This is a genomic window from Sphingomonas aracearum, from assembly GCF_003345355.1.
GTDB lineage: Bacteria > Pseudomonadota > Alphaproteobacteria > Sphingomonadales > Sphingomonadaceae > Sphingomonas > Sphingomonas aracearum.
Window position 1 is genome coordinate 107,518 of the sequence record NZ_QQNB01000003.1, and the last position, 221,871, is coordinate 329,388.

Below are 221,871 nucleotides of genomic sequence, written 5' to 3' on the forward strand. Positions count from 1 at the left end.
CGCTCGCCGCGGCTGAAGGCGCTGCTCAACGACGAGAGCACACGGGCGCATCGCTCCGCGGCGATGTCGGCCGGCTTCGTGGCCGCGCTGGCATCGGGCGCCTGCGTGACGGTCGTCGCCGCCCTGACGCCGCTCAGCGCGGTGCTGGCGGGCAAGGTGGTGATAACTGCCTCCCTGGCGGCGGCGCTCGGCTGCTTCGCGACGCTGGAGCTGCGGGCGAGCCGGTGAGCGAGGAACTGCACAACGCGCTGAAGGAGGCGCGCGAGGCGCTTGGCCTGACGCAGGGCGCGCTGGCGGAGCGGGTGGGGGTGAGCCGCAAGACCATCAACACGGTGGAGAACGGCGTGTTCGTCCCCTCCACCGTGCTCGCCCTGAAGCTGGCGGCGGCGCTTGGCCGCCCCGTGGAGGCGCTGTTCCGCCTCGCCTGACTATTCGGCCAGCACCACCCTCGGATCGAGCACAACGCGCTGGAACGCGATCACCTGCCGCGTGGACCAGGCCTGATAGCGGTCGAAATAGGTCGCGAACGGGCGATCCAGGGTGGCCAGCATGGCCGGAGCCGCCGCCTCATAGCCGGCATCCGGCACTGAACCCAGCTGGCCGAGCACCTGGTTTGCCGCGTCGCAGAAACCGGCCCGCGCGGGGAGCTGCGAATAGAAGTTGTAGAGCTGCGTCATGCCGGCATCGAAGCCGGGCTCCTTGGAGGCAGCCTTGTGAACGCGCGCCAGCAGCGCCTTTCGGCTCTTCAGCAGCCCGTTATAGCCCGCCACGATAGGTGCGGCCTGCTCGCCGGTGCAGGTGAGCGCGGCAACGTTGAGCGCGGCGCGCAGGTGCCAGCCGGCGGCAACGGGCGAGAGGCCGTCGCTCGGCGTGGGCCAGCCGCCATCGGCGCGGCGCGTCGGCAGCTTCAGGCCGGGCGTGGCATAGGCAGGCAAGGGCGCGAAGGCATTGTCCATCACCGGTGCGGAGGCCGGCGGCGGTGCGACGGCGACCTTGGACTCGCGGTGCGCGCAGGCGGCGAGGGGCAGGGCAAGGCAGACAGCGGCGAACAGTCGCATGGCAACACTCCAGCACCCCCCGGCAGGAGCGGTATGCGCCGACGATGGTTAAGATCGGGTAAGTGCCACGATCAGCGGAGCGCTTCTCGCCGGGGGCGTTCCCACGAATTCGGCGATCTCCGTAGCGCCTTTCGGCCGAGAGTCGGCGGTGCATTGCGCAGCGCGCCGCGTGGCGGGCGCTCCGCCCCAGTGCGGCGCGATCGTAGAGGGCGAGGACCGATAGTCCGCGCCCCGCCCGGCGCGGTTCAGGCCGCCCGCTTCGCCAGCGCGCCCGCGGCCTCGTCCATCAGCTGCGCGATGATGGCGGCGACCGGCTCCTCCCGCGACACCATGCCCACCGACTGGCCCGCCATCACCGAGCCATGCTCCACATCGCCCTCGATCACCGCGCGGCGCAGCGCGCCGGCCCAGTAATGCTCGATCTGCAACTGTGCCTCGGCCATCGCCACGCGGCCCTCGTCCAGATGCGCGGCGACTTCACGCTGCTTGGCGGTGAACAGCTCGCCGCCGGCATTCTTGAGCGCGCGGACGGGGATCACCGGCAAGCGCGGGTCGATCTGCACGCTGGCGACCGCGTCACGGGCGTTGGCGCGCAGGAACGCCCGCTTGAAATTCGGGTGCGCAATCGATTCGGTGGCGCAGACGAAGCGGGTGCCGAGCTGCACGCCGGCTGCTCCCATTTCGAGGTAGCCCGCAATTGCCTCGCCCCGGCCAATGCCGCCGGCGACGAACACCGGCACCTGCTCGGCGATCTCCGGCAGCATCTCCTGCGCGAGGACGGAGGTGGAGACCGGGCCGATATGGCCGCCGGCCTCCATTCCCTCGATCACCAGTGCATCCACGCCCGAGCGGATCAGCTTCTTCGCCAGCGCCAGCGCGGGCGCAAAGCAGATCAGCTTGGCGCCGTTCGCCTTGATCGCGTCGAGCGAGCCGGCGGGGGGCAGCCCGCCCGCCAGCACCACATGGCCGACACCGTGGCGGCCGCACACGGCGATCAGCTCCATCAGCTGCGGATGCATGGTGATGAGGTTCACGCCGAACGGCTTGCTCGTCAGCGCCTTGGTCGCGGCGATTTCGGCGTCCAGCAGCTCCGGCGACATCGCGCCGCAGGCGATCACGCCGAACCCGCCGGCGTTGGAAATGGCGGAAACCAGATTGCGCTCCGACACCCAGGACATGGCGCCGCACAGGATCGCGACCTCCGTGCCGAGAAAAGTCGCGCCGCGCGACATCAGGTTGCGAAGGCGGCTGGCGCCGGCATGTGTCTCGTTCATGTCGGACGCATGCCGTCGCCGGCGCCGAGCGACAAGTCCTTGCGCCGCCGCGAGGGCGAGGGGTCACTTGGGTGTTGCACAAAGGACCCAGCTATGGCGGGGCGTCACCCGCGGGCGAGGTTCGCCCGCCAGGCATAGCCGCGATAGCGCGGCACCGTGCGCGCGATCGGCAGGCCGGGAGAGCGCAGGCCCTCCACCACCTCGAACAGCTGCGCGCGCGGGCTGACGTGGAAATGCCGCAGCCAGGCGAACAGCAGGGCGCGCCACCAGCGCGGCAGATGTTCCTGCTGCCCGAAATCGACCAGCTCCAGCCGGCCGCCCGGCGCCAGCTTGTCCGCCGCCTCGACCAGCGCGCCGCGCCAGTCGGGGATCATCGACAATGTGTAGCTGAGGAACACCCGATCGAACCGCGCCACGCCGAACAGCGGCTTCGGATCGAAATGGGTGGCGTCGCCCGCGGCCACCGTGATCCGGCCGGTGAGCCCTGCACGGGCGATGTTGGTGCGCGCCGTCTCCAGCATGGCTTCGGAGATGTCGATGCCGAAGAACCGCGCTTCGGGCCAGGCGCGTGCCGCCGCGATCAGGTTGCGTCCGGTGCCGCAGCCGATCTCCAGCACCGTGCCGCCGCGGGGTGGCACCAGTGCGTCGATCAGCTCGTCGCGGGCGAGCAGGTAATATTTGCGCGTCCAGTCATAGACGTGCCGCTGGCCGCGATAGATCGCGTCCATGCGCGCGGCATGGGTGAGGTCGCTCACTTCAGCAGGTAGAGGTGAACGCCGCCGTAGATGGACGAGCGGTCGCGCGCGGTGAACTCGCGGGATTCGGGCGCGGCGTAATGCCAGCGGTTCAGCGTGGCGGCGGGCACGCGGCCGGGCAGGATGCTGGGCACGCCCGCGGTACGGAACAGCACGCGCGCGCCCTTCCGGGCCGTGCGGGTGATCTCCGCCCACAGTCCCGCGAGCTGCGCATCGGTCATCCAGTCCTGCGCATCGAGCAGGACATAGCGGTCGAGCGACCCGTCCGGCTGCGACGCCAGATAGTCGGTGAAGTTGGTGTGGCGCACCTCCACCCGGTCTGCGCGGGAGACCACCGCATCGTAATTGGCCGGTTGCAGATAGGGCGGCAGCGGCGCGTTCGGCCCCGCGCCATAGCCGCGGCCGAACGCCTGCCAGGCGAAGTAATTGTCCTTGAGGTCGAAGCCGCAGGCGAGCTTCTCCAGCCGCGCCTTCAGCACGGCGGCCATCTTCTCGTCGCCCGCGAGCTTCTCATACTGAGCGGGCGGAATGCCCAGGCCGAACAGGGCGGCGGGCTGGTCGGTCAGCCAGCGCACGAAGCCGCGCTCGAACACCGGCGCATAGTCGCGATCGAAGATCTCGCGCTGCTCCTCGATGGAGCGGGCCGAGAGGATCGCCTGCGGGTTGACGCCATGCACCCGCGCGATGGCATGCGCCGCGCCGATGAACAGGCCGAGCAGGCCGCGCTTGTAGAGGCCATGGGCGAAGCTGCCGATCCGGCGGCGGCCGATCAGGTCGCGGCCTTCCCAGTAGCGGCGGGTTTCCTCGTCGAGCTGCGGGCGGACATGGGCGCGGTAGGCGGCGATGTTCTCGCGGCTGTTGGCGTCGCCGAAGAAGCGGCGAAAGGACGCATAGTCCGGCAGCGACTGCGCGGCGGCCAGCTTCAGCTTGTTGAGCGCGATGTGCGCGGTGTTGAGGTCCACCGCGGTGATCGCGCGCGGATTGGCGGTGAGATAGGACAGGACGTTGCACCCGCCGGACGCGATCGCCACCACATGGCAATCGCCCGTGATCGCCAGCGCCTCCATGTCGACCGCCGGATCCTCCCAGATCTGCGCATAGACGAGTCCGCGAAAGGCAAAGGTGAAAGCGCGTTCGAGCACGCCCTGTTTCGACAGGTGCTCGTGCTGATGCACGGCGTCCCGCACCGCGCCGTTGATCGGCTGCCTGCTCATCTCGGGTCCTGTCCTTGAAAGAGTCGCAGTGCCTTACGGGCCGGCGGTGACGGTCGCATGACCGGGCCGCGACGAAGCCGTGACGATCGCGCGTCAGCCATGTTTCGGGTGGCAATTTCGCGACGGAGCGCGTAGAGGCGCGCCATCCTTTCATCGCCACAGGAACAGCGCCCCGCGCATGCGCATCGCCATTGCTTCCGATCACGCCGCCTTTGACCTGAAGGCGCGGCTTGTGGAGACGCTGCAAAGCTGGGGCCACGAGGTGCTGGACCTCGGTCCCGCCGACGATGGCCGGGTGGACTATCCGGATTTCGGCTACAAGCTGGCGGAAGCGGTCGGCGACGGCCGGGCGGAGCGCGGCGTCGCCCTGTGCGGATCGGGGATCGGCATCTCCATCGCGGTGAACCGGCATCCCGCCTGCCGCTGCGCGCTGGTCAGCGACCCCTATGCCGCCGCGCTGGCCCGCGAGCATAACGACGCCAACGTGCTGGCCATGGGTGCCCGTCTGATCGGGCCGGACATGGCCGCCGCCTGCCTTCAGACCTTTCTCGTCGCCGAGTTCGCCGGCGGCCGCCACGCCGGGAGAGTGGACAAGCTCTCCGCCCCTTCGTTGGAGAAATCCGCATGAGCACCCATCCCCAGAGCGCCAGCGACACGCAGCCCGACGGCTTCTTCACCCGCACCCTCGCCGAGGCCGATCCGGCGGTGTTCGCCGGCATCGCGCACGAGCTGAAGCGCGAACAGACGCAGATCGAGCTGATCGCCAGCGAGAACATCGTCTCCAGGGCGGTGCTGGAGGCGCAGGGCTCCGTGTTCACCAACAAATATGCCGAGGGGTATCCTGGCAAGCGCTACTACCAGGGTTGCGCCCCGTCCGACGAGGTCGAGACGCTCGCGATCGATCGCGCGAAGGAACTGTTCGGCTGCGGTTTCGCCAACGTGCAGCCGCATTCGGGCGCGCAGGCCAACGGCGCGGTGATGCTGGCGCTGGTCAAGCCCGGCGAGACGATCCTGGGCATGAGCCTCGACGCCGGTGGCCACCTGACCCACGGCGCGCGCGCGGCGATGTCGGGCAAGTGGTTCAACGCGGTGCAATATGGCGTCACGCCCGATACGCACCTGATCGACTATGACGAGGTCGAGCGGCTCGCCGTCGAGCACCGCCCGCGCCTCATCATCGCCGGCGGCTCGGCCTATCCGCGCGTCATCGACTTCGCCCGCTTCCGCGCCATCGCCGACAAGGTAGACGCCTATTTCATGGTCGACATGGCGCACTTCGCCGGCATCGTCGCCGCCGGGCTCCACCCCTCGCCGCTGCCGCACGCGCATGTCGTCACCACCACCACGCACAAGACGCTGCGCGGCCCGCGCGGCGGCATGGTGCTGACCAATGACGAGGCGGTCGCCAAGAAGATCAACTCGGCGGTGTTCCCGGGGCTTCAGGGCGGCCCGTTGATGCACGTCGTCGCCGCCAAGGCGGTGGCGTTCGGCGAGGCGCTGCGTCCCGACTATAAGGGCTACATCGCGGCGGTGGTGGAGAACGCCAAGGTGCTCGCCGCCACGCTGAAGGAGCGCGGCGCCAACATCATCTCGGGCGGCACCGACACGCATCTGGCGCTGATCGATCTCACCCCGCTCGGCATCACCGGCCGCGACGCGGACGAGGCGCTGGAACGCGCGGGCATCACCTGCAACAAGAACGGCATCCCCAACGATCCGCTGCCGCCGGTGAAGACCAGCGGCATCCGCGTCGGCACGCCGGCGGGCACCACCCGCGGCTTCGGCCCGGCCGAGTTCCGCGAGATCGGCAACATGGTCGCCGACGTGCTCGACGGCCTGGCGAAGAACGGCGAGGCGGGCGACGCGCAGATCGAGGCCGATGTGCGGGAACGTGTGGCGGCCTTGTGCGCTAGGTTCCCGATCTACAACGATTGAGGGTTCGCATGAGCAAGATCGAGGAAATCCAGTCCACCATCAAGTCCGACCCGAAGCTCGGCCGGCGGATGGCCAAGTACAGCGCGATCGGCGCGGTGGTCGCGATCCCGATCCCGGTGGTCGGGCCGGTGTTCGGTGCACTGGCCGGCGCCGCGATCGCCTATGCGCGGCGCAACAACAGCTAAGGACGCGAATGCGCTGCCCGTTCTGCGGCCATGAAGACAGCCAGGTAAAGGATAGCCGCCCGTCGGAAGACGGCGCGGCGATCCGCCGCCGCCGCCAGTGCGAAGGCTGCGCGGCGCGCTTCACCACGTTCGAGCGCATCCAGCTGCGCGAGCTGACCGTGCTCAAGAGCGAGGGCCGGCGGGAGCCGTTCGAGCGCGAGAAGCTCATGCGGTCCATCGCCATCGCCACGCGCAAGCGGCAGATCGATCCGGTCCGCATCGAAAAGCTGGTCAGCGGCATTCAGCGCCAGCTGGAAACCGGCGGTGAGGGCGAAGTCGCCTCGCACCGGATCGGCGAGATGGTGATGGAGGGGCTGAAGGGCCTCGATTCCGTCGCCTATATCCGCTTCGCCAGCGTCTACCGCGACTTTTCGGAGGCCCGCGACTTCGAGGAGTTCGCCGGGCATGTGAGCGAGGTGGCGAAGGGGTAGGTGGCGCTGCCCGCCCCTCTCGATACGCTGTCTCGACAAGCTCGACAGCTACTCGAGGCGAACGGATCTGACCACGGCACTCTCCTCTACGTTCGTCTCGAGTAGCCTTCGAGCTTGTCGAGAAGGCATATCGAGAGATAGGCCGCATCCATGAGCTTCTGGACCTACATCCTGCGCTGCGCCGACGGTAAGTACTATACCGGGCACACGGACAATCTGGAGCGGCGCGTCGCCCAACATCAGATCGGCGAGGTGCCGGGCTGGACCAGCATGCGCCGGCCGGTGGAATTGATGTGGTCGCAGGACTTCCCCTCTCGCGAAGAGGCACTCGCCGCCGAGCAGCAGGTCGGCAACTGGTCTCGCGCCAAGAAGGAGGCGCTGATCGCCGGCGACTGGGACGCCCTTCAGCGGCTGGCGAAGAAATCCTTCGATACGGGGCTTCGCTCCGCTCAGCCCCAACTCAGGACGAACGGGGAAGAGGACGAGCGAGGTTCTTTCGCCGTTGCTGTTCAGGAGGGGTCGAGCGCCAGCGAAGAGCCGTCTCGAAGCACCTGCACCGGCGCCCCGCCCCCCGTCATCGTTCTCGTCCGCCCGCAGCTGGGCGAGAATATCGGCAAGGCGGCGCGCGCCATGCTGAATTTCGGGCTTACCGAGATGCGGCTCGTGTCCCCGCGCGACGGATGGCCGAATCCGGCCGCTGGCCCCGCCGCCAGCGGGGCGGACGTGGTGCTGGCGGACGCGCAGGTGTTCGACAGCGTTGCCGAGGCGGTGCACGATTGCCCGCACGTCTTTGCCACCACCGTGCGCAAGCGGGGCGTCACCAAGCCGGTCGTCACGCCCGAGGCCGCGGCGATCGAGGTCCATCGCGGGCCGGGCCGCTCGGCGATCCTGTTCGGGCCGGAGCGTTCGGGGCTGGAAACCGACGACGTGGCGCTCGCCCGCGCGATCCTGACGGTGCCGATCAACCCCGAGTTCGGCAGCCTCAACCTGGCCCAGGCGGTGATCCTCGTCGCGTACGAATGGTCCAAGCATGTCGGCCTCGTCTCGCCCACCGAAACCGAGCTGCCGCTGCCGGCGCCGCAGGAGGAGCTGGAGGGCATGATCGGGCAGCTGGAGACCATGCTGGAAGACGCCAACTACTTCTTCCCGCCCGCCCGCGTGCCGGCGACCAGGCGCACGCTGCGGACGTTGCTGACAAAGCCCGGCTGGTCGAGCATGGAGGTGCGCACGATGCGCGGCGTCCTTTCGGCGCTGGCGGGGGCGAAGCAGCGGCGGGGGCAGCCGGAGTGACCGACACGATCTACACGACCCACACGATGCGCTGGTTCGGCCCGAACGATCCGGTGCCGCTCGCGCATATCCGCCAGGCCGGGGCGACCGGGATCGTCACCGCGTTGCACCAGGTGCCCAACGGCGCCGTATGGACGCGCGAGCTGATCGCGCAGCGCCGCGCGACGATCGAGGGCGCGGGGCTCGAATGGCGGGTGGTGGAAAGCCTGCCGGTGCACGAAGGCATCAAGACGCGGGGCGGCGACTGGGACGCGCTGATCCACGCCTATGTGGAAAGCCTGGAGAACCTCGCCGCCGAGGGCATCCGCACCGTCACCTACAATTTCATGCCGCTGCTCGACTGGACGCGCACCGATCTCGGCTGGGAACTGCCCGATGGCGCCCGCGCACTTCGCTTCGAGCTGGAGGCGGTGGCCGCCTACGACATCCACATCCTCCAGCGGCCGGACGCGGAGCGGGACTATGCGCCGGAAATGGTCGCTGCCGCCGCCGCCCGGTTCGAAGCGATGACCGCCGGGGAGCGTCACGCGCTGGAGCGGACGATCATCGCCGGCCTGCCGGGCAGCGAGGAAAGCTTCACCTCCGCCGAGTTCCTGCGGGCGATCCACACCTATGACGGGATCGATGCCGAGCAGCTGCGCGCGAACCACCATGCGTTCCTGCAGGCGGTGTGCCCGGTCGCCGACCGGCTGGGCCTGCAGCTGGTCGTCCACCCCGACGACCCGCCGTTCCCGATCTTCGGCCTGCCCCGTGTGGTCAGCACGGAAGCGGACGTGGCGGCGCTGGTCGCGGCGGTGCCGGCGGCCTCCAACGGGCTGTGCTTCTGCACCGGCTCGTTCGGGGCGCGGGCGGACAACGACCTGCCGGGCATGGTCGAGCGCTGGGGCGAGCGGATCGGCTTCCTGCACCTGCGTTCCGTGCAGCGCGAGCCGAACGGCGCCTTTCACGAGGCCGCGCATCTGGAGGGCGATGCGGACATGCCGGCGGTACTCGCCGCGGTGCACCGCCTGCAGCAGCGCGAAGGCCGCTCGATCCCGCTGCGGCCCGACCACGGGCACCAGATGGCCGACGATCTCGAACGGCGCACCAATCCGGGTTATTCGCTGATCGGCCGCCTGCGGGGGCTCGCCGAACTCCGCGGGCTGGAGCGCGGGATCGCCGCCGGTGCGGCGGTGGCCCGATAGGCTAGGCGACGAGCGCCAGTCCGCCCTCGCGGCGCGAATCGATCATCGCCGTGGCGCGATCGGTCGCGGCCCGGGTGTCGGCCGCCAGTTTCTTCACCTCGCCGGCAACCACCGCAAAGCCGCGGCCGGCGTCCCCGGCGCGCGCCGCCTCGATCGTGGCATTGAGCGCCAGGAGGTTGGTCTGGGCGGCAATGCCGGCGATGGTGCCGACAATGGTGTCGAGTTCACCCACCGTTTCCTGAAGCGCCAGCTTGCGCCGCTCCAGGATGTCGTGAAGCCGCTCGCTCTCTTCCAGCCGCTGCTGCGCTTCCTGCTCCAGCCGCACCTGGCGGGTCACGTCGCTGGCGATCTTCACGATCTTGCGCGGCTTTCCCTCCGGATCGAGGATCGGGTTGTAGGTGGCCTGGATCCAGATCTCGCGGCCGTTGCGCCCGACGCGGCGATAGCGTCCCGCATCGAACTCGCCCCGGCCGAGCCGTTGCCAGAAGGCCGCATAGTCGGGAGAGCGCGCATGTTCCGCATCGCACAGGACGCGGTGCGACTGGCCGACCAGCTCGTGCCGGTCGTAACCGAACGTCGCCTGGAAGTTCTCGTTCACTTCCAGGATGGTGCCGTTCAGGTCGAACTCCGCCACCGCCTGGCTGCGGTCCACCGCGCGATTGCGGCTGCCATTTTCCGCGTCGCGTTCCTGCGACCGGGTGATGTCGGTGGCGAGCTTCACGATGCGCAGTGGCCTGCCCTCCGGATCGAGGATCGGATTGTAGGTGGCCTGCAGCCACACGTCGCTGCCGTCCTTCGCCACGCGGCGGAACACACCCGCCTCGAACGCGCCGCCGCCGAGGCGACGCCAGAAGTCCGCATAGGCGGCACTTTCCGCATGTTCGGGATCGCAGAACAGGCGATGGTGGCGGCCGACCACCTCCGCCAGGGTGTAGCCCGTTGCGGTAAGGAAGTTCTCGTTGGCATGCAGGATCGTGCCGTCCAGCGCGAACTCGATCACCGCCTGGCTGCGGTTGATCGCATTCGATCGCGCCTCGAAATCCGCATGGCGCAACCGCGCCTCGGTGATGTCGGTCGCGATCTTGACGATGCGCACGGGACGGCCATCCGCATCGAAGACCGGATTGTACGTCGCCTGCAACCACACGTCGCGCCCATCGCGGGTGCGCCGCTTGTAGACGCCCGCGTCATAATCGCCGGCGCCGAGCTTGGCCCAGAACCGGTGATAGGCGGCGCTGGCGGCATCCTCCCCCGTGCAGAAGATGCGGTGATGGTGCCCGACGATCTCGCCCCGGTCGTAACCCAGGATGGTGAGGAAATTGTCGTTGGCGCCCAGGATCGTGCCGTCCAGGCCGAACTCGGCCACGGCCTGGCTGCGGTCCAGCGCCGTCAGCCGCGCCGCATCGATCGCGGTTTTCGCCACCTCCGCGCCGATGTCCGCCGCGAGCAGCAGGATGCGGCTGCACCGGCCATCGTCGTCCAGCACCGGGCTGTACGTTTCCCCCAGCCACAGGAGGTGCCCGCCGCGCGTGCGGTAGCGACGATGCCCGACATGGATGGCGCCATCCGCCAGCCGCGCCCATAAGCCGGCCTGATCCGACGCTCCCGCCTCCGCCCGGTCCAGCAGCGAGTCGTGGGTTACGCCGGCAAGCTCGCCGGGCGCGAAGCCGAGGGCGGCGTGGAAGCGTTCGTTCGCCCAGCGGAGGGTACCGTCAGGCGCGAACTCCGCCAACAGGTGCGAACGCTCCACTGCGGCCCAGGCACGCAGCAATTCCCTGTCCGACGTTCGGTCGGCAGCTTCCGGCGAGCGGTCGATGGCGGCTATCCTCTGCATTTCCCGTAAAGGTACTAGGCAGGTCTGGTTAACATCTTTGTGCTTGATCCAGAGCAGGATCGACGCGCGGCCTCAGGCGAGATCGGGACCGAGGCTGGGATCGAGATCGCGCGGGCGGATGAAGCGCGCGAGGCGGGCGGTGCCCCGCGCCACCTGGCCCCAGCTGTCGAGATCGAACACCAGTTCGGCGACCGAGGCGGTCGGGAACTTCTCCTCTACATCCTCGCGCAGGCGATCGTCGCTGCGATCGGGAACGAGGTGCAGCACCAGATCCTCGAGCCCGGGATTGTGCCCGGCCAGCAGCACGCTGGACGCGCTGTCGGGCAGGTCGCCGACCAGGTCGAGCAGCGTGGCGGCGGAGGCGAGATAGATGCGGCGGTCCCATTCCGGCGCCAGCGTGCGGCCATAGCCCGCGGCGACTTCCTCCAGCGTTTCGGCAACACGGATCGCCGGGGAGGCGACCACATGATCGAACTCCAGTCCCAGCCCGCGCATCCGCTGACCCACCGCCTGGCCTGCCCGCCGGCCCTTGGCGTTGAGCGGACGGTCATAGTCGCGCAGGCCCTGCTCGCCCGAACCGGACTTGGCGTGGCGGAGCAGGGTGAGCGTCTTCATGGCGCGGTTTGGTCCCGATCAGGCGTCCTGCGCCGCCTCCTGCACGTTTTGTCCGACAGAGGGAAGGGCGGCCACGCGCGCCACCGCCTCGTCCAGGGTCAGCCGGCGCACCGGCGTGCCGGCGGGGAACGCCTCCAGCAGGCGCGAGGGCATGGCGGCGGAGAGCAGCACGAACGCGCCGCGATCGTCGGCGCGGCGGATCAGCCGGCCGAACGCCTGGGCGAGCTTGGCGCGGACCAGCCGGTCGTCATAGGCGCTGCCGCCGCCTTCCAGCCGGCGCGCGGCATGGAGCACGGTCGGCTTGGGCCAGGGCACGCCCTCCATCACCACCAGCCGCAAGCTGCGGCCGGGCACGTCCACCCCGTCGCGCAGCGCGTCGGTGCCCAGCAGCGAGGCGGCGGCATCGTCGCGGAAGATGTCCACCAGCGTGCCGGTGTCGATCGGATCGACATGCTGCGCGAGCAGCGGCAGCCCTTCGCGCGCCAGCCGGTCGGCGATGCGGCCGTGCACGGCGCGCAGCCGGCGGATGGCGGTGAACAGGCCCAGCGTGCCGCCGCCCGCCGCCACGATCAGCCGCGCATAGGCGTTGGCGAGCGCACCCAGGTCGCCGCGCTTCACGTCGGTGACGATCATCACCTCGGCCTGTGCGGCGTAATCGAACGGGCTCGCCGCCTCGATCCGGGTGGCGGGGCGCAGCAGGTGGCGCGCGCCGGAACGGGCCTCGGCCACCTCCCAATCCCCTCCACCGCGCAAGGTCGCCGAGGTGACGAGCGCGCCATGGGCGGGCTTGAGCACCGTCTCGGCAAAGGGCTTGGAGGGATCGAGCCAGTGCCGGTGCAGGCCGATATCGTATTCGCGACCCTCCACCCGGTCCACCGCCAGCCAGTCGACGAATTCGGGCGTCGCCGGCCCGCCAATGCGCGACAGCAGCGAAAGCCATGCCGCGACCGTCTCGGCGCGCCAGCCGATCGAGGCGACGGCGCCCTCGATGCGCGCGCGGGCAGGCGCGTCCATCCAGTCGGGTGACTCGCTCAGCACCGCCTCCAGCCGCCGTCCGAGCCCCACCAGTGGGCGGACGAGCGCATCCAGCGCTTCGGCGGCCGGCCCCGCGGCCTCGATCAGCTCGGGTGTCGGCTCGGCGAGTTCGGTTTCGAGGCCATAGCCGGCGTCTGCCTCCTTGCCGGTTTCGGCGCGCGCATAGGCAAGCCCGCGCACCGCCGCGAGCAGCGTTTCGATCGGGCCGAACGGCGCGCCTTCGCCCAGCCGCTGCAGCCAGCCGTCGCTGGCGAGGCCGCGCGCCGCCTCCACCGCGTCCGCGATCGCCCGCCCGCCCAGCTCGTCATAGCTGGCCACGTCCGTCAGCCGCGCCGCCAGACCGCGCCGCCGCCCGCGCCCGCCGGCTTCGGGGCCGAGCAGCCAGCGGCGCAGCTCGATCGTTTCCTGCCCGGTCAGCGCGACGGAGAACATCGCGTCGGCGGCGTCGAACAGGTGATGCCCCTCGTCGAACACGTAGCGCTGCGGACGGGTGGTCGTTTCGCGCCCGCGCGCGGCGTTGACCATCACCAGCGCGTGATTGGCGATCACGATGTCCGCCTCCGCCGAGGCGCGGGCGGCGCGCTCGATGAAGCACTTCCGGTAATGCGGGCAGCCGGCATACACGCATTCGCCGCGTCGATCGGTCAGCGCGGTGGAGCCGTTGCGCCGGAACAGGGTGGGCAGCCAGCCGGGCAGGTCGCCGCCCACCATGTCGCCGTCCGCGGTATAGGCCGCCCAGCGTGCGACCAGTTGCGCCAGCACCGCCGCACGTCCGCCGAAGCCGCCTTGCAGCGCGTCCTCCAGGTTCAGCAGGCAGACATAGTTCTCGCGGCCCTTGCGGGTGACCACGCGCGCCTTGCGCGTCGCCGCGTCTGGGAACAGCCGCGCCGTCTCCGCGGACAGCTGGCGTTGCAGCGCCTTGGTGAAGGTGGAGACCCACACCGCGCCGCCCGCCTGCTCCGCCCAGAGCGACGCCGGGGCGAGATAGCCCAGCGTCTTGCCGATGCCGGTGCCCGCTTCCGCCAGCACGAGGTTGGGCGTGTCGCGCGCCACGCGCGGGGCAAAGGCGCCCAGCGCGCCCTCGGCAAAGGCGCGCTGGCCGGCGCGCTGTTCGGCGTCCCGCCCGGTCAGCCGCGCCAGCCTGTCGGCCGTTTCCGCGGCATCGATCGTCACCGTGCGCGGCGCGGCGCGCGGCGCGGTTTCCTCCCATTCCGGCAGTTTCGCGAACAGCCAGCGCTCGTTCTCCTTCGGCGCGGCGATGCGGTCGGCCAGCAGCGGCGTCCATGCCCAACGCAACCGGCCGAGGCTGCGCAGGCTCGTCCAGGCGCCCTCTCGCTCCGGCCAGTCGCCCGCCGGCACTTCCAGCAGCCGCTCGGTCGCGGTGCGGAGAAAGGCGGCGACATCCTCATCCCGCTCCGGCGCGGCCAGGCCGGCGACGCGCGCGAGCCCCTTGGGCGTCGGCACCGCGAAGCGGGCGGGGTGGAGAAAGGCGAACAGCTCCAGCAGGTCGAGCCCGGACAGGTCGGCATAGCCCAGCCGCTGCCCGGCGAGCGGCGCGTTCAGCAGCAGCACCGGCGTTTCCGCGGCCACGCGGATCGCCTCGCCCCGGCTTACCGCCTGCGTGCCGTCCTCGCTGGCGATCCAGATGCCGCCATGGCTGGCATGAAGGGCAGGGTAAGGAAGCACCTGCCCCATCTAGCGGCTTGTCCCTCCGAACGGAAGGGGAACGCTGCCGTTCAGATCACCACAGCACGCCCTTGACCGGCTGCACCGGCGCCGGTGCCTCGTCGCCGATGCCTTGCAGCAGGTCGATCTCGATCGTCCGGCACATGGCGGTCAGGGGCACGTCGTGCACGGTGTTCGCGAAGGGATCGACCAGATCGTCGCCGATCTTGTGCGCGGCGAGGAACATCAGCCCGGCGATGGTGGAGCCGATCGGCGTCGCCACCCCCAACGTCTCGACCAGCCCGATCGGCAGCAGCACGCAGAACACGCGCGTGAACAGCATCGGGAAGAAGCGGTATTGCATCGGCAGCGGCGTGTTCTTGATCCGCTCCATCCCGCCCTGCGCATTGGCGATGTCGACCAGCACGCGCTCGAACTGGGTCTGCTGGATGGTGTCGATACGCCCCTCCCGCTGGGCAAGCGCGATGCGCTGGCCGGTGCCGTCGAGCAGCGCATTGGCGACGTTGACCCGCGCCAGGGGCTCGGCCGCTTCTTCCTCCGACAGGAAGCGCAGCACCTCGTCCCGCGTCGGCTGGCGGCGAAGCTGGCAGCGCAGCGCATTCACATAGGCGAGGTGCCGCAGCACGATGGAGCGCTTGAGATCGCGCGTCTGCCCCTCGTCGCGCGGGCCGAGAAAGGTCACGGCTTCGCGCGCAAGGCTGCGCGAGGCGTTGATCATCGCGCCCCACAGCGTGCGGCTTTCCCACCAGCGCTGATAGGCGGAGGTCGACCGCGCGGTGAGGAACAGCGCCAGCACGGTGCCGAAGATCGTCAGCGGCAGCGAGGGCGCGGTGAACGGCAGGTAGAAATAGGTGACGGTGACGATCACGTCCCACACGAACAGGGCAACGAGAGGCCGCCATACCTCGCGCAGGATCTGGCCGACACCGGGGGTATCATTGAGTATCATGGGTGCTCCGACAAATGCTGCAACGCGGAAAGGTTCCCTGTCGGCGCCGCTCGCGCTAGAGCCTCCGGGATGTCCGACACCGATCTTCACACAGCCGCAATGGAATCCAAGGCCTGGCCGTTCGAGGAAGCGCGCAAGCTCCTCAAGCGCTATCCGGCAGGGAAACCGGACGCGCCGGTGCTGTTCGAAACCGGCTACGGCCCGTCGGGCCTGCCGCATATCGGCACGTTCAACGAAGTGCTGCGCACCACCATGGTGCGCCATGCCTATGAAACGCTGACCGGCGCCGCCACCCGCCTCGTCGCGTTCAGCGACGACATGGACGGCCTCCGCAAGGTGCCGGACAACGTGCCGAACGGCGACATGCTGCGCGAGCATCTCGGCAAGCCGCTGACCCGCATCCCCGATCCGTTCGGCACCCACGAAAGCTTTGCCGCGCACAACAACGCGCTGCTGCGGCAATTCCTCGACCGCTACGGCTTCGAGTACGAGTTCGTCTCGGCGAGCGACTATTATAACGGCGGCAGGTTCGACGCGGCGCTCGCCAACGTGCTGCGCCGCTTCAACGAGGTCATGGCGATCATGCTGCCGACGCTGCGCGCCGAGCGGCAGGCGACCTATTCGCCGGTGCTGCCGGTCAGCCCGAAGAGCGGCATCGTGCTCCAGGTGCCCGTGGAGGTGCTCGATGCGGAAACCGGCACCATCGCGTTCGAGGACGAGGGCGAGCGCATCGAGCAGACGGTGTTCGGCGGCCGGGCCAAGCTGCAGTGGAAGGTCGACTGGGCGATGCGCTGGGTCGCGCTGGGCGTCGATTACGAGATGGCGGGCAAGGACCTGATCGATTCGGTGGTGCAGTCCGGCAAGATCGCCCGCGCGCTGGGCGGCCGCCCGCCGGAAGGCTTCAACTACGAAATGTTCCTGGACGAGCGCGGCGAGAAGATCTCCAAGTCCAAGGGCAACGGCCTCTCCATCGAGCAATGGCTGACCTATGGGCCGGAAGAGAGCCTGGCCTTCTACATCTATCGCGAGCCGAAAAAGGCCAAGTCGCTGCACCTGGGCCTGATCCCGCGCGCGATCGACGACTACTGGAAGGCGGTGGCGGATTATTCCGGCCAGACGCTGCCGCAGCGGCTCGCCAACCCGGTGCACCATGTTCACAACGGCGCGGTGCCGGCGGAGGTGCCGCCGGTGTCCTTCTCGCTGCTGCTCAACCTGGTCGGCGTGCTGGGCGCGGAGGCGAGCGAGGAGCAGGTGCGCGGCTATCTCGCGCGCTACCTGCCCGATGCGGCCGATCATCCGGCGCTGGCGGATCTGGTGCGCTTCGCCATCGCTTTCACCCGCGACGTGGCCGACAAGCCGGTGCGCCGCGCACCCGATGCCGCGGAAGCCGGGGCGCTGCGCGACCTCGATGCGCAACTCGCCGCGCAATCCGCGGGCGTGAGCGCCGAGGACCTGCAGAACATCGTCTACGAGATCGGCAAGGCGCGCTTCGGCAAGGAGGCGCTGCGCAGCTGGTTCAAGACGCTGTACGAGACGTTGCTCGGCTCCGAACAGGGGCCGCGCATGGGCAGCTTCATCGCGCTCTACGGGGTGGAGAACACGCGGCGGCTGATCGCGGAGGCGCTGGCGCGGGCCTGACATGTGCAACGAGGCAGCCCGCCGCATCGCGCTTGGACAGTTGCGCGATGACTGGTCGGAGACGGGCATCCCGCTCGTCTTTCCGGAAGGCGCGCCCAACATGGCCCCGCTGGACAGCTTCCGCATCACCGATCCCACGGTGATCGTCCGCGCGCACGACGAGGGCGCGGCGCTCGTCACCCGGCGGTGGAGCTGGCCGGGGGCGGGCGGGCGCCCGGTGTACAATTTCCGATCGGACGGCCGCGACCTCGTCCAGGGCCGCTGCCTGATCCCGGTGGACGCGTTCTTCGAGTTCACCACGCCCGCCGATCCGACGCGGAAGCGCAAGGACAAGTGGAGCTTCCGCCTGCGCGACCATTCCTGGTTCTGCATTGCCGGCCTGTGGCGCAGCAACCCGGCGGTGGGTGAGGCGTTCACCATGCTCACCTGCCCGCCCGGGCCGGACATCGCGCCCTATCACTCGCGTCAGGTGGTGGTGCTCGGCCGCGAGCATTGGGCCGACTGGCTCGATCCCGCGGTGCCGTCCGCCGAGCTGTGCCGTCCGTTGCCCGAGGGCAGCCTCATCGTGGAGCCCCTGTCCTGAACGTCAGCGATCTGAAGCCCGCCGTGCGAAAGCCGCTCAGCGTCCTGCGCGCCTTTCTGAAGAGCGAGGCGTCGGGCGGCATCGTCCTGATCGTCGCTGCGCTGCTCGCGCTGCTCGTCGCCAACTCCTCGCTTGCCGGATCCTACGAGCACCTCCTCCATGCCGAAACCGGTCCGATGCTCGCCCCCGCGCTGGGGCCGATGACCGTGCACCTGTGGATCAACGACGGGCTGATGGCGGTGTTCTTCCTGCTCGTCGGCCTGGAGATCAAGCGCGAGCTGGTGGATGGTGCGCTGACCCGTCCGGCGGACCGCACGCTGCCGGTGATCGCCGCGGCGGGCGGCATGATCGCGCCGGCGCTGGTCTTTCTCGCCATCGCCGGGGACACGGCGGGGCTGGCGCGCGGCTGGGCGATCCCGGCCGCCACCGACATCGCCTTTGCCGTGGGGGTCATGGCGCTGCTCGGCAAGCGGGTGCCTGCTTCGCTCAAGCTGTTCCTGACGACGGTGGCCATCGTCGACGACATGGGCGCGGTGGCGATCATCGCGCTTGCCTATTCGGGCGGGCTGGACCTCGGCGCGCTGGCGGCGGCCGCCGGCGTGCTCGCGGCGATGATCGCGCTGGGCCGGCGCAAGGTGATGGCCGTGTCGCCCTACCTGCTGCTGAGCGTGCTGTTGTGGTTCCTGGTGCTGCGATCGGGCGTGCATGCAACGGTGGCCGGCGTGCTCGCCGCCAGCGCCTTTCCGGTGCACCGGTCGCCCGGCGCGCCGGACCATGTCGATTCGCCGCTGCACCGGGTGGAGCATGGCCTGAGCGGCTGGGTGGCGTTCCTGATCGTGCCGCTGTTCGGCTTCGCCAATGCCGGCGTGTCGCTGACCGGCCTGCCGCCGGGCGCCTTCACCGCCCCGCTCGTGCTGGCGGTGGCGGCCGGGCTGTTCGTCGGCAAGCAGCTCGGCATGTTCGGGGCGATCGCGCTGGCGGTGAAGCTGGGCTGGGCGGCGCGGCCGCATGCCGGCTGGCTCCAGATCTACGGCGTCACGCTGCTCGCCGGCATCGGCTTCACCATGAGCCTGTTCATCGGCGGGCTCGCCTTTGCCGATCCCGCGCTGGTCGACCAGGTGAAGATCGGCGTGCTGGCCGGCTCCCTCCTGTCGGCGGTGGCCGGTTTCTCCGTGCTGCGGCTGGCCGGCAGGCGGGCATGATCGCCGCCGGCACGCCCGCATTCCGCCGGCTGACGCTGGCGATGCTGTTTGCCGGCTTTTCCACCTTTTCCCTGCTCTATTCGGTGCAGCCGCTCCTGCCGGTGTTCGCAACCGAGTTCGCACTCGACGCCGAAACCGCCAGCCTCGCCGTCAGCCTCGCCACCGGGCCGCTGGCGATCGGCATCCTGTTCGCCGGGGCGCTTTCCGACCGGATCGGCCGCCGGCCGATGATGGTATGGGCGATGTTCCTCGCCGGGCTCTTCACCCTGCTCGCCGCGGCCCTGCCGGGCTGGGGCGCGCTGCTTGCCTGCCGCCTGGTCACCGGCGTGGCGCTGGCGGGCGTGCCGGCGGTGGCGATGGCCTATGTCAGCGAGGAGGTGGATGCCGCCTCGGTCGGCCGGGCGATGGGGCTCTATATCGGCGGCAGCGCCATCGGCGGGATGGCGGGGCGGCTGGGGGTGAGCCTGCTCACCGCGTGGATGGACTGGCGCGTCGCGCTGGCGGCGGTCGGCGTGGCGGGCCTTGCCATGGCCGAGGCGTTCCGCCGCCTGGCGCCGCCATCGCGCGGTTTCGTGGCCAGCCGGCCGGGCATGGCGGCGTTCCTGGCCGGTGCACGCAGCCTGTTGGCCGACCGCGCCCTGCCATGGCTCTACCTCGAAGCCTTTGTGCTGATGGGCGTGTTCGTCACCGTCTACAATTACGCCGGCTTTCGCCTGCTGGCGCCGCCCTACGCCCTCGACCATGCGGAAGTGGGCGCGATCTTTCTCCTGTATCTCACCGGATCGTGGAGCTCGGCCTGGTTCGGCACGCTGGCCGGGCGGCGCGGGCGGCGGGTGATCTTCTGGCTGCCGTGCCTGCTGCTGCTTGCCGGCGTGGCGCTCACCGCGCTCTCGCCGCTGCCGCTGGTGATCGCCGGGATCGCCGCGGTGACGATCGGCTTCTTTGGCGCGCATTCGATCGCCAGCGCCTGGGTGGGGCGCCGGGCGGAGGCCAATCGCGGGCAGGGCGCGGCGCTGTACCTGTTCTTCTATTATCTCGGCTCCAGCGTGCTCGGCTCGGCCGGCGGCGTCGCCTGGACGCACGGCGGGTGGCATGGCGTGGCGCTGCTCTGCGGCGCGCTGACGCTGGTGGCGGTCGGCGTTGCGCTTCACCTAAGGAGGGTGCCGCCGCTCGCCTCGGCGGAGGCGCCTGCGCCGCGGCCGCTGGGGTCGGACTAGCCGCTACCCTTCCTCGCGCCAGGGCAGCGGGGAGAACAGTGACTGCAGGAAGTCCACGAACGCGCGCACCGCCGGCGATGGCGCCGCGCCGTCGAGGTGGACGGCGTGGATGCCGAGATCGCGCACGCCCTCCCATTCGGGCAGCACGCGCACCAGCCGCCCGTCGCCCAGCGCTTCGCTGACGTCCCACAGGGAACGCAGCGCGATGCCGCCGCCGCCGATCGCCAGCTCGCGCACCAGTTCGCTGGAATTGGTGCGCACGCGGCTGCGCCCCTCCACGATCCGCCGGCGGCGCTCGGCCACCAGATGCCAGGGCAGCTGGCCGGAGGCGGCGAGCAGATGGTGGTCGCGCAAGGCCTCCACGCCGGGCGGCGCGCCATGCTCGGCGAGGTAGCGCGGGCTTGCCGTCAGCACCCGGCGGTTGGTGGCCAGGCGATGCGCGGTCGTTCCCGCCGGCAGCTCCGCGGCGATACGCACCGCGATGTCCACGCCGCCGTCCAGCAGGTCGACATAGCCGTCGGACAGATCGAGCTGCAACTGCACGGCCGGCCAGCGATCGAGAAAGCGGGGGAGGTGCGGCGCGATGTGCAGCCGCCCGAACGAGGTCGGCGCGGAGACGCGCAGCGGCCCGCGCGGCGCGTCGGCGGTGCCGGTCACCCGCTCCTCCGCGGCGGACAGGCGGGCGAGAATGTCCGTCATGTCGCGGTGGAACTCGGCCCCGACCGCCGTCAGCGACAGCCGCCGTGTCGTGCGGTGCACCAGCCGAACGCCCAGCCGCGCTTCCAGCCGGGCCAGCCGGCGCGAGACCATGGCGGGCGAGATGCCGAGCTGCCGTCCCGCCGCTGACAGGCTTCCCGCGCTCGCCACCGCCGCGAACAGGGCATAATCCGGATCGAGCATTCTGTACTCAGCCGCACAAGTGTTTCGCCTTTTGCTCGGCTAGCGGACAAGATGCGGCCGGTCTATCTCTTCGCAGCGAGGCTGGCGTAGGAGCGGAAATGACGGAACGGGTCGATCGGGCGGGCTTGCAGGTGGCCGCGCCGCTGGCGAACTTCCTCGAGGAATGCGCCTTGCCCGGCAGCGGCGTCGCGCCGGATGCCTTCTGGAGAGGCGTCGCCGACATCTTCGCGCGGTTCGCGCCGGAGAACGCCGCCCTGCTCGCCACTCGCGACGCGCTGCAGGCCCGTATCGATGCCTGGCACCGGGAGCGTGCGGGCCGGCCGATCGATGCCGCCGAATATCAGGCCTTCCTGCGCGAGATCGGCTATCTGGTCGACGAACCCGCCCCGTTCACGATCGCCCCCGGCGCGGTGGACGACGAGGTTGCATGCATCGCCGGCCCGCAGCTTGTCGTGCCGATCCTCAACGCGCGCTTCCTGCTCAACGCCGCCAATGCGCGCTGGGGCAGCTTGTACGATGCGCTGTACGGCACCGATGCGATCCCCGGGGCGGCCGCGGGCAAGGGCTATGACGCGGCGCGGGGCGCGCAGGTGATCGCCTGGGCCAAGGCGTTCCTCGACCGCGCGGTGCCGCTCGCCAGCGGCAGCTGGGCGGCGTTCGCCGGGGGCGAGCCGGCGCTCGCCGACCCTGCGCAGCTCGTCGGCCGGGCGGGGGACACCCTCCTGTTCCGCCACCATGGGCTGCACATCGAGCTGGTGGTCGACCGCACGCACCCGATCGGCCGCGACGATCCGGCCGGCATTGCCGACATGATCCTCGAATCCGCGGTGTCGACGATCTGCGACCTGGAGGATTCGGTCGCGGCGGTGGATGCCGAGGACAAGGTGGCGGCCTATGCCAACTGGCTCGGCCTGATGCGCGGCGATCTGGAGGAAACGTTCGAGAAGAACGGTCAACCGCTCACCCGCCGCCTGAACCCGGACCGCAGCTACACCGCGCCGGACGGAAGCGCCGTCACGCTGCCCGGCCGCAGCCTGCTTTTCGTCCGCAATGTCGGCCACCTGATGACGACGCCGGCGCTGCTGCTGACGGACGGTAGGGAGGCTCCCGAAGGCATTCTCGACGCGATCGTCACCAGTCTGATCGGGCTGCACGACGTCAACGGCGCGCGGACCAACAGCCGGGCCGGCGCGATCTATATCGTGAAGCCCAAGATGCACGGGCCGGAAGAGGCCGCCTTCACCGACCGGCTGTTCGATGCGGTGGAGGATCTGCTCGGCCTCAAGCGCCACACGATCAAGGTGGGGGTGATGGACGAGGAGCGCCGCACCTCCGCCAACCTTGCTGCCTGCATCCATGCCGTGCGCAACCGGGTCGTGTTCATCAATACCGGCTTTCTCGATCGCACCGGCGACGAGCTGCATACTTCGATGCTGGCCGGCCCCATGATCCGCAAGGGGGACATGAAGGGCGCCGACTGGATCAAGGCCTATGAGGATCGCAACGTGCAGATCGGGCTGGCCTGCGGGCTGGCGGGCCGCGCGCAGATCGGCAAGGGCATGTGGGCGGCGCCCGACCGCATGGCGGACATGCTGGAGCAGAAGATCGCCCATCCGCGGAGCGGCGCCACCACCGCCTGGGTGCCGTCGCCCACCGCCGCGACGCTGCACGCGACGCACTATCACGCGGTGGACGTATCTGCCCGGCAGGAGGAGCGTCGCGCAGAGCCGGTGGCGTCACTGGAGAGATTGCTGACGGTTCCCGTCGCGCACGGCCACAACTGGTCGCCGCAGGACATCGCCGACGAACTGGAGAACAACGCGCAGGGCATCCTCGGCTATGTCGTGCGCTGGGTGGACCAGGGCGTCGGCTGTTCCAAGGTGCCGGACATCCACGATGTCGGCCTGATGGAGGATCGCGCCACCCTGCGCATCTCGTCGCAGCACATCGCCAACTGGCTGGTCCATGGCGTTGCCAGCGCAGCGGAAGTGGATGCCGCGTTCACGAAGATGGCGGCCAAGGTCGATGCGCAGAATGCGGGCGATCCGCTGTATCGCCCGATAGCCGGCAACGAGGAAACGAGCCTTGCCTTCCAGGCCGCGCGCGCGCTGGTGTTCGAAGGCGCGACGCAGCCGAACGGCTATACCGAGCCCTTGCTCCACCGCTTCCGCCAGCGGGTAAAGGCCGGCTGAGCGTCAGGCGGTGCGCAGCATGCCGTTCTCGACCGTCACCGGCCAGGGCGTGAGCCGCTGCCCCGCGCACGGGCCGCCGACGCAGGCGCCGTCGGAAATCGCGAACAGGGCGGAATGCCAGGAGCAGGCGATCAGGTCCCCGCCGGGCGTCAGATAGTCGTCCAGCACCTGTGCCAGCGGCAGCCCCATATGCGGGCAGCGATCCACATAGCCATAGGCCTGGCCTCCCTGCCGCACCACGAAGCCATGGAAGCGGCCGGCCCGCATCTGGAGAACGAAGGCCCGCGCGCGCCCGTCGGCGATCTGGTCGAGCGGGCCGAGCGCGACGCCGGCGGGCGTGGCGAAGACCCGCTCGGGCGAAGGCTCGCTCATCGGTCGGCGTCGGGCTGCCGGTCCGGGTGCGCGGCGGCGACCTCCGGTAGCGCCCGGGCGCGCTCCGCTGCGGCGACCAGCGCAGGAAAGGCGGCAAGGTCCACGCCGAAGCGCTCGGCCGAATAGAGTTGCGGCACGAGATAGCAGTCGGCGAGCGAGACGCGGTCGCCAAAGGCAAAGCCGCCGCCATGGCGCGCGATCATCCCCTCCAGCGCGGCGAAACCGTCGCCGATCCAGCGCGCGATCCAGGCGTTCACCTGATCGGGGGACGCCGCGAACGCGCCGGACAGCGCGTTCAGCACGCGCAGGTTGTTGAGCGGGTGGATGTCGCACCCGATCACCGCCGCCATCGCGCGCACCGTAGCGCGGTCCGTCAGGCTCGCGGGCAGCAGCGCCGGCTCGGGATAGCGCTCCTCCAGCCATTCGAGGATCGCCGGGCTCTGCACCAGCACGGCCTCGTCCGCTTCCAGTGCCGGGACCAGCCCCTGCGGCTGCAAGGCGCGATACTCCTCGCTCGCCTGTGCCCCAGTGCGCAGGTCGTGCGTCACCTGCGCGTAGGACAGGCCCTTGAGGTTCAGCGCGATGCGGACCCGGTACGAGGCCGTCGAGCGCCAGTAACCGTGCAGTATCATGCGCGCGCCGGCAGGATGGTGGCGGTGCACGCGCCCAGGCCGATCGGCACGCGGCCGTCCGCCCGCGCGGTGCCGCGCAGCGTCAGCGTGTCGCCGTCCTCCAGAAACCGGCGGGTTTCGCCGGTCGGCAGCGAAAGCGGTTCGGCGCCGCCGCGGGTGATCTCCATGAGGCTGCCGAACCCTTCGCGTTCCGGCGCCGAGAGGGTGCCGGTGCCGAGCAGGTCGCCCGGCGCCAGGTTGCAGCCGTTCGAGGCATGGTGCGTGACGATCTGCGCCACGGTCCAGTACATGTTGGTGGCCGAGCCCCGGCTGAGCGTCACCGGCGGCAGCCCCGCCTCGCGCATCGCGGCCGTTTCCAGCTGCACCTCCAGCTCGATCGACAGCGCGCCGCGCGCCTGGTCCGCCTCGTCCCACAGATAGGGCAGCGGGTGCGGGTCACCTTCGGGGCGTGGCGGCTGCGCCACACGGAACGGCGCCATGGCCTCGGCCGTCACCACCCACGGGGACACGCTGGTGTGGAAGTTCTTGGCCAGGAACGGTCCCAGCGGCTGGTACTCCCATGCCTGGAAGTCGCGCGCCGACCAGTCGTTGAGCAGGCAGAAGCCGGCGACATGCTCGCCCGCCTCGCCGATCGGGATCGGCGTGCCCAGATCGTTGCCGCGGCCGACCCACACGCCCAGTTCCAGCTCATAGTCCAGCCGCGCGCTGGGGCCGAACGCCGGCGCGTCCGCGTCCGGCGCCTTCCGCTGGCCGTTCGGCCGCACCACCGGCACCCCGGACGGCTGCACCGAAGACGCGCGCCCGTGATAGCCGATCGGCACCCATTTATAGTTCGGCAGCAGCGGATTGTCCGGCCGGAACTGGCGGCCGATATTGTTGGCGTGGTGAATGCCGACATAGAAGTCGGTGTAATCGCCGATCGCACACGGCAGGTGCAGCGTGCAGCTGGCGACGGGGAGAAGCGCAGGCTCGACCGCCGCGCGATGCGACTCGTCCGACAGCAGCTCGGACAGGCGGCGGCGCAGCGCCACGCGGTCCGCCGCGGGCAGCGCGAACAGGGCGTTGAGCGTCGGCGTGGAGAGGCAGGCGGCCGCGGCCCGGGGCAGCAAAGCGGCGATCAGCGGCAGGTCCAGCACGCTGTCGCCGATCGCGACACCTGCCCGGCGCGGCCCCCCCGGCGTCGAGAAGATGCCCAGCGGCAGGTTCTGCACCGGAAAGTCGGGGTGGCCTTCCGCGCCCGGCACCCAGCTGGTGCGCGCAGGATTGTGCGTGTCGTCGATGCCGGGGATCATGGCAATTTCGCCTTCTGGAAGCCGCTCCAGACATCGTCATAGTCGAGCTGCACGGTCGGGGAACGGCTCGCCCATTCGGTCGGCCGCACGACGAGGCGGGTTTCGAACATGAAGGCCATGGTGCCGTCGATCTTCACCGGCTTCAGCTCGGCGCTGCTCGCCTTCTCGAACGTCGCACGATCGGGGCCGTGCCCGTTCATCTGGTTGTGCAGGCTCGCCCCGCCGGGCACGAAGCCGCCGCCTTCCTTGGCGTCATAGGCACCGGTGATGAGGCCCATGAACTCGCTCATCACGTTGCGATGGAACCAGGGCGGGCGGAACGTGTCCTCCGCCACCATCCAGCGCGGGGGGAAGATCACGAAGTCGCAATTGGCGGTGCCGGGCGTGTCGCTGGGGCTGGTCAGCACGGTGAAGATCGACGGATCGGGGTGGTCGAAGCTGACGGTATTGATCGCGTTGAAGCGGGTGAGATCGTAGCGGCAGGGCGCGAGGTTGCCGTGCCAGGCGACGACGTCGAACGGCGAATGGTCGAGGCGAGTGGTCCACAGCCCGCCCTGGAACTTCTGCACCACCTCGCAGGGTGCGTTGCTGTCTTCAAAGGCGGCCACCGGCGTCTCGAAGTCGCGCGGGTTGGCCAGGCCGTTGGCGCCGATCGGGCCGAGATCGGGCAGCCGGAACAGCGCCCCGTAATTTTCGAGCACATAGCCGCGCGCGCGCCCGTCGGGCAGCGCGATGCGGAACCGAAGCCCCCGCGGGATCAACGCGATCTGCAGGGGCGCCACGTCGATCCGCCCCATCTCCGTGGTGATCGCCAGCGCGCCTTCCTGCGGCACGATCAGCAACTCGCCGTCCGCGGAGAAGAAGGCGCGCTCCATGTCGGCGGTGGCGGCGTAGCAGTGGATGCCGACGCCGTTCTGCTCGCCGACATGGCCGTTGCCGCCATAGGTGACCAGGCCGTCCACCCAGTCGGTGAGCTGGTCGGGCCAGGGCAGCGGGTCCCAGCGCAGGCGGTTGGGGGAGGGCGGCACCGCATCGAACGGCGCGGACTTGAGGTGCGGCGCGCCTTCGTAGCGCGTGAACGCAGGGTGCTGCGCGGTGGGGCGCAGGCGGTAGAGCCAGGAGCGGCGGTTCTCGGCGCGCGGCGCGGTGAAGGCGGTGCCGCTGAGCTGTTCGGGGTAGAGGCCGAACGGCGCCCGCTGCGGGGAGTTGCGGCCGATGGGAAGCGCACCCGGCACCGCTTCGGTGGCGTGGTGGTTGCCGAAGCCGGGGAGGTAGTCGGCGGCGGGATCAGCCTTTCGGGTCGACATCATGGTTTCTCCTCTGCTCGCCGCCAATACATCGCCACCCCGGACGTGATCCGGGAGCCATCCTTCCGCAAGCGGCGGCTGGAACCGTTCGCGTTGCTCCTCGCCGCGGAGTGGATTCCGGGCTCCGCCGGGATGCCGGCGGGAAGCGAATGTTCCTCCCCCCACCGCCGCGGCGTCGGACCCAGCAAAGCCGTGCCCGAGGCCACGGCTTTGCCGCGCCGGCCGGTCGCGGGGCCTCGCCTCCGCTCGGCATCCGGCCGACGCTTACGCGTCGACCGTGATCACCCCGCGCCGGATCTGATCCAGCTCGATCGACTCGTACAGCGCCTGGAAGTTGCCGTTGCCGAAGCCCTCATTGCCCTTGCGCTGGATGATCTCGAAGAAGATCGGCCCGAACATGTTCTCGGTGAAGATCTGGAGCAAGAGCCCCTCCTCCCCGACATTGCCGTCGATCAGGATGCGGTTCCGCTTCAGGCGCTCCAGGTCGTGGCCATGGTTCGGCACGCGCTTGTCGACCAGCTCGTAATAGGTCTCGATCGTGTCCTGCAGCCCCACGCCGCGGGCGCGCAGCTTTTCCACCGTTTCGAAGATGTCGTCGGTGGTCAGCGCAAGGTGCTGGATGCCCTCGCCGTTGTAATCGCGGAGGAACTCCTCGATCTGGCTCTTGTCGTCCTGGCTCTCGTTGAGCGGAATGCGGATCGCGCGGTCCGGCGCGATCATCGCCTGGCTGAACAGCCCGGTCGCCTTGCCCTTGATGTCGAAATACTTCTGTTCCTCGAAGCCGAAGATGCGGCCGTAGAACTCCGCCCAGGTGCGCATCTCGCCGCGCCGCACGTTGTGCGTCAGGTGGTCGAGCAGGTCGAGGCCGACATTGTTCTCGGCTTCCGCCTGCGCCGCGCCGGGCACCTGTTCCCAGCTGTCATACAGCGAGCCGCGCTCGCCGTGCCGATCGACCAGGTACAGGATCGAGCCGCCGATCCCTTCCAGCGCCGGCACGTCGTCCAGCGCGGCGCCGGCGGGCGCGGGCCTGGCGCCGCTGGCGATCGCCGCGTCATAGGCGGCGCGAGCATCGTGCACGCGGAACGCCATGGCGCTGGCCGAGGGGCCGTGCGCCCGATGGAAGGCTTCCGCATGGCTGCCCGGCTCGCGGTTGAGCAGGAGGTTGATGCGGCGCTGCTTGTAGCGGGTCACCGCCCTGGTCGGGTGGCGGGAGGCGGCCACGAAGCCGAACTGTTCCAGCTGCGCGGCCATGCGATCCGGATCGGGCGAGGTGAATTCGCAGAACTCGAACCCGTCGAGACCCATCGGATTGACGTCCATCTCCATGCCGGCTCTCCAGATAGTTGCGTTTGATACGATGTGCGGCGTTGCGCAACTGGTGTCAACCGCTACTATTTCGCCATGGCCGCCGGTCCGCTCGTTCTCGACACCTTCCTGCCGTACCGGCTGTCGATCGCCTCCAACCTCGTCAGCGGCGCAATCGCGCGCATCTACCAGTCGCTGTTCGGCCTCTCGATCCCGGAATGGCGGATCGTCACGGTGGTCGCCGAAACGGACGCGATCACCCAGCAGGAGATCGGCCAGCGCACCCGGATGGACAAGGTGACGGTGAGCCGCGCCGCCATCGCGCTGGAACGCCGCGGGCTGATCGAGCGCCGCGCGCATCCCGGCGACGGCCGGTCGCAACTGCTGCATCTCTCCGCCACCGGCCGCACGCTGTATGAAAGCGTCGCGCCCAAGGCGAAGGAGCTGGAAGAGCGTCTGTTCGGCGACTTCACCGCGGCGGAGCTGGACACGCTCACGTCCATGCTCCGGCGGGCAGAAGCGGCGGCGCTGCGGCTGGAGGGCGAGGCGCGCTGAGGCGGCCTCGGCCCGGCCGCTAGCCGTCCTTCCGGTGGGTCTTCACCTGTTCGCCGGCGGCCGGTTCGGGATAGTCCTCGGGGCTCACCTGGCCCTGGTTCTTCACCGCCTGCTCGTCGCCCGCATCGCGCACCTCGCCGTCGGGCTTGAAGTCGCCGCGCGGTTTGTTGGGCTGTTCTGGCATGGTTTGCACTCCTTCGGCGAAGGAACGCCCGCTGCACTCAACCGGTTGCGCCGGTCAGCGATCCAGCACGTTGATCGCCGCGTGCACCCGCGCTTCCATCTCGCCGCGCGGCAGATCGGGCGGCAGGGGCTCGCCGAAGCGCAGGGTGACGATGCCGGGCCGCTTGGGCCCGTGCCGCGGCCACACGCGCCCGCTGTCCACCGCCACCGGCACCAGCGGCAGCTTGAGCGCCTTGTACAGGCCGGCGAGTCCGGGCTTCACCGGCGGCTGCTCGCCCGGCGCCACGCGCGTGCCCTCCGGAAAGATCATCACCGACCGGCCTTCCGCGCGCACCGCCTGCGCGTCGCGCATCAGCCCGCGGAGCGCCGCGCCGGAGGCCGTCCGGTCGATCGCGATCATGCCGTAGCGCTGCGCCGCCCAGCCCCATACCGGGATGCGTGCCAGTTCCCGCTTCATCACGATCGCCGGCGCGTCGAGCAGCCGCGCCATCTCGAACGTCTCGTACAGCGACTGGTGCTTGCCCGCATACAGGGTGGGCCCGGCGGACGGGCTGCCTTCCACCCGCGTGACGATGCCCAGCAGCCGCCGCGCGCTCCATGCGTGGAAGTTCAGCCAGCCCTGCACGTAGCGGCGCAGCGCCGGCGTGCCGAACAGCGCCGCAACCGGCGCGCCCAGCACGATCGGCACCGACCCTCCCCAGAAGACGACGGAAAACAGGAACGTGCGGGCCGTGTTCATACCCCCAGTCCGAACCACAAGGCGGCGCGGCGGAGCAAGAGCTTGTTGTATTCCGCCACCAGCAGGCTGAAGCGCGGATTGCTGGGCACGCCGTCGCTGACGATCGTGGCGTCGCTGCCCAGCGCGCTCACCAGCTCCATGCGCGCGCGTGGCGCGTGCCAGTCGGACGTGACCAGGCGCACCGTGCGATAGCGGTGCTCGCGCACCCAGGCGGCGGTTTCCTCCGCATTGGAGCGGGTGTCCACCGCCTGGTGGCCGAGGTCCACGCAGCAGGCGAACAGCGCCGGGCTGCGCTTGTACTCCGCCGCGAGTTCGCGCGGGCGCACTTCGGGCGCGGCGCCGGTGATGAGCAGCCGCCGGGCGGCATGCGCCTCCAGCAGGTCGAGCCCACGGTCGATCCGCCCGGCGCCGCCGGTGGGCACCACGATGGCGTCGGTGCGCACGTCGCCGAGGGGGCGCGGCAGGAGCAGCATGAAGGCGGCGAAACCGAGCATCCAGCCCAGCGCCATCAGGCTCAGCAGCCGCGCGATCATGGCCGGGCGATCACAATGTGCGGCTCAGCGCGCGCAGCACCGCGACGCGGGCGGCGAAGAAGGCCAGCGCGGCAAAGGCGAGCGGCAGCAGCACCAGCACCGCCCAGTCGCCGGGGGCCAGCGTCACCCGGTCGAGCAGCCCGGAATCGAGCCCCGCCAGCCGCTGGCCCAGGACCAGCACCGTGGCCAGCGCCGCCAGCGTTCCCACCGCGCCGCCGCCCAGCGTGTCCAGCGCGATGCGGCGCTGGAACAGCCGGGCGACCTGCACGTCGGTGGAACCCAGCATGTGCAGTACCTCGATGGTCGGCCGGTGCGTCTCCAGCCCCGCCCGCGCGGCGAGCAGCACCACTGCGGCCGTGGCCAGCGCCATCAGCCCGACCAGCCCGGCCGCCAGCCAGGTGACGAGCAGCAGAAAGCGGCGCACCGGCGCCATCCATTGCGCATGCGCGTCCACCCGCGCGGCCGGCGCGATCGATCGGACCAGCGCTGCAACGCGCTCCGCCTCGCCGTCCGGCGCCAGGTCCACGTCGATCAGCGCCGGCATGGGCAGGTCGGCGTCGGCTGCCTCTCCACCCAGCCACGGCTCCAGCAGCGCGGCGAGACGCGCGCGGTCCACGGCCGCGGCACGGGCAACGTCGTGCGACTGGCGCAGGGCCTGGAGAAGGCGCAGGGCCGCCAGCGAACGGGTGGCGGCGACCGGCTCGACGATCTGCACGGTCAGGCGGCCCGCCAGCTGCCGGTCGAGCGCGCGGGTGCCGCCGGCGGTGGCCAGGCCGATGGCGCCGGTCAGCACGGTGAGGAACAGCATCACCGCCATGATCCAGGCCATGGTGCCCAGGCCCCGGCGATCGTCCAGCGGCCGGCGCGCGGCAGCGGTGCTCATGCGCGCGCCCTCACAGGCCGGGTCCGGCGGGATGGCGCAGCGAGCCGGTGGGATCGAGCAACCGGCCCTTGTCCAGCCGCATCATGTGCGCGCGCGGAATGCGGCTGATCAGCTGGAAGTCGTGGGTCGCCACCACCACCGTGGTGCCCAGCCGGTTGAGCGATTCGAACAGGTGCAGCAGCCGCTCGGCCATGTCGGGGTCGACGTTGCCGGTCGGCTCGTCCGCCACCAGGATCTCCGGCCGGCCGATCACCGCGCGGGCGATCGCCACCCGCTGCTGCTCGCCGCCCGACAACGTCGGCGGGCGGGCATGGGTGCGCTCCTGCAGGCCGACCCAGGCGAGCATCTCGCCCACCGGCTCGGCGATCTCCGCTTCCGGCACGCCCGCCACGCGCAGCGGCAGGGCGATGTTGTCGAACGCGGACAGGTGCGGCACCAGGCGGAAGTCCTGGAAGACCACGCCGATCCGGCGGCGAAAGCCCGGCAGGCGCTTGCGCGGCAAGGTCACCGCATCCTCGCCGAACAGCCGGATCATGCCGCGGCTCGGGCGCTGCGCGAGGTACAGCAGCTTCAGCAGCGACGTCTTGCCCGCACCGGACGAGCCGGTGAGGAAGTAGAAGGCGCCGGTGCCCAGCGTGAACGAGATGTCCGACAGCACCTCCGCGCCGGTGTCATAGCGCAGCCCCACATTCTCGAACTGCACGATGTTCGCCATTCCGGGCGCTTGGTCCTGCCTGCCTTGTTGCCTTGCGGGCACAGCCTTCGCACGATCGGGGCTTTCCCATCAAGCGGGCCATGGCAGGGCGGGTTCAAGCGCACTTGCCATCCGCGGCGGCGCGGTGTTTAGATTCGGCCTTGTTGCGGCCCCTTGCCGCCAGAAAGCTGCAACCTGATGATCCTCGAATGCCCGCAATGCCGCAGCCGCTATCTCGTCCCCGACACCGCGATCGGCGCGGCCGGACGGACGGTGCGCTGCGCCAATTGCCGGCACAGCTGGTTTCAGGAGCCGGCCCCCTCTCCGGTCGTGTCCGCGCCCGAGGCTCCGGTCGCCCCGCCGCCGCCCGCAGTTCCGGTGCCGCCGGCCGGCGTGGCCCCACCCGCATCCGTGCCGCCCGCGCCGGCCCCGCCCCCAGCAGTTCCGCCTGCGCCGGTCGCCCCGCTTGCGCCGGCGGAGCCGCCGGTTGCGGCGCCGTCGTTTGACGCCTTTGCCCACCAGCCGCCGTTTCGCCCGCGCCGCAACCCGGCCCGGCGCTGGACGGTGGCGGCGGTGGGCGCGGCGGCGGTGATGCTGACGGCGGTGGGTGCGCTTGCCTGGTCGGGGCAGAGCCTGTCCACGCTGGTCGGCGTGCAGCTCGGCAGCGCCGACACGCCGCTGCGGCTGATCGACAACCCGATCGAGCGCCGGGCGCTGGCCAACGGCACGGAGATGTTCGCGGTAAGCGGCAAGGTGGTGAATCCCACCGCGCAGCGCCAGCGCGTGCCCGACATCCGCGCCGAGCTGCGCGATGCGCAGGGGCGCCTTGTGTACAGCTGGACGATCCGGCCGGGGGCCAGCTTTCTCGGCCCCAACAGCGCGATCGACTTCAACAGCGCCAAGCTGGACGTGCCCGTGAACTCCCAGAAACTGGTGCTCAGCTTCGCCGGCAGCGGCGAATAACGCAGGCGCCTCGCAACAACGGCGTTGCCAGCGCCATTCCGCTTTGCTAGGGGCGCGTCCCTACCTGCCGCCAGCCTTCCGGTTCGCGGTGTTTCACGTGCGGTCGTGGCGGAACTGGTAGACGCGCAACGTTGAGGTCGTTGTGGCCGAAAGGCCGTGGAAGTTCGAGTCTTCTCGACCGCACCACTTTTCCCCGCCTGCGGGCGGGACGGGTCCGAAACGCTCCGGCAAGAAGGAGCGGGATCGAACAAGCTCCTGCAATCGTTGTGGGTAATCCGCGTCGGCGTCCTGCCGGCGAGGGACCGAGGGTTTCGCTTGCCCGTCTTCCTGAATGCCATCGGCACCGCGGTGCCGCCCCATGACGTCCATCGTCCGTTCGTCGCCTGGGCGGAGCAGCGGATCGGCGACGATCGCCAGCGCCGCCTGTTCTCGCGCATGGCCGCCCGTTCGGGGATCGAACATCGCTGGTCGGTGCTGCCGCCGGTGGCGCTCACCGGATCGCCGGACGACAGCTTCTATGCCGGCAACCGCCTGCCCGGCACGGCCGCGCGCATGGCCGTCTATGCCGAGCATGCGCCCGAGCTGGTGCTGGGGGCGGTAGCGGCGCTCGACGCGGAGATGGGCGGGGCGCTGGAGCCGGAGCGCATCACCCATCTCGTGCTCGCCAGCTGCACCGGCTTCGTGGCGCCCGGCATCGACCAGATCGTCGCGCGTCGCCTCGGCCTGGCGGCCGGGCTGGAGCGCACGCTGATCGGCTTCATGGGCTGCTATGCCGCGGTTGTGGCGCTGCGCACCGCGCGGCACATCGTGCGATCGGAGCCGGCGGCGCGCGTGCTGGTGGTGTGCGTGGAGCTGTGCACGCTGCACCTGCAGGAAACGGACGACGTGGAGTCCCTGCTTGCGCAATTGCAGTTCGGAGACGGGGCGGCGGCCGCTCTGGTCAGCGGCGATGAGACGGGCCTCGAGCTCGGCCAGCCCTTTTCCACCACGCTGCCGCAATCGGACACGCTGATCCGCTGGGACATCACCGACCAGGGTTTCGCGATGCACCTGTCGGGCGAGGTGCCGGCGCGGATCGGCGCGGCGCTCGCCAGCCCGGAGATCGCGGCGGCGGCGACCGGCGGGCGCGCGGCGGGGTCGATCCGGAACTGGGCGGTGCATGCCGGCGGTCGGTCGATCCTGGACGCGGTGAGCGGCGCGCTGGTGCTGCCCGGCGATGCGCTGGACCCGTCCCGCGCGGTGCTCCGCGCCAACGGCAACATGTCCTCGGCGACCCTGCTGTTCGTGCTGGCGCGGATGCTTGCCGGGCCGCGGGTGGGAGAGGGCGTGGCGCTTGCCTTCGGGCCGGGGCTTGCGGCGGAAGGGCTGGCGTTCCGGTCGGCGCCATGAGCCTCGCCACCCGCGCCATCGCCGAGGAGCAGATGGACGCCGAGGACCTGCCGGCGGATACCTATGCCGCGGTGCTGCGCGACCTCGCCCGGGTGAACCGGGTTACGCTGGCGGCGCGGCCCACCCTGTCCTTTTTCCGGCGTGCGGCACAGGGTCGCAACCGGCTCAAGCTGTTGGACGTCGGGTTCGGCGATGGCGACATGCTGCGGCGGATCGCCGGCTGGGCCGCCCGGCGCGGGCTGGAGGTGGAGCTGGTGGGGGTGGACCTCAACCCGCGCAGCCAGGCGGTGGCCGCGGCGCACACGCCCGCCGGCCTGCCGATCCGCTACGTCACCGGCGACTATGCCGATCTTGCGCGGCAGGGCTGGGACGTGATCGTCAGCAGCCTCGTTGCGCACCATATGAGCCACGGCCAGCTCCTGGCGTTCCTGCGCTTCATGGAGGCGGAGGCGCGGGTCGGCTGGCTGGTCAACGACCTCCATCGCCACGGCTTTGCATATCGCGGCTATCCGCTGCTCGCGCGCGCGTTTGGCTGGCACCCGGTGGTGCGCGCCGACGGGCAGCTCTCGATCGCACGGTCGTACCGGCCGGCGGAGTGGCCGCCGATCCTCGCCGAAGCAGGCGTGCCGGGCCGCGTCGCCCGCGTCTTTCCGTTCCGGCTATGCGTCGAACGCCTGCGCTGATCGTCGGCGGCGGGCCGGCGGGCGCGACAACGGCGCTGCTGCTCGCCCGCGCGGGCCTGCCGCACCTGCTGGTGGAGCGGAACGCGGAGCCGGGCGATGCGGTGTGCGGCGGCTTTCTCAGCTGGCGGTCGCTCGACACCCTCGCCAAGCTCGGCATCCCGGCCGAGGCGCTCAACCCCGAGCCGATCGGCCAGGTTGCCCTGTTCGCCGGCCGGCGCGTGGCGCGCGCGCCGTTGCCGCGGCGCGGCCTGGCGGTGTCGCGCCGCCGCCTCGACACGCTGCTGCAACGCCATGCCCGCGCCGCCGGTGCCGCCATCGAGATCGGCCATGTGCGCGAGGCGCAGCCCGGCCGGGTGCGGCTGGCCGATGGCGAGATCGAGGCCGGCGCGCTGTTCCTCGCCACCGGCAAGCACGACCTGCGCGGCCTCGCGCGACCGGCGGCGGCGCGCGGCGGCGATCCGGCGCTGGGGCTGCGCGTCCGCCTGCCGGCCGTCCCCGCGTTGCGCCGGCTGGTGGCGGGCACGGTGGAGCTGCACCTGTTCGATCGCGGCTATGCCGGGCTGGCGGTGCAGGAGGACGGCACCACGAACCTGTGCATGGCGGTGCACCGCTCGCGCCTTGCCGAGGCGGGCTCGCCCGAGGCGCTGCTGGCGGCGTTGGAGAGGGAGGCGCCGGCGCTCGGCGAACGGCTGGCCTTTCGCACCGGCGAGCCGATCGATGCCGTCGCCAACGTGCCCTATGGCTGGCGCGCGCGCGAGGGCGTGGCAGGGCTCTACCGCCTGGGCGACCAGGCCGGCGTGATCCCGTCGCTGGCCGGCGAAGGCATGGGCATCGCGCTGGCCAGCGCCGCGCGCGCGGTCGCCGCCCATCGGTCGGGCGCGGGCGCCGTGCGCTACCAGGAAGCGCTCGCCCGCGACTTGCGCCGCCCGCTCGGGCTGGCCGGGCTGGTGCGCGATGCCGCCGAACGCCCGCTCACCGCGGCTGCGCTGACCGCCGCGGTGCGGCTCGCGCCGGCGCTCGCCACCTTTGTCGCGCACGCCACGCGGATCGGCCACCCGCCGCTTGATAAAGGCGGCGGCTGATCCGACATTCGGGGGCATGGAACATCTCAACCTGTCCGAGACCGAATGGCGCCAGCGGCTGACGCCGGAACAATATCACGTGCTGCGCCAGGCGGGCACCGAGCCGCCCTTTTCGGGCCGCTACAACAACAACAAGGCGGACGGCACCTATGCCTGCGCCGCGTGCGAGACGCCGCTGTTCGACAGCGCGGACAAGTACGATTCCGGCTCCGGCTGGCCCAGCTTCACGCAGCCGATCGCGGCCGACCGCGTGAGCGAGCATCAGGACGTCAGCCACAGCATGGTCCGCACGGAAGCGCGCTGCGCGGTGTGCGACGGCCATCTCGGCCATGTCTTTCCCGATGGCCCGCGCCCCACGGGCCTGCGCTATTGCATGAACTCGGTCAGCCTCGACTTCCACGCGCGGGAGCAAGGGGCCTAAACCGCTTGTGACATGGGCGCGGCACCGGTAAACGTCGCCGCGCTTCCATGGCCCGTTCCCCCCGAAAATCCGCTCGCAAACCTGCCGCCGACGTCCGCAAGGCCGGTCGCTGGCGTCGCCGCATCGGCTGGATTTTCGGGACGCTGGCGGGCCTCCTCCTGCTGGCGCTCGTCGGCCTGGTGGTCGCCGTGTACGTGCAGCGCTCGTCGCTGCCGAGCTTCGAGGATCTGAAGTCCTCGCCCAACGGCCAGATGATCCGCGTTCATGCCGCGGACGGCACGGTGATCGTCTCGCTGGGGCCAAGCTATGGCGAATGGCTGGGCTACAACCAGATACCCGAAGTGATGAAGGCGGCGATGGTGTCGGTGGAGGACCGCCGCTTCCGCAGCCACCCGGGCGTCGATCCGGTCGGCCTTGCCCGCTCGGTGAAGCTTGCGGTCCAGTATCGCGGCACCGGCCGGCGCCTGCAGGGCGCGTCCACCATCACGCAGCAGGTGGCGCGCACCATCTTCCTGTCGAACAAGTACGATTTCGGCCGCAAGCTGCACGAGATGCTGATCGCGCTCGCCATGGAGCGCAAGTTCACCAAGGACCAGATCCTCGAGCTGTACCTCAACAAGGTCTATTTCGGCGGCGGCGCCTATGGCATCGACGCCGCCAGCCGCAAGTTCTTCGGCCATTCCGCCGAGCACCTGTCGCTGAACGAGGCAGCGGTGATCGCCGGCCTCGTCAAGGCGCCGTCGCGCTATTCGCCCACCGCCGACCAGGACGCCGCCGTGGGCCGCGCCGGCGTGGTCATCCGCCTGATGGAGGAAACCGGCGCGATCTCCGCCGACGAGGCCGCCGCCGCCGATCCCGCCGAGGCGAAGATGGTGCCCGAGCCGCGGCAGAACAGCGTGCGCTATTTCACCGACTGGGCGCTGCCGCAGCTGGAGATGCTGGTGGACGAAACCCAGCGTCCGCTGGAAGTGTGGACCACGCTGGACCTGAACATGCAGCGTGCCGCCGACGCCGCGGTGCGCGCCAACGTGCCGCGCGGCAGCCAGGGCGCGCTCGTCAGCCTCGACCGCGACGGCGCGGTGCGCGCCATGGTGGGCGGCACCGACTATGTCTCGTCGATCTACAACCGGGCGACGCTGGCGGAGCGGCAGCCGGGCTCCGCCTTCAAGCTGTTCGTCTATCTCGCCGCGCTGGAGGCCGGGCACAAGCCGGACGACCAGGTGGTCGATGAGCCGGTGACGATCGACGGCTGGAGCCCGCGCAACGATTCGCGGCGCAATTCCGGTGCCATGGGGCTGCGCACGGCCTTTGCCTATTCGATCAACACGGTTGCGGCGAAGCTCGGCCAGGAAGTCGGCTTCCAGACGGTGGCCGACATGGCGCGGCGCTTTGGCATCACCACCCGCGTCAACACGCATCCAAGCATGGTGCTGGGCACCAGCGAGGTTCGGTTGATCGACATGACGCGCGCCTTTGCCTCCGTGGCCAACAAGGGCGTGGCGGTGACGCCCTATGGCATCACCAAGGTGACGGCCGGCGGCGAGGTGATCTACAGCCAGACGATCGACCGCAGCCATGTGCTGGTCGCGCCCTATGTGGCCGCGCAGATGACGGACCTGCTGCAGACCGCGGTGAACACCGGCACCGGCCGCGCGGCGCAGATCGGCCGCCCGGTGGCGGGCAAGACGGGCACCACCACGTCGAGCAAGGACGGCTGGTTCCTCGGCTTTTCGTCCGGCATCACCACCGGCGTGTGGATGGGCCGCGACGATGCCCGGCCGATCTCCGGCCTGCACGGCGGCACCGCGCCCGCGCGCGCGTTCCACGACTACATGGTGAAGGCGGTCGCCAGCCGCCCGGTCGAGCAGTTCGACACGCAGGTGACCTTGCCCGAATGGCAGCTGGAGCCCGACGAGGAGAGCTATTTCGGCCAGCCGGACGAGGGCGTGCCGGGACAGGGACCGCTGGTGGACGCCGATGGCAATCCGATCGCCCCGGCCGAGCCACGCGGCGACGGCGAGGAGGAAGCGCCCCGGCCGACGGTGAACGGCGTGCCGCAATTGTCGCAGCAGCAGCCACAGCCCCAGCCGACCCCTGCGCTGCCCGCCACGCCGACCCAGCGGCTGGACCAGGACTGGCTCAACCGGGTGACCGGGCGCGATCGGCCGGTGACCAATCGTCCGCCCGCCGGCGCCGCCCCGCCGCCGGTCACCGGCGAGCGCCCGCCGCTACGCTTTCAGGATTCCCGCCCCACCCAGTGAAGGGCGGCGCCGTTCGCCCGCAGCCAGGCGCGGACTTCCGCCGGATCGCGTTCGGCCAGGCTGCGTTCCAGCGCGTGGAAGCCCGCGCCATGATTCATGTGCACCCGGTGCGCCACCTCGTGCGCCACCGTGGCCCGGCGCACCCAGGTTGGCATCAGGACCAAGCGCCAGCTGTAGCGGATCGCGCCGGACGAGGAGCAGCTGCCCCAGCGTCCGCGCGCGTCACCAACGGCCACCTGGGTGACGGAAACGCCGGCGCGCGCCGCGAACTCCGCCGTTTCCACCGCCAGCACCCGCAGCGCCTCGCGCCGCAGCCACAGGGCGATGCGCCGGCCGAGCCCTTCCGCAGGGCCACCGCAGACCAGTCGATCTGGCTCGCGCACGATCCGCCGGGGGCGCCCCTCCTGCCAGTCGATCGTTACCTCCACGCCTTCGAGCGGCAGCGTTCCGCCGGCGACGAACGGGCGCGCCTGCGGCAACCGGGCGCACTGCGCCTCGATCCACGGCCGATGCTTCTCCGCCCAGGCGAGCGCCGGCTTCAGCGCGGCGCGCGGCGGCAAGGTGAGGCGCACGCGCCCGCTGACGGGATCCACCGACAGCTTCGCCCGCCGCGCGCGGGCATGGCGCACGACGTCCAGGTCGATGGGGTTGTGCACCTTCATCGTTCCCCGGCGAAGGCCGGGGCCCAGGTCGAGAACGTCCATGAAGAACGTCCCGCATCGTCATTCAAGCCTTCCCAACTGGGCCCCGGCCTTCGCCGGGGAGCAGCAGCGCTCACAGCTCGCGATCGACCACATGGTTCTCCAGGTCGCCGGCGACCACTTCCGATACCGTCCAGCCGCGAACCGACTCGCCTGCGCGGTGCACCGCCTCGCGATCACCGCTGACGAGATAGTGCCAGTCGGGCAGCGGCCGTCCTTCCGCCCGCAGCCGGTAGGCGCAGGTGCGCGGCAGCCACGCCATCTGCGGCAGATTGTCGCGCGTCAGCCGCACGCATTCGCTGACGAACGCCTTGCGATGACGATAGTTGGAGCAGAAGCCGGTGTCGCGGTCGAGCAGGCGGCAGGCGACGTTGGTCGCGGCCAGCTCGCCGGTGTCCGCGTCCTCCAGCTTGTGCAGGCAGCATTTGCCGCAGCCATCGCACAGGGCCTCCCATTGTGCGCGGTCCAGCGTCGCCAGCGGCGCTTCCCAGAACTTTACTTCACCCATTTCCTGATCTCGGCCGCGATGGCTTGCAGCGGCCCTTCCTGCGGCAACAATGCCAGCGGCTCGCCTTCCGGACCCATCAGATAGGCCTGCCGGCTGTGATTTACGAGATAGCCGCCGCCCGGCTGCTTGTCGCCGACCTGATGGAAGATCGCATATTCCTTCGCCACCGCGTCGATCGCCTGCGGGCTGCCGGTCAGCCCCACCATGCGCGGATGAAAGGCGGACACGAACTGCTTCAGCACCGCCGGCGTATCGCGCGCCGGATCCACCGTGATGAAGATCGGCACCACCCTGGCGGCCAGCGCCGGATCGCTCTTCTCGAGCAGGCGCAGGGCCGCGCCGATATTCTGCACGTCCACCGGGCACACGTCCGGGCAGAAAGTGTAGCCGAAATAGACGATGCGGTACTTGCCGGCGAAATCCCTGTCGCTGACGCTGCGGCCGTTCTGGTCGGTGAGCGTGAACGGCCCGCCGATCCTGGCGCCGGCCAGCGGCGGCTGGGCGGGGGCGGCGGCGGGTGGGTCGGGCGAGCAGGCGGCAAGCGTCAGGAGAAGCGCGGCGGCAACGCGAGGAAAACCGTTCATGGCATCGCCAGCCATGGTCTGTTAGAGGCTCGCGCGCAAGTTTCTCCCCACCCGAGGCTCCTCCGTGAAGCGCATCCTTCCTTCCGCCATCCTGGCTTCCGCGATCGTCGCCGCGCCCGCGCCGGCGCAGCGCATGTCGGACAGCTACCTGTTCCTCAAGGCCCTGCGCGACGAGGACGGCAACAAGGTGAACTCGATGGTCACGTCGTCGGGCGGCGCGATCATCAACACCGCGCGCGACATCTCGTCGGGCGAAAGCGCGCTGCACGTCACCGTGCGCGGCGGCAACCTGACCTATACCCGCTTTCTCCTGGATCGCGGGGCCAACCCGAACGTGGAGGACGGCAAGGGCGACACGCCCCTGCTCCTCGCCACCGCGGCCAACCGGCAGGACCTGGTGGAGGCGCTGCTCAACAGCCGCGAGGTGAAGGCCAACGTCAACATGCCCGACGCGCGCGGCTTCACCGCGCTGATCCGGGCGGTGCAGAACCGCAATCTCGCCCTGGTCACCCTGCTGCTCAAGGCCGGTGCCGATCCGGACCGCACCGAGAACGGGTCCGGCTATTCGGCGCGCGATTATGCGCGGCAGGCAAGCCGCAGCCCCGAACTGCTGAAGGCGATCGAGGCCGCGCCCAAGGTGAACAAGGCGCCGGTGTCCGGCCCCGTGCTGCGCCGCTGAGTTAACCCGCGAGCAGCTGCGCCAGCGTCACCGGCGCAAAATCGTGCACGTCGACGCCGACATCGAACTGGCGCGGCATCGGCTTCAACCGGCCATGGCTGTGGCCGTGGAGGTTGATCGCGCGCCGGTGCTGGCCGTTCCACGCGCGAAAGGCGTAATGGCACAGGACGAGCCGGTGGCCGTCCAGCTCCAGCTCGGCATAGTCGCCGGTGCTCGCCCAGCCTTCCGCCGCCAGCGTCGCGTCCGGATCGTTGTTGCCGCGCAGCAGGTGCTTGCGCCCGTTGAGCCGCGCGAGGAGCGCGGGCACCTCGGCCGGCCTGCGGGCGACATCGCCCAGGTGCCAGACCTCGTCCTCCGGCCCGACCGTCCCGTTCCAGCGACGCAGCAGCACCTCGTCCATCTCCGCGGTGGAGGCGAACGGCCGGCGCCAGATGTTGATCGTGCGATGGTCGCCGAAATGCGTGTCGGCGGTGAAGAAGACGGTCATGTCCAGTAGAGGATGCGCGCGGCGGGCAGCGCCTCGCCGATCCGCCGTTCGAAAAAGCTGCGCAGCGCCTTCATGGTGGCGGCATCATAGACCTGCTTCTCGGTGCCGAACTTCGTGCGCTTGGTGGAGCGGTTCTCCCCCGTCATGTCGAGCGCGGAGCCGGGATACCAGCTGTCCAGCACCGCCTTCGATCCGGCGGTGAAGCGGTGGGTGATGAGTTCGGCGGTGATGTCGAGGTCCGGCACGCCGGCGAGCGCGGCGGCGGCATCGTCGATCAGCGCGCCATAGGCCTCCTCCCAGCCCTGGGCGGCGATGATCGGCGCGATCGTCAGCCCCACCGGATAGCCGGCCAGCGCCATCTGCCGCAGCGCCGCGAGCCGGGCGGCGACCGGGGAGGTGCCTCCCTCGAACCGCGCAAAGGCGCGCGGGTTGAGCGAGGCGCGCATCCGCGTGCGCCCGCCATGATCGAGGGCAAGGAGCGGGGAGACATCGGCGAACTTGGAGGTGAAGCGCAGCTGCGCCGCCGCCTGCCATTGCCCGAACCAGGCGATGGCGGCCGACAGCGATCCCGTCAGCGGCTCCAGCGCGAGCGGATCGGTGTAGCAGCTCGCCTCGAACGTGGTGCCCTCGTGCACGCGGTCCCGGTTGCGCGAGGTGATCGTGCCCTGGCCGAGATAGGCGGGGAGCCCGTCGAGGATCTCCTCCAGATTGGCGTAGACGCGCGTGATCGGCGGCCCCTTCAGTGAGCCGGCAAGATAGCAATAGCTGCAATGCGCGGGGCAGCCCTCGGCCAGGTCCACCCGCCAGTCGGCGCTGGGCGCGATCGGTTGCAGCCGGCGCTTGGACGGCGGGGCGACCACCACCGCCAGGGTCGACTTGGCCTCGGTATAAGCGCGGCGCGGGTCGTCGGGGTTGTCGAGCATCAGCCGATCGGACGCCAGCTCGCGCACCTCGATCCCTGCCGCCGCCGCGCGCTCCATGATGGCGCGGCCATGCGCCCATTCGCGCGCCGACCGCGTGACGAGCACGCGCTTGGGCCGCCAGGCGGGCAGGGCGCGAGGGAGGGGAGCGGTGGCGGCCATCCCTTCCGAACGAGCGGTGCGCGCGGAATATCCTCCCCGGGCCGGGGAGGATTGATCTCAGGGCAGCGGCGTCACCAGCGGCTCGCCGGCGAAGAAGGCGTCGAGATTGGCGCGCACCAGCGCCGCCATTTCGGTGCGCGCCTCCCGGGTGGCGCTGCCATGGTGCGGGCTCAGCACCACCTGGTCGAACGAGGTGAGCGCGGCCGGAACGTGCGGCTCCTCGGCGAACACGTCGAGCCCGGCACCGGCGATCGTGCCCGCCGCCAGCGCGGCGACCAGCGCTTCCTGATCGACCAGGCTGCCGCGCGCCACGTTGACGAGGATGCCGTCCGGCCCGAGCGCGGCGAGCACGCTTGCGTCCACCGCATGCTTCGTCTCCGCGCCGCCCGGCGCGATCAGGATCAGCACGTCGCTCTGCTCCGCCAGCGCCTGGAGGGTCGGCACGAAGCGCCAGGGCAGCTCCGGCTTGGCGGAGCGCGCGCAGTACAGCAGCTCGGACGCGAACGGCGCGGCCCGGGCGGCGATGGCGCGGCCGATCTCGCCCATGCCGAACACGCCGATCCGCCGTCCGCTCGCCCGGCTCGACAGCGGCACCGTCCATCCGCGCGCGCGCATCACCCGGTCGTTGGGAATGATCCGCCGCTGCACCGCCAGCATCAGCGCGATCGCCTGGTCGGCGACGTCGGCGGTCAGCACGCCCGGCGTCGTGGTCACCTGCACGCCGCGCATGCGCGCTTCTTCCAGATCGACGCCCTCGTGGCCGACGCCGTGAATCGCCACCAGCCGCATCCGCGGCAGGCGGTCCATCAGGTCGCCGTCTACCATCACGCTGCCCGAGCCCACGATCGCGCGCACCGCCACTTCCGGCTCCTCCACGATGCGATAGCGCTCGGCCAGCGCCTGGCGCAGCGGCAGCGACGTCTTCTGGAGAAGGAGCACGGTGGGGGCGTCGGTCATGCAGGGGCTTTCAACGGGGCAGGGGCGCAGGTCAACGCTCGAGCGAGCGGCCGATCAGGGCATCGCCAGGCTGGCGAGCTCGCGGATGGAAATGCCGTAGGTGGCGCAGATATGCTCGCGCAGCCGGGTCTTGGCCGCTGCCATTTCCAGATAGGCCGCCTCCTCCGCGGCCTCGGCGCGCAGGTCCACGCGGAAGCTGTCGGGCACCAGCGCCTCCCATGTCGTCGCATGCGCGCGCGCCGCGCTGCGCACCTCGGCCACCAGCGCGCGGCCCCGCTCTTCGATGCTGCCCTCGATCACGTCCATGGGGAGGCAACGAAGTTATGCGCGATCGGTGCCCTCTTGCTCGACAGCGGCCGCGGCCATGCGCTAACCGGAACACATCGTGACCGATGCCGACCGCCTGCTGACCGCCAGCCGCCGCCCCGAGGACGTGGACGCGGCGCTTCGCCCCAAGAGCCTGGACGAGTTCGTCGGGCAGAAGGCGGCGCGCGAGAACCTGCGCGTGTTCATCGAGGCGGCGCGCGGGCGCGGCGACGCGCTGGACCATGTGCTGTTCTTCGGCCCGCCGGGGCTGGGCAAGACCACGCTGGCGCAGATCATCGCGCGCGAGATGGGGGTGGGCTTTCGCGCCACCTCCGGTCCGGTGATCGCCAAGTCGGGCGATCTCGCGGCGCTGCTCACCAATCTCGAGGACGGCGACGTGCTGTTCATTGACGAGATCCACCGGCTCAACCCGGCGGTGGAGGAGGTGCTGTACCCGGCGATGGAGGATCGCGCGCTGGACCTGATGATCGGCGAAGGGCCGTCCGCGCGCTCCGTCCGCATCGACCTGCCGCGCTTCACCCTGGTCGGCGCGACCACCCGCCAGGGCCTGCTGACGACGCCGCTGCGCGACCGGTTCGGCATTCCCGTGCGGCTGCAATTCTACACGGTGGAGGAGCTGACCTCGGTGGTCACCCGCGCCGCGCGGCTGCTGGACCTGGCCATCGCGCCCGATGGTGCGGCGGAGATCGCGCGGCGTGCGCGCGGCACCCCGCGCATCGCCGGCCGCCTGCTGCGCCGCGTGCGCGATTTCGCCAATGTGGCGGGGCGCGACGTGGTGGACCGGGTAGCCGCAGACGGCGCGCTCACCCGGCTGGAGGTGGACAAGCTCGGCCTCGACGCGATGGACCGGCGCTACCTGCACATGATCGCCGACATCTATCGCGGCGGCCCGGTGGGCGTGGAGACGCTCGCCGCCGGCCTGTCCGAGCCGCGCGACACGATCGAGGAAGTGATCGAGCCCTATCTGATCCAGCTCGGCCTCGTCGCTCGCACCGCGCGCGGCCGCTGCCTCAATGCGGCCGGGTGGAAGCATCTCGGCCTCAACCCGCCGGCGGGCAGCCAGGACGGGCTCTTCGACTGAGAAGGACAGGCGCATGAAGTGGATCGCATGGGTTCTGATGCTGGCGGCCGCGACGCCGGCCACGGCCAAGACCTTTCACGTTGCGCCCGATGGCAGCGACGCCGCGGCGGGCACCGCAGCCGCGCCGTTCGCCACCTTCGCCCGCGCGCAGGAAGCGGCCGGCGCGGGCGACACGGTCCTGTTCCACGGCGGCCGCTACGCCATCGTGCAGGGCGCGAACCGCTGTCCCGGTCGCACGGGCGTGGTCAACGCGGTCGCGCTGGGCAAGAGCGGCCAGCCCGGCCAGCCGATCCGCTATCTCGCCGCGCCGGGCGAGCGGCCGGTGTTCGACTTTGCCGGCATGAAGGACGATTGCCGGGTGAAGGGCATCACCGTGTCGGGCGACTGGATCGAGCTGAACGGTCTCGAAATCACCGGCGTGCCGCAGAACAACAACCTCAATCACGAATCCTGGGGCGTGTGGATCAGCGGCAGCCACAACCGGTTCGAGCGGCTGAACATCCACCACATCATGGGCGCCGGGCTGTTCATCGCCGATGGCGGCGACAATCTGGTCCTGAACAGCGACAGCCACGACAATTACGATCCGCTCACCTCCAACGGCGCGGGCGAGAGCGGCGACGGCTTCGGCGCGCACATCAAGGCGGGACATCCCGGCAACGTGTTCCGCGGCTGCCGCGCCTGGTCGAACAGCGACGACGGGTTCGATCTCATCCGCGCCTATTCGCCGGTGCTGATCGAGCACAGCTGGTCCTGGCACAACGGCTACATCCCCGGCAGCGATACGCCGAGCAAGAACGGCAACGGGTTCAAGATGGGGGGCTATGGCCTCAGCTATGCGCCGAACGGCGCGGTTCACACGCTGCGCTTCTCGGTGGCGTTCGGCAACCGGGCATCGGGCGTCTATGCCAACCACCATCCGCTTGCGAACGAGTATTACAGCAACACCAGCTTCGACAACGGCACCGACTTCAACATGCTCGGCATCGGGCCGGACAGCGCGCCGCGGTCGCTGGGCCGCTTGCGCAACAACCTGGCGTTCGGCGGCACGCTGACGGCCAACATGAGCGACGACGCCGCGGGCAATTCCTGGACGCTGCCGGTGACGGTGGACGCAGGCGATTTCGAGGCGGTGTCGGCGGCGGGCTGGGACGCGCCGCGCGGGCCCGACGGCAGCCTGCCGGTGCTGCGCGCGGTGCACCTCAGGGCCGGCACCGACCTGGTGGATGCCGGAACGCCCGTCGGCCTGCCGTTCCGCGGCAAGGCGCCGGACCTGGGGGCGTTCGAGCGATAGGCTGCAAGCGGCAGGACAGGATTGCTCCTCCACACCGGAGTTTTCCTGCTGCGCTGCACGATAGCCAAGGTCTGTCTCGCGCGTTAGCGTCCTTGCCATGCCGTTGTCCGCCGCCGCCTCCGCCCGCGAGATCCTCGTCCGCCTGCACGACGTGATGGCCAGTCGCACCCCGGCGCAGAGCAAGCTCAACCAGGTCGCCAAGATCGTCGGCGAGGGGGTGAACAGCGAGGTCTGCTCCATCTACCTGCTGCGCGACGGCGTGCTGGAACTGTTCGCCACCGAGGGGCTGGCGCAGGAAGCGGTGCACGTCACCAAGCTGGCGCTGGGCGAGGGGCTGGTCGGCACCATCGCCGAGCAGGTGGAAACGCTGAACCTGGACGAGGCCGCCGCCCATCCGGACTTCGTGTATCGTCCGGAAACCGGCGAGGACCGGTTCCACAGCTTCGCCGGCGTGCCGATCATCCGGCGGGAGCGGGCCGTCGGCGTGCTGTGCGTCCAGCACGCCGAGCCGCACCGCTATGACGAGATTGAAATAGAAGCGTTGCAGACGGTGGCGATGGTGCTGTCGGAACTGATCGCCAATGCCGACCTCATCGACACCCGTGCCCCTGCCGGCGATCGCCCTGCCGTGGTGAGCGCGGCGGTGCGCCTGCCGGGCCTCAAGCTGGTCGAGGGCATGGGCGCGGGCCATGCCGTGTTCCACCAGCCGCGCGTGCAGATCGAGCACACGGTGGCCGAGGACACGGAGGCCGAGCGGCACCGCGTTTATGCCGCGTTCGGCCGCATGCGCGAACAGATCGAGCGGATCAGCCGCGAGGCGGAGTTCGGCGTCGATGGCGAGCACAAGGAGGTGCTCGAGACCTACAAGATGTTCGCTTACGACGAGGGTTGGGCGCGGCGCATCAACGAGGCGATCGACTCGGGCCTGACGGCGGAAGCCGCGATCGAGCGCGTGCAGCAGCGCACCCGCATGCGCATGCGGCAGATCGACGATCCTTTGCTCGCCGATCGCATGCACGACCTGGAGGACCTGGCGAACCGTCTGTTGCGCATCGTGTCGGGCCAGATGGGCACCGCGGCGCAGCTTGGCCTCCGGCAGGACACGATCCTGATCGCGCGCAACCTGGGCCCGGCGGAGCTGCTGGAATATGACCGCCGGCGGCTGAAGGGCGTGGTGCTGGAGGAAGGCTCGCTCACCGCGCACGTCACCATTGTCGCGCGCGCGATGGGCGTGCCGGTGCTCGGCCGGGTGAAGGGGGTGAAGCGGGCGATCTCGGAGGGCGACCTCCTGCTGCTCGACGGCACGGCGGGCGCCGTGCTGGTGCGGCCCTCGCCGCCGATGGAGGAAGCGTTCGAGGCCAAGCTGCAGGCCCGCCAGGCCCGCCGCGCGCTGTTCGCCGCGCTGAAGAACGAGGCGCCGGTCACGCGCGACGGGCACCGCGTCACCGTGATGGTCAATGCCGGCCTGCGCGACGACGTGGCGGCGCTGGACGTCACCGGGGCGGACGGGATCGGGCTGTTCCGCACCGAATTCCAGTTCCTTGTTTCCGCCACCTTGCCTGCGCGGGAGCGGCAGCAGCGGCTGTACCGCGACGTGCTGGAGGCGGCGGGCGACCGGCCGGTGATCTTCCGCACGGTGGACATCGGCGGCGACAAGGCGCTCCCTTATCTAAACAAGCTGGACGATGGCGAGGAGGAGAACCCCGCCATGGGCTGGCGCGCGCTGCGCCTCGCGCTGGAGCGCGACGGGCTGATGAAGGTGCAGGCGCGCGCCCTGCTCGAGGCCGCCGCCGGGCGCACGCTGTCGGTGATGTTCCCGATGGTGTCGGAGCCGTGGGAGTTCGACGAGGCGAAGGCGCTGTTCGAGGCGCAGCGCCAGGTGCTGCTGGACCGCGGCAAGAAGCTGCCCAATGACGTGCGCTACGGCACCATGCTGGAGGTGCCGGCGCTGGCGGAGGAGCTCGACCGGCTGCTGCCGCGCATCGATTTCCTGTCGGTGGGCACCAACGACCTGACGCAGTTCCTGTTCGCCGCGGATCGCGCCAATCCCAAGCTGGCCGAGCGCTATGACTGGCTTTCGCCCGCCATTCTGCGCTTTCTGCGCCGGCTGGTCGCGCCGGCCAAGGGCGCCAACGTGCCGCTGGCGGTGTGCGGAGAAATGGGCGGCCGCCCGCTGGAGGCGATGGCGCTGATCGGGCTGGGCGTGGATCGCCTGTCGATCACGCCGGCGGCGGTGGGACCGATCAAGGCGATGGTGCGCAGCCTGGACCGGCGGGCGATCGTCGCGGAAATGGAGCGGCTGCTCGCCGACCCGCCGCGCGACATGCGCGGCGCGCTCACCGCCTGGGCGCAGGAACAGGGCGTCGAACTCGCCTGATCCAGGTGAGGCCCGGCGTTGACACTCGCGCCCCGCTTTGAGACAGGCAGAGGAACAAGGGCGGTTCCCCCCGGATCGCAACACCGCCGCCCGGAGACGTGCATGACCGACGGCCCCGCCGAACCTGGCTCCCCCCCGCTGCGTGCCGGCGAACGGCTTCGCCAGGCGCGCGAGGCGCAAGGACTGAGCCTTGCCGAAGTGGCCGCGCGCACCCGTGTGCCGCTGCGCCAGCTGGAAGCGATCGAGAATGCCGATTACTCGGCGCTGCCGTCCGTCACTTACTCCGTCGGCTTCGCCAAGGCCTATGCCCGCGCGGTCGGGGTGGACGAGGTGGAGATCGCCCGCGAAGTGCGGGCGCAAGGGTCGATCGAGCCGGTGCGGCGGACCGAGTACATCACCTATGACGACCCCGACGCCGGCCGCCTGCCGCGCACCGGCCTGGCGGTGGCCGGGGCGGTGCTGGCGCTGCTGGTGCTGATCGGCGTCGGCTTGTGGTACGGCACCGACCTGTTCCGCGGCGGCGACGTGGCCACGCCCGCCGCCGAGGCCACCGGCGCACCGGTGGCGGTGCAGACCGTGGCTCCGGCCGCGCCCGCCGTCCAGCAGGTGCGCCTGGCCGCGGGCAGCAGCGAGGTGTGGATGCGCGTCTACGATGCCGACAACAAGACGCTGTACCTCGGCACGCTGAAGCCGGGCGAGGGCTTCGACGTGCCCGCCGATGCCAGGAACCCAATGATCAATGTCGGCCGCCCGGACCAGTTGACGGTTACCGTCAACGGCTCGGCCGTGCCGCCGCTGGGCAGCGGACGGGTGGCGATCAAGAACGTGCCGGTGAGCGCCGCCGCGCTGCTGGCGCGCGGTTCGGCGGGCGCGGCGGCGGCCGGGGCCTCGGCGCCGGCTCCCGCCCCGGCCACGCCGGCACGGACCCGCCCGCGCGGGGGCGCCACGGAGGTGCCGCCCTTCTTCGCCGATCCGGCCCCGGCCGCCCCCACCGGCGCGCAGGCGCCGCCGGGCGCCGTGGCGCCTGCCCCGGCGCCGGCGCCGTAAAGGCTGGCGACAGGGTGGCGCGGCCAGTATGGTCGGCTCTTCAACCGAACAGGGGGGTGTTGCCCATGCGTAATCTTGTTCTCGCAACGGCCCTGTCGGCGGGTCTTTTCTCGGCCGCACCGGTCGCCGCGCAGGCGTCGCTCGAGCCCCGGGTCGACCGGCTGGAGTCCGAAATGCGCGCCGTGCAGCGCAAGGTGTTTCCGGGCGGTGCGGGGCAATACGTCCAGCCGCAGATCACGCCGGGCCGCGATCAGGCCGATCCGATCGGCACGCCCGCGACCAGCCCGGTGGCGGACCTCACCGCGCGGGTCGATGCGCTGGAAGGGCAGTTGCGCGATCTGACCGGGCAGGTTGAGCAGGCGAACAACCGCGTGCGCACCGTGTCCGACGCCTTTGCCACCTATCGCCGCGAAACCGATGCGCGCATCGCCGCGCTGGAAGGCACGCGCACGACGACGCCCGCGCCGGCAACTGGCGCGCCGGAGGCGGACGCCGGCCCCGCACCGGCCCGTCCTGCCACGACGCCCGCCGCCGCTGCCGGCATCACCCGCCGTCCGCCCACCGGAGACGCGGGCGAGGATGCCTATCTCTACGGCTATGACCTGTGGGCGGCGAAGTCCTACCCCGAGGCGGAAAAGCAGCTGCAGGCGGCCTTCACCAAATATCCGAAGCACAAGCGCGCCAGCTACGCGCGCAACCTGTACGGCCGCGCGTTGATGGACGATGGCCAGCTCAACTCGGCGGCGCGCGCCTTTCTCGACAATTACCGCACCCTGCCCGATGGCGAGCGCGCGCCCGACAGCCTGTACTACCTGGCCCAGACCCTGACGCGGCTGAAGAAGCCCAAGGCCGATATCTGCAAGGTCTATGGCGAACTGGGCGACGTGTACGGCGCCACGCTGCGCCCCGAGCTTGCCGCGCAGGTGGCCGCCGGCCGGCGCCAGGCGAGCTGCGCCTGAGAGACGGGCCGCCAGCTGGTTGTTCTTCCACCCCGGCAAGGGCCGGGGTCGGGCGGCGATAGGATGAGCGCCCCGCTGCCGAAGGAGCGGATTGCCCGCTTCCGTCGCGATCTCCTGGCGCTCGCCTCCGCCCCGACGCCCGATCGACCGCTCGGCATCGCCGTCTCCGGCGGCCCCGACAGCATGGCGCTGCTCGTCCTGGCCGATGCCGCCTTTCCCGGCGCGGTCGCGGCGGCGACGGTGGACCATCGCCTGCGTCCTGCCTCGGCAGCGGAAGCGGCGATGGTGGCGCGCTGGTGCGCCGCGCAGGGGGTGCCGCATGCGGTGCTGCCGTCCGACGAGGACCTGGCCGGCGCCGATCTTCAGGCGCGCGCCCGGGCGCTCCGCTACCGCCTGCTCGGGCAATGGTCGGTGGCGGTCGCGGCGCCGGCGATCGCGACCGCGCATCATGCCGACGATCAGGCGGAGACGTTTCTCATGCGCGCGGCCCGCGGCGCGGGACCGGCGGGACTTGCCGGCATCCGGCCGGTCCGCGCGCTGGGGGCCGCCCGCGTAGTGCGCCCGGCGGTGTTCGACCTGTGGGAGCGCATTGTCGTCCGCCCGCTGCTCGGCTGGCGTCGCGCCGAGCTGCGAGCACTGGTGTCGGCCGCGGGCGTGCCGTTCGTCGACGATCCGAGCAATACCGACGAGAGCTTCGAGCGCGTGCGCGTCCGCCGGTTGCTCGCGGAGCAGGACTGGCTCGGCGCCGAAGGGCTCGCCCGAGCCGCCGCACATGCCGGCGAGGCGCAGGATGCGCTGGAGGCGATGACGGCCTGGCTGTGGTCGACCCGCAAGGTCGTGCCGGAGGGTGTCGATGAGCCGCACTGCCAGACCTGGCTCGACCTTGCCGACCTGCCGCGCGAGATGAAGAGGCGGCTGGCGCGCGAGGCGATCCGCTCGGTGCGGGGGGTGAACGGGCTGCGGCCGGACTTCGATCTCGCCACCAATATCGAGCCGCTGCTGAACGCGCTGGAGGCAGGCAACGCCGCCACCCAGGCAGGCGTGCTGGTGCGTCCGGTCGGCACCGTGTGGCGCTTCAGCGAGGCTCCGCCGCGCCGATCGCACTGATCGGCCCAAAGTGGCCGCGGGCGCATGGTTGTTCCATTGCCATTAACCTGCGTGCGCCTATCTTGTGTGCTCGGAAAGGTATCAAGACCACATGAACGAGAACGACAAGCAGCCGGGCGGCGGCAACGGCGAAGGTGGCGGCCCCAACCCGTGGATGAAGAGCCTGCTCATCTGGGTCGGCATCCTCGTCGCCCTGGCGCTGTTCGTCACCATGCTGGACACGCGCGGCGGCGTCGCGGGCGGCACCGGGATCGCCTATTCCACCTTCCTCGACAAGGTGGAGGAAGGCACGGTCAAGGACGTCAACATTTCGGGGGATGTCATCACCGGCACCTTCTCGAGCGGTGACAAGTTCAAGACCTACGCGATCCAGGACCCGCAGCTGACGCAGAACCTGCGCCAGCACAACGTGCAGATCACGGCCAAGCCCGAAGAGGGCCCGTCGATGTGGCAGCTGCTGCTGTACCAGTCGCTGCCGTTCCTGCTCTTCCTGGGCATCGCGTTCTTCGTGCTGCGCCAGATGCAGAAGAACACCGGCTCGGGCGCGATGGGCTTCGGCAAGAGCCGCGCACGGATGCTGACGCAGAAGGAAGGCCGCGTGACCTTCGACGATGTCGCCGGCATCGACGAGGCGCGCGCCGAGCTGACCGAGATCGTCGAGTTCCTGAAGGACCCGACCAAGTTCGCGCGGCTGGGCGGCAAGATTCCGAAGGGCGCGCTGCTGGTCGGCTCGCCGGGTACCGGCAAGACGCTGCTCGCTCGCGCGATCGCGGGCGAGGCGGGCGTGCCGTTCTTCACCATCTCGGGCTCGGACTTCGTGGAGATGTTCGTGGGCGTCGGCGCGAGCCGCGTGCGCGACATGTTCGAACAGGCCAAGAAGTCCGCGCCGTGCATCGTCTTCATCGACGAGATCGACGCGGTCGGCCGCCATCGCGGCGCGGGCCTGGGCAACGGCAACGACGAGCGCGAGCAGACGCTGAACCAGCTGCTGGTCGAAATGGACGGGTTCGAGGCGAACGAGGGCATCATCATCGTCGCAGCGACCAACCGCCCCGACGTGCTCGACCCCGCGCTGTTGCGTCCGGGCCGCTTCGATCGCCAGGTGGTGGTGCCGCGCCCGGACATCGAGGGCCGTATCAAGATCCTTGAAGTGCACATGAAGAAGGTGCCGCTGGCGCCCGACGTCGATGCCCGCGTGATCGCGCGCGGCACGCCGGGCTTCTCGGGCGCGGACCTGGCCAACCTCGTCAACGAGGCGGCGTTGATGGCGGCGCGCAAGTCCAAGCGCCTGGTCGCGATGAGCGAGTTCGAGGAAGCCAAGGACAAGGTGATGATGGGCGCCGAGCGGCGGTCCATGGTGATGACCGAGGACGAGAAGCGGATGACCGCCTATCACGAGGCCGGCCATGCCATCGTCGCGCTGCACGAGCCGGCGTCCGATCCGATCCACAAGGCCACGATCATCCCGCGCGGCCGCGCGCTGGGCATGGTGATGCGCCTGCCGGAACGCGATTCGTACAGCTATCACCGCGACAAGATGTACGCGAACCTGGCCGTCTCCATGGGCGGACGCGTGGCTGAGGAAGTGATCTTCGGCTATGACAAGGTTTCGTCGGGCGCGTCCGGCGACATCCAGTACGCCACGGGCCTGGCGCGCGACATGGTCACCAAATGGGGCATGTCGGACAAGGTCGGCCCGGTCGAATACGCCCAGCCGGAAGGCGAGTCGTTCCTCGGCTATTCGTCCTCGCAGCCGGTGCGCATGTCCAACCAGACCGCGCAGCTGATCGACGACGAGATCAAGTCGATCGTCGAGGGGGGCCTCGCGCGCGCCAAGCAGGTGCTGTCCGATCACCTCGACCAGCTTCACCTGCTGGCCGGCGCCCTGCTCGACTACGAGACGCTGTCGGGCGAGGAGATCAAGAAGCTGATCGCGGGCGAGACGATCGACCGCGGCGACACCGGCCCGAAGGCGCCGACGCTGCCGATCGGGGGGGCCTCGGTGCCCAAGACCCGCCGGCCGAGCGGCCCGTTCGGCAACCCGGCGCCGCAAGGCGCGTAACCGAACCGTCCGAGACGCATATAGGCCCGTCCTCCCGACCCGGAGGGCGGGCCTTTTGTTTGGAGCCGCCATGCACCTCGATCTCCTCCAGTCGCTGAGCCTGTGCGGCCGCAACGACACGCCCAACGACGACCGGGCGGGCAACACCGCGCGAACCGCCTGGGTGATCGACGGAGCGACGGATCTCGGCCCGCCGGGCCTGCTGGGCGATCAGGGCGGCGCCGCATGGCTGGCGGCCACCGCCGATGCCGGTTTCGGCCTGGCCGATGCGCCGGAGCTTGCCGGCACCTGTGACCAGGTCTTCGCGCATGTCGCGGCGCGCTATGCTGCGGAACGTCGCCGCGCCCCGGAAGCGGCCTGGGAGCTTCCCAGCGCCGCCTTTGCCGCCGTGCAACTGGTTGGAAACAAGCTGCACGTCGCCTGGGCGGCGGATTGCGCGGTGCTGCACCGGTCATCCGCCGGCGTGCGCTGGTGCACGCCCGCGCCCGACCGTGCAGCCGAGTCGGCGGCGGCCGCGGCACTGGGCGAAGGAGTGGGTGCATTGCCGCGCACCGGCGCCGTGCTGGATGATCGTCGTGCCGCCCGCGCGCGGCCCGGGCGGCAGGTGCTCGGCATCGACCCATCCGCGGCGCGCGCCGCCATGCGGCTGGCCGCGGTGGAGGTCGCGCCCGGCGACGGGCTGCTGCTGATGACGGACGGCTTCTCGGCGCTGATCGACGCCTATGGCGTTCATGACGCCGCCGCGCTGTTCGCCGCGGCCGAGCGGCAGGGGCTGGCGGCGCTGGGCCAGCAGCTGCGCGACATCGAAGAACAGGATGCCGATTGCCGGCGCTTTCCCCGGTTCAAGCGCAGCGACGACGCCACCGCGTTGTGGCTTCGGATCGGCGGCGCGGCGTAGCGCGCGTCCGAACAGGCTGCCTGCGCGTTGCGCGCGCATGTCGGACCTTTTCACCCATCAGCCACCGTCGCCGCCCGGCCTGGGTGGCGTTCTTGCCCGCAACATCGAGCGGATGGACGAGCATCGCCGCCGCGAGGCGCAGAACGCCCGGCTCAGCGAGCGATTGTCCGACGCGATCACCGCCTTTGCCGGCAGCATGGCCTTTGTCGGGCTGCACGCGGTTCTCTACGGCGTGTGGATCGCGGTGAACCTCGGCTGGGTGCCGGGCGTGAAGCCGTTCGACCCGACCTTTGTCGTGCTGGCGATGGAGGCGAGCGTGGAGGCGATCTTCCTCTCCACCTTCGTGCTCATCAGCCAGAACCGCATGATGCGCGCGGCCGCGCGGCAGAACGAATTCGACCTGCAGATCAACCTGCTGACCGAGCACGAGCTTACCCGCCTGGTCGCCCTGGTGGATGCCATGGCGCAGAAGATGGGGGTGGCGGCGGTGGATGCCGAGGAACTGGGCGAGATCAAGCGGGACGTCTCGCCCGAGGCGGTGCTCAGCACGCTGGAAGCGCGCGAGACCAGATAGCCGGTCTACCGCCCCTGCGCACGCCAGCGGCGGATGGTGCGGGAGATGATCTCCTCCTCGCCGCCGGTCTGCCGCCAGAGATCGGAGAATAGCGGGTCGTCGGAGGCGGGGCGCTTGGCCTCGTCCAGCCCGTCGAAGGAGACGCGAATCGGAATGGAGACACCTTCGCCGCAGATGATGCATTCGCGGTTGCGCAGCGCCGGAATCGAATCGAGGAAGCCGCGGGCGCCTTCGGGCATCGCCGCACGGACGAAGGCCTGGTCGCGATCGTTGTTGAGGCGCATGGACAGGATGGTGCCGCATTGCGACAGCACGCCTTCGGCCAGATCGGACGGACGCTGGGTGATCAGGCCCAGCGACACGCCGTATTTGCGGCCTTCCTTGGCGATGCGGCTGAGGATGCGGCCGACGGAGGAGCCATCGTCGTCGCGCGGGATGTAGCGGTGCGCTTCCTCGCAGACGAGCAGGATCGGGCGCTGCGGCTCCGTGCGGGACCAGATCGCGAAGTCGAACACCATGCGGGAAAGCACTGCCACCACCACCGAGGTGATTTCGCTCGGCACGCCCGACACGTCGATGATCGAGATCGGCCGCCCGTCGCCGGGCAGGCGGAAGATGCGCTGGAGGAACGCCGCCATGGTATCGGCCACCAGCATGCCGGAGAACATGAAGCCGTAGCGCGGATCGGCCTTGATCTCCTCGATCTTGGTCTTGATCCGGAGATACGGGGCGGTGTCGCCCGCGCGGTCCATCTTGCCCATTTCGAGCTGGATGAGGTTGGTGAGGTCGCTGAGCAGATAGGGGACGGGCGCGTCCACCGTCAGCTTGCCGATCTCCTGCCCCAGCCGCCCCTTGGCCCGCGCCATCAGCAGGCACTTGGCCAGGATGTCGGCATCGATCTGCCGTTCGGAGCCGGACGTGGTGAGGAACACCTCGCAATGTTCGGCGAAGTTCATCAGCCAGTACGGCATCTGCAGGTTGGAAACGTCGAAGATCGCGCCGTTGGTCTGGAACGCGGCGGAATATTCGCCGTGCGGGTCGATCATCACGATATGGCCCTGCGGCGCGAGCTCGCAGATCCTGTGCAGGATGAGCGCCGCCGAGGTCGACTTGCCGGTGCCGGTGGAGCCGAGCAGCGCGAAATGCTTGCCCAGCATCGCATCGACATACAGCGCGGCGCGCACGTCGCGGGTGGGGTAGACGGTGCCGATCTCCACCGCGGCACGGCCGGTGGCGGTGTAGATCTGCTTGAGGTCCGGGGTGGAGACCGCAAACACCTGGCAGCCGGGTGTCGGATAGCGGGTGACGCCGCGCCGGAAATTGTAGAGCTTGCCGGTCAGGCGCTCCTCGTCGCCTTCGCCGAGAAAGTCGACCTGCGCCGCGATGCGCGGCTCCGTGCCGTCGACCAGGCGCAGCGAGCGGATGTTGGCGACCAGCCACACGCCGCCGACGCGCATCTTGATCTGGCTGCCGACCGCACCGGCGCTGGCGATCACGGGGTCGCTGTCGCCGGCGACCTGCTCCAACGCCCGCGGATCGAGGACAACCTGGCTCGACGAGCCGGCGATCTCCAGCACGGTGCCGATGCCCTGCGCGGTTCCGGCAAACGCCGCGGGCGCCAGCGCCGCTGCGCCGTTGCCGGCAGGTGCGGCGCCGGCGAACGCTCCGCTGCCCATCATCTCGGTCATTCGGTCGGTCCCTTGCGATTCGACCGTAATAACTGGCGGGCAATGGTAAATTTAGCGTTCGGCGAGGCCGGAACGGCTCAGATGCGCCGCGCGATCATGCCCGCGGCCCAGCCCAGGCCCAGCGACAAGGCGACCGCGGCGAGGCCGTAGAGCACCGAGCGACGCTCGGCCGACCAGGCGACGAAACGCTCGAAACCCGACTTGCGGATCTGGATCTCGCGGGTGGCGGCGGCGAGCACGCGGCCGTCGCGGATCAGGAAGGTCTCGGCGGTGAACCGACCGACCGGCACGCGCGCCGGGATCGGCACGCGGGCGCGGTACAGCACGCCGTCGGTGATCTCCACCGCGCGCGGCGCCTCGTCATACAGGCCCGAGCGGCGCTTCAGGTCCACCAGGCCGCGGGCGAAGCGGTCCTGCACGGTGCTCGGCGCGCTGCTGGCAGGGGAGAGCTGCAGGCTGGACAGGCCCAGCTCGTAGATTGCGCGGGTACGCTCGTCGACGATGCGCTCGATCGGGCGCGAGGAGGCAAGCGCGTAAAAGCTGGGCGCGGAGCGGTAGCTGAGCCGCTCGGCATTGACCCAGATACCGGCGACCTTTTCTTTCTCGCGGATCAGGATCGGCTCGGTCGGCCCCTTTACCACCACCGCGATGTCGGTGGGGCGGTCGTCGCCGGGCAGGCGCCCGCCGGGGTAGAGGATCGCGCCGAACAGCAGGAGCTCGGCGCCGGTGAACGAATAGATGATCTCGATGTCGCGCTGCGACACGTCGGGCACCAGCACCGGCTTGGCCTGGCCCAGCAACAGCGGCGTGGCGGCGAGCAGCAGCAGCGCGGCGGGGCGCTTCACAGCGGCTCCACCGTGTAGATCTCGTCCGGTCGCCAGGTGAGGCCGAGAATGATGCGAAGGGCAACCAGCAGCACGACGATGGCCAGCGCCAGCCGCAGATATTCCGGCCGCGCCTTGCCCGCGAGCCGCGCGCCGAGCTGCGCCCCCGTAACCGAGCCGAGCAGCAACAGGGCGGCCAGCACGATGTCCACCGCCTTGGTGGTGGTGGCGTGCACCAGCGTGGCCGAGGCGGTGACGAACAGCGTCTGGAACAGGGAGGTGCCGACCACCACGCCGGTCGACATGCCCAGGATGTAGAGCATCGCGGGCACCAGGATGAATCCGCCGCCGATGCCCAGCAGCACGGTGAGGATGCCGGTGAAGAAGCCGAGCAGCAGCGGCGCCAGCGGCGAGATATAGAGGCCCGAGGCATAGAAGCGCATGCGAAAGGGCAGGCTGGCGACCAGCGGGTGGTGGCGTCGTTTCGCCGCCTTCGCCTTTGTGCCGAGGATCGCCTCCAGCGCTTCCTTGCCCATCAGAATGCCGATGAAGCCGAGCATGGCGACATAGATGGCGGCGATCACCACGTCGATCTGGCCGGACGCCTGGAGCAGGCGGAAGATGCCCGCGCCGGCAAGGCTGCCCAGCACGCCGCCGACCACGAGCACGCCGCCCATGTGCATGTCCACCCCGCCGCGGCGCAGGTGCGCGTATACGCCCGACACGCTGGCGCCGGTCACCTGGGTGGCGGCGGAGGCGGCGGCAACGGTGGGGGGGATGCCATAGACGATGAGGAGCGGCGTGGTCAGAAAGCCGCCGCCCACGCCGAACATGCCCGACAGCAGCCCCACGCCGGTGCCCAGCAGCACGATCACGAGCGCGTTCACCGAAAGGTTGGCGATGGGCAGGTAGATGTCCACGGGCGCTTGCTACTCCCTTCGACGCACGCTGGCTAGAAATCGGTGCCGAGGCTGACGACGAGGCCGGAGCCCGGCCGTGCGCCGCCGGCCACGCGCTGGCGCCAGTCGACGGAAAGCCGCGCCCCGGCCCGGCCGAGTGGCAGCGAAACGGCCAGCGAGGGCCCGATGTCGAGCCGGGCCGCGCCCTTCTGCGCCCCGCCCCATGCGCCGGCACCGAGATCGAAGCGCAGCCCGCCGAGCGCGCCCAGCGGCGTGGCGATGCGGGCGGCGGCATCGGCATAGGCGCCGCGATCCGCGCCGATCACGCCGGCCTGCGCATAGCCTTCGATCCGCACCGCCGGCGCGATCGCCACCGGGCCGGCGCCGGCGACCACGCCCAATGCGGGGGCGGAGCGGACGCCGTCGATCCCGAAACGCTGCTCGGCGACCAGCCGGACGGGGAGGCGGGTCGGCTGCCACTCGACGCCGGCGGCCAGTTCGGTGCCGCGCCCGCGCAACGGCGTCGTCGCCCGCCCCGCCAGCGCCAGCCGGCCGCGACGGTCCAGCGCATAAGCGAGGCGAAGTCCGGCCTGCGCTCCGCCCAGTTGTCCGCCGCTCGCGCCCGGCGCGATGCCGCGCCCGCCGCGCGCGAACAGCCAGCCGCTGCCCGACCAGCGGGAGCGAGGAGCCGCCGGCGGACGCGGGGGCACTGAGCGGGGCAGGCCGGGCACGATTCCGCTTTCCTGCCGCACCGCCTCGCCGAAGCGAAGCGCACTGAGCAGGGCAAGCGCGAGGGCGTGGCTCTTGTCGGTTGCAGCCAGCGGCAAGGGGGCGTCGGTCGCAAGCTTGGCCGGTCGGGGCACGGCGACGGCAGCGAAGGCCGCCATGGTCGACGGCGTGGCCGGCTCCTCGCGTACCGGCAGGGGCTGGGTCCGGGCCAGAACGCGGGGGATCAAGGGCACGCCGCGCTCGATCACCGCCGCGGCCGGCGGCCAGAGCAGGGCCACGCGCAAGGTCACCCAGCCGACGCCCACGCCGCCCAGAAAGCGCAGCGGCCGTCCGCTCACGCCGCTTCCTCGACATCGTCGGGAAAGGCGTGGCGGGTCTTGTCCCAGCGCAGCGCCCCGCCGCGCAGGAGCGCGATGTAGCGCGAAACCGCCAGGCGCGCGGCCATGAGCGAGATGTAGTTGGCGACAAACGCCCGCGGCAGCGACAGCGCGGCCTGCCGCCAGCCATAAGCGCGGCCGGTGAACAGCGCGCGCATGGCGAGCCGCCAGCACAGCAGGGCGGCGTTGATCGTCAGCACCGCCTGCATCGCTGCGTCGACCGGCGGCGTCGTCGTGCCGCTTAGCCGATGGAGGAGCCAGGCGGCCGCCAGTGCCATCAACGCCAGATAGGCGGCGGCAAGCACCAGCACGGCGAGCGGCGCGCGGCGATCGCGCGCCCGCATCCAATGCTCCCGCCAGTCCGCCAGCCGGCCCCAGCCGACGCGATCCCAACCGGCGAGCGCAATGCCCGTCATCCAGCGCGCCTTCTGGCGGATCGCGGCGTTCAGCGACGACGGGAAATATTCGCGCACCGCGACCGGTCGTCCGCCGCGCGTCTCGCCGACCCAGGCCAGCACGCCGCTGCCGCCCAGCGTCGCCACGGCGAGGCCAAGCTCGTAATCCTCGGTCAGGCTCGCAGGATCGAAGGGCAGGCCGCCACGCTGCACGGCGATCCGTTCCAGCCAGTCGCGCCCGATCCCGCAACCGACCCCGGCCAGCGGCAAACTGGCTCCCAGCGCCTGCCGCGCGATCAGCGATTTCTGGTGCGATTCCCCGAATTGTGCGTTGGTGTAAGTCACGCACGGGCTTGGGATTGGGTGGCCAGGGAGAGGACTTCGTCCATCTGGCGAACTACCTCGATCTGGACGCCGCGGGTGGCCTCGGCCGGGCGCAGGATGATGCGGGCGATCATCGCGCGGAGGCGGGGCACCGCCTCGAGCTTGGTTTCGGGTGCCTCGAGTGCTTGCTGCAGGGCCTCGACCTGACGGCGGTATTCCTCCTCCAGGCGCGGGTGCAGGGTGAGGACCTCGGGGAGGGCGTCTAGGCTGGCGAGCTCGCGGGCGAGGCGCTCCTTTTCCTCGCGGGCGGCGCCTAGCATATCGCGGATCTCGCCGAAGGCGCTGCCGCCATCCGCCAGAGCGGCGAGCAGGCGATCCATCTTGCGGGTGGCCTGGGCGAGCCGATCGGCAAGGCGGGCGCGGTCGCGCGTGAGCTGGGACGCCTTGCGCGCATAGTCGCGGTGGTATTCGCGGACGTAGGCGGCGACGACATCGGGGGCGAGCAGGTTTGCGCGCAGCTCGGCCAGGACTCGCTCCTGATACTGGCGCGAGCTGATGACGCGATTGTTGGTGCATGCCTTGCCGTTCCGATGCGCGCGGCAACCCCAGTTCTCGCCGGACGATTTCACCCAGCCGTTGCCGCAAACGCCGCAGACGCCCAGGCCGGAGAGAAGGTGCTTGGGCCGGCGATGATATTCGGGGCGGGCGGCGGTGCGCGAGGCCAACTCCTGCTGCACCGCTTCCCATAGATCCTGATCGACGATCCGCAGCTCGGGCGCGCTCGCAACCGTCAGCTGCTCGCCGGCCGGACGCATGCGGCGCGCGCGGGTGGTGGGGTTTACCACTGCCTTGGTGCGGCCGTAGACGATCTCGCCGATGTAGAGGCGATTGCGCAGGATGCCGTGACCGGACTTGTGCTCACCGGTGATGACGCCGGGCATCCAGAAGGCACCGCGGGGGGCGGGCAGGCCCTCCTGGTTGAGATCGCCGGCGATCTGGCGCCCGCTGCGCCCGGCGGCGTATTCGCGGAAAATGCGGCGGACGATCTCGGCCTTGTCATCGACGATCTCGCGTAGGCCGCGGATCGGATTGCCGTTGTCGTCGAAGCGGAGAACCCGGCGGTAGCCATAGGCGATGCCGGCCGTCGCTCGCCCCTGCTGCACAGAGCTGCGCTGGCCTCGCTTCACTCGGGCGGCGAGATCCGTGCGAAACTGCGCATCCATGAAGCCCTTCACCAGTCCGACGATCGGCGTAACGGTGCCGTCGAAAAGGGTGAAGAGGCGGGCGCCGGCGAACTCGATCCGCTCGCGCAAGGTGTGTGCGTCAGCGACGTGGCGCGCGAGTCGGTCGGTCGATTCGGCGAGCACCTGATCGATGCCGCCTGCCTCGACCAGCTGCATCATGGCGTTGAGGCCGGGACGCTGCAGCTCGCCGACGCCGGCAGCGCCGGAGATCGCGGCGTCCTCGAAGGTGGCGACGACAGACCAGCCCTCGCGTTCCGCGCGTTCGCGGCAGACGGCGATCTGGTCGGCAGTCGAGCGGGGGTTCTGGTTATCGCTGCTGAAGCGGGCGTAAATGACGGTCCGCATCGGCCGATTCCTTGGTGCGTAGACGGGCAATGTCCCTTGTGACGTGGGCGCGCGCAAGGGCTTCGGCGAAGGCGATCGCTTCCGGTGAGGATTTGGGGAAGGTCGCCGGCGCATTCATGCGGTCGGCGCCTCGAACTTGTCGATCTGGTTGCCCCAGACGTCCCAGCCGGCGCGGCGCTGGCGGGCGAAGAGTTCGGCGCGGGGGCCGGCGTAGAGCTGCTCGAGATCGGCGTGCAGCTGGTCGGGCTTGCGGCTGTGCTCGCGAACGGGGGCGGCGATCAGGTTGCGGATCGAGCGGGACAGGACGCGGGGCTTGCCGATCGTGCCGACCAGGTAGAACTCGGCGGCCGAGCGGAAGACGTAGCCGGTGCCGAAGGTCCACTTCTCGCCCGTCTTCGACTGTTTCGCCCAGGCGCCGGCGCTCTTGAAGGTGAAGCCCCATGCCTTCAGCAGCTCAATCGCGCGATCGAGGAGCGGGGCGGTCGCCCACATGACCAGGGCGCAATCGGGGGCGGCAAGCCGGGCGACGGGCAGCTGCGCGAGCTGCTCGATCGTCATGCAGCCATAGTGCGCGACGGGGTTCTTCGCCTCGCCCTTCGCCGAGTGATTGAAGAAGCGCCAAGGCGGATCGGCGAGGATCAGCCCGTAATGGTGCGGGCGCAGGCCCTCGAACGGCCAGGCGGGCAGCTGCGACACCGGCGCGGCCGAGACGATGCGCTTCGGACGAGTCCGCGCGCCAAGCTCGCCTGCGAAAAGCTCACCATTGCCCAGCGCGGCAATGCGCCGGCGGGAATGCGTCTCGCGCAGGTTGGCGACGTGGGTGTCGCGATCATAGGCGAGGTGGCAGCGCTGGCACATGGCGCGCAGGTTCTCCGGCGCGCAGTTCTCCGGCATGTCGTCCAGATGGGCGACGGTGAGCACCACGGTTGAGCCGGTGACGCTGTGCGGCTCGCCGTTGTGCTCCGCGCAGCGGCCGGCGTGATCGTGGCCGCATTCGCCCTGGCATTCGCACCGATCGCCGGCGCGCTGCTTGCGTATCTGCAGGGAGATCGTCGGCCATTCGCGCGGGTAGCGGGCACGGTTCTCGGGACGGATCGGCATCAGGCCGCTTCCTCGTCTTGTTCCGGCAGCACGCGGCCGATCGCAACGGCGCCGGCATAGGTGATGCGGTATTCGTAGAAGCGCGGATCGCTGCCCTTCGAGCAGCGCGCGCGGGCGGCGTAGCCGCGGCGGATCAGGGTATCATGGACCCGGACAGCTTCCGCGGTGCTCTCGGCATCGTTGCCGAAGCCTCGCCGCGACAAGGCCTCGACCTTGTCCGTGTCCGGCAGGAGCTGGCGCGCCCAGGCGAGCGCCTCCAAGGCGGGCCGCTCGCCCTTCATGCCGCCTCCTTCAGACGCTCGGCGTCATGTAGATCCGCGATGCGATCTCGCACCTGGGCAGGTGTGGAATAGGGCGAAGCCAGGCCGTGCATCGCCAATATGGCGGCTCTGGCGGTAAGGATGACGCTTGCTTCGGCGATCGACGGGATGCGCTGCGGCCAGCCCTTCACGTAGCGTAGGTTGGAGGGCAGGCGATCTTCCAAGCGGCGGCGTTCAACCGCCCAAGCTTTACCGCGAGCGAGGTCGGCCGCGAGCGACGTTGGCAGCAGATCGGGTGCGACATCGCCTAGCCAACGATCCGGCTGGAAAGAGAACGTTGATCGCGCCTCCATATCGACCAGGTGCAGCAGCGCACCCAGGTTGCCGGGAGCGCGCGCCGCAATGGCAATGTCTCCGGCGGATGCGAGCACACAAAAGGCGCAGCCGAACCGTGAGGCACCCCGCTGGTAGCTCTCTGCCAGAGGCAAGCCTTCTCGAGCGATGTAGGTATAGACCTCATCCTCTCGCACCTCGACGCCGGGATGCCAGGTGACGATGCCGCCTCCGTTTGCCCGAACGTAGGGCTTTCCCTCGACTTTAGAGATCGGGGCCAGGCGGCGCTTGATGCTCTCTTCGCGCCTGATGCCGACTATCGAAAGCACCTGCTCGCCAGGGAACTGGCGCAGCAGCTGAGGCAGGATAACCTGTGTTTTCAGCTCCGCCGTGCAGAAGCGGTTGGCAGCGGAACTCCATGGACCTGTGAGGTGATACGTGAGCAGGTCGACATAGCGCGCGAGCCCCAATTCGAACCGCCGCTCCCATCGGTCGATCAAGTCCCCAGCACGCCGGCGCACGATGATCAGTGGCACGCCGATAGCGGCGGCGGATGCTTCAACTGTGTCTCGGGTGGAGGGCCAGTCTATCCGACCGAGGTCAGCGTGGATAGCAATGCGGCGATGGTGCGGGTGACCGAGACGATCGAGCAGGCGGGTGGTGGCATGTGCGATCGAGACGCTGTCCTTACCGCCAGAGAGGCTATAAGCGACGGGGGCGCCAGCAGCGACAGCCGCGCGTACGCGATCGTCGATCGCCAGAGCACCGAAGCCGGCGGCGAACAGGTCCATCTGCGGACGAGGCCTCACAAGCGCCTCCATTCGTTATGGCAGCCCGGCCCCCAGCGCTTGCAGGTGACCTTGCCCTCTCGCTCGAGCCGCACCAGACGATTGCGCACAGCAGGCGTTTTCAGGTCCGGCATGCCGTGCTCGTGCGCGAGGATGTTGCGGACTGCGTAGGTCATGATCCCTGACGGGCGTGCGGCCATGACCTGCAGGATGAGATCGTCGATGGGAGCCGGCATCAGCGTGCCTCCTCGGCGATCCGCTCGCGCGCGGCCTGCACGCCGTGTTGCAGCTGTGCCATGGCGAGAATGGTGGGACGGACCTCTGGCGCCGCCTGGTCATAGGCCAGACGCGTCTTGTGCCGGCCGCCATTCAGGCGAGCGAGAACGGCCCTTGGCAAGCAGCACCAGTTGCTTGGATCCGTGTTGAGCCGATCGCCGTCTAGGCACTTCAGGGCATGCCCCTTCGGCACGGGACCGTTGATCTCTTCCCAGCGGAGCAGGTGAACGCCGCGCCAGCGCGACTGCAGAGGAAGTCCGTCGTGGATCTTCCGCTCGAGATAGCCTTCCTTGCTCAGCCGCTCGGTTCCGATCGGCTTGTACAGCCGAACGGCGACGCCGCTGCGTTGTCCCTTGCGAAACTGCGTCGCGCGCGCGTTCGGGTGTCGGCCGCCCTTACCTTCGGGACACGGCTGGCCCTTGTTCATCGGCTCCCGGCCGGTCTCGAACCGACCGGTGCGCCCGGTCCGCCAGCCCTGACGCTTTCTGAGCGCGTGCAGGTGACCGGCCTTCACATCCGAGCGCTCGAACGCTCGGACGAAAGCTGCATGGTAATCGCCGATCGGCAGCAGGTGGTTGGCTTCGAGCCATGTCAATTCCTCGGCGCTGTAGAGGATGGCGCGCCCCTTCATTCCGACTTCCCCAGCATCGGCAGCATGGGGATGAAGCGATCGCCGTGATTGGCGATGATCGTCGCGGCTTTAAGCTGCAGATCGGCATTGCGGACGATCTGGTCAGCGATCCGCACGATCGAGTCGGTGCGCTTGCCTTCCTGCTCGATCTGCTCGGCGGTGAGGCCTTCTTCCGACAGGCGCTCGAGCTGAGCGAAGAGGTGATTGTTCAGATCGGAAAGTTTGTTCTTCACGGTAGGATCTCCGGCATGATGAGGGCGATCGCGATGGCCAGGGCGGCCCAGACAAGGTCGATGCAGGCGCCGCGGAGGATGCGGAGGGCGCGGGCGCGGATCATTCCGGCCGCTCCCCGAGCATGGCGGCCTGCAGCTGGTAGGAGCGCTGGGCGGAGACGGCGGGCGCAGGCTCCGCGGAGCGGGCGAGGAAGGATCGGGCCTCGAGGCAGTTGGCCGACCACTCGTGGATGCGGCGTTCCTTCCACGCGGCGTTGATCGCCTGGCGGAGGGGGCGGGGGAGGGCGAACCAGTGCGGGCGGCACATGAGGATGCCGCGGGTGACCTCGACGGTGCAGCCGGGGGCATCGCAGGTGCGGGTGCGGCGGACGCGGCGCGTCATGCGGTTGCCCTCGCCTGCAGGCCGGCGAGCTTGCGCTCGGCCGCGCGGATCTGCTTGCGCAGGCGATATCCGCGCTGGCGTTCGCGTTCGACCAGGTTGATGAGGCGATCGCTTTCCTCGCGCGTAAGGGCGCGGGTGCGCTGCAGCTGCTCAAGCTGGGCCAGCTCGGTCGCCTGTGCCAGGCGGCGGCGTTCCCAGATGGTCATCGGCGGTTCCCTTCGGACATGGCGGCGACCAGCATCATCACCGCGACGGGCACGGCGATCAGGACGGTCGCGACGATGGCGGCGATGCGCGCCAATCGGCGCGGCCAGGCGGCGGGCGCGGGGGCGGGCTGCATCAGAGCATCCCCAGCGATTGCATGTAGGTTTCGAGGATCGCCGTCTCTTCCTGGAAGGCGAGCTTCTCTTTCTTCCGGATCTTGCGGATGGACTCGAGCGCCTTCGCATCGAAGCCGCGGCCCTTTGCCTCGGCAAGCACGTCGGCGATGTCCTGGGCGATGCCATCCTTCTCCTCGTGCAGCCGTTCCAGCCGCTCGATCAGCAGGCGCATTTCCTCGGCCGCTGTTTCCCCGTTCGTCTTGATCGGATCGGGGACGTGCCGTGCCTTCTTGCCACGCTTCGCGGGCGCAGCAGGGACAAGGGTGAGGGTCGGGACATGGCGGGATTGCCCGCCGGCGCCGCGGACCATCCGCATGCTGAAGGCGGACATCAGCAGCGCTCCCCATCGGCGCAGCGGCTGCACAGGCCGGGCAGGGTCCAATCGCAGTCGCCGATCTCTTCGTGATGGCAGCGGTGATGGCGGTCGCAGCCGCACTGGCGGCAGATGATCGGGTGACGCTCGGGCGGGCGCGTCATCAGCTGGAAATAGACGTCGGAGCTGAAGCGGAAGGCGCCGTGCAGCGGATCGAGCAGGGTGACGTGGTTGGCGGTGGTGCCGGGCGTCTCGAGATCGCGGATCAGCGCGGCGACAGCGCTGCGCCGGCGGTGCCGCGGCTCGATCACCTCGGCGACCTGATCCACCGACTTGCCGGATGCCTTGCGGCAGATCCGGAGATAGTCGGCCGGGGTGAGCGGGGGCAGAAGATGGAAATCTGTGGGCGCGGGCGCCGGCTCGGAAAAGATGTGGGCGTGCAACATCAACGTGCGCTCCTCAATTCTTGGTGGCGGGTTGGTGATCGGGGTTGCGGAAGATCCAGCAGTTCACCGTCTTGCCGGTGATCGCGTTGGTCGGCCGGGAGGCGGCTTCGAACTTGCGGCGCTTGCTGGTCTTGAGCAGCTTCTTCAGCTCAAGGATGGTGCAGGGCAGCTGCAGGCGCAGATCGGCGCACCGCTGCTCGAAGCTGCCGAGGTGGATGGCGTGGACCTCGCGCGCGCGGCTGAGGTCGATCGGCCGCTCTGTCGCTTGGGTTTCCAGCGACTGGATGTGGTCGAATCGTTCCCAGAACAGCTCTACGTGCGGGTGGTCGCTTTCCACCGCGCGCTGGCGCTCCTCGAGCATGGTGAGGATGAAAGCCTGTGCGTCGGCAACCTGTCGCGCGGACAGGTTGGTCACGACCAAGAGCATCGCGTCCAGCATCGCGGCGAGCTGGGCGTGGTTCTTCACCAGGCGCCCGTTGCGGATGCCCTTGTGCTTGCCCATGGCCGCCTCGTGGCGGCGGAAGGCATCGCGATAGGCGGCGAGGATCGCGTCCTCGCGGCGTACGATGTGGATCAGGAAGCCGGAGACGGCCTCGACATCGGTGCGGGCGAGAGCTTCGCCGGCGGCCTTGCCTTCGGCGGAGAAGCGGCTCTTGTCGAAGTGGATCGCCATGATGCGCTCGCGCAGGGCGGGCGATGCGTCCACGCTGTCGTTCTGGGCGATGACGATCGCGCCGCGGAACGGCGGCTCGAAGGTTTCCATGCCGCCGTTGGCGATGGCGCGGGTGCGGACGGCGCGGCCGTTATAGGCGGTCTTCAGCTCGTCCCACTCGAAGCGGCGCCCGTGCGGCGTGTCCTGGTTGCGGTCGCCTTCGATCAGCACCACGGGCAGGTTGCCCACCTGCCCAAGCGTGCGGGCGATACCGGCGTTCGTCGCCTTGGTGGGGTCGAAACCCTCGTAGTTGGCGCGGCCCGCCAGCTTCCACAGGAACTCCAACAGCGTCGTCTTGCCGGTGCCGGGTAGGCCGGTCATTTCGAGAAAGGCGAGGCTGTCCTGTTCGCGGCGAATGTGGTCGGCGAAGAAGCTGAGCACCCAAAAGGCGAGGGTGACGATCCCCTTGGGGCCATAGGCAGTATCGAGAGCCCCGATCCAGCTGAGGTCCAGCTTGTCCGGATCGTAGGTCATGCGCAGGATGCGCTCGGTGGTGCGCAGCTTCACGTTCTGCTTGCCGAGCACGAAGAAGTCTTCGTCGTTGGGCTCGTAGACGCGGCCACGGTGCACCGCCCGATCGCCGAGGATCCAGGCGCCGTGCTCGATCGAATAGCCGGTGTGCTGGATCGCCTCGACCATGCGGATGTGCGACCATTGCCGCTGCATCAGCCGGTCGATCTGAAACTGCGAGCCGGTCCACTGCGCACCTGGCGCGATGGAGGCGAGCCGCTTCTTGAACTCGCCGTTGGTGGTGCACGCGCTGCCGGAGAAGGTGGCCTTGATGCTGGCGCGCTTCGGAAAATCGACGCGGAGGTAGTAATTGCCCTCCTCGATGTTCGGATCGCGCTGGAAGTAGAGCGTGCGGAAGGTGCAGTTCGCCAGCTCGTCGATGTCGATCGCCTCTTCCGCGGCGAGATCCCAGCGGGCCTGCGGCGACAGATCCTTGATGTGCGCGAGCTCGGGATCCTCGCTCTCCATCCACGCCGTCTGGATCTGATTGATCCGCTCGATCGAGAAGTTTGCCCAGAGCTGCTTGCCGGCGAAGGTGAGCGGGAAGGATGCGTAGCGCTCCTTCTTGTAGACCAGCATCGCCTTTTCCGTGGCGCTGGCGGCGATCGTCACGTCGCCGTTCCACAGATAATCCGCCAGGTGATCGGCGCTCAGCTCGCCGGCCTGGTGCAGATCGTTCCAGTCGAGCTTGTCGCCCTCGCCATCGACGCGGACCTGGGCAGCGCCGCAGTCGAGGTTCGCCTCGCGCGCCTTCTTCACGAACTCGCGGGTGTAGCGGACGCCGGCCTTGCCGACGTCGTAGGCGAAGATCAGCCTGGGGGTGCTGCGACCGATGCTCGCCGCGGCGACGCGCAGGGCATCGATGGCGGTGCCCGGGTAATTGTTGCACGACAGGGTGCTGACGGCGACGGCACCACGATCGCGGAAGGCCGGTGACTGGTTGAGGGCGATCGCGTCGAAGATGCCCTCCGCGATCCAGACCTCCTTCGCCTGGGCGAGCACCTCGGCGGTGTGCGCCGGCATCGTCCACCACAGGCCGGTGTATTTGGAGCCGAAGGCGAAGCGGGCCTTCTTCTTGCCGAAGCGCGCCGGCTGGTCGATCAGCCGTTCCCAATAGGTGTTGGCGGCACCAGGCAGGGGAAAGCGGACCGTGGCGGTGCTGAGGTTCAGCTCGCGATCATGGTAGCTTTCCTGCGTGTAGCAACCTCGCAGGCCCTGCAGATCGAAACCACGGGCGTGCTGCAGATAGGCGTCGGCGGCAGCGTGCGGGTTCTCCGGCGTGCGCTTGTGGCGCTTGGACCAGTCGTCGAAGATCTCGGGGTAGAGCGGCTTGACCTGGATCGTCTCGCCGCAATTGTTCTCCCGGCCGCAGCGCAGCACGAAGGGCTTGTCCGACCAGGTGAACAGCTCCCGCTTGTCGCATGCGGGGCACTTTCCCTCCTGCAGGAAGCGGCCCTTCTCCTTGAAGCCGAAGTCGGACTTCAGCCTGGAGAGGACGTCACGGAGGATATCGGGCTGCACGGGTGAGCGGTCTTTCGTGAGGGCCGGAGTGGCGCAGACAAGCAGAGGGCGTTCCCGGAAGCAGGGTGCGACCGGACGGATTGGGGGCAGACGGGATCAGGTGCGCCGGGTGGCGCTAAATGGGATCAGCTGGGGGCAGTTGTGGCCTCCCCGGCTGGCGGCGTGTCATCGTTGGCCGGAGGGGTCTCGTCATCATTGGCGGGCTTGCCCCGCCACTGGCCGAGCGGGAGAACGATCGCCGGGTTCGGCTTCGCGCTGGGGCGGAGCGTCCGGTAGATTGCGAGCTGGGCGATGAAGACGTGCCCGCATTCCGGGTTGTCGCAAACGAATCGGATCACGCGCGTGAGCGGATCTGCCTGCACGCTGTCCCGCGCGATGGCGCGCGTGTCGCAATGCGGGCAGGTGATGCCGGGCACGCGCGCGGCATAGGATCTCTTTGGTCGGTGCAGATGGATACTGGTCATTGGGAACCCCCGGCTTTCCCCGCGTCCGGCCCCGCGCCGAACGGTAGGAACTTTGCGAGTCTCGCCTTGACCGCCCCGATCGCGGTGTGAGCCTCATCCACCTGCACGAAAGCCCAGTGCTTCTCGCGCGGGGTGGAATTCGGTTGTGTGATGACAAGGGCGGCGGCGAGCCCTTCACCCGCCTCGCGTGTCGCCACGGTGATCTCCTGCAGCAGCTCGCGCTGGCAGGCGGTTTGCTCGGCAACACGAATGCCGAGCTGAAAATTGTACGCGTCGTGGAAGGGCGCGCCCTCTCCGCCGGCTGACTGGAAAGCGACGTCCAGCGCGAGCGCCTGCTCGATCGACGGCGTGGCCGTGCTCGACGGGTGCGCCCACTTGTAGACCAGCCGCTCGGAGCGCCGAACGATGCGGGCGGCGACCTTATAGCCGAGATGGCCTGCCACGCGCGTGGCGGCGTCGGCGAAGGTCTCGGGCGTGCGTGGCAGCGTCATGCGCGCGCTCGCCGGGGCAAAATGGCGTCCCGATCGCACGCGACGGTCGGGACGCCAGAATCTACGGAGCCGGGGTGATCGTCGATAGGAGGAGAGTTCGACGCGTGCTCCGCAGGGTAAATGTCAGGACGCAGCAGATGACGAGAAACGCCGGCCTCGCGCTCGACGATGAGAACGTGTTCTGCCGGCAGCCGCTTCCCGCTTTGCAGCCACTTCCACACCGCCGTCTGCGACACACCGCACAGACGCGCAAATGCGGACTGTGAGCCAACGCGCATGACCGATGCCTGTAGCGCCTCGAAAGGAGTTGCGTTCGCGTCCATACAACCGAGCTACAACCATGGATGTACCTCTGTCAACATCTACGCTTCCGTATCGCTAATAAACTTTGGTTGTAGGGTGGCGCCATGATCGTAATGGACCGCCTAGCTGCCCGGATGCGCGAGCTTGGACTTAGCCAGGCCGAGTTGGCGCGGCGTGTTGGGATATCGCAGCAGGCGATCGGCAAGCTGGTGAACGGCAAGTCAAGCAGTTCGCCAAATATCGGCAGGATTGCGGAAGTGCTGCAGACGACACCTGCCTACCTCGTCGGGCAGGTGGAAGATCCAGAGGAAGGCGCCATGCTGATGCCGACCGAGGAGGTGATCGCGGATCAGCTCGACCTGGTTGCCATTGATGAGATCGACCTCGCATTTGGCTTGGGCGCTACTCTGACTGACCAGGTGCCGGTGGTTGTAAGCAAGCGCCGCTTTCCTCGCGGTTGGCTAGAGGCACTGACCGACGCTCCGCCCAGCGCCTTGGTTTTCGCTCGCGGCCGGGGTGACTCCATGCTTCCGACGCTGCTCGACGGCGATATCGTTCTGATCGACAAGACACAGCGCTCCTTCCTCGAACAGGACGCGCTGTTCGCCCTGACGCTGGGCGACGCCGCCATGATTAAGCGTTTGCGCGCGCGCCCCTCCGGCCGGATCGCCATTCTCTCGGACAATCCGACGGTGCCAGCCGACGAGGTCGCACCTGACGAGATCAGGATCGTCGGCAGGGTGGTGTTCATCGGGCGGCGCATGTGAGGCGCCGGGCGGGGAGGTTGGCATGTTATTGTTGGTGATTTTGGCTTCGACTGCTGTTCCCAATTCTGAGACGTTGCAGCGTTGCGTTGACGCGGTGCATGCTGTGTCGCCCGCCGCGGATAACCTGTGCGCTGTGCCCTCCTCGTCTGTCGATCTCTTCTCCGGAGAGCAGCCCGATTGGGCTCGCTGTACGGATGCGATGGGGGCAGGAAGGCGCGTCGCCAAGGCGTCCGGATTGCCCAAGGTTATGCGCGATGGCCTCGTTCGAGACTTCGACAAGCGAATTGCTGCCTGCACGACAACAGCGCCGGCGCAGGATACGCCGGTACGCCCCACCACCAACCTTTGGGACTAGATGTTCGGTAACGGTACAGAGTTTCAGCAGGCATGGTGAAGTGAACGACATAAAGGCGCAGCTTCAGGTGTCGCGTGAGAAAGGCCGAGTTTGATCATAGAAGGCCGCAGCCACTCGTTCCTACGCAAGCGACTGCGTCGGAAGGTTCGACAAAGGGAGAAAAAGCACCAGCGTCGTCAGGGGCGCCGGCGCTGGCCTGCGGCGCAAAGTCGCGGTGCGCCTACGATTGTTCGCGTCCTGCTGCCGGCAGAGATGAACCTGCGGCGTTACTTCCTTCGTCAGCCGGTGCTTCGTGCGTGCGAGCTGTTCCGGAACGCCTACCTACGGGACAAGCGGGACGTCATCCTCGACTTCTCCCGTACCCGCCTCATCCAAGCCGATGCCATGCTGGTGCTGGTAGCAGAGGTCGACAGGGCCATGCGGATGGGCCTCACCAAGCAGGTGATCCGGTGCAAGTTGCCGAACGGCGTGGACCAGGAGTCGCAAATCGTATGCGAGGTTCTTGAGCAGGTCGAATTGTTGAAGCGAATTGGGCAACAATCGCCTGCCGCGAAGCGCCAAGACAACGACTTCCATGAAAGCGTTCGCCATTGGCGCTATGCCACGGGAACGCGCGTGGACGAAAAGCCCGGTGACGTCCTGGACCAGCATGAGGGGCGAATCAGCGAAGGGTTGATGACGGGGGTTCAAACCGGCTTGTCAGAAGCGTTAGTGAACAGCCTCCACCATGCGTATCGGGCCGACCGTCTGGATGGCTGTGCACCGTTCAATGAGCGGCGTTGGTGGATGTTCACGCGCGAGGCAAACGGCCTGCTCGACGTGCTTGTCTGTGACCTTGGTATCGGAATACCGCGTTCTTTGCCGCTCAGCTGGGACCGAAACCTGCTGAAGAAGCTCATGGGTATTTTTGGTAAGTCGTCACCTGATGTTGCGTCCATTCAGATGGCCCTGATATTAGGTGAGACCTCGACGGGTGAGGTGAACCGTGGCAAGGGCCTGCCGCAAATATGGAACGCAACCCGCACCTCGAGCGCTGGAAGCGTTGGAATCCTAAGCGGCAAGGCCTACGTTGGGTATGATGTCGCCAGCGGCGAAGAGTTTTCTGGCTCCTACGAGTCCAGCCTGCTCGGAACACTGGTGAACTGGACCTTCCCGGTCGATGCCGCGGACGCTGTTGATGGGTGAAACGATGATCATTGTCGCGAAGGATTTTTCGCGTGCACCTGCTGGTCGCTTCATCAGCGACGGGCCAAACTCGGGCACTCGCTTCCGCGACGATTACCTCGTTCCGGCGCTTAACCGCGGCGATGACGTGGTCGTGCAGCTTGATGGTGTTCGCGCTTATGGCTCCTCCTTCCTTGACGAGGCGTTCGGCGGCTTGAAGCGGATGGGGTATGCGGCGGCCGATCTGGTGAAGCGCATCAAGCTTCTATCCTCAGATCCTTCTCTTGTGGCGGAGATTCGGGGATATTGGAGCTAACCTCGGCGTTGCCCGACGTTTCGCCATACCTGCAATATTCCTTTATTCTACCAGCCGGGCTGACGATTCTCGGTTGGTTTGTTGTTGCCAGACAGACTGACAGGCGTGAGTTCCGCAAGGAGTTGCGCGAGCAACTGAAAGAACTGCGCACCAGCATGGATGAGGTGCGTCTCCGCTCGGCGGCCTACTGGTTATGGGAGGACGTGAAAACCTCCGGTCCATCCGCAATCGCCCTATCTTCTGAAGTCAAGCGCCTAAGCCGCTATCTGAGGAACTTGGAAAGCGCCGGTCTTCGGTTTGAATCCACCGGCTTGATCATTGCGATCAGAAGTCTCGCCACTGGCGGCGATTTCCAAAGCAGAAGCCGGGTGCGTAGCGAGGCCGACGAGGAGCGCCTCGAAGACCTCTCCGGCGCTATTGAGGATGCGCTATCCAGAGTGGACAACGCCTTCTACTCCTACTTCGCTCCTAGCAAGCGGCGGTGTCTTCGGTGGCTACCGCTAGGCGGCGCGCTGCTGATGGTACGGGAATAGCGTCCCTACTTTGTTTCGAGCTTAAGGCGAGTCTGAAAGCCGCGCTCGCTGAGATCGTGCGTCACTTCGGCGATCAGCCACGCGAGGGCATCGATCGCCGCTTTGTACCCGGAGACCGTCGCGTTCTGTTCCGGATGCAGATCGGCCCGGCCGTGCGCTAACGTAATCTCAAAGGATAGCGGCTCACGGCCGGCGCGGGTGTGCGCAGCCGTTGCCGCTCGCTTTGCCTCGGCCTCGGAGCCGTAGACACGCGACAGACGGCGGGCGCCCTTGGCCTCGCCGCTGGTGACGTGCTGGCGCTTCGCCCCCTTGCGATCGTGCCAGCTGGCGGTGACGCCGGTGACTTCCTCGCGGCGCTGGCGCTGGAATTGGTGTTGGTCGCCGTCGCTGCGGTGGATCGTCACGGCGCCGAGAGGCTTGCCCGTGGCGGTGACGCCGGCGCCGATCGGCGCGAAGATCAGGGCGCCGCGCTTGATGGTGGCCACGGCGTCGTGCTCGCGGCCGAGCCGCCGTAGGAAGGCGAGATCGCCCTCGCGGCTCTGCGCCTTGGCGGTGATGGGCAGAGCCGCGAGGCTGGCGGCGCAATGGGGCGTGAGGCCGTGGCGCTTGGCGATGTCGGCGACGATCGCGCCCAGGGTGGTGCCATGCCAACTCCGCTCCCGCCGGGTGGTGAGGTGGCCGGCGAAGTCGGCCGCGCGGGCGCGCACGGTGATGAGGTCGGGCGGGCCGGCATGGCTGACCTCGTCCACCAGGTACGTACCCTTGTCGACCAGGCCGGGCGTGACCTCGCTGCCTTGGTGCCAGCCCAGCCATACCTGGATGCGCGCGGCGGTCGGCGGCAGGGCAACGGCGCCGTCCGTGTCATCGATCACGAGGTCGAGCTGGTCGGCTTCCTCGCCGCGCCTTTCCGAAATCGAGAGCGAGACGAGGCGTGGACGGGGCGGCCTGCCGTTCGGCTGCGGCACCTGGCCGCGTAGCATGGGAGTGATATCCTTGCCGTCCACGACAACGCGGATCGCGGGAATGGCGACGATCATCGCGGATCCACGTCCACGCGCAGCAGCTCGATCGCAAAGTCGATCTGGCGCGGCGTGCCATCGGGGAGGAAGTGCTTGCCGCGGTCGTCCACGCCGGTGATGACATAGGCTCCGTAGATATAGCCGAGGCCATCGACCAGCGCCCAGGCGTCGCCGGTCGCGGCCATGCGGCGCAACTCGTCCAAGGAAACGCTGCCGTCGGCGATCTCGAGGAAGACGGAGCCGGGCAGGCTGATCGTCTCCTCGCCCGGGCCGACGAACTGCGTTGCATCGCGCGCGCCGATGCGCGGCGTTGTCGCCTGCCGCCAGCTGGTGCGGCGCTGCAGCTCGTCATGCGCGAGCGTATCGATGCCGAAGGGAAAGGTGCCGAGCGCCAGTAACATGGATCAGTCTTCCCAATCGGGGCGATCGGCGAAGGCCGCATACTGGCCTGCGGTCTTCTGCCGCTGTGCCTCGCCGAGCTTCCGCGCGACGATCTCGCCGAGCTGCTCCTCGCTCTGCCCCGGCGCGCCGTAGATCTTGATGACGATCGGCGCGGGCTGTGCGGCGGGTGCGCGGCCATTATCGTTGCCGGGCGGCCCTGCCGCGGGCGCCCCGATCGCCAGCGCCGGGGCGGCCGTGCCGGTGACGATCGCGGCCGAGAGGCGGCGGGACAGGCCATCCAGGCGCCGCACCGGCTCGCTCTCCTGCGCGGCGATGCCGTTCGTGAGGCCGTCCACGATGTTGCCGCCGAAGCCATGGAAGACGCGGCTGGGCGAGTGGATGCCGAGCTTTGCCCTGAACCAGCCCGCGGCCGAGCTGGCGACACCGACGATGCCGCTCTTGAGCGCGCCGAGCATGCCGAAGATCCCGCGAATGAGGCCGGAGATCATGTCGCGGCCGAACTGCGTGAAGCGGGCGGGCAGGGTGGCGAACCACCCGAGGGCGGCCCGGGTGACGCCCTTGACGCCCTCCCACTGCGCGCCGAACCAACCGGTGATGTTCCCCCAGTTGGCATAGAGGGCGTAAGCGGCAGCGCCGATCGCCGTGACGCCGAGAAGCACGCCGGCAGCGATGCCGATCACGGGCAGGAGCCCGATGCCGAGCGCACCGGCGGCGAAGGACAGGGCCGCGAAGGGCGCGATCAGGCCGGCGATCAGGATCGCTCCGCCGCCCAGCACCAGGAAGAGAGCGGCGAAGGCGGCAGCGCCGACCATGATCGACTTGCTCAGCAGGGGATGGCGCGCGTTTACGTCGCCGATCCAATTGGCGAAGGCGTTTGCCTTCACCACCAGGTTGTTCACGGTTGGCAGCAGCTGGGCGCCGAGCGTCACCGCCAGTGCCGTGGCGTTCACCTTCAGCTGCTTGGACTGCTCGGCCGAGTCCTTCATCCGCTCGGCAAAGTCGCGGTCCGTGGTGCCGTCCGCGCCGGCGGCCTCCGCCCGGATGCGGCGGAACTCCTCCAAGTTCTGGATGAGAGGGCGCAGGCCCTGCTGCACCTGCGCATCCTCGAACAGGTAGCCGAGCCTCGACAGATCGCCGTTCAGCGTCTTGTTCGTGATCTCGGCAATGGCTTCGAGCGGCGTCTTGCCCTCCTTGTAGGCCTTCTTCAGCGCGTTGGGCAGGTTCACGCCCATCTTCTCGAAGGCCCTGTTGGTGGCGGGCGAGGCGATCTTCTGCAGGACGTTGGACAGGTTGGTGCCGGCGCTCGCCGCGTCGCCGGCGCCCTTGCGCGCGATCTGGAGCCCCGCGGCGAGATCCGCCACGGCGCCGGTGCCGGTCTGCCCGAGCCCCTGATAGGCCGCGGTGAGCGCGGGAAAATACTGCGCCATGTCCTTGATCTCGAACGCGCCTGCCTTGCCGGCGGTCGCCATGATGTCGATCACCTTCTGCGTCTGGGCGATCGGCACCTTGAGATTGTCCGTGGCTGCATAGCCGGCATTGGCCAGGTCCGAGATCTCGGCCTTGTAGGCGGTCGCCGCGCGGCCGATCGGCGCCATCATGGCAACGGCGTCGGGCACCTTGGCGCCGAGGCCAGCCAGCGTATCCACGCCGGCCTGCAGGTCGCCGGGCATCTGGTTGGCGGCGCGCGCCGCGATGAGGAGGTTACGGCCGAGCTTCTCCGACGCGGCACGGGGCAGGTCGGCCTTTTGCCCGATGTCGGTCATCACCGATTCGAACTCCTGCGCGGCAGTGACCGCGCGGACCAGAGGTGCGCCGATCGCCACGCCGGTCGCGATGCCGGCCGCGCCACTGGCGGCGAGTCCGGCGGCACGGCCCTGAATTCGATCGAACCGGGCACGCCCACTCGCCATCCGCCTTTCGCGATCGGCCAGGCGGGTCAGGCGGCGACCCTGCTCCTCGACTTCGCTCGTCGTCTGCTCAACAGACCGGCGCAGATCTCGCTGGTGGCGCGATAGCGAGGTAGTTTCGATGCCGGCGCCGCGCAGCCGATCGCGCAAGGTGCTGAGCTGCTGACCTTCAGCCTGGTGCTGACGTTCCAGTCGCTGCGCTTCAGTTCGAGCGCGGGAGAACTCTCGGGTGAGCGCGCGACTGGGGTTCTGCGTCTCTGCGATCTGTCGGCCGAGCTGCTGCACCCGCGCCTGCGCGCTGTGCATCTCCTGCTCGGTCGAGCGCAGGCCCATCTTGAGGGAGCGAAAGCCTTTAATATCCTCCGCGGATTGCTCGAGCCTCTCGAGCCGTTCCCTGGTGGTGGCGAGCGCACGGCTCGCTGCCGCGCTGCCGCCGGCGATATCACGGAGTGGGCGGGAGACGCGGTCTCCCGCCTCGATCATCAGGCGCAGGCGCAGGTTACGATCCACGGCTTTGCTCCGGATTGTGGCGCTGGGCGGCGCGATCACGCCATTGCATCAGCTCGGCGACGGAAAGATCGTCCATGGCCGCGGGCGGCCAGTGAAAGACGAAGGCGATGTCGGCCATCGGCCCTTCTACGCGCTCGGGAAGAGCGCCTCCTTCGTCGCAGTCGGCAGCAAAAAATCGACGAACTCCCCCGCGATCTGGGTCACGTCGGCCGGGTCCATGGCGTCGATCAGGTGCGGGTGGAGGATCGGCGTGGTGCAGCGAGGGGCGACAAGGCGGACCTGATCGAAGTCCATGCGCACGAGACCGCCCAGGTTGGAGCCGCGCAGGGCTCCGCCCATCGGCTTGGCGACACGGATGCGCGTGCCGGCGGGCAACACCACCTTGTCGGCGATCACGATGTCATGTTCGAGGTCGAACTCCCCAGGAACACGAACAGGGGGGACGCGGGAGGGCGGAGTGTCGATCTGGTCGGTCATGAAGCAAATCCTGCAAAGGCTTGGCGCCGGCCGCATGGTGCGGTCGCCGGCGCCGGAGAGAGGGGATGAGGCGGCGCCTATTCGAGGCCCATCGCCGCGCGATGTTCGGCCATCAGGTCCACGCCGCCGACGAACTCGACCATCCCGAGCACGTCGATCTCGATCTCGGTGACGCCGTTCCAGACCAGCTTGTAGTAGCTGAGCTGGCTCTTGACCTTGAACTCGGAGGATTCCCCGGGCTTCCACTCGCCCATGTCGATCTCTTCGTGCCGGCCGCGCGTGACGATCTCGACCGTGTCGACCTGGCCGGTGTCATCGTTCTGGAAGCTGCCGACGAAGCGCTGCAGCACGCCGCCCAGCTGCAGCATGCCGTGCTGGCGCAGGATATCGCGCATGGGGCCGCCATAGGTGGCCTCCATTTCGAGCGGCTCGCCGCCCATGTCGATCTTCACCGGGCGGTTCATGCCGCCGCCGCGATAGTCCTCGAGCTTGCGGGTGAGCTTGGGCACGGTGATCGAGACGGTCTCGCCGATATAGGCCTGCCCTTCGTTGAAGGTCATGGCCTGCTTGAGCTTGGAGGGGAACGCCATGGAGCGGGATCCTTGTGGTGGTCAGGGGGAGAGCGGGGCGACCGGCGATCAGGCAGCGGTGGCGAGGCTGGTGAAGTCGGCGAAGAACTCGTCCGTGATCTCCTGCTCGAGCCCGAGCGCCTCCAAGGGCGGCACGAAGGTGTAGCGATAGGAGATCGTGACCTTGCCGAGCTTGAGGCTGGCGACCGGGTTCTTGTCGGGCACGAACTCGGCCGCGCCGCCCAGCAGCTGGCCGGCGCGCTTCAGGGCGCGGAGCTTCTCGTTGATCTGCTCGACGATATCCTTTGCCAAGCTGGGCAGCAGCGGCTTGTCGATCGCCCAGATCAGGCCGAGCGCGACGGTGTCGGCGAGGATCTGGGCGGTGCGGGCCGCGCTCTCGAAGGCGAAGTCGCTGTCCTTCAGCGCGCAGGTGCGGTTGCCCCAGAATCGCAGGGCGCCGCCCAGGCGGACAACGGTGACCAGCTCGGAGGCGTTCAGCACGTTGGCGTCGGACGCCTCGTCCTGGACGTCGAAGGTCACGTCTGCGGTGAGCCCGTCGATGTCGTTGAGCGCGACGTTCGAGAGCGTCTTGTGCCAGCCCTGCGCCTGGTCGATCGCCACGCGGGCGCCCATGGCGACGGCAGCGACCGGCACGGGGATGCTGGCGCCGTTTGCGCCATAGGGGGCGGTGACGCCCGGCCAAAGCAGCGTCAGCTCGCGCGCGTCGGGGAAGAGGGCGCGGTGGGCGATGGCCTCGCCGCGATCGTCGCCGATCGCCGCGGCATAGACGCGCGCGCGCAGCTTCTTGGCGACTGCGACCAGGCCGGTGGTGACCGCCTCGTCTTCAAGGCCGGGGGCGCCGATGATACGCGGGTGCAGATCGAGCTGCGCCGAGGCGGTGAGCAGCGCCTGCATGCCCGTCTTAACGCCGGCCTCGTCCGTGCCGATCACGGCGGTTGCGGTCGCGCCTGCATTGGCGCCTGGCGCCACGCGCACTACGACGATCGGCGCGGTGACCTGGCCGGCGATACCGCGCAGGGCAGCAGCGAGCGTGCCCGTGGCGCCGGCCTTGGCGATGGCGTCGGCGATGTTGGTCACCTTGACGGCGGTGTCGAGGGGGAAGGCGCCGGCGACCGCGTCGGGCGCCGTGGCGACTAGGCCGATCACGGCCGTGGCGATGGTGGCGATCGAGCGCGAGGGGTTCTTCACCTCGTTGACGCGGATCCCGTGAAGAAAGCTCATGGCTGGGCCTTTCGAGTGAGCGCCGACAGGGCGCGGATGGTGGAGGAGACGGAGAAGGGCGGGGCGCCCGGCACGTCCGTGCGGCGGCCGGTAACGGTGAGGACGGCCGATTGCGGCGTGTCGCCGGCGGAAAGCTGCACGCGCCGGATGCGGGCGCGGCCCTCCTGGCGCATCAGCGCCTGGGCTGCCGCGGCGAAGATCCGCAGGCGGCCGAGCGGGTTGTTCGGCTGGTCGAGCAGCTCGGGCACGCTGCTGCCATAGTCGCGGCGCCCGCAGCGCGTGCCGATCGGCGTGCCGATGATGTCGGCGATCGACTGCGCCAGGTGATCGGCGCCGGCCAGCGGCTTGCCGGTGTGGCGGTCCATGCCGTTCATTGCGGCGGCCCCGAAATCCCGCCGCCCGCCTGGACGCCGGTATGCTTGTGGCTCTTGAGGCTCTTGCCGCCGGCGACCACGTCATCGCTGGCGGTGAGCTTTCCTTGCAGATCCACGTCGCCTTCGACACGCAAGGGGCCTTTGAGGGTGATGCCGCCGCGAGCCTCAATGACGGCGGTGCCGCCGTCCGCAAGCGCGGCGTCGAGCGCGTGCTGCACGGGGTCGTAGCGGAGGACGGCGCCGTCCCCGAACATCAGGACGGTGGAGGTGTCGTTGCCGGCGTGCGGGTTGGCGTCGCTCGACAAGCTACCGAGGATGATGCCGCGGGTGGTATCGGCCTCCGGGCAGAGCAGGAGCACCTGTTCGCCGATCGAGGGGGGCGACCAGGCGCTCGTCTTGCCGAGGCGGGGTGCCAGCCAGGGCACGTCACCAGTGAGCAGATCCTCGCCGTCCTCGCCTTCGCCGACGAGCTGGACACGGGCGGTGCCAGCGGCGAGATCGACAGACACGACAACGCCTTCGCGCGCGAGATCGCCGATCAGCCGTTGAATGTCGCGGGGGTCCGCCATGGCAGCGACCATGCGCGGCCGGGTCGGAGAGGCGAGGGGGCGGTCGTGTAGAATGGCTTTCTACACGAGCTGCCCCGGCTCACTTATTAGGCGAGACCTACGTCATAGAGGTTCCCCGCGCGACTGGATCCCTGCACCCAGGAGAACGTGTAGGACAGAAAACGCACTGGATCGTCTGCCGCGACACCCTGCACGTTGGCAAAGATCTGAAGCGCCTGCGATGTCTGGCCGGTGATGCCGATCGCCAGCGTGGCCCCGCCCTCGACATCAGCGGATTGTACCAATTTCACGCTGCCGTCCAAGGCGAGACCGGCGAGCGATCGGACCACAACCAGGTATTCCCGGGAGAACGTGGTGTACCCGACGCCGTTGACGTCGATGCGGGCAAAAGTCGTCGTCAGTCGCCCGGTCAGCACGTTGAGATTCGAGACAACCGGCAGAGCATCCGAAAGGTTTATCGTCAGCAGGTAATTCAGGCCGAGGACCGGCGTGATCTGCTTCGATGTGAGTTGCCCCGCGCGGATAGAGTGGACGAGGTTGCGGTTGTGCCCCCGGACCTGGGCCTGCGAGGGCACGCGGGTTGGCAGATAAAAGTCGCAGTCCGTGAAGGAAATGGCGCCCTCTACATCCCAGCCGTACGGGACTTCGCCGACCGCCTGGGTGAAGTGGCAGCTAGTGAAGGCGATGGTGCCTCCGTTCGCGAGCGCCGCCCCGAGACCACCGGTTCTGCGGCTGCGCAGCAGGACCGGATGGGTGTTCTCGAAATAGCAGGAGATGAAGCTGATGTTGCGGACGTTCTGAAGATTGATCGTCGCCTTGTCGGGCTGCGTGGAATCACCGCCACCCTCGAAGCGCGTGCCTACGCAGACGAGTGCCTCGACGCCGTTCAGGTCAAGTGCGGCCTCAGCCAGATTCTTGAACGCTCCACCGAAAATGAAGATGGCGTTGCTGGTATGCTCCTTCACCCAAATGCCGCGGGTGCATTGGTCGAACTCGACGTTCCTCAACTCGGTGGTCTGGAACAGCCGCTCGCAAACGATCCCGGCCTGTGTCTGGCCGAAGAACGTCACGTCCTGGAACCTGATATCGTCGCAGCCGCCAGTGGCGTCGATATGATATCCGGCGGTCCCACCCCACAAAGCGATCTGGCGAATGGTTTGGAAAAGAGCGCCACCGGAATCGGCGTTCGTCAGGAGAGGAAAGGCACGGTTCCCATCCACGTAGCTCTGCAGCTTCGTTGCGCGTGGCCCGTCGCCGGACAGGACGGCGCTGTTCGGCATCTTGAAGGATCGTGTCTGGCTATATTGCCCTCGGGGCAGATGGGCGTGTCCGGCGACATCGCGATGATCCGATGCGCTCTGCGCGAACAGCTGTTCGAGGATGGTGGTGGCGTCTTCCGCGTATTCGCCGCGCAGGCCCGCGATGAAGGCGTCGAGCTGCGACGAGCCGGTGATGCGATCCAGCGCGGTGCCAGCGGAGATCTGACGATACGAAACGCTGTTCGCATTCTGTCGGACCAGCGCACCTGTGGCCAGCGGCACCGCAGTCAGCTTGACCTTGTCGCCGCTCACGAAGTCAGCGGCGTACTGGACACCGCTGAAATCCCCGAGCTTGTAGAAATAGGGGGCCGCCGGGAACCCGCTGGTGTCTGCAGCGTCGGGCGCGAAATGGTACGACCGGTTTGTAACCGGGGCCGCCTGGAGAGCGGCAAGGCGGGTGTAGGTGCTGTTGGCCGGCCCGGTGTCCCCCTGGTCGCCCTTGTACCATGCTTGCAGATAGGGAACGATCGCGCTGCGCAGGACCGCCAGCGTCATGCGCTTGGCGGTGCCGCCCTGCACGACGGGCAGGATTTCCCCGCCGGCGAGATCCTCGGCGATCGGCATCGTGGAAATCTTGGCCATCGTCGTCAGATCCGCATGATGAAGAAGAGGGCAAGCGACGGCTGGGTCACGTCCAGCGTCACCGAATGGCGATGATCGGGGACGGCATCGATCGTGACGGGGTGGGCGTGACCGGGATCCTGCAGCGATGCACTGGTCACCGATTTGCCGCTGCCGCCACCGGCCGTCTGGTTCGATACGGGCGCGCTGACGGTGACGCCGGTTGTCGCACTGTCGGTGCGGCCCGTGGGGGTATGCCCGCCGGCATTGGTCGTTTCCGCCGTGCAAGAAGACCCGCCGAACTTCTCGCCAAGCTCGCGGGCGCCGCCGGCGCCGACCGGCACGCGATCGCGCAGATCGGGCAGGGTGATCGGGCCGGAGCCGTCGCTGCGCTGCACCTTTCGGCCGTCGCAGATCGCCCAGCCGGACGGGACCCCGTTCGCAGCGCCGAACCAAAGAGTGGTGACGCCGACCGGCAGGAAGGCGCGAAGGCCCAGCGGCGTGACGAAAGCGTGATCTTCCGTACCGGCCGCCACCTGGTCTCGTGAGGCGATCTTGGCGACGCCTGCCGTTTCCCGCGTGGCCGGCGGGTTCAGGAAGTTGGTGTCTCCGAAGCGCAGCTCTGCCGTGGTGCCGGTTGGAAAGGCGATGTCGAGCGCCACCAGCATGGTGGTGAGAGGCGATTTCTCAACGATCGCCTCGTCCTGCCCATAGACACCGAAGAGGGTGCCATCGGCGAGAAATAGCCCGAAGCCGGTTGCGCTGTACCCGACTTCCGCTTCGTCGCGCACGGTCATATGAACGACATTGTCGCCGATCGCCGAGCCGGAAATGGTGTTGATGCGTCGGAATTCGCCGGGCAGCACCTCCAAGGTGGGCGCCGCTACGAACGGAGCGGCGGTGAGGCCGACGCTGGAGATAGTGAGATCGAGATCCTGGTCGAGCTGTGCCGCGGTGAAGCGCTGCAAACCGGCGAGAGTGATGACGAGCGCAAGGGGCGTCATGGAGTGGTATCCAGAAAGGAGTTGTGATCGTCCTGCAGCGGCTCCCCGGTCTCGTCGGTGAGCAGCGCGGCCCAAGGCTGGCTGCGGTCCTCGGTGAATGCCATCTCGTGGCGAGCGAAGCTGGCGACGCGGGCGGCGCCTGCGATGCCGATGAAGCTGGCGACGGTGAGCTGCTGCACCATCTGGAAATGCTCGCGCAGCGGCTTGACGCGGTGTACCTCGGTGAGGATCGCCTCTGCGAAGCGCGCGGTACTGCGCTCGCCGCCCTTGCCGTCGAGCGGCAGGATCACGTCAAAGGTGTGCGGATCACGTCGCGGCTGCGCCTGATGCCATTCGACCAGTTCGAGCAGCCGATCGAAACGGTCGAGCACGGTACGCAGCGAGGCGCGCGTGCCCTTGCGACGGTGCAGCTCGATCGACTGGGCGACCGCGGCGCGCTTCATGGTTTCGGTCCAGCTCGCATCCCAGCCGTCGACCGCCAGCGACCAGGCGAGCCATGGCAGGATTTCGGTCGAACAGAGCGCCGGATCCCAGAGGCTGGCGAGATTCGCTTCGATCTCGGCCGCGCGGGCGGTCGCCAGCTCGACGGAGCGTTCGAGCGGGGTGGCGTTCGGCGGGAGGAGCGAGGTGGCGTCAGCCATCATAGCCGCCGTGCGTGAGCGCGATCGAGCTGCACCAGGCGGCCTGTCGTGGGTCGCAGACGATGTCGGCGCTCGGCTGGGCGAGCACCACGCGCTGCACGCCCGGCACCGTCAGGGCGGCGTAGAGGCCGGAGAGCGTCACGTCGCGGCCGAGTTTGCGGCTGTCGGCGAGATAGGCGTCGAGCGACGTGCGCGAGGCGGCGAGCAGCAGCGCGGCGTCGGGGCCGGAATAGGTGTAGATCTGCGCCTCGATAGCGAACGGCACGACCTGCGCGCTGGCGACGGTGACAAGGTCTCCGAGCGGCCGGATCGTGTCGGCGGTGACGATCGCGGCGACGGCGGCGGTCAGCTCGGGCGAAGCGGCGCCGTTCCCGATCGCCGACAGGACAGAGACGAGCACCTCGCCCGGCGCCGGGCTGATCGCACTAGCGTCGAGCACGTCCGGATGCGCCGACTTGGCGTGGAAGACATAGGCGAGCCGCGGGCCGGCGACGGAGAAGGCGTTGGGGGCGAGCACGATGCGCTTGCGGAAGGGATCGTCGGCCTCGGCATCCAGGCGTGAGACGCCGACGAGCGCCGCCAGCTGATCGAGGTTGGCGCCCGTGGCATAGGCGGTCATCACCTGCCGAGCGCGTTCGTTGAAGGTCTGGCGGAGCAGCAGCTCGCGGTATGCGGCCGCCTGCAGCACCTTCACCGCGGGATCGGAATCGACCGTGGCATCAAAGCCGGGCAGGCGCACCTGCAACTCGGCGATCATCTGCGCGAGGATCGTCTCGTAATCGAGCTGCTCTACGATCGTCGGCGCGGGCAGGCGCGAGAGATCGACGGTGGAGAGGGTCGGCGCGAGCATGGTGCCCGCCTTGGTTGGGCGGGCGCGGGTGCGTGGCTAGGCGTCGCTCATGTAGAATTGCATTCTACATGGGGAGCGTGATCGTCCTGAGCATCGGGTTGTCCATGGACGTCTCGTCCGGGTTTCGATCCTTGTAGGCATCCCAAGCGGCCTGGAGTGCCTCGCCGAGAGCCCTCCAAACTTCCTTGTCGTGAACCTTGTTTTCGATAAAGAAGTAGAAGTCCGCCTGCGTAATCTCACGAACGTCCCGCATTACTTCGACGTGGGTTGTTAACTCGCGCTCCTTCGCGTGGCCGCCCAACGCTGCTCGCATGCCCGCGACGAACCTGGCCGCGCCTGCCGGTGATCCGTCAGCAAGCTGCAGAGTGACGATGCAGCCAAAATGGTCACCATCCCATGTCTTTCCATTAGAATACTTGATTCTGATGTAAAAGCCAGTTTGACTCCGCGATATATAACAATAGGCGTATTGCTTATCTTGGTATGTGTGCTGGATTTGCCCGCTTCCGGAATCATCCAATTGTATGGACATAAACTCTCCTGCTCCTTGTTGCCCTATTGTCTAGTATGACAATCGGGTGAAAGAGCGTCTATATTCTGTGACGCACTCTGTAGATCATCATCCTTTCGAGACATGCTCCAGCAGGATATCCAGCGCGCGCCCACGCTCCCGTTCGGTAAGCCCCAGCAGCCCGCGTTGCGCGTAGCGGATCTTGCGGGCGCCGAGGGTCGGCGCATCCATCAACCCGTCCTGGTGGATGCGTGCGACCTCGGCCGCGCGGCCGGTGAAGCCGATCCATGCCTCGGTATCGGTCGCATCGGAGCGCAGGTAACGGGCGGAGCGCAGCTTGCGGAACATGGCGCGGCGGCGGATCTGGCCGCGCCGGCGGAGCTTGCCGGCGCCGGCGTTCTGCTCTTCCGGCGCGACGGGCAGCCATTGCGCCACCTTGTCCCAGAAGAAACTGCGGATCGCGCCGGCCTCGGTGTCGAAGCCGGTGAGCAGCGGTCCCTGGCGAACCCAGCTCTTCATAAACACGACACGGGGCTCGGCTGCGCCTTTGGGGTAGAGGAAGCGCACGGCGTGGGTGCCCGGCTTCTGCTCGCGGCGCTCCCGGCGTGCTGCAAAGGGCGAGCCGTCCGGATTGCGCTGGGCGGCGATGCGATCGGACTGGCTGGCGCGGATCTCGCGCGCCATACGCCGGAGGAGCGAGCGGCGCTCGGCCGGCGACAGGCTGCGTAGAAGAGCACCGGCGAGCTGCTCTACGGGCGCGAAGTCGTCGGTCACCGGTTCGAGCTGGCGACCAGCTGCACGGTGCCGTCCGCGAGATCCTCGGCGAGGCCCGCGAGAAGGCTGACGCCGGTGACGCCGGCAAACTCGTCCGCGGACTGCACGTCCGACAAATGCTCGGTGCGCAGACCGCCCGCTGTGCGCTCCACGCGCACCCGCTCTGTCAGCTCGATCGCGATCGACACGTCTGCGGTGTTGCCGTCGAGGATTTCGACCTCGAAGGAGAAGGGCTCTTGCCCGTCGCGGAACAGCAGATCGGGCTGCTCGCGCGCGATCCACGCCAGCACCGGCACCATGAGCGCGTCCACGTCGCCGGCATAGTCCATGACGACGAGGGAGAGGGTGTAGCGGTATTCGAAGGACAGGCTGGCGGTGCCGCGCGACGCCACGCTGCCCTTGTCGACGAACAGGGCGAGCTTGTCCGGCGCGGCGGCAAGGTCCGGCACGGCTTCGAGGAGGATGGATTTCAGACTCTCGGGTTTCTTCATGGACAGCTACTCGCAGCGGATCGCGCAGGTGAGCGTCTCGCGCTCGCCGGCCGCGGTTTCGATTGTCATGGTGACGCGGGTTACCGAACGCGGCGTGCCGCCCTCGACCCAGACACCAACCACCTGGCCGTCATGTCCATCCAGCGTAACGGTCGCCGAGCCGGATAGCGGCGCCAGCTGCACCTGCGCGATGGTGTCGCCAGCCAGCCAGTCGCTCCAATCGGCAGCACGGCGCACGCGGGCGCTCGCGCCCTTGGCTCCCCAGGCGATCTCCATGATAATCCTTTCCGGTACGATGATGGTGCGCAGCAGCGGCGGGACGATCGCCAGGCGCTGCACGCCACGAACAAGGGCGATTTCGGCGGCACGGGGCGGCTGAAATGCTGGGAGCACAGCAGCCGTGGCGGCACTCGTGCAGGTGACGGACCCGAAGCCAGCGCGGAGGTTGCCGCTGACCGGTGTTTCGGAAATCGAAGTCGCGGTGACGTGGGCCAGCGAAGCAGCGAAGGTTGCGCAGACCTGCCCGTTGCCCTCGCCGCTCAACCATACGGCGCCAAGCGAGGGCGTGCACGTCGCCGATACGTGCACCAGGCCCGCACCGGAACCTGCTACCGCGCCAAGAACGATCGCCGCATCGGCCGTCCGGGCCTGCGCTCCCGCGGCCGATGAGATCAACGTGACGGCGCCGAGGGCGGGCGCAGCCACGGCCTGAAGCGCAATATCCGCCGCCGACACCGTGGAAATGGGAGCGAGTACGCCAAAGGCTGCGGCCCGGACGGACACCTCCCCCCCTGAGGCTACGCTGATGGCGTCAAGCGCTGCGGGCACCTCCGCCACGATACGAGTGGAGCCGCTCGCCGTGGACACTATGCTGCCGAAAACATTGCTTGCCGCGGCCCTGGCGAGCACAGCACCACCACTCGCCATGTCGATCGGAGCGAGCGCGCTGGTGGCCCCGGCCGAGATCAAGGCAGCGGCTGCAGCGGCGATCCCGACCGCCGACAATGTCGCGGCAGCCGTTGCCATCGCAACCGCGCCGGTCGCTGCGGCTCGCAGCTCCACTGCAGCCGTGCGGTAACGGAACCCGGTCGCACCGCCGGAACTTGTCGCCGGAAAGCTCGTCACGCCGGCAGCAGTGTCGAAGGCGGTGGAACGGCTGGCCGAGCTGTTGGCGATGTTCCCCCGCTGGGTCAGCCCCGGGAACGTAGCCGTGCCGAGATTGGTGTTGTTCGTTCTCCAACCGGCAAAAGCGGCGATCCAGGAACTGCCATCAGCAACCGCCATTGTGATGGCGGGGAAGGTCACGTCAGCCGTCGCGTTCAGGGTGGAGGTGCCGCCGATGGGTGTGCTTGGGTCTACGCCGCGGTAGACATGCGCAATAACTTCTTCGGCGTTGGTCCATTCGCCAGCCGTTTCAGCGCCGGACGCGGCGATCTTGTATGCAAGCCGGGAAGATTGCGAGTTCGCGCCTGTGCCGCTCTGGGCCGCCGCCGCGGTGAAACCTGGTGCGAGCGGGATCGTGTTGGCATTGCTCGTGCCTTGATAGGACCAGACGAGGATCAGGTCGCCGGCCTGGTGCGGCGGGAGGACAACCGAGCTGCCTCCTTCGGCCGCCGCACCCACAAAGCTGATCGCCATGGCCTATACTCGGCTCAGGCGTTCGGCGCCGTCAGCGTGAAGCTGTTGACGACGAAATCCTGCCCCGTGGCGAGGCTGGTATTGTCGAGCGTCATGTCGCCACCACCGCCGGTCACGGTGATCGTGCCCTGAATATGGCAGGTTGTGCCGTCCGCCGCATAGATCCGGAAGTGCCCGGCCGTGCCCGTGGCGTCCGCGGCAGTATCTTCCCAGGTGCCGCTCTTGGTCTTGGTTCCGCCGGCAGCTGCGGCCATCCAGTCGGCAGGGAGAGCGACAGTCGCCAGCGCGGTGCCGCTGTCGGCAGCAGATGGAGACGCGGGCACTGCGCCCGTGCGGATCTTCAGAATGGCCGAGGCGCCCGCGGCGGCCTCGATCGCGTCGAGCAGGGCATTGCGGGCGGCAGTGGAGAGCTGAAGCACGTTGAGTTCCTTTGAAGGTCAGTGAGGGGCGGCGGGGCAGGGCGTCCCCGTCCAGGCGATCAGGCGATCGAGCTGGTTGGCGTTCGCGGCGAAGGCGCGGGCGAGGCGGATGATGCCGGCGCGGATCGCAGTCGGGATCTGTGCCACCAGCGCCGGGTTCTCCGGCAGGCCTTCCGGCCGGGCGGCGCAGCGGGTCAGCTCGGCAGGTGGCGTGTCCTTCACCGGCACGGCGACGGGCACCGGCTGCGACACAGCGACCTCAACGGGCTGGCGCAGGGCGCAGGCCTGCAACGCCGTTGACAGCAGCAAACCACTCGCGATCCACGAGATTGCGACGTTCCGCTTCATTTTCGGCGATCTCCATCTTCATTGCCGCGGTCCGCGCGGCTTCGGCCGCGGAGCGCGCGGCGAGGGTGTCGCCGGCCTGGCGGGCATCATGGTCCTTGAGCGCCTGCGCGAGCGTGGCGGCGGTCGCCTGGTCGGTTTCGGCGCGAAAGCGCTGCAGGCCGGCCACGGTGCGCTGGCAGACGGCGCCGCGTTCATGCGCGACGGTGACGCGCTTGCCGCCGATCGCCGTCTCGGCCGTGCTTGAGGCGGCGAAATCGACGCCGGCGCCCGCGCAGATCAGCTCGGCCGTGTGGGCGAGTTGGTCCCGCTCCGCGCGCACCTGCTGGAAGAGGACGTAGAGCCAGCAGCCGGCGCCAGCCACGGCGAGCAGGACGAGGAACGCGGCGTGCGTTTTCACCTGGGCGAGCAGCGGGGACAACAGACGGCGGATCATCGCGGCAAATCCTTCAGGCAAAGGTCACGCTCGGCCCGGCGCCGGCGATCGAGGCCGGTCACGACCTTGCCGTTCGCCTTGTTCCACATCACGAACGCGTCGCACGCCGCCCGCCACTGGCCGGCGTCGAAGCGACGATCGACGGTGGACCCGCAATAAGCGCCGGTGCCGATGTTGTAGGCAAGGCTGATCGCCGCGGAGAGCTGGTTGGGGTGGCCGCGGAGCGAGGGCGTGCAGGCGAGCACCGGCTCGGCATGGCGGATCAAGGCGGCCTCGTTGCGGGCGGCGCAGCCCTCAACGGTCTCGACCATGCCGGGCTTCACGCCCTTGGTCTCGCCGTCGCAGATCGTCCACACACCGGCCGGATCGTGCGTCCCATGATAGGCAACCAGGTGCGTCTTGCCCCCGCTCTCCCAGCCGGACACGAAGGGTGCTACGATCGCCGCCGTGGCAACGCCCACGACGCCGAGCAGCGTCTTGCGCTTCACGGGCGCGGGACCGCCATTGCGATGACCAGGCATCACTTCTTCTCCTTTGAGGGCAGGAAGGCGAGCAGCCGGTCACGCACAATCGTGGGCAGCTCGCCCGCTGCGGTTGCGCATCCGGAGACGAACGAGGGCGCAGCCTTGAAGGCGATCATGCCCAGCCAGAAGCTCAGCGCCTGAAGCACGAAGGGGTGCAGCGGATAGATCGCCCCGATTGCGCGCTGCACGAAGTAGCTGACCACAATGCCGATCCACAGCTGCGTCACGCGCTTCGCCCAGGTCGCCGGCATGTCGTAGAGCATGCTGACGATCGCGCCGAGGCCAGCGGGCAGCAGCGAGCCGAGGAGGGCCAGCGCCGCTTCGAGGAACTCATGGAGGAATTTCGGCATCATCAATCCCAGAGGTTCACGGTGTCGCGGATCGGATCGGCGGGCGCGGCGAGATCCGGGACGGTGACGGAGGTGCCCTTGGGCAGCACGGGGCCGAGCGCCGACAGGCCGGGGTTGACCGCGAGCACGGCGGGCAGATCGGCCGGGCCGAGGCCGCGCTCGCGCCACAGCAGCGCGTCGAGCGTGTCGCCGGCGATGGTGCGCAGCACGTCCATCAGATCAGCTCGACCGTGGTGCGGCCGACGCCGAGCATGTCGCGGATGGCGTGCAGGCTGTCCCGGCGCAGCTCGCCGACAGACGGATCCAGCGCGTCGGCATTGCGCTGGCCGGCACCAGTGATGTCCATGTCCCGGTAGCGCTCGACCAGCTCGGCCTTCGCGACGGTGAAGACGGCGCGGCGATAGAGCTGCAGCAGCACGCTCTCCCCGTCGATCTCATCGGCGGGCACGTCAGCCAGGGCGGCGCGGCCCGAGGAACGCCAACCAGCCGCCCAGCCTTGAAGGTCACGGTTGACGGAAATGATGCCGGCGACCAGCGCCTGCCGCGCCCGTTCGGGCGTGACGGCGTCCAGCACCCGCTGCTCGGCGCGGAAGCGCACCGGATCGATGTCGGGATACCAATCGCCATTGGCGATCGTCGCCTCGGCCCTGGCGGGCGCCGCATTGACGACGGAGAACCCGCTCATGCCCCGATGGCTCGTGCGAAGGTGGCGGCGCAGGCGAGATACAGCGCCAGACCGGCCAGAAAGGGCGCTAGCGGCATCCATTTCGGGCTGATCGGCTTACCAGCAGCCAGGAACACCGAGCCGCACAGCGCCATCAGGGCGCCGATCGCCATGCCGAAGGCGAGAAGGGTGAGGGGCAGGATACCCATGGCGATTGTCCTTCGATGCCGCGGGGGACGCGGCGGTTCACGGGGGTGGGGATCGGACGATCGACGGCCCTCAGCCCGAAGGCCCTCCCGTCTCGCGCGATCCGCCCCCGAGCGCCGGGGGCGAGCCTTATTCTTTCGGCGGCTCGGCAGCGGCGCGCGCCTTGGCGAGCGCCTTTTCCAACCGCTTGATCTTGTCGGTGACGCCGACACGCTCGTGCAGCGCCTTGGCACGCGCGAGGTGTGCCAGGGCGCATTCTGCTGCAGGGATGAAGCCGGGATCGCCTTCCGGCAGCGCCTCGGCCTCGCGAGCGAACTCTGAGCCTTGCGCCTTGAAGAGCTTGGCGCGGATCTCGTCATGCATGTCCGTGTCGCCGGTGAGCGACTGGACGCGCTTGAGGATTTCGATCGGGAAGGCGGCACCGGCGCCCTGCGCCTTGAGCGCGGCCGTTGCGATCTCTTCCGTCACCAGCGCGGCACAGGTGCGCTGGTAGCGCGACGGCATGGGCAGATCGAAACGCAGCATGTGCTCGGCCAGATCGAGCGCGCGGGTGAAATCACCGGTGTCGATCAGCCAGACCATGACCACGGCGAGCACTTCGTCAGGCGCCGCCTTGTCCTGCTGCTCGGCCAGGTGCAGCTGGATCTCGATCCAGCCGGCATATTCCGGCAGCATCTCGCGCTTCGCGGCTACCTTCGCCTCGATCGACTGGATCGCCTTCAGCCGGCGCAGATCGTGCACCAGGCGCAGCATGATCTGCCCGGCCGCGGTATTCACGGCCGGGGCGGGAGCTTCGCTGCCTTCGTCGGCGCGTGCCGCAGCCGACAGCGCCATCTGGTGCTGGGCGGCCGGCGAGGAAAGGATGGCAAAGGCAGACGGCAGCTGACCGCCCTCCTCTCGGGAAGCGATCGGCTGGGCGGGCGTGGAGCTGGCGGCTTCTGCCGCGAGTCGTTCCCTGTGCTGGCGAGCTGGGCTCATGATCTTTCCTGTCGAGAAGAGGGCGGGCAGGGCGGCACCGGAGGCGTTACGCCTTCGGCCCGAGCTGGATGTTCTCGATCAGAGCGGCCTTGCCGTAGTCTTCGACCATGAAGGCGTCGTTGATCGACTCGTAATTGGCGACCCGATCGAACTGCGGTTCGTCCTGCACCGCGCGACGCGCCGAGCCCGTCTGCCAATAGTAGGACAGGTTCTTCAGGCTGGTGATCAGGATCGCGTTGGCCGGGAAGAACGGCACCTGCATGGTCGGCTTGCCGCCCAGCTGGCGGCTGGACAGGATGACGTCGCGGGCGACCTGCTCGGTCGCCTTGTCGCCGGCGGCCGAGACGATCTTGAAGTATTTCTCCTGCACTAGGTCGGAGCCGACGATCACGACCAAGTCCGTCGCGGTCCGGTAGCGCTCGTGGATCAGATTGCCGATCGCATCGAACACCAGCGCGTCCAGGTTGACGTAATCGGCCGTGCCGGTGTCGGACACGTAGACCTTCAGGTTGTCCTTGGTGCCGTGGCTCATGACGCGCGCCGGGGCATAGGTGCGCATCTTGTAGAGCCAGCCGAAGTTGACGTCGGTGAGCAGCGGATTGGCGTTGCGGTCGGTCTGCACGGCGGCGCTGGTGCCGTTGAAGCCGATGGTAATGATGTCCTCGGCCTTCTGCAGGATCACGGCATCGCGGACGAGCTGCTGGAACTCGGGGCGGTGCGCCCAGGCGTCGAGCAGGGTGTAGCCCCACGAATAATCGTAGTCCGTCTTCTTGCAGAAATACTGGTCGATGGCGTCGCTGGCGGTCGGATCGCCCGGGTTGCGGCGGTTGCCGGCTGCGGTGTCGGTGCGGCCAGCGAGGGAGCGGCCGACGCCAACGCCGACGCGGGCGCCCTGCTGCGCAGCGACCGGCACCACGTTGACGCGGCTCATGAAGTCGCTGGTGGAGCGCAGCTTTTCCTGCAGGCGCTGCTCGATAACCGGGGCTACGGCGAACTGCTTCAACTCGCCGGGGATCACGGTCAGGCTGGCATCAAGGCCGTTCAGTTGGGCGAGCTGCCCGACATAGGCATTGAAGAGGAGGCGGGTGTTCATCTGCATCGGGGGGCTCCGGGGTTGAGCGCGAAAGGACAGCGAGAGGAGATGTTGGCGCGGGCGATCAGCAATCCGTGGCGAGCTTCGGATCGATCGAACCGCCAGTCGCGGGCGGGCGGCTGAAGCCCTGGTTTGCATCCGTGCTTTCGAGCTTGGCCCTCAGCGCCGTGAAGTCCGAGGCGTGCTGTGTCTGGGCATCAACGACCGGCTTGATCGCGGCGGCGACAATACCGCCGATCGCCGTGGCAAACGCCGCCGGATCGAAGACGTTGTCGTTCGCGGGCAGCTGCTGCTCGTCCTTCTTCGGGGCAGGCTGGCCTTCCGGCTTGAACTTCGAGAAGAAGCCGGTGAGCCCCTGCACGACGGCAGCGGCGATGCCGTTCGCGTCAGCAGGGCCGGCTTCGAACTCGAGGGCGGCGCGATCGTCGGCCGTGGCGATCACGTTGCCGTTCACACGCGAGAAGTTGAGACGCTGGGTAGCGATGGATGCCGGCGTGTCCGTGAAGGCCAGGCCGATCAGGCCGAATTTGCCGGTGCCGGCATAGTTGGGCGTCAGCTCTACGGACGGGAACGGCTTCTGGTTGCGCTCGGACAGGGTCACGAGCTGATCGTTTGCATCGACCTGGGCATAGAGGGCGCGGCGCTGCTGCGGCTTGCCGTCGATGGTGATCGTGTCGGTTTGCGCCTTCACGGCGGTGACATCGCCGTAGCCGTTGAACGGCGGCTCGGGGCTATAGCCCGAGATATGCTCGACGTTGATCCGCGGCGTGTACGACTCGGTGTTGAAGGTGGCAACGATGTCGTCGATCATCTCCGCTGTGACGGTGCGGTTGTCGCTGATCGTCTGCCCCTCGACAAAGGCGCGGAAGAACTTGCTCTTTTTGCCCATGGCGGCGTGATCCTCGGTTCGGTTCAGGCAGCAGCGACCAGCTGCATTTGAGGCCGCGAACAGGGACCGAAGGGCGCCGCTCTCTCAAGGTGCGGCTCGTGTAGAATGGTTTTCTACATGAGCGGGACGGGGCGAGTTGGCCGTGCGCGTGATTAGCGTCGCGGCCCATGTCCAAGCTCCCGCCCGATACTGGCATGCCCCTGCCGGCCTCGACCATGCCGATCCCGGTCGATGCGAAGCGCCAGGCGCGCTCGCTCTATTGGCGCGGCTGGGGCGTGACGCAGATCGCGGACGAGCTCGCGCTCAAGCGATCGACAGTCGAGGCCTGGAAGCAGCGCGACAAGTGGGACGAAGCGCCGTCCCTGTCGAAGATCGAAGATGCGCTGGAATGCCGGCTCAACACGCTGATCGCCAAGGAGCAGAAGACGGGCGGCGACTATAAGGAGGTCGACCTGCTGATGCGGCAGGTGGTTTCCGCAGCGCGGATCCGGCGCTTCGAAGCACCCGGCGGGCACGAGGGTGACCTCAACGAGAAGATCGCCAACCGGAACGCCGGCGAGAAGAAGAAGGCGACCAAGAACCACTTCACCACCGAACAGGTCGAGCAGCTCGAGCAGATCTTCCACGACGAGCTGTTCGGCTATCAGCAGGACTGGTGGGACGCCAAGGATCAGCGCACGCGCATGATCCTGAAGTCGCGGCAGATCGGCGCCACGTGGTATTTCGCGCGCGAGGCGCTGCTCGATGCGCTCCGCGGGGGCGGCAACCAGATCTTCCTGTCGGCCTCGAAAAGCCAGGCGCATATCTTCCGCGGCTATATCGTGCAGTTCGCCGCGCGCGTCGGCGTCAAGCTGCAGGGCGACCCGATCGTGCTCACCGCCGACACGATCCCCGGGGGCGAACCCGCGGCCGAGCTGATCTTCCTGGGCACCAACGCACGAACGGCGCAGGGCTATCACGGCAATTTCTACTTCGACGAGTTCTTCTGGACCTATGGCTTCGAGGAATTGAACAAGGTCGCCAGCGCCATGGCGATGCACAAGCGCTGGCGCCGGACGTATTTCTCGACGCCGTCGAGCGTCGCGCACCAGGCACATCCCTATTGGACGGGCGAGCGGCGCAACCGCCGCGTGAAGAAGGCCGATCGGATCACAATCGATGTCGGCCACGAGCGGTTGAAGGGCGGCGTGGTCTGCGAGGACAAGGTCTGGCGGCAGATCGTGACGATCGAGGACGCGGCCGAGCGCGGCTGCGACCTGTTCGACATCGACGAGCTGCGCGTGGAATATGCGCCGGACGAGTTCGCCAACCTGCTGCTCTGCCAGTTCGTCGACGACTCGCTGTCCGCCTTCAAGTTCAACGAGCTGCAGCGCGCGACGGTCGACAGCCTGGTTGACTGGACGGACGTGGACTGGACCTCCGATCGCCCGGTCGGCATGCGCGAGGTGTGGGCGGGCTATGACCCGCAAGGGTCCGACGATGGCGACAATGCCGCGCTGGTGATTGCGCTGCCGCCGGGCGGGCCGGGCGGCAAGTTCCGGCTGATCGAGAAGCACCAGCTGCGCGGCGACTTTCAGGAACAGGCCGAGTTCATCCTGGCGCGCCTGTCGCGCTATCGCTGCACCTATCTCGGTATCGACGCAAACGGCGTGGGCGCCGCGGTGCACCAGCTGCTCGCCGGCAAGGTGACCGGCCTCACCAAGATCGAATACTCGCTCGAGGCGAAGACGGCGATGGTGATGAAGGCGCAGCACAGCTTCGCCCGCCAGCGCGTGGAGTTCGATGCCGGGTGGATCGACCTGCAATCGTCGTTCCTGTCGATCAAGAAGGCGCTGACCGGCTCCGGCCGCGCCGTCACCTTCAAGGCCAGTCGCAGCGAGGACACCGGCCACGCCGATCTCGCCTGGGCGGCGATGCACATTTTCATCAACGAGCCGCTCGACGGGAAGCCGAAGGCGGGAATGACCATGGAGATCTTCGGTGGGCAAGAACAGGACGCGCCGGATGTCGCGAGCAGCAGCTCGGGCGGCCTCGTATGGGGCGATCGACACTGGCGGACACGTCGCGGCGAACGACAGCCGGGGCGGGGTCGAGAGCTTCGCGTTCGGCGATCCGGAACCGGTGCTCGACCGACGCCAGATCGTCGACATGCTCGAATGCTGGCACAATGGCCGCTGGTACGAGCCTCCGCTGCCGCTTGACGGGCTGGCGCGGGCTTTTCGCGTTTCGCCGCATCACAGCTCCGCCATCCTGCTGAAGGTGAACATGCTGTCGGCCTCGCTCGAGCCGACGCCGCTGCTTTCCCGCGCCACCTTCGAGAAGATGGTGCAGGACTATCTCGTGTTCGGGAACGCCTATGCCGAGGTGCGGCGCAACCGGCTGGGTGGCGCGCTGCAGCTGCGCCACTCGATGGCGCGCTATACGCGGCGCGGGGTGGCGGAGGGCGCCTATTGGTGGGTGCCGGGCGCCAGCGACCCGATCGAGTATCCAACCGGCGCCGTCTGTCATGTGCTGAAGCCCGATCTCAACCAGGAAATCTATGGCGTGCCGGAGTATCTGAGCGCGCTACAATCGGCGCTGCTCAACGAGGCGGCGACGCTATTCCGCCGGCGCTATTACCTCAACGGCAGTCATGCCGGGTATATCCTCTATGCGACCGGCGACATCGACGCGCGCGACACTGACGCGCTGAAGGCAGCGCTCAAGGCGAGCAAGGGGCCCGGCAATTTCCGCAACCTGTTCGTGCACGCGCCGAACGGCAAGGATGGCTCGCTCAAGATCCTGCCGATCGCCGAGGCGGGCGCGAAGGACGAGTTCCTCGGGATCAAGAGCGCAACCGCCGCCGACGTGATGGCGGCGCACCGCGTGCCGCCCCAGCTGCTCGGCATCGTGCCGGCGCAGGGCTCGGCGTTCGGCAACCCGAAGGACGCGACTGGCATGTTCTACGAGCTGGAAGTGGAGCCGATCCAGCGCGCGTTCCTCGACATCAACGAGCAGCTGGGCGTGGAGGCGGTGCGTTACCGGGAGCGGGTGGTGCTAGCATAGGGCAGAACGATGCTCAGCATGCCTCAGTAGTAGGTTCCCGCGATATCATACTTCGGTGCACCTGCGTTCTGAAGGCGTGCATCAGTGATAGCTTCTGCAAGGGGGAGGTACTTTTTCTTAATCTTGATCGCGCTGCGGCTCGGGCCGAGCTTATGTGCGGTTCTAACGCCATTGCTGCGCGCCTGAGCCATTTCTGCAAGACCACTTCCACGCTCTAACGCCGTTTTCCGTGCGCCCCAGGCTGGGTCAAATATCCCCCAATTACCTATCACTTGGCCTAGTTCAGCTGCGATACTTGCGCCAACCTTCAATCCGACGACAGCCGTGAAGACCGCTCCATCGGACAGCTCCGGACGGCTTTTCAGTAGCTCGAGTACGTCCATAAGGTTCTCGACGTTGAGGAGTATCTTTCTGATCGCCTCTATCCCTACTTCGTAGGCCGGCTCGCTGGCAAAAAGCGCGATCGCGCTCTCACGGTAGGCGACGATTTGATCGACTGCAGAGCAGACTTCCCGGCGTACATCGATCACGCTCTTTTCTTGTCGAAGAGCGTCTTCTCGCCGGAGACGATCCTGTCGCTCCCATTCCTTTCGGGCAGCTCGCGGCGGGAGAAGCAACGCGACCAGCGTGGCGATTGCTGTCGCTACAGCCGAGATCGCATCCCAGTTGAGCGGCAAGCTGAAAAGCCACCCGACGACGCCAGCACAAGTTTGCCCCATTGATCCTCTTCCCCCGATTACGATCTAACCCGACAGCCCTATAGCCGCTTTGGCAGTGCAGGAGCATCCCAGCCCTCCGCGCGAAGCGCTCCCGCAACCTTCTGGTACGGCAGCCGGCAACTCTCCCATGGATGGCCGGAAACGTTCGTGGCCCGGTGCCAATAAGCGTGCAGGGACGATCGATCGCGCAGGATGCACCAGAGGGCTGCAAGAGCTAGGCGCACCTCGACGGTGTCCACCTTTTGCGTTCGCGACAGATAAGCGGCGCGATCGAGCACATCCATCGCCAATGTGACCACGCGCTGGCGGGCTGCACGGTTCACTCGAGTGCGCCGAGCACCGCCTCAGACACGCCGAGATAGCGCGCGAGTGTCCGCCGCCGATCGCGCGAAAGCTGGCGAGGGCGGCCGTCCCGGACGAAGCTATCCAGGTAGCGATCACCGGCGCCGATCAGGCGTGACAGGCCGGCGAGCGTTTCGCCTTGTTCTGCGGCCAGCCCCCGCAGCGCGGCTCGGGCGTTTGCCGGATCTGGCGGAACGGTAACCTTCATGCGCCCCAGTCCACCAGGTCTGCCGGGTCGATGGGCTGGGGTGGCGTGTAGCGTGGCGCCGGCATGGTCGGCGGCCCACCTCCGAAGCGGACACGAATAATGGCGGCGCATCTCCCATGATCCTGGAAGAACGCCTCGTAACGCTCCCCGGCGGAAAGCAGGGTGGAGATCCACCCACTCCGCTCGAAGGGGATGTAGCCGAGCTGGATCTGGTTCATGCTCAGCACCGCCACAGCATGGGGATCTACGGGGTTCTTGGGCTCCGGCACCAGGCAGACCGGATGACCCGGCTCACATAGCGCGACCTCGAACCGGCGGTTGCTGCCGTCAGCATTCGGGTGGTCGAGGCCAACAATCGCGAGGCTCAGCTCGCGGGGTGCCGCGCCGACTTCAGGATTCGGGCTGAGATCGGCGCAGCGGCGAAACATTGCGCGAACATCGACGGACACGCAAGCGCCTCAACGCGAAGCGAAGAGAGGCAGTTGATCGCCGCTCGCCGCCAACGCACGACGGGCGCCCTGCGCGGCACCGACCGCCTGGTGGTAGCTATCGGTGCGGAAGCGTTCGGCCTGGTCGAAGCGCAGGCCGGCATCCGCGGCCGTGTGGAAGGTGTCATAGATCTCGCGCGCAGCCGCGCGCAGCTGCAGATCCTGCTGCATGCCATGCCTCCATTGCTTTCAAGCGCCGCGACTCGGTGCCCGAACGGAGTAGAACAAATGTGGAACGAAGGGCAAGGGGGCCACCGGGGCGCCCCCAGCCGCCTGGACCCTTCGGAACGCGCTCTTTCCCCCGCCTCGCCCGCCCGCTTTCTTTGTCGGTTTTGATGCAGCGAGCGGTTTTGATGCAGGCCCAGCTCCTCTGCCGGTTTGCTGAGCCAATCAACGCCAGGTGCATTGATGCGAATTGATGCACCTGGCGACTGATTTTGCGCGCCGCTCCACACTTGTCGTTCGCGAGCACTCGTGAGTGGATGACGGCTCAGCGGTTGCCCGCATCAGGATCGCTCCGCGGCACAGCGACACGCTACAATGGGGAGCATGGTCGGGAAAACCCCAACCTCCCCAATCGTCCTGAAAAAAGGGGCGCAAACCCGCAGAAAACCGGGAAAAACAAGGTTGGGGTTCAACCCCAACATTTTGCAACATCAGGATCTGAAAAACCCAATGTCATTGAGAAACAAAGATTATCTTTATCGCTAATATTGCTCTGAAGGTTGCCAATCAGGTTGGGGTTAGATTGGGGTTTTGGTTGGGGTGTAAGTCGCTGAGTTTTCACGCATGTTGGCATTGTTGGGGTTTTCCCGACCCTTCCCGAAAGCTGGGGGGCGGGTGCGCCGGAATAATACACGGCGCTGCCGCCGCCGGTTTCTGCGCGGTCGTTCGTGCTTTCAGGTAAGTGTAGATCCGGCACTTACGCTAACGCGCGGTGCGGTTCGGCGAACTCGTCGAGGTAATGGCCGGACACCAAGGGCGACTTGCGATCGATCAGCGGCAGCACCGGCATCTGCACGGCCGCGTGGCGATCCAGCAGCGCGTCGATCACCCGCAACTCGCCCGCCGGCACCACATCCTCGGCATCGTGCAGGATCACCGCCTTGAAGCGGATGCCTTCCGCCGCCTCCTCGCGCAGCAGCGCGCGCCACAGGGCGTTGAGATTGTCCGCCTTGGTGGTGGGGCCGGGGGCCGGCCCGATCACCAGCCGCACGCGCGCGTCGCTTTCCGCCACCTGCGCCGCCGCCGCGATCGTCGCGCGATCGTTGGGGTAGACGCCGACAAACAGGCGGAAGTCGGGATGGTCGAGCACGTCCAGCGTGTGGCGGAGCATGCGCCCGATCACCGCGCTTTCGTCCCAGGCGGCGATGAAGATCGCCAGCCGGCCGGGCGTCGGCAGCACCGGGAAATCGCTCAGCACCGGATCGGTCGAGCGTCGGCCCACGCCGGAGCGCAGGCGAGTCCAGAGATAAACGAGATCGAGCGCAAGGTCGTCGGCGCCGCCGATCAGGAAACCCACCGCGGCGAACAGGGTCGCCTCGCGCGCGAACGCGTCCACCGCCCACATGATCGTCGCCACGCCGTCCACTCGCTGCCCCCCGGCGAATCGCGGATGGTGGCCTTGTTCCGTATCGACAATGATCGGGCAAGCGAATCCCGGCGCGGGCGGTGGAACAGGTCGCCTTGCCGCTGATGCCGGATGATCCGAATCAAGGTTGCGAACTAATTTGCCAACAATGCGTTGCGCCCTGTGGTCCCTTCCCCCTTTCGGGACTGGTGCCTTGTGCACGTACGGCACCGGCCGCGTCCGTTGGCAAGCGGCGCGGCCGAACCGTTTTGCGGAAGGGTGGCCCGGGCAACGCGCCGCCCGGGCCCTTCCGTCACCAGTAGAAGCCGCGGATCACGTCCACCACCACGCCGCGCCGGGTGTCGACCAGCACCACGTCGTCATAATGGCGGACCCAGCGCTGGTAGCCCGCCGTGGGCGCCAGGTGGTAGCGCCACGGATCGGAGATCACGTAGCGCGGACCCCAATAGCTGCCCGGAATGCGCACGCCGGGGCGGAAGGTCTGGTAGCGGAACGGCGCGCGCCAGTTGCCGCGGCTGTAGAGCGCGCGGTTGTTCTGCCGCCAGCCGCGCCAGTCGTCGCGGCCCCAGCGGCGGTTGCGGTCGGCCACATCCTCGCGATACTCCCGCCGGGCGTCCCGCACGTCGCGGCGCTCGTCGCGGATGTCGCGGCGGTCGCCACGGGCGTAGGCATCGCGCAGCTGGCGCTGCTCGCGGGCGATGTCGCGCCGGTCCCCCTGCAGTTCGCGATACGATTGCGCCTGCGCCACACCGGGCAGCAAGGCCGCGGCCATCAGCCCGCCCAGGATCAGTTTACGCATGGTCCAACTCCCTTCTCGAACATCGGCGACGGCGAAACGCCATCGACACTGCCGGTTGTAGAAGGGCTCAACTGAACCGGCCGAGAATGTGCCGGTCAGCCGCGCGAAAGGTTGGATCGCTCCCGAAAGGAAGCGGGATCAGGGCGCGTCGCGAGTGTTGCCGCCCTGGCCGCCGCCGGCGCCGGCCGCGCCCACGGTGCCGATATTGCCGAACAGCTCCGAAAAGAAGCTGCGCTCACGCCCCAGCGTCGGCGTGGTCTTGCGCGAGGGGTCGATCGCCGCGATCTGCTCCACCCCGGTGCGGGCGATGCCGGTCACCGTGCCGTTGGCATCGAAGCTGACCTTCAGGGCCAGCTGGGTCGTCGCCTTGGGGTTGGTATAGGCAAGGTTGCGGCTGTCGCGGCCGAGATAATACCAGTCGCCCTGGTTGAACTGGCTGGCGAAGGTCGGCTTGCCGAGCACCGCCAGCACCGACTGGCGATTGTCCACCCCCGGCTGCACCGAGTTGATGAGGTCCACGTCCAGCACATAGCCCTGGTGCGAGCGAAGCGGCGCGCAGCCACCCGACAGGCCGCCGAAAAGCCCGGCGGCGGCGACGCCCAGCAACACACGGGCGGTTATCACGCGCATCGAAATCTCCTGAGGGCCGGCCGTCCGAACGGGCGCCCACGTTGCATCATGCCCCGAACGCCTCAATATGCCGGGCATCGCGGCCAAACAAGGGCGCTTTGGAGGCTGGGGACTTGGGTTTGTTCGGGTGGGGACGGAATAAGGAAGCGGGGCTGCCGCTATACGATGCGGCGGTGGCGCGCGGGCGCGAGCCGCACTGGTACCTGCAAGGGGCGGTGCCGGATACGGTGGACGGCCGCTTCGACATGATCGCCGCGGTGCTGTCGCAGGTGCTGATCCGGCTGGAGCGGGAGCCGGCCGCGGCGCAGCTTGGCGTGTCCATCACCGAGCGGTTCGTGGACGACATGGACGGTCAGCTGCGTCAGGCGGGGATCGGCGACATCACCGTGGGCAAGCATATCGGCAAGATGATGAGCGCGCTGGGCGGGCGGCTCGGCGCCTATCGCCAGGGGATGGCGGACGGCGACCTCGCCCCGGCGCTGGTGCGCAATTTGTATCGCGGCGCGGCGCCCGCGCCCGCGGCGGTGGCGCATGTCGAGGCGGGCCTGCGCGCGCTGCACGATGCGCTTGCCGCGACGCCGCTGGAGGCTCTTGAAGGAGGCAGGCTGCCATGACCGACCCGGAATTCTCGCGCCCGCAGCGGCTGGACACGATCGGCGACAGCGAGCGCACGGTGGAGATCGCGGCGGACGAGGCCGAGCGCCAGGCGCTCGCGCGGCGGTTCGGCCTGCGCTCCGTGGACCGGCTGGAGGCGCGCTTCGCGGTTCGGCGCGATGCCGGCGGCGTGGCGGCGCGGGGCCATGTGTCCGCCCGGGTGGTGCAGGCCTGCACCGTCACGGGCGATCCGCTGCCCGCGTCGGTGGAGGAGGACGTGCTGTTGCGCTTCGTCGCGGCCGGCGACGGAAGCGAGGAGGAAGTCGAGCTTGGCGAGGACGCGCTCGACACGATGGAGTTCACCGGCGGCGCAATCGACCTGGGAGAAGCGGCCGCCGAAACCATGGCGCTGGGCCTCGATCCGTACCCGCGTGGGGCGGACGCGGAGGAGAAGCTGCGCGCGGCAGGGGTGAAGAGCGAGGAGGAGGCCGGGCCGTTCGGCGCGCTGGCGGGGCTGAAGGATGCGCTGAACAGGAAGGGGTGAGGCGCGCTGCGATGACCACCCTTTCGCCCAACACCGTTCGTCCTGAGTAGCGATCGAGTAGCCCGTGAGGGCGTATCGAGAGCGCGTATCGAAGGACCGGGCAGGACGCGTGGCGGTGCTTCGATACGAGCCTTCGATACGCTGCTGCGCAGCTACTCGGTCTCTACTCAGCACGAACGGTTTGGGAGAGACGAGGCCGTCCCGAGACCCTCACCGCCCGCCCGGACGGATCCCCAGCAGGCCGGCGACCTTCGCCTTGAACGCGCGCAGGTCCTCGCCCGACAGCGCGGACACGCTGGCGAAGCTGAACGAGCGCGGGTTCACCGCCGCGCCGTTCTTCCACACTTCCCAATGCAGATGCGGACCCGTGGACATGCCGGTGGAGCCGACAAAGCCGATCACCTGCCCGCGCGCGACGCGCTGGCCGGGGCGCACCGCGATGCGGCTCATATGGCCATAGCCCGAGGCGATGCCGCCGCCATGGGCGAGCTTCACGAAATTGCCGTAGCCGCTCGATCGGCCGGCGAACTGCACCACGCCGTCGATCGCGGCATAGATGGGCGAGCCCCAGGGCGCGGCGATGTCGAGCCCCTTGTGCATGCGCATGAAGCGCAGCAGCGGATGCAGGCGCAGCCCGAAGCCGGAGCTGATCCGCCCGTTCACCGGCATGCCCATGAAGCCCTGCCGTTCGGACTTGCCGCTGGCATCCCACCAGGCGCCATCGGTCCACTTGACCAGCTGCACGCGGCGGCGGCCCTGATCGAGGCCGGCGAACAGCAGCGCGCCGGTCTGCGTCTCGCCGGTTGCGGCACGGGCGTGTTCGAGGATGATGTCGAAACTGTCGGCGGCACCTACGTCGCTGCCGATCGAGACACGGCTCGCGATCGCCTTGATATATTGCTCCACCGCCTTGGCCGGCACGCCGGCGGCGCGGGCGGAGCGGTACAGGCTGGAGCCGACCAGCCCCTGGATGCGCAGGGGCGTGCGGTCCACCGCGATGACCTGTCGCGCCAGGTTCAGCGATCCGCCGGCGGTGCGCCGCAGCGAGAGGTTGAGGTCGAAGCGGGCGCGGAAGGCGAGCTGTTCCAGCGGGCGGGCCACGGTGCGGCTCGGGCGGCGGCCCAGCGTCATGTCGATGCGCGTGCCCGGGCGGATGTCGGCCAGCGGCACCGCGTCGGCGACCAGCGCGGCGGCGCGCGCGGCATCCTCGCGGCCGACGCCGGCGCGCTGCAGCAGGGCGGTGAGGTCGTCGCCCTCGCCGAGCGTCGCAGTGAGGTCCACCTGCGGGCGTTCCGGTGTTTCGGCGAGCGGCGCGACCAGGTCGTTGGCCGCCATGCGCCGGCCGGTGTCCGCGCCCCAGGCGAGCGGGGCGATGCCTTGCGCGCGCACTTCGTCATAGTCCTTGCCGGCGAGCGGAGGGGCGGCGCCCGCATCGATCGGCACGATGCCGGGGTTGAGCGACCAGGCGGCGGCCATCAGCCCCAGGCAGGTGGCCAGCCCACGCCACCAGTCGCGCGAGCCGATCTGGCTGCCGAGATCGGGCGTCCAGTCGATCGCGGCAGCCCTTGCCCGCAGCTTGTCCTGCCAGCCGAGTTCGGCCGCAAACACCGGCGCGCGGCCGAAGCGCAGCGCGGACGTGCCGCCGGCCGTTTCCAGCCCGAGATCGTTACGCAAGAACAAGGCGGTCTTCGGCCCCCGTCGATCGCCGAACTCCCCCCGGCGTGGGTGGCAGCGTTGTGGGGGCAACATCCTAAAGTCAAATTAACCCGCCCGGCCCGCGCGGCGAGCCGTGGCGGGCGGGCGACAAGCTGCCGCATTGATTCCGCGCGATAACTTTCCGGCGCACGCCCATTGCGCCAGCGGCCCCGGTGCCCGATGTTGGCTTTCGTGAAACACGCGTTCGCCGAACGCCCGGTAACGGCGGTGCTTGGGCCGACCAATACGGGCAAGACGCATCTCGCCGTTGAGCGGCTGTGTGGCCATTCCAGCGGGATGATCGGCTTCCCGCTGCGCCTGCTGGCGCGCGAGGTCTATGACCGGGTGGTCAGGATCAAGGGCGCGCATCAGGTGGCGCTGATCACCGGCGAGGAAAAGATCGTGCCGTCGCAGGCGCGCTGGTTCCTGTGCACCGCCGAAAGCATGCCGCTGGACCGCGAGTTCGCGTTCGTCGGGCTGGACGAGGCACAGCTCGGCGCCGATCCGGAGCGCGGCCACGTGTTCACCGACCGCCTGCTGCGCGCGCGCGGGCGCGAGGAGACGATGATCCTCGGCTCCGAGGCGCTGCGCCCGATGCTGCAGAAGCTGGTTCCCGATGCCGAGATCATCGGGCGGCCGCGTTTCTCCACGCTGAGCTATGCGGGCGCCAAGAAGATCAGCCGCCTGCCCAAGCGCTCGGCGATCGTCGCGTTCAGTGCCGAGGAGGTCTATGCCGTGGCCGAGATGCTGCGGCGCTTGCGCGGCGGCGCGGCGGTGGTGATGGGCGCGCTGTCCCCGCGCACGCGCAACGCGCAGGTGGCGATGTTCCAGGCGGGCGAGGTGGATTACCTCGTCGCCACGGACGCGATCGGCATGGGGCTGAACATGGACGTGGCCCATGTCGCCTTCGCCAGCCTGACCAAGTTCGACGGCCGCCGCACGCGCCGGCTGACGGTGGCGGAAATGGCGCAGATCGCGGGCCGCGCCGGGCGTCATCAGCGCGACGGCACCTTCGGCGGCGTGGCCGAGGAAGGCCCGGGCGCCTTCACGCCGGAAGAAGTGATGGCGATCGAGGGGCATCATTTCCCCAAGCTCGACTTCCTCTACTGGCGCGAAGGCGAGCCCGATTTCGCCAGCGTGGATGCGCTGATCGACAGCCTGGAGCGTCGCCCCGACAATCCGGTCCTGCGCGCCGCGCCGCAGGCGGTGGACCTGGCCGTGCTCAAGCGGCTGGCGGAGGAAGACTGGGTGCGCGCGCGGGCGCGTGGGGTGACGATGGTCAAGCGGCTATGGGCGGCGTGCGGCCTGCCCGATTTCCGCAAGCTCGGCGTCGATCCGCATGCGCGCTTCGTCGGCCGGCTGTTCGGGCATTTGTCCGAAGGGCTCGGCCATGTGCCGCACCATTGGTTCGCCGAGGAGATCGCCCGGCTGGACCGGGTCGACGGCGATGTCGAGACGATCGCCGGCCGCATCGCCGCGGCGCGCAGCTGGGCCTATATCGCGCATCGCAGCGACTGGCTCGCCGATCCCGCGCATTGGGCCGAGCGCACCCGCGCGATCGAGGAGCGCCTGTCCGACGCGCTGCATGCCAGCCTCACGCAGCGTTTCGTCGACAAGCGCACCACCTTGCTCATGCGGCAGATCGGCGCCGACCCGCGCGCGCTGCCCGTGGTCGTCGGCGACGAGGGCGAGGTGATGGTGGAGGACCATCCGATCGGCCGGCTGGAGGGCTTCCGCTTCATCGTCGCGCCGGACGCGCGCCATTCGGACAAGCGCCTGCTGCTCGCCGCGGCCGAGCGCCGGCTGACCGACGAGCGGGCCAAGCGCGCCGCCGCCCTGCTGGAGGCGCCGGACGAGGCCTTCTCGCTCGATCTGCGCGCCGGCGCCCGACCGACGCTGGCCTGGCACGCGCTGGCGGTGGCGACGCTGGCGCCCGGCCCGTCGCTGGCGCGGCCGCGGGTGGTGCTCGACAAGGCGCTGGACGTGCTCGACCGGCAACTCCTCGCCAAGGTGCAGGCGAAGCTGGATGCATGGCTGGCCGATGCGATCAGGCGCCGCGTGCCGGGCCTGCCCGCGCTGGAACGGCTGGCGCGCGATCCGGAGGCGGGGCCGGCGCTGCGCGCGACCGCGGCGGCGCTGCTGGGGGGCGGCGGGTTCGCGGCGCGCCATGCCCTGCGCGAGTCGGTGGACGCGCTCGATCTCCCTGCGCGCAAGCGGTTGCGACAGGCGGGCGTGACGATCGGGGCGCTGGACCTGTTCGATCCGCGCCTCCTGAAGCCGCAGGCCGCCGCGTGGCGACGCGCATTGCTGGCCGCAGCGGAAGGCTGCGCGATCGGCGAGGGACCGCCCGAGGGCGCCACCGTGCTGCCGCGGCAGGCGCCCGCCGCCATCCCGGTGCACGGCTTTCGCACGTTCGGCGGGCAGGCGATCCGCGTCGATCTGGTGGAGCGGCTCGCGCATGCCGCGTTCGAGGGCAGGGCGGGGCGCAAGCCGTTCGCGCCCGAGCCGGCGCTCGTCACCTCGCTGGGGCTCGCGCCCGACACGCTGGGTCGGCTGATGGCGCAGCTCGGCTTCCGGGCCGCCCCGCCGCTGGAGGGGCAGCCGCGCTGGACGTGGAAGGGCCGCGCGGCGGTGCCGGTCGCCCCGGTGCGCGCGAGGCCCGACAATGCGTTTGCCGCGCTGGCCGGATGGCGCGATGGCTGAAAAGGCCGGTGCCGGGGATGCCATGCGGCTCGACCGTTTCCTGTGGTTCGCGCGGCTGGTGAAGACGCGCAGCCTCGCGCAGTTGCTGGCGGAAGAGGGGCATCTGCGCATCGACGGGCGGCCGATCGACCGCGCGCATTGCCCGGTGCGCGTGGGCAACGTGCTGAGCTTTCCCCTGGCCGGCCAGGTGCGCGCGCTCAGGGTGGAAGCGCTGCCTCCGCGCCGCGGCCCGGCGCCCGAGGCGCGCGCCTGCTATACCGATCTGCTGGCTGATAACGGCTCGCAAGCGGAACCCGGTGATTGACGCGTGCGTCCCTCCGGGCTTAGCAGCGCACGTATTCGTGCTGGGAGCCGTTGAAAGCCAATGACCTACGTCGTCACCGACGCCTGCATCCGTTGCAAGTACATGGACTGCGTGGAGGTGTGCCCCGTGGATTGCTTCTACGAGGGCGAGAACATGCTGGTCATCAATCCCAGCGAGTGCATCGATTGCGGCGTGTGCGAGCCCGAATGCCCGGCCGAAGCGATCCTGCCCGACACCGAATCCGGCCTGGAACAATGGATGGAGCTGAACGCGACCTTCTCCGCGCAATGGCCCAACGTCACGCGCAAGCTGGACCAGACTCCGCCCGACGCCGACGAGCACAAGGGCCAGGACGGCAAGTACGACAAGTATTTCTCGCCGGAGCCCGGCGCCGGCGACTGAGCGCTCCCGCCGCGCTGGCGCGGCGTGTCGGTTCCGTACAATCCTAGGGCAGGCAGGCTGCCCTATCCGGCATGATAAGACTCGCAATTTTGTTGCGAAGCTGTTAGATAGCGCGCCGACGGCAGCGCTTGACGCCTGTCGCCCTGGAGACAGTTCAGAACCATTCGCTCCCCGGCGCCGTCCTGGCGCCCCTTCCGGAGCGCCGTACACGTGAAAGGCTTACCGCATATGGCTGCCAAGGCGCTGTCCTTCGATGTCGGTGATTACGTTGTCTATCCCAAGCATGGTGTCGGCCGTGTGATCGAGCTGCAGAAGCAGGAGATCGCCGGCATGCAGCTCGAACTCTATGTGCTGCGCTTCGAGAAAGAGAAGATGACGCTGCGCGTTCCGACCAACAAGGCGGAGTCCGTCGGCATGCGCAAGCTCTCCTCGGACAAGACGCTGCGCGAGGCGCTGGACACGCTCACCGGCAAGCCGAAGGTGAAGCGCACCATGTGGTCGCGCCGGGCGCAGGAATATGAGGCGAAGATCAACTCGGGCGACCTCGTGTCCATCGCCGAGGTGGTGCGCGACCTGTTCCGCGCCGAGGACCAGCCCGAGCAGAGCTATTCCGAGCGCCAGATCTTCGAAGGCGCCGCCAGCCGCCTGGCGCGCGAGCTCGCCGCGATGGAGGAGCTGGAAGAGCCGAAGGCGCTGGAGAAGATCCTCGACATCCTGCGCAAGGCCGCCGCGATCCACAACAAGGACAAGGCCGTCGCGTGACGGCGACTGCCTGACGCGAGGCACGGCCTGTGCTAGAAGGGGCGGCCCGGCGACGGGTCGCCCCTTTTCCATTGCCTCTGGCGGAGGCTGTGTTTTAGGACGGCAATACACAGGGAGAAGAACCATGCGCCTGCCGTTGCTGATCGCCGCTCTCGTCCTGCCGCTGGGCGCCTGCCATGGCGGCACGGCGGAGGACGGCCCGAGCATCGCGGGCAACGGCACCGGCAATGCGCGCACCTTTCCCGTGACCGGCTTCACCAAGATCGAGCTGGCCGGCGCGGACGAGGTGGACGTGCGCGTGGGCACCGGCTTTTCCGTGCGGGCGGAAGGCGCGGAGGACGAGCTGGAGAAGCTGCGCATCACGCGGGACGGCGATGCGCTGGGCATCGGGCGCAAGCGCGGCTTCGGCCTCAGCGGCGGCAAGGGGCTGAAGCTGTTCGTCACCATGCCCGCCATTCGCGGTGTGCAGATCGCCGGTTCCGGCCGCATGACGATCGACCGCGTGGAAGGGCAGAGCTTCACCGGCGAGTCGGCCGGGGCGGGCAAGCTGGAGATCGGCGCGCTGGACACGGAATCGGCCGATTTCAGCACCGCGGGTTCCGGCGACATGACCCTGGCGGGCACCACCAGGTCGCTCGACATCGACATCGCCGGCGCCGGCAGCATCAAGGCGCAGCGGCTCGTGGCCAGCGAGGCGAAGGTGTCGATCGCCGGCGCGGGCGACGTCACTGCCACGGTGAACGGCCCTGCCAGCGTGGAGATCATGGGCTCCGGCAACGTCGACCTTGGCGCGGGCGCGAGCTGCACCGTCAACAAGATGGGGTCGGGCGAGGTGCGCTGCGCCAAGTAGCTTGTCTTTGCCGGCCCGGCGGGGAAGGCTGAGGCGATGAACCGCCTGCTTGCCCTTCTGGCGCTGCTCCTGCCCGCGCCCGCGCTCGCCGCCGAGCGCGGCTTCACCGTCACCAGCTTCGATCGCGTGCGGATCGACGGCCCGTTCGAGGTGCGGCTGGCGTCGGGCCGTTCGCCGGCCGCGCGCGCGACCGGCGACGCCGAGATGCTGGACCGACTCTCGGTCACGGTGGACGGCACCACCCTGACGGTGCGGCTCGGCGGACAAGGATGGGGCGAGCGCCCGCGCGCCGCGACCACGCAACCGATCGTCCTGACGCTCGGCACGCCCACGCTGCGCGCGGTGCAGGCCAATGGCGGCGGGCGGGTGGCGATCGCCGGCATGAAGGGTCAGCGGGTGGACCTGACGCTGTCCGGCACCGGCGCCCTCGCGGCCGACGGCATCGCCGCCGACCAGCTCGACGCCTCGGTGATCGGCAGCGGCTCGCTGCGGCTGGCCGGCCGAGCGGCGCGCACGCGGCTGCTGAGCAACGGTTCGGGCACGATCGAGGCGGGGACGCTCGCCGCCAACGACCTTGTCGTGCGGCTGGACGGCACCGGCGCGGTCTCGGCGGCGGCGCGCTACACCGCCGCGATCACCAGCACGGGGCTGGGCAGCGTGGCGGTGGCGGGCAATCCGGCGTGCACCGTCAACCGCGAGGCCGCCGGCCCGATCGCCTGCGGATCAAAGCAGCCCTAGCTCCGCGAGTTCCCCGGCGAGCCGCGCCGGCAGCATCGCCGCCTCGCCGGCCGCTCCCATGTCGGCCGGCGCATCGTCCGCTTCCAGATAGCGCCAGCCCTGGTGCGCGCGCTTCGGCCGCGGACGTACGAGCACCAGATGCGGGGACAACAGGATGGCGGTGCGTCCACCCTCCGCCTCGGCAAAGCCGAGGATCGGCGAACGTGCGACCAGCTGGTGCTTGAGGATCCAGAACATCGATCCGGCGCCGGTCACTTCCTCGTGCCGCTTGGGCAGGTAGCGCGTGCCCAGCGCGAACGGCCCGTCCTCCTCGCGAACGCGCCAGCGCTCGATCAGCGCCTCGAGATTTCCCACCCCGAACGCCACCTTGGTCAGATGCAGCATGCGGGGCGATATGGGCGCGTCCGCCTATCCGCCAAGGCCCCAGAGCGTGGCGAGCCCGAGAAACGACAGGAAACCGCCGGTATCGGTCAGCGTCGTCACGAACACCGCCGACGACACGGCAGGGTCCACCCGCAACCGGTCCAGCGTGATCGGCACCAGCACCCCGCCCAGCCCGGCGATCAGGTTGTTGATGATCATCGCCAGGCAGATCACCACCGACAGGCCCGGATTGTGGAACACCAGCAGCGTGCCCAGCCCGATCAGCACGCCCAGCGACGCGCCGTTCGCCATCGCGATGGTGATCTCGCGCCGCACCATGCGCCAGGTGTTGGTGTCGGTCAGCTGGTTGGTGGCGATCGCGCGCACCACCACCGCCAGCGTCTGCGTGCCGGCATTGCCGCCCATGCCCGACACGATCGGCATCAGCACCGCCAGCAGCGCGAACTTCGCGATCTCGCCCTGAAACAGCCCCACCACCGACGAGGCGAGCATCGCCGTGCCGAGATTGACCACCAGCCAGGTCAGCCGCGTGCGCACGGTCAGCGCGATCGGCTCGTTGATGTCGCCATCGCCCGCGCCGGACAGCAGCAGCGTGTCCTCGCCGGCTTCCTCCTGGATGATGTGCACCACGTCGTCGACGGTGATCATGCCGACGAGCCGGCCGTTGCCGTCCACCACCGCCGCGGAGATCAGCGCGTATTTCTGGAAGCGCAGCGCGACTTCCTCCTGGTCCATGTCGACCGGGATCAGCGTCTGCTCGCGCGCCATCACGTCGCCCACCGGGATCCGGCGCGGCGTGCGCAGGATCCACGACAGGGCGCAGGTGCCGACCGGCTTGTGCGCCGGATCGACCACGAAGATCTCCCAGAAATCGGTGGTCAGCTCGTCATGGCCGCGCAGATAGTCGAGTACGTCGCCCACCGTCCAATGCTCCGGCACCGCGACGAGGTCGCGCTGCATCAGGCGGCCGGCGGACTCCTCGGGGTAGGACAAGGCCTCCTCGATCGCGGCGCGATCGTCCGGCTCCATCGCGCGCAGGACCTCGCGCTGGTCCTCCACGTCCATGTCCTCGAGGATCGCCACCGCATCGTCGGTGTCGAGCTCGGAAGCGATGTCGGCCACCTCGCGCGCATCCAGCGCGTCGATCAGCTCCTCGCGGACATAATCGTTGAGCTCGGCGAAGACGTCGGCATCGACCAGGTCGTGGATCGCCTTGGCCAGATCGCGGCGGCGATCGGCGGGCACGATCTCGAACAGGTCGGCGACGTCCGCCGGGTGCAGCGGCTCGACCAGCGCGCGCGCTTCCTCCGGCCGTTCTTCCTCCACCGCATCGAGCACCGCACGGACGAATTCGGGCTTGAGGAGATCGTCCTCGTCCAGCTCGTCCTCGCGGACCTCGGGCGCGAGGGTATCGGGTTCGGTCTCGCTCATCCTGTCCGACCTCCCGTTACGCGGTAAACTCCGCCAAGTCCGTAGCGCCGCGGTGCAGCAATGCCAACCTCGCGAGGCCAGCCGTTGCGCCAGGTCCGATCAGCCCCTACCTGCCGGCCGACCAGATAAAGGAACCACCATGGCCGATACGCCCGAAACGCTGACGCTGACGCTCGATACCGGCGATGTCGTCATCAAGCTGCGCCCCGATCTTGCCCCCAACCATGTCGCGCGCATCGCCGAGCTGGCGAACGAGGGCTTTTATGACGGCGTGCCGTTCCACCGCGTGATCCCCGGCTTCATGGCGCAGGGCGGCGACGGCGGCCGCGGCGACGGCACCGGCGGCTCCACCAAGCCGAACCTCAAGCAGGAATTCTCCAAGGAGCCGCACGTGCGCGGCGTCGCGTCCATGGCGCGCACCATGGACCCGAACTCCGCCAATTCGCAGTTCTTCATCTGCTTCGACGACGCCCGCTTCCTGGACGGCCAGTATACGGTGTGGGGCGAAGTGATCGAAGGCATGGAGCATGTCGACGCGCTGCCCAAGGGCGAGCCGCCGCGCCAGCCGGGCAAGATCGTCAAGGCGACCGCGGCGTAAACAGTGTCACCGTCATGCCGGACTTGTTCCGGCATCCACCGTTCCGCACGTGCAGCGATGGCAGCGCTTGCGGGACGGTGGACCCCGGCACGGAGGCCGGGGTGACGTTTGTTTGCCGCCGAACCTACGCCCCCTTCTCCGCCACCGCGTCCATCAGCCAGTCGTGGAACAGCTTCACCGGCCGCTGGGTGAGCGCGCGGGGGCGGCAGACGAACCAGTAGGAATAGGGGCTCTCGACATCGAGGTCGAAGAGCCGGACGAGCCGCGGATCGTTGGCGTCCTCGAAATGGCTTTCCAGCATGAAGGCCACGCCCAGCCCCTGCGCCGCCGCCTCCAGCATCAGCGCGCCCGAATCGAAATGGTCCACCGCCAGCGGCTCGATGCCGGCAAGCCCCGTGGCCTGCTTCCAGGCGCTGAACGTGTCGGGCATGTCGCGGTGGATCAGCGCGGTGAGGCCCGCCAGCTGCTGCGGGCGCACCACCGGATCGTCCCGCTCCAGCAGGCGCCGCGAGCCGATCACATAGACGCGGTTGCGGTCCAGCTTGCGGGCATACAGCGCCGGATCGATCTCGCGCGCCAGCGTGATCGCCACGTCCAGCCCTTCGCCCAAGCGCGACAGGCTGTGGCTGGTGGTGTCGATGTCGAGGTGCAGTTCCGGATGCCGCGCGCGCAGCTCGCCCAGATGCGGGAACAGGCGCTGCGAGGCGAACAGCGGCAGGATGCCGAGCCGCAGGCGCAGCACCTCCGTGCCGCTGGTCATCATCTCCACCGCATCCGACAGGCTGTCCAGCGCCGGGGCGATCTGTGCCAGCAGCCGCTCTCCGTCGCCGTTCAGCACCACGGCCTGGTGACGACGCTCGAACAGCGGCTTGCCGATGAACCGTTCCAGCGCCTGCACCCGGCGGCTGAGCGCGGGCGGGGACAGCGCCAGTTCCTGCGCCGCGGCCTTGATCGAGCCGAGCCGGGCGACCTGCACGAATGCCTCGATCGCGGTCAACGGGGGTAGTCTGCGCATTCTCGCCCTGCCTTTTCGTGGCGGCCTTGTTGTGCACTGCGGCAAATACCAACCGCTCGAAAGTGCCGCCTGCTCCTCCTGCGGCCCCCTCGTACAGTTGCAAAAAGCGTACTCGCAAGCTTTTATTTCGCACTTGCACAATGAACGTCCGGACGGCAGAAGGAACGGGCCTTTCAGGCATCCTCTCCTAAAACTTTCACGGCCGGTCCTTTGGATCGGCCTTTTTTTTGTCCGTTTTCAAGCCTCTTCGCTGTCGATGTGTCCGGCAGGTGGCGTCGGCGGAACCGGCCCCCTATCTCGCGCGCTCCACTTTTTCCGAATGAGCGAGGGATCACGCGCGATGGCCGACGGCGAAGCACAAACGCAGAGGCTGCAGGTGGCCAATGCGCGGCCCGAGGATTCGGGGCGCGGCTTGGCGCATGTGCCGCGCGGGCTGCTGGCGGCGCTGGGCATCGGCGAAGGCGACGTGATCGAGATCATCGGCAAGTCCTCCACCCCCGCGCGCGCGGTGGCGCCCTATCCCGAGGACGAGGGGCTGGAGATCATCCGCATCGACGGCCTGCAGCGCGCCAATGCCGGGGTCGGCTCCGGCGACTTCGTGGAGGTGCGCGCCGTCGAGTCGAAGCCGGCGACCCGCGTGGTGTTCGCGCCGGCGCAGCAGAACCTGCGGCTGCAAGGCTCCACCCAGGCGCTGAAGCGCACCTTTTTCGGCCGGCCGCTGCACCAGGGCGACGTGGTGGCGACGGCGGGCCAGCAGCGCGTCGACAACATGCCGCCGGGCGTGCAGCAGTTCCTGCGCGCGCCGGCTTATGCCTTGCAGGAGATCCGCCTGGCGGTGATCGCCACCACGCCGCGCGGCGTCGTGCATGTCGACGAGAACACCGAGATCGAGCTGCGCGCCGAATATGAGGAACCGCGCGAGACGCGCCGGGCGGACGTCACCTATGACGATCTCGGCGGCATGGGGCCGACCATCGACCAGCTGCGCGAGATGGTGGAGCTGCCGCTGCGCTATCCGGAGCTGTTCCAGCGGCTGGGCGTCGATCCGCCCAAGGGGCTGCTGCTCTACGGGCCTCCCGGCACCGGCAAGACGCGGCTGGCGCGCGCGGTGGCGAACGAAAGCGACGCGCAGTTCTTCCTCATCAACGGCCCCGAGATCATGGGCTCGGCCTATGGCGAGTCGGAAGGCCGGTTGCGCCAGGTGTTCGAGGAAGCGAACGCCAATGCGCCCGCGATCATCTTCATCGACGAGATCGACTCGATCGCGCCCAAGCGCGGGCAGGTTTCCGGCGAGGCGGAGAAGCGGCTCGTCGCGCAGCTGCTGACGCTCATGGACGGGCTGGAAGCGCGCGCCAACATCGTCATCATCGCCGCCACCAACCGGCCGGAAGCGATCGACGAGGCGCTGCGCCGGCCGGGCCGGTTCGACCGCGAGATCGTGGTCGGCGTGCCGGACGAGCGCGGGCGTCGCGAGATCCTGGCCATCCACACCCGCGGCATGCCGCTGGGCGACCGCGTGGACCTGAACGAGCTGGCACGCACCACCTACGGCTTTGTCGGCGCCGACCTCGCCGCCCTGGCGCGCGAGGCGGCGATCGAGGCGGTGCGCCGGATCATGCCCAGGCTGAACCTGTCGGAGGGCACGATCCCGCCGGAGGTGCTCGACACGCTGGCGGTCACCCGCGAGGACTTCCTGGAAGCGCTGAAGCGCGTCCAGCCGTCCGCCATGCGCGAGGTGATGGTGGAGGCGCCGCGCGTCCGCTGGGACGATGTCGGCGGGCTCGACAAGGCGCAGGAGCGGCTGCGCGAGGGCGTGGAGCTGCCGCTGAAGGACCCGGACGCGTTCCGGCGGCTCGGCATCCGCCCGGCCAAGGGGTTCCTGCTCTATGGCCCGCCCGGCACCGGCAAGACCTTGCTGGCCAAGGCGGTGGCGCGCGAGGCGGAGGCGAACTTCATCGCCACCAAATCCTCCGACATGCTCAGCAAATGGTATGGTGAGAGCGAGCAGCAGATCGCCCGCCTGTTCCAGCGCGCGCGGCAGGTGGCGCCCTGCGTGATCTTCATCGACGAGCTCGACAGCCTGGTGCCCGCGCGCGGCGGCGGCCTGGGCGAGCCGCAGGTGACCGAGCGCGTGGTCAACACGATCCTGGCCGAGATGGACGGGCTGGAGGAGCTGCAATCGGTGGTGGTGATCGGCGCGACCAACCGGCCCAACCTGATCGATCCCGCGCTTCTGCGGCCGGGCCGTTTCGACGAGCTGGTCTATGTCGGCGTTCCCGGCGAGGAAGGGCGTCGCCGCATTCTCGCCATCCAGACGCAGAAGATGCCGCTGGCCGGCGACGTCGATCTCGATGCGGTCGCCGCGCGCACCGATCGCTTCACGGGCGCGGATCTGGAGGATGTGGTGCGCCGCGCCGGCCTTACCGCGCTGCGCCGGTCGCTGGGCGCGCGCGAGGTCTACATGTCCGACTTCGAGGAAGCGCTCACCGAATCGCGCGCCAGCGTGACGGCGGAGATGGAGCGGGAGTACGAGCAGATGGCCTCGCGGTTGAAGCAGGACGCGGCGGCGATCCAGCCGCTCGGCTTCATCACGCCGGGCCAGCTCACCCCGCGGGGGCCGAAGGGCAGCGATTGACCCGTCTCCCGTCGCCCAGCTCCGTTCGCCCCGGCCAGGGACCGGGCGCAAGCGAAGTCCCGCTTCGCGGCGCCAGGGGCTACTCAGAACGAACGGTCGGAGTGGGCGGCTCAGGCTTCCCGCAACGCCTTCAACGCATAAACCAGCAGCAGCACCAGCGCGCCGCCGGCCAGCAGGTACGGCAGCGCATGGTGCGCCTGGTAGAGCGCGACGCCGATCGACGGCCCCAGCACGAAGCTGGCGCCGTTGACGCTCGTCACCTTGCCGGCGACCGATCCCTGGGCCGCGGGCCCCACCGCCAGCGAGGCACCGGCGGTGAAGCCCGGCCGCACGAAGCCGAACCCGGCGGACGCCAGGCCATAAGCGAGCGCGATGCCGTAGAGCGACGGGGAAAGGCCGGTCAGCGCGGTGCCCGCCGCCGCCACGGCAAGGCCGACGATCACCAGCTGGCGCGGCTTGAGGTCGAACAGCGGGATCAGCCCCCATTGCACCAGCAGGGCCGATCCCGCGCCGATCATCAGCACCAGCCCGGTCGGCTGCAACGCGGCCGCCGGTGCAACGCCGAGCCGGTCGATCACCAGAAAGCCGATCGCCTGCCCGGTCATCGCCTGCGCATGGCCCATCACCAGCCCCAGCAGCATCCAGGCGCGCACGCGCGGGTCGAGATAGCCGACATGCTCCACATGCGGCTCTACCGCCGCCGCCACGCTGGCGCCCGAGGCCTGGCCGCCGATCGACGGATAGGCGTTGGCCGCCCCATGCGCCTCGGCGGTGAGGCCCCGATCGTCCGGCAGCTGGCGCAGCACCGCCAGGAACATCGCCAGGCCGAAGGCGGAGAACAGGAAAGCGGGGCCGGCCAGCCCGATCTCCACCCCGCCCAGATGGCCCAGCGTCAGATAGGGTGCGATCGCCGGCCCCAGGATGGTGCCCAGGCCAAAGGCGGAGCCGAGCAGCGTCAGCGCCTTGGTGCGCTCCTCCCGCGTGGTACGACCCGCCACCAGCGCCTGAACGGCCGGCGGCGCGGCCGCCCCGCAGCTGCCATAGATCAGCCGCCCGACGATGAAGAGGCCGAACGCCGCCGTGCCGCCGATCCAGCCGTTGATGCCTGCGGTCAGGAACAGCCCGCACAGCAGCAGCGACACGGTGAACCCGCCCATGCCGAGCAGGATCATGGCGCGTCGCCCGTGCCGGTCCGACCTATTCGCCCAGAACGGCGCGGCGAGCACCCACAGGAGCGCCGAGATCGAGAAAGCCGCCGCCACCGCCGAGTCCGCCACCCCCAGCGACCTGCCGAGCGCCGGCAGCACCGATTGCAGCGCGGTGTTCCCCGCCGCGATCGTCAGCATCACCGCGAACAGAAGCGCGAAGTCGCGCGGCGGGCTCTTCATCCGCCTGTCCACGAATAGCCGCGCTCGACGCGGGCCACTGTCACCCGGTACCAGTCGTACCAGCGCTCGCGGCCCTGCTCGCGAATGGCGCGGTGATCGGCATGCGCGCGCCACGCGACAGCGCTTTCCTCGTTGGCCCAGTAGCTGACGGTGATGCCGATGCCGTCGGCGCCTCTTGCCGATTCCATCCCGCGAAAGCCGGGCTGCTCGGCGGCCAGTGCCTCCATCGCCCGGGCGGCGCGGGAATAGCCTTCCTCGTCGTCCGCGGTGCGCGCGGACGTGAAGACAATAGCGGTCTGACCGTGCCGGTCCTCTCCCATCGCGCCCTTCGTGACGCCCCGCGAGCGGTCGCGCAAGCCCCCGCCGGCGGCCTTCGTCCCGGCGGAGCGAGGCCGGCGCAACCCGATCGCTTGAATGTTCGTTGCAGGTTTGCCATCGCATGGCCGAACCGTACGTTACAGAACAAGGAATGCCCGTGACCGCATCCACCGCCGCCGCGCGCCGTCAGCGACGCAAGGAAGCCGGCGTTCCTTCGCCCTGGAGCATGTTTCTCCAGGGGTTCTTCAAGCACCCGGTGATGGTGGGCTCGATCGTGCCGTCCTCCGGCAAGCTGATCCGCAAGATGCTGAAGCCGGTGGACTGGGCCAACACCAGGCTGTTCGTGGAATACGGCCCCGGTGTCGGCACCTTCTGCCGCGAAGTGCTCGATCGGCTGCCGGCGGACGGCAAGTATATCGCGATCGACACCAACCCGGACTTCATTCGCTACCTGCGCCACGAAATCGCCGACCCGCGCTTCTTCGCGGTGCACGGCTCGGCGGCGGACGTGGAACAGATCGTGCGCGATCATGGGTTCGAGAAGGCGGACTACGTCCTGTCCGGCCTGCCTTTCTCCACGCTGCCGGCCGGCGTGGGCGACGCGATCGGCCAGGCGACCGCCAACGTGCTGCGGCCGGGCGGCGCCTTTCTCGTTTATCAGTTCAGCCCCAAGTGCCGCGACTTCATCGCGCCCTATCTCGGCCGCGTCGACCACGACATGGAATGGTGGAACGTGCCGCCGGCGCAGCTCTATTGGGGCTGGAAGGACTGAGCGGCCCAGTTACGCGGCCCAGTCACCCGGCCCAGTCACCCGGCCCAGTCACCCGGCCCAGTCACCCGGCCTCTTCACCCGGCGCGGCGTTACCCGGCGCGGCGCGCGCTCTTCGTTCCGGTCATCTGCAGGCCCGACGACCGGCACGCCGCGCTGATTTCCGGGTAATCGAGGTCGGTGTTGCGCGCGAGCGCCGCGGGCATCGCCGCCTGGCACTGCGCCGCGCTGGCATAATGCGCCGGTTCCACCCGCGCCTGCTGGCATCCCTGCGACGCATCGCCGCAGCCCAGGATCGCCATCACGAAGTATACGGGTTCCATACGCCACACTCCCGACCTTGCGGCAAATCAATGCCCCGGGCGGCTGTAGGTTCCTCGGTTGCGACGAGCCGTTGCCGCGGCGCGCATGCTTCCTACATGGGGGAGCGATGCCCCCGATGACCGTTCCGACCCGCGCCGAGCCGCCGCTGCTGCCGACGCTGCGCCGGTTTCTTCCCTATCTCTGGCCCGCGGATCGCCCCGCCTTGCGCCTGCGCATCGTGCTGGCCATGGCGCTCGTCGGCTTCTCCAAGGTCGTCCAGGTCTATGGCGCCCCCTTTGCCCTGCAAGGGGCGGTGGATCGCATGGCCGGAGAGCAGCGCGGCGTGGCGAGCCTCGTGGTGCTGCTGGTGGTCGGCTATGCCGCCGCGCGGTTCGGCGCGACCCTGTTCGACAATTTGCGCAACGTGGTGTTCGAGCGGGTGGGCCAGGAGGCGACCCGCCGGCTGGCGAGCAACGTCTTCGCCCACCTCCACCGCCTGTCGCTGCGCTTCCACCTGGAACGGCGCACGGGCGAGGTCGCCAAGGTGGTGGAGCGCGGCACCAAGAGCATCGACACGATGCTCTATTTCCTCCTGTTCAACATCGCGCCGACGGTGCTCGAACTCGGGCTGGTGCTCGGCATCTTCTGGACGCGGTTCGGCGTGTGGCTGGTGGTCTCCACCCTGGCGATGGTGGCGGTGTACATCGTTTTCACCCGCAAGGTGACCGACTGGCGATCGGCCTTGCGCATGCGGATGAACGATCTCGATACCGGCGCGGTCGCCCACGCGGTCGATTCGCTGCTCAATTTCGAGACGGTGAAGTATTTCGGTGCCGAGGCGCGGGAGGCGCGTCGCTACGATGCGGCCATGGCCGCCTATTCCAGCGCCGCGACCCGCAGCGAGAACAGCGTGGCCTGGCTGAACATCGGGCAGGCGGCGATCACCAACCTGATGCTGGGCGGCGGCATGGCGCTGGTGGTGCTCGGCTGGCGCGACGGGCGTTTCTCGCCCGGTGACGTGGTGCTGGTGTCCACCCTGCTGTCGCAGCTGTTCCGGCCGCTCGACCTGCTCGGCATGGTGTACCGCACGATCCGCCAGGGCGTGCTGGACATGGGCGCCATGTTCGACCTGATCGACACCCGCTCCGAAGTGACCGACGCACCGGGCGCGCCGCCGCTCCGGGTGGCGGCCGGCCATGTGCGCTTCGAGGACCTGCGCTTCGGCTATGAGCCCGGCCAGCCGATCCTCAAGGGCATTTCGCTGGACGTGGCCGCGGGCCAGACGCTGGCGGTGGTGGGGCCGTCCGGCGCGGGCAAGTCGACGCTGGCGCGGCTGATGTACCGCTTCTACGACCCGGACGGCGGGCGCATCACCATTGACGGGCAGGACATCGCCGAGGTGACGCAAGGCTCCTTGCGCGCCGCGATCGGCATCGTGCCGCAGGACACCGTGCTGTTCAACGACACGATCGGCTACAACATCGCCTATGGCCGGGAAGGCGCGAGCGAGGCCGAGATCGAGGCGGCGGCCCGCGGCGCGGCGATCGCCGGCTTCATCGAGCGGCAGCCGGACGGGTATGCCACCCGCGTCGGCGAGCGCGGCCTCAAGCTGTCGGGCGGCGAGAAGCAGCGGGTGGCGATCGCGCGCACCCTCCTGAAGGATCCGCCGATCCTGATCCTGGACGAGGCGACCAGCGCGCTGGACAGCCGCACCGAGGCCGACATCCTGGAGACGCTGCGGGGGGTGGAGCAGGGGCGCACCACCATTGTCATCGCCCACCGCCTGTCGACGATCGTCCATGCCGACCAGATCGTGGTGCTGGAGGGCGGCCGCGTGGCCGAGCGCGGCACCCATGCCGAGCTGCTGCGGCGCGGCGGCCTTTATGCCGAGATGTGGAACCGGCAGGCGGCCGAGCGCGAGGAAGGCGAGGCGCTGGCCGCGGAGTAGCTCAGGGCAGGCGCCAGTCGATCGCCCCGCGCCCGTTCGCTTCCAGAAAGGCGTTGGCCCGGCTGAACGGCCGCGAGCCGAAAAAGCCCCGCCGCGCCGACAGCGGGGAGGGGTGCGGCGATTGCAGCACCAGATGCCGGTCCGATTGCACCAGCGCCGCCTTTTTCTGGGCATGGGCGCCCCACAGCACGAAGACGCCGGGCGCGCCTTGCGCATCCACCGCGCGGATGATCGCGTCGGTCAGCGCTTCCCACCCGCGCCCCTGATGCGCGCCGGCCGTCGCCAGCTCCACCGTCAGCACCGTGTTGAGCAGCAGCACGCCCTGCCGCGCCCAATGCTCCAGCAGCCCATGGTGCGGCCGCGCCAGCCCCAGATCGGCTTCCAGCTCCTTGAAGATGTTGACGAGGCTGGGCGGCGGTCGGACGCCCGGCGGCACGGAGAAGGCGAGGCCGTGCGCCTGACCCTCGCCATGATAGGGGTCCTGCCCCAGGATCACCACGCGAACGGCGGCGAGCGGCGTCAGCTCGAGCGCGCGAAACCAGTCGGCCTGCGCCGGGAAGAGGCGCTTTCCCGCCTCCACCTCGCATGCCAGGAAAGCCTGCAAGTGCTCGAGCGGTGGCGCGTCGACCCGGTTGTTCAGCGCCGCGCGCCAGTCGGGGGGGAGACGGTCCAGCATTTGCTCGCCTGTTCGGCCGGGCGGCGCGCGTGTCAACCGGCGCGCTCGTGCGTTGGTCTGCCATGCCGTTTCCCGATCTCGCCCTCGCGCCGATGGAAGCGCGGTTGCAGGACAGCCTGCCCGACGAGGGCGGCTGGCAGTTCGAGCCCAAATGGGACGGCTTTCGCTGCCTGGCCTTTCGCGATGGCGGCACCGTGACCCTGATGTCCAAGGGCGGCAAGCCGCTCGGGCGCTACTTTCCCGAAGTCGTCGCCGGGCTGGACGCGGTCGGCGGGCGCTGGGTGCTCGATGGAGAGCTGATCATCCCGGTCGGGGCCAGCCTTGATTTCTCGGCGTTGCAGATGCGGCTGCACCCCGCCGAAAGCCGCATCCGCCGGTTGGCGGCAGAAACGCCCGCGCAACTGATGCTGTTCGATTGCCTGTGGGACGCCGGCGCCTTGCTCGACCGACCGCTGGCCGAGCGCCGCTTGCGGTTGGAGCGCTGGCTGGCGGAGCATCCCTCGCCGACCCTGCGTCTGTCCCCCGCAACCCAGGATCCCGCCACCGCGCGCGACTGGCTGGCGAGTGCGGGCGGTGCCCTTGACGGCGTGGTCGCCAAGCGGCTCGACCAGCCCTACCGGGCCGGCGAGCGCGACATGGTGAAGGTCAAGCGCATGCGCACCGCGGACTGCGTCGTGGGCGGCTTTCGCTACACCAGCGGCGCCCGCTCAGTCGGCTCGCTCCTGCTGGGTCTCTATGACGATGCCGGGCTGCTCCATCATGTCGGCTTCACCTCCGGCATCGCCGCGCGCGAGCGGGCGGCGCTCACCGCCAGGCTGGAGCCGTTGATCGAGGCGCCCGGCTTCACTGGCGATGCGCCCGGCGGGCCGTCGCGCTGGTCCACGGAGCGTTCCGCCGCATGGCAGCCGCTGCGCGCCGACCTGATCGCCGAGGTCCGCTACGACCATGTCACCGGCCGTCGCTTTCGCCATGGCACGCGCTTCCTGCGCTGGCGCCCGGACAAGGCGCCGCGTCAATGCACCATGGATCAGTTGCAGGAGGAAGCACGCCCGGCGGTCGTCGCGAACGCGCTGGGCGCTTAGCTCCCCTCCAGCGCCTTCTGGCGGCGGCGCTGCACCGAGCTGCCGATGTTCATCGCCTCGCGATATTTCGCCACCGTGCGCCGGGCGATGTCGAAGCCCTTGGCGTTGAGCATCTCGACCAGCGTGTCGTCGGACAGGATCGCCTTGGGGCTTTCCGCGGCGATCAGTGCGCGCAGCGCCGACTTCACCGCCTGCGCCGACACCGCCTCGCCGCCATCGGCCGACTGGATCGCGGAGGTGAAGAAGTATTTCAGCTCGAACAGGCCGCGCGCGCAATGCAGGTACTTGTTCGACGTCACCCGGCTGACCGTCGATTCGTGCATCTCGATCACGTCGGCGATCTGGCGCAGCGTCATCGGCTTCAGATGCGCCACGCCGTGCAGGAAGAACGCCTCCTGCTGGCGCACGATCTCGGTGGCGACGCGGATGATGGTGCGCTGGCGCTGGTCCAGCGCCTTGACCAGCCAGTTGGCGCTGGCGAGACAATCGGAGAGCCACGCCTTGCTGGACTTGTCCTGCGGCCCGCCCGACAGCTCCTGGTAATAGCTGCGGTTGACGAGCACGCGGGGGAGGGTGGCGTTGTTCAGCTCCACCGCCCAGCCGCCCTTGGCTTTCGCGACATAGACGTCCGGCACCACGCTTTGCGTCGGCTCCCCGCCATAGCGGCAGCCGGGCTTGGGATCATAGCCGCGCAGCTCGCGGATCATGTCGGCAAGATCTTCGTCGTCCACGTCGCACACCCGGCGAAGGCGCGCCATGTCGCCGCGGGCGACCAGATCGAGATTGTCGATCAGCCGCGCCATGCACGGATCGTAGCGGTCCGCCTCCCTGGCCTGCAGCGTCAGGCACTCCGCCAGGCTGCGCGCGCCGACGCCGGTCGGCTCGAACGTCTGCACCACCGCCAGCACCGCCTCCACGCGCGCCAGCGGCACGCCCAGGCGATTGGCGATGTCCAGCAAGGAGGCGGTGAGATAGCCCGCCTCGTCGATCTGGTCGATCAGATGCGCCGCGATGAACAGGTCCGCGCCGTCCACCGCCAGCCCGGCCTGCGCGAGCAGATGGTCGGCCAGGTTGAGATCGGCCGCGGCGAAGCTGTCGAAGTCGGGTCCGTCCTCCGCGCCCGGCCCGGAAACGCCGCTCACGCCCAGCGCGCCGTCCATCCCGCCGCCGCCATCGGCCGGGCTGTCATGGTGGAAGGACTCGGCGCCCAGATCCACGTCGAGCGCGGCCTCGCCCGTGCCTTCCCCGACAAGGACGAGTTCGTCCGCGGCAGCCGGCGCGTCGCGCTCGGGCGGCGCCTCCCGCTCGATCACCGGCGCCTCGTCGTCCGGCACCGTGGCTTCGAGCAGCGGATTCTTCTCCAGCTCCTCGGCAATGAAGCCTTCCACCTCCAGGTTGGACAGCGCGAGCAGGCGGATCGCCTGCTGCAACTGCGGCGTCATCACCAGCGACTGCGATTGCCGCAGGTCGAGGCGCGGCGCGAGGCTCATCGGGGCGCCACCAGGATCGGGACGAGACGGGAGCAGCCGGGCATGGCGCTACAGCGAGAAGCCCTCGCCGAGGTACAGCCGGCGGACATTGGCGTCCTGCACCAGCTCCTCCGGCGATCCGGTGAACAGCACCCGGCCGTCATAGATGATGTAGGCGCGATCGACGATTTCCAGCGTCTCGCGCACATTGTGGTCGGTGATGAGCACGCCGATGTCGCGCCGCTTCAGGTCCTTCACCAGGTCGCGGATGTCGGCAATGGAGATCGGGTCGATGCCGGCGAACGGCTCGTCCAGCAGGATGATCGACGGGTTCGCCGCCAGCGCGCGGGCGATTTCCGCGCGGCGCCGCTCGCCGCCGGACAGCGCCATCGACGGCGAGTGGCGCAGGCGGGTGAGGCCGAACTCCTCCAGCAGCGTTTCCAGCCGGCGCGCGCGCGCCTCCGGCTCGGGCTCGGCAAGCTCGAGCACGGTGAGGATGTTCTTTTCCACCGAAAGCCCGCGGAAGATTGACGTCTCCTGCGGCAGGTAGCCCAGCCCCAGGATCGCGCGGCGGTACATGGGCAGGCCGGTGATATCGTCGCCATCCAGCAGGATGCGGCCCGAATCGGGCTTCACCAGCCCCATCACCGAATAGAAGCAGGTCGTCTTGCCGGCGCCGTTCGGGCCGAGCAGGCCGACCACCTCGCCCTTGGCGACCGACACGGACACGTCCGTCAGCACCGGACGCTTGTCATAGGCCTTGGCGATGGAGATCACCGACAGGCCGTTGGCCACCGGATCCTCGTGGATCGGCGTGGGAGCGTCCAGGGTATCGAGCGCGGTCATGGGCACGGCTCCTCGCACTTCATGGTTACCAGAAGCTTACCGCCGGTCCGTTTGGCGTGCTTCGTGCATAGCCATGCCTCAGCCGGCGTTCGGAGGGAAGCCCGGCTGCGACCATCCGGCGGGAAAAGACGGGTTACTGCCGCTTGGGAACGGAGAAGGTGCCCGTCACGCGCCCGCCCGACTGGCGCACGGTGCCGCCGTTGCCGGCCGAGCCGCCACCCACCGCCGCGTTGCCGTCGATGGTCGCGCGGCCGGTGTCGAGATTGATGACCAGCCGGCTGCCGTTCACGCTGTTCCCGCCCTGGGTCAGCGTGACGCCGCCGAGCATGGTGATGACGCGGCGGTTGAGATCGTAGATGCCGTACTGGCCGCGCGCGGTCTGGCCCGGGCGGGTGACGGTAACGCCGCCGGTCGCATCCAGGCGCGAGACCTGCGGGCTGCCGTCCACCACCTGGCCGGTATAGGCGACGGTCATGCGGCTGGCGGTGAGGTTCATCTCCGCCTGCTGCACCGAAACGTTGCCGGACAGCACCGCGCGGTTCGCCTTGTCCTGCAGCTCGATATGATTGGCGCTGAAGTTGATCGGCGCCTGGCTGTTGTGCCGGCCCTGGGCGAGCAGGGCGGGCGCCAGCACGGGCGAGGCGATCACGGCCAGGGAGGCGAGCAGGAGAAGCGGGCGCTGCATGACGGGTTATTTCGTCCCTCGCGGCACGATCCGCAAGCGGGCATTGCCGTCGAGGGAAACGGTCTGGTTCTCGAGGTCCGCGCGCATGCGGTTGGCGCTGAAGCTTCCCTGCGGCACCCGGCCGGTAACGGCGCTGTCGCTTTCCATGCGGCTGGTCTTCAGATCCAGCGTGGCCGCGTCGGTATCCAGCTGGTAGCCATTGGTTGCGCGAAACTTCAGCGCGCCGTCCAGCTTCACCTTCTCGGTATCGAGATCATAGGCGCCGTGCGGCGCGGTCAGCGTCGCCGGCCCGTCGGCAAGCTGGATCTTGGCCGCGAGCGTGTTGATCTGCACCACGGGCTGGGCCGAGCTCTGCTGCACCGCGGAGCCGGCGGTGAGGGCAAAGGCGCGGCCCTTGCCGTCCTCGCCCCGGTACAGTGCGGACTGCAGCCGCAGCCGCTCCTTGGCGACCTCCACCTTGTTCTTGTCGAGCAGAAAGGACACGTCGCCGCGCATGGTGAGCGGGGCCATCACCAGAAACGCCGCCAGCACGCCGATCGCCACCGGCAGGGCGGTGCGCGACACCGCGATAACCCGGTCGTGGCTGGAACCGGGCGCGGCCCAGACCTGCCGGGCCGAGCGCATGCGGCGCGCCTGCTCAGACATGCGCGAAGATGTCCACTTCCGGCCAGCCGGCAAGATCCAGCGCGGCGCGGTGGGGCAGGAAGTCGAAACAGGCCTGCGCCAGTTCCACCCGCTTTTCGCGCACCAGGCGGCGGTCCAGCTCCTCCTTCAGGCGATGGAGGAAGCGCACGTCGGAGGCGGCATAATCCTTTTGCGCCTCGCTGAGCACCGGGCCGCCCCAGTCGGACGATTGCTGCTGCTTGGAGATGTCCTGGCCGAGCAGCTCGCGCACCAGCTCCTTCAGCCCGTGGCGATCGGTATAGGTGCGCACCAGGCGCGAGGCGGTCTTCGTGCAGTAAACCGGCGCGGCATCCACGCCGAGATAGTGTTTCACCGCCGCCAGATCGAAGCGGGCGAAATGGTAGAGCTTCACGCGCGCCGGATCGGCGAGCAGCGCCTTGAGGTTGGGGGCGGCATAGCTGCTGTCCGGGCCGAAGCGCACCAGGTGCTCGTCCGGGCCGCCGTCCGACAATTGCACCACGCACAACCGGTCGCGCGGGGTGAGGAGGCCCATCGTCTCGGTGTCCACGGCGATGGAGGCGCCGGGGGCGAACAGGTCGGCGGGAATATCTTCTTCGTGCAGGAAAACGGCCATTGCGCCGGACTAGCCGCAGCGTCCCGGCTTGCAAAGCGCCAATCCGCGGCGGAAAAGACACAGAGGGGGTCTTGGCGCCGCATTTCTGACGAAATCATTTTCCGGGTGGCGATATTTGCGCTACGGTGAGTCGCAAACGCTTTAGGTTTGGCGTTCGTACGCTCGCGCTTTCGTCCGGCGCCGGCTGTATGGCAGTGAATGGACGAGCCGGGAAGACGAACAGGGCATGAGTTTCGATAAGGGTGGCCGCGGGAACCGCGGTGGACGTGGCCGCGACAAGCGCGATGGCTTTGGCGGCGACGATTTCGGCGGCGGCGGCGGCGGCTTCAACGATTTCGGCGGCGGCGGCTTTGGCGGCGGTGACCGCTTTGGCGGTGGCGGCGGTTATGGCGGCGGCGGTGGCGGTGGCTATCGCGGCGGCAGCGGTGGCGGCGGCGGCGATCGCTTCGGCGGTGGCGGCGGCTATGGCGGCGGCGGCGGTGGCGGTTTCCGCGGCGGCGGTGGCGGCGGCTTTGGTGGTGGCGGCGGCGGTGGCCGCGGCATGCCGCCGCAGGTCGTCGGCGAAGGCACCGGCGTGGTGAAGTTCTTCAACGCGCAAAAGGGTTTCGGCTTTGTGGTGCGCGATGACGGCGGCGAAGACGTGTTCGTGCACATCTCCGCTGTCGAGCAGGCGGGCCTGACCGGCCTGGCCGAGGGCCAGCCGCTCGGCTTCACCCTGGTGGATCGCGGCGGCCGCATCTCGGCCACCGAGCTGAAGATCGACGGCGAGCCGATGCCGGTGCAGGACCGCGGTCCGCGTCCCGACGCCGGCGGCATGGGCGCGCCGGGCGGCGCACCGCGCGGTGCCGGCGGCCCGCAGCGTCAGCTGACCGGCGAGAAGGCCACGGGCACCGTGAAGTTCTTCAACGCCATGAAGGGCTTCGGCTTCATCCAGCGCGACGATGGCCAGCCGGACGCCTTTGTCCACATCTCCGCCGTGGAGCGCGCGGGCATGCCGACGCTCAACGAAGGCGACAAGCTGGAGTTCGAGCTCGAGGTCGACCGTCGCGGCAAGTATGCCGCGGTGAACCTCGCACCGCTTAGCTGATCGGCTGATCCGGACAGGAAAGAGGCCCGGTTCCCTTGTGGGAGCCGGGCCTTTTCCTTGTCCGAATACCTCCGACGCCGCCCGCTCAGTCCTTCGCGCCTGGGCGGCCGTGTCGGGCCCGGAGGCGCTCCGCTGCCCGGCGGTCGGCGGCCTCCCTGTCGGCTTCTCCGAGGTGACGATAGGCCCCGGCCCGCATTGCATAGGCCCAGCCATCCGCAGGCGCGCGCGCGATGGCAGCGCTCAGCATTCTTACGACACCGTCGAGATCGTCGCGATATAGCGCAAGGACCGCCTTGCCATGCAGCGCGATCACGTAGCTGGGGTCGCTCGTCGCCACCCCGGCCAGATCGCGTTCGGCGCGGGTGCGGTCCCGTTTCCAGGCAAAAGCAAGGCCTCGACCGGCAAGCAGATCCGACCGCCCCGGCTCTCGCTCGAGCGCGGCGGTGAAGTCGGCAATCGCCGAATCGATGCGGCCCGCCTGCATCAGGATCCGCCCGCGGTTGAAATGGGCGTCCGTGTTGCCGGGATCGAGGCGGATGGCCGCCGAATAGTCAGCCACGGCCTGTTCGCGCCGCCCGCGCCGCTCGCGTACCAAGCCAAGATTGTAGTGCGCTGCCGAGCTGTCCGGATCGCTGCGCAGAGCGGCGGCATAATCCGCTTCCGCCGCATCATACCGGCCCAGTGTATAAAGCGCCGTTCCCCGGCTGAAGATCAGATCGCCACGAGGGGCATCCCCATCCGCCAGCGCCTCGTTGCAGGCCGCAAGTGCCTCCGCCGCGGACCAGCGATCCTTGTCGTTCCTGCATCTGTCCTGGATGACCTGCTTCGGCGCATCGAGGAACTGCTGCCCGCCGACAAGGACCAGCACGCTGCCGAGCAACAGGTTCCAGCCCACCGACGACCAGTAGCGAATCGGCTGGCCCAACCGCTCGAAGCGCCAGGTCACGCCACGCAGGAGCGGCTCCGCATTGCCCCCCTTATAGGCCTTCCACACCGTCCAGAGGGCCGCGCCACCGAGCCCGAGCTCGATAAGAGGGAAGAAGCGCGGCGCGCGCGCCATGTCCGCGGCAGCCTGGGTGAAGATGAAGATACCCAGCGCGAGCGCCGCGGCCACTATCGCCACGCCCTTGCCGAGCCCCATCGTGTCCGCCGGTTCGTTGGCGTCGCTCGGACCCCATCCGGTCAGGTGCGCGACGACGTTCCTCGCCGGCACCGCCGCGATCGCCGCGAGCAGGAGGAGAAGCCAGACCTGCACGGGAACGTCGCGAAACATCTCGCGGGAATGCTGATCCATCCCACAACGTCGCGCAATCCCTGCGGACCGCTGAACGACCGCCCTCAGAAATCGACGGCGATGCCCTTCAGCTCCCAGTCGCCGTTGCGGGTGGGATCGAGGCCGAGCGGATCCTTGTCCGGCCGCTTGCCCGGCTGCGGGGCGGGCACCGGCGGGTTGGGCGACAGATAGGCCGGCGGCTTCACATGGTCGGGGCGCTTGGACATGAGCGACATGTCGGTCCGCGCCCTGGCTTTGGCAAGCGGCGCGCCGTGCGTTAGGGGGCGCAATGGCTTCCCGTCCCAGCGATCCCCCCGGTTTCCCCGCACGCCGCGCCGCGCTGCGCCTGCTCGATGCCGTGCTGCGGCAGGGGCTGGCGCTGGAACAGGCGCTGCCGCGCGCGACGCAGGGGATCGAGCGGGCCGACGACCGCGCGCTTGCCCATGCCATCGCCGCCGAGACGCTGCGCCGCCTGCCCGATCTCGACGCGCTGATCGACTCGGCGACCCGCCAGCGCCTGCCGGACGACGCCAAGGCGCGGTTCGCGCTGCGCATCGCGCTGGTCCAGACGCTGGCGCTCGGCACCCCGCCCCACGCCGCGATCGCCACCGTGCTGCCGCTGGTCGAGGGCGGCCCGCGCAAGCTGGTGCACGGCGTGTTCGGCGCGCTGACCCGCGGTGGCGCGACGCTGCCGGAGGTGCCGGCGCTGCCGGCAGCGGTGGCGGAGCGCTGGGCGATGGCGTGGGGTGAGGACGTCGCCGCCGCCGCCGCGCGCGCGATTGCCGTGCCGCCGCCGCTCGACCTGTCGCTGCAGCGCGACGATGCCGAGAAGCCCGAAGGCGTCTCGCTCCTGCCGCGCCATCTCCGGCGCGAGCCGGGCAACGTCACCGAACTGCCGGGCTTCTCGACGGGCGACTGGTGGGTGCAGGACCTCGCCGCGTCGCTCCCCGCCCGGCTGATCGGGCGCGGCACCGGCGTGGCGCTCGACCTGTGCGCGGCACCGGGCGGCAAGGCGCTGCAACTGGCCGCCGCCGGCTGGCAGGTGACGGCGGTGGACGTGTCCGCCAGGCGTCTGGCGCGCCTTCACGAGAACCTCGCCCGCACCGGGCTGGAGGCGAAGGTCGTCACCGCCGACCTGCGGCAATGGTCGCCGCCCGCGCCGGCCGATGCGGTGCTGCTGGACGCACCGTGCAGCGCCACCGGCATCTTCCGCCGCCACCCCGACGTGCTGCACCGCACCCGCCCGCAGCTGATCGCGGACATGGCGGCGTTGCAAACGGCCCTGCTCGACCGCGCCGCCGGCTGGGTGAAACCGGGCGGCACGCTTGTCTACGCCACCTGCTCGCTGGAGCCGGAGGAGGGCGAGGAGCAGCTCGGCCGCTTTCTGGCGCGCGATGGCCGGTTCTCGCTCGATCCGGTGCAGGCGGACGAGCTGCCCGCCGGCATCGCGCCGGCCGCACAGGGCTGGGTGCGCACGCTGCCCGGCATGCTGGAGGCGGAAGGAGGCTGTGACGGCTTCTTCATCGCGAGGCTCCGTCGCGACAGCTGAACCGCTTGCAGGGGCGCTTGGCGATGGTAAAGCCGGAGCCCATGTCCGTCCGCATCGCGCCCTCGATCCTGTCCGCCGATTTCGCCAAGCTGGGTGAGGAAGTGCGCGCCATCGATGCCGCCGGGGCGGACTGGATCCATGTCGATGTGATGGACGGGCATTTCGTGCCCAACATCTCGATCGGGCCCGCGGTGGTGAAGGCGCTGCGCCCGCACTCCGCCAAGCCGTTCGACGTCCACCTGATGATCGCCCCGGTGGACCCGTATCTGGAAGCGTTCGCCGAAGCGGGTGCGGACGGCATCACCGTGCATGTCGAGGCCAGCCCCCACACGCACCGCACGCTGCAGCGCATCCGCCAGCTCGGCAAGCGGCCCGGCGTGGTGCTGACGCCGCAGACGCCGGCCAAGGCGCTCGACTATCTGCTGGAGGAGGTCGATCTCGTCCTGGTGATGAGCGTCAATCCCGGGTTCGGCGGGCAGAGCTTCATTGACAGCCAGTTGCGCAAGATCGAGGCAATCCGCCGCATGATCGACAAGGCGGGCCTGCCTGTCGATCTCGAGGTGGACGGCGGCATCGATCACGGCACCGCCCCGCGCGCGATCGCCGCCGGGGCCGACGTGCTGGTCGCCGGCACCGCCACCTTCCGCGGCGGGCCTGCCGCCTATGCCGAAAATATCAGAACCCTGCGCGGCCAGTGAACGAACCGCCCCGCGACCTCTCCGCCCCGGGCGGCCCTTCGCCTGACGGCCCCGCTCCGGACGGCATCGACGAGGGCAAGCGCCTCATCACGCTGGGCGGCGACAAGGGGCTGTCGCTGGCGGAGCGCATGGCGGAGCGGTTTCACCGCCTGACCTGGCGCACGCCGATCCACGGCCTGCGCCTGCGCGGGCGGCATCCGCTGAAGCTGATCGCGGTGCCCGACGATCCCTTTTTCGGCGATGTGGAGCGAGGGCGCGCGCTGCTCGAGGGGCGGATCAGCTATCGCGGCGAGAGCCACGCCATTGCCGACCTGGACCTGGCGCGCGGCAGCTTCGGCAAGCCGTTTGCCGAGTATCTGCACAGCTTTGCCTGGCTGCGCGACCTGTCCAGCGTCGCCACCCGCGCCAACGCGATCCCGATCGCCGAAGCGATCATGCGCCGCTGGCTGGACGCCCATGCCGACCTCGTCACCGAGCCGGCCTGGCGCGGCGACCTGTGGGGCCGGCGCATCCTGTTCTGGACGGCGCATGCGCCGCTGATCCTGTCGTCGGGCGACCTCGTCTACCGCAGCCGCGTGCTCAACACGCTGGCGCGCGGCGCCCGGCATCTCGACCGCGCGGCGGACAAGGCCGCGCCCGGTGCGCCGCGCATCGCCGCCGTATCCGGGGTGCTGGCGGCCAACCTGCTGGTGCCGGGCGGCGACACGGTGCGCGCGGCGCTGGAGGCGATGTTCACGCGCGCGATCCATGTCTCGGTGTACGAGGATGGCGGCAATGTCGCGCGCTCCGGCATGGCGCAGCTCGACATCGTGATGCTGCTGGGATCTTTGCGCGAATGTTATTGGGCGCGGCGGATCGATCCGCCGGCGATCCTGGAACAGACGGTCACCCGCATGGTGCCGGCCCTGCTCACGCTGCTGCACGGCGATGGCGCCTTGTCGAGCTGGCAGGGCGGCGGCCCGTTCGGCGCCGAGCGGCTGGCCCAGGCGATTGAGGGCAGCGGCGTGCGCGCGCGGCCGCTGCGCCAGTCTCGCGACTGGGGCTATCAGCGGCTCGCCTCGGGCGGCGCGGTGCTGGTGCTGGACGCCGCGCCGCCGCCGGTCGCGCGGGTGGTGGCCGGCGGCTGCGCCTCGACGCTCGCCTTCGAATTCTCGGACGGGCCGGCGCGGATCGTCGTGAACTGCGGCGGCGCGCGCGACGTGGCCGCGCAGGTGCCCGCCGCGCTGGCCGATGCGCTGCGCTCCACCGCCGCCCACTCCACGCTGGTGATCGGGGACTCGAACTCCACCGCGATCCATGCCGACGGCACGCTCGGCCGCGGGGTTTCGGCGGTGGAGCTCGTCCGCCAGGAAAGCGAAGGCGCCAGCCGTATCGAGGCGAGCCATGACGGCTATGTCCGCCGCTATGGCTTCACCCATCGCCGGCAATTGGTGCTGACCGCCGACGGGCGCGAGCTGCGCGGCGAGGACCAGCTGCTGCCGGCCGGGCGACGCCGGCGTGGCGGCCCGCTGGCCTTTGCCGTGCGCTTCCATCTCGGTCGCGGCGTGCAGGTCTCCCCCACCGCGGACGGCCAGGCGGCGCTGCTGCGGCTGCCGGGCGGCGCGCTGTGGCAGTTCCGCTGCCGCGGGGCGGCGGTGACGGTGGAGGAGTCGCTGTGGGTCGACGAGCATGGCCGGCCGCAGCGCACGCACCAGCTCGTTGTCGGCGGCGAGGCGGCGCCGGGCGGGGCCAATATCAGCTGGGCCTTGAAGCGCGCGGTGTGAGCGGGCGTCATTGCCAATGCCGTTCGTCCTGAGTAGCGGCTGAGCGCACGCGAGGACGCGTATCGAGGGACTGTGGTTCGAGACGGCACTTCGCGTGCGCTCAGCGCCTCCTCACCACGAACGGGGTAAGTATCATGATCGACGTGACCATTCGCCGCGCCCTGCTGTCCGTGTCGGACAAGACCGGGCTGGTCGAGCTTGCGCAGGGGCTGGCCGCGAGGGGCGTGGAGCTGGTTTCCACCGGCGGCACCGCGCGCGCGCTGCGCGAGGCGGGGCTGGACGTGCGCGACGTGTCGGACCTGACCGGCTTTCCCGAGATGATGGACGGGCGCGTGAAGACGCTGCACCCGAAGGTGCATGGCGGCCTGCTCGCGGTGCGCGACGACCCCGCGCATGTCGCCTCGATGGAGGAGCATGGCATTGGCGCGATCGATCTGGTGGTCGTCAACCTCTACCCGTTCGAGGCGACGGTGGCGAAGGGCGCGGGCCGCGACGAGATTATCGAGAATATCGACATCGGCGGCCCGTCCATGGTGCGCTCGGCGGCGAAGAATCATGCGTCGGTGGCGATCGTCACCGATCCGGCGGATTACCCGCTCGTCGCCGGGGGCACCACGACGCTGGAGCAGCGCCGCCGCTTCGCCGCCAAGGCCTATGCGCTCACCGCCACCTATGACGGCGCGATCGCGCGCTGGTTCGCGGAGAAGGACCAGGGCGAGCAGTTCCCGGCGACCCTGCCGTTCGTCCTGCGGCACGGCCGGGGCCTGCGCTATGGCGAGAACCCGCATCAGCAGGCGGCCTTCTACGCCGCCGCGGACGGCGTGCGCGGGATCGGCCAGGCGCGGCAGGTGCAGGGCAAGGAGCTTTCCTACAACAACCTCAACGATGCCGATGCCGCGCTGGAGCTGGTCGCCGAGTTCCGCGACGCCGCGCCGACCGCGGTGATCGTGAAGCACGCCAATCCCTGCGGCGTCGCCACCGGTGCCACGCTGGAGGCCGCCTATGCCGAGGCGTTTGCCTGCGACACGGTGTCCGCGTTTGGCGGGATCATCGCCGTCAACCGCCCGCTGGATGCCGCAACCGCGCGCCAGATCACCGGCATCTTCACCGAAGTGGTGATCGCGCCGGATGCCGACGAGGAAGCGCTGGCGCTGTTCGCGGCGAAGAAGAACCTGCGCCTGCTGCTGACCGGCGCGCTGCCCGATCCGGCGCGCACCGGGCTCTTCGCCAAGTCGATCGCCGGCGGCTGGCTGGTGCAGGGCCGCGACGACACGGCGGTGCCCGAGCTGAAGGTCGTCACGAAGCGCGCCCCGACCGAGCAGGAGCTCGCCGATTGCCGCTTCGCCTGGCTGGTGGCCAAGCATGTGAAGTCGAACGCGATCGTCTATGCCAGGGATGGTGCGACCGCCGGCATCGGCGCCGGGCAGATGAACCGCCTGGAGTCGGCGCGTATCGCCGCGTGGAAGGCCAAGGATGCGGCCGACAAGGCCGGCTGGGGCAGCCCGCGCACGATCGGCTCGGCGGTCGCGTCCGACGCGTTCTTCCCCTTCGCCGATGGTCTGCTGGCGGCGGTGGAAGCGGGCGCCACGGCGGTGATCCAGCCGGGCGGCTCGATCCGCGACGAGGAAGTGATCGCCGCCGCCGATGCCGCCGGCCTCGCGATGGTGTTCACCGGCGAGCGCCACTTCCGGCATTGATCGGCTCGCCCCACCGCTCAGCACGAGCGGTGGGTGCCTACACCGCCGCGGCGGTCGGCAGGCTGGGCTCCTTGGGCATGCGGCTGAACAGCGCGCGGTCCTCGTCGGTGAAGGCGAAGCGGTAGAGCAGCCAGGCATAGGTGCCGATCATTGCCGGGATGCCGAACAATAGCTCCGCCCACTCATAGGTGCGCGGCAGCGCGGTGAAGAGCCCGCCCACCGCCGCGCCGCCCGCCACTGCCCACAGGAGCGGCCAGCGCAGGGGCGATACCCGCGCGCCGAGCAGGCGGGTGAGCAGGCTCGCCTTCGCCAGCGACATGCACAGCAAGGCCAGCAGCAGCGCCACCGCCACGCCCGCCGCCTGCCAGTTCTCCGGCCAGCCGAGCGCCCGCATGCCGTAGATCAGGCCGAAGCTCAGCCCGATCTGCAGCAGCAGCATGGTGACCGAGATCACCAGGTTGCGGATGCGCGCGATGTAGACCAGCGCCGATTCGCACACCGCCCCGGTGGAGGCCACCGCCTCGCCGGTCAGCAGAAAGCCGAGCGCGGCGGTGCCGGCGACGAATTGCGGGCCGACCACGCCCATCACGCCCTCGCCCGGGATCGACCCGATCAGCGCCAGGCCGAGCTGCGCCGCGACGATCCAGAACGCCACCTGCCGCACCTGATGCGCGATCGCCGCACGGTCGTTGCGCTTCAAGGCTTCGGTGATGACCGGGCCGAGGATCGGGTCGAAGCTGGTCTTCAGCTTCTGCGGGATGGAGGCGACCTGCTGCGCCATGTAGTAGATGCCGACGATCTTTGGCTCGAAGGTCAAGCCCAGGATGAAGCGATCGACGTTGCGCGTCGCCCATTCGATCGAGTCCGCGCCGGCCAGGGGCGCGTTGCGCCTCGCCATGGTGAACATCCGGCCGGGATGCGGCGTCCAGCCGTGCGGCCAGCCATAGCTGCGCACGAACGGCACCAAGGATGCGGTAAGCGCCGCCACCACCGAGGCGATGTAGGACAGGACCAGGCCGTCCTTCAGCGTGACGAACGAAAACGCCCAGGCGGCGATCGAGATCGTCCACGGCTCGATCACCGCCCGCGCGGTGACCGTCGCCTTCACGTTGCGGCGATAGGCGAGCGCGGCGAGGCTCACGTCGGACATGGCGGGTGCAAAGGTGATCGCCGCCAGCCAGCGGTCGAGCCCGTCGACGATGCTGTTGGGATACATGACCTGCGGGAAGGCGAACAACAGGGCGCCGAGCAGCAACGACACGACAAAGGTGAGCGCCAGGGCGTCCCAGACGACGCAGGCATGCGGCTGGTCCGACGAGGTGAGCGCCTGCGCCAGCCCGCGCTTCAGCCCGACGGTGGCGATCAGCGCGGCCAGCTCGACCACCACCACCGCCAGCGCGAACCGCCCCACCGCATCCGGGCCATAGACGCGACCGGCGATAAACAGGAACGGCAGTCGCGCGACGAGGCGCATGACGAAGCCTAAAATGTTCGTCCGGCCACCCTTGGCAAGCGCCGCGATGTCGTCGCCTTCGTGGGCGGGGGAGGTGTCAGCGGGCACTGGAGGAGTCCCGGCCGCGGAGAAGCGCCGCGGCGAAGCCGCGTCGTCGGCCGCGGCCGGCAGCCGCGCATAGCCGCGTCAATGCGCGGCTCCCCAGCTGGCGCCTACGCCGATCTCGACGCCGAGCGGCACGGTGAGCTTCACCGCAGGTTCCGCGGCCGTGGCCATGACATGGCCGATCACCTCGCGGGCGCGCTCCACCTCGGCGTCGGGCACTTCGAAGACGAGTTCGTCGTGCACCTGGAGGAGCATGCGCGTGCCTTCCAGCCCGGCCTCGCGCAGGGCAGGGGTCATGCGCACCATGGCGCGCTTGATGATGTCGGCGCTGGTGCCCTGGATCGGCGCGTTGATCGCCGCGCGCTCGGCGCCCTGGCGCTCATGCTGGACCTTGGACTTGATGCGCGCGAAATGCGTCTTGCGGCCGAACAGCGTCTGCGTGAAGCCGCGCTCGCGCACCTGGGTCAGCGTTTCGGCGATATAGCGGTTGATGCCGGGGAAGCGCTCGAAATAGCGGTCGATCATCGCCTGCGCCTCGTCCGCGGTGATGTCGAGCCGCCCCGCCAGGCCCCAGCGGCTGATGCCGTAGAGGATCGCGAAGTTGATCGTCTTGGCGCTCGCCCGCGTGTCGCGCGTCACCTCGCCGAACAGCTCCTGCGCGGTGAGGCTGTGGATGTCGTCGCCGCGCGCGAACGCCTCGCGCAGTTGCGGCACGTCGGCCATGTGCGCGGCGAGCCTGAGCTCGATCTGCGAATAGTCGGCGGCGAGGATGACGTGACCGGGCTCGGCGATGAACGCATCGCGGATCTGTCGGCCGATCTCGGTGCGGATTGGGATGTTCTGCAGGTTCGGCTCGGTGGAGGACAATCGCCCGGTCTGCGCGCCGGTCAGCGAATAGCTGGTGTGCACGCGGCCGGTTTTCGGGTTGATCTCGTTCTGGAGCGCATCGGTATAGGTGTTCTTGAGCTTGGTCAGCTGCCGCCAGTCGAGCACGCGCGCGGCGATCTCCGCACCGGCGGAATCCTTGTCGGCGGCGATCCGCTCCAGCTCGGTGACGTCGGTGGAATAGACGCCGGACTTGCCCTTGCGCCCGCCCTTCACGCCCATCCGCTCGAACAGGATGTCGCCCAGCTGCTTGGGGCTGCCGATGGTGAACGGCGCGCCGGCCAGCCCGTGGATCACCGTTTCCAGCCCGGCGATCTGGCCGGAGAACTCCGCCGACAGGCCGGACAGGCGCTCGCGGTCCACCTTGATGCCGTGCCGCTCCATCTGCGCGATCACCGGCACGAGCGGCCGGTCGACCATCTCGTAGACGCGGGTGGAGCCTTCCGCCGGCAGCCGCGCCTTGAACCGCTTCCACAGGCGATAGGTCACGTCCGCATCCTCGGCGGCGTAGCGGGTGGCGCTTTTCAGGTCGATCTCGTGGAAGCCGCGCTGCGACTTGCCGGTGCCGACCACGTCCTTGTAGGCGATGCAGCTGTGCGACAGGTGGGTGGCGGCAAGCTCGTCCATGCCATGGCCGTGGAGCCCGGCATCCAGGTCGAAGCTCATCACGATCGTGTCGTCATGCGGCGCGACGGCAATCCCGCATTCGCCCAGGACGATCATGTCGAACTTGAGGTTGTGCCCGATCTTGAGCACCGCCGGATCCTCGCACAGGTCCTTCAGCCGGGCGAGCGCGTCTTCCCGCGCGATCTGCACCGGCACCTCCGACAGCAGGTCGCTGCCGCCATGGCCGAGCGGCACGTAGCAGGCGCGGTTGGCGCCGAGCGCGAGGGAGACGCCGACCAGATCGGCGCGGGTGGCGTCGGTGCCGGTGGTCTCCGTGTCGATCGCGACGAAGCCTTGCGCGCGCGCCTCGGCGATCCAGCGGTCGAGCGAGTCGACCGTCGTAACCGTCTCATAGCTGTCGTGGTCGCACGGCGGGTCTTCGGCGAACGGTACCGACGCCGGCGCCTCCACCGGCGCGTCCGCCACCTGGCCGAGCCGGCCGAGCAGCGTCTTGAAGCCGTGATGCTCCAGAAACGCCCGCAGCGGCGCTTCCGGAATGCCCTGCAGCACCAGCTCGTCGAGCGGATGCTCCAGTGGCACGTCGCAGGCGAGCTCCACCAGCTTGCGCGACAGGCGCGCGGCCTCGGCATGCTCGATCAGATTGTCGCGCAGCTTGCCCTTCTTGAACGTGTCGGAGGCTGCGGCGGCGAGCACGCCTTCCACGTCGCCATGTTCCAGGATCAGCTTGGCCGCCGTCTTCGGGCCGACACCGGGCACGCCGGGCACATTGTCCACGCTGTCGCCCATCAGCGCCAGCACGTCGCCCAGCTTGTCCGGGCCGACGCCGAACTTCTCCACCACCGCTTCCGGCCCCAGCCGGCGGTTGTTCATCGTGTCCAGCATGTCGACGGACGGGTCCGTCATCAGCTGCATCAGGTCCTTGTCGGAGCTGACGATGGTCACGGACCAGCCCTGCGCCAGCGCCGCCCTGGTGTAGCTGGCGATCAGGTCGTCCGCTTCCCAGCCTTCCTCCTCGATGCACGGCAAGGAGAAGGCGCGGGTGGCGTCGCGGATCATCGGGAATTGCGGAACGAGGTCCTCGGGCGGCGGCGGGCGGTGCGCCTTGTACTGATCGTACATCGCGTTGCGGAAGGTGCTGGACGACTTGTCCAGGATCACCGCCATGTGCGTCGGCCCGTCCGCACGGTGCAGCTCGTCGGCGAGCTTCCACAACATGGTGGTATAGCCATAGACGGCGCCGACCGGCTCGCCATGCTTGTTGGTCAGGGGCGGAAGGCGATGATACGCGCGGAAGATGTAGCCCGATCCGTCGACCAGATAGAGGTGGTTGGCAGCCATGGAGGCCAGATAGCAGCGCGCCCGCCCGCCCCCAAGGGCCGGTCAGGCGATTGTTCCCGACCTGTTACTTCTGTGTCCCAGCGTCCGCCGCGCCGGTGCGGGCATAGGTCGGTCCGCTGCGATGGCTGGCGACCACGGCCGCCGCCACCGCCTGCATCAGCGCCTGGCGTTGCGGAATGGAGCGCCGCGTGTCGCCGATCATCACCGCCACTGCGTAGCGCGTGCCGTCCGGCGCGGTGAGCAGCCCGACATCGTTGTATCCGGCGGTACGGCCGAGCAGGTCCTGGCCCGTGCCGGTCTTGTGCGCGGAGGTCCAGCTCGCCGGCACCGCGCCGCGCAGCCGCTGCGGCCCCGTGCGCGAGGCTTCCATGGTCGACAGGAGGTAGCGGGTGGAGGCCGGCGACAGCAGCTCGCCCCGGGCCAGCGCGGCCAGCGCAAAGGCGATGGCGGAAGGCGCGGCGCCGTCCGGCGGATTGTCGACATAGGCGTCGAAGGCCGCGATCCGCGTCTCGCGCGAGAGCTTCGCGCGCGCTGCCTGAAAGGCGAGCCCGCGCGAATATTCCGAGCGCCAGGAGAGCCCTGCCGTGCCCGCCTGAAGCAGCCGCTCGCCCGGGCCGAAGCCGATCGCACCAAGGCCCTTGCGCTGAATGAAGCCGCGCACCGCTTCCGGCCCGCCGACCGTCTGGAGAAGTTTGTCGTTGGCGGTGTTGTCGCTGGTCGTCAGCGCGCGGCGGAGCAGCTCGCGCACGTCGGTGTGGTAACCGTCGCCCTTCACCAGCATCGCCATGGGCTGGTGGAACACGGTCAGGTCCTCCGATCGCACCACCAGCGGCGTATCGAGGCTCAGCCGCCCGCGATCGACCTGGTCGAGCACGGTCATCGCCACCCACAGCTTGGACACGCTCTGCTGCGGCAGGAGCAGGCTGCCGTTGCTGTCCGCCGACCAGCCGCCATCCACCGCCCGCACGGCGATGCCGACCTTGCCGCCGAAATTGCGCCCGAGGTCGCCGATCGTCTCAACCAGCGCGGCGGGCGCCTGTGGCCGGACGGGGCGGGGCGGCACCCATTGTTCGGTGCGTCCCGACGGCACCGGGACGCGCGCCGCGGGGGTGCGGGAGGCGCGCGTATCGGCAACGCAGGCGGCGAGCAGCGACAGCAGCGCCAGGGCGCCCAGCCGATGAAGATTTCTCGCGATTCCGGAAGATCCCCGCCCCATGCGCGTGACACTATCTCCTTCAGCCGAAAGCGGAATCCCTGCAGCCGCCCGTTGCGGTGAGTTGCGGCTCCGCCGCGTCCAGTCGCGGCCGAAGGCGCCGGCAATCACGGCACCAGCACGGTGTCGGCCGCCGCGTCGAGCCTTTCCGGATAGTCGAGCGTGTAGTGCAGCCCGCGGCTTTCGTGGCGGTGGAGCGCCGAGCGGACGATGAGGTCGGCGGTTTGCAGCAGGTTGCGCAGCTCGATCAGGTCCGGCGTCACCCGGAAGTGGCCGTAATGCTCGTTCACCTCGTCCGTCAGCAGCTGGATGCGGCGGCGCGCGCGCTCCAGGCGCTTGGTGGTGCGCACGATGCCGACATAATTCCACATGAACCGGCGGATCTCCGTCCAGTTCTGCTTGATGACCACTTCCTCGTCGGAATCGGTGACGCGGCTTTCGTCCCAGGCGCGCACCGGCGGCACGGCGGGCAGCGTGTCCCAGCGGCGCACGATGTCGCGCGCGACCGCCTCGCCGAACACGAAGCATTCCAGCAGCGAGTTGGACGCCAGGCGGTTGGCGCCGTGCAGCCCGGATTCGGTGCATTCGCCCGCGGCGTAGAGGTTGGGCAGGTCCGTGCGCCCGTCCAGGTCCACCACCACGCCGCCGCAGGTGTAATGCTGCGCCGGCACCACCGGGATCGGTCCGGCGGTCATGTCGATGCCGAGACCGAGCAGCTTGTCGTGGATCGTCGGAAAGTGGTGACGCACGAACTCCGCGCCCATGTGGCTGATGTCGAGATGGACGTAATCGAGGCCGTAGCGCTTGATCTCGGCATCGATCGCGCGGGCGACCACGTCGCGGGGGGCCAGCTCCATCCGCTCGGCATCGTAATAGGCCATGAAGCGCTTGCCGGTGGTGGGGTTGACCAGCCGCCCGCCCTCGCCGCGCACCGCCTCCGTGATCAGGAAGTTCTTGACCTCCAGATGGTAGAGGCAGGTCGGGTGGAACTGCATCATCTCCATGTTGGAGACGCGCGCGCCGGCGCGCCACGCCATGGCGATGCCGTCCCCGGTCGCGCCGCGCGGGGCGGTGGAGAACAGATAGGTGCGCCCCGCGCCGCCCGTCGCCAGCACCGTCGCGCGCGCGGTGTACAGCTCCACCCGCCCGCTCGCGCGGTTCACGGCATAGACGCCCCAGACGTTGCCGGCGCCGGAATAGCGCTCCTCGTGCCGGCTGGTGGCGAGATCGATCGCCACCCTGTCCGGCACCAGCGTGATGTTGGAATGCGCCTCGCACGCGCGTTGCAGCGCCTCCTGCACCGCCCAGCCGGTCGCGTCGTTGACATGGACGATGCGCCGGTGGCTGTGCCCGCCCTCGCGGGTGAGGTGCAGGGCATCCCCCTCTTCGTTGAACGGCACGCCGAGCTGTTGCAGCCGCGCGATCGCGGCCGGCGCGTTGCCGACGACCATCTCGACGGTGGCGCGGTCGTTCAGGCCGGCGCCGGCGATCATCGTGTCCTCCACATGCGCCTCGAACGTGTCGCCCGGCTCCAGCACCGCGGCGATCCCGCCTTGCGCCCAGGCGGTCGAGCCTTCGTTCAGCCCGCCCTTGGCCAGCACGGTGACGCGGTGATGGTCGGCCAGGTTCAGCGCGGCGGTAAGCCCGGCCGCGCCCGAGCCGATGATGAGCACGTCGGGGGAATGCGGGTCGGTCATGGCACCCGCTTTGCGGGCGGCGGCTGCGGCTTGCAAGGTCGTGTTACCCGGCGAAGGCCGGGGCCCAGGTGGAAAGGTGCTTGTTGGAGAGCGCGCCGCGCTGCCATGTCCGGCTCCCAACTTGACCCCGGCCTTCACCGGGGAACAGATCAGGGCAGCAGCAACCCCGCCAGCGCCGCGCTCATCAGGTTGGCGAGGCTCCCCGCCGCCAGCGCGCGCAGGCCGAGCCGGGCGATGGTCGGCCGCTGGTTGGGGGCAAGGCTGCCGGTCACCGCCATCTGGATCGCGATGGACGAGAAATTGGCGAAACCGCACAAGGCGAAGGTGACCACCGCGATGGTGCGCGGGGAAAGCTGCGCGGACTGCTTGCCGAGATCGATATAGGCGACGAATTCGTTGAGCACGATCTTCTCGCCGAACAGGCCGCCGGCGATCCCCGCCTCGTTCCACGGCACGTTGAGCAGGAACATGACCGGCTGGAAGACATAACCGAGCAGCCCCTGGAAGCTCAGCGTCGGGTAGCCGAACCACCCGCCCACCATGCCGAGCAGCCCGTTGGCGAGCGCGACGAGCGCCACGAACGCGAGCACCATCGCGCCCACCGCAACGGCCAGCCGCACGCCGGTCTGCGCGCCTTGCGCGGCGGCCATGATGAGGTTGGCGGGCTTCTCCTCGTCATGCGTCGCCTCGGGCAGCGGCTCGCCCGGCGTGCCCTCCGGCAGCAGGGCGGCGGGCCCGCGACCGCTGATCCGCGCCTCGGCCAGCTCGATCTGCCGGTCCTCGTCGGGCAGATCGCCGAGCGCCAGCTCGCCTTCGGGCGGCACCGAGCGGTCCGGCATGATGATCTTGGCCATCAGGATGCCGCCGGGCGCGGCCATGAAGCTGGCCGCGAGCAGATATTCGATGCGGATGCCCATGGAGGCATAGGCCGCCAGGATCGTGCCGGCGACGCCCGCCATGCCGCTGGTCATCACGGTGAACACCTGCGGCGGCGTGAGCCCGGCGAGATAGGGGCGGATGACGAGCGGCGATTCGCTCTGCCCCACGAAGATGTTGGCCGCGGCGCACAGGCTTTCCACCTTGGACGCGCCGATCACCGCCTCGATCGCGCCCCCGATCCAGCGCACCACCAGCTGCATGACGCCGAGATAATAGAGGATCGACACCAGGCTGGCGAAGAAGATGATGACGGGCAGGGCGGCGATGGCGAAGCTGGTGCCGCCCACCGCCGGGCTCGCCAGATTGCCGAACAGGAAGACGGTGCCCTGCTGCGAATAGCCGAGCAGCGCGGAGACGCCCGCCGACGCGCCGGCCAGCACCGCCCGGCCCGGACCCCAGTACAGGACGACCACCGCGATCAGCACCTGCAGCGCAAAGGCGGCGCCCACCACGCGCGGGCGAATGGCGCGGCGATCGGCGGACAGCAGCACGGCGATCCCCAGGATCACGACAATGCCGGCGATCCCGACCAGGAACTTGTTCATCAGCAGACCCGTCCGTGTTCTTTCCGACGGCGCAAGCCCCCCGGCTGCGCAAAACCCGGCGACCATACAGTGCCTTCGCGGGAGCGCCAGACGTTTGACGCGGTTGAGGAAAAGCCGGTAGCGTGCCGCATGGATCATCGCTCCTCCGCCACCATCACCGTGCCGCGCTCGCTGTTCGTCTTTTCGGTCTTCTACGGCGGCATGGTCTGCATCGCCGGGGTGCTCGGCAACAAGCAGGTCGCGCTGGGCCCGCTTTCCGCGGTGGGGCCGCTGGTCGGCCTGGGGCCGCTGGCGGTGGAGGCGGGGATCTTCGCCTTTCTGCTGCTGGTGGTGGTGTCCAGCGCGATCGCCGAGCTGCACGGCGGCACGCTCGCCAACCGGCTGGTGCGGGTCGGCTTCCTTCCGCTGATCGTCTCCATCCTCCTGTCGGTGATCGTGCGCGTGCTGCCCGCCGCGCCGGACATGCAGCCCGCGAACCGCGATGCGATCCAGCTGGTGCTGGGCGGCACCTGGCGCATCTGGCTGGGCGGGATCATCGCCTACGGCGTGTCGCAGACGCTGAACGTCACCATCTTCGCCGCGCTGAAGGGGCGCGAGGGCGCGCACCTCCTGTGGCTGCGCGCGGCCGTTGCCGGCATGCTGAGCCAGGTGGTGGATACCCTGCTGTTCGCGACCATCGCCTTCTGGGGCGTGTTTCCGATAGGCGAGCTGCTGCTCGGCCAGATGATCGTGAAGGTGATCCTGTCGGCGGTGCTGGTGCCGCCGCTGATCTACTTCTTCGTCGGCCTGGGACGCAGGCTGGACGCGAGCATCTGATGCGCGCGCGGGAGATCATTTGCACGCTCCCGCGCTCCCGCTAAAGGGCGCGCATGACCGACCACACGCCCGATCCGGCCCTCCTCCAGCGCGCCGAAATCCTCGTCGAGGCGCTGCCGTACATGCAGCGCTACGCCGGGCGCACCTTTGTGGTGAAATATGGCGGCCACGCCATGGGCAGCCCGGAGGCGCAGCGCGATTTCGCCGAGGACATCGTGCTGATGAAGGCGGTGGGCATCAACCCGGTGGTGGTGCACGGCGGGGGACCGCAGATCGGCGCCATGCTCAAGCGGCTGGGCGTGGAGTCGCGCTTCGTGGACGGTTTGCGCGTCACCGACGCCGAAACCGCGCGCATCGCCGAAATGGTCCTGGCCGGCTCCATCAACAAGGAGATCGTCGGCTGGATCGGCGAGGCGGGGGGCCGCGCCGTCGGCATCGCCGGCAAGGATGCGGGCTTCGTCACCGCCGAGAAGGTGACCCGCACCGAGGCCGACCGGCTGCAGGGGATCGAGCGGCACGTCGATCTCGGCTTTGTCGGCGAGCCGGTGGCGATCGACCGCACGATCATCGACACCTTGTCCGATGCCGGGATCATCCCGGTGGTGGCGCCGATCGCGATCGGCGCGGACGGCGCGACCTACAACATCAACGCCGACACCATGGCCGGCGCGATCGCCGCGGCGCTGGGCGCCGAGCGCCTGTTCATGCTGACGGACGTGGTCGGCGTGCTCGACAAGCAGGGCGAGCTGCTCACCGATCTCGATGCCGCTGCCGTGCGGGCGCTGCGCGAGGACGGCACCATCTCGGGCGGCATGATCCCGAAGCTGGAAACCTGCGTGAACGCGGTGGAAGGCGGCGTGGACGCAGCGGTGATCCTCGACGGTCGGGTGCCGCATGCCATCCTGCTGGAGATCTTCACCCGGCGTGGCGCGGGCACGCTGGTGCGGCGCGCCAGGGTGAAGGGGCACGCGGACGCCGACGCACAGCCGGGTGCTGGCGAAACGACCGAATAGCGACTATCTCCGCTACCATGCTTGTTCTCATCCAGATCCTCGACATCCTCCTGAACGTCGTCTGGTGGATCATCTTCGCGCAGTTCATCCTGTCGCTGCTGCTGCTGTTCAACGTCATCAGCCTGTCCAACGACGGCGTCCGCGCGGTGTATGCCGCGCTGGATCGCATGACGGAGCCGATGTACCGCCCGATCCGCCGCGTGCTGCCGACCTTCGGCACGCTGGACCTGTCGCCGATGGTGGTGCTGATCGTGGTGCGCATCCTTCAGGCGGTGGTGCTGCCGGCGCTCGCCGCGCAGTTCGCCGCGCCGGCGGTCTACGGCTGAGGGTGGCATACGTGGCGCGCTGCTTCTAAGGATGGCGGCATGAGCGCCACGATCATCGACGGAAAAGCCCATGCCGCCCGCCTGCGCGAACGGATCGCCGTGCAGGCCGCGGCCTTTGCCGGTGCCGCCGGCCGGGCGGCCGGTCTGGCGGTGGTGCTGGTGGGCGAGGATCCCGCCAGCGCCGTGTATGTCCGCTCCAAGGGCAAGGCGACGATCGCCGCCGGCATGGAAAGCTTCGAGCATCGCCTGCCCGCCGATACCGATCAGGCCGCGCTGATCGCGCTGGTCGATCGGCTCAACGCCGATCCGGCGGTGGACGGCATCCTGGTCCAGCTGCCGCTGCCCGCGCATCTCGATGCCGACGCGATCCTGACGCGCATCGATTCCGACAAGGACGTGGACGGGTTCCACCCGGTGAATGTCGGCCGGCTGATGCTGGGCCTGCCGGGCCTCGTGCCCTGCACGCCCTATGGCTGCCTGTTGCTGCTCCAGGACGTGCTCGGCGACTTGACCGGCCTCGACGCGGTGGTGGTCGGCCGTTCCAACATCGTCGGCAAGCCGATGGCGGCGCTGCTGACCGCGGCGAGCGCGACGGTGACGATCGCCCATTCGCGCACCCGCGACCTGGCCGCGGTTGTCCGGCGCGCCGACATCGTCGTCGCCGCGGTCGGCCGGGCGCAGATGATCCCGGGCGACTGGATCAAGCCTGGCGCCACCGTGATCGACGTGGGCATCAACCGCACCGATGCCGGGCTGGTCGGCGATGTCGACTTCGCCTCCGCGGTGGAGGTCGCCGGTGCGATCACGCCGGTGCCGGGCGGGGTGGGGCCGATGACCATCGCCTGCCTCTTGCGCAACACGGTGGTGGCGGCGGCGCGGCGCGAAGGCGTTCCGCTGGACATGAGCGCCCTGTGAGCGTGCGCCCGTGATCGAGCTCTACGTCTCCTGCCTCATCACGTTCTTCGTCGTCATCGATCCGCCCGGCTGCGCGCCGATCTATGCCGGGCTGACGGCGGGGGCGACGCCCACCCATGCCCGCGCCATGGCGGTGCGCGCGGTGCTGGTGTCCGCGGCGATCCTGCTCGTCTTCGCGCTGTTCGGCGAGGATCTGCTCCACGCGCTCGGCATCACCTTGCCCAGCTTCCGCATCGCCGGCGGCATCATGCTGTTCCTGATCGCGCTCGAAATGGTGTTCGAAAAGCGCACCCAGCGCCGCGAGGACCGCGCCGCGCAGGTCGCCGCCGAGGAGGTGGAGGACGTTTCCATCTTCCCCATGGCCATGCCGATGATCGCCGGGCCGGGCTCCATCGCCTCCGTGATGCTGCTGATGGGGCGCGCGCACGGCATGGAGGAATCGCTGGTCGTGCTGGGCGCGCTGGCGACGATCCTGCTGGTGATGCTCGGCGCCCTGCTGCTCGCCCGCCCGCTGATGCGGGTGCTCGGCGCCAAGATCGAGGCGGTCATCACCCGCCTGCTGGGCGTGCTGCTCGCCGCGCTGGCCGTGCAGTTCGTGATCGACGGCCTGCGCGTCAGCCTTACCTGATCCGGAACAGCCGGAACGGCGCGCCCCTGGGCAAAGGCACCGGCGTCAGCCAGTCGAAGCGCGCGTTGCTGGCCAGCTGGTCGTAGAAGCCCCCGGGATTGCGGGCGCGGTACACGGTCGATTCGGACATGTTCGGGCAGACCAGCAGCATTGTCGCGCCGTGCGCCTTCATGATGCCGCGCGCTTCCGCCGGCGTGCGGGAAAAGGCGTGCTGCACATCGAGGATCGCATCGCCGTTGCGGTGATAGGGGCCGGCCACGGCGCTGTGATGGGTGGCGACGATCAGCCGCGGGCCGAGGTCCACGAAGGTGAACATCGTGGTCGCGGCGAAGCGGTCGAGCTGTTGCAGGCGCGGCAGTGACGTGCACTTGCCGCCCGCGCGGTTGATCTGCTGCATGCGCGGGGAAGGCGGGTCCACCTTCAGCCAGCGGATCGCAAAGGCGGAGAACAGGCCGGAGAGGAGGAGAAACGCGCCCACCGTCCCGAACACGCGCACGAAGACCGAGCGGTTGGCGAGCAGGATCGGCAGCACGATCCAGGCCAGCGCGGTTGCGCCCGGCACCGCCAGCAACTGCGCCGCGGGCCCGGCGCGCGCCTGCCACAACAGCATCAGCGCGGCAAAGGTGACGAACAGCATCACCGGCAGCCACCCGGAGATTGCCGGAGAGCGCCGCGCGCGCCAGGTGGCCAGGATCGCGCCGATCACGCCGATCACCGGCAGCACGGCGATCGGAAAGGCGTTGCGGAACGGGTGCTTGTAGATCGGCTTGGCCTCGCGCACGTTGCTGAGCCAGCTTTTCACCAGTTCGGGCGAAACCTGTTCCGGCCGGCCGAGGCATTGCGGGAACACCAGGGCAAAACCGCCCGCCACCACCGCGCCCGCCGCAGCCGCCGCGCCAAGTCGCGCGGCGCGACTTTGCGGACTCCACCGCGCGCACAGGAACAGCAGCGCGCCGGCAACCACCGTGACGCTCAGCCACACCGGCGTGAGCGCATCGCAGCGCGCGGCGCGGTTGGCATAGCTGGCGAACACCGCGAAGCCGAGCGCGGTGCCGCCGCCGAGCGACAGCGCATAGGCCTGCAGCCGCGGCGCCTCCTCGTGCGTCCAGACCCAGCGCAATGCGACGATCGCCCCCGCCATGGCGCAATAAGGCAGCATCTCCAGCCCGATCGCCAGCGACACCGCGCTGGCCACGCCGACAAGCAAGCCGCCGCGCGGTCCCTTCGGATCGCACAGGCCCGCCACGGTGACGCTCAGCATGGCAAGCTGCCAGCCGTGATGGTCGACGCGGTCGGGCGAGAACATCAAGAGGGTGGCGGTGCAGCCCATCAGCAGCACCAGCGCGAGCGGCCAGGCGAGCGGTGCGACCAGCCGCCGCGCCGTCGCTGCCAGCCCGGCCATGGCGATCGACAGCGGCAGCAGCGGCGCGATGCCGCAGGCGAGCTTTTCGGCCATCTCGGTGCCGGCAAACGGCCGCAGCACCACGATCAGCGCGGCCAGCGGCAGGTCGACGATGCGGCTCCAATGGATGTCGAAGCCGGCCGGCGGGTTGAGCCGGTACTGTCGCAGATCAAACCAGCCCTGCCCGCCGAGCCAGGCGCGTACCTGCATCAGCCGCATGTTGTCGTCCGTGTCGCCGAGGCCCAGCCAGTAGATCTGCGCCCAATGGCTCCACACCGACCAGATGCAGGCGAACAGCCATACGACCAGCGTCAGCTGCAACCAGTGCCGGTCGAGATCGTCCCGGAATGCCGCCGCCCCGCTTTTCACGTTTCCCAAGGCACCTTCCCTTAATCTGCCCGCGGCCCTAACAGCACGCCCGCAAAGGACAAGTTCTTGACCGCTTCCCGTCTCCACCGCCTGCGCGACAACGAGGTCTTCTGGCAGCTCGTGCGCTTCGGCATCGCCGGCGGGCTTTCCACCGTGATCTATTCGGCCGTCTACCTGCCGCTTGCCTGGTGGGTGTTCGGCGAGCGCCTGTCCGTGCTGGCGGTCGCCCCGGCGTTCGTGGTCGCCGCGGCGGTCGGCTTCGTGCTGCACAGCCGGTGGAGCTTCAAGGGCTATGGCACGCGCGACACGAGCGGGCGGCAGCAGGCGAAGTTCCTGGCGGTGCAGCTGTCCGGCATGGCGCTGAACCTCGCCTTCACCTGGATCATCACCGGCCCGCTGTTCCACGGCCCCGCCTGGGCGCCGCTGGTGCCGTGCATCTTCGTCACCCCGCTCGCGACCTTTGCCCTCAACCGTCAACTGGTGTTCAAGTAAGAATATGGACCGCATCGTCTACGACCGCATGGCCGCGCATGATTCCACGCATTGGTGGTACCGCGCCCGGCGCGACATCCTGGCGGACTATCTGACGCGCGAGGGCCGGCTGCCCGGCAACGCCCGCATCCTGGAGATCGGCTGCGGCACGGGGCACAACCTGCCGATGCTCGCGCATTTCGGGCAGGTGGAGGCGATCGAGATCGATCCCGCCGCCCGCGCCATCGCTGCCGAGCGGATCGGCCGCGCGGTGTCCGCCGCGCCGCTCCCCGTCCTGCCGGGCGTGGAGCGCGGCGCCTACGACCTGATCGCCGTGCTCGACGTGGTGGAGCATATCGAGGACGATGTCGCCGCGCTGAAGGCGATGGCCGCCTGCCTGAAGCCGGGCGGCAAGATCCTCATCACCGTGCCGGCGCATCAGTGGATGTGGTCGGCGCACGACGTGGTGAACCACCATCACCGGCGCTATTCGAAGAAGACGCTGCGCCACGCGCTGCACCGCGCCGGCCTCAGGGAGCGCAAGCTCGGCTATTTCAACTCGCTGCTGTTCCCGCTGGCCGCCGCGGCGCGCATGGTGGGGCGGATGACCGGCAAGGACGACAGCGACGATTCGCCGCCGCCGCCGGTGCTCAACAGCCTGTTCGAAGGCATCTTCCGGCTGGAACGCCACATGGTCGGCCGCGTGCCGATGAGCCCCGGCGTGTCGATCATCACGCTGGCGGAGCCGGCCTGACCGTCACTCCGCGCGGGTGCGGGGGTCGCTCGCGCGGACATCCTCCTCGCGGAAGCCCAGCGTCGCGCGGCCCTGCACCGGGCCGGCGACGTCCGCCACCAGGTAGAGCGGGCGGCGCTTCACCTCCACGTACATCCGGCCGAGATATTCACCGATCATCCCCAGCACGAACATCTGGATCGAGCTGAGCACCGTCACCACCAGCATGGTGGACGTCCAGCCCTGCACCGGATCGCCCTCGAAATAACCCCAGGCGATGTAGAACAGCAGCAGCAGCGACGCGCCGGCGAGGATCACCGACGCATGGCTGGCAAAGCGCAGCGGCGCGGTGGAAAAGCCGGTCACCGCATCAAAGGCCAGGCGCACCATCTTGCCGATCGGGTAATGCGTGTCGCCGGCATGCCGCTCCGCGCGGTCATAGGGAAAGGGCACCTGGCGGAAACCGATCCACGCCACCATGCCGCGAATGAACCGCGCCTGCTCGGGCAGCGCGAGCAGCGCGTCGAGCGCGCGGCGGCTCATCAGCCGGAAGTCGCCGGTGTCGAGCGGGATCTCCGTATCGGTCAGGCGCTTCAGCAGGCGGTAGAACATCGCCGCCGTCGCCTTCTTGAAGAACGTCTCCCCCTCGCGCTTGCGGCGCACGGCATAGACGACATCCGCCCCTTCCGCCGCCATCACCGCGCGCATGTCGGACAGCAGTTCCGGCGGGTCCTGCAGGTCGGCATCGATGATGAGGATCTGCTCGCCGCTCGACAGGTCCAGCCCCGCCGTCAGCGCCAGCTGGTGGCCGTGGTTGCGCGACAGGTTGATCGCGACGAGATGCGGGTCGCGCGCGGCCAGCCGCTGCATCGCCGGCCAGCTCGCGTCGCGGGAGCCGTCGTTGACGAACAGGATCTCGTACTCCTCGCCCACCGCCGCCCGCGCCGCGGCGGAAACCCGCGCGTGCAGCAGGTCGAGGCAGGCTTCCTCGTTGTAGCAGGGGACGACGATCGACAGCAGGGGACGCACCATAAGGCGGGCTTGTAGAGCGGATCGCGCCGGATCGGAACCCGCTTGCCGGGGGCAGGCGCGCATGCCACCTGCCTGTCCATGATCGAGACCGTCTCCACCGCCCGCGCGCACGGCGGCACCCAGGGCGTCTACCGCCACCGTTCGGCCGCGACCGGCACCGACATGACCTTTTCCGTGTTCGTGCCGGACCATGCGCCCGGCGCCAGGCTGCCGGTCGTCTGGTACCTGTCTGGGCTGACCTGCACCCATGCCAACGTGACGGAAAAGGGCGAATATCGCCGCGCCTGCGCGGAGCTGGGCCTGATCTTCGTCGCGCCCGACACGTCGCCGCGCGGCGAAGGCGTGCCGGACGATCCGGCCGGCGCCTATGATTTCGGGCTGGGCGCCGGCTTCTACGTGGACGCGACGCAGCCGCCGTTCGACCGGCATTATCGCCTGTGGAGCTATGTCACGGACGAGCTGCCGGCGCTGGTCGCCGAGGCGTTCCCGATTGATACGACCCGCCAGTCGATCACCGGCCATTCCATGGGCGGGCATGGCGCGCTGACGGTCGGGCTCCGTTTTCCCGAACGCTTTCGCGCCGTGTCCGCCTTCGCCCCGATCGTCGCGCCCTCGCAGGTTCCGTGGGGGCAGAAGGCGTTGGGCGGCTATCTCGGAGAGGACTGCGCCGCGTGGCGCCGCCATGATGCGGTGGCGCTGATCGAGGATGGCGCGCGGGTGAAGGCGCTGCTGGTCGACCAGGGCGACGCCGATAGCTTCCTTGCCGAGCAGCTCCGCCCCGAACTGCTGGCCGACGCTTGCGAAAAGGCGGGCATTCCGCTCACCTTGCGGATGCAGCCCGGCTACGACCACAGCTATTATTTCATCTCCACCTTCCTGGCCGATCACCTCGCCTGGCATGCCGAGCGGCTGCGGTGAGCGAGCGGTTCGACGTGGCGATCGTCGGCGCGGGCCATGCCGGCGCGCAGGCCGCGGTGGCGCTGCGCCAGGCCAGGTTCGCCGGCAGCATCGCCCTGATCGGCGCAGAGCCCGACCTGCCCTATGAGCGCCCCCCGCTCAGCAAGGAGTATCTGTCGGGCGAAAAGCCGTTCGAGCGGATCCTGCTGCGCCCGGCCGCCTTCTGGCAGGAGCGCGACGTGGCGCTGCGCCTGGGCGAGCGCGTGGTGGGTGTCGATGCAGGCGCACATGAGGTGACCACGGAAGCGGGTGCGCGCATCGGCTATGGCCAGCTCGTCTGGGCGACCGGCGGCAGCCCGCGGCGGCTGGTCTGCTCCGGCCATGATCTCGCCGGCGTGCACACGGTGCGCACGCGCGCCGATGCCGACCGCATGGTGGCGGAGCTGCCACAGGTCACTCGCGCCGTCGTGATCGGCGGCGGTTATGTGGGGCTGGAGGCGGCGGCGGTGCTGGCCAAGGCGGGCAAGCAGGTGACGGTGCTGGAGGCGCAGGACCGCGTGCTGGCGCGTGTCGCGGGCGCGCCGCTGTCCCGCTTCTACGAGGCGGAACACCGCGCGCACGGCGTCGACATCCGCCTTGGCGCGACGGTCGAGTGCATCGAGGAACGCGACGGCCGGGCGTCGGGCGTGCGGCTCGCCGGCGGCGAGGTGCTGCCGGCCGACATGGTGGTCGTGGGCATCGGCATCGTGCCCGCCGTCGAGCCGCTGCTGGCGGCCGGGGCCGAGGGCGGCAACGGCGTGGCGGTGGATGCGTTCTGCCGCACCAGCCTGCCCGACGTGTTCGCGATCGGCGACTGCGCGCTGCACGAGAACCGCTTCGCCGCGGGCGCCGCGATCCGCCTGGAAAGCGTGCAGAACGCCAACGACCAGGCCGCGGTGGTGGCCAGGGCGATCACCGGCGCGCCGGCTCCCTATGACGCGGTGCCGTGGTTCTGGTCCAACCAGTACGACCTGCAGCTCAAGACCGTGGGCCTGTCGATCGGCCATGACGCGATCGTCACGCGCGGCGATCCGCCGACCCGCAGCTTCTCCCTGATCTACCTTCGCGGCGGCCGGGTGATCGCGCTCGACTGCGTCAACGCCACCCGCGACTATGTGCAGGGTCGCGCGCTGGTGGCGGCGGGGAGCGCACCCGATCCGGCGCGACTGGCCGATCCTGCGGTGCCGCTGAAGGAGCTGGCTGCCTAGCCGGCCAGCGCGACGTGCACGGGCGCGTCGGAGAGGAGGCCGGCCACCGCCAGCCGCTCGTCCCCGCGATGGAGCACGGTGTCGCCCCACCACTCGGCCGACGGCACCGGCGCATCGCGGTCGACCAGCGCGTCCGCGACGTGCAGCGCCACCACGCACAGCAGCGACTTGCCGCCGCCCGCCCGCTCGAAGGCGAGAACATGCGCGGCGCGCGGCCCGCTCGCGGCCAGCGGGCGATACTCTCCTTGTGCGAACAGGTCCGGGTGCGCCCGGCGCAGGTCGAGCAGGTGCGCGATCAGCGCCAGCTTCTCCCCGCCGGGCGCCTGCGCCTCGCCGGCCAGCACTGCCTGGCGAACGGCATAGTCCACCGGTCGGCGATTGTCGGGATCGACCAGGCTGGTGTCGAGCAGTTCGGTGCCCTGGTAGAGATCCGGCACCCCCGGCACGGTGTAGCGCAAGGCGGCCTGCGCCAGCGTGTTCGCGCGCGCGGCAGGCGCAAGGCAATCGATCAGCCCGGCCATGTCCGCAAGAAACGAAGGCAAGCGCGCAGGATCGAGCAGCGCCTCGGTCAGCGCCTTGCACCGGCCCTCATAGGCTTCGTCCGGCGCCTCCCAGGAGGAGCGCAATTTGGCCTCGCGCAGGGCCTTCTCCTGCCAGCCGTTCACGCGCTCGGCGAAGGCGGCGAGCCCGTGCGCATCCGTTGCCGCCAGGCCCTCGGGCCAGGCGCCGAACAGCGTCTGGAGCAGCATGTAGCGATCGCCGCGATCGATCGCCGCATCGATCTCGTCGGCGTGCGCTTCCCAGCGCGCCAGATGCTCGCGCCAGAGCGCCGGCACTTCGCTCAGCACCGCCAGCCGCGCCCGCACGTCCTCGCCGCGCTTGTGGTCGTGCGTCGCGGTGGCGAGCATCGCCCGCGGGAAGTCCCGGGCACGGCCAACCATGGCCGCATGGAACTCCTCGACGGAGAAGGCCATGCGCGCGGCGTCGAAGCCGACATCGTTGCGCGACAGCAGCCGGCCGTAGCGGAAGAAGGCGGTGTCCTCCACCGCCTTGGCCGCGATGGGGGCGGAAAGCTGCTGGAAGCGGCGCACCGCCTCGCCGGCCAGCGCGGGGTCACCAGGGCCGGTGCCGGCGAGCCAGCCGAGAACCAGGTCCATCACCGGCCACTCGCCCGGCGGCACGAACCGGGCGACGCGTGCGCGCGCCTCTTCGCGGACGGCCGCGTCCGAGGCCGGCGCCGACGTGCCGAGCCCATAGGTGCGGTAGACCGGGAACACCCATAGCAGCCGCTCGACCGCGCGCCGCAGCATGCCGCGGGTCACCCCGTCGCCCTCGGGCGTGGAGCCGGCCAGCGCCACGAACGCGGCGACGCATGCCGTGAGCTGGCCCTCGAATTGCCAGGCCAGCATGTCCTGCCGCGCCTGCAACTCCTCCGGTGCGAACACGGGCGAGCGCCCGCTGACCTCCGCCCACAACGCGCCCAGCGGCTCCGCACCCTCGGGCGCATGGAGCAGCCCTGCCACCTGTTCCATGAAGTCGTAGCCGCTGGTGCCGTCCACGCCCCAGTCGGTGGACAAGGGCTCGCCCGCGCCGAGGATCTTCTCGATGACCAGATAGGCCGGGCCGGCCGGAGCATCGGCGGGCCGCGCGATCGCGTCCAGCCGATCGCGCAGGGTGCGGCAATAGCCGGCGGGGTCGGTCAGGCCGTCGACATGGTCCACGCGGACCCCGTCGATCAGTCCCTCGCCGTACAGGCGGGAATAGAGCGCATGCGTCGCCTCGAACACGGCCGGGTCCTCGGCGCGCAGCCCCGCCAGCTCGCTGATGGTGAAGAAGCGGCGCCAGTTGAGCGCGTCATTGGCGGTGCGCCAGGAGGCGAGCCGGTAATGCTGCCGGTCCAGCAGGTCGCCGATCGCCTCGCGATCGTCGGTCGGCTGCAGGCCGGCGCGATCCTCGGCGCGGATCGGAAAGCGATGCTCGCCGTAGGCGGTCAGGAACAGCGTGCCGTCTTGCTCTTCGACCTTCAGCGCGCCGCTCGCCAGCACCGCGGGCAGCGGCTCGCCGAGCACCGGCAGGACCAGCTTCTCGCGCCAGTCGATGTCGAAGAAGCGCGCGTAGTCGCTCGCCTCGCCCTTCTCCAGCACGTCGTTCCACCACGCGTTCTCGCCGCCCGCGACGCCCATATGATTGGGCACGATGTCGATGATGATGCCCAGCCCCTGCGCGCGCAGGGCGGCGACGAGGTCGCGAAACGCTTCCTCTCCGCCCAATTCCGGGTTGATGCGGGTGGGATCGACCACGTCATAGCCGTGGGTGGAGCCGCTCCGCGCGGTCGTGATCGGCGAGGCGTAGAGGTGGCTGATGCCGAGCCGGGCGAGATACGGCACCAGCGCCCGCGCATCGGCGAAGGTGAAGTCCTTGTGGAACTGGAAGCGATAGGTGGCGCGGGGGTTCATCGGGTTCTTTCGGTGCGGATCAAGTCGAGCCGGGCGGCAACCGGCGCGCGGGCGAGCAAGGCGGCGGTGGTGTCCGGCATGCGGCGGCGCCAATTGGGATGCTCGTCGATGGTGCCGGGCAGGTTGGGCTGTTCGACAAGGCCGACCACATCCTCCAGCGGCACGATCGCGAGCGCCGAGGGCGTGGCGGCGACAAAGGCCAGGGCGGCGTCCACCACCGGTGCGGTGTCCTCCGGCGCCGGCTCGGGCGCGTCGGTCACCCGGCCCGCGGTGAACGCCTGCCACAACCGCGTGCGATCCTCGGCGCGGGTCTCGCGATCGGCCGCCTCGTCCGTTGCGCGGGAGGTGCGGCCGAGCGCCCATGTCCAGTCGATGTCGCGGCCCTGCCAGTAACCGGCCACGGTCGGCAGGTCGTGCGTGCCGGTCATCGCGGCGGCCTCCGCATCCCAATCGGCGGGCGGGATCGGCACGCCGTCCTCGTCGCGCTCGAACCACAGCACGCGCATGCCGAGCATCGCGCGTGCGTCCATCGCCGGGCGGAAGCCCTCCGGCACGGTGCCGAGATCCTCGCCGATCACCACCGCGCGCGACCGCTGCGACTCGATGGCCAGGATGCGCAGCAGGTCGTCCTGCGGCATCGACAGGTACGCGCCCTCGCTCGCGGAGGCGCCGTGCGGCACGACCCACAGGCGATGCAGCCCCAGCGCATGGTCGATGCGGATGCCGCCGGCATGGTCGAGCGCGGCGCGCACGGTGGAGATGAACGGCTCGAACGCGGTGCGCCGCAGCGCTTGCGGCGAGAAGCCGGTAATGCCCCAGTTCTGCCCGTCCGGCCCCAGCAGATCGGGCGGCGCGCCGATCGACAGGCCGGTGAGGAGATCGTCCGGCCGGCTCCACGCATGGCTGCCGCCGCCGTCCATGCCCACGGCGAGATCGGCGATCAGGCCCAGCGCCATGCCCCCGTCCGTCGCCGCCCGCTGCGCTGCATCCAGGCTCTGCCTGGCGAGCCATTGCAGGAACAGGTAGAAGCCGACCTCGTCCTCGTTCTGCGCGGCAAAGGCGGCCACGGCGTTCCCCGCCGGATCGTGGAACTCGGCCGGCCAGTTCTGCCAGCCGGTCGCCCCGCTGGCCGCGAAGAAATGGGCATGCAACGCATCGAAGCGGGCATGGCGGACGAGCTCGTCGCCACCCTTCTGTGCATAGGCCGCCACGCCGGCGCGCACCGTGTCCCCGCGCGCGTCATAAGCCGCGCGCAGCGTGCGCAGCCGGGCGGGGATCGCGTCGGCCCAGTTGATCAGATCGGGGGCGGGCTCGTCCGGCAGGGCAAGCCCGGCGAGCGCCGGATCGCCATACAGCACGTTCAGGAACAGGCGGCTGGACGGCGCATACGGGCTGTAGCGGCTGGCATCCGCCGGGAACAGCGCGTGCACCGGGCTGATCGCCAGCGCATCGGCGCCGCATCCGGCAAAGGCGCGCGCGCTGTCGGCCAGCGTGCCGAAATCGCCGAAGGCGGACGCGCGATCGTCGCGCAGCGCGGCGATCTGCACCGCCGGCCCCCAGATGCGCTTGCCGGGCGCGGCATCCTCCACGCGGAAGCAGCGCGGCGGCGCGACCGCGAGCCGCAGCTCGGACGTGTCCAGCACCAGCCGGTGATAGCCCGGCGTGTCGATCCCCGGCAGGCTGCCGCCACTGATGGTGACGGTACGCCGCCTGCCGTCCTCCAGCACCAGGTCGGCGGTGCCCGCCTGTGCGCAGCCTGGGGGCAGCGACACCGGCTGGCCGATATCGGCCGACACGAAGCTGCACTCGGCCGCCTCGCGGGCAAGGCGCGCCTGGCTGTCGGCGATCGCCGCTGCGCTGTCGGCGGGGTAGCCGAGCGCGCCGAGCACCGTCGTCAGCGCCTCGTCCGAGACGCGCTGCGCTTCACCGAGCGCATCCTCCCAGTCGATGTGCAACCCGGCGGCGGCGGCAAGATCGTGCAGGCCGCTCATGGCACGATCCACGCCGCGACGCTGCCCGGCGCGCCTGCGTCGCCCTGCGCATGGAGCGGCGCCGCGTCGATCTGCGGGAACGTCACCGCTTCGTCGCCGAGGTTCAGCGCGATCGTCAGCGTCGCCCCATCGGCCAGCCGCCAGCGCGCGACCACCGCCGCCTCGCCGATCGCCTCCGCACCGGCGGCGGTCGCCCCCTTCAGCCGCGGGACGATCGCCTCGTGCCGCAGGCGCAGGAGGTCGCGATAGAGCGCGCGCCATGCTTCCGCCGCCGGCCCCGGCGCCGGCCGCGAGCGCTCGAACGTCTCGCGATCATTGGGATCGGGGATGCGCTCGCGTGCTTGCGGATCGGCAAAGGCGGCGAACTTGGCGAACTCGCGGCGGCGGCCCTCGCGCACCGCATCGGCCAGCTCGTCATGGAAATCGGTGAAGAACAGGAACGGCGCCTCGCTGCCGCTCTCGTCGCCCATGAACAGCAGCGGGATCTGCGGGCACAGCAGCAGCAGCGCGGTGGCGGCGCGCAGCTTCTGCGGATCGGCGAGCAGCGTCAGCCGCTCGCCCAGCGCGCGATTGCCGATCTGGTCGTGGTTCTGGAGGAAAGAGACAAAGGCGGTCGGCGGCAGGTCGCCGCTCGGCTTGCCGCGGCGCTTGCCGTCCTGGTTGGTCGAGGCCTCGCCCTGATAGATGAAGCCCTCGCCCAGGCACCGCGCCAGCCGCTCGGCCGGCCGGTCGGCGAAATCGGCGTAATAGGCGCTGGTCTCGCCGGTCAGCAGGACGTGCAGCACGTTGTGGAAGTCGTCGTTCCATTGCGCGTCGTAGCGGCCGGGGCCGAGCCGTTCGGCATCGTTCTCCTCATTCTCCAGCACCAGATGCACGTGGCGGTCCGCGCCCACCGCCTCGCGCAGCTCGCGCAGCTCGCGCGCCATCGCGTCGAGGAAGCCGGGATTGTCGATCGCGTGCACCGCGTCGAAGCGCAGCCCGTCGATGCGATAGTCGGCGAGCCACATCCGCGCGTTGTCGACGAAGAAGCGGTGCACCGCAGGCCGGTCCACCGCCACCGCGCCGCCCCAGGGCGTCTCCACCTCGGCATGGAAGAAGTCGCCGGCATAGGCGCCGAGGTAATTACCGTCCGGCCCGAAATGATTGTAGACCACGTCCAGGAACACGCTGAGCCCCAGCTCGTGCGCGCGGTCCACCAGCGCGCGAAGCTCGTCCGGCGTGCCGTAGCTTTCCGCCGGAGCATAGGGCAGCACGCCGTCATAGCCCCAGTTGCGGGTGCCGCCGAACGCGTTCACCGGCATCAGCTCGATCGCGGTGACGCCCAGCGCCGCCAGCGCCGGCAGCGTTTCGGCCACGCCGGCGAACCCGCCGAGCGTGCCGACATGCACCTCCTGGATCACCATTTCTTCCCACGGCCGGCCGCGCCACTCCGCGGTCCGCCAGCTATAGGCGTCGCTGTCGACCACCACGCTCCACCCGTGCACGCCGCCTTCCTGCGCGCGCGAGGCAGGATCGGGCACGGCCATGTCGTCCAGCCTGAAGCGGTAGCGCGCGCCGGCACCCACGTCCGCCTCCGCGGCGAACCAGCCATCCGCATCGCGGGTCATGGCGACGGGAGCCACGCCCTCAAGCTCCAGCACCACCGCATCGCGGTCCGGCGCCCAGAGCGTAAAGCGGGTGCGCGAAGGCGCCAGCAGCCTGGCGCCCCACGCGGCGGTCACGCCCCCTGCTCCGCCTGCGCCTGCTCCGGCACCACCGTCCAGCGCAGCAGCACCGCGCCTTGCGGGCCCACCTCGTAGTCGCCGCCGATCTCGAACGCCTCCTCGTCCGGCCTGGCGCTGTCCACCAGCACCGTGCGCGGCACGTCGGGCGCGGGCAGGGTGAAGGTGATCGCGTCGCCCGAGGCGTTGAGCAACAGCGTGATCGCCTCCACGCTGCCATCCTCCAGCTGGCGCGCGCGACGCATCACCAGCGCGCGGCCTTCGGGATTGTCCCAATCCTCCGGCGACAGCTGGTGCCCCCGCTCGTCCCACCATTCGAGGTCGTTGACGCCGTTCGCCGCGGCCTCGCCGTACAGGAAGTTGTTCGGCCGCAGCAGCGGATGCTCGCGCCGCAGGGCGATCAGGCGCGAGGTGAAGCGCATCAGCGCCTCGCCTTCCTCCGTCTTCAGCACCGACCAGTCGACCCAGCCGATCTCGTTGTCCTGGCAATAAGCGTTGTTGTTGCCGCCCTGGCTGCGCCCGAATTCGTCGCCTGCGAGGAGCAGCGGGGTGCCGAGCGACGTGAACAGGGTGGTCAGCATGGAGCGCATCACGCGGCGGCGCGCGTCGTTGATCGCGGGATCGTCGGTCGGCCCCTCCGCGCCCCAATTGCGCGAGTAATTCTCCGAATGGCCGTCGCGATTGTCCTCGCCATTGGCTTCGTTGTGCCGCTGTTCGTAGGCGACGGTGTCGGCCAGCGTGTAGCCGTCATGCACGGCGAGCGCGTTGACGCTCGCCCAGGGACGCCGCGCGCGCCGGTCGAACAGGTCGCCCGATCCGGACATGCGCGCCGCCAGCTCGCCCCGCATGGAGGGATCGCCGCGCCAGTATTTGCGCACGCCGTCGCGATACTTGTCGTTCCACTCGGCGAAACCGGGCGGGAAGTTGCCGAGCTGATAGCCGCCCGGACCGATATCCCACGGTTCCGCCGACAGCTTCAGCTTGCCCAGGATTGGATCCTGGCGCAGCACGTCGAAGAACGCCGCACCCGGATTGAACCCGTCCGCCTCGCGCCCCAGCGTCAGCCCCAGGTCGAAGCGGAAGCCGTCCACGCCGAACGAGGTCGCCCAGTAACGCAGGGAGTCCGTCACCATCTGGATGACGCGCGCCTTTTCCAGGTTCAGCGTGTTGCCGGTGCCGGTGTCGTTGATCGTGTAGCGCGGCTGGTCCTGGACGAGCCGGTAATAGGTGGCGTTGTCGAGCCCGCGCCAGCTCATCGTCGGCCCGCGCTCCGATCCTTCGCAGGTGTGGTTGTAGACGACGTCCAGGATCACCTCGAGCCCGGCGGCGTGCAGCCGGCGCACGGCGAGGCGCAATTCGTCATGGCTTTCGCCCGCGAAATAGCTCTGCTCCGGCGCGAAATAGCCGAGCGTGTTGTAGCCCCAGTAATTGCGCAGGCCCTTTTCCTGCAGGAACCGGTCCTGCACGAAGGCGTGGATCGGCATCAGCTCGACGGCAGTCACGCCCAGCCGCTTCAGGTGGTCGATCACCTTGGGGTGCGACAGCGCCGCAAAGGTGCCGCGCTCGGGCGGGGCGACTTCCTCGAACAGCTTGGTCAGGCCCTTGGCATGCGCCTCGTACACCACCGTCTCGGACCAGGGCGTGTTGGGCCTCACGTCCTGCGACCAGTCGAAACTGTCGTTGGTCACGACGCCCTTGGGCATGGCCGGCGCGCTGTCGCGCGGGTCGAAGCTCAGATCCTCCTTGCGCGAACGCACCCGGTAACCGTGCAGCGCGTCCGTCCAGCGCACGTCCCCCTGCAACCGCCGGGCATAGGGATCGAGCAGCAGCTTGTTCGGGTTGAAGCGGTGGCCCTGCTCCGGCGCATAGGGGCCATAAGCGCGATAGCCATAGAGCAGGCCCGGCCGCGCATCCGGCAGATAGCCGTGCCACACCTCGTCGGTCCATTCCGGCAGTTCGTAGCGCTTGATCTCGCGCTTGCCGGTCGGCTCGAACACGCACAATTCGATCTTCTCGGCATGGGCGGAGAACACCGCGAAGTTCACGCCCAGACCGTTGAACGTGGCGCCAAGCGGGTAAGGTGAGCCGGACTCGAGCCGGTCGGGCAGATAGGTCAACGCTCAATGTCCCCCGAAGCGTAGGATCACTGCGCCAAGCGGCGGCAGGACGACCTGCGCGCTGGCCGGCTGGCCGCGCGCGGGGGTCGCATCCGCCTCAACCCTCCCGCCATTGCCGATGTTCCCGCCGCCGTAGATCCCGGCGTCGCTGTTGAAGATCTCGTCCCAGCGGCCGGGGCGGGGCAGCCCGATCGGATAGCCGTAGCGCGGCTCGGGCGACATGTTCAGGCACACAACGCAAGGCGCGCCCGCGCCGCCGAGCCGGGCATAGACGAACACGCCGGCCTCCGCATCGTCGCCGACGATCCACTGGAACCCGGCAGGATCGGCATCGCCGGCATGCAGCGCCGGCTCGGCGGCGTAGAGTGTGTTCAGGTCGCGCACCAGGCGCTGGATCGCGGCATGGTCCGGCCGGTCGAGCAGCTGCCACGGGATCTGCGCATCATGGTTCCACTCGCTTTCCTGCGCCAGCTCGCCGCCCATGAAGAGCAGCTTCTTGCCCGGATGCGTCCACATGAAGGTGAAATAGGCGCGCAGATTGGCGAGCTTGCGCCATGGATCGCCCGGCATCTTGCCGATCAGCGACCCCTTGCCGTGCACCACCTCGTCATGGCTGAGCGGCAGGACGAACTTCTCGGAGAAGGCGTAAACGAGGCCGAAGGTCAGCTCGCCATGGTGCCAGCGCCGGTACAGCGGGTCGCGCTCCACGTACTGGAGCGTGTCGTGCATCCAGCCCATGTTCCACTTGTAGGTGAAGCCCAGGCCGCCCGCCGCCAGCGGCGCGGTGACGCCCGGCCAGGCGGTGGATTCCTCCGCCAGCGTGATCGCGCCGGGGCAGCGCTCGGCCACCACGCTGTTCAGGTGCTTGAGGAACTCGACCGACTCGAGGTTCTCGCGCCCGCCGTGGATGTTGGGCACCCACTCGCCGGCATTGCGGCTGTAATCGCGGTAGAGCATGGAGGCGACCGCATCGACGCGCAGGCCGTCGACGTGGAACGTCTCCAGCCACCACAGCGCGGAGGCGAGCAGGAAGCCGGACACCTCGCGCCGCCCCAGATTGTAGATCAGCGTGTTCCAGTCCTGGTGGAACCCCTCGCGCGGGTCGGCATGTTCGTAGAGGTGCGTGCCGTCGAAATGCGCGAGGCCGTGCGGGTCGGTCGGGAAATGCGCCGGCACCCAGTCCAGGATCACGCCGATCCCGGCGCGGTGGCATTCGTCCACGAAGCGCGCAAAGCCCGCCGGATCGCCGAACCGCGCGGACGGCGCGAACTGCGACAGCGGCTGATACCCCCAGGAACCGCCGAACGGATGCTCCATGATCGGCAGGAGCTCGACATGGGTGAAGCCCATGCCGGCGACATAGGGGATCAGCCGCTCGGCCAGCCCGTGCCAGTCGAGAATGCCGTCCGGGTCGCCGTCCGGCCGCAGCCAGGAGGCGGCATGGACCTCGTAGATCGACATCGGCGCGTTGGGCGCCTGTCGCCGGCCGCGCTCGGCCATCCAGTCCTCGTCGGTCCAGCGGAAATCGGGCGCGGGCGCGACCACCGAACAGGTCATCGGCGGCTTTTCCGTTTGGCGCGCGATCGGATCGGCCTTCTGGACCACGGAGCCATCGGCGCCGAGCACTTCGTATTTGTAGGGCGTGCCGGCGCCGATCCGGGGCACGAACAGCTCCCACACGCCAGCACCATGGCGCAGCCGCATCGGGTGCCGGCGCCCGTCCCAGCTGTTGAAGTCGCCGACCACCGAGACGCGCCGCGCATTGGGCGCCCACACGGCAAAGGCGGTGCCGTCCACGCCATCGACCGTCCGCGGCTGCGCACCGAACACCCGGGCGAGGTCCCAGTGGCGCCCCTCGCCGAACAGGTAGAGGTCGAGATCGCCGAGCACCGGGCCGAAGGAATAGGGATCCTCCGTTTCCTGCACGCCGCCGCCCGGCCAGGCGATGCGCAGGCGGTAGGGCACGTCCTCGACGGTGCCGGCGAACAGCCCGTCGCCCCCGTCTTCCAGCCGGCCAAGCTCCCGCCCGCCATCGCGCGCGACCGCCGTCACGCTTTCGGCGCCCGGCTGGAACGTACGCACGGTCTCGCCATGGCGGCCGAGCAGCGCAAAGGCATCCACTGCCCGGCCGCCGGTCAGCGCCGCGATATTCTCGTCGAGCTTCATGCCGCATTCCCCAGCAGGCGCTGCGCGGCACGGGCGAGGCCCGCGACCGGCACGCCGATCCAGTCCGGCCGGTTCGCGGCCTCGTAGGCGACCTCGTAGGCGGCCTTTTCGAGCAGGAAGAGGTTCAGGAGCGGCTCGAAGCGCGGCTCCTCCTCGCCGGTATAACCGGACAGGAAGGCGCGCGCCGCGGCGTCGCGGAACTCGTCGTAACGTTCGCGCGCGCGTTCCTGATCGCCTTCCGACGAGGCGGGCAGGTTCTGCCGGCCCACCGCCGCCGCATAGTCGAACGAGCGCAGCACGCCCGCCGCATCGCGGACGGCCAGGTCCTTCTCGCGCCGCTCGGCCAGCGGCTTGGCCGGTTCGCCCTCGAAATCGATGATCATCACGTCGCTGCCGGTCACCAGCACCTGGCCGAGGTGCAGGTCGCCGTGGATGCGCGTGCGGGACCGACCTTCCGCTTCGCGCGCGGTGGCGCGAATGCGGTCGGTGATCTGCTGGCGATGGTCGCGCAGCAACGCCGCCGACGCCTGCGCATCCTCGTCCAGCGTTGCCCCGGCGAGCAGGCCCAGCGCACGGTCGAGCTGCCCCTCGATGCGGCCGGACAGGCGATCCGCCTCGGCCAGGCTGAGCGGCTCCGGCGCAAAGGCCGGGTCGTCGCTCGGCGCCGCCAGCACCTTGTGCATCTCCGCCAGCCGCCGGCCGAGATTGCAGGCGAAGTTCTCGTAATTGGAGAAGCTCGTCTCGTCGTCGCTCGCCAGCCGTTCGAGGATGCCGAGCGTCCAGCCCCAGCCGTCCCCCTGATTGTAGACGAAGCGCTGCGCCAGCATGACGAGGCTGCTGTCGTCGCCCTCCTCCAGCCATACCTCGCCCAGGATCGCCGGCGTGTTCTCGAACCCGTTCGCGGTCAGGTAGCGCACCATCTCGGCATCCGGATGCACGCCGCCCTGGATCTTGCGCAGCAGCTTCAGCACCGCGCGCTGGCCGAGCACCATCGAACTGTTCGATTGCTCGGCCGACAGCCATTCGGGCTCCGCGTCCGGCGCGATGTCCAGCGCGTCCGTACCGACAAAGCGCAGCGTGCCGCCTTCCAGGGCGACCTCCGCCTTGTCGCGCAGCGCCTGCACGACCGAGGACGGGAAGCCCGTCAGCGTGAAGCCGTCGGTGAGCAGCCCCACCGTGCGCCCGCGCCGCACCCGGGCGAGCGCCAGGTTGGAGGCGAACGGCCCTTGCGCCTCGCCCTCCCAGGCGATGCCGAGCGGCAGCGTGTAGGTCGCCGTGCCGCTGGCGGTGGAAACCGCCAGCTCGGTCAGCAGCAGGTCGTCGGCGCCCGGCAGCGGCAGCACGCGGGCGATCGACACGTTCGTGATCGCCTCGTCCTTGGCGCCGAACCAGCGGCGCTGCGCGACATAGGCGGGCAGGATGTCGCGTTCCAGCACGTCGCGGCTCTGGCCCTGCGTCACGTCGGCAAGCGCGGGGCGCAGCACGAAGGTATGCCGCTCCACGTCAACGCCTGGTGCCGCGCTCGCCCAATCGGGCGCGCCTTGCTCGCCGGAGAGCGAGAACCACAGGAACCCGTAGGGCGGCAGGGTCAGCAGATAGGGCAGCTGGCCGATCGCCGGGAAGGCGGTGCCGCCGGTCAGCTCGACGGGCACGCGCCCTTCGAACTCGTGGAGGTCCAGCTCCACCGCCTGCGCAGAGCGACCGAGATTGAAGACGCACAGCATCGTGTCGCCGTCCAGCTCGCGCAGATACGCCAGGATCTTGCGATTGGCGGGGCGCAGGAAGCGCTGCGTGCCGCGGCCGAACGCCTGATGCTCGCGGCGCACCGCCAGCATGCGCTTCACCGTGTTGAGCAGCGAGTGGCGATCGCGCTCCTGCGCCTCCACGTTCACCGCCTGGAAGCCGTAGAGCGGGTCCTGGATCGCCGGCAGCGTCAGGCCCGCGGGGTCGGCGCGGGAGAAGCCGCCGTTGCGGTCCGGCGACCATTGCATGGGCGTGCGCACGCCGTCCCGGTCGCCCAGGAAGATGTTGTCCCCCATGCCGATCTCGTCGCCATAATAAAGGACGGGCGTGCCCGGCATGGTGAGGAGCAGCGCGTTCATCAGCTCCACGCGCCGGCGGTCCCGTTCCATCAGGGGCGCGAGGCGACGGCGAATCCCCAGGTTGATCCGCGCGCGCTTGTCGGCGGCGTAGGTGTTCCACAGGTAATCGCGCTCGGCATCGGTGACCATTTCGAGCGTCAGCTCGTCATGGTTGCGCAGGAAGATCGCCCATTGGCAGTTCTCCGGAATCTCCGGCGTCTGGCGCATGATGTCGGTGATCGGAAAGCGATCCTCCTGCGCCACCGCCATGTACATGCGCGGCATCAGCGGAAAGTGGAACGCCATGTGGCATTCGTCGCCGCCCTTCCCGTCATTGGCGCCGCCGAAATATTGCTGTGTATCCTCCGGCCACATGTTGGCTTCGGCCAAGAGCATGCGATCGGGATAATGCGCGTCGAGATCGGCCCTGATCTTCTTCAGCACGTCGTGCGTTTCCGGCAGGTTCTCGTTGGAGGTGCCGTCGCGCTCGATCAGATACGGGATCGCGTCCAGCCGCAGCCCGTCGATGCCGAGATCGAGCCAGAAGTGCATCACGGAAAGCACTTCCTTCAGCACCTCCGGGTTGTCAAAATTCAGGTCCGGCTGGTGGCTGTAGAAGCGGTGCCAGAAATACTGGCCGGCCACCTCGTCCCACGTCCAGTTGCTCTTCTCGGTGTCGAGAAAGATGATGCGCGTGCCGGAATAGATCTTGTCGTCGTCCGACCACACATACCAGTCGCGCTCGGGCGAGCCCTTGGGCGCGTGGCGCGCGCGTTGGAACCAGGGATGCTGGTCCGAGGTGTGGTTGATGACCAGTTCGGTGATGACGCGCAGGCCGCGCGCATGCGCCGCGTCGATGAACGCGCGCGCATCCTCCATGGTCCCGTAATCGGGGCTGACGTCGCGATATTCGGCAATGTCGTAGCCGTCGTCGCGGCGGGGCGAAGGGTAGAAGGGCAGCAGCCAGATCGCGGTGACGCCGAGATCGGCGATATAATCCAGCTTGTCCATCAGCCCGGCAAAGTCGCCGATCCCGTCATTGTCCTTGTCGAAGAAGGACTTGACGTGGACCTGGTAGATCACCGCGTCCTTGTACCAGAGCGGGTCCCGGAGGAGAGCCGGGTCGGTCGCGATCATTCGGTATCTCCGGAAATGCGCCAGATGCGGTAGGGTTCTGATGGATCGAGGCGGATGGATTGCGTCTTGCCCTGCCAGCGGAAGCGGTGACCGGCGGCGAGATCCTCCACCGCGACGCTGTCATTGTCGCCCAGGCCGAACTCCCACAACGGCACCTCGAAGCTGCACTCGTGCGCATGGTGCGGATCGAGATTGACCATGACGAGGATCATGTCCGTCCCGTCCGCCGCGGGCTTGGCATAGTAGAGTATGTTGTCGTCATGCGCCGGGTAGAAGCGGGTGTTCAGGTGCGTCTGGAGCGCGGGATGCGCGCGGCGCAGCCGGTTCAGCAGCGTGATGTCGGCGATGATATTGCCCGGCGCCTGCCAGTCGCGCGGTTTGACGATATACTTTTCGGAATCGAGATATTCCTCCTTGCCCGGCACCGGCGCGGCTTCGCACAGCTCGAACCCGGAATAGACGCCGAACAGCCCCGACAAGGTCGCCGCCAGCACCGCGCGGATGCGGAAGCCGGGCCGCCCGCTCGTCTGCAGGAAGATCGGGTTGATGTCCGGCGTGTTGACGAAGAAGTGCGGGCGGTAGAACTCCTTGGGCGCGGTTGTCGTCAGCTCGGTGATATAGTCGGTCAGCTCCGCCTTGCCGTCGCGCCAGGTGAAGTAGGTATAGCTCTGCGAGAAGCCGATCTTCGCCAGCCGGTACATCATCGCCGGCCGAGTGAACGCCTCGGCCAGGAAGATCACCTCGGGATGCGCGGCGCGCACCTCGCCGATCATCCATTCCCAGAAGGGCAGCGGCTTGGTGTGGGGATTGTCGACGCGGAACGTCTTCACGCCGCGCTCCACCCAGAGCAGGATCACGTCGCGCAGCGCCACCCACAGGGCCGGCACCGCATCCGGGCCGTAGAAATCGACGTTGACGATGTCCTGATACTTCTTGGGCGGGTTTTCCGCATATTTCATCGACCCGTCCGGCCGCCAGGCGAACCAGCCCGGGTGCTCGGTCAGCCAGGGATGGTCGGGCGAGGCCTGGATCGCGAAGTCCAGCGCGATCTCCAGCCCGTGCGCCGCCGCCGCCTCGACCAGGGCGGCGAAGTCCTCCGCCGTGCCGAGCGCCGGATGGATCGCGTCATGCCCGCCCTCGGCGCTGCCGATCGCATAGGGGCTGCCAGGATCGTCCGGTCCGGCGGTCAGCGTGTTGTTCGGCCCCTTGCGATGCGTCCGCCCGATCGGATGGATCGGCGGGAAATAAAGCGTGTCGAAGCCCATGTCGCGCACCGCCGGCAAGCGGCCGATCACGTCGCGGAAGGTGCCGTGGCGTGCGGCATCATCGGTGATGGAGCGCGGGAACAGCTCGTACCAGCTGGAGAAGCGCGCCTGCAGCCGCTCGGCATCCACCGGCTGCACGGCGGAGCGGAGGCGGTGCGGGCGGTCGTCGGCCGCATCCATCGCCGCGGCAAGATCGGGCGAGAGCAGCAGCACCGCGCTTTCCTCGCCATCGCCCGCCTCGCGCAACCGCGCCGGCCAGTTGCCGAGATCGCCGCCGCGCGCCGCCGCTGCCTCCACCAGCGCGCGTCCTTCGGCATGGTCCACCGGCTGTGCCACACCCGCCTCGAGCTTCTTGAAGAAGTCGCGCCGGAACCCGCCGAAGCGATCGAGCCATCCCTCGACGCGGAACTCGTGTCGGCCGAGCCGCTCCAGCGGGAAGGACGCGCGCCAGCCGTCATTGGGCAGCTGCTCCATGCGCACCGCCGCCCAATCGCCGTCCGCTGCCCGCCAGTGCAGCTCGGCGGCAAGCTGCTCGTGCCCGTCGGCGAAGACCAGCGCCTCCACCTCCACGCGCTCGCCCACCACGCGCTTGACGGGAAAGCCGCCGTCCACGCGGGGGCGCACATCCTCGATCACCAGGCGATCCGCCGCGCCGGCCTCGGTTGCGCTCTCCCCGGCGATGGCGAGGGTGATCGGTGCGGCGCGGTCGGCGACCAGCAGGCGCACTTCGCCGGGGGCGAGCGGCGCCCACGGGTCGCCCGCGCCATCCAGCAGTCGGAAGGTCGCGAAGTCGGCGCCCGCGCCGGGCAACAGCAGCGCGGGTTCGGGCGCCGGCTGCCGGGTGCCGGCGGTGTTGAGCAGCACCAGCAGCGCCGATCCGGCCTGCCGCACGTCGGCGGCGTCGGCGCGCAGGATCGCGGTGACCGCCGCCCCCGAGCCGCTGAGCCGGCGCATCTCGCCGGGGTGGCGCATCGCCGCCGCCACGGTCTCGCCCGCCCGGCGCACCGCCGCCGATGCGTCTTCGCCCGCCCCGGCCAGCGCCGCGGGAAGCAGCACGCCGTCACCGATCGCCGCCGCCGCGGCGACCCGCTGGAGCGCAAGCACAGGGTCGCCGCCATCCTCCAGCGCGTCTGCCGGAACCTGTGCGAGGAGCGGGGCGACGGACTGGAGCGCCGCACGTTCCTCCACCAGCCAGGGCGCGCGCAGGTCCCACCAGGCAAAGGAGGAGATCAGCCCGTCGAGCCCCGCACCGCCCAGCGCCAGCGCTTGCGGGCGCGTCAGTTCGGCAGCGGAGATGAGGAACAGCGCGTCCGGCGCGCTTGCGCGAATCTCGGCGATCAGGTCGCGGACGAACGCCGGGCCGAGATTCCCCGCGCCCAGCAGCAGGAACCCGCCAACCCCGCCGGCGGCCAGATCGGCGAGCGACCGGGCGATCGGCGCGCGCAGCAGTTCGGCGGTTTCCGGCGCCCGCAGCCGCGCCCGCGCCTCGCCCGCGACATCGGGCGTGCGGCGGGGATCGAGCGGTGCCTCTCCGCTGCCGCCGTGGCGCAGCGTGAACGCCTGCGGATGGCTCGTCACCAGCGGATGATCGGCCGCGAAGCGCGCGACATCCACCGGCAGGAGCAGCTTCAGACCGGCCCCGGCGCAGTCCGCCGCCAGGTCGGCGAACGTCGCTTCGGTGGAGAAAAGCGGGGAGACGGATTGCGCCAGGACCGCATCGAATCCGAGACCGCGTGCGGCGGCAGGCAGGGAGGTCGCCCGATCGAGCGTGAAGATGCGCAGGGCAGGGCGGGGCAAGAGATTCTCCATCCGTCGACGCAGGGCAGAACCGCTGCTGCAAGGCATCGTTCCCCGGCCGTGACGAGACTTCATTGATCCAGTTGAACCAATTGGTTCCGGCACTTTCCGCACGTCCGGTCGTTATCCTGAACGAATAGACAGGAAGGGCGCATGGGCAGGCTGGTCGTCGTCTCGAACAGGGTAGCGGAAATCGACTCGCGCGGAGAGGCGTCGAAGGGCGGGCTGGCAATGGCGCTTTCCGCCGCGTTGCGTGAACATCACGGGCTGTGGTTCGGCTGGAGCGGGCAGGCCAGCGCCGCGCCGGGGCCGGCAAACGTGCGCCGCAACGGCGGCATCGACGTCGCGACCATCGACCTCACCGAGGACGAGATCGAGAATTACTACAACGGCTTCTCCAATCGCACGCTGTGGCCGCTCTGCCATTACCGGCCGGACCTGGTGATGCACGAGCGTGCCTATGGCGCGGCCTATGCGCAGGTGAACGAGAAGTTCGCCGACGCGCTGATGCCGCTGCTGCGCGAGGACGATACCTTGTGGGTGCACGACTATCATCTGGTGCCGCTGGCCCGCGCACTGCGCGCGCGCGGCGCGCAGAACCGCATCGGCTTCTTCCTCCACATCCCCTGGCCGGCGCGCCAGGTGCTGTCCACGCTGCCGCGGCACCACCAGCTGGTGCAGGCGATGTTCGACTATGACCTGATCGGCTTCCAGACGCAGGGCTGGCTGGACGCGTTCGAAGATTATGTCGTCGAGGAGCTGAAGGGCAGTTTGGACGGCGCCGGATCGCTGACCGCGCTGGACCGCACCGTCCGCGCCGGCGCGTATCCGATCGGCCTGGACATGGGCGAGATGCGCGCAATGGTCGCTTCGGAAGCGGCACGGCGGACCTGCGCGACGATGAAGGCGGAGGATCAGCAATTGCTGATCGGCGTCGACCGCATCGATTACTCCAAGGGCCTGCCGCAGAAGTTCGCCGCCTTCGAGCAGTTCCTGGAAGACGAGCCGCAATGGCGCGAGAAGGTCGCCCTGCTCCAGATCGGCCAGCCGAGCCGCACCGACGTGGAAGCGTACCAGCAGTTGCACGACCGCCTGCTGTCGGAGGCCGGGCGCATCAACGGCGAATTTGGCACGCTGGCCTGGGCGCCGCTGCGCTATCGCGCGCAGTCGATGCCGCGCGACGTGCTCACCGGGGCCTATCGCGCGGCGCGGGCCGCGATCGTCACGCCGCTGTATGACGGCATGAACCTCGTTGCGAAGGAATATGTCGCCGCGCAGGATCCCGACGATCCCGGCGTGCTGATCCTGTCGCGCTTCGCAGGAGCGGCGGCGCAGATGCGCGAGGCGCTTCTGGTCAATCCGAACAGCCGGGAGGATCTCGCCGATGCGATCCGCCGTGCGGTGGAGATGCCGCGGGCCGAGCGGATCGCGCGGTGGAAGGCGCTGTATGCCGGGGTCGCGCGCGACGATCTCACGGCCTGGCGCCAGAGCTTCCTGCACGACCTGCTCGGCGATCGTCCGGTCGGCGGCCAGGACCCACTCGCCCGCGCGCCCGCCGTGGCGCGCTGAGCGGGGGAGGACGAACTCCCGCCGGCCGCTCGCGCACGGGCGGCCATCCGGATGGAGCTGCCACCGCACCGGTGGCGCACCGGGTCGGGAGTTCGCGCCGGTTCTTCCCGAGGCCTGCCCGATCAGGCCGGCGTCTTGCCCTTGCCGCGTGATGTCCGGGCCGCCGGCTTTGCCGCGGCCGCCTTGGTGGCCGGGGTCTTTGCCGCGGCGGGAGCTTTGGTGGACGCCTTTGTCGCCCGCTTGGCCGGCGTCGCGGGGGCTGCCGCAGAGGCCTCCGCCGCGGTGCCGGCGTCTTCCAGCACCGGGGACTGCGCGCCTCCCTCGGTCGATCCGTGCTCGCCGTCGATCTCGCTGGCCGCGCGCGCCCAGTGATTCTCGTGCTGCCCTTCCGGGGAGCCTTCCGCTTCCCAGATGCCATAAGCGCGCGCGCGGATGCGTGCTTCCCGATCCATGCTCAAAGTCTCCGCTGTTTCACCCCGGCGCCTATCGTCCGGCATCGCAGATGCAAAGACCTGGCCGCCATACTGGTTCCATCAGCCGAGCAGGCCCAGCGCCAGCAGCAGGCACACGAACAGGATCAGCGCCACCCAGGCGAACACCGTCAGCGCCACCGTGCGCCAGAGAGCCGACCGCTTGCGCAGCGAATAGGCGCCGCGCAGCTGCGCGAACATGAACACGGGCGGCACGAAGATCACGCTCGCGCCGAAGATCCACCCCGGCGCGCCCGCCGAACGGGCCACGGTGAGCGCCGTCACCAGCAACAGCATGAAGGCCAGGTTGTAGGTGACGAAGATCGCATGGTCGTACAGGCCGAAGCGCCGCCGCCACAGGAACAGCATGGCCACGAACGGCACGGAGATCGGGATCAGCGCCCAGCTGTATTTGTAGGCCGAGCTTTGCAGCTTGTAGAGCGCGAGGTTGGGGTTCTCGTTGGCCTTGTGCAGCCCCTTGTCGAGCCGCTTCCAGCCGGTCTTGATGTCGGAGAAGACGAAGTCGTCCTCGCCCCCCTTCATCGTCTCCACGCTGCGCTTCGCCGTCTCCAGCGCGGCCAGCGCCTCCTGTTCCGACTTCAGCTCGGCGCTCGGCGTGCTCAGTCCGCGCTGCCGGTCCCTGGCCTGCGCGTCGGCCACCCGCTTGCGGGCGCGGGTGAGGTTCGCGTCCACCGTGTGGCGCGCGATCTCCTGCCGGTTGCCGCCCATCGGCAGCTCGGGCTCGCCGGCAAAGGTGTGCAGCGTGGCAAACATCAGGAAGGCGAAGAACAGGAACAGCGCCATCGGCGACACGAAGCGCGCCCGCTCGCCCGCAATGTAGCGGCGGGTCAGCGCGCCCGGCCGGAACACCAGCATCGGCAGCGTGTGCCAGATCTTGCCTTCGAAATGGAACACGCCGTGCAGGATGTCGTGGCCGATCGAGCCGATCGTCCGGTGCAGATGCCCGTTCTGCCCGCAGGCATGGCAGAAGCTGCCGACCAGCGCGGTGCCGCAGTTCAGGCACAGCCCGTGCCCCGCCTGCGCACCGTGCGACACCTCGCCCGCATGCGGCTCGAACTGCCGCGCCACCAGCGCCCCCATGGCGAGATCCCCCGCCGCTGCCATTTCCCCCGACATGGCCCGATGCTACACAAAAGCGCGCGCGGGGGAAGCCTTTGGCGGAGGTACAACCGCGTGCTAGGCAAGGGCATGACCGAGCCGCTCGCCGCCGTCGACCTGATCGCCGATCTGGGCGCCCGCGCCCGGCGCGCTGCGGGCGTGCTTGCCGCCACGGACGCCGAGGCCAAGGCAGGGGCGCTGATCGCCGCCGCGCAGGCGCTGCGCGGGGCCGAGGCGGAGATCCTGGCGGCCAATGCCGAGGACCTGGCCGCCGCGCGCGCGGGCGGCCTGTCCGCGGCGATGCTCGACAGGTTGACGCTCACTGCGGAACGGATCGCCGGCATGGCCGATGGCGTGGCGGCGGTGGCCCGCCTCGCCGATCCGGCGGGGCAGGTGATCGACACGACGGTGCGGCCCAACGGCCTTGCCCTGTCGCGGGTGCGCGTGCCGATCGGGGTGATCGGGATCATCTACGAAAGCCGGCCCAACGTGACGGCCGATGCCGCCGCCTTGTGCGTGCGGGCGGGCAATGCGGCGATCCTGCGCGGCGGATCGGAAGCGATGTGCAGCAACCGCGCGATCCATGCCGCCTTTGCGCAGGGGCTCGGCCAGGCCGGCCTGCCCGCCGACGCCGTGCAGCTGGTGCCGACCACCGATCGCGCGGCGGTGGGCGCGATGCTCGCGGCCGACGGCCTGATCGACATGATCGTGCCGCGCGGCGGCAAGGGGCTGGTGGCGCGCGTCCAGGCGGAGGCGCGGGTGCCGGTGCTCGCGCATCTCGACGGGATCAACCATGTTTATGTCCATGCATCCGCCGATCCGGCGATGGCGGAGGCGATCGTCGTCAACGCCAAGATGCGCCGCACCGGCATCTGCGGGGCAATGGAGACGCTGCTGATCGATCGCGGCTATCCGCAGGCGGAGGCGCTGATCCGCGCGCTGCTCGCCAGCGGATGCGAGGTGCGCGGCGATGCGGCGGTGCGCCTGCTGGAGCCGGCGGTGGGGGCGGCGAGCGAGGCGGATTGGGACACCGAATATCTCGAGGCGATCGCCTCGGTCGCGCTGGTCGACGGCGTGGAGGAGGCGCTGGCGCATATCGCACGCCACGGCTCGCACCATACCGACGCGATCGTTGCCGAGGACAAGGAAGCTGCGGAGCGCTTCCTGGCGGCGGTCGATTCGGCGATCGTGCTGTGGAATGCCTCCACCCAGTTCGCCGATGGCGGCGAGTTCGGGCTGGGCGCCGAGATCGGCATCGCCACCGGCCGCCTCCACGCCCGCGGCCCGGTGGCGCTGGAGGGGCTGACCACGTACAAGTGGATCGGGCGCGGCACGGGGCAGGTGCGCCCCTGATGGCGGCGGAACAGATGCGCAAGCGGTCCGGAGGGCGATGACGCGCCGCATCGGCCTGCTCGGCGGCTCCTTCAACCCGGCCCATGCGGGGCACCGGCGCATCAGCCTGGCGGCGTTGCAGGCGCTGGGGCTGGACGAGGTCTGGTGGCTGGTGTCGCCGGGAAACCCGCTGAAGGAGGGCGCGGGCGACATGGCGCCGCTTGCCGCGCGGCTCGCCTCTGCACGCGCGATGGCGCGGCATGCGCCGATCCGGCCCACCGCGATCGAGGTGGCGCTGCGCACGCGCTACACCGCCGACACGCTCGCCAGGCTCACCCGGCGCTATCCGCGCTTCCGGTTCGTGTGGCTGATGGGGGCGGACAATCTGGCGCAGTTCGACCGGTGGCGGAACTGGCGCGGGATCGCGCGCACGGTTCCGATTGCGGTTGTCGCGCGGCCAGGCTATGATGCGGAGGCCCAGGCGGCCCCCGCCATGGGCTGGTTGCGGCGCTACAGGCGGCCCGTGGACCAGGCGAAGAACTGGACGAAGTGGAGTTTGCCGGCCCTCGTGCTGTTGCGCTTCCGACCCGATCCGACTTCCGCGACCCGGCTGCGTGCGGCCGATCCGGCCTGGCGTCTCCGGTTCGACACGGCCGGCGCCGTGCCGCCACCCCCTCCATCAGCATAGGAACTTCCTTGGCCTCTTCCTTTCCCGCGCCTCGCCCTTCCAGTCCGGAGGAGGTCGACGCGCTGCATCGCCTGATCCTCCAGTCGCTGGAGGACGACCAGGCGGTTGAGACGATCTCGATCCCGCTCGCCGGCAAGTCGAGCATCGCCGATCACATGGTGATCGCCAGCGGCCGCTCCACGCGGCAGGTCGCGTCCATGGCGGTGAAGCTCGCCGAGAAGATCAAGGCCGAGGTCGGCCGCACGCCGCGCATCGAAGGCCTGCCCACCGCCGACTGGGTGCTGATCGATGCGGGCGACGTGATCGTCCACCTGTTCCGCCCGGAAGTGCGCACCTTCTACAATCTGGAGCGGATGTGGGCGTTCGGGGACGCTCCCCCCGCGCCCGCCGCCGCGTCGCAGCCGGGCGCCTGATCCGGTCACGGTTGGCGCGCCGGTGCTGCTGCATATCGTCGCGCGCGGCCGCATCGGGCGCGGGCCGGAGGCCGAGCTGGTGGACCGCTACCTGAAGCGGATCAACTGGCCCACCCGGCACAGCGAGCTGCCCGACACCGGCGGCAAGATGCCGGACGCGGCGCCGCAGACGAAGGTCGTCCTGCTGGACGAGCTGGGCGAGCCGCTCGGGTCCAAGGCGTTCGCCGAGCGGCTGGGACGGTGGCGCGACGACGGGGTGCGCGAGACGCGCTTTCTGCTGGGCGCGGCCGACGGGTTCGACGATGCGGAGCGCGCCCGCGCGGACCTCCTGCTCTCGTTCGGCCGGGCGACCTGGCCGCACCTGCTGGCCCGCGCGATGCTGGCCGAGCAACTGTTCCGCGCGACTTCGATCCTTGCGGGTCACCCGTACCATCGGGAGGGATGAGGGTGGTGTGCCATCAGCGCCTCTCCGCGGCAAACGGCGGACCTGCTGGCACTGGTGTTCCGGCGGAGGCGGGACTCCAGAGCCGCGGGCGATCCGGCTTGTGGCGCTGGGCCCCCGCCTTCGCGCGGGTACGCTGCGGCTCGGCCATGCCGTTCTTCCCTTCGCCGGTGGGAGCCGTGTCATGCGCCTCGGCCTGATTTCCGCAGGTGCGCTTGCCGCTGCCGCGCTGGCCGCCGCGCTGCCGGCGCAGGACCAGCGTTCGGCGCTGGCCGATGCGCGCGCCCGGTCGCGGGCGGCGGCGCGTCGGTCGGCGGCGCTGGAGGCCGAGGCCGCGCAGGAGAAGGACGCGGCGCGCGCCGCCCGAACACGCCAGGCCGCGCTTGCCGCGCGCATCGTGCAGGCGGAGGCGGACATTCGCGCGGGCGAGGCGCGGCTGGCGCTGGTGGGGCGCATGCTGGGCACCCAGCGGGAGCGGCTGGAGGGCGCGCAGGGGCCGATCGTTCGGCTGGTCGCGGCGTTGCAGTCGCTGGCGGGGCGCCCGGCGCTGGCCGCGGTGGTGCAGCCGGGATCGGTGGACGACCTCGTTCATGTCCGCGCCGTGCTGTCCACCGCGCTGCCGGTCATGCGCGCGCGCACCGCGGCGCTGCGCCAGGAGCTTGCCCGCGCACATGTGCTGGAAGGGCAGGCGCGGCTCGCCACCCGCGCGCTGGCCGAAAGCCGCGGCCGGCTCGATGGCGAGCGGCTGGCGCAGGTGCAGGCGGAGGCCGGGCATCGCCTGCGCGCGGCCGCCCTGGGGCGCACGGCCCTGTTCGAATCGGACCGGGCGATCGCGCTGGGCGAGCGGGCGCGCGATCTCGTCGACGCGGCGGAGGAAGCGGAGGATGCCGCCGCCACCGGCGCCGAACTCGCGTCCCTGCCCGGGCCGCTGCCCCGTCCGGGAGAAACTGCCGCCGCGGTCCGCTGGCCGCGCAATGCCGCGCCCTATCGCCTGCCGGTCGCAGGCGAATTGCGCACGGGTCTGGGCGAGGTTTCGGAAGCGGGCGTGCGCGCCCGGGGGCTGACGCTGGCGGTGACACCGGGCGCGCGCGTGTCGGCGCCGGCGGCCGGGCGCGTCGCCTATGCCGCCTCCTATCGCAGCTATGGGCGGGTGGTGATCCTAGACCATGGCGATGGCTGGAGCACGCTGATCACCGGCCTGGCCGAGACGACGGTGCGCGCGGGGCGGCAGGTGGCGCAGGGTGCGCCGCTCGGTCGCGCCGGATGGGGCGAGGCGCCGCGCATCACGGTGGAGCTGCGCCGTCGCGGCCGCCCGGTGGACATCGCGGCGCTGGTGGGGTGATGCTCAGCCGCCGTTCACCTCGACATTGCTTTGATCCACCCCAACTTACCGGCTAGAGTGAGCGCTTGCCCGTTTCAGGAACCTTCATGCCTCGTTCCCCCTCTCGTTCGCTGCTTCAGGCCACCGCCATTGCAGCCGCGCTTGCGCTTGTTCCCGCCGCCACCGGCGCGATGGCGGCCGTCGACACCGGCACCTATCGCGAGGTCGACCAGTTCATGGACGTCTTCAACCGCGTCAAGGCGACCTATGTCGACAAGGTGGACGACAAGACGCTGCTGAAGGGCGCGATCGACGGCATGCTCGCCGCGCTCGATCCGCACAGCGCGTTCGAGACCGGGCTGGATTACGAAAACCTGCGCATCCAGACGCAGGGCAATTATGGCGGCCTGGGCCTGACCGTCACCATGGAAGACGGCGCGGTGAAGGTGATCTCGCCGCAGGAGGACACGCCGGGCTATCGGGCGGGCATCAAGTCCGGCGACTATATCACCCATATCGACGGCCAGCTGATCTACGGCATGAGCCTGGACGAGGCGATCAGCAAGATGCGGGGGCAACCCGGCAGCAAGGTGGCGCTCACCCTTGTGCGCCCCGGCCGCGACAAGCCGCTCGACGTCGCGCTGGTGCGCGAGAAGATCGTGCAGCGGCCGGTGAAGTGGGAGGTGAAGGAGGGCGTCGGCATCCTCAACATCAACACCTTCTCCGAGACGACCGGCGCGGATGTGCGCGCGGCGATGGTGGCGATCAACAAGTCGCTGGGCCATGACCCGGTCGGCTACCTCATCGACCTGCGCGACAATGGCGGCGGCCTGCGCGACGAGGCGCTGAAGGTGGCGGACGTGTTCCTCGACCGCGGCGAGCTCCTGTCGGAGCGCGGGCGCGAGAAGAGCGACATCGAGCGCTTCTATGCCGAAGCCTATGTGAAGGGCGACCTGGCGCACGGGCTGCCGGTGATCGTGCTGACGAACGCGGGCACCGCTTCGGCCAGCGAGATCGTGGCGGGCGCGCTGCAGGACCAGCACCGCGCGCTGGTGATGGGCGAGCGGTCGTTCGGCAAGGGATCGGTGCAGACGGTGCTCGATCTGGGCAACAACACCGCGCTGCGGCTCACCACCTCGCGCTACTACACGCCGTCGGGCCGATCGGTGCAGGAAGGCGGCATCCAGCCGGACGTGCGCGTGCCGCAGATCAGCGACGCCGATTACAAGAGCCGGCCGGTGTTCCGCGAGTCCGACCTGCGCCGCCACCTCATCAACGAGGTGAAGGCCGACGACAAGGTGCTGGAAGAGGACACCAAGGAGGATCCGCGCTTCGCCGCCACGCCCGAGCAGCTGAAGGCCAAGGGAATCGAGGACTTCCAGCTCGATTACGCGCTGAAGACGCTGGGTCGCCTGGCCACCGCGGCACCGACCACGCTGGCGCGCCGCTGACCCATGCCGCCGCGCCTTCTTGCCGCGCGCTTCCTGGCGCTTCTGGTGCCCGCCGCGCTGATGGCGGGCGCGCTCGGCTCGCAATATCTGGGCGGCCTGTACCCGTGCGAGATGTGCCACTGGCAGCGCTGGCCGCATTACGCCGCGATCGTGCTGGCGGGGCTGGCGTTCGTTGTGCGCGGCACCGGGCCGGTGCGTGCGCTGGTCCTGCTGGCGGGGCTGGCGATCTTGGCCTCGGGCGCGATCGGCGCGTTCCATGCCGGCGTGGAATACCACTGGTGGCAGGGCATCACCGCCTGCACCACCACGGCGGCGGCCGGCGGCGGCTCGGCGGACGCAATCCTCGCGCGGATCATGGAAGCGCCCATCGTGCGCTGCGATGCGCCGCAATGGACCCTGTTCGGCATTTCGCTGGCCGGCTTCAACGCCTTGTTCTCGCTGGCCGGTGCGCTGGCGATCTTCACCCTCCTGTTCGCAAAGGCACCCCGCTGATGGCCACAACAGGCAAGTGGCGGCCGGGCGACCGGCTGGAGCCGATCCCGGCGATGATCCGCGTCGACCAGGCCGGCGAATACGGCGCTACGCGCATCTATGCCGGGCAGCTGGCGGTGATGGGCGATCGCCACCCGCTGGCGCGCGAGATCGCCGGCATGGCGAACCAGGAAGAGCGCCACCGCGAATTCTTCGACGCGATGATGGCGCGCCGCGGCGTGCGGCCGACCCTGCTCCAGCCGTTCTGGAACGTCGCCGGCTTTGCGCTGGGCGCGGTAACGGCGGCGCTGGGGCCGCGCGCGGCGATGGCCTGCACCGTTGCCGTGGAGACGGAGATCGACAAGCATTACGAGGAGCAGCTCGGCGGCATCGGGACCAAGGACCCGGAACTGGCCGAGGCGGTGCTCGATTTCCAGGCGGAAGAGGTGGAGCATCGCGAGGCGGCGCGCGCCGCCGGCGGCGAGCTCGTTCCCGCTTATCCGATCCTGTCCGGCCTGATCCGGCTGGGCTGCAAGGTGGCGATCGCCACCGCCAAGCGAATTTGAGCCGCGGATGGGCGCGGCGGGAGTGAAGCGATGAAGGTGATCCTTGCGGCGGCGGTGGCGCTCGCCGGAACCCTGGCCGGCACCGCGCCGGCATCGGCACAGGCGCTGCCCAAGCTGGTGATCTACGGCGCGCAGAAATGCCCCACCGACGCCAACGGCAACGAGATCGTGGTGTGCGAGCGGCGCAGCCCGGAAGAACAGTTCCGCATTCCCAAGGAACTGCGCGAGCTGGAGATCACGCCCCAGAACGAAAGCTGGGCACGCCGCGCGCTCAGCGACGACACGCCGGGCGTGAACGGCACTGGCAGCTGCTCGGCGGTCGGTCCGGGCGGCTCCACCGGCTGCTTCCTGCGCGAGGCGCAGCGGAACCGTCGCACCAACGCCGCCCGCAAGGCGCAGCAGCAGAACATGGAAGACTCGCTCAACAGGTAGGTCGCAGCTTCCGTGTTCCGCCCCGGCCTGCGCCCGGCGGGACGGATGCTTTGCTTGCCCTCGAACATCGCCTAGAGCCCGCGCGATTGGGGGTGACGCGATGGCGACGGTGATCGGACGAGCGGGCAAGCAAGCGAGACCGATCATCCCGGACGCCTATGAGCGGGTGCTGGCCCTTGCCGCAATCACGTTGCTGGCGGTGGTGCTCGTCGCCTTGGTCCGCGGTGCCGGCCACTGGGCGCGGGTGCCGGCGATCGTCTGGGCGCATCTCCTCACCGTTCTCGTCGCGCTGGTGCTGACGCCGCCCATGCTGCTGCGGCCGCGCGGCGATCGCTGGCATCGCCGGTTGGGGCGCGTGTGGGTGATCGCCATGCTCGCCACCGCCGCGCTGTCGCTCGGCGTGCGCATGAGCCATCCGGGGCATCTCAGCTTCATCCACCTGCTCTCCCTGTACGTGCTGGTCGCCGCACCGCTGATCTGGTGGACCGCGCGCACGCACCGCGTGGCGGCGCATCGCGGGCAGGTGCGCGGCATGGTGACGGGCGCGCTGGTGCTTGCCGGCTTCTTCACGCTGCCGTTCGGGCGGCTGCTGGGCGGTTGGCTGTTCGGATGACGGCCGCTCCTCTGGCGCGCGGCCCGCACGGGCTGGCCGCGGTTCTGTTCGCCCTGGTGTGGATCTCGTGCAGCTGGTTCGGCTCGTGGGAGTTCAACGCCAACAACGGCACGCGCCTGTACGGCGCGATCGCCCTGGCCGAGCACGGCCGCGCGACCATCGACGAGTTCCAGGACCTGACGATCGACAAGGCGCGCTTCGGCGACCATTGGTATATCGACAAGGCGCCCGGCATCACCCTGCTGGCGACGCCCGTGGTCTGGGCCGTGGACCGGGTGACCGGCGACAAGGCCGACGATTATACCTTTGGCGCGGGCGACTGGCCGTTCGGCCGCTACATGCGGCTGCGCATGCGGCTGACGGCTTGGGCGGTCTGCGCCACGCTCACCGCACTGGCCGCGGTGCTGGTGATGGACTGGGGCACCGGGCTGACCGGCAATCCGGCGGCGGGCACGGCGGCGGCGCTGGCCTATGCGCTGGGGTCGCCGATCTGGGGCTTTTCGGGGACGATCTTCGGCCATGCGCCGGCGGCTGCGCTGCTGGTGATCGCCGCCTGGGCAGTCTGGCGCGGTTCGGCGAGCCTGCGCGAATGGAGCCGCTGGCGCTACCCGCTGCTCGCCGGCGGCACGCTGGGCGCGGCGGTGACGATCGAGTTTCCCGCCGCGATCCCCGGCCTGGTGATCGCCGCCTGGGGGCTGTGGCGGCTGCGCGTGCTGCCCCGGGCGCTGGCGCTGCGGACGATGGCGCTGACGATCGCCGCGGGCCTGGTGCTCGTCGCACCGGTGCCGCTCTACAACCTGTTCGCGTTCGGCACGCCGTTCAAGCTCGGCTATTCGGGCGTGGTCGGCTTTGACGGCATGCAGCAGGGCCTGTTCGGGCTGACCTGGCCCAAGCCGGCGACCTTGTGGGCGATCACGCTGGGCTTTCGCCGCGGCCTGGTCTGGCTCGCCCCGGCGCTGGTGCTTGCGCCCTGGGGCCTGTGGCGGCTGTGGCGGGGCGGCCAGCGGGAGGTGGTGGTGCTCGCCATCGCGGCCGCGCTGGCGGTGCTGTGCGTCAACGCCAGCTATTTCTACTGGGACGGCGGCAATTCCACCGGGCCGCGCCACGCGCTGCCGGCGGTGGCGTTCCTGGCGCTGGGCGTGGCGGGGGCGTGGCGGCGGGAAGGGGCGGGGCGCTGGCTGGCGATAGGCCTGCTCGCGCTCGCGCTGCCGATCAACCTGCTGGTCGCCGCGGCCGACACGCTCGCGCCGCCGGAATATGCGTTCCCGCTGCTCGATCCGGTCTGGACGCAGTTCCGCGGGTGGAACATCCGCACGCTGCCGTCCGAATGTTGGGGCTGGTCGCCGGCGCGGGGCCTCGCGCTCTATCTCGCGCTGGCGATCCCGCTGCTCGGCCTCGTCTGCCAGCAGGCGCTGCGGGCGGAGCGCGCCGCCGACTAGGTGTTGGACGCGCGCCGCACGCCGCGCACCCGGTGCCAGATATAGAAGGCGACCAGCGCGACCAGCACCACGCCGATCAGCGCGTCGGCCGAGTGGAACGCGGCCTTCACCCGCGGATCGCTGTTCCACTTGTCGCCGAGCTTCATGCCCACCCAGGCCAGGCCGAAGCACCACGGCCAGGAGCCGAGAAAGGTGTACAGGTGGAACGGCACCAGCTTCATCCGCGCGACGCCGGCGGGAAAGGCGATAAACGAGCGGATCACCGGCAACAGGCGGCCGACGAACACCGCCGAGGAGCCCCAGCGCGCGAAGAAGCGGTCGGCCGCGTCGATCTCGCCCGGGCCGATCAGCACGTACTTGCCCCAGCGCAGCGCCAGCGGCCGCCCGCCGCGCTTGCCCACTTCGTAGGCGACGATCGAGCCGATGTTGCAGCCGATTGCGCCGGCGGTCGCCGCCAGGAACAGGTCGAACCGGCCGGTGGAGACGAGATAGCCGGCAAACGGCATGATGATCTCGGACGGCAGCGGAATGCACGCGCTCTCGATCGCCATCAGCACGGCGATGCCGACATAGCCGCCCGAAGAGATCACCCAGATGGTGAAGGCGGCGAGGGTCCCCAGAATCTTCTCGATCATGGGCCAGGGGCCTGCGCGAGAATGCCGCGGAAGGGAAGAGGCCTTGATGTTGCCGGATCGTTGCCGGGTGAGCGGACCTGAGCCCATCGTGCCGATTTCGCACGTGTCCGCCTGAACTTAGCGGCCGGTCGCCCGTTCGGGGGGCAAGCGGAACAGGCGATCAACCGGAGACACATCATGGCAGACGACGGAACCACGCGGCGTTCGGTGCTGGGCGGCGCGGCGGCAGGGCTGGCGGCGGCGGCGAGCCCGGCGGCGGCGGCAGCGGCGGCACAGGCGGGCGCGGCGGGCGGCGCCGCACCCTTGAAGGATCCGCGCACCAAATACACCAACCAGCCGTTTCCCGAGCAGCGCCAGCCATGGCCGGCGCTGGCCAGCAAGATGAACCCGCGGCCCGACCATGGCGAAACGAGCTACAAGGGCTCGGGGCGCCTGGCGGGCCGCAAGGCGCTGATCACCGGCGGCGACAGCGGCATGGGCCGTGCGGCGGCGATCGCCTTTGCGCGCGAGGGCGCGGACGTGGCGATCAACTACTATCCCACCGAAGAGCCTGACGCGCGCGAGGTGGTGGACCTCATCAAGCAGGCGGGCCAGCGCGCGGTCGCCATCCCGATGGACATTCGCGGCGAGGCGAACTGCAACAAGATCGCGCAGGCCGCGATCAAGGGGCTGGGCAGCGTGGACATCCTCGTCAACAATGCCGCCTATCAGCAGAGCAAGGAGGATATCTTCCAGATCTCCGACGAGCAGCTGGTGCGCACGTTCGAAACCAACATCCTGGCCATGTTCCGCCTGTCCAAGGCGATCATCCCGCAGATGAAGCCCGGCTCGGTGATCCTCAACACCGGCTCCGTGAACAGCTACGATCCGGGCGAGGAACTGCTCGATTACGCCTCCACCAAGGGCGCGATCCTGATCTTCACCAAGGGGCTGGCCAAGCAGATGGCCAAGCGCGGCATCCGCGTGAACATGGTCGCGCCGGGGCCGATCTGGACACCGCTGCAGGTCGCCGGCGGGCAGTTGCCGGGCAAGCTCGGCGAGTTCGGCAAGGACACGCCGCTCGGCCGCGCAGGGCAGCCGGCGGAGCTGGCCTCGCTGTACGTCACGCTGGCCTCCGACGAGGTCAGCTTCTCCACCGGCACCGCTGTCGGTGCGCATGGCGGCAAGGGCAACCCGTAAGCCTGTTCCGTGGGGCTGTCCGGCGTGGGCAGCCCCCCGCGCGTCACGGACGATACAGCATGGCGACGTTGCACCGTTCGTAGCGCCTGCCGAATTCCTCCATGATCGCGGCATCGTGGACGAAGCCGAGCTTCTCGTAGAGGTGGATGGCGGCGGCACTCTTCGCGTTGCTGAGCAGGTAAAGCCGATCGCAGCCGAGCGCCTGCGCGCGGGCGATCACCGCCTGAAGCAGGAACTCGCCGGCCTTGCGGCCGCGCGCCTTGTCCAGCACGCCCATCTTCGTCAGCTCATACTGGCGCTCACCCGTCTTCTGCAGCGCGCAGGCACCGACGATGCCGAGCGCCGGATCCTCCACGAACAGGATGTCGCCGCCCGGCTCGATGATCCGCGCGCGAGGGTTGCGGAGGACGTCGAGATCGGTTTGCTCCAGCCGGTACATGTCCTCGATCCATTCGGCGTTGATGCGGTGGAAGTCCTCGGCCAGCGCATCGGTGAAGCGCCGGATCGCCAGGCCGCCGTTCGGGCGCCCGTCCAGCGGGCGCTCGGCCAGGCTGCGCTCCATTCCCTCGATCATGGCCAGCAATGCGGGCGCATCGCAGACTTCGTCCACCGCCGCGCGCAATCGCGGCCACAGGACGGTTTCCGCGAGCTCCATGGCCTCCCGGCCCCTGGCGGTGAGGGTCAGCATCTTGCTGCGCTGGTCGCGCGCGTCGCGGCTGGTCTCCACCAGCTCCATCTCGACCAGGCGGGAAAGGATGCGGGTAACGGCGGGCTGGCTGATGCCCATTGCCTGCACCGCATCTCCGACCGTCATCGATCCCTCGCGGTACAGCGCGGTGAGCAGCGGCATCTGGCTCGGCTGCGTTGGCAGGCCGCAGTCGCCGGCGATCCGTTCCGCACCCGCCTGCAACCGCTCGGCCAGCCGCTTCAGGCGGCTTCCCAGCATCACCGAACCTTCTTCCGCCAGCACGTCCCGCATCTGCTCACTCCCGTTGCATACCGCGTTATATAACGCGGTATATACATCGGCAAGCTTCAGTCCATCGCCGCCGCGGCGGCGCGCAGGTCCTCCACGAAGCGGGCATATTCCTCGCGCTTCGCCGCTTCGTCGGGCAGGCGGAGAAGGAAGCTCGGGTGGACGGTGATCCAGCCCATGCCGCCGTCCCCCGGCAGCTCGAATGCGCGGCCGCGCTCGCGCGAGATGGTGACGGTGCGGCCGAGCAGCGCGCGTGCGGCGGTGGCGCCCAGCGCCACCGTCATCTTCGGCCGGATCAGCATCTGCTCCTGCTCGATCCACCAGCGGCACGCCTCGATCTCGCCCGCGCCCGGCTTCGAGTGGATGCGGCGCTTCCCCCGCTGCTCGAACTTGAAGTGCTTGACCGCATTGGTGACGTAGACGGTGCTGCGGTCGACGCCCGCCTCGCCCAGCGCGCGGTCGAACACCTGCCCGGCGGGGCCGACGAACGGCTTGCCGGCGAGGTCCTCCTGGTCGCCCGGCTGCTCGCCGACGAACATCAGCCGCGCGTCGACCGGGCCCTCGCCGAACACCGTCTGCGTCGCGTCCTTGTAGAGCGGACAGCGCGTGCAGCCCGCCGCCTCATCGCGCAGCGCGGCCCAGGCGGTCTCGATATTGCCGCCGATCCCGCTGCCGAGATTGGTCCGTGCCTGCTCGATCATGCCGCTCTCCCGCGCTTGTGCCCCCGCGATCAGCGCCGGCACCAGCGCGGTTTCGGGCATGTTCTTCCAGTATTTGCGCGGCATCTCCTTCACCATCGCGCCGACCTTCAGCCGGGCGGGGTTGAAGATGCTGGCATAATAGGTCTTCCACACCTCCTCGACCGGATCGCCCTCCGGCGCCTCCGCGCGGGTCGCGCCCGGCCCTTCCTCCAACCGCTCGCCGGTCCAGTGGATCGTCACCTCGGGCGTCAGGATGGACCAGCGCATCCCGGCGAAGCGGTTGACGAAAAAGGTGGCGTTGGCGCGCACGATATGGTGCTCGGGCTCGAACCAGGCGACATAGCGTTCCGCGCCGTCCGGATCGACCAGCTGGCGAAAGCGGACAAACGCGCGCATCTTGTGGATGTCCCGCCGCACCGCCTTGGCCAGCCCCTCCAGCCGGCGGACGAGCGGATCGGCGCCGTCTTCCATCAGCCTGGGCGCCGTGCGCAGGCGGGAAAGCGCGGTGTAGAGCAGCGCCCAGCGTTCCGGCGCGGAATGCAGCGCCACGTTGCGCGCGGTGTCCAGGAACAGGCGCGAGACGGAAAAGGCGGTTGCTCCGGCCTCCGGCACCGGCGTCGGCGCGCCGCCGAACAGGTCGGTGGCGGCCTCGCCGACCTGCCACACCACGTCGTCGGGCGGCACGGAGGCGGCGGCAAGCGCGCGCGCGGCATCGCGCCAGCCGTCGAAATCGTCCGCGCTCGCCAGCGTCACCACGCGCATCAGGGCTGCCTTAAGTCGATGGTCATGTCTCCCGGATAGCGAAACGGCCGATGGCCGCCGAACGCTCCCTCCGCATCGCCCTGATCGTGCTGCTGGAGGCGCTGGCCGGGTACGGCGTGCTCAGCATGCCCGGCCTTGCCGCGGCCTGGGGGCCGAGCATCGGCGGGCTGGTGGTGCTTGCCCTGTGGGCAGGCGTCGCCGGCTGGGTGCTGGCGGGATCGATCCACACGGCGCCGCGCTGGCAATGGGGCGTGTTCTGGCTGGTGGCGCTCGGCTTCCGCGTCGCCGCCGCCTTGCTCACCGACGGCCGCGTCTCGCCCGGCGATCCGCACTGGTATCTCGTGCTCGCCGAGAACCTGCTGCACGGGCGGGGACTGACCCTGTTCGAGCCGTTTATGGGCGTGGAAGCGCATGCCCTGTTCCCGCCGGCCTATGCGCTGCTGCTGGCGGGATGGGGCGGGCTGGTCGGCTTCACCACCGGCACGCTGCTCCTGCTGTCCACGCTGACCGACCTCGCGGCGGCGGCGGTGATCGTGCAGCTCGGCCGATCTTTGGCGACGCCGCGTGCCGGGATCGCCGCGGCCTCGCTGTACCTGATCTGGCCCTCCGTCGTATTCGATGCGCCGCTGGCGCAGAAGGAGAGCTTCGCCACCCTGCTGGCGCTGCTGCTCGCCTGGGGGTGGGTGCGCGCGGACCGGGAGCGCGCCTTCTGGCGGAGCTGGCTGGCGATCGGCGTGCCCGCCGGCCTCCTGGCGCTGACCCAGCCGGGCCAGGCGCCGCTGGCGGGCCTGTTCGCCATCGCCCTGCTGCCGCGCCTGGGCCTCAGGCGGATGCTGGCGGTGGGGGTGCCCGCGGCGGGGGTGGCGGCGGCGGTGATGGTGCCGTGGTGGGTGCGCAACTGGCGGGTGTTCGGCCAGTTCGTGCCGCTGACCAGCGCCGGCGGCTATTCGCTGTGGATCGGCAACAACCCCGATGCAACCGGCAGCTGGGAGCCGCCGCCCGCGGCCCTGCGCGGCCTGCCGGAGATCGCCTTCGGCAAGGCGGCCGCCGCCATCGCCAAGCAGTGGATCGTCACCCACCCGCTCGATTTCGTGCACCTCACGATCGCCAAGTTCCTGCGCGCCTGCGCGGTGTCCGACTTTCTGGTCGACCGGCTCGCCGCAATGCGCCCGCCCATCGCGCGAAGCGTGGGCGCGCTGCTGTTTCCGCTCAGTTATGGCGCGCACCTGCTGCTGCTCGGCGGGGGCGCCGCGGCGCTGGGGCTCAGGCGCACCGCGGGCCTGCCGACCACGCTGCTGCTGCTTGCCGCCTGCATCGCGCAGCTTGCGCTGTTCGGCGTCTGGTTCGAGTTCAGCGAGCGGCATCGCGCGTTCCTCACGCCGTTCCTGCTGCTCGCCGTGGCACAAGCCGTGGCCGGCCTGCGCGCGGGCGTCAGCCGAATAATTCCATCTGCTGCGCCTTTGGCCGCGGCGCGACCAGCGGCTTGAGCTCGGCGCGGTCGGTCAGTGCGACCGGCCGCCAGTCCTCGGCGATCACGAACGGCCGCACCTTGGCGATCGACACGGTGAGCCGCGCGACATCGTCCAGCCGAAGCCGCCGCCAGCGCCGCGCGGCGACGATCCTGTCCACCGCCTTCACGCCCAGGCCCGGCACCCGCAGCAGCCGCTCGCGCGGTGCACGGTTCACGTCCACCGGGAAATGCTCGCGAAACCGCAGCGCCCAGGCGAGCTTCGGATCGATGTCCAGCGGCAGCATGCCCGTGGCCGGATCGGCGGCGGCGACCACCTCGGCCGGCTGATAATCGTAGAACCGCATCAGCCAGTCGGACTGGTACAGCCGATGCTCGCGCATCAGCGGCGGGCGTTGCAGCGGCAGCACCGCGCTGGCATCCGGGATCGGGCTGAAGGCGGAATAATAGACGCGGCGCAGGCCGAACCGGTCGTAGAGCGTGGAGGCCTTGCGCACGATGTCGCCATCGGTGGCCGCATCCGCGCCGACGATCATCTGCGTGGACTGCCCCGCCGGCGCGAAGCGGGGCGCGGATTTGAAGCGCTTCGTGGCGTCGCCCGTCTCGACGATCGCCGACTTCATGTCGCCCATAGCGCCCTCGATCCGCGCTTCGGACTTCTCCGGCGCCAGCCGCTTCAGCCCGCCCGAGGTGGGCAGCTCGACATTGATCGACACGCGATCGGCGTACAGCCCGGCCTTGTGCACCAGTTCGGGATCGGCATCCGGGATGGTCTTGAGGTGGATGTAGCCGCGGAAATCATGATCCTCGCGCAAGGAGCGCGCCACCTCGACCAGCTGCTCCATCGTGTAGTTGGAGGAGCCGATGATACCGGAGGAAAGGAACAGCCCCTCGATATAGTTGCGCTTGTAGAAAGACAGGGTCAGCCGCACGACCTCGTCCGCCGTGAACCGCGCGCGGCGCACGTTGGAGCTCTTGCGGTTGATGCAGTAATGGCAGTCGAAGATGCAGCTGTTCGTCAGCAGGATCTTCAGCAGCGAGATGCAGCGGCCATCGGGCGCATAAGCGTGGCAGATGCCCATGCCTTCGGTGGAGCCGATGCCCTTGCCGTCGCGCGAGTTGCGCTTGGCCGTCCCCGAGGACGCGCAGGACGCATCGTATTTCGCGGCGTCCGCAAGGATCGCCAGCTTTTCGCGGGTGTCGAGCTGCGCCATGGGTTCGATATATGTTCCCGGGAACCTCGCGGCAAGTCAGGCACTTGGCCTGTTTCCTCGCCAGGTGCGCACGCGCGGGCGCCGCCCGGCGGTTAGTCCCGGCCCGCGAAGAACGCGCGCATGTCGGCCAGCAGGTCGTCCGGGCGCTCCAGCGCGGCGAAATGGCCGCCGGCCTCCATGTCGGTCCAGTGGACGATGTTGTAGGTCTTCTCGGCCTGCGAGCGGGGCGGCGGCGGGAAGACGGGATCGGGAAAGGCGGCGACGCCGGTGGGCACCTGGAGGCGGGTGCCGGCGGCGAACCCGCCCGAGCCTTCCAGCGCCCGGCCGCGATACATCCATGTCGAGGTGGGAAAGGATTGCGGCGCGAGGTACAGGTGGATGTTGGCGAGCAGCACCTCCTCGTCGAACGCCGCCCACAAGTCCGGCGTGCCGTTCTCGTCGCGCGGCACGTCCGCCCAGGCACCGAACTTCTCCAGGATCCAGGCGGCGACGCCCACCGGGCTGTCGTGCATGGCGACCGACAGCGTCTGTGGGCGGGTGCCCTGCTGCTGCGCATAGGCGGCCTCCTCCTTCGCCAGCGCGGCGCGGCGAGTGGCCCAGGCGAGCTCCGCCGCGGTTTTCGGCACCGCGTCCTCGGCCTGCACGATCAGCATGTTGAGGTGCAGCGCCGCCACCGCATCGGGATGGCCGTGCGCCATCCAGGCGCCGATCGCCGCGCCCCAGTCGCCGCCCTGCACGAGGTAGCGCCCGGCGCCGAACAGGTCGGTCATCAGCCGGTGGAACAGCTCGGCCGTGCGGCGCGGGCCGATCGGTTCGGCCGGCCGGCCGGAAAAGGCATAGCCGGGCAGCGAGGGCACCACCACGTCGTGCCCGTCCGCCACCAGCGGGGCGATCAGCCGCTCGAACTCCAGGAACGATCCGGGCCAGCCATGCAGCAGGAGGAGCGGCAGGCGCGATCCGTCGCCGCGCACGTGGACAAAGTGCAGGTGCTGGCCGAGCACGTGCGCCGTGAACTGCGGCAGGGTGTTGAGCCGCGCCTCCACCGCGCGCCAGTCGAACCGGTCGCGCCAATAGGCGACCAGCCGCCGGAGATCGGCGAGCCCCACGCCCGAGCGCCAGCCGCCGGCATCGGGCAGGCCGTCCCAGTCGAAGGCGGCGACACGCTCGCGAAGGGCATCCAGCCGCTCCTGCGGCACGGCGATGGTGAAGGGCGCGGGTGCTTGCGTCATTCGTGCTTCTCCGCCCCCGCCTGCCGCTTGCCTAGACCCGCACCACGTTGCTGACCGCGTCCGCCGCGCGCAAGGCGCCGATCAGGCGGGTGAGGTGGGTCAGGTCGTGCACCTCCAGGTCGAAGGTGTTGGTGTGGAAACCGGTATCGCGATTGTCGAGCCGCATGTTGACGATGTTGCCGTTCTGCTGCCCGATGATGGTGGCGACGATGCCCAGCGAGCCGGGCTCGTTCTTCACCTCCACCTGCAACCGCGCAACGGCGCCCTCCGCCTTGTCGCCCCAGGCGAGATCGACCCAGTCCGCATCGCCGGCATCGGCGAGCACCGGGCAATCGATCACATGCACCTCGATCCCGGCATCGGGCCGGCGCAGCCCGACGATGCGGTCGCCCGGGACCGGATGGCAGCAGGCGGCAAGGTCGAAGGCGATGCCCGGGGTCAGCCCCTTGATCGAGATGGCATGCGATTGCGGCGGCACCTCGCGCGCGGAATCGGTGCCGGCCGACCCCGGCATCAGCGCCTCCATCACCTCCGCATCGGTCAGGCGGCGGCGGGCGATCGCTTCCAGCAGGCTCGCTTCGTCGGGCAGCTTCAGGCGGCGCAGCGCCATGTCCAGCGCATCGACGGCGATCTGCGCCGGGAGGCGCGCGACGATGTCGTCATAGAGCTTGCGGCCGAGCTTCAGCCCTTCCTCGCGCTCCTGCGCGCGCAGGAAGCGGCGGATCGCGGCGCGCGCCTTGCCGGTATAGGCGAAGTTCAGCCAGTTGGGCTGCGGCGTCTGCGCCTTGGAACGCAGGATCTGCACCTGATCGCCGTTTTCCAGCATGGTCTTCAACGGCACCACCCGGCCGTTCACCTTGGCGCCCACCGTCTGGTCGCCCAGATCGGTGTGCACGGCATAGGCGAAGTCGATCGGCGTCGCGCCCTTGGGCAGCTGGTGCAGCTCGCCCTTGGGGGTGAAGGCGAAGATGCGATCCTGGTACATCGCCATTTTGGTATGTTCGAGCAGCTCTTCCGGGCTCTCGGCGGTGTCCAGGATTTCCACCAGGTCGCGGATCCAGCTGACCTGCGTGTCCGGCCGCACGCGCTTGTTGGCCAGCGGATCCTGCTTGTAGGCCCAGTGCGCGGCGAGGCCCAGCTCGGCCTCCTCGTGCATCTCGGCGGTGCGGATCTGGATCTCCACGCGGGTATTGTCGGCGTGGATGATCGAGGTGTGCAGCGAACGATAGCCGTTGCGCTTGGGCGTGGAGATGTAGTCCTTGAACCGCCCCGGCACCATCGGCCAGCGGCGATGGATGATGCCCAGCGCGGCGTAGCAATCCTCCACCGTGGGCACGATCGCCCGGAACGCCATAATGTCGGAAAGCTGCTCGAAGCTGATATGGCGCTCCTGCATCTTCTTCCAGATGCTGTACGGGTGCTTCTCCCGACCGGAGATTTCCGCGTCGATGCCGGCGCGGGCGAGCAGCAGCTTCAGGCCGGAGCCGATCTTGGCGATGCGGTCGCCGCCGCCTTCCTTGAGCTGTTCCAGCCGCTTGGTGATCGACTGATACGCTTCCGGCTCGAGCTGCTGGAAGGCGAGCGTCTGCATCTCCTTCATGAACTCGTACATGCCGATCCGCTCGGCGAGCGGGGCGTAGATGTCCATCGTCTCCTTGGCGATGCGGCGGCGCTTCTCCGGCTTGGCGATGAAGTGCAGCGTGCGCATGTTGTGGAGGCGATCGGCGAGCTTCACCAGCAGCACGCGGATATCGTCGGACATGGCAAGCAGGAACTTGCGCAGGTTCTCCGCCGCGCGCTCGTTCTCGCTCTGCGCCTCGATCTTGGAAAGCTTGGTCACGCCGTCCACCAGCCGGGCGACGTTGGGGCCGAACATTCGCTCGATCTCTTCGGAGGTCGCGACCGTGTCCTCGACGGTATCGTGCAGGATCGCGGTGGCGATCGTCTCGTCGTCGAGATGCAGGTCGGTCAGGATGCCGGCCACCTCGATCGGGTGGCTGAAATACGGATCTCCGGACGCCCGCTTCTGCGTGCCGTGCGCGTTGACGGAGAACACATAGGCGCGGTTCAGCAGCGCCTCGTCGGCCTCCGCATCATAGGCCAGCACCCGATCGACCAGTTCATATTGCCGCAGCACGAGCCGAGTGTGGGGTGGGCACCCGGTGCTTGGCAACACCTTGATGCGCGGAAGACATGTTTTTCCGGCGTTTTCACCCGCCAACTCCCGTCATCCCCGCGAACGCGGGGACCCAGACGCCGTGGCCGTTGTGAGTCTCGGCACGGCCAGCGGTTCTGGATTCCCGCCTGCGCGGGAATGACGGCGTCGGTCAGAGCCGTTCCAGGAACGCGCGCATCGCCTCCGGCAGGGGCGCGGGGCGGTGCGTGGCGAGATCGACATGGACGGAGACCATGTCGATCGTCGCATGCAGCTCGCCGGTGACGGCGTGGCGCAGCTCGAAGCGCTTGGTGAGGCTGGTGGTGCCGATCTTCGCCAGGCGCACGAACGCCTCCACCTCGTCGCCCCAGACGAACGGCTTGAGGTAATCGAGCTCGGCGCGGCGGACGTGGAACTCGGCGCCGGCCCAGGCGGCACCCAGCGCCTCGGCGATGCCGGACCACGCCCAGAACTCGCTCACCGCGACATCGGCATATTCGAGATAGCGCGAGTTGAAGACCACGCGCTGGCCGTCGATCTCGGCATAGCGGACCTTGAAGCGGGTGGAAAAGCCGGGCGCGCTCATGCCGCCGGTTCTGCCGCGTTCCGGCCCTCCGCAAAGCGCTCGGCGATCCACACCGCCGCCTCGCGCCAGTCGTCGATGCGCGCATGCGCGTCCGGCGACTTCTCGACATGCGGCGCCAGTTCGGGCTCCGAGATCATCTGCAACCGGAACACCTCCGGCGCATGTTCGGCAACCGAGGCATGCTGATAGGCGAGGTCGTCCACGAACACGGTCACGGGATTGCCATGCTCCTCGCGGATGCGCGCCACCGGCCGGCCCTTGCCGCCCTGGTTGGTTTCCACCCGGTGCTCGATGCCGAAAGCGGCGAGCTGCTCCATGCGGGGGCCGCGGCATTGATCGACCAGGTTGGTGAGCACGACGATGTCGGCCTGCTCGGCGAGGCTCGCCAGCGCCTCGGCGGCATGCGGCACCAGGGTCTGGCGATGCATCTGTTCGGGAAAGAAGCCCTGGATGAAGCCCCACGTCTCCTCCGGCGTCGGCGACGCGCCGGTGGCGCGATGCGACAGCGCCTTGCCGAAATCATGCGTGTCGAGGCGGAAGTGCACGTCATGCGCTTCGTCCAGCCAGGTGCGGAAATGACGCACCATGTGGAGCAGCACCTCGTCGCAATCGGTGATGAGCAACGGCTTCACAGCATGTCTCCCGCGGCGGCGAGCGTTTCCGGCTTCACGCCGAGATCGGCGGCGCAGGCGAGCAGATCGGGCTCATGGTTGCACAGGAAACCGATCACCGCGCCGAGCACGGCAGGCTCGCCGGCCCGGGCGCGCAGATCGTCGGGGAACAGCCCGGTGGTGTCCAGCAGCCGCTGTGCGCGGTCCGGCTCGCCCAAGGTCCACACCAGCGCGCGCAGGGCCAGCGCCGTGGCGTCTTCGTTTGTTTCCTGCGGCCGCATTGCCTATCACCGGTTCTTGTAAAATCTGGAAGGATCGCCGCCGCGTGGCAAAACGGGTGCTCGTTGTCGAGGACAATGAACTGAACCTCAAATTGTTCAGCGACCTGCTGCGCGCGCATGCCCATCTGACTGAGGGAGTGCGCGACGGGCGCGAGGCGCTGGAGGCGGCGCGGGCGTTCCGTCCGGACCTGATCGTGATGGACATCCAGTTGCCGCATGTCAGCGGGTTCGAGCTGATCCAGCAGATCCGCGCCGACGAGGATGCGGAGCTGGCGGCCGTGCCGATCATGGCGGTAACCGCTTATGCCGGGCGCGAGGACGAGGAGCGGATCCGGGCTGCGGGCGCCAACGCCTATGTGTCCAAGCCGATCTCGCTGATGCGCTTCGTGGCGGAGGTCGGGCGGCTGCTCTAGGCGCTAGCGCGGGCGTGTCCAGGGCACGTCGCGCGGGATGTTGCGCCAGCGCTCCCGGCCCGACGCATCGCGCGCGGCCGCCGCGATGAAGCGCAGCTTGTCGAGCCCGGAGGTGCTGACGCGAGCGTCCCAGGCGGCGGGACCGCGCGCGGCGACTTCGCGCGCGATCTGGCCGTAGATCCTGGCCGCCGCGATCACCGCCCAGGCCGAGCGGAAGGACAGGGCCGGCGTGCCGCCCATCGCGCTTTCCTCGAAGCGGGTCGCACGCTCCGCCAGGCGACGCCCGAGCACCGCCAGCTGGTCGCGACGCGCCGGGTTCAGGAGGTCGTCCGCCGGTATGCCCAGCTCGGCCAGCCAGTCGGCCGGCAGGTAGCAGCGGCCGCCGCGCGCATCCTCGGCGACGTCGCGGGCGATGTTGGCGAGCTGAAACGCCATGCCGAGGTCGCAGGCGCGGTCCAGCGTGTCCTCGTCCTCCGGTGGCACGCCCATCACCACCGCCATCATGCAGCCGACCACGCCGGCGACATGGTAGCAATAAAGGTACAGGTCCTCCTCGTTGCGCGGGCGCCAGTCCTCGGCATCCAGCGCAAAGCCGGCGACGAGATCGCGGGCGAAGCGGGGCGGCAGGCGGGTTTCGGCCGCGACGATGCGGAAGCCGTCAAAGGCCGGATCGCCGATCCACTGGCCCGCGAGCGCCGCCTGGGTGAAGGCGGTGATCTTCGCCAGGCGTTCCGGCGCGTCGGTGACGGCCTGGAGCTCGTGGCCATGGTCCTGTCCGTCGGCCAGGTCGTCGCAGGCGCGGCACCAGCCGTAGAGCAGCCAGGCGCGCTCGCGCGTGCGGCGATCGAACAGCAGGCTGGCGGCGGCGAAGCTCTTGGAGCCCTTGAAGATGGATTCGCGCGCGGTGGCGACGATCGCGTCGCGGGTGGGGAAACCCTTATCCTCCCCGCTCCGCGGGGAGGGGGACCGCTCGCCAGAGCGGTGGAGGGGGCTATCCGCAAGCGGGATCGCTTGAGGTGCTGCCCCTCCCCCACCAGCCTGCGGCTGGCGGTCCCCCTCCCCGTGCCGGGGAGGATTGGAGGTCACAGGTCCTTGGCCCCGATCTGGCCCACGGTGGTGGTCGGCTGGTGCGACTCCATCTGCGCCAGCAGCCCGTCCAGCGTCTCGTCCACGATCAGCAGATCCTGGTGCTGCGGGCGAAGGAAGCCGACATGGCCCATCGTCTTCACGAACGCGATCAGCCCGTCATAATAGCCGAGGTGATTGAGCAGGCCGACCGGCTTGGCATGGTAGCCGATCTGCGCCCAACTCATCGCTTCCCACAATTCGTCCATCGTGCCGGTGCCGCCAGCGAGCGTGACGAAGCCGTCCGACAGGTCGGTGAAGGCTTGTTTGCGCTGGTGCATCGTCTCCACGACGTGCAGCTCGGTGAGGCCGCGATGCGCGACTTCGGCGTTGACCAGCGCCTGCGGGATCACGCCGATCACCTCGCCGCCGGCCGCCAAGGCGCTGTCGGCCACCGCGCCCATGAGGCCGAGCCGGCCGCCGCCATAGACCACGCCGATGCCGCGCATCGCGAGCGTGCGGCCGACCTCCTGCGCCATGGCGATGTACGAGGGATCGGCGGGTGTGGCGGACCCGCAATAGACGGCAAGACGCTTCATGGGCGCAAGCGCTACGCCAAGCGCGTGATGCTCACAAGGGCAGCCGTGGGGGCGCTTTCGTCCAATTGCGGCGGCGCGAGGGAGAGTAGAAGATCCGCGTTCGCCAATCGGGGAGAGAGGGGGACGCACCATGGCTTCTATCGCACCCAGGCGCCTGCTCGTGCCGGGCACGGGCTTCTATGTCGTCAGCGCGGCGGCGATGGCGGCGGTGCTCGCCATCGGCTTCGGCCTGAACTTCGCGCTGGGCCGGTCGAGCTTCGGCGCGCCGGCATCGGTGCACCTGCATGCGCTGCTGTTTGTCGGCTGGACGGGGCTGTACGTGCTCCAGACCGGGCTGGCGGCGACCGGCTCGCTGGCGCTGCACCGGCGGCTCGGCTGGCTGGCAGTGGGGTGGTTGCCGGCGATGGTGCTGGCGGGCACCTATGTGACGGTGATGTCGGTGCGCCGGGAGGCGGTGCCGTTCTTCTCCACGCCCGGCTATTTTCTGATCATGAACCCGCTGGGCGTGCTCACCTTTGCCGGCCTGTCGGGCGCGGCCATGGTGCTGCGCCGCCGGACGCAGTGGCATCGCCGGCTGATGCTGTGCGGCATGGCCGTCCTGACCGGGCCGGGCTGGGGCCGTTTCGCGCCCGTGCCGCTGCTGATCCCGCATGCCGGGCTGGGCGTGATCGCGCTGGTTCTGCTGTTCCCGCTGGCGGGAATGCTGTGGGACCTGCGCTCGCGGGGCCGGGTGCATCCGGCCTGGTGGTGGGGCATCGGCACGATCCTGGCAATGCAGGTGCTGATCGAGATCGTCCCGGCGACCCCGCTGGGCGGCGCGATCTACCGGGCGGCGGCGGCAGGCTCGCCCGCCGCCGGCCACGACCGGCTGGCCTATCCGCCGTTTCCGCCGGGCTTCCCGATCCCGCACCCGTGAAAGGGAGCGGCTAGCGCCCGCTTTCCAGCATCAGCGCCGCCGTCGCCTTGGCGCTGCCGACGACGCCGGGGATGCCCGCGCCGGGATGCGTGCCGGCGCCGGTGAAATAGAGGTTCGGGATCTGGTCGTCGCGGTTGTGGACGCGGAAATAGGCACTTTGCGTCAGCACCGGCTCCAGGCTGAACGCGCTGCCCATATGCGCCTGGAGGTCGCCGGCGAAGTCCTTGGGCGTGTAGTGGAACTTCGTCACGATGCGGTCGTGGATGTCGGGGATCAGCCGGCGGCCGATCTCGTCCAGGATGCGCTTCTCCAGCACGGGGCCGACCTCGTCCCAGTTGACCGGGAACTTGCCCATGTGCGGCACCGGGGCGAGCGCGTAGAAGGTGGACATGCCTTCCGGCGCCATCGACGGATCGGTGACGGTGGGGTGGTGGAGGTAGAGCGAGAAGTCCTCGCTGAGCACGCCGTGATCGTAGATGTCCTCCAGCAGGCCGCGATAGCGCGGACCGAACAGGATCGAGTGGTGCGGAATGCCCGGCCAGGTGCCCTGGATGCCGAAATGCACCACGAACAGGGATGGCGAATATTTCTTGCGTTCCAGCCGCTTCAAGGTGCGCTGCGCCGAGCGCGAGGTCTTGAGCAGATCGCGATAGGCGTGGACGATATCGCCGTTCACGGCGACGGCATCGGCATCCTCGTGCCAGCCGCTGGCGCAGGTGACGCCTGTCGCGCGGTCGCCCAGCGTCTCGATCGACACCACCGCATCGCCCAGCCGCACCTTGCCGCCGAGCCGCTCGAAATGGGTGACCATGCCGGCGATCAGCTTGTTGGTGCCGCCACGCGCGAACCACACGCCGCCGTCGCGCTCCAGCTTGTGGATCAGCGCGTAGATCGCGCTGGTGGTCATCGGATTGCCGCCGACGAGCAGCGTGTGGAAGCTCAGGGCCTCGCGCAGCTTCTCGTTCTTCACGAAAGAGGACACGACCGAATAGACCGAGCGCCAGGCCTGGTATTTGGCCAGGCTGGGCGCAGCCTTGATCATGCTCGGGAAGTCGAGAAACGCGACATGGCCGAGCTTTTCGTACCCCTCGCGATAGACGCCGGCCGAATAGTCGAGGAACTTGGCATAGCCGGCCACGTCGTCGGGATTGAGTCGCGCGATCTGCGCATTCAGCAGCGCATCGTCGTTGGTATAGTCGAACTGCGTGCCATCGGGCCAGGACAGGCGATAGAAGGGCAGCACCGGCTCCAGCGTGACATCGTCGGCGATGGAGCGGCCGCTGAGCCCCCACAGCTCCTGCAGGCAGGCGGGATCGGTGATGACGGTGGGGCCGGCATCGAAGGTGAACCCGTCCCGCTCCCACACGTATGCGCGGCCGCCGGGCTTGTCCCGCGCCTCGATGACGGTGGTGTCCACGCCCGCCGATTGCAGGCGAATGGCAAGCGCCAGCCCGCCGAACCCCGCGCCGACGACAACCGCACGGCGGATCATGCACCCACCCTTGCGTCTGAGCTGCCGATGGCCTTGATCGCGCGGCCGATCGGCACGGGCGGTTTGCCGGCGAGAACGCGCAGCCGGTCGGTCATGGTCGAATGTCCTGCATAGAAGCGGCCGATCAGGCCGGGCGATAGGCGGTAGAAGCGCTCCAGCACCCGGTAGCGTTCCGCCGGCTCGGCGGCGCGGAACAGCATGCGGTCGAGCAGCCGGTAGAAGCCGCGCGCGTTCCAGGTCCTGGCCGCAAACGCATGGGTGACGTCGTGCAGCGCCTTGCCCGACAGGTCGCTCTGCCGCGCGATCAGGGCCGCGGTGCGCACCGCATCGGGCAGCGAATAGCCGGTGGTGGGATGGAACAGCCCAGCGCGCATCCCGGCCTTGGCGCAGCGATTGCCGCCCGACGCCCAATAGCCCTCGAAATCGCCGCCCATGGCGACCGGCAGCACGCCGGTTTCCTCACGGCCCGCCTCGGCAATGTCCCAGCCCTGCGTTCTCGCATAATCGCCGATCCGCTGCGACAAGGCGGAGCGGTGCAGCTCGTAGCCGTCGGAATAATAGGTATCCTCCACGAACAGCTTCGTGGCGGAAAAGGGCAGGGTGTAGACGAAGCGGTAGCCGTCGAGCTGCGGCACCGTCGCGTCCATGATCGTCGGGCGGGCGCGGCCGTGGGGCGCGCGCAGCGTCAGCTCGCGGCCGACGAACTTCTGCCAGCCGAGATCGAGGTGCGCGAGATCGGCGGGGCCGCGCGCGTCAATCACGCCGCCCGCCTCCACCCGGTCGCCATCCGCCAGCACCACCGCGGTGGGCGAGGCACCCAGCACCTTGCGGCCGAGCATCAATGCCTCCGGCGGCAGCGTCGCGCGCACCACGCGGTCGAGCCGGCTCGATTCGACGGAGAAATAGCGCGTGCCGATGCTGCGGCGGTGCGCAGGGAAGGCGACATCGTACCCGTCCCAGCCATAGCTGATGATCGGCGCGACCAGGCGGCGGTTCGCCTTCGCGATGTCGCCCTCGAAGAACGACCACAGGTGATTGCCGCCGACGCTGTGGTGCGCGTCGATCAGCCGCACGTCGCAGTCCGGCCGTCGCGCGCGCAGCGCCAGCGCGATCAGCCCGCCGGCGAGCCCGGCGCCGACGATCGCGACGTCGCAGCGGTGAATGGAGGCCATTCGCTGTCGCTACCCCATTGCACGCGCGGCGGAAAGGGCTCGCTTGGCGAGGGGGCCTCGGCGGGGTAGGGGGAGGGGATGGACCGTATCCTCATCCGCGGCGGCCAGCGCCTGGCCGGCCGCCTGCCCATCTCCGGCGCGAAGAACGCCGCGCTCACTCTCCTCCCTTGCGCGCTGCTCACCGACGAGCCGCTGACGCTGCGCAACCTGCCGCGCCTCGCGGACGTGGACAGTTTCGGGCACCTCCTCAACCAGCTCGGCGCCTCCACGCAGATCGAGGGGTCGCGGCCGGAGGAGTTCGGCCGGGTGATGACGATCCGCGCCGGCCGCCTCACCTCCACCGAGGCGCCGTACGACATCGTGCGCAAGATGCGCGCGTCGATCCTGGTGCTGGGCCCGATCCTGGCGCGGCAGGGCGAGGCGCGAGTGTCGCTGCCGGGCGGCTGCGCGATCGGCAATCGCCCGATCGACCTGCACCTGAAGGCGCTGGAGGCGATCGGGGCGGAGCTGGAAACGGCGGCAGGCTATGTGAAGGCCTCCGCGCCCGGCGGGCGGCTGTCGGGCGGTCGCTACCGCTTCCCGGTCGTCTCGGTCGGCGCGACGGAGAACGTCGTGATGGCGGCGGCGACGGCCAGGGGATCGAGCCGGATCGAGAATGCCGCGCGCGAGCCGGAAATCGTCGACCTGTGCCGCTGCCTGGTGGCGATGGGCGCGAAGATCGACGGCATCGGCACCGAAACGCTGGAGATCGAGGGCGTGGATCGCCTGCACGGCGCGACCTATGCGGTGATGCCGGACCGGATCGAGGCGGGCAGCTATGCCTGTGCCGCGGCGATCACCGGCGGCGACCTGGACCTGATCGGCGCCGCGGCCGAGGACATGGGCGCCACCCTGCAGGCGCTGCGCGAAGCGGGCGTGACGGTGACCGAACATGGCGAAGGCATCCGCGTCACCGCCGACGCGCCGCTCGGGCCGCTGACGCTGTCCACCGCGCCCTATCCGGGCTTTGCCACCGACATGCAGGCGCAGTTCATGGCCATGCTGGCCCTCGCGGACGGCGCGAGCATGCTGACCGAGACGATCTTCGAGAACCGCTACATGCACGTGCCGGAACTCGGCCGCATGGGCGCGGACATCCAGGTGAGCGGGCGCACCGCGGTGGTGCGCGGCGTGCCGAAGTTGACCGGCGCGCAGGTGATGGCAACCGACCTGCGCGCGTCGATGAGCCTGATCCTGGCGGGGCTGGCGGCGGATGGGGAGACACAGGTTTCCCGCGTCTACCATCTCGACCGCGGCTATGAGCGGCTGGAAGAGAAGCTGTCGGCGGTGGGCGCCGATATCGAGCGCGTCAGCGACGGGTGAGGCTTTCGGCCCGTCGTTGAGGCGGGCAGAGCGTGTCCACACAGCATTGCCCCGTCATTGCGAGCACCGCGAAGCAATCCAGCGTCTCGCACTTCACTCTGGATTGCTTCGCTGCGCTCGCAAGGACGGCTAAGTCGGCGTCTCGTCAGAACCGGACCTGCGCGCCCAGGAAGAACTGCGCGCCGGTGTGCGCATAGACGAAGGTGCTGTCGCGGTCCGAGTCGATGAACTGGCGCGAGAAGCGGTCGAAGATGTTGAGCCCCTCGAACGTGATCTTGATGCCGTCCGTCAGCTGGTAGGAAGCGGACAGATCGAACACGAGGCTCTTGTCCACCCCTTCCAGGTCCTGCAGCGGATTGTTGGCCGGCAGCGCGATGATGTACGGTCCGCGATAGGCGCCGGAGATGCGCGCCGAGAGATTCTTGTCCTCGTAATAGAGCGTGGCGTTGAACGCGTCCTTGGACAGGCCGAGCAGATCGCGCTCGGTGGTGTTGGCGGTGCTCGCCGCCAGGAAGTAGGTGATCTTGGAGTCGACATAGGTGTAGTTGAACAAGGCGCCGGTGTTGGCCAGCGGCCCGGGCAGGAAGGTGAACGCCTGCTGGTAATTCACCTCCACGCCCTTCAGCGGGCCGCCGGGCGTGTTGCGCGCCTGGTTGACGGTGAACAGCGTGACGTTGGGATCGAGCCCGCTATTGGCGATCAGCGATAACGGCAGGCCGGTCTGGTTGAACGTCTGCTGCGTCGCCTGGTTCTGGATGTAGGACTTGATGTCCTTGTAGAAGAAGGCGGCCGACAACAGCGAGTTCTTGGCGAAATACCATTCGATCGAGGCGTCGTAGGTGTCGGCGCGGATCGGATCCAGCAGCGGATTGCCGCCGTTCACGCTGGGCGTGCCGCTGATCGTCACCGCCGCCCCGGGATTGAGGAACGTCAGTTCGGGCCGGGTGATGACCTTGGCATAGGCCGCGCGGACCAAGAGGTTGTTCGTCACGTCGCCGACGAGATTGAGCGACGGCAGCCAGTCCTCATAGTCGTTCCTGGCCGTGACATATTGCGCGATGCTGCTGGAAAAGCCGGTCGAGCTCAGTTTGGTCTTGGCATAGCGCAAGCCGGCATTGCCGCGTACCGGCACGCCCAGGCTTTCCAGGTTGAAGTCCGCCTGCCCGTAGGCGGAGAAGACGTCCTCCTTCACGAAGCGGGTGGCGCTGTTGTTCTGGATCAGCGCGAAGGTGCCGGAATAATTGTCGAGCCCGTACTGCTTGGCGAATTCCTCGTAGTCGATCGCCACCCAGTTCTTCGGGAACACGCCATCGGGAAAGCCCTTGCCGAAATCCTCGGTCAGGCGGGTGAGGCCCGCCAGCTGCTGTGACGTGAGCGTGGGCACCAGGAAGTTGTTGGCGCGCTGGTAGACGATGTTGGCGAAATCGAAGCGGTCGTAATGCGCACCGATCTTCAGCGTCACCAGGTCGGCCGCCTTCCAGCTGAGATTGCCCTCGATCATCTTGTTCTTGTTGTCGACATATGACGGCGTGGCGCGGATCTCGGCGCTGCCCGGAGCCAGCGTGTATTGCGACGGATCGGTCACGTCGAAGCCGTAGGAGATGGTCGGCTGGTTGCGGTCGTCGCGGAAGTCGATCGTCTGGCGCGTGTTGTTGCGGCCGAACAGGAAGGTGGTCTGGTCCTTCTGGTCGAAATTGGTGGACGCGATGCCGCCGAGCAGGCTGCCCTTCAGCGTATCGGTGATCTCGAAATTGCCGTGCAGCGTGTACTGCTTGAAGCGACTGCGGAAGCGGTCGTACTGCGTGTCGGACCGCACGTCGACGCCGTCGAACACGCCGTAATCGATGTCGTAGACGGTCTGGCCGAAATTGGCGCCCTGCGTCCCGCTGGTGCCTGCATTGCGCAGGACCGCCTCGCGGATCGCGGTTTGCGGCTTGCCGAAATTGGGCGCGGCGATGGCGCGGGCAAAGGAGAAGCCCTCCAGCCAGTTCTCCTCGCGCTTCACCTTGAAGTCGGAGAAGAGCACGTCGCCGCCGATCTCGATGCCCTCGGCGGGCTCCCACTGCGCCGAGAGGGTGAGGCCGAGGCGCTGCTGGTTGTGGTTGAACCGGCCGTAGCGCGGCAGGCGCGGCAGGAACACGGTGGAGCGGTTCACCTGGCGGTAGAGCGTGTCGCCCGCCGCCGGGCGCGCCACGCCGGTGGCGCAGGCGGTAGCAGTGGTGCCCTGCGCCGGGTCGAGCGCCGGCGCCACCGGAGTGACGCCCACCGGCGAGCAGAAGCCGCCATCGGTGGTCGCCGGGTTCCACCCGCCCGAGCCGAACTGGTCCTCGTAATAGCGCCGCTTGCTGTACGCGCCCGAGACGAGCAGGCCGATGCGGCCGACGCCGGTGTCCCAGGTGTCGGAGACCACGCCGGTGAACTTCGGGTCCATTTTTTCGGCAAGGCCGTTGTAGCCGGCCTGCGCGCTGACCACGAGGGTCGGCTCCTTGTAGTCGAACGGGCGCGCGACGTTGAGGTCCACGGTCGCGCCGAGCGACCCTTCCAGCGTTTCCGCATCCGCGGTCTTGCGCACGACGAGATTGTTGAACAGCTCGGACGCGAAGACGTTGAAATCGAAGCCGCGGCCGGTGTTGATGCCGCGGTCGGACGTGGTCGCGCCGGAGATCGCCTGCGCCTCCATGCCGTTCACGCGCACGCGGGTGAAGCTGCCCGACAGGCCGCGCACGGTGATCGCGCGTCCTTCGCCGCCGGCGCGGTTGATCGACACGCCCGGCACGCGCTGCAGCGATTCCGCCAGGTTGTTGTCGGGGAAGTCGGCGATGTCCTCCGCCTTGATGACGTCGATGGACGACAGCGTCTCGCGCTTGGCCTCCAGCGCGCTGTTCAGGCTGGCGCGAAAGCCGGTGACGACGATGTCGGCGGTTTCGGACGGGAGGGCCTGCGGGTTGCCGGCCTGGCCGCTGGGGTCGCTTTGTGCCGTTTCGGTGTTCGCCGGCACGCTGCCGCCGGGTTGCGGCGTGGGCACCGTGCTCGTTTGCGCGGTGGCGGGCTGGGCCAGCGCCACCGCAAGGCCGGCCGCCCCGGCCAGCAGATGAGCGCGACGGAGCGCGATGTTCGGCATGATCCTCTCCCCTTTTTCCCGATGCTTTGCACCGTTGCTCGCGGGAGAGTAACCGAAGCGGACCTACCTGCAACTCAAAAGTTGCGTGAGTCCGTCACTATTTGGAAAAGTGTGTCTTTCAGGCTGTGCGTTCCGGTACTTCGTTTGCGTCCTCCAGGATTGACTGGTCGGGGGCGACCGCTTCCCAGGGGAAGACGTACCAGTCCTTGGTGGTGGTCCGGTCGATTTCGCGCGCGGCATAATCGACGCGCTGCGAGGACACGCGATTGTCCATCAGCGTGGCGAAGCGGACGGTGCCCTCGGTGGCACCGTGGCGGGCCATGGCGGCGCGCAGCACGCCGATGGTGCGGCCGGAATCGTTGATGTCGTCCACGAACAGCAGGCGCTCGCCCGCACGGGTGCGCGCGGCCAGGCGTTCCAGCACGTCGTCGGCGAAGTCCTTCACCTTGCTCGACAGGTCGCAGCTGAGCGTGGTGAGGCCGGTGGCGTGGCTGAGATACACCGCCGGCACCAGCCCGCCTCGGCCGATGCCGATGATATAGTCGGCCTGCCAGTTCTCGTCCGCAGCGATCGCGGCGGCCAGCGTGCGGACGTCGGCGACGAACGCCTCGTGCGGGATGCGGGTGAAGACCGGCATCAGCCGTGCTCCGCCACGAAGGCGTCGAGCCGGGCGAGGTGCGCGGCCACCGCATCGTCGGGCAGGAAGGAGCCGAGGAAGGAATTGCGCGCGAGCGTGGCGAGGTCGCGCCTGTCGAGCCCGCGCGCGGCGGCGGCGGCGCGGTAATTGTCGGCGACATAGCCGCCGAAATAAGCGGGATCGTCCGAGTTGATCGTGGCGCGCAGCCCTTGGCGCAGCATGTGGTCGATCGGGTGATCGGCCATGTCGTTCACCACGCAGAGCTTGAGGTTGGACAGGGGGCACACCGTCAGCGTCATGCCGGTGCGCGCGAGGCGGGCCGTGAGCACCGGATCCTCCAGGCTGCGATTGCCATGGTCGAGCCGGTCGACATCGAGCAGATCGAGCGCCTGGTGGACATATTCCGGCGGCCCTTCCTCGCCGGCATGGGCGACGAGCCGAAGGCCGAGCGCGCGCGCGTCGGCGAACACGCGGGCGAACTTTTCGGGCGGGTGGCCGAGCTCGGAGGAGTCGAGGCCCACGGCGGTGATCCGGTCGAGCCAGGGGCGCGCCTGCTCCAGCGTGGCGAACGCCTCTTCTTCGCTCAGGTGGCGCAGGAAGCAGAGGATCAGCTTCACCGTCATGCCGTGCTTCGCTTCCGCCTCGGCGACCGCGGAGAGCAGGCCCTCCATCACCGTGTCGAAGGAGACGCCGCGCGCGGTATGCGTTTGCGGATCGAACATGATCTCGGCATGGACGACGCCGTCCGCCGCGGTGCGATCGAAGTAGGCGGCGGCGAGATCGTGGAAGTCGCGGGCCGTGCGCAGCACGTCGGCGCCGGCATAATAGATGTCGAGGAAGTCCTGCAGCCGGGTGAAGCTGTAGGCGGCGCGGACCTCCTCCACGCTGGCGAAGGGGATGGTCACGCCGTTACGCTGCGCCAGCGCGAACATCAGCTCGGGCTCCAGGCTGCCTTCGATATGGAGGTGGAGCTCGGCCTTGGGCAGGCGGGCGATAAAGGTGTCGAGATCGGCCATGCCTGTAACCCTGCCGTTTGCGGAAGCCCGGGGCAAGCGACACTGATCCTCCCCTGCAAGGGGAGGGGGACCATCAGCCGCAGGCTGGTGGTGGAGGGGTGTCCCGCTATCGGGCGGGCGCTACCCCTCCGTCAGGCCTGCGGCCTGCCACCTCCCCTTCCAGGGGAGGATCGAGGACTGTTTTCACACCGCCGCCAGTGCCTGGTCGAAATCGGCGATCAGGTCGTCGGCATCCTCCACGCCGATCGAGATGCGCACGAGGTTGTCGGTGATGCCCAGCGCGTCCTTGCGCGCCTGAGGCACGGACAGGTGGGTCATCGCCGCGGGGTGGCTGGCGAGCGTTTCGGTGCCGCCGAGGCTCACCGCCAGCTTGGCGATAGTGAGCGCATCGAGGAAGCGGAACGCCTCCGCCTCGCCGCCGCGCAGGATCAGCGAGAAGGTGGAGCCGGCGCCGGTGCAGTGGCGGCGGTAGATGTCGGCCTGGCGGCTGCCCTCTTCCAGAAAGCCGAGATAGCCGACGCGCTCGACCTTGGGGTGATCGCGGAGGTACGCGCAGACCTTGGCGGCGTTCTCGCCCGCGCGGCTCATGCGCAGTTCCAGCGTCTCCAGCGAGCGGAGCAGCATCCAGGCGGTGTTCGGGTCGCAGATCGTGCCGATGGTGTTGCGCATCGAGCGGACCGTGTTGATCTGCTCCTTGGAGCCGAGCACGCCCCCGGCGACGAGATCGGAATGGCCGCCGGCATATTTGGTGAGGCTGTAGACGACGAGATCGGCGCCGTGGCGCAGCGGCTGCTGCCAGAGCGGCCCCAGGAACGTGTTGTCGATCGCGATCGGCGGCTTCTCGCCCGACGCGCCGAACACCGCGTCGCGGGCGGCGGCGACGGCCTCCACGTCGACCAGCGCGTTGGTCGGATTGGCCGGCGACTCGAGATAGATCAGCGCCACACGGCCCGACGCGGCCTTGGACAGCACCGCCTCGATCTCCTCGCGGGTCGCGCCGGCCGGGAAATCGAGCCAGTGGATGCCGAACTTGCCGAGCACGCGGGCGATCAGCGTCTCGGTGGCGGCGTAGAGGGGGCCGGAATGGACGATGGTGTCGCCGGGGCGCACCATGGACAGGAACAGGGTGGCGATCGCCGACATGCCGCTGGAGAAAGCGAGCGCGTCCTCCGCTTCCTCCCAGATGGCGAGGCGGTCCTCCAGGATCTCCTGGTTGGGGCCGTTGAAGCGCGAATAGACGAGGCCTTCCGCACCGCCCGGCCGCTTGCCGGTGACGCCCTCGAAATGGCGCTTGCCGGCGGCGGCATTGGGGAACACGAAGGTGGAGGTGAGAAAAATCGGCGGCTTCAGCGCGCCTTCGGACAGCGCAGGGTCATAGCCGTGGCCCATCATCCGGGTGGCGGGCTTCAGCGGGCGGCCGCCGATCGTGTCGACGTCCGGTTTGGCGCGGCGGCGCGGTTCGACGCCGGTGAGGTTGGCTTCGGTTTCGTTTGCGTCCTGCGCCATGGTCTCTCTCCTGCTGTTGGTTGCAAGGGTAACCAGTTGCGCGGGGCGGCGCCAGCCCGGGCGGCTCAGCCCGGCAGGCCGATCAGCGCGATCTGCCGCCCATAGCCGGGCTCGCCGCGATGCGTGGCGCGGCGATAGCTGAAGAAGCGGCTTTCGTCGGGGTAGGTGTCGAGGCCCAGCGCCTCGACGCGGCCGATGCCGGCGGTTGCCAGCCGATGCGTGACATAGGCTTCGAGATCGAACCGGTGGTGCCCCGCACGGGCGGGCGAGAAGAAGCGCTCGTTGGCGGGATCGTCGGCGGTGAAGCGGCGGGCAAAGCCGTCGTCCACCTCGTAGCTGGCGCGCGCGATGCACGGGCCGATTGCGGCGTGGATGCGCGACCGGTCGGCGCCGAGCGCTTCCATGGCGAGGATGGTCGCATCGGTGACCCCGCCGATCGCGCCCTTCCACCCGGCATGGGCGGCGGCGACCACGCCCGCCTCTCGATCGGCCAGCAGCACGGGTGCGCAATCGGCGGTGAGGATGCCGAGCAGCAGGCCCGGCCGGTCGGTGACGATCGCGTCGGCATGGGGGCGAAGGCCCTCCTCCCACGGCTCGCGCACCGACACCGCGTCGGCGGAGTGGATCTGGTGCACGGTGACGAGCTGCGCGCCCGGCAGCACCGCCTCGGTTGCGAGACGCCGGTTCTCCGCCAGATGCGCGCGGTCGTCGTCCGAGCCGAGGCCGACGTTGAGCCCGGCATAGAGGCCGGTGGAGACGCCGCCGCGGCGGCCGAGAAAGCCGTGCGCCACGCCGTCCAGCGCGCGGGCGCGGATCACTTCAACGCTCACAGGGCAAGCCGCATGATACGGTCCTCGTCGATGGTCTCGCCGACCGCGAAATCGTAGCGGCCGATATCCTCGAAGCCATAGCGCGCGTAGAAGCGCTTGGCGCGGTGGTTGTCGACATAGACCGACAGCAGCAGTTCGCTCCCGCCCTGCGCGCGGGCGGTGGCGATCGCCCAGTCCATCAGCGCAGGGCCGACGCCGGCGCCGAGATGCTCGGCGAGGACGTAGAGCTGGTGGAGCTCGATCGCGCCCGGCGGCCAGTCGCCGGGAAACACGACGGGGCCGAGCTTGCAGAAGCCGACGATCGCCCCTCCGGCGCAGGCGACGCGGATGGTGTAGGCGGGTTGCGCAACATGCGCCTGGAGCCCGGTCGGGCCGAACGCGGCGGCGAGGAAGGTGTCGAGGTCGCCCTGGCGGTACAGGCCGACGAACGTTTCCGTGTAGGCGCGCGTGGCCACCGCGCCGAGTTCGGCGGCATCGGCCGGCGTCGCGGGGCGATAGGCGATCATGCGAACCCCGCCGGCGTCGGCCAGCCGGACGCGGTGACGGCAAGCGCCTTGAACAGCGCGCCCATGTCGCGGACCAGCCGGGTGCGGTCGGCGACGATGGCCTCGGCGCGCTCCGGGGTGGCGCGGGCGAGCGCGGCGGCGCGGGCGTCCACGCCCAGCTTCACGAGCAGCTCGCCCTGGTCGATCGGGCCGAGCGCGGTGGACCCTTGCGTTTCCGCGGCGGCGGCGAGGCTGGTGAAGTCGACATGGGCGGTGAGGTCCTGCTCGCCCGGCGCCTCGAACGGATTGGCAAAGGCGTGGCCGCGCACCGCCTGGAGCGTCTCGCCGAGCGCCGGACCCTGGTGGCCGTAGTCGATGACGAGCGCCGCGCCGCCCTGCGCCGCCAGCCGCGCGGAAAGGTAGCGCATCAGCGTGATACCGGCGGGCGACACCTCGAGAACGGAGCCGGGCGCCGCATCGCGTAAAGGCACGGGGATCACGTCGTCGGGCACCGGCTTGCCGGCGATCGGCAGGAACAAGGTGTCCTGGCAGGCGACCAGCCGCTCGCGCCAGCCCTCGGCGGCGCGCACCAGCTGGCGGATCGGCAGCGCGTCGAAGAACTCGTTGGCGACGACGATCAGCGGGCGATCGGCGGGCAGGGTGGTGAGGTCGGCGTGGAACGTGGCACCCGGCACGCGTTCGGCCTGGGCCTCGCGCAGCACCGGGCTGGTTTCCACGAAATGCACGTCCGGCGTGAAGCCCGCCTTCGCCATCGCCCGCAGCGCATCGGCGGCGAGCGTGCCGCGACCGGGGCCGAGCTCCACCCAGGCGGCGTCGGGGCGGCCGGCGCGGTCCCACAGGTCGGCGCACCACAGGCCGATCAGCTCGCCGAACATCTGGCTGATCTCGGGCGCGGTGGTGAAGTCCCCGGCGGTGCCCAAGGGATCGCGGGTGGCGTAGTAATGGCGGTTGGCCGCGCCCATGAAGTCGGCGATCGAGATCGGCCCGCCCATCGTGATCGCCCGCGCCAGCCGTTCGGGCAGGGGGCCTTCCGCCTGGTCCGTCATGCCATCAACGGATCGTCACCGCGGCCTTGTGCCGGGGTCCACGGTCCGGCGCACGCAGTGGCGGGCAGTCCGAGCGGAGAAGGGAGGTGCTCACGCCACACTTTCCGAGCCCGCGATCGGCTCCACGCGGTGGCGGCGGCGCCTGGCGGTGGCGACGAGATAAGCGCCGCCCAGCAGCATCGGCACGCACAGCCACTGGCCCATGTGCAGGCCGGTGTTCTGCGCGAACTCGACCAGCTGCTGGTCCGGCTCGCGGAAGAACTCCACGATGAAGCGCGCCGCGCCGTAGCCGAGCAGGAAGATGCCGACGAGCTTGCCCGGCTCGTAGCGGGCCTTGGTGCGCCAGAAGAAGAACCACAGGATCGCGAACAGGGCGATGCCCTCGAGACCCGCCTCGTAGAACTGGCTGGGATGGCGCGCCGGCTCGGGCAGGCCGTAGGGCACGGTGCGCGGGAAAACGATGGCCCAGGGCACGTCCGTCGGCTTGCCCCACAATTCGCCGTTCACGAAATTGGCGAGGCGGCCGAAGAACAGGCCGAACGGCGCGCAGCAGGCGACATAATCGTGGATGCGCAGCCAGTTGAGGCCATGTCGCCTGGCGAACACGATGATCGCCGCGGTGGTGCCGAGCACGCCGCCGTGCAGCGACATGCCCCCATCCCACAGCCGCAGGATCTGCAAGGGATGGCCGAACATCTCCGGCGCGTAGAAGATCACATAGCCGAGCCGCCCGCCCAGGATGATGCCGAGCGTGGCGTAGAAGACGAGATCGTCGGCATGGCGCCGCGCCATCGGCGCGCCGGGCTGCGCGATCAGCTTCAGCAGGTACCACCAGCCGATCAGGATGCCGGCGATATAGGCCAGCGAATACCATTTGATCTGGAAAAAGCCGAGGTTCAGCGCAACCGGATCGAGATGGAGGTCGGCAAAGCGCAGGTGCGCCCCCGTCGCGGCAGCGTTGGCGGCAGCATCGGCGGTGGCGGCAGCAGCAGTGGCGGCAAGGCTAAGGATCAAGGCTTTTCCCCGAGGCGTCCGCGCTCCATAAAGTGCACAAACGATAAACCCAAGTGGAGTGTGAGAGGATGCCCAGCGCACTGGATCTCAGGATGGATGCGGGGCTTGCCCAGCTGACCGGGCCGGGGGCGCCGTTTGCGCTCACCACCGCGCAAAGCCGCGGGCAGACGCTGCCGATGATCGCCGCCGCCCCGCCCACCCTGCCGGCCTATTTCGCGCATTTCTGCGCCGAACACGCGGCCAAGACCTTTCTGGTGGCGGGCGAGGAGCGGCTGACCTTTGCCGAAACCTATGCACAGGCAGGGGCCGTCGCGCGCGCGCTGGTCGCGGTGCACGGGGTAAAGAAGGGCGACCGGGTGGGCATCGCCATGCGCAACTCGCCGTCGTGGATCGTGCTGTACATGGGCGTGGTGATGGCGGGCGGGATCGCCACCCTGCTGAACGGCTGGTGGCAGTCGGAGGAGCTGGCCGCGGCGATCGCCGATGTGGAATGCAGCCTGGTGCTGGCGGACGGGCCGCGAGCGAAGCGGATCGCCGCGATCCCCGGCACCGTCCCGCCGCTGGTGACGATCGACGACACCCTGCCGATCGCCGAGGCGATGCGCGCGGTGGGCGAGGCAGGCGGGGACGCGGCGCTGCCGGCGGTCGACGCGCTGGACGCGGCGACGATCCTGTTCACCTCCGGCTCGACCGGGCGGTCCAAGGGGGCGCTGAGCGACCACCGGGCGATCACGCAGGCGGTGTTCAACTATCTCGTCTCGGCGATGATCATGCTGGGCATCGCCAGCGAAGCGGGGCAGGCGCCCACGCTGCAGCCCGCGACCTTGCTCAACGTGCCCTTGTTTCACGTCACCGCCGAGGTGCCGGTGTTCCTCCAGAGCTTCGCCATGGGGCGCAAGCTGGTGCTGATGCCGAAATGGGATGCCGAGGAGGCGATGCGGCTGATCCAGGCGGAGCAGGTGACCTATTTCGTCGGCGTGCCGCTGATGAGCTTCGAGATGCTCAACCATCCGAACCGCGCCAACTATGACCTGTCCACCGTGTCCGACTTCGCCGCCGGCGGCGCGCCGCGTCCGGTCGAGCATGTGCGCCGGATCAAGGAGGAAATGGGCGGCGGCTCCCCGCTGATCGGCTATGGCCTGACCGAGACGAACGCGGCGGGCGCGGGCAACTGGCGCGACAATTACCTGGCCAAGCCGAACTCCACCGGGCGCCCCTCGCCGCCGCTGATGGAGTTCGCGATCGTGGATGATGCCGGGCGCCACCTGGGCATCGGCAGGGTGGGCGAGATCTCGATCCGCTCGGTCGCCAACTTCCGCGAATATTGGAACAACCCGGAAGCGACGGCGGCGGCGTTCACCGCCGACGGTTTCTTCCGCACCGGCGACCTCGGCTATCTCGACGAGGACGGCTACGTCTTCATTGTCGATCGCAAGAAGGACATCATCATCCGCGGCGGCGAGAACATCTCGTGCATCGAGGTGGAGGCGGCTTTGTACGAGCATCCCGGCGTCGCCGAGGCGGCGGTGTTCGGGCTGGCGGACGAGCGCTATGGCGAGGTGCCGGGCGCGGTGGTGCATTGCCGCGAGGGGGCCTGCCCAGAGGAGGGCGAGTTGCAGGAGTTCCTGCGCGCGCACATCGCGGCGTTCAAGGTGCCCGCGCGCATCTGGTTCGCCCAGGATCCGCTGCCGCGGCTGGGCACGGAGAAGATCGACAAGGTCACGCTGCGGCAGCAGTATCGCGCGCTGGCGATCGCCTAGCGCGCGCGCTGGTGGCGGGACAGAAGCGCCCAGAGCGCTTCGTTGTCCGCCACCCAGCGATGCCCTTCGCCGACCGAGATGCGCGCAGTCACTTCGCTGCCGTCGCGACAGGCGGCGTAGGTTTCCTCGTACACCTTCGGCGCGACCCAGCGCGTGGTGGCGGGCGCGGTGCAGCCGTTGAGCTGCGCCCAGCGCTGTTCGGCGGCGTGCATCGTGTAGTGCCAATAGCCTGCGCCGCCGCCCTCGATCGGGTTGGTCCTGTCGGCATCGCCGGCAAAGGCCACGACGCTGACCGGCACGGACGGACGGCAGGTCGCCGGATCGGGCCGCGCGGGATCGGCCGGCAGCGGGTTGCCGGCGCGCAGGCCGACCACCGGCGCGATGGCGGCGAACGTCTGCGGCGCGACGCAGCCAAGCCACGAGGTCATCCGCCCGCCGCCCGACAGGCCGGTGACATAGACGCGGGTGCGATCCACGCAGCCGGCCGCGACCAGCCGGTCGACCAGCCCGGTGAGATACGCCACGTCGTCGCGCTCGCCGGGGCCGGGCACCTTGCCCTCCACCGTGGGCACGCCCGGGATGTTCCACACGAAGCCCTTGCCGGCGGCGATCCCGCCATCGGGAAAGGCGAGCAGGAAGCCGTGCGCGTCCGCCGTCGCGGCCAGGCCCGAGCTGCGCCGCATGCCTGCGCCGGTATCGGTGCTGCCATGCAGGAGGAGGACGAGGGGGAGGGGGTGGTTGCCGGCCCAGCCGGCGGGCGCGTGCACGCCGGCGGGCTTCTGGCCGTTGCCGGGCGCGAAGGACCCGTCCCCAGCGGTGAGCGGGCAGGATTGCGCGGCGGCGGGCACGGCGAAGAGGATCGTCGCGATCGCGGCGGCGAGCAGGGCAAGGAAGCGGGTCATGCAGAAGCTTCTAGAGCGCGGCGCGGCGCACTTGAACCGGCTTTGGCGGAGGGGCCGCCGGTCAGGGCCGCTTGCGCAGCCGGGCGACCAGCGTGAGCAGCTTTCCGGCCCTGGGCGCCTGCGACGTGGGGGCCAGCTGGCCGGCGGCAGGCGGAGCGGCCGGTTGCGGCGCTGTGCGAAAGGGGGAGCGCGTGGCGGCGGGCGGCTCCACCCGCGACAGATCGAGCATCAGGCGGGTGATCTCGTCCGGCAGCGAGCGGCCGTCCTCGGCATAGGCGCGTTGCAGCACCTCGCTGAACCGGCTGGAGCGGTCGCGATCCGGTGCCCGGTTCATGTGCGGCGCGTCGAAGCTCGTCTCGTCCATCGGACACCTCTCCCGGCCTCAAACGCGCGAGTCGGCCGGCGGGTGCACGGTTTTTTGATGCGGGCGCGAAGAAGCGCGTCAGGCAGGCGAGCGGGTGAAGCGGGTATAGGCCCAGCCGATGCCCATCAGCGCGACGCCGAGCACCAGGAAGCTGAGGATGCGCAGCACGCCTTCCAGCGCGGCGGCATCGATCAGGAACACCTTGAGCGTGACCGCGACGAGCAGCGCCAGCCCGGCAAGGCGCAGGTCGGCCTGGCCACGGCGCAGGCCGGCGGCGAGCCAGCCGATCGCCAGCGCAAGGCCGGCGGCGGAGTAGAGCCAGTTCTCCGGCCGGGTGATGCCGCCGGTGAGCAAGGTGCCATGGGTGAGCTGGCGCACGGTGGCGGCGGCGGTGACGAGCGACAGGGCGAGCGCCGTCCGGCGGGCGAGCGGCGCGGCGCGCCACGGCCACAAGGCGGCGGCGGCCAGCGCCGGGTGCAGCGTCGCCAGGTTGAGCAGCGGCACGCCGCCGACCTGTTGCGGGACGAGGAGCGGGTTGACCACCACAAGGTCGAACCAGGCGAAGCGCAGCAGGCCGAGGAGCAGCAGGCCCATCGCCAGGCGGGGCAGGCGCGGGCGGAGCACAAGCGCGGCGAGCAGGCAGGCCTGGGTGAGCAGCGCGCGCTCCAGCAGGCCGAGGCGCACGAATGCCTCGGGCGTGGCGATCGCCAGCACCTGCTTGGCCAGCGCGTGGATCGCGAGGAGGCCGGCGGCGAGCGCGACGGCGATGGCCGCCTTGCGGAAGCGGCCGAACTGGGCGGGGTCGCGCAGGAGCAGGGCCGCGGCGAGCGCGGGCGCGGCCAGCCCGCGGAGCGCGTCGGCAAGGGCGGGCACGTGGAGAAAAGACAGCTCCTCGCCGACCAGGCTGGCGGCGAGCATCAGCGCCTCGGCGGAAAGCACCCGTGGCGCGGCGAGCAGGGCGGCGAGGAGGGCAAGCGCGGGCAGGCGGTACAGGGCCGGCGCATCGAGCCGGCGCGCCCAGCCGCCCAGCGCGAGAAGAAGCACGGCCAGCACCACCGGCAGCCAGGGCGGGCCCGCCAGCGCGCCGAGCCCGGCGGCGAGCAAGGTGGCGGTGGCGAGCGTGGCGCCGGTCTGGGCGGTGGCCTGCGGCGCGGTGCGCAACCGCCAGGCCAGCGCGGCGGTGCTGAGCGCGGCGGCGACCTCGATCAGGCACCAGGCGGGCGCCGGCAGCAGCGCGGGCGCGGCGGCATGGGCGACGAGCACGGGGCCGGCGCTGCCGCCGACCGCAAGCCAGGCCCAGCGCGGGCGCAGGTGGCCGGCGGCGGCGAACAGCAGGGTGGCGGCGAGGGCGGCGGGGCCGGCGCCGGGGCTTCCCGCGGTGAAACCCGCGGCAAGCAGGACGAGGAGCAGCGCCAGCGCGGCGGGGGCGGCCGGCGCCAGCGCTTCGTCACGGGAGGAAAGGAACAGGGCCGCGGCGCTGAGCAGCAGGTAATAGCCCCAGGCGAGCGCGGAGAAGTCCAGCGCGGGGGCGAGGACGAGGAGCTGGACCAGCCCCGCGAGAAGCGGCGCGAGCCGCAGCCATGGCCGGGCCGCCGCACCGACGGGCAGCGCCAGGCTGCCGCCGATCGCGAGCAGGAGCGCAAAGGCACCGGCGCCGGCAAGATCGCTGCCGGAGACGAGCGCCACCAGCAGGTTCACCCACAGGAACCCGCCCGCACTCGCCGCCAGCGCCAGCCACAGCCAGCCGCGGCGGATCGCGAGGCCGAACAAGGCGGCGACGAGCAGCGCGAGGTAGACGAGCAAGGGGCCGACGCCGGTGGTCTCCACCCCGGCGACGAGCGGCGCGGCGAACCCGCCGATCAGCGCCATGATCGCGGTGGGCGGGCCATGCCGCAGCGCCAGCGCAAGGCCGGTGGCGGTGACGAGCGCGAGCAGGCCGAAGGCGGCGGCCGGCCCGACCAGATGGTAGAGCGCGGCGGCGATGTAGAGCGTGCCGTACAGGCTGGCGGTGCCGGCGCCGGCCAGCGCCTGCGCGACGCGCGGGTCGTCGCGGGTGAGGGGCAAACGGCGGGCGACCTCGCTGCCGGCGATCAGCAGGAGGGCAAAGGCGGCGGCGGCGACGGTGCGGGCGACGGGACCGAACAGCCCGCTTTCGATGGACAGGCGGACGAGAAAGAAACCGGCCAGCACCAGCGCCGCGCCGCCGACCCAGATCGGCAGCTGCCCCGCGATGATGCTTTCGAGGCTGCGGCGCGGGCGCGGCGGAGCGGCCGGCTCGGCCGGTTCCGGCGTGAGGGGCGCGTCGAGTGCGTCGAGCGCCGGGGGTGGCACGGGCCGGTCGACCCGGACCGTCGCCGGCGCGGCCGGCCGATCGGGGATGGCGGCGGCGGGCGGGGCTGCCTCGAGCCGGGCGGCGAGATCGCGCACCTCGTCTTCCAACGCCGCCAGCCGGCGGAACAGCGCGACGAACGCCGCCGCGGCGGCCGCAAGTGCGATCAGGAGAACGCCGGACACGCGCGTGTTGTGGCACAGGCGAGGGGGGCCGTCACGTTCTTGTGCGGCGGGGGTCGGGTGGTAGCAGGGAGGGTAGCGTGTGGGGCGACGCCCCTCCACCGTTCCCGGCGGTCCCCCTCCCCGCGGAGCGGGGAGGATCGGGGAGGCGCGTCAGGCGGACTGGGGGATCACGCTGATGAGGTCGTCCTCGCCGGGTTCCCTGGCGGGTTTGAGCTTCAGCGCCTGGTCCGGGGTGACCGGGCGATGGGGTTCGAGGGGGTCGAGCCGCACCGTTTCACCCGTTTCCAGCGAGCGCTCCACCGCTGCGAGGACGCGCATGTCGCGCCAGCCTTCGTCGCCGTCCGCCTGCGGCTCGCGGTCGTGGAGGATACAGTCGGAGAAATACTGGGTCTCGTTGCCGAACTGCTCGACCGGATCGAAGCGGCGCTTCTTTTCGCCGTCCTCGGTCTTCTCGACATAGGCGATGCCGACCTTGGGGCCGAACATGAAGCAGGGCTCGGCATGGATCGACGCCTGCGTGCCGACCAGGGTGAAGTTCTCGGCCGAGGCGGTGGCGTAGCTGACGGTGAACTGTGCGGTGCGCTCGCCCGGAAAGGTGAGGGTGACCGCGACGGTGTCGTGGAAATCGAAGCCGCGCTCCGGCGTTTTCGTGCCGACCGCATGGACGGCGATCGGCTCGGCGCCGAACAGGTTGCGCACGGCGTTCAGCGGATAGGTGCCCATGTCGGGCACGGGGCCGCCCCAATAGCCGTTGTGACCGCGGGAATTCTCCTCCGCGACGTCCTGGGCGAACACCGACACGAAGCTGCGCAACTCGCCGAAATCACCGGCCTGGGCACGGGTGAACATCTCGACATTGCCGGGCTCGTGATGGAGGCGATAGGCGATCATCAGCTTGGCGCCGGACTTTTTCTGCGCGGCGAGAATGCGCTCGGCCTCCTCCACGCTGGAGGCCATCGGCTTTTCGAGGAGAACGTGGATGCCGGCCTCCAGCGCCTGCACGGCATGCTCGACATGGCGGAAATTGGGCGTGGCGATGTACACGGCATCGATCTCGCCCGAGCCGAGCAGGGTGCCGAAATCCTCGTAGGACCAGGCCTTGATCTTGTACTGGCCGGCGAGCTCGTCGGCCTTGACCGGATCGCCGGTGACGAGGGCGGCGAGCTGCGAATTGTCGGTGCGGGCGATGCCCGGCATGAACGCCTGCTGCGAGATCTGGCCGCCGGCGACAACGGCGTAGCGCACCTTCTGCTTGTGCCCGAACATGGCGAAACTCCGTGGTGGTGGGGATGCGCGGGCAACGAGGGGCGACGCGCTTTCGTTGCGTGCCAATCGCGCAGTCCGAGGTGACGGGCGCGAACGCGGGGCTTATGGGGCGGGGATGCGGTTCTCGATCACCAAATGCCATGGCTCCGGCAACGACTTCCCGTTGATCGATGCGCGCGGGATCGCGCTCGCCGACCGCGAATGGGCGCAGGTGGCGCGGGCGCTGGCGGACCGGTCGGGGCCGGTAGGCGGGGACGGGCTGCTGCTGCTGACGGCGGGCGACGGCGAGCATGCGTTCGGGATGCGGATGTTCAATTCGGACGGGTCGGAGGCGGAGACGTGCCTGAACGGGCTGCGCTGCGTCGCGCGGGCCGGGTTCGAGGCGCTGCAGCTGAGCGAGGCGCGGGTGCGGCTGAAGACGAGCGCGGCGACGGTGTGGCGCGACCGGGCGCTGGCGCCGGGGGTGTTCACCGTGCGCGAGGTGGCCGGCCCGGCGGGGCTGGACGTGAGCGAATGGCCGATGGGCGAGCGGGCGGGCGCATGGATCGAGCGGCCGGTGCCGGAACTGCCGGGCGCGCGCGCGTTCACCGCGGTGGCGATGCCGAACCCGCATCTGGTGACGTTCGTGGAGGCGGTGGACGAGGACGAGCTGGTGCGGGTGGGCGAGGCGTGCGAGGCGGCGCCGGCGTGGCTGCCGAACCGGGCCAACGTGTCGTTCGTGGAAGTGCGGGGGCCGGACCTGTTCGTGCGCACGTTCGAGCGCGGGGTGGGGCTGACGGACAGTTGCGGGTCGGCGATGGCCGCGTCGACCTTTGCCGCGGCGCTGACCGGGCACACGGCGTTCGGGCGCGAGCTGACGGTGTTCAATGCCGGGGGGCGGGTGCTGGCGGAAGCGGCGGCGGACGGGATGGTGCGGCTGTCGGGCAATGCCACGGTCGAGTGGGCCGGCGAGATCGAGGTCGATCCCGACACCGGCACGGCGGGCGAGGCGACCGTGACGGCGCGGTTCCCGGAGGAGATCGCCGCGTGGAAAGCGGCGCGGGGATGAGGCGGGAGGGCTAACGCGGCGTTCACCCGGCTTGTTGGCAACCCGTTCGCCTTTTCGGGCGCTTATGGCCGGTGGACCAAGGGACAAGCCGGGACATGGACGCAGATCTCGACTATGTGCCGCGCGGGCGGCACCGGCTGAAGCTGTTCCAGCCGGGCACCGTGCGCGTGTCGCGCGACCTGTTGCGCGTGCATGTGCTCAACATCTCGCTGACCGGGGCGCTGGTGCATCGCGACCAGCCGCCGCCGCCCGGCACGCTGCTCGACATCCGGATCGGCGGGATGGAACGGCGGGCAAGCGTCGCTTGGGCGAGCGGGGCGCGGTTCGGCATCCAGTTCCAGATCCCGCTGACCGAGGGCGAGCTGCACGGCGTGATCGCGCACGAAGCGGCCGACGTGGCCGAGCGGCGGCGCAACCATATCGTCTGACGAGAACCAGATCGGTTTTTAGTGCTTGACAGCGTCACGCTGTTTGGGTACATACCGGGAACAGTCGAGAAATGCGGGAAACGAAGGGTCGGGCGCCGGGGGGCGCTTCCGGCCCTTTTTCGTGTCCGCGGGGCAGAACAGGGGAGGGCGGCATGGCGAAGGTGGTCGCACAGGAACAGGCCGTGGTGGCCGGGGAGATCGCGCAGGTGCGCCGGGTGCGCGCCGGCGGCGTGACCAAGACGAAGGTGGAGAAGTTCCTGGCCGAGCTGGCGCGCACGTGCAACGTCACGGCCAGTTGCCAGAAGGTGGGGCTGGGCACGACGGCGATCTATGCGCACCGGCGCAAGTCCCCGGCCTTTGCGAGCGCCTGGGAAGAGGCGATCCGCGAGGGCTATGGCCGGCTGGAGCTGATGCTGCTGGAAAGCGCGATGGCGAGCTATGAGCCGGCGGAGGAGGGCGACGCCGGATCGGGCGCGGGCACGGGCGCGCGGCCGAAGGTGTCGGAACAGAGCATCCTGCGCCTGCTGCAACTGCACCGTCAGCAGGTTGCGGCCCTGCGCGCGGCAGACGGCGCGCGGGCGGAGGCCGGGGCGGAAGCGGCGCACCAGGCGGAATGGGGCAGCGCGCGGGCCGAGCTGGAAGCGCGGCTGCTGGCGATGCACGAGCGGCTGGCCGACGATGAGGGTTGAGGGCGAGGGGCTGTCCGCCATGGAGCGGATCGCGCGGCGCGGGCCGGACGCGATCGCCGCCGAGCTGGAGTCGCGCGGCGAGCGGGTGTGCGAGCAGATGCTGTTCCACTGGCGGCTGTGGCGGCGGCCGGCCCAGTGCCCGCCGCCGGGCGACTGGCGGGTGTGGCTGGTAATGGCGGGGCGCGGCTTCGGCAAGACGCGGGTGGGCGCCGAATGGGTGCGGGCGGTGGCGGAGAACAACGCCCGCGCCCGCATCGCTCTCGTCGGCGCGACGCAGGACGAAGTGCGGCGGGTGATGGTGGAAGGGGAAAGC

At 69.5% G+C, this 221,871-nt stretch carries 224 protein-coding genes and 1 tRNA gene (2 of these 225 cut by a window edge); 87 read left to right on the forward strand and 138 right to left on the reverse strand.

From position 1 onward, the window contains the following. Positions 1 to 228: the 3' portion of a hypothetical protein gene (locus DVW87_RS13480; RefSeq protein ID WP_114688345.1), read on the forward strand. The gene continues 201 nt to the left of window position 1, outside the view; 228 of the gene's 429 nt are visible here — the last part of the coding sequence; its start codon lies off the left edge, out of view; the stop codon is at positions 226 to 228. Beyond that, positions 225 to 428 (forward strand): helix-turn-helix transcriptional regulator, encoded by a 204-nt coding sequence (locus DVW87_RS13485; RefSeq protein WP_114688346.1) that lies wholly within the window; start codon positions 225 to 227, stop codon positions 426 to 428. The genes DVW87_RS13480 and DVW87_RS13485 overlap by 4 nt, the downstream gene beginning before the upstream one ends. Here DVW87_RS13485 and DVW87_RS13490 read toward each other — a convergent pair whose 3' ends face one another. From DVW87_RS13490 to DVW87_RS13505, 4 genes are all read right to left on the reverse strand, one after another. Continuing rightward, entirely contained in the window at positions 429 to 1,058 is a 630-nt protein-coding gene (locus DVW87_RS13490) for a hypothetical protein (RefSeq protein WP_147276272.1), read from the reverse strand. It lies immediately after the preceding gene. Between the two features lie 245 nt (positions 1,059 to 1,303). Next, complete coding sequence (locus tag DVW87_RS13495) at positions 1,304 to 2,332, reverse strand: NAD(P)H-dependent flavin oxidoreductase (protein WP_239017912.1); 1,029 nt, start codon at positions 2,330 to 2,332, stop codon at positions 1,304 to 1,306. Positions 2,333 to 2,436: 104 nt separating this feature from the next. Next, a complete protein-coding gene (locus DVW87_RS13500; protein ID WP_114688746.1) occupies positions 2,437 to 3,060 on the reverse strand; it encodes a class I SAM-dependent methyltransferase in 624 nt (207 codons plus the stop codon). Between the two features lie 23 nt (positions 3,061 to 3,083). After that, complete coding sequence (locus DVW87_RS13505) at positions 3,084 to 4,301, reverse strand: BtaA family protein (protein ID WP_114688348.1); 1,218 nt, start codon at positions 4,299 to 4,301, stop codon at positions 3,084 to 3,086. Positions 4,302 to 4,479: 178 nt separating this feature from the next. Between DVW87_RS13505 and rpiB the strand changes: the two genes are divergently transcribed. The 6 genes from rpiB to uxuA all read left to right on the forward strand — a co-directional run bounded on the left by rpiB (position 4,480) and on the right by uxuA (position 9,365). Further along, on the forward strand, positions 4,480 to 4,929 hold the full coding sequence (gene rpiB, locus DVW87_RS13510) for a ribose 5-phosphate isomerase B (protein WP_114688349.1): 450 nt from the start codon (positions 4,480 to 4,482) through the stop codon (positions 4,927 to 4,929). Beyond that, positions 4,926 to 6,236: a serine hydroxymethyltransferase gene (gene glyA, locus DVW87_RS13515; protein WP_114688350.1), complete on the forward strand. Its 1,311-nt coding sequence runs from the start codon at positions 4,926 to 4,928 to the stop codon at positions 6,234 to 6,236. Before rpiB ends, glyA begins: the two co-directional genes overlap by 4 nt. 8 nt (positions 6,237 to 6,244) lie before the next feature. Beyond that, on the forward strand, positions 6,245 to 6,421 hold the full coding sequence (locus DVW87_RS18130; protein WP_181814844.1) for a hypothetical protein: 177 nt from the start codon (positions 6,245 to 6,247) through the stop codon (positions 6,419 to 6,421). 8 nt (positions 6,422 to 6,429) lie between these two features. After that, positions 6,430 to 6,891, forward strand: coding sequence for a transcriptional regulator NrdR (gene nrdR / locus DVW87_RS13520; RefSeq protein WP_114688351.1), 462 nt, complete (start codon positions 6,430 to 6,432; stop codon positions 6,889 to 6,891). A gap of 150 nt (positions 6,892 to 7,041) precedes the next feature. Further along, positions 7,042 to 8,181 (forward strand): TrmH family RNA methyltransferase, encoded by a 1,140-nt coding sequence (locus tag DVW87_RS13525; RefSeq protein WP_114688352.1) that lies wholly within the window; start codon positions 7,042 to 7,044, stop codon positions 8,179 to 8,181. After that, positions 8,178 to 9,365 (forward strand): mannonate dehydratase, encoded by a 1,188-nt coding sequence (uxuA, locus tag DVW87_RS13530; protein ID WP_239017913.1) that lies wholly within the window; start codon positions 8,178 to 8,180, stop codon positions 9,363 to 9,365. The genes DVW87_RS13525 and uxuA overlap by 4 nt, the downstream gene beginning before the upstream one ends. Position 9,366: 1 nt before the next feature. On the opposite strand, the gene DVW87_RS18560 is transcribed toward uxuA, so the two are convergent. The 4 genes from DVW87_RS18560 to DVW87_RS13550 form a co-directional block, all read right to left on the reverse strand. Next, positions 9,367 to 11,199, reverse strand: a complete 1,833-nt coding sequence (locus DVW87_RS18560; protein WP_114688353.1) for a methyl-accepting chemotaxis protein — start codon at positions 11,197 to 11,199, stop codon at positions 9,367 to 9,369. Positions 11,200 to 11,271: 72 nt separating this feature from the next. Next, positions 11,272 to 11,814, reverse strand: a complete 543-nt coding sequence (locus DVW87_RS13540) for a SixA phosphatase family protein (protein ID WP_114688354.1) — start codon at positions 11,812 to 11,814, stop codon at positions 11,272 to 11,274. Positions 11,815 to 11,832: 18 nt separating this feature from the next. Beyond that, on the reverse strand, positions 11,833 to 14,544 hold the full coding sequence (locus tag DVW87_RS13545) for an ATP-dependent DNA helicase (RefSeq protein WP_181814845.1): 2,712 nt from the start codon (positions 14,542 to 14,544) through the stop codon (positions 11,833 to 11,835). A 46-nt stretch (positions 14,545 to 14,590) separates the two neighbouring features. Continuing rightward, entirely contained in the window at positions 14,591 to 15,484 is an 894-nt protein-coding gene (locus tag DVW87_RS13550; protein ID WP_114688355.1) for a bestrophin family protein, read from the reverse strand. A gap of 69 nt (positions 15,485 to 15,553) precedes the next feature. Between DVW87_RS13550 and DVW87_RS13555 the strand changes: the two genes are divergently transcribed. The 4 genes from DVW87_RS13555 to DVW87_RS13570 are packed head-to-tail and all read left to right on the forward strand — an operon-like array spanning position 15,554 to position 20,124. Next, positions 15,554 to 17,122: a lysine--tRNA ligase gene (locus tag DVW87_RS13555; RefSeq protein ID WP_114688356.1), complete on the forward strand. Its 1,569-nt coding sequence runs from the start codon at positions 15,554 to 15,556 to the stop codon at positions 17,120 to 17,122. 1 nt (position 17,123) lies between these two features. Beyond that, a complete protein-coding gene (locus tag DVW87_RS13560) occupies positions 17,124 to 17,705 on the forward strand; it encodes an SOS response-associated peptidase family protein (RefSeq protein WP_114688357.1) in 582 nt (193 codons plus the stop codon). 23 nt (positions 17,706 to 17,728) lie between these two features. Then, a complete protein-coding gene (gene nhaA / locus DVW87_RS13565; protein ID WP_114688358.1) occupies positions 17,729 to 18,907 on the forward strand; it encodes a Na+/H+ antiporter NhaA in 1,179 nt (392 codons plus the stop codon). Further along, a complete protein-coding gene (locus DVW87_RS13570) occupies positions 18,904 to 20,124 on the forward strand; it encodes an MFS transporter (protein WP_114688359.1) in 1,221 nt (406 codons plus the stop codon). The genes nhaA and DVW87_RS13570 overlap by 4 nt, the downstream gene beginning before the upstream one ends. Positions 20,125 to 20,127: 3 nt before the next feature. Here the strand turns inward: DVW87_RS13570 and DVW87_RS13575 are convergent, their stop codons facing one another. After that, entirely contained in the window at positions 20,128 to 21,024 is an 897-nt protein-coding gene (locus DVW87_RS13575; protein WP_114688360.1) for a LysR family transcriptional regulator, read from the reverse strand. 98 nt (positions 21,025 to 21,122) lie between these two features. Here DVW87_RS13575 and DVW87_RS13580 point away from each other — a divergent pair, with 98 nt between their 5' ends. Next, positions 21,123 to 23,216 (forward strand): malate synthase G, encoded by a 2,094-nt coding sequence (locus DVW87_RS13580; RefSeq protein WP_114688361.1) that lies wholly within the window; start codon positions 21,123 to 21,125, stop codon positions 23,214 to 23,216. A 3-nt stretch (positions 23,217 to 23,219) separates the two neighbouring features. Here the strand turns inward: DVW87_RS13580 and DVW87_RS13585 are convergent, their stop codons facing one another. The 5 genes from DVW87_RS13585 to hppD all read right to left on the reverse strand — a co-directional run bounded on the left by DVW87_RS13585 (position 23,220) and on the right by hppD (position 28,145). Next, entirely contained in the window at positions 23,220 to 23,588 is a 369-nt protein-coding gene (locus DVW87_RS13585) for a Rieske (2Fe-2S) protein (protein ID WP_114688362.1), read from the reverse strand. After that, complete coding sequence (maiA, locus tag DVW87_RS13590; RefSeq protein ID WP_114688749.1) at positions 23,585 to 24,220, reverse strand: maleylacetoacetate isomerase; 636 nt, start codon at positions 24,218 to 24,220, stop codon at positions 23,585 to 23,587. Before maiA ends, DVW87_RS13585 begins: the two co-directional genes overlap by 4 nt. After that, positions 24,217 to 25,512, reverse strand: a complete 1,296-nt coding sequence (fahA, locus tag DVW87_RS13595) for a fumarylacetoacetase (protein ID WP_114688363.1) — start codon at positions 25,510 to 25,512, stop codon at positions 24,217 to 24,219. Before fahA ends, maiA begins: the two co-directional genes overlap by 4 nt. Beyond that, entirely contained in the window at positions 25,509 to 26,819 is a 1,311-nt protein-coding gene (hmgA, locus tag DVW87_RS13600) for a homogentisate 1,2-dioxygenase (RefSeq protein WP_114688750.1), read from the reverse strand. Before hmgA ends, fahA begins: the two co-directional genes overlap by 4 nt. Before the next feature lie 264 nt (positions 26,820 to 27,083). Further along, positions 27,084 to 28,145 (reverse strand): 4-hydroxyphenylpyruvate dioxygenase, encoded by a 1,062-nt coding sequence (gene hppD, locus DVW87_RS13605; RefSeq protein WP_114688364.1) that lies wholly within the window; start codon positions 28,143 to 28,145, stop codon positions 27,084 to 27,086. A 75-nt stretch (positions 28,146 to 28,220) separates the two neighbouring features. On the opposite strand from hppD, the gene DVW87_RS13610 reads away from it, so the two are divergent. After that, entirely contained in the window at positions 28,221 to 28,679 is a 459-nt protein-coding gene (locus DVW87_RS13610; protein WP_114688365.1) for a MarR family winged helix-turn-helix transcriptional regulator, read from the forward strand. 19 nt (positions 28,680 to 28,698) lie between these two features. Here DVW87_RS13610 and DVW87_RS18135 read toward each other — a convergent pair whose 3' ends face one another. From DVW87_RS18135 to ftsE, 5 genes are read right to left on the reverse strand one after another with little or no spacing between them, the layout of a single operon-like run. Beyond that, entirely contained in the window at positions 28,699 to 28,863 is a 165-nt protein-coding gene (locus tag DVW87_RS18135) for a hypothetical protein (RefSeq protein WP_181814846.1), read from the reverse strand. 54 nt (positions 28,864 to 28,917) lie between these two features. Beyond that, complete coding sequence (locus DVW87_RS13615) at positions 28,918 to 29,601, reverse strand: lysophospholipid acyltransferase family protein (RefSeq protein ID WP_114688366.1); 684 nt, start codon at positions 29,599 to 29,601, stop codon at positions 28,918 to 28,920. After that, positions 29,598 to 30,134 carry a YdcF family protein gene (locus DVW87_RS13620; RefSeq protein ID WP_114688367.1) on the reverse strand — a complete coding sequence of 179 codons (537 nt, stop codon included), beginning with the start codon at positions 30,132 to 30,134 and terminating at the stop codon, positions 29,598 to 29,600. Before DVW87_RS13620 ends, DVW87_RS13615 begins: the two co-directional genes overlap by 4 nt. A gap of 10 nt (positions 30,135 to 30,144) precedes the next feature. Then, complete coding sequence (locus DVW87_RS13625) at positions 30,145 to 31,017, reverse strand: cell division protein FtsX (protein ID WP_114688368.1); 873 nt, start codon at positions 31,015 to 31,017, stop codon at positions 30,145 to 30,147. A 10-nt stretch (positions 31,018 to 31,027) separates the two neighbouring features. Then, complete coding sequence (gene ftsE, locus DVW87_RS13630; protein WP_114688369.1) at positions 31,028 to 31,732, reverse strand: cell division ATP-binding protein FtsE; 705 nt, start codon at positions 31,730 to 31,732, stop codon at positions 31,028 to 31,030. Between the two features lie 177 nt (positions 31,733 to 31,909). On the opposite strand from ftsE, the gene DVW87_RS13635 reads away from it, so the two are divergent. The 7 genes from DVW87_RS13635 (at position 31,910) to DVW87_RS13665 (ending at position 38,510) form a co-directional block, all read left to right on the forward strand. Further along, positions 31,910 to 32,674, forward strand: coding sequence for a zinc-ribbon domain-containing protein (locus DVW87_RS13635; protein ID WP_114688370.1), 765 nt, complete (start codon positions 31,910 to 31,912; stop codon positions 32,672 to 32,674). A gap of 99 nt (positions 32,675 to 32,773) precedes the next feature. Then, positions 32,774 to 32,860 (forward strand) — tRNA-Leu (locus DVW87_RS13640). A 129-nt stretch (positions 32,861 to 32,989) separates the two neighbouring features. After that, entirely contained in the window at positions 32,990 to 34,063 is a 1,074-nt protein-coding gene (locus tag DVW87_RS13645; RefSeq protein ID WP_114688371.1) for a type III polyketide synthase, read from the forward strand. Beyond that, the gene (locus tag DVW87_RS13650) at positions 34,060 to 34,746 is read left to right on the forward strand and encodes a methyltransferase domain-containing protein (RefSeq protein ID WP_114688372.1); all 687 of its coding nucleotides are present in this window, start codon (positions 34,060 to 34,062) and stop codon (positions 34,744 to 34,746) included. The genes DVW87_RS13645 and DVW87_RS13650 overlap by 4 nt, the downstream gene beginning before the upstream one ends. Further along, on the forward strand, positions 34,725 to 35,828 hold the full coding sequence (locus tag DVW87_RS13655; RefSeq protein ID WP_114688373.1) for an FAD-dependent monooxygenase: 1,104 nt from the start codon (positions 34,725 to 34,727) through the stop codon (positions 35,826 to 35,828). The genes DVW87_RS13650 and DVW87_RS13655 overlap by 22 nt, the downstream gene beginning before the upstream one ends. Positions 35,829 to 35,844: 16 nt before the next feature. After that, a complete protein-coding gene (gene msrB / locus DVW87_RS13660; RefSeq protein ID WP_114688374.1) occupies positions 35,845 to 36,249 on the forward strand; it encodes a peptide-methionine (R)-S-oxide reductase MsrB in 405 nt (134 codons plus the stop codon). Between the two features lie 47 nt (positions 36,250 to 36,296). After that, complete coding sequence (locus tag DVW87_RS13665; RefSeq protein WP_114688375.1) at positions 36,297 to 38,510, forward strand: transglycosylase domain-containing protein; 2,214 nt, start codon at positions 36,297 to 36,299, stop codon at positions 38,508 to 38,510. Here DVW87_RS13665 and DVW87_RS13670 read toward each other — a convergent pair. The 3 genes from DVW87_RS13670 to DVW87_RS13680 form a co-directional block, all read right to left on the reverse strand. Next, on the reverse strand, positions 38,486 to 39,172 hold the full coding sequence (locus DVW87_RS13670) for a M48 family metallopeptidase (protein ID WP_114688376.1): 687 nt from the start codon (positions 39,170 to 39,172) through the stop codon (positions 38,486 to 38,488). The genes DVW87_RS13665 and DVW87_RS13670 overlap by 25 nt on opposite strands. A gap of 112 nt (positions 39,173 to 39,284) precedes the next feature. Then, complete coding sequence (locus DVW87_RS13675; protein WP_114688377.1) at positions 39,285 to 39,719, reverse strand: YcgN family cysteine cluster protein; 435 nt, start codon at positions 39,717 to 39,719, stop codon at positions 39,285 to 39,287. Further along, positions 39,707 to 40,303, reverse strand: coding sequence for an SCO family protein (locus DVW87_RS13680; RefSeq protein WP_114688751.1), 597 nt, complete (start codon positions 40,301 to 40,303; stop codon positions 39,707 to 39,709). The genes DVW87_RS13675 and DVW87_RS13680 overlap by 13 nt, the downstream gene beginning before the upstream one ends. Before the next feature lie 64 nt (positions 40,304 to 40,367). Between DVW87_RS13680 and DVW87_RS13685 the strand changes: the two genes are divergently transcribed. Further along, positions 40,368 to 40,982 carry an ankyrin repeat domain-containing protein gene (locus DVW87_RS13685; protein ID WP_114688378.1) on the forward strand — a complete coding sequence of 205 codons (615 nt, stop codon included), beginning with the start codon at positions 40,368 to 40,370 and terminating at the stop codon, positions 40,980 to 40,982. A 1-nt stretch (position 40,983) separates the two neighbouring features. Here DVW87_RS13685 and DVW87_RS13690 read toward each other — a convergent pair whose 3' ends face one another. Genes DVW87_RS13690 through DVW87_RS13705 form a run of 4 tightly spaced genes read right to left on the reverse strand, consistent with a single transcriptional unit; the run spans position 40,984 to position 43,814 of the window. Further along, a complete protein-coding gene (locus tag DVW87_RS13690; protein ID WP_114688379.1) occupies positions 40,984 to 41,469 on the reverse strand; it encodes a metallophosphoesterase family protein in 486 nt (161 codons plus the stop codon). After that, complete coding sequence (locus DVW87_RS13695) at positions 41,466 to 42,551, reverse strand: SPL family radical SAM protein (RefSeq protein WP_114688380.1); 1,086 nt, start codon at positions 42,549 to 42,551, stop codon at positions 41,466 to 41,468. Before DVW87_RS13695 ends, DVW87_RS13690 begins: the two co-directional genes overlap by 4 nt. A 57-nt stretch (positions 42,552 to 42,608) precedes the next feature. Beyond that, positions 42,609 to 43,508, reverse strand: coding sequence for a 2-hydroxyacid dehydrogenase (locus DVW87_RS13700; RefSeq protein ID WP_114688381.1), 900 nt, complete (start codon positions 43,506 to 43,508; stop codon positions 42,609 to 42,611). A gap of 54 nt (positions 43,509 to 43,562) precedes the next feature. After that, positions 43,563 to 43,814, reverse strand: coding sequence for a hypothetical protein (locus DVW87_RS13705; RefSeq protein WP_114688382.1), 252 nt, complete (start codon positions 43,812 to 43,814; stop codon positions 43,563 to 43,565). A 79-nt stretch (positions 43,815 to 43,893) separates the two neighbouring features. On the opposite strand from DVW87_RS13705, the gene ruvB reads away from it, so the two are divergent. From ruvB to DVW87_RS13750, 9 genes are all read left to right on the forward strand, one after another. Then, complete coding sequence (ruvB, locus tag DVW87_RS13710; RefSeq protein WP_114688383.1) at positions 43,894 to 44,916, forward strand: Holliday junction branch migration DNA helicase RuvB; 1,023 nt, start codon at positions 43,894 to 43,896, stop codon at positions 44,914 to 44,916. A gap of 13 nt (positions 44,917 to 44,929) precedes the next feature. Continuing rightward, positions 44,930 to 46,210 (forward strand): right-handed parallel beta-helix repeat-containing protein, encoded by a 1,281-nt coding sequence (locus DVW87_RS13715; RefSeq protein ID WP_114688384.1) that lies wholly within the window; start codon positions 44,930 to 44,932, stop codon positions 46,208 to 46,210. 97 nt (positions 46,211 to 46,307) lie between these two features. Beyond that, positions 46,308 to 48,587 carry a phosphoenolpyruvate--protein phosphotransferase gene (ptsP, locus tag DVW87_RS13720; protein ID WP_114688385.1) on the forward strand — a complete coding sequence of 760 codons (2,280 nt, stop codon included), beginning with the start codon at positions 46,308 to 46,310 and terminating at the stop codon, positions 48,585 to 48,587. 102 nt (positions 48,588 to 48,689) lie between these two features. Further along, positions 48,690 to 49,634: a helix-turn-helix domain-containing protein gene (locus DVW87_RS13725; RefSeq protein ID WP_114688386.1), complete on the forward strand. Its 945-nt coding sequence runs from the start codon at positions 48,690 to 48,692 to the stop codon at positions 49,632 to 49,634. Between the two features lie 65 nt (positions 49,635 to 49,699). Continuing rightward, positions 49,700 to 50,593 (forward strand): tetratricopeptide repeat protein, encoded by an 894-nt coding sequence (locus DVW87_RS13730; protein WP_114688387.1) that lies wholly within the window; start codon positions 49,700 to 49,702, stop codon positions 50,591 to 50,593. 63 nt (positions 50,594 to 50,656) lie between these two features. Next, positions 50,657 to 51,700 (forward strand): tRNA lysidine(34) synthetase TilS, encoded by a 1,044-nt coding sequence (gene tilS, locus DVW87_RS13735; RefSeq protein WP_114688388.1) that lies wholly within the window; start codon positions 50,657 to 50,659, stop codon positions 51,698 to 51,700. 91 nt (positions 51,701 to 51,791) lie between these two features. Further along, positions 51,792 to 53,762 (forward strand): ATP-dependent zinc metalloprotease FtsH, encoded by a 1,971-nt coding sequence (ftsH, locus tag DVW87_RS13740; RefSeq protein WP_114688389.1) that lies wholly within the window; start codon positions 51,792 to 51,794, stop codon positions 53,760 to 53,762. A 70-nt stretch (positions 53,763 to 53,832) separates the two neighbouring features. Beyond that, positions 53,833 to 54,660, forward strand: coding sequence for a protein phosphatase 2C domain-containing protein (locus tag DVW87_RS13745; protein ID WP_114688390.1), 828 nt, complete (start codon positions 53,833 to 53,835; stop codon positions 54,658 to 54,660). A gap of 37 nt (positions 54,661 to 54,697) precedes the next feature. After that, the gene (locus tag DVW87_RS13750) at positions 54,698 to 55,234 is read left to right on the forward strand and encodes a DUF1003 domain-containing protein (protein ID WP_114688391.1); all 537 of its coding nucleotides are present in this window, start codon (positions 54,698 to 54,700) and stop codon (positions 55,232 to 55,234) included. Positions 55,235 to 55,239: 5 nt separating this feature from the next. On the opposite strand, the gene DVW87_RS13755 is transcribed toward DVW87_RS13750, so the two are convergent. The 21 genes from DVW87_RS13755 to DVW87_RS13850 form a co-directional block, all read right to left on the reverse strand. Continuing rightward, complete coding sequence (locus DVW87_RS13755) at positions 55,240 to 56,922, reverse strand: ATP-binding protein (RefSeq protein ID WP_114688392.1); 1,683 nt, start codon at positions 56,920 to 56,922, stop codon at positions 55,240 to 55,242. Between the two features lie 77 nt (positions 56,923 to 56,999). Further along, positions 57,000 to 57,767 (reverse strand): TIGR02186 family protein, encoded by a 768-nt coding sequence (locus tag DVW87_RS13760; protein ID WP_114688393.1) that lies wholly within the window; start codon positions 57,765 to 57,767, stop codon positions 57,000 to 57,002. After that, positions 57,764 to 58,666 (reverse strand): sulfite exporter TauE/SafE family protein, encoded by a 903-nt coding sequence (locus DVW87_RS13765; protein WP_114688394.1) that lies wholly within the window; start codon positions 58,664 to 58,666, stop codon positions 57,764 to 57,766. Before DVW87_RS13765 ends, DVW87_RS13760 begins: the two co-directional genes overlap by 4 nt. A 32-nt stretch (positions 58,667 to 58,698) precedes the next feature. Further along, positions 58,699 to 59,712, reverse strand: coding sequence for a hypothetical protein (locus tag DVW87_RS18360; RefSeq protein ID WP_239017914.1), 1,014 nt, complete (start codon positions 59,710 to 59,712; stop codon positions 58,699 to 58,701). Further along, entirely contained in the window at positions 59,709 to 60,491 is a 783-nt protein-coding gene (locus tag DVW87_RS18365; protein ID WP_239017915.1) for a glycosyltransferase family 2 protein, read from the reverse strand. Before DVW87_RS18365 ends, DVW87_RS18360 begins: the two co-directional genes overlap by 4 nt. Next, positions 60,488 to 62,059: a recombinase family protein gene (locus DVW87_RS18370; RefSeq protein WP_239017916.1), complete on the reverse strand. Its 1,572-nt coding sequence runs from the start codon at positions 62,057 to 62,059 to the stop codon at positions 60,488 to 60,490. The genes DVW87_RS18365 and DVW87_RS18370 overlap by 4 nt, the downstream gene beginning before the upstream one ends. A gap of 114 nt (positions 62,060 to 62,173) precedes the next feature. Further along, positions 62,174 to 63,160, reverse strand: a complete 987-nt coding sequence (locus DVW87_RS13785; protein WP_114688396.1) for an MT-A70 family methyltransferase — start codon at positions 63,158 to 63,160, stop codon at positions 62,174 to 62,176. Next, positions 63,160 to 63,441: a hypothetical protein gene (locus DVW87_RS13790; protein WP_114688397.1), complete on the reverse strand. Its 282-nt coding sequence runs from the start codon at positions 63,439 to 63,441 to the stop codon at positions 63,160 to 63,162. The genes DVW87_RS13785 and DVW87_RS13790 overlap by 1 nt, the downstream gene beginning before the upstream one ends. Further along, positions 63,438 to 64,544, reverse strand: a complete 1,107-nt coding sequence (locus DVW87_RS13795; protein ID WP_114688398.1) for a phosphoadenosine phosphosulfate reductase domain-containing protein — start codon at positions 64,542 to 64,544, stop codon at positions 63,438 to 63,440. Before DVW87_RS13795 ends, DVW87_RS13790 begins: the two co-directional genes overlap by 4 nt. A gap of 14 nt (positions 64,545 to 64,558) precedes the next feature. After that, positions 64,559 to 64,777: a hypothetical protein gene (locus DVW87_RS13800; protein WP_114688399.1), complete on the reverse strand. Its 219-nt coding sequence runs from the start codon at positions 64,775 to 64,777 to the stop codon at positions 64,559 to 64,561. Beyond that, positions 64,777 to 65,448: an HNH endonuclease signature motif containing protein gene (locus tag DVW87_RS13805; protein ID WP_114688400.1), complete on the reverse strand. Its 672-nt coding sequence runs from the start codon at positions 65,446 to 65,448 to the stop codon at positions 64,777 to 64,779. Before DVW87_RS13805 ends, DVW87_RS13800 begins: the two co-directional genes overlap by 1 nt. Next, positions 65,445 to 65,681 (reverse strand): hypothetical protein, encoded by a 237-nt coding sequence (locus DVW87_RS13810; RefSeq protein WP_114688401.1) that lies wholly within the window; start codon positions 65,679 to 65,681, stop codon positions 65,445 to 65,447. The genes DVW87_RS13805 and DVW87_RS13810 overlap by 4 nt, the downstream gene beginning before the upstream one ends. A 100-nt stretch (positions 65,682 to 65,781) precedes the next feature. After that, positions 65,782 to 66,063 carry a hypothetical protein gene (locus DVW87_RS13815; protein WP_114688402.1) on the reverse strand — a complete coding sequence of 94 codons (282 nt, stop codon included), beginning with the start codon at positions 66,061 to 66,063 and terminating at the stop codon, positions 65,782 to 65,784. Next, positions 66,060 to 66,269 (reverse strand): hypothetical protein, encoded by a 210-nt coding sequence (locus tag DVW87_RS13820; protein ID WP_114688403.1) that lies wholly within the window; start codon positions 66,267 to 66,269, stop codon positions 66,060 to 66,062. Before DVW87_RS13820 ends, DVW87_RS13815 begins: the two co-directional genes overlap by 4 nt. Further along, positions 66,266 to 66,403 (reverse strand): hypothetical protein, encoded by a 138-nt coding sequence (locus DVW87_RS18140; RefSeq protein WP_181814847.1) that lies wholly within the window; start codon positions 66,401 to 66,403, stop codon positions 66,266 to 66,268. Before DVW87_RS18140 ends, DVW87_RS13820 begins: the two co-directional genes overlap by 4 nt. Beyond that, a complete protein-coding gene (locus tag DVW87_RS18635; RefSeq protein WP_420822347.1) occupies positions 66,403 to 66,807 on the reverse strand; it encodes a DUF2312 domain-containing protein in 405 nt (134 codons plus the stop codon). The genes DVW87_RS18140 and DVW87_RS18635 overlap by 1 nt, the downstream gene beginning before the upstream one ends. Then, positions 66,774 to 67,202: a hypothetical protein gene (locus DVW87_RS13830; RefSeq protein WP_114688404.1), complete on the reverse strand. Its 429-nt coding sequence runs from the start codon at positions 67,200 to 67,202 to the stop codon at positions 66,774 to 66,776. The genes DVW87_RS18635 and DVW87_RS13830 overlap by 34 nt, the downstream gene beginning before the upstream one ends. 13 nt (positions 67,203 to 67,215) lie before the next feature. Beyond that, positions 67,216 to 69,945: a toprim domain-containing protein gene (locus DVW87_RS13835; RefSeq protein ID WP_114688405.1), complete on the reverse strand. Its 2,730-nt coding sequence runs from the start codon at positions 69,943 to 69,945 to the stop codon at positions 67,216 to 67,218. 125 nt (positions 69,946 to 70,070) lie between these two features. Next, the gene (locus tag DVW87_RS13840; protein WP_239017917.1) at positions 70,071 to 70,361 is read right to left on the reverse strand and encodes an Ogr/Delta-like zinc finger protein; all 291 of its coding nucleotides are present in this window, start codon (positions 70,359 to 70,361) and stop codon (positions 70,071 to 70,073) included. Between the two features lie 44 nt (positions 70,362 to 70,405). Further along, positions 70,406 to 70,900, reverse strand: a complete 495-nt coding sequence (locus DVW87_RS13845; RefSeq protein WP_114688407.1) for a hypothetical protein — start codon at positions 70,898 to 70,900, stop codon at positions 70,406 to 70,408. Continuing rightward, complete coding sequence (locus tag DVW87_RS13850; RefSeq protein ID WP_114688408.1) at positions 70,897 to 71,223, reverse strand: transcriptional regulator; 327 nt, start codon at positions 71,221 to 71,223, stop codon at positions 70,897 to 70,899. Before DVW87_RS13850 ends, DVW87_RS13845 begins: the two co-directional genes overlap by 4 nt. Before the next feature lie 84 nt (positions 71,224 to 71,307). On the opposite strand from DVW87_RS13850, the gene DVW87_RS13855 reads away from it, so the two are divergent. The 5 genes from DVW87_RS13855 (at position 71,308) to DVW87_RS13870 (ending at position 74,338) form a co-directional block, all read left to right on the forward strand. Beyond that, positions 71,308 to 71,970, forward strand: a complete 663-nt coding sequence (locus DVW87_RS13855) for an XRE family transcriptional regulator (RefSeq protein WP_114688409.1) — start codon at positions 71,308 to 71,310, stop codon at positions 71,968 to 71,970. Positions 71,971 to 71,992: 22 nt separating this feature from the next. Next, positions 71,993 to 72,325 (forward strand): hypothetical protein, encoded by a 333-nt coding sequence (locus DVW87_RS17840; protein WP_147276273.1) that lies wholly within the window; start codon positions 71,993 to 71,995, stop codon positions 72,323 to 72,325. A 252-nt stretch (positions 72,326 to 72,577) separates the two neighbouring features. Further along, positions 72,578 to 73,510, forward strand: a complete 933-nt coding sequence (locus DVW87_RS13860; RefSeq protein ID WP_114688410.1) for a hypothetical protein — start codon at positions 72,578 to 72,580, stop codon at positions 73,508 to 73,510. Continuing rightward, positions 73,503 to 73,805, forward strand: a complete 303-nt coding sequence (locus DVW87_RS13865) for an STAS-like domain-containing protein (protein ID WP_114688411.1) — start codon at positions 73,503 to 73,505, stop codon at positions 73,803 to 73,805. Before DVW87_RS13860 ends, DVW87_RS13865 begins: the two co-directional genes overlap by 8 nt. An 8-nt stretch (positions 73,806 to 73,813) precedes the next feature. Further along, positions 73,814 to 74,338: a hypothetical protein gene (locus tag DVW87_RS13870; protein WP_147276274.1), complete on the forward strand. Its 525-nt coding sequence runs from the start codon at positions 73,814 to 73,816 to the stop codon at positions 74,336 to 74,338. A 5-nt stretch (positions 74,339 to 74,343) separates the two neighbouring features. Here the strand turns inward: DVW87_RS13870 and DVW87_RS13875 are convergent, their stop codons facing one another. From DVW87_RS13875 to DVW87_RS14010, 28 genes are all read right to left on the reverse strand, one after another. Then, a complete protein-coding gene (locus DVW87_RS13875; protein WP_114688413.1) occupies positions 74,344 to 75,375 on the reverse strand; it encodes a contractile injection system protein, VgrG/Pvc8 family in 1,032 nt (343 codons plus the stop codon). Further along, a complete protein-coding gene (locus DVW87_RS13880) occupies positions 75,372 to 75,758 on the reverse strand; it encodes a phage tail protein (protein ID WP_114688414.1) in 387 nt (128 codons plus the stop codon). Before DVW87_RS13880 ends, DVW87_RS13875 begins: the two co-directional genes overlap by 4 nt. Before the next feature lie 3 nt (positions 75,759 to 75,761). After that, positions 75,762 to 78,176, reverse strand: coding sequence for a phage tail tape measure protein (locus DVW87_RS13885; RefSeq protein WP_239017918.1), 2,415 nt, complete (start codon positions 78,174 to 78,176; stop codon positions 75,762 to 75,764). Continuing rightward, on the reverse strand, positions 78,166 to 78,294 hold the full coding sequence (locus DVW87_RS13890; protein WP_114688415.1) for a GpE family phage tail protein: 129 nt from the start codon (positions 78,292 to 78,294) through the stop codon (positions 78,166 to 78,168). The genes DVW87_RS13885 and DVW87_RS13890 overlap by 11 nt, the downstream gene beginning before the upstream one ends. 8 nt (positions 78,295 to 78,302) lie before the next feature. Beyond that, the gene (locus DVW87_RS13895) at positions 78,303 to 78,653 is read right to left on the reverse strand and encodes a phage tail assembly protein (RefSeq protein WP_114688416.1); all 351 of its coding nucleotides are present in this window, start codon (positions 78,651 to 78,653) and stop codon (positions 78,303 to 78,305) included. Positions 78,654 to 78,730: 77 nt separating this feature from the next. Beyond that, positions 78,731 to 79,243 (reverse strand): phage major tail tube protein, encoded by a 513-nt coding sequence (locus DVW87_RS13900; RefSeq protein WP_114688417.1) that lies wholly within the window; start codon positions 79,241 to 79,243, stop codon positions 78,731 to 78,733. Between the two features lie 48 nt (positions 79,244 to 79,291). After that, complete coding sequence (locus DVW87_RS13905) at positions 79,292 to 80,464, reverse strand: phage tail sheath subtilisin-like domain-containing protein (protein WP_114688418.1); 1,173 nt, start codon at positions 80,462 to 80,464, stop codon at positions 79,292 to 79,294. Beyond that, positions 80,461 to 80,829 carry a GPW/gp25 family protein gene (locus DVW87_RS13910; RefSeq protein WP_239017919.1) on the reverse strand — a complete coding sequence of 123 codons (369 nt, stop codon included), beginning with the start codon at positions 80,827 to 80,829 and terminating at the stop codon, positions 80,461 to 80,463. Before DVW87_RS13910 ends, DVW87_RS13905 begins: the two co-directional genes overlap by 4 nt. 5 nt (positions 80,830 to 80,834) lie before the next feature. After that, on the reverse strand, positions 80,835 to 81,407 hold the full coding sequence (locus DVW87_RS13915; RefSeq protein WP_114688420.1) for a phage baseplate assembly protein V: 573 nt from the start codon (positions 81,405 to 81,407) through the stop codon (positions 80,835 to 80,837). A gap of 86 nt (positions 81,408 to 81,493) precedes the next feature. Next, positions 81,494 to 83,308 (reverse strand): hypothetical protein, encoded by a 1,815-nt coding sequence (locus tag DVW87_RS13920; protein ID WP_114688421.1) that lies wholly within the window; start codon positions 83,306 to 83,308, stop codon positions 81,494 to 81,496. Positions 83,309 to 83,313: 5 nt separating this feature from the next. After that, complete coding sequence (locus DVW87_RS13925) at positions 83,314 to 84,291, reverse strand: hypothetical protein (RefSeq protein ID WP_114688422.1); 978 nt, start codon at positions 84,289 to 84,291, stop codon at positions 83,314 to 83,316. Next, positions 84,288 to 84,932, reverse strand: a complete 645-nt coding sequence (locus tag DVW87_RS13930; RefSeq protein ID WP_114688423.1) for a phage tail protein I — start codon at positions 84,930 to 84,932, stop codon at positions 84,288 to 84,290. Before DVW87_RS13930 ends, DVW87_RS13925 begins: the two co-directional genes overlap by 4 nt. Next, the gene (locus tag DVW87_RS13935) at positions 84,925 to 85,782 is read right to left on the reverse strand and encodes a baseplate assembly protein (protein WP_114688424.1); all 858 of its coding nucleotides are present in this window, start codon (positions 85,780 to 85,782) and stop codon (positions 84,925 to 84,927) included. The genes DVW87_RS13930 and DVW87_RS13935 overlap by 8 nt, the downstream gene beginning before the upstream one ends. A gap of 64 nt (positions 85,783 to 85,846) precedes the next feature. Further along, positions 85,847 to 86,314, reverse strand: a complete 468-nt coding sequence (locus tag DVW87_RS17845; RefSeq protein WP_147276275.1) for a hypothetical protein — start codon at positions 86,312 to 86,314, stop codon at positions 85,847 to 85,849. Positions 86,315 to 86,401: 87 nt separating this feature from the next. After that, positions 86,402 to 87,067, reverse strand: coding sequence for a phage virion morphogenesis protein (locus tag DVW87_RS13945; RefSeq protein WP_114688426.1), 666 nt, complete (start codon positions 87,065 to 87,067; stop codon positions 86,402 to 86,404). Beyond that, positions 87,064 to 87,558, reverse strand: coding sequence for a phage tail protein (locus tag DVW87_RS13950; RefSeq protein ID WP_114688427.1), 495 nt, complete (start codon positions 87,556 to 87,558; stop codon positions 87,064 to 87,066). Before DVW87_RS13950 ends, DVW87_RS13945 begins: the two co-directional genes overlap by 4 nt. Positions 87,559 to 87,564: 6 nt before the next feature. Then, positions 87,565 to 89,196: a phage fiber-tail adaptor protein gene (locus tag DVW87_RS13955; RefSeq protein ID WP_114688428.1), complete on the reverse strand. Its 1,632-nt coding sequence runs from the start codon at positions 89,194 to 89,196 to the stop codon at positions 87,565 to 87,567. Positions 89,197 to 89,210: 14 nt separating this feature from the next. Beyond that, positions 89,211 to 89,615 (reverse strand): hypothetical protein, encoded by a 405-nt coding sequence (locus tag DVW87_RS13960; protein ID WP_114688429.1) that lies wholly within the window; start codon positions 89,613 to 89,615, stop codon positions 89,211 to 89,213. Between the two features lie 18 nt (positions 89,616 to 89,633). Next, the gene (locus tag DVW87_RS13965) at positions 89,634 to 89,867 is read right to left on the reverse strand and encodes a hypothetical protein (RefSeq protein WP_239017920.1); all 234 of its coding nucleotides are present in this window, start codon (positions 89,865 to 89,867) and stop codon (positions 89,634 to 89,636) included. A 7-nt stretch (positions 89,868 to 89,874) separates the two neighbouring features. Next, positions 89,875 to 90,396: a hypothetical protein gene (locus DVW87_RS13970; protein ID WP_114688431.1), complete on the reverse strand. Its 522-nt coding sequence runs from the start codon at positions 90,394 to 90,396 to the stop codon at positions 89,875 to 89,877. Continuing rightward, positions 90,393 to 90,917 (reverse strand): lysozyme, encoded by a 525-nt coding sequence (locus DVW87_RS13975; RefSeq protein ID WP_114688432.1) that lies wholly within the window; start codon positions 90,915 to 90,917, stop codon positions 90,393 to 90,395. Before DVW87_RS13975 ends, DVW87_RS13970 begins: the two co-directional genes overlap by 4 nt. Then, positions 90,917 to 91,270 carry a hypothetical protein gene (locus DVW87_RS13980; RefSeq protein WP_114688756.1) on the reverse strand — a complete coding sequence of 118 codons (354 nt, stop codon included), beginning with the start codon at positions 91,268 to 91,270 and terminating at the stop codon, positions 90,917 to 90,919. The genes DVW87_RS13975 and DVW87_RS13980 overlap by 1 nt, the downstream gene beginning before the upstream one ends. 2 nt (positions 91,271 to 91,272) lie before the next feature. Then, the gene (locus DVW87_RS13985) at positions 91,273 to 91,485 is read right to left on the reverse strand and encodes a tail protein X (protein ID WP_114688433.1); all 213 of its coding nucleotides are present in this window, start codon (positions 91,483 to 91,485) and stop codon (positions 91,273 to 91,275) included. Continuing rightward, on the reverse strand, positions 91,485 to 91,955 hold the full coding sequence (locus DVW87_RS13990; protein ID WP_114688434.1) for a head completion/stabilization protein: 471 nt from the start codon (positions 91,953 to 91,955) through the stop codon (positions 91,485 to 91,487). The genes DVW87_RS13985 and DVW87_RS13990 overlap by 1 nt, the downstream gene beginning before the upstream one ends. Then, positions 91,952 to 92,143 carry a hypothetical protein gene (locus DVW87_RS13995; protein ID WP_114688435.1) on the reverse strand — a complete coding sequence of 64 codons (192 nt, stop codon included), beginning with the start codon at positions 92,141 to 92,143 and terminating at the stop codon, positions 91,952 to 91,954. Before DVW87_RS13995 ends, DVW87_RS13990 begins: the two co-directional genes overlap by 4 nt. Positions 92,144 to 92,270: 127 nt before the next feature. Then, the gene (gene gpM, locus DVW87_RS14000) at positions 92,271 to 93,119 is read right to left on the reverse strand and encodes a phage terminase small subunit (RefSeq protein ID WP_114688436.1); all 849 of its coding nucleotides are present in this window, start codon (positions 93,117 to 93,119) and stop codon (positions 92,271 to 92,273) included. Between the two features lie 46 nt (positions 93,120 to 93,165). Then, the gene (locus tag DVW87_RS14005; RefSeq protein WP_114688437.1) at positions 93,166 to 94,218 is read right to left on the reverse strand and encodes a phage major capsid protein, P2 family; all 1,053 of its coding nucleotides are present in this window, start codon (positions 94,216 to 94,218) and stop codon (positions 93,166 to 93,168) included. Between the two features lie 58 nt (positions 94,219 to 94,276). Further along, the gene (locus tag DVW87_RS14010) at positions 94,277 to 95,101 is read right to left on the reverse strand and encodes a GPO family capsid scaffolding protein (protein WP_114688438.1); all 825 of its coding nucleotides are present in this window, start codon (positions 95,099 to 95,101) and stop codon (positions 94,277 to 94,279) included. Between the two features lie 194 nt (positions 95,102 to 95,295). Here DVW87_RS14010 and DVW87_RS14015 point away from each other — a divergent pair, with 194 nt between their 5' ends. Beyond that, complete coding sequence (locus DVW87_RS14015; RefSeq protein WP_239017921.1) at positions 95,296 to 97,302, forward strand: terminase large subunit domain-containing protein; 2,007 nt, start codon at positions 95,296 to 95,298, stop codon at positions 97,300 to 97,302. Continuing rightward, positions 97,223 to 98,146, forward strand: a complete 924-nt coding sequence (locus tag DVW87_RS14020) for a phage portal protein (protein ID WP_239017922.1) — start codon at positions 97,223 to 97,225, stop codon at positions 98,144 to 98,146. The genes DVW87_RS14015 and DVW87_RS14020 overlap by 80 nt, the downstream gene beginning before the upstream one ends. Positions 98,147 to 98,169: 23 nt before the next feature. Here the strand turns inward: DVW87_RS14020 and DVW87_RS17850 are convergent, their stop codons facing one another. From DVW87_RS17850 to DVW87_RS14050, 7 genes are all read right to left on the reverse strand, one after another. Next, entirely contained in the window at positions 98,170 to 98,676 is a 507-nt protein-coding gene (locus tag DVW87_RS17850) for a hypothetical protein (protein WP_147276277.1), read from the reverse strand. A gap of 508 nt (positions 98,677 to 99,184) precedes the next feature. Next, the gene (locus DVW87_RS14025) at positions 99,185 to 99,415 is read right to left on the reverse strand and encodes a hypothetical protein (protein ID WP_114688440.1); all 231 of its coding nucleotides are present in this window, start codon (positions 99,413 to 99,415) and stop codon (positions 99,185 to 99,187) included. Beyond that, on the reverse strand, positions 99,412 to 99,864 hold the full coding sequence (locus tag DVW87_RS14030; protein WP_239017923.1) for an HIRAN domain-containing protein: 453 nt from the start codon (positions 99,862 to 99,864) through the stop codon (positions 99,412 to 99,414). The genes DVW87_RS14025 and DVW87_RS14030 overlap by 4 nt, the downstream gene beginning before the upstream one ends. A 9-nt stretch (positions 99,865 to 99,873) precedes the next feature. Next, complete coding sequence (locus tag DVW87_RS14035; protein WP_114688442.1) at positions 99,874 to 100,074, reverse strand: hypothetical protein; 201 nt, start codon at positions 100,072 to 100,074, stop codon at positions 99,874 to 99,876. Between the two features lie 751 nt (positions 100,075 to 100,825). Beyond that, positions 100,826 to 101,485, reverse strand: a complete 660-nt coding sequence (locus tag DVW87_RS14040) for a glycosyltransferase (protein WP_239017924.1) — start codon at positions 101,483 to 101,485, stop codon at positions 100,826 to 100,828. Between the two features lie 301 nt (positions 101,486 to 101,786). Further along, entirely contained in the window at positions 101,787 to 102,293 is a 507-nt protein-coding gene (locus DVW87_RS14045; protein ID WP_114688443.1) for an RcnB family protein, read from the reverse strand. Between the two features lie 138 nt (positions 102,294 to 102,431). Further along, the gene (locus DVW87_RS14050; RefSeq protein ID WP_181814848.1) at positions 102,432 to 102,923 is read right to left on the reverse strand and encodes an outer membrane protein assembly factor BamE; all 492 of its coding nucleotides are present in this window, start codon (positions 102,921 to 102,923) and stop codon (positions 102,432 to 102,434) included. 113 nt (positions 102,924 to 103,036) lie between these two features. Between DVW87_RS14050 and DVW87_RS14055 the strand changes: the two genes are divergently transcribed. Both DVW87_RS14055 and DVW87_RS14060 read left to right on the forward strand, forming a co-directional pair. After that, complete coding sequence (locus DVW87_RS14055) at positions 103,037 to 103,537, forward strand: ubiquinol-cytochrome C chaperone family protein (protein WP_239017925.1); 501 nt, start codon at positions 103,037 to 103,039, stop codon at positions 103,535 to 103,537. Next, complete coding sequence (locus DVW87_RS14060) at positions 103,534 to 104,061, forward strand: YceD family protein (protein WP_114688445.1); 528 nt, start codon at positions 103,534 to 103,536, stop codon at positions 104,059 to 104,061. Before DVW87_RS14055 ends, DVW87_RS14060 begins: the two co-directional genes overlap by 4 nt. Before the next feature lie 210 nt (positions 104,062 to 104,271). On the opposite strand, the gene DVW87_RS14065 is transcribed toward DVW87_RS14060, so the two are convergent. Next, entirely contained in the window at positions 104,272 to 105,741 is a 1,470-nt protein-coding gene (locus DVW87_RS14065) for a M23 family metallopeptidase (RefSeq protein WP_114688446.1), read from the reverse strand. 195 nt (positions 105,742 to 105,936) lie between these two features. Between DVW87_RS14065 and DVW87_RS14070 the strand changes: the two genes are divergently transcribed. The 6 genes from DVW87_RS14070 to DVW87_RS14095 all read left to right on the forward strand — a co-directional run bounded on the left by DVW87_RS14070 (position 105,937) and on the right by DVW87_RS14095 (position 111,515). After that, positions 105,937 to 108,459 carry a helicase-related protein gene (locus tag DVW87_RS14070; RefSeq protein ID WP_114688447.1) on the forward strand — a complete coding sequence of 841 codons (2,523 nt, stop codon included), beginning with the start codon at positions 105,937 to 105,939 and terminating at the stop codon, positions 108,457 to 108,459. Then, positions 108,452 to 108,763, forward strand: coding sequence for an RNA-binding S4 domain-containing protein (locus DVW87_RS14075; RefSeq protein ID WP_239017927.1), 312 nt, complete (start codon positions 108,452 to 108,454; stop codon positions 108,761 to 108,763). Before DVW87_RS14070 ends, DVW87_RS14075 begins: the two co-directional genes overlap by 8 nt. A gap of 60 nt (positions 108,764 to 108,823) precedes the next feature. Beyond that, a complete protein-coding gene (fdxA, locus tag DVW87_RS14080; RefSeq protein WP_114688448.1) occupies positions 108,824 to 109,165 on the forward strand; it encodes a ferredoxin FdxA in 342 nt (113 codons plus the stop codon). Between the two features lie 228 nt (positions 109,166 to 109,393). After that, positions 109,394 to 109,927 carry a CarD family transcriptional regulator gene (locus DVW87_RS14085; protein WP_114688449.1) on the forward strand — a complete coding sequence of 178 codons (534 nt, stop codon included), beginning with the start codon at positions 109,394 to 109,396 and terminating at the stop codon, positions 109,925 to 109,927. A 124-nt stretch (positions 109,928 to 110,051) separates the two neighbouring features. After that, positions 110,052 to 110,777 carry a head GIN domain-containing protein gene (locus tag DVW87_RS14090; RefSeq protein WP_114688450.1) on the forward strand — a complete coding sequence of 242 codons (726 nt, stop codon included), beginning with the start codon at positions 110,052 to 110,054 and terminating at the stop codon, positions 110,775 to 110,777. Positions 110,778 to 110,813: 36 nt separating this feature from the next. Continuing rightward, complete coding sequence (locus DVW87_RS14095; RefSeq protein ID WP_114688451.1) at positions 110,814 to 111,515, forward strand: GIN domain-containing protein; 702 nt, start codon at positions 110,814 to 110,816, stop codon at positions 111,513 to 111,515. On the opposite strand, the gene DVW87_RS14100 is transcribed toward DVW87_RS14095, so the two are convergent. Together DVW87_RS14100 and mgtE are read right to left on the reverse strand one after the other, a co-directional pair. Beyond that, the gene (locus tag DVW87_RS14100; protein ID WP_114688452.1) at positions 111,501 to 111,899 is read right to left on the reverse strand and encodes a DUF1489 family protein; all 399 of its coding nucleotides are present in this window, start codon (positions 111,897 to 111,899) and stop codon (positions 111,501 to 111,503) included. The genes DVW87_RS14095 and DVW87_RS14100 overlap by 15 nt on opposite strands. 24 nt (positions 111,900 to 111,923) lie before the next feature. After that, a complete protein-coding gene (gene mgtE / locus DVW87_RS14105; RefSeq protein WP_114688453.1) occupies positions 111,924 to 113,330 on the reverse strand; it encodes a magnesium transporter in 1,407 nt (468 codons plus the stop codon). A 139-nt stretch (positions 113,331 to 113,469) separates the two neighbouring features. On the opposite strand from mgtE, the gene DVW87_RS14110 reads away from it, so the two are divergent. Next, positions 113,470 to 113,928, forward strand: coding sequence for a peptidylprolyl isomerase (locus DVW87_RS14110; RefSeq protein ID WP_114688454.1), 459 nt, complete (start codon positions 113,470 to 113,472; stop codon positions 113,926 to 113,928). Between the two features lie 124 nt (positions 113,929 to 114,052). Here DVW87_RS14110 and DVW87_RS14115 read toward each other — a convergent pair whose 3' ends face one another. Further along, a complete protein-coding gene (locus DVW87_RS14115; protein WP_114688455.1) occupies positions 114,053 to 114,943 on the reverse strand; it encodes a LysR substrate-binding domain-containing protein in 891 nt (296 codons plus the stop codon). Between the two features lie 340 nt (positions 114,944 to 115,283). Between DVW87_RS14115 and DVW87_RS14120 the strand changes: the two genes are divergently transcribed. Continuing rightward, entirely contained in the window at positions 115,284 to 117,578 is a 2,295-nt protein-coding gene (locus DVW87_RS14120; RefSeq protein ID WP_114688456.1) for a CDC48 family AAA ATPase, read from the forward strand. Positions 117,579 to 117,688: 110 nt separating this feature from the next. Here the strand turns inward: DVW87_RS14120 and DVW87_RS14125 are convergent, their stop codons facing one another. Together DVW87_RS14125 and DVW87_RS14130 are read right to left on the reverse strand one after the other, a co-directional pair. After that, on the reverse strand, positions 117,689 to 118,966 hold the full coding sequence (locus DVW87_RS14125; protein WP_114688457.1) for an MFS transporter: 1,278 nt from the start codon (positions 118,964 to 118,966) through the stop codon (positions 117,689 to 117,691). Continuing rightward, a complete protein-coding gene (locus DVW87_RS14130) occupies positions 118,963 to 119,286 on the reverse strand; it encodes an antibiotic biosynthesis monooxygenase family protein (RefSeq protein ID WP_114688760.1) in 324 nt (107 codons plus the stop codon). The genes DVW87_RS14125 and DVW87_RS14130 overlap by 4 nt, the downstream gene beginning before the upstream one ends. 149 nt (positions 119,287 to 119,435) lie before the next feature. Here DVW87_RS14130 and DVW87_RS14135 point away from each other — a divergent pair, with 149 nt between their 5' ends. Next, positions 119,436 to 120,056 carry a class I SAM-dependent methyltransferase gene (locus DVW87_RS14135; protein WP_181814849.1) on the forward strand — a complete coding sequence of 207 codons (621 nt, stop codon included), beginning with the start codon at positions 119,436 to 119,438 and terminating at the stop codon, positions 120,054 to 120,056. Positions 120,057 to 120,145: 89 nt separating this feature from the next. Here DVW87_RS14135 and DVW87_RS14140 read toward each other — a convergent pair whose 3' ends face one another. Next, on the reverse strand, positions 120,146 to 120,376 hold the full coding sequence (locus tag DVW87_RS14140) for a hypothetical protein (RefSeq protein WP_114688458.1): 231 nt from the start codon (positions 120,374 to 120,376) through the stop codon (positions 120,146 to 120,148). Positions 120,377 to 120,483: 107 nt separating this feature from the next. Here DVW87_RS14140 and DVW87_RS14145 point away from each other — a divergent pair, with 107 nt between their 5' ends. Then, positions 120,484 to 122,304, forward strand: coding sequence for an ABCB family ABC transporter ATP-binding protein/permease (locus DVW87_RS14145; protein WP_114688459.1), 1,821 nt, complete (start codon positions 120,484 to 120,486; stop codon positions 122,302 to 122,304). A gap of 1 nt (position 122,305) precedes the next feature. Here DVW87_RS14145 and ung read toward each other — a convergent pair whose 3' ends face one another. Next, on the reverse strand, positions 122,306 to 122,980 hold the full coding sequence (gene ung, locus DVW87_RS14150; RefSeq protein ID WP_114688460.1) for a uracil-DNA glycosylase: 675 nt from the start codon (positions 122,978 to 122,980) through the stop codon (positions 122,306 to 122,308). Positions 122,981 to 123,042: 62 nt separating this feature from the next. Between ung and DVW87_RS14155 the strand changes: the two genes are divergently transcribed. Next, positions 123,043 to 124,062, forward strand: a complete 1,020-nt coding sequence (locus DVW87_RS14155) for an ATP-dependent DNA ligase (RefSeq protein ID WP_114688461.1) — start codon at positions 123,043 to 123,045, stop codon at positions 124,060 to 124,062. Here the strand turns inward: DVW87_RS14155 and rpoN are convergent. The 5 genes from rpoN to DVW87_RS14180 all read right to left on the reverse strand — a co-directional run bounded on the left by rpoN (position 124,059) and on the right by DVW87_RS14180 (position 128,320). Further along, the gene (gene rpoN / locus DVW87_RS14160; RefSeq protein ID WP_114688462.1) at positions 124,059 to 125,552 is read right to left on the reverse strand and encodes an RNA polymerase factor sigma-54; all 1,494 of its coding nucleotides are present in this window, start codon (positions 125,550 to 125,552) and stop codon (positions 124,059 to 124,061) included. The two genes, DVW87_RS14155 and rpoN, sit on opposite strands and share 4 nt — an antisense overlap. 48 nt (positions 125,553 to 125,600) lie before the next feature. Then, positions 125,601 to 126,377: an LPS export ABC transporter ATP-binding protein gene (lptB, locus tag DVW87_RS14165; protein ID WP_114688463.1), complete on the reverse strand. Its 777-nt coding sequence runs from the start codon at positions 126,375 to 126,377 to the stop codon at positions 125,601 to 125,603. Between the two features lie 133 nt (positions 126,378 to 126,510). Then, a complete protein-coding gene (locus DVW87_RS14170; protein ID WP_114688464.1) occupies positions 126,511 to 127,062 on the reverse strand; it encodes an LptA/OstA family protein in 552 nt (183 codons plus the stop codon). A 6-nt stretch (positions 127,063 to 127,068) separates the two neighbouring features. After that, a complete protein-coding gene (lptC, locus tag DVW87_RS14175; protein WP_114688465.1) occupies positions 127,069 to 127,707 on the reverse strand; it encodes an LPS export ABC transporter periplasmic protein LptC in 639 nt (212 codons plus the stop codon). Further along, a complete protein-coding gene (locus DVW87_RS14180) occupies positions 127,700 to 128,320 on the reverse strand; it encodes a ribonuclease D (RefSeq protein WP_114688466.1) in 621 nt (206 codons plus the stop codon). The genes lptC and DVW87_RS14180 overlap by 8 nt, the downstream gene beginning before the upstream one ends. A 226-nt stretch (positions 128,321 to 128,546) precedes the next feature. On the opposite strand from DVW87_RS14180, the gene DVW87_RS18510 reads away from it, so the two are divergent. After that, the gene (locus DVW87_RS18510; RefSeq protein ID WP_114688467.1) at positions 128,547 to 129,407 is read left to right on the forward strand and encodes a cold-shock protein; all 861 of its coding nucleotides are present in this window, start codon (positions 128,547 to 128,549) and stop codon (positions 129,405 to 129,407) included. An 85-nt stretch (positions 129,408 to 129,492) separates the two neighbouring features. On the opposite strand, the gene DVW87_RS14190 is transcribed toward DVW87_RS18510, so the two are convergent. Together DVW87_RS14190 and DVW87_RS14195 are read right to left on the reverse strand one after the other, a co-directional pair. Continuing rightward, complete coding sequence (locus DVW87_RS14190; RefSeq protein WP_114688468.1) at positions 129,493 to 130,701, reverse strand: tetratricopeptide repeat protein; 1,209 nt, start codon at positions 130,699 to 130,701, stop codon at positions 129,493 to 129,495. A 44-nt stretch (positions 130,702 to 130,745) separates the two neighbouring features. Further along, complete coding sequence (locus DVW87_RS14195; RefSeq protein ID WP_114688762.1) at positions 130,746 to 130,907, reverse strand: DUF1674 domain-containing protein; 162 nt, start codon at positions 130,905 to 130,907, stop codon at positions 130,746 to 130,748. A 62-nt stretch (positions 130,908 to 130,969) separates the two neighbouring features. Between DVW87_RS14195 and DVW87_RS14200 the strand changes: the two genes are divergently transcribed. The 4 genes from DVW87_RS14200 to purH all read left to right on the forward strand — a co-directional run bounded on the left by DVW87_RS14200 (position 130,970) and on the right by purH (position 136,387). Beyond that, positions 130,970 to 132,229: an RsmB/NOP family class I SAM-dependent RNA methyltransferase gene (locus tag DVW87_RS14200; protein ID WP_114688469.1), complete on the forward strand. Its 1,260-nt coding sequence runs from the start codon at positions 130,970 to 130,972 to the stop codon at positions 132,227 to 132,229. A 41-nt stretch (positions 132,230 to 132,270) separates the two neighbouring features. Beyond that, entirely contained in the window at positions 132,271 to 132,927 is a 657-nt protein-coding gene (gene rpe, locus DVW87_RS14205; RefSeq protein ID WP_114688470.1) for a ribulose-phosphate 3-epimerase, read from the forward strand. Positions 132,928 to 133,055: 128 nt separating this feature from the next. Then, the gene (locus DVW87_RS14210; protein ID WP_114688763.1) at positions 133,056 to 134,690 is read left to right on the forward strand and encodes a heparinase II/III family protein; all 1,635 of its coding nucleotides are present in this window, start codon (positions 133,056 to 133,058) and stop codon (positions 134,688 to 134,690) included. Between the two features lie 134 nt (positions 134,691 to 134,824). Continuing rightward, entirely contained in the window at positions 134,825 to 136,387 is a 1,563-nt protein-coding gene (purH, locus tag DVW87_RS14215; RefSeq protein WP_114688471.1) for a bifunctional phosphoribosylaminoimidazolecarboxamide formyltransferase/IMP cyclohydrolase, read from the forward strand. Between the two features lie 37 nt (positions 136,388 to 136,424). On the opposite strand, the gene DVW87_RS14220 is transcribed toward purH, so the two are convergent. The 5 genes from DVW87_RS14220 to DVW87_RS14240 form a co-directional block, all read right to left on the reverse strand. Then, positions 136,425 to 137,861, reverse strand: coding sequence for a lipopolysaccharide biosynthesis protein (locus DVW87_RS14220; RefSeq protein WP_114688472.1), 1,437 nt, complete (start codon positions 137,859 to 137,861; stop codon positions 136,425 to 136,427). Positions 137,862 to 138,026: 165 nt separating this feature from the next. Beyond that, entirely contained in the window at positions 138,027 to 140,795 is a 2,769-nt protein-coding gene (polA, locus tag DVW87_RS14225; protein WP_114688473.1) for a DNA polymerase I, read from the reverse strand. A gap of 64 nt (positions 140,796 to 140,859) precedes the next feature. After that, positions 140,860 to 142,011: a serine hydrolase gene (locus tag DVW87_RS14230; protein WP_114688474.1), complete on the reverse strand. Its 1,152-nt coding sequence runs from the start codon at positions 142,009 to 142,011 to the stop codon at positions 140,860 to 140,862. 104 nt (positions 142,012 to 142,115) lie between these two features. Then, positions 142,116 to 143,705: an L-aspartate oxidase gene (gene nadB / locus DVW87_RS14235; RefSeq protein WP_114688475.1), complete on the reverse strand. Its 1,590-nt coding sequence runs from the start codon at positions 143,703 to 143,705 to the stop codon at positions 142,116 to 142,118. 149 nt (positions 143,706 to 143,854) lie between these two features. Continuing rightward, complete coding sequence (locus DVW87_RS14240) at positions 143,855 to 145,189, reverse strand: NupC/NupG family nucleoside CNT transporter (protein WP_114688476.1); 1,335 nt, start codon at positions 145,187 to 145,189, stop codon at positions 143,855 to 143,857. A 129-nt stretch (positions 145,190 to 145,318) separates the two neighbouring features. Here DVW87_RS14240 and DVW87_RS14245 point away from each other — a divergent pair, with 129 nt between their 5' ends. From DVW87_RS14245 to DVW87_RS14265, 5 genes are read left to right on the forward strand one after another with little or no spacing between them, the layout of a single operon-like run. Then, the gene (locus DVW87_RS14245; protein ID WP_114688477.1) at positions 145,319 to 146,005 is read left to right on the forward strand and encodes a queuosine precursor transporter; all 687 of its coding nucleotides are present in this window, start codon (positions 145,319 to 145,321) and stop codon (positions 146,003 to 146,005) included. 53 nt (positions 146,006 to 146,058) lie between these two features. Then, a complete protein-coding gene (argB, locus tag DVW87_RS14250; protein WP_114688478.1) occupies positions 146,059 to 147,018 on the forward strand; it encodes an acetylglutamate kinase in 960 nt (319 codons plus the stop codon). Positions 147,019 to 147,035: 17 nt separating this feature from the next. Beyond that, the gene (locus DVW87_RS14255) at positions 147,036 to 147,344 is read left to right on the forward strand and encodes a YggT family protein (protein WP_114688479.1); all 309 of its coding nucleotides are present in this window, start codon (positions 147,036 to 147,038) and stop codon (positions 147,342 to 147,344) included. A 39-nt stretch (positions 147,345 to 147,383) separates the two neighbouring features. Further along, complete coding sequence (gene folD, locus DVW87_RS14260) at positions 147,384 to 148,259, forward strand: bifunctional methylenetetrahydrofolate dehydrogenase/methenyltetrahydrofolate cyclohydrolase FolD (RefSeq protein ID WP_114688480.1); 876 nt, start codon at positions 147,384 to 147,386, stop codon at positions 148,257 to 148,259. A gap of 10 nt (positions 148,260 to 148,269) precedes the next feature. Continuing rightward, complete coding sequence (locus DVW87_RS14265) at positions 148,270 to 148,887, forward strand: MarC family protein (RefSeq protein ID WP_114688481.1); 618 nt, start codon at positions 148,270 to 148,272, stop codon at positions 148,885 to 148,887. Here the strand turns inward: DVW87_RS14265 and DVW87_RS14270 are convergent. Then, positions 148,880 to 150,658, reverse strand: a complete 1,779-nt coding sequence (locus tag DVW87_RS14270; protein WP_114688482.1) for an AcrB/AcrD/AcrF family protein — start codon at positions 150,656 to 150,658, stop codon at positions 148,880 to 148,882. The two genes, DVW87_RS14265 and DVW87_RS14270, sit on opposite strands and share 8 nt — an antisense overlap. Positions 150,659 to 150,724: 66 nt before the next feature. On the opposite strand from DVW87_RS14270, the gene DVW87_RS14275 reads away from it, so the two are divergent. Both DVW87_RS14275 and DVW87_RS14280 read left to right on the forward strand, forming a co-directional pair. After that, on the forward strand, positions 150,725 to 151,150 hold the full coding sequence (locus DVW87_RS14275; protein ID WP_239017928.1) for a GtrA family protein: 426 nt from the start codon (positions 150,725 to 150,727) through the stop codon (positions 151,148 to 151,150). A gap of 4 nt (positions 151,151 to 151,154) precedes the next feature. Next, positions 151,155 to 151,883 carry a class I SAM-dependent methyltransferase gene (locus DVW87_RS14280; RefSeq protein ID WP_114688483.1) on the forward strand — a complete coding sequence of 243 codons (729 nt, stop codon included), beginning with the start codon at positions 151,155 to 151,157 and terminating at the stop codon, positions 151,881 to 151,883. A gap of 3 nt (positions 151,884 to 151,886) precedes the next feature. Here the strand turns inward: DVW87_RS14280 and DVW87_RS14285 are convergent, their stop codons facing one another. After that, positions 151,887 to 152,894, reverse strand: coding sequence for a glycosyltransferase family 2 protein (locus DVW87_RS14285; RefSeq protein WP_114688484.1), 1,008 nt, complete (start codon positions 152,892 to 152,894; stop codon positions 151,887 to 151,889). A gap of 78 nt (positions 152,895 to 152,972) precedes the next feature. Between DVW87_RS14285 and fghA the strand changes: the two genes are divergently transcribed. After that, a complete protein-coding gene (fghA, locus tag DVW87_RS14290; RefSeq protein WP_114688485.1) occupies positions 152,973 to 153,812 on the forward strand; it encodes an S-formylglutathione hydrolase in 840 nt (279 codons plus the stop codon). Continuing rightward, on the forward strand, positions 153,809 to 155,038 hold the full coding sequence (locus tag DVW87_RS14295) for an NAD(P)/FAD-dependent oxidoreductase (RefSeq protein WP_114688486.1): 1,230 nt from the start codon (positions 153,809 to 153,811) through the stop codon (positions 155,036 to 155,038). Before fghA ends, DVW87_RS14295 begins: the two co-directional genes overlap by 4 nt. On the opposite strand, the gene treY is transcribed toward DVW87_RS14295, so the two are convergent. The 7 genes from treY to DVW87_RS14330 are packed head-to-tail and all read right to left on the reverse strand — an operon-like array spanning position 155,035 to position 171,781. Then, positions 155,035 to 157,494 carry a malto-oligosyltrehalose synthase gene (gene treY, locus DVW87_RS14300; protein WP_114688487.1) on the reverse strand — a complete coding sequence of 820 codons (2,460 nt, stop codon included), beginning with the start codon at positions 157,492 to 157,494 and terminating at the stop codon, positions 155,035 to 155,037. The two genes, DVW87_RS14295 and treY, sit on opposite strands and share 4 nt — an antisense overlap. Then, positions 157,491 to 159,485 carry a 4-alpha-glucanotransferase gene (gene malQ, locus DVW87_RS14305; protein WP_114688488.1) on the reverse strand — a complete coding sequence of 665 codons (1,995 nt, stop codon included), beginning with the start codon at positions 159,483 to 159,485 and terminating at the stop codon, positions 157,491 to 157,493. The genes treY and malQ overlap by 4 nt, the downstream gene beginning before the upstream one ends. Continuing rightward, positions 159,482 to 161,206 carry a malto-oligosyltrehalose trehalohydrolase gene (gene treZ, locus DVW87_RS14310; RefSeq protein ID WP_114688489.1) on the reverse strand — a complete coding sequence of 575 codons (1,725 nt, stop codon included), beginning with the start codon at positions 161,204 to 161,206 and terminating at the stop codon, positions 159,482 to 159,484. The genes malQ and treZ overlap by 4 nt, the downstream gene beginning before the upstream one ends. Continuing rightward, positions 161,203 to 163,323, reverse strand: a complete 2,121-nt coding sequence (glgX, locus tag DVW87_RS14315) for a glycogen debranching protein GlgX (RefSeq protein ID WP_114688490.1) — start codon at positions 163,321 to 163,323, stop codon at positions 161,203 to 161,205. Before glgX ends, treZ begins: the two co-directional genes overlap by 4 nt. Before the next feature lie 3 nt (positions 163,324 to 163,326). Continuing rightward, positions 163,327 to 165,489 carry a 1,4-alpha-glucan branching protein GlgB gene (gene glgB / locus DVW87_RS14320; protein WP_114688491.1) on the reverse strand — a complete coding sequence of 721 codons (2,163 nt, stop codon included), beginning with the start codon at positions 165,487 to 165,489 and terminating at the stop codon, positions 163,327 to 163,329. Then, positions 165,486 to 168,707 (reverse strand): maltose alpha-D-glucosyltransferase, encoded by a 3,222-nt coding sequence (gene treS, locus DVW87_RS14325; RefSeq protein ID WP_114688492.1) that lies wholly within the window; start codon positions 168,705 to 168,707, stop codon positions 165,486 to 165,488. The genes glgB and treS overlap by 4 nt, the downstream gene beginning before the upstream one ends. Beyond that, the gene (locus DVW87_RS14330) at positions 168,704 to 171,781 is read right to left on the reverse strand and encodes an alpha-1,4-glucan--maltose-1-phosphate maltosyltransferase (RefSeq protein WP_114688493.1); all 3,078 of its coding nucleotides are present in this window, start codon (positions 171,779 to 171,781) and stop codon (positions 168,704 to 168,706) included. Before DVW87_RS14330 ends, treS begins: the two co-directional genes overlap by 4 nt. Positions 171,782 to 171,922: 141 nt before the next feature. Here DVW87_RS14330 and DVW87_RS14335 point away from each other — a divergent pair, with 141 nt between their 5' ends. After that, entirely contained in the window at positions 171,923 to 173,338 is a 1,416-nt protein-coding gene (locus DVW87_RS14335; RefSeq protein WP_114688494.1) for an alpha,alpha-trehalose-phosphate synthase (UDP-forming), read from the forward strand. Positions 173,339 to 173,460: 122 nt separating this feature from the next. Here the strand turns inward: DVW87_RS14335 and DVW87_RS14340 are convergent, their stop codons facing one another. Both DVW87_RS14340 and DVW87_RS14345 read right to left on the reverse strand, forming a co-directional pair. Continuing rightward, on the reverse strand, positions 173,461 to 173,790 hold the full coding sequence (locus tag DVW87_RS14340; RefSeq protein WP_220149829.1) for a DUF2934 domain-containing protein: 330 nt from the start codon (positions 173,788 to 173,790) through the stop codon (positions 173,461 to 173,463). An 81-nt stretch (positions 173,791 to 173,871) separates the two neighbouring features. Next, positions 173,872 to 174,945, reverse strand: a complete 1,074-nt coding sequence (locus DVW87_RS14345) for a DUF3667 domain-containing protein (protein WP_114688496.1) — start codon at positions 174,943 to 174,945, stop codon at positions 173,872 to 173,874. A gap of 72 nt (positions 174,946 to 175,017) precedes the next feature. Here DVW87_RS14345 and DVW87_RS14350 point away from each other — a divergent pair, with 72 nt between their 5' ends. The 11 genes from DVW87_RS14350 to DVW87_RS14400 all read left to right on the forward strand — a co-directional run bounded on the left by DVW87_RS14350 (position 175,018) and on the right by DVW87_RS14400 (position 184,095). Then, a complete protein-coding gene (locus DVW87_RS14350) occupies positions 175,018 to 176,280 on the forward strand; it encodes a glutamate-5-semialdehyde dehydrogenase (RefSeq protein ID WP_114688497.1) in 1,263 nt (420 codons plus the stop codon). A gap of 37 nt (positions 176,281 to 176,317) precedes the next feature. Continuing rightward, the gene (locus tag DVW87_RS14355) at positions 176,318 to 176,947 is read left to right on the forward strand and encodes a nicotinate-nucleotide adenylyltransferase (protein WP_114688498.1); all 630 of its coding nucleotides are present in this window, start codon (positions 176,318 to 176,320) and stop codon (positions 176,945 to 176,947) included. Positions 176,948 to 176,955: 8 nt separating this feature from the next. Then, on the forward strand, positions 176,956 to 177,360 hold the full coding sequence (rsfS, locus tag DVW87_RS14360; protein ID WP_114688499.1) for a ribosome silencing factor: 405 nt from the start codon (positions 176,956 to 176,958) through the stop codon (positions 177,358 to 177,360). A gap of 22 nt (positions 177,361 to 177,382) precedes the next feature. Beyond that, positions 177,383 to 177,805, forward strand: coding sequence for a 23S rRNA (pseudouridine(1915)-N(3))-methyltransferase RlmH (locus DVW87_RS14365; protein WP_114688500.1), 423 nt, complete (start codon positions 177,383 to 177,385; stop codon positions 177,803 to 177,805). A gap of 181 nt (positions 177,806 to 177,986) precedes the next feature. Beyond that, positions 177,987 to 179,144: a murein hydrolase activator EnvC family protein gene (locus DVW87_RS14370; protein ID WP_114688501.1), complete on the forward strand. Its 1,158-nt coding sequence runs from the start codon at positions 177,987 to 177,989 to the stop codon at positions 179,142 to 179,144. A gap of 86 nt (positions 179,145 to 179,230) precedes the next feature. Continuing rightward, positions 179,231 to 180,574 carry a S41 family peptidase gene (locus tag DVW87_RS14375; RefSeq protein ID WP_114688502.1) on the forward strand — a complete coding sequence of 448 codons (1,344 nt, stop codon included), beginning with the start codon at positions 179,231 to 179,233 and terminating at the stop codon, positions 180,572 to 180,574. A gap of 3 nt (positions 180,575 to 180,577) precedes the next feature. After that, on the forward strand, positions 180,578 to 181,066 hold the full coding sequence (locus DVW87_RS14380) for a disulfide bond formation protein B (protein ID WP_114688503.1): 489 nt from the start codon (positions 180,578 to 180,580) through the stop codon (positions 181,064 to 181,066). Beyond that, positions 181,066 to 181,611 (forward strand): demethoxyubiquinone hydroxylase family protein, encoded by a 546-nt coding sequence (locus DVW87_RS14385; RefSeq protein ID WP_114688504.1) that lies wholly within the window; start codon positions 181,066 to 181,068, stop codon positions 181,609 to 181,611. The genes DVW87_RS14380 and DVW87_RS14385 overlap by 1 nt, the downstream gene beginning before the upstream one ends. Before the next feature lie 30 nt (positions 181,612 to 181,641). After that, entirely contained in the window at positions 181,642 to 182,043 is a 402-nt protein-coding gene (locus DVW87_RS14390; RefSeq protein ID WP_114688505.1) for a hypothetical protein, read from the forward strand. Positions 182,044 to 182,143: 100 nt separating this feature from the next. Beyond that, positions 182,144 to 182,656, forward strand: coding sequence for a DUF2306 domain-containing protein (locus tag DVW87_RS14395; protein ID WP_114688506.1), 513 nt, complete (start codon positions 182,144 to 182,146; stop codon positions 182,654 to 182,656). Further along, positions 182,653 to 184,095 (forward strand): hypothetical protein, encoded by a 1,443-nt coding sequence (locus tag DVW87_RS14400; protein ID WP_114688507.1) that lies wholly within the window; start codon positions 182,653 to 182,655, stop codon positions 184,093 to 184,095. Before DVW87_RS14395 ends, DVW87_RS14400 begins: the two co-directional genes overlap by 4 nt. Here DVW87_RS14400 and DVW87_RS14405 read toward each other — a convergent pair. Further along, the gene (locus DVW87_RS14405) at positions 184,092 to 184,730 is read right to left on the reverse strand and encodes a DedA family protein (protein WP_114688508.1); all 639 of its coding nucleotides are present in this window, start codon (positions 184,728 to 184,730) and stop codon (positions 184,092 to 184,094) included. The two genes, DVW87_RS14400 and DVW87_RS14405, sit on opposite strands and share 4 nt — an antisense overlap. Before the next feature lie 177 nt (positions 184,731 to 184,907). On the opposite strand from DVW87_RS14405, the gene DVW87_RS14410 reads away from it, so the two are divergent. Beyond that, a complete protein-coding gene (locus tag DVW87_RS14410) occupies positions 184,908 to 185,909 on the forward strand; it encodes an SDR family oxidoreductase (protein ID WP_114688509.1) in 1,002 nt (333 codons plus the stop codon). Positions 185,910 to 185,952: 43 nt separating this feature from the next. Here the strand turns inward: DVW87_RS14410 and DVW87_RS14415 are convergent, their stop codons facing one another. Together DVW87_RS14415 and DVW87_RS14420 are read right to left on the reverse strand one after the other, a co-directional pair. Further along, positions 185,953 to 186,888: a bifunctional helix-turn-helix transcriptional regulator/GNAT family N-acetyltransferase gene (locus DVW87_RS14415; protein ID WP_114688510.1), complete on the reverse strand. Its 936-nt coding sequence runs from the start codon at positions 186,886 to 186,888 to the stop codon at positions 185,953 to 185,955. A 56-nt stretch (positions 186,889 to 186,944) separates the two neighbouring features. After that, positions 186,945 to 188,348 carry a UdgX family uracil-DNA binding protein gene (locus DVW87_RS14420; RefSeq protein WP_114688511.1) on the reverse strand — a complete coding sequence of 468 codons (1,404 nt, stop codon included), beginning with the start codon at positions 188,346 to 188,348 and terminating at the stop codon, positions 186,945 to 186,947. A 50-nt stretch (positions 188,349 to 188,398) separates the two neighbouring features. Between DVW87_RS14420 and DVW87_RS14425 the strand changes: the two genes are divergently transcribed. Further along, complete coding sequence (locus DVW87_RS14425; RefSeq protein ID WP_114688512.1) at positions 188,399 to 189,835, forward strand: glycosyltransferase family 39 protein; 1,437 nt, start codon at positions 188,399 to 188,401, stop codon at positions 189,833 to 189,835. Here the strand turns inward: DVW87_RS14425 and DVW87_RS14430 are convergent. The 6 genes from DVW87_RS14430 to DVW87_RS14455 form a co-directional block, all read right to left on the reverse strand. After that, complete coding sequence (locus DVW87_RS14430; protein WP_114688513.1) at positions 189,780 to 191,030, reverse strand: putative DNA modification/repair radical SAM protein; 1,251 nt, start codon at positions 191,028 to 191,030, stop codon at positions 189,780 to 189,782. The genes DVW87_RS14425 and DVW87_RS14430 overlap by 56 nt on opposite strands. A gap of 92 nt (positions 191,031 to 191,122) precedes the next feature. Beyond that, a complete protein-coding gene (locus DVW87_RS14435; RefSeq protein WP_114688514.1) occupies positions 191,123 to 192,259 on the reverse strand; it encodes an epoxide hydrolase family protein in 1,137 nt (378 codons plus the stop codon). Positions 192,260 to 192,290: 31 nt separating this feature from the next. Continuing rightward, on the reverse strand, positions 192,291 to 194,396 hold the full coding sequence (locus tag DVW87_RS14440; protein WP_114688515.1) for a RelA/SpoT family protein: 2,106 nt from the start codon (positions 194,394 to 194,396) through the stop codon (positions 192,291 to 192,293). A gap of 190 nt (positions 194,397 to 194,586) precedes the next feature. After that, the gene (locus DVW87_RS14445; protein WP_114688516.1) at positions 194,587 to 195,000 is read right to left on the reverse strand and encodes an acyl-CoA thioesterase; all 414 of its coding nucleotides are present in this window, start codon (positions 194,998 to 195,000) and stop codon (positions 194,587 to 194,589) included. Then, on the reverse strand, positions 194,997 to 195,632 hold the full coding sequence (locus DVW87_RS14450; RefSeq protein WP_181814850.1) for an HAD family hydrolase: 636 nt from the start codon (positions 195,630 to 195,632) through the stop codon (positions 194,997 to 194,999). The genes DVW87_RS14445 and DVW87_RS14450 overlap by 4 nt, the downstream gene beginning before the upstream one ends. After that, positions 195,629 to 195,892, reverse strand: coding sequence for a DUF3572 domain-containing protein (locus DVW87_RS14455; protein ID WP_114688517.1), 264 nt, complete (start codon positions 195,890 to 195,892; stop codon positions 195,629 to 195,631). Before DVW87_RS14455 ends, DVW87_RS14450 begins: the two co-directional genes overlap by 4 nt. Before the next feature lie 44 nt (positions 195,893 to 195,936). On the opposite strand from DVW87_RS14455, the gene DVW87_RS14460 reads away from it, so the two are divergent. Next, positions 195,937 to 196,305: a response regulator gene (locus DVW87_RS14460; RefSeq protein WP_114688518.1), complete on the forward strand. Its 369-nt coding sequence runs from the start codon at positions 195,937 to 195,939 to the stop codon at positions 196,303 to 196,305. Between the two features lie 3 nt (positions 196,306 to 196,308). Here the strand turns inward: DVW87_RS14460 and DVW87_RS14465 are convergent, their stop codons facing one another. Further along, entirely contained in the window at positions 196,309 to 197,220 is a 912-nt protein-coding gene (locus DVW87_RS14465; RefSeq protein ID WP_239017951.1) for a phytoene/squalene synthase family protein, read from the reverse strand. Between the two features lie 167 nt (positions 197,221 to 197,387). After that, entirely contained in the window at positions 197,388 to 197,969 is a 582-nt protein-coding gene (locus DVW87_RS14470) for an LOG family protein (protein WP_114688519.1), read from the reverse strand. A 130-nt stretch (positions 197,970 to 198,099) separates the two neighbouring features. Between DVW87_RS14470 and DVW87_RS14475 the strand changes: the two genes are divergently transcribed. After that, on the forward strand, positions 198,100 to 198,885 hold the full coding sequence (locus tag DVW87_RS14475; protein ID WP_239017929.1) for a hypothetical protein: 786 nt from the start codon (positions 198,100 to 198,102) through the stop codon (positions 198,883 to 198,885). Positions 198,886 to 198,895: 10 nt separating this feature from the next. On the opposite strand, the gene DVW87_RS14480 is transcribed toward DVW87_RS14475, so the two are convergent. Further along, a complete protein-coding gene (locus DVW87_RS14480) occupies positions 198,896 to 200,377 on the reverse strand; it encodes a phytoene desaturase (protein ID WP_114688520.1) in 1,482 nt (493 codons plus the stop codon). Beyond that, positions 200,374 to 201,549 carry a lycopene beta-cyclase CrtY gene (gene crtY, locus DVW87_RS14485; RefSeq protein ID WP_114688521.1) on the reverse strand — a complete coding sequence of 392 codons (1,176 nt, stop codon included), beginning with the start codon at positions 201,547 to 201,549 and terminating at the stop codon, positions 200,374 to 200,376. The genes DVW87_RS14480 and crtY overlap by 4 nt, the downstream gene beginning before the upstream one ends. Before the next feature lie 78 nt (positions 201,550 to 201,627). On the opposite strand from crtY, the gene murA reads away from it, so the two are divergent. Continuing rightward, on the forward strand, positions 201,628 to 202,911 hold the full coding sequence (gene murA, locus DVW87_RS14490) for a UDP-N-acetylglucosamine 1-carboxyvinyltransferase (protein ID WP_114688522.1): 1,284 nt from the start codon (positions 201,628 to 201,630) through the stop codon (positions 202,909 to 202,911). A gap of 145 nt (positions 202,912 to 203,056) precedes the next feature. Here the strand turns inward: murA and DVW87_RS14495 are convergent, their stop codons facing one another. The 8 genes from DVW87_RS14495 to lgt form a co-directional block, all read right to left on the reverse strand. After that, positions 203,057 to 206,032 (reverse strand): TonB-dependent receptor, encoded by a 2,976-nt coding sequence (locus tag DVW87_RS14495; RefSeq protein ID WP_114688523.1) that lies wholly within the window; start codon positions 206,030 to 206,032, stop codon positions 203,057 to 203,059. A gap of 118 nt (positions 206,033 to 206,150) precedes the next feature. Then, a complete protein-coding gene (locus DVW87_RS14500) occupies positions 206,151 to 206,669 on the reverse strand; it encodes a phosphoribosyltransferase (RefSeq protein ID WP_114688524.1) in 519 nt (172 codons plus the stop codon). Beyond that, positions 206,669 to 207,685, reverse strand: coding sequence for an adenosine deaminase (locus DVW87_RS14505; protein ID WP_114688525.1), 1,017 nt, complete (start codon positions 207,683 to 207,685; stop codon positions 206,669 to 206,671). Before DVW87_RS14505 ends, DVW87_RS14500 begins: the two co-directional genes overlap by 1 nt. Before the next feature lie 183 nt (positions 207,686 to 207,868). Then, positions 207,869 to 209,191 (reverse strand): cystathionine gamma-synthase family protein, encoded by a 1,323-nt coding sequence (locus DVW87_RS14510; RefSeq protein ID WP_114688526.1) that lies wholly within the window; start codon positions 209,189 to 209,191, stop codon positions 207,869 to 207,871. Positions 209,192 to 209,256: 65 nt separating this feature from the next. Next, positions 209,257 to 210,009, reverse strand: coding sequence for a peptidoglycan editing factor PgeF (gene pgeF, locus DVW87_RS14515; RefSeq protein ID WP_239017930.1), 753 nt, complete (start codon positions 210,007 to 210,009; stop codon positions 209,257 to 209,259). Positions 210,010 to 210,017: 8 nt separating this feature from the next. After that, entirely contained in the window at positions 210,018 to 210,527 is a 510-nt protein-coding gene (locus DVW87_RS14520) for a GNAT family N-acetyltransferase (RefSeq protein WP_114688527.1), read from the reverse strand. Continuing rightward, a complete protein-coding gene (locus DVW87_RS14525) occupies positions 210,524 to 211,573 on the reverse strand; it encodes a class I SAM-dependent methyltransferase (RefSeq protein WP_114688528.1) in 1,050 nt (349 codons plus the stop codon). The genes DVW87_RS14520 and DVW87_RS14525 overlap by 4 nt, the downstream gene beginning before the upstream one ends. Positions 211,574 to 211,663: 90 nt before the next feature. Next, positions 211,664 to 212,587, reverse strand: coding sequence for a prolipoprotein diacylglyceryl transferase (gene lgt, locus DVW87_RS14530; protein ID WP_114688529.1), 924 nt, complete (start codon positions 212,585 to 212,587; stop codon positions 211,664 to 211,666). Positions 212,588 to 212,655: 68 nt separating this feature from the next. Between lgt and DVW87_RS14535 the strand changes: the two genes are divergently transcribed. After that, the gene (locus tag DVW87_RS14535) at positions 212,656 to 214,347 is read left to right on the forward strand and encodes a class I adenylate-forming enzyme family protein (RefSeq protein ID WP_181814851.1); all 1,692 of its coding nucleotides are present in this window, start codon (positions 212,656 to 212,658) and stop codon (positions 214,345 to 214,347) included. Here DVW87_RS14535 and DVW87_RS14540 read toward each other — a convergent pair. From DVW87_RS14540 to DVW87_RS14555, 4 genes are all read right to left on the reverse strand, one after another. Then, positions 214,344 to 215,249, reverse strand: coding sequence for a CE1 family esterase (locus DVW87_RS14540; RefSeq protein WP_114688531.1), 906 nt, complete (start codon positions 215,247 to 215,249; stop codon positions 214,344 to 214,346). The genes DVW87_RS14535 and DVW87_RS14540 overlap by 4 nt on opposite strands. 61 nt (positions 215,250 to 215,310) lie before the next feature. After that, positions 215,311 to 215,613, reverse strand: coding sequence for a hypothetical protein (locus DVW87_RS14545; protein ID WP_114688532.1), 303 nt, complete (start codon positions 215,611 to 215,613; stop codon positions 215,311 to 215,313). A 78-nt stretch (positions 215,614 to 215,691) separates the two neighbouring features. Beyond that, positions 215,692 to 218,127, reverse strand: coding sequence for a DUF2339 domain-containing protein (locus DVW87_RS14550; protein WP_114688533.1), 2,436 nt, complete (start codon positions 218,125 to 218,127; stop codon positions 215,692 to 215,694). 150 nt (positions 218,128 to 218,277) lie between these two features. Further along, a complete protein-coding gene (locus DVW87_RS14555; RefSeq protein WP_114688534.1) occupies positions 218,278 to 219,393 on the reverse strand; it encodes a Gfo/Idh/MocA family protein in 1,116 nt (371 codons plus the stop codon). 115 nt (positions 219,394 to 219,508) lie between these two features. Between DVW87_RS14555 and dapF the strand changes: the two genes are divergently transcribed. The 4 genes from dapF to DVW87_RS14575 all read left to right on the forward strand — a co-directional run. After that, complete coding sequence (gene dapF / locus DVW87_RS14560) at positions 219,509 to 220,441, forward strand: diaminopimelate epimerase (RefSeq protein WP_114688535.1); 933 nt, start codon at positions 219,509 to 219,511, stop codon at positions 220,439 to 220,441. Positions 220,442 to 220,536: 95 nt separating this feature from the next. Further along, entirely contained in the window at positions 220,537 to 220,869 is a 333-nt protein-coding gene (locus tag DVW87_RS14565) for a PilZ domain-containing protein (RefSeq protein WP_114688536.1), read from the forward strand. A 152-nt stretch (positions 220,870 to 221,021) separates the two neighbouring features. Further along, positions 221,022 to 221,558 (forward strand): hypothetical protein, encoded by a 537-nt coding sequence (locus DVW87_RS14570; RefSeq protein WP_114688537.1) that lies wholly within the window; start codon positions 221,022 to 221,024, stop codon positions 221,556 to 221,558. Further along, positions 221,548 to 221,871: the 5' portion of a DNA-packaging protein gene (locus tag DVW87_RS14575; protein WP_239017931.1), read on the forward strand. It continues 996 nt past the right edge of the window; only the first 324 of its 1,320 coding nucleotides appear in the window; its start codon is at positions 221,548 to 221,550; the stop codon falls past the right edge of the window. Before DVW87_RS14570 ends, DVW87_RS14575 begins: the two co-directional genes overlap by 11 nt.

Bases quoted from the DNA above. Each gene is read 5' to 3' on its own strand.
- DVW87_RS14480 (WP_114688520.1), bottom strand. From the start codon at position 200,377: ATGATCCGCCGTGCGGTTGTCGTCGGCGCGGGGTTCGGCGGGCTGGCG.
- DVW87_RS13670 (WP_114688376.1), bottom strand. From the start codon at position 39,172: ATGAAGGTGCACAACCCCATCGACCTGGACGTCGTGCGCCATGCCCGC.
- DVW87_RS14380 (WP_114688503.1), top strand. From the start codon at position 180,578: ATGCCGCCGCGCCTTCTTGCCGCGCGCTTCCTGGCGCTTCTGGTGCCC.
- DVW87_RS14050 (WP_181814848.1), bottom strand. From the start codon at position 102,923: ATGCGCGTGATAACCGCCCGTGTGTTGCTGGGCGTCGCCGCCGCCGGG.
- DVW87_RS14005 (WP_114688437.1), bottom strand. From the start codon at position 94,218: ATGCAGATGAACACCCGCCTCCTCTTCAATGCCTATGTCGGGCAGCTC.
- DVW87_RS13665 (WP_114688375.1), top strand. From the start codon at position 36,297: ATGGCCCGTTCCCCCCGAAAATCCGCTCGCAAACCTGCCGCCGACGTC.
- DVW87_RS14060 (WP_114688445.1), top strand. From the start codon at position 103,534: ATGACCGACCCGGAATTCTCGCGCCCGCAGCGGCTGGACACGATCGGC.
- DVW87_RS14540 (WP_114688531.1), bottom strand. From the start codon at position 215,249: ATGACCCGCTTCCTTGCCCTGCTCGCCGCCGCGATCGCGACGATCCTC.
- DVW87_RS13730 (WP_114688387.1), top strand. From the start codon at position 49,700: ATGCGTAATCTTGTTCTCGCAACGGCCCTGTCGGCGGGTCTTTTCTCG.
- nrdR (WP_114688351.1), top strand. From the start codon at position 6,430: ATGCGCTGCCCGTTCTGCGGCCATGAAGACAGCCAGGTAAAGGATAGC.
- DVW87_RS14355 (WP_114688498.1), top strand. From the start codon at position 176,318: ATGACGCGCCGCATCGGCCTGCTCGGCGGCTCCTTCAACCCGGCCCAT.
- DVW87_RS14395 (WP_114688506.1), top strand. From the start codon at position 182,144: ATGGCGACGGTGATCGGACGAGCGGGCAAGCAAGCGAGACCGATCATC.
- DVW87_RS14470 (WP_114688519.1), bottom strand. From the start codon at position 197,969: ATGAAGCGTCTTGCCGTCTATTGCGGGTCCGCCACACCCGCCGATCCC.
- DVW87_RS14430 (WP_114688513.1), bottom strand. From the start codon at position 191,030: ATGGCGCAGCTCGACACCCGCGAAAAGCTGGCGATCCTTGCGGACGCC.
- DVW87_RS14075 (WP_239017927.1), top strand. From the start codon at position 108,452: ATGGCTGAAAAGGCCGGTGCCGGGGATGCCATGCGGCTCGACCGTTTC.
- DVW87_RS14335 (WP_114688494.1), top strand. From the start codon at position 171,923: ATGGGCAGGCTGGTCGTCGTCTCGAACAGGGTAGCGGAAATCGACTCG.
- DVW87_RS14130 (WP_114688760.1), bottom strand. From the start codon at position 119,286: ATGGGAGAGGACCGGCACGGTCAGACCGCTATTGTCTTCACGTCCGCG.
- DVW87_RS13750 (WP_114688391.1), top strand. From the start codon at position 54,698: ATGTCGGACCTTTTCACCCATCAGCCACCGTCGCCGCCCGGCCTGGGT.
- DVW87_RS17845 (WP_147276275.1), bottom strand. From the start codon at position 86,314: ATGTCCATACAATTGGATGATTCCGGAAGCGGGCAAATCCAGCACACA.
- DVW87_RS13920 (WP_114688421.1), bottom strand. From the start codon at position 83,308: ATGGCCAAGATTTCCACGATGCCGATCGCCGAGGATCTCGCCGGCGGG.
- DVW87_RS14085 (WP_114688449.1), top strand. From the start codon at position 109,394: ATGGCTGCCAAGGCGCTGTCCTTCGATGTCGGTGATTACGTTGTCTAT.
- DVW87_RS13755 (WP_114688392.1), bottom strand. From the start codon at position 56,922: ATGACCGAGATGATGGGCAGCGGAGCGTTCGCCGGCGCCGCACCTGCC.
- ftsE (WP_114688369.1), bottom strand. From the start codon at position 31,732: ATGGCGAACATCGTGCAGTTCGAGAATGTGGGGCTGCGCTATGACACC.
- DVW87_RS13880 (WP_114688414.1), bottom strand. From the start codon at position 75,758: ATGTTACTGGCGCTCGGCACCTTTCCCTTCGGCATCGATACGCTCGCG.
- mgtE (WP_114688453.1), bottom strand. From the start codon at position 113,330: ATGAGCGAGACCGAACCCGATACCCTCGCGCCCGAGGTCCGCGAGGAC.
- glyA (WP_114688350.1), top strand. From the start codon at position 4,926: ATGAGCACCCATCCCCAGAGCGCCAGCGACACGCAGCCCGACGGCTTC.
- DVW87_RS14125 (WP_114688457.1), bottom strand. From the start codon at position 118,966: ATGAAGAGCCCGCCGCGCGACTTCGCGCTTCTGTTCGCGGTGATGCTG.
- DVW87_RS14435 (WP_114688514.1), bottom strand. From the start codon at position 192,259: ATGACGCAAGCACCCGCGCCCTTCACCATCGCCGTGCCGCAGGAGCGG.
- DVW87_RS13800 (WP_114688399.1), bottom strand. From the start codon at position 64,777: ATGCCGGCTCCCATCGACGATCTCATCCTGCAGGTCATGGCCGCACGC.
- fahA (WP_114688363.1), bottom strand. From the start codon at position 25,512: ATGATCCCCGGCATCGACGACACGCACAATCCTGCGCGCACCAGCTGG.
- hppD (WP_114688364.1), bottom strand. From the start codon at position 28,145: ATGGAGATGGACGTCAATCCGATGGGTCTCGACGGGTTCGAGTTCTGC.
- DVW87_RS13860 (WP_114688410.1), top strand. From the start codon at position 72,578: ATGAACCTGCGGCGTTACTTCCTTCGTCAGCCGGTGCTTCGTGCGTGC.
- DVW87_RS14230 (WP_114688474.1), bottom strand. From the start codon at position 142,011: ATGGGGCGGGGATCTTCCGGAATCGCGAGAAATCTTCATCGGCTGGGC.
- DVW87_RS14510 (WP_114688526.1), bottom strand. From the start codon at position 209,191: ATGGCGCAGGACGCAAACGAAACCGAAGCCAACCTCACCGGCGTCGAA.
- DVW87_RS13975 (WP_114688432.1), bottom strand. From the start codon at position 90,917: ATGCCTGGTCATCGCAATGGCGGTCCCGCGCCCGTGAAGCGCAAGACG.
- DVW87_RS14190 (WP_114688468.1), bottom strand. From the start codon at position 130,701: ATGGATCAGCATTCCCGCGAGATGTTTCGCGACGTTCCCGTGCAGGTC.
- DVW87_RS14195 (WP_114688762.1), bottom strand. From the start codon at position 130,907: ATGTCCAAGCGCCCCGACCATGTGAAGCCGCCGGCCTATCTGTCGCCC.
- DVW87_RS13845 (WP_114688407.1), bottom strand. From the start codon at position 70,900: ATGACGCTGCCACGCACGCCCGAGACCTTCGCCGACGCCGCCACGCGC.
- DVW87_RS14170 (WP_114688464.1), bottom strand. From the start codon at position 127,062: ATGCAGCGCCCGCTTCTCCTGCTCGCCTCCCTGGCCGTGATCGCCTCG.
- fghA (WP_114688485.1), top strand. From the start codon at position 152,973: ATGATCGAGACCGTCTCCACCGCCCGCGCGCACGGCGGCACCCAGGGC.
- folD (WP_114688480.1), top strand. From the start codon at position 147,384: ATGAGCGCCACGATCATCGACGGAAAAGCCCATGCCGCCCGCCTGCGC.
- DVW87_RS13865 (WP_114688411.1), top strand. From the start codon at position 73,503: ATGGGTGAAACGATGATCATTGTCGCGAAGGATTTTTCGCGTGCACCT.
- DVW87_RS13890 (WP_114688415.1), bottom strand. From the start codon at position 78,294: ATGGCCGACATCGCCTTCGTCTTTCACTGGCCGCCCGCGGCCATGGAC.
- msrB (WP_114688374.1), top strand. From the start codon at position 35,845: ATGGAACATCTCAACCTGTCCGAGACCGAATGGCGCCAGCGGCTGACG.
- DVW87_RS13545 (WP_181814845.1), bottom strand. From the start codon at position 14,544: ATGGGGCAGGTGCTTCCTTACCCTGCCCTTCATGCCAGCCATGGCGGC.
- DVW87_RS18135 (WP_181814846.1), bottom strand. From the start codon at position 28,863: ATGCCAGAACAGCCCAACAAACCGCGCGGCGACTTCAAGCCCGACGGC.
- DVW87_RS13930 (WP_114688423.1), bottom strand. From the start codon at position 84,932: ATGGCTGACGCCACCTCGCTCCTCCCGCCGAACGCCACCCCGCTCGAA.
- crtY (WP_114688521.1), bottom strand. From the start codon at position 201,549: ATGGCCTCCATTCACCGCTGCGACGTCGCGATCGTCGGCGCCGGGCTC.
- rpiB (WP_114688349.1), top strand. From the start codon at position 4,480: ATGCGCATCGCCATTGCTTCCGATCACGCCGCCTTTGACCTGAAGGCG.
- DVW87_RS14120 (WP_114688456.1), top strand. From the start codon at position 115,284: ATGGCCGACGGCGAAGCACAAACGCAGAGGCTGCAGGTGGCCAATGCG.
- DVW87_RS14145 (WP_114688459.1), top strand. From the start codon at position 120,484: ATGCCCCCGATGACCGTTCCGACCCGCGCCGAGCCGCCGCTGCTGCCG.
- DVW87_RS13830 (WP_114688404.1), bottom strand. From the start codon at position 67,202: ATGTTGCACGCCCACATCTTTTCCGAGCCGGCGCCCGCGCCCACAGAT.
- DVW87_RS13970 (WP_114688431.1), bottom strand. From the start codon at position 90,396: ATGATCCGCCGTCTGTTGTCCCCGCTGCTCGCCCAGGTGAAAACGCAC.
- DVW87_RS14570 (WP_114688537.1), top strand. From the start codon at position 221,022: ATGGCGAAGGTGGTCGCACAGGAACAGGCCGTGGTGGCCGGGGAGATC.
- DVW87_RS14035 (WP_114688442.1), bottom strand. From the start codon at position 100,074: ATGCAGCAGGATCTGCAGCTGCGCGCGGCTGCGCGCGAGATCTATGAC.
- DVW87_RS14330 (WP_114688493.1), bottom strand. From the start codon at position 171,781: ATGGAGAATCTCTTGCCCCGCCCTGCCCTGCGCATCTTCACGCTCGAT.
- DVW87_RS13935 (WP_114688424.1), bottom strand. From the start codon at position 85,782: ATGCTCGCGCCGACCCTCTCCACCGTCGATCTCTCGCGCCTGCCCGCG.
- DVW87_RS14110 (WP_114688454.1), top strand. From the start codon at position 113,470: ATGGCCGATACGCCCGAAACGCTGACGCTGACGCTCGATACCGGCGAT.
- DVW87_RS14070 (WP_114688447.1), top strand. From the start codon at position 105,937: ATGTTGGCTTTCGTGAAACACGCGTTCGCCGAACGCCCGGTAACGGCG.
- DVW87_RS13905 (WP_114688418.1), bottom strand. From the start codon at position 80,464: ATGAGCTTTCTTCACGGGATCCGCGTCAACGAGGTGAAGAACCCCTCG.
- DVW87_RS18130 (WP_181814844.1), top strand. From the start codon at position 6,245: ATGAGCAAGATCGAGGAAATCCAGTCCACCATCAAGTCCGACCCGAAG.
- argB (WP_114688478.1), top strand. From the start codon at position 146,059: ATGACCGACCACACGCCCGATCCGGCCCTCCTCCAGCGCGCCGAAATC.
- ftsH (WP_114688389.1), top strand. From the start codon at position 51,792: ATGAACGAGAACGACAAGCAGCCGGGCGGCGGCAACGGCGAAGGTGGC.
- DVW87_RS13635 (WP_114688370.1), top strand. From the start codon at position 31,910: ATGATCCTCGAATGCCCGCAATGCCGCAGCCGCTATCTCGTCCCCGAC.
- DVW87_RS13850 (WP_114688408.1), bottom strand. From the start codon at position 71,223: ATGGACGCGAACGCAACTCCTTTCGAGGCGCTACAGGCATCGGTCATG.
- DVW87_RS14255 (WP_114688479.1), top strand. From the start codon at position 147,036: ATGCTTGTTCTCATCCAGATCCTCGACATCCTCCTGAACGTCGTCTGG.
- DVW87_RS13985 (WP_114688433.1), bottom strand. From the start codon at position 91,485: ATGGACGTGCTGCGCACCATCGCCGGCGACACGCTCGACGCGCTGCTG.
- DVW87_RS14100 (WP_114688452.1), bottom strand. From the start codon at position 111,899: ATGCTGCATCTGACCAAGGTGGCGTTCGGGGTGGGAAATCTCGAGGCG.
- DVW87_RS13955 (WP_114688428.1), bottom strand. From the start codon at position 89,196: ATGGCGATCAGCTTTGTGGGTGCGGCGGCCGAAGGAGGCAGCTCGGTT.
- DVW87_RS14245 (WP_114688477.1), top strand. From the start codon at position 145,319: ATGGATCATCGCTCCTCCGCCACCATCACCGTGCCGCGCTCGCTGTTC.
- polA (WP_114688473.1), bottom strand. From the start codon at position 140,795: ATGGCTGCCAACCACCTCTATCTGGTCGACGGATCGGGCTACATCTTC.
- DVW87_RS13650 (WP_114688372.1), top strand. From the start codon at position 34,060: ATGAGCCTCGCCACCCGCGCCATCGCCGAGGAGCAGATGGACGCCGAG.
- hmgA (WP_114688750.1), bottom strand. From the start codon at position 26,819: ATGTCGACCCGAAAGGCTGATCCCGCCGCCGACTACCTCCCCGGCTTC.
- DVW87_RS14180 (WP_114688466.1), bottom strand. From the start codon at position 128,320: ATGGCCGTTTTCCTGCACGAAGAAGATATTCCCGCCGACCTGTTCGCC.
- DVW87_RS14400 (WP_114688507.1), top strand. From the start codon at position 182,653: ATGACGGCCGCTCCTCTGGCGCGCGGCCCGCACGGGCTGGCCGCGGTT.
- DVW87_RS14385 (WP_114688504.1), top strand. From the start codon at position 181,066: ATGGCCACAACAGGCAAGTGGCGGCCGGGCGACCGGCTGGAGCCGATC.
- nadB (WP_114688475.1), bottom strand. From the start codon at position 143,705: ATGACCGACCCGCATTCCCCCGACGTGCTCATCATCGGCTCGGGCGCG.
- DVW87_RS14410 (WP_114688509.1), top strand. From the start codon at position 184,908: ATGGCAGACGACGGAACCACGCGGCGTTCGGTGCTGGGCGGCGCGGCG.
- DVW87_RS14455 (WP_114688517.1), bottom strand. From the start codon at position 195,892: ATGCGGCCGCAGGAAACAAACGAAGACGCCACGGCGCTGGCCCTGCGC.
- DVW87_RS14495 (WP_114688523.1), bottom strand. From the start codon at position 206,032: ATGCCGAACATCGCGCTCCGTCGCGCTCATCTGCTGGCCGGGGCGGCC.
- DVW87_RS13550 (WP_114688355.1), bottom strand. From the start codon at position 15,484: ATGATACTCAATGATACCCCCGGTGTCGGCCAGATCCTGCGCGAGGTA.
- DVW87_RS13690 (WP_114688379.1), bottom strand. From the start codon at position 41,469: ATGACCGTCTTCTTCACCGCCGACACGCATTTCGGCGACCATCGCACG.
- DVW87_RS13950 (WP_114688427.1), bottom strand. From the start codon at position 87,558: ATGAAGAAACCCGAGAGTCTGAAATCCATCCTCCTCGAAGCCGTGCCG.
- treS (WP_114688492.1), bottom strand. From the start codon at position 168,707: ATGATCGCGACCGACCCGGCTCTCCTCCGGGACCCGCTCTGGTACAAG.
- DVW87_RS13575 (WP_114688360.1), bottom strand. From the start codon at position 21,024: ATGCTCGATCCGGATTATGCCCTGTTCGCGGCGGTGGCGAGCGCGGGA.
- DVW87_RS13915 (WP_114688420.1), bottom strand. From the start codon at position 81,407: ATGGCGGACCCCCGCGACATTCAACGGCTGATCGGCGATCTCGCGCGC.
- DVW87_RS13540 (WP_114688354.1), bottom strand. From the start codon at position 11,814: ATGAAGACGCTCACCCTGCTCCGCCACGCCAAGTCCGGTTCGGGCGAG.
- gpM (WP_114688436.1), bottom strand. From the start codon at position 93,119: ATGAGCCCAGCTCGCCAGCACAGGGAACGACTCGCGGCAGAAGCCGCC.
- DVW87_RS14545 (WP_114688532.1), bottom strand. From the start codon at position 215,613: ATGGACGAGACGAGCTTCGACGCGCCGCACATGAACCGGGCACCGGAT.
- DVW87_RS13990 (WP_114688434.1), bottom strand. From the start codon at position 91,955: ATGAGCGGGTTCTCCGTCGTCAATGCGGCGCCCGCCAGGGCCGAGGCG.
- rpoN (WP_114688462.1), bottom strand. From the start codon at position 125,552: ATGAGCCTCGCGCCGCGCCTCGACCTGCGGCAATCGCAGTCGCTGGTG.
- DVW87_RS14025 (WP_114688440.1), bottom strand. From the start codon at position 99,415: ATGAAGGTTACCGTTCCGCCAGATCCGGCAAACGCCCGAGCCGCGCTG.
- DVW87_RS13725 (WP_114688386.1), top strand. From the start codon at position 48,690: ATGACCGACGGCCCCGCCGAACCTGGCTCCCCCCCGCTGCGTGCCGGC.
- DVW87_RS13555 (WP_114688356.1), top strand. From the start codon at position 15,554: ATGTCCGACACCGATCTTCACACAGCCGCAATGGAATCCAAGGCCTGG.
- ptsP (WP_114688385.1), top strand. From the start codon at position 46,308: ATGCCGTTGTCCGCCGCCGCCTCCGCCCGCGAGATCCTCGTCCGCCTG.
- DVW87_RS14475 (WP_239017929.1), top strand. From the start codon at position 198,100: ATGGCTTCTATCGCACCCAGGCGCCTGCTCGTGCCGGGCACGGGCTTC.
- DVW87_RS14285 (WP_114688484.1), bottom strand. From the start codon at position 152,894: ATGGTGCGTCCCCTGCTGTCGATCGTCGTCCCCTGCTACAACGAGGAA.
- DVW87_RS13695 (WP_114688380.1), bottom strand. From the start codon at position 42,551: ATGGCCGCCACCGCTCCCCTCCCTCGCGCCCTGCCCGCCTGGCGGCCC.
- DVW87_RS14010 (WP_114688438.1), bottom strand. From the start codon at position 95,101: ATGGGCAAAAAGAGCAAGTTCTTCCGCGCCTTTGTCGAGGGGCAGACG.
- fdxA (WP_114688448.1), top strand. From the start codon at position 108,824: ATGACCTACGTCGTCACCGACGCCTGCATCCGTTGCAAGTACATGGAC.
- DVW87_RS13495 (WP_239017912.1), bottom strand. From the start codon at position 2,332: ATGAACGAGACACATGCCGGCGCCAGCCGCCTTCGCAACCTGATGTCG.
- DVW87_RS14520 (WP_114688527.1), bottom strand. From the start codon at position 210,527: ATGATCGCCTATCGCCCCGCGACGCCGGCCGATGCCGCCGAACTCGGC.
- DVW87_RS13490 (WP_147276272.1), bottom strand. From the start codon at position 1,058: ATGCGACTGTTCGCCGCTGTCTGCCTTGCCCTGCCCCTCGCCGCCTGC.
- DVW87_RS14115 (WP_114688455.1), bottom strand. From the start codon at position 114,943: ATGCGCAGACTACCCCCGTTGACCGCGATCGAGGCATTCGTGCAGGTC.
- DVW87_RS14090 (WP_114688450.1), top strand. From the start codon at position 110,052: ATGCGCCTGCCGTTGCTGATCGCCGCTCTCGTCCTGCCGCTGGGCGCC.
- DVW87_RS14095 (WP_114688451.1), top strand. From the start codon at position 110,814: ATGAACCGCCTGCTTGCCCTTCTGGCGCTGCTCCTGCCCGCGCCCGCG.
- DVW87_RS13795 (WP_114688398.1), bottom strand. From the start codon at position 64,544: ATGGACCTGTTCGCCGCCGGCTTCGGTGCTCTGGCGATCGACGATCGC.
- DVW87_RS13620 (WP_114688367.1), bottom strand. From the start codon at position 30,134: ATGATCGCGCGGCTGCTGAGCCTGATGGCGCTGGGCTGGATGCTCGGT.
- DVW87_RS14350 (WP_114688497.1), top strand. From the start codon at position 175,018: ATGACCGAGCCGCTCGCCGCCGTCGACCTGATCGCCGATCTGGGCGCC.
- maiA (WP_114688749.1), bottom strand. From the start codon at position 24,220: ATGATACTGCACGGTTACTGGCGCTCGACGGCCTCGTACCGGGTCCGC.
- treY (WP_114688487.1), bottom strand. From the start codon at position 157,494: ATGAACCCCCGCGCCACCTATCGCTTCCAGTTCCACAAGGACTTCACC.
- DVW87_RS14535 (WP_181814851.1), top strand. From the start codon at position 212,656: ATGCCCAGCGCACTGGATCTCAGGATGGATGCGGGGCTTGCCCAGCTG.
- DVW87_RS14525 (WP_114688528.1), bottom strand. From the start codon at position 211,573: ATGACGGACCAGGCGGAAGGCCCCCTGCCCGAACGGCTGGCGCGGGCG.
- DVW87_RS14420 (WP_114688511.1), bottom strand. From the start codon at position 188,348: ATGCGCGTGGTGACGCTGGCGAGCGCGGACGATTTCGACGGCTGGCGC.
- DVW87_RS13790 (WP_114688397.1), bottom strand. From the start codon at position 63,441: ATGAAGGGCGAGCGGCCCGCCTTGGAGGCGCTCGCCTGGGCGCGCCAG.
- DVW87_RS14280 (WP_114688483.1), top strand. From the start codon at position 151,155: ATGGACCGCATCGTCTACGACCGCATGGCCGCGCATGATTCCACGCAT.
- DVW87_RS14375 (WP_114688502.1), top strand. From the start codon at position 179,231: ATGCCTCGTTCCCCCTCTCGTTCGCTGCTTCAGGCCACCGCCATTGCA.
- DVW87_RS13805 (WP_114688400.1), bottom strand. From the start codon at position 65,448: ATGAAGGGGCGCGCCATCCTCTACAGCGCCGAGGAATTGACATGGCTC.
- DVW87_RS13855 (WP_114688409.1), top strand. From the start codon at position 71,308: ATGATCGTAATGGACCGCCTAGCTGCCCGGATGCGCGAGCTTGGACTT.
- DVW87_RS14220 (WP_114688472.1), bottom strand. From the start codon at position 137,861: ATGCGCCTCGTCGCGCGACTGCCGTTCCTGTTTATCGCCGGTCGCGTC.
- DVW87_RS13785 (WP_114688396.1), bottom strand. From the start codon at position 63,160: ATGCCGATCCGTCCCGAGAACCGTGCCCGCTACCCGCGCGAATGGCCG.
- DVW87_RS18370 (WP_239017916.1), bottom strand. From the start codon at position 62,059: ATGCGGACCGTCATTTACGCCCGCTTCAGCAGCGATAACCAGAACCCC.
- DVW87_RS14155 (WP_114688461.1), top strand. From the start codon at position 123,043: ATGCCGTTTCCCGATCTCGCCCTCGCGCCGATGGAAGCGCGGTTGCAG.
- DVW87_RS14210 (WP_114688763.1), top strand. From the start codon at position 133,056: ATGGCGGAGCGGTTTCACCGCCTGACCTGGCGCACGCCGATCCACGGC.
- DVW87_RS13895 (WP_114688416.1), bottom strand. From the start codon at position 78,653: ATGACCGACCAGATCGACACTCCGCCCTCCCGCGTCCCCCCTGTTCGT.
- DVW87_RS13700 (WP_114688381.1), bottom strand. From the start codon at position 43,508: ATGACCGACGCCCCCACCGTGCTCCTTCTCCAGAAGACGTCGCTGCCG.
- DVW87_RS13815 (WP_114688402.1), bottom strand. From the start codon at position 66,063: ATGACGCGCCGCGTCCGCCGCACCCGCACCTGCGATGCCCCCGGCTGC.
- DVW87_RS14140 (WP_114688458.1), bottom strand. From the start codon at position 120,376: ATGGAACCCGTATACTTCGTGATGGCGATCCTGGGCTGCGGCGATGCG.
- DVW87_RS14415 (WP_114688510.1), bottom strand. From the start codon at position 186,888: ATGCGGGACGTGCTGGCGGAAGAAGGTTCGGTGATGCTGGGAAGCCGC.
- DVW87_RS14240 (WP_114688476.1), bottom strand. From the start codon at position 145,189: ATGAACAAGTTCCTGGTCGGGATCGCCGGCATTGTCGTGATCCTGGGG.
- DVW87_RS14135 (WP_181814849.1), top strand. From the start codon at position 119,436: ATGCCCGTGACCGCATCCACCGCCGCCGCGCGCCGTCAGCGACGCAAG.
- DVW87_RS13995 (WP_114688435.1), bottom strand. From the start codon at position 92,143: ATGGGTATCCTGCCCCTCACCCTTCTCGCCTTCGGCATGGCGATCGGC.
- DVW87_RS14445 (WP_114688516.1), bottom strand. From the start codon at position 195,000: ATGAGCGCGCCCGGCTTTTCCACCCGCTTCAAGGTCCGCTATGCCGAG.
- DVW87_RS13610 (WP_114688365.1), top strand. From the start codon at position 28,221: ATGGCCGCCGGTCCGCTCGTTCTCGACACCTTCCTGCCGTACCGGCTG.
- DVW87_RS14505 (WP_114688525.1), bottom strand. From the start codon at position 207,685: ATGGCCGATCTCGACACCTTTATCGCCCGCCTGCCCAAGGCCGAGCTC.
- DVW87_RS13615 (WP_114688366.1), bottom strand. From the start codon at position 29,601: ATGAACACGGCCCGCACGTTCCTGTTTTCCGTCGTCTTCTGGGGAGGG.
- DVW87_RS13560 (WP_114688357.1), top strand. From the start codon at position 17,124: ATGTGCAACGAGGCAGCCCGCCGCATCGCGCTTGGACAGTTGCGCGAT.
- DVW87_RS13500 (WP_114688746.1), bottom strand. From the start codon at position 3,060: ATGGACGCGATCTATCGCGGCCAGCGGCACGTCTATGACTGGACGCGC.
- DVW87_RS13745 (WP_114688390.1), top strand. From the start codon at position 53,833: ATGCACCTCGATCTCCTCCAGTCGCTGAGCCTGTGCGGCCGCAACGAC.
- DVW87_RS13820 (WP_114688403.1), bottom strand. From the start codon at position 66,269: ATGACCATCTGGGAACGCCGCCGCCTGGCACAGGCGACCGAGCTGGCC.
- DVW87_RS13675 (WP_114688377.1), bottom strand. From the start codon at position 39,719: ATGGGTGAAGTAAAGTTCTGGGAAGCGCCGCTGGCGACGCTGGACCGC.
- DVW87_RS14425 (WP_114688512.1), top strand. From the start codon at position 188,399: ATGGCCGCCGAACGCTCCCTCCGCATCGCCCTGATCGTGCTGCTGGAG.
- DVW87_RS17840 (WP_147276273.1), top strand. From the start codon at position 71,993: ATGTTATTGTTGGTGATTTTGGCTTCGACTGCTGTTCCCAATTCTGAG.
- DVW87_RS14045 (WP_114688443.1), bottom strand. From the start codon at position 102,293: ATGCGTAAACTGATCCTGGGCGGGCTGATGGCCGCGGCCTTGCTGCCC.
- DVW87_RS13910 (WP_239017919.1), bottom strand. From the start codon at position 80,829: ATGGACCGCCACACCGGCAAGCCGCTGGCCGGCGCCGATCACCTGGCG.
- DVW87_RS13715 (WP_114688384.1), top strand. From the start codon at position 44,930: ATGAAGTGGATCGCATGGGTTCTGATGCTGGCGGCCGCGACGCCGGCC.
- lptB (WP_114688463.1), bottom strand. From the start codon at position 126,377: ATGACCGCGCTCGATACCCTGGACGCTCCCACGCCGATCCACGAGGAT.
- purH (WP_114688471.1), top strand. From the start codon at position 134,825: ATGATCGACGTGACCATTCGCCGCGCCCTGCTGTCCGTGTCGGACAAG.
- DVW87_RS13505 (WP_114688348.1), bottom strand. From the start codon at position 4,301: ATGAGCAGGCAGCCGATCAACGGCGCGGTGCGGGACGCCGTGCATCAG.
- DVW87_RS18140 (WP_181814847.1), bottom strand. From the start codon at position 66,403: ATGCAGCCCGCCCCCGCGCCCGCCGCCTGGCCGCGCCGATTGGCGCGC.
- DVW87_RS14340 (WP_220149829.1), bottom strand. From the start codon at position 173,790: ATGGATCGGGAAGCACGCATCCGCGCGCGCGCTTATGGCATCTGGGAA.
- DVW87_RS13570 (WP_114688359.1), top strand. From the start codon at position 18,904: ATGATCGCCGCCGGCACGCCCGCATTCCGCCGGCTGACGCTGGCGATG.
- DVW87_RS13925 (WP_114688422.1), bottom strand. From the start codon at position 84,291: ATGACGCCCCTTGCGCTCGTCATCACTCTCGCCGGTTTGCAGCGCTTC.
- DVW87_RS13525 (WP_114688352.1), top strand. From the start codon at position 7,042: ATGAGCTTCTGGACCTACATCCTGCGCTGCGCCGACGGTAAGTACTAT.
- DVW87_RS13875 (WP_114688413.1), bottom strand. From the start codon at position 75,375: ATGATCGTCGCCATTCCCGCGATCCGCGTTGTCGTGGACGGCAAGGAT.
- DVW87_RS14500 (WP_114688524.1), bottom strand. From the start codon at position 206,669: ATGCCGGTCTTCACCCGCATCCCGCACGAGGCGTTCGTCGCCGACGTC.
- DVW87_RS13705 (WP_114688382.1), bottom strand. From the start codon at position 43,814: ATGGACGTGATCGAGGGCAGCATCGAAGAGCGGGGCCGCGCGCTGGTG.
- DVW87_RS14015 (WP_239017921.1), top strand. From the start codon at position 95,296: ATGCCCCTGCCGGCCTCGACCATGCCGATCCCGGTCGATGCGAAGCGC.
- DVW87_RS18560 (WP_114688353.1), bottom strand. From the start codon at position 11,199: ATGCAGAGGATAGCCGCCATCGACCGCTCGCCGGAAGCTGCCGACCGA.
- DVW87_RS13585 (WP_114688362.1), bottom strand. From the start codon at position 23,588: ATGAGCGAGCCTTCGCCCGAGCGGGTCTTCGCCACGCCCGCCGGCGTC.
- DVW87_RS14345 (WP_114688496.1), bottom strand. From the start codon at position 174,945: ATGTCGGGGGAAATGGCAGCGGCGGGGGATCTCGCCATGGGGGCGCTG.
- DVW87_RS14370 (WP_114688501.1), top strand. From the start codon at position 177,987: ATGCGCCTCGGCCTGATTTCCGCAGGTGCGCTTGCCGCTGCCGCGCTG.
- DVW87_RS13625 (WP_114688368.1), bottom strand. From the start codon at position 31,017: ATGAGCACCGCTGCCGCGCGCCGGCCGCTGGACGATCGCCGGGGCCTG.
- DVW87_RS14200 (WP_114688469.1), top strand. From the start codon at position 130,970: ATGGCTTCCCGTCCCAGCGATCCCCCCGGTTTCCCCGCACGCCGCGCC.
- malQ (WP_114688488.1), bottom strand. From the start codon at position 159,485: ATGAGCGGCCTGCACGATCTTGCCGCCGCCGCCGGGTTGCACATCGAC.
- DVW87_RS14405 (WP_114688508.1), bottom strand. From the start codon at position 184,730: ATGATCGAGAAGATTCTGGGGACCCTCGCCGCCTTCACCATCTGGGTG.
- DVW87_RS14555 (WP_114688534.1), bottom strand. From the start codon at position 219,393: ATGTTCGGGCACAAGCAGAAGGTGCGCTACGCCGTTGTCGCCGGCGGC.
- DVW87_RS13580 (WP_114688361.1), top strand. From the start codon at position 21,123: ATGACGGAACGGGTCGATCGGGCGGGCTTGCAGGTGGCCGCGCCGCTG.
- DVW87_RS14565 (WP_114688536.1), top strand. From the start codon at position 220,537: ATGGACGCAGATCTCGACTATGTGCCGCGCGGGCGGCACCGGCTGAAG.
- murA (WP_114688522.1), top strand. From the start codon at position 201,628: ATGGACCGTATCCTCATCCGCGGCGGCCAGCGCCTGGCCGGCCGCCTG.
- glgB (WP_114688491.1), bottom strand. From the start codon at position 165,489: ATGAAGCTCGACGAGAATATCGCGGCGCTGACCGGCGGCCGGGCAGTG.
- DVW87_RS14390 (WP_114688505.1), top strand. From the start codon at position 181,642: ATGAAGGTGATCCTTGCGGCGGCGGTGGCGCTCGCCGGAACCCTGGCC.
- DVW87_RS18510 (WP_114688467.1), top strand. From the start codon at position 128,547: ATGAGTTTCGATAAGGGTGGCCGCGGGAACCGCGGTGGACGTGGCCGC.
- tilS (WP_114688388.1), top strand. From the start codon at position 50,657: ATGAGCGCCCCGCTGCCGAAGGAGCGGATTGCCCGCTTCCGTCGCGAT.
- DVW87_RS13900 (WP_114688417.1), bottom strand. From the start codon at position 79,243: ATGGCGTTCCCCTCCAAGCTCAAGCAGGCCATGACCTTCAACGAAGGG.
- rpe (WP_114688470.1), top strand. From the start codon at position 132,271: ATGTCCGTCCGCATCGCGCCCTCGATCCTGTCCGCCGATTTCGCCAAG.
- DVW87_RS13680 (WP_114688751.1), bottom strand. From the start codon at position 40,303: ATGAACGGTTTTCCTCGCGTTGCCGCCGCGCTTCTCCTGACGCTTGCC.
- ung (WP_114688460.1), bottom strand. From the start codon at position 122,980: ATGCTGGACCGTCTCCCCCCCGACTGGCGCGCGGCGCTGAACAACCGG.
- lptC (WP_114688465.1), bottom strand. From the start codon at position 127,707: ATGTCTGAGCAGGCGCGCCGCATGCGCTCGGCCCGGCAGGTCTGGGCC.
- DVW87_RS13980 (WP_114688756.1), bottom strand. From the start codon at position 91,270: ATGCCGAAATTCCTCCATGAGTTCCTCGAAGCGGCGCTGGCCCTCCTC.
- dapF (WP_114688535.1), top strand. From the start codon at position 219,509: ATGCGGTTCTCGATCACCAAATGCCATGGCTCCGGCAACGACTTCCCG.
- DVW87_RS13655 (WP_114688373.1), top strand. From the start codon at position 34,725: ATGCGTCGAACGCCTGCGCTGATCGTCGGCGGCGGGCCGGCGGGCGCG.